Genomic DNA, 226,786 nt, shown 5'->3' with positions numbered 1-226,786 from the left:
TGGCGCATCAGCGAACGCAGTCCCTCGGTGAAGCCGAAGTCCAGCTGCGTCTGCACCTGGGTCTGGTTGAAGCTGGGCTCGATCATTTCGATCGGGTCCTCCACGGTGCTGACATTGACCGCCTCCGTGGCCACGCGCTTGAGCGTGGAGTACAGCGTGGTGGTCTTGCCCGAACCCGTGGGCCCGGTCACGAGGATGATGCCGTGCGGGCGGCGCACCAGCTCGTTCCAGCGCTGGGCGTCATGGCTGGTGAAGCCCAGTGCATCCAGGTCCTTGACCGTGTTGTCGGGATCGAAGATCCGCATCACCAGCTTCTCGCCAAAGGCCGTGGGCAGCGTGGACAGGCGCATTTCCACCTCATCACCGCGCGGGTTGCGGGTCTTGATGCGGCCATCCTGCGGGCGGCGCTTCTCCACCACGTCCATGCGCCCCAGCAGCTTCACGCGCGAGACCATGGCATTGAGCACGCCCATGGGCACCTGGTAGACGGGGTGCAGCACGCCGTCGATGCGAAAGCGGATCACGCCCTGCTCGCGCCGGGGCTCCATGTGGATGTCGCTGGCGCGCTGGTCGAAGGCGTATTGCCACAGCCAGTCCACCACGCGCACCACGCCCTGGTCGTTGGCATCGAGCTGCTTGCTGCTGTTGCCCAGCTCCACCAGTTGCTCGAAGCTGGCCGCGCTGGCCGCACCGCCGGCCTTCTCGGCAGCGCGCACCGACTTGGCCAAGGCGAAGAATTCGCCCGTATAGCGCTTGAGGTCCAGCGGGCTGGCCAGCACGCGGCGCACCTTGCGGCGCGCCTGGCGCTCGACCTCGGCCACCCAGTCATCGATGAAGGGCTCGGCCGTGGCCACCACCACTTCCTGCGGCGACACCTGCACGGGCAGCACCTTGTGGCGCTCGGCATAGCTGGCGCTCATGATCTCGCCGACGCGGCCCGCATCCACACGCAGCGGGTCGATGCGCAGGTAGGCCAGGCCGCTGCGGGTTGCCAGGTACTGGGTCAGTTCCTCGATGTCCAACGCACGCCCGTCGCTGGCGCGGGCCATGCCCACATTGGCCAGCCGGACCAGCGGGTGCTGGGTGCTCTCGGCCTGCGAGCAGCGCGCCACGGTGCGCTGGGCCTCTTCGGCCGTGATCACGCCATCGGCCAGCAGCCATTGCACCAGTCTGCGCCAGTCCAGGGGCCCCGAAGGATTGCTTGCAACAACGGCGAATCTGGACTGTGCGGTGGAGATCGGATCGGACATGGCGTTGGGCCGGAAGCTGAACTGCGCCCTATGGTAAGCCTGCCGGCCGCCCTGCCCGGCCAGCCCCGCTCTACCAGGGCCGCACGAAGATCTTGGGCCAGCGCGTGGTGGGCAGGTCCCAGCGGGCCTGCACCTGGGCGCTGGCAGCCTGCAGCGCTGCGGGGTCGAGCGCGCGCGGCGTGCGCTGGGCCAGCACCACGGTGTTGCCCTCGCGCGTGGGGCGGAAGGCCCACATGGCCTCTTCGCCAAAGGCTTCGGCCATGCGCGCCAGGCTGCGCTCGTAGCTGGAGGTGCGGCCGAACAGGTTGACGGTCATGATGCCGTCCTCGGTCAGCAGATTGCGGCAGTCGGCATAGAACTCGGCGCTGTCCAGCACGGGCGCGGCCGCATCGTGGTCGTAGAGATCCACGGCCAGCGCATCGACCGTGCCCAGCCACTGGCTCTTGCGGATTTCCTGGGCCGCATCGGCCAGCACCACGCGCAGCGTGTCGCTGTCGGGCGGCAGCTTGAACCAGCTGCGGCACACGGCCAGCACCTGCGGGTTCAGCTCGATGGCCGTGGTGCGCATGCGCAGCTTCTTGTGGCAGAACTTGGTGATGGCGGCCGCGCCCAGGCCCAACTGCATGGCATGGCGGCCGGCCACGCTGGCGGGCTCCATGAACAGCAGCCAGCCCATCATGCGCTGCACGTATTCGAGCTCGATCTCGAACGGCTCGCGTATGCGCATGGAGCCCTGGATCCAGGGCGTGCCCAGGTGCAGGTGGCGCACATCGCCATCGTCGGAGACGCTGACTTCGGGCAGCTCGGCGTCTGCGGCGTTGGCGGGAGAGGAAGGGGCGGCCTTGGCGGCGCCACGGGTCTTGCGTATCACGTCGAAAAAATAGAAAGATTCAGAGCAGTTGATGGAGGGCCAGCGCCTCGCGCCAGGCCTGGACCTTGCGCTCGAAACGCCAGCTCGCGTTGGCCGGGCTGGTCGATGGCAGCTTCACGGCGGCCAGGCCCAGGGCCTGCGTGCGGCCTGCGTGCTTGTAGCTCTCGCCACCGTTGTGAAGGGCCAGCGCCAGCTGCGGGCAATGCGTGCGCAGCGCCACGAAATCATTCACCTCGGCAGCGCGTATGGCGCTGTCCAGGCTGCCTTCGCGCTCGCAGCTGGCATACACATCCCATAGGCCCAGGCCGCGGGCCAGCAGCCATTCGCAGCGGCCCGCATAGTCGTCGCGGCCGGGCTGCGGATGCCCGGGCCACAGGGCCTGGAGCAAGGGCCAGAACTGGTTTTGCGGATGGGCATAGTACTGCTGCAGCTGCAGCGATCGCAGGCCCGGAAAGCTGCCCAGCACCAGGGCCCGGGTCCGCGCATCGGCCACCGGCGCCAGGCCCTGCCAGCGCGGGGCGCCCTGGGGCGGCAGGTCGGAAACGGTCAAGGACATGGCCGGCATTGTCGCCCAGCGCCCGCCGGGCTGCTGGCAGCGGGCGGCAAGACCGCTCAGGTTCAGGTTCCGCTCAAGCCTGGCTCAGGCCATGGCGGGCAGCCCGCGCAGCGCGGCACGCGCGTTGCGGCCCGTGGCCTCGGCCAGGGCCTGGGGCGTGATGCCGCGCAACCGCGCAATCACGTCCGCAATGCGTGCCAGCTCGGCCGGCGTGTTGCGGCCCTGGGCCTGGCCCTGGGCACGCTGCCCGGCCGTGGTGTAGAGCCAGTGCGGCGGAATGTCGGGGGCATCGGTTTCCAGCACCAGCGCATCCAGCGGCAGGGCGGCTGCCAGCTCGCGCAGCCTGAGCGCGCGGTCATAGGTCACGGCGCCGCCGAAGCCCAGCTTGAACCCCAGGTCGGTGAAGGCCTGGGCCTGCTGCACGCTGCCGTTGAAGGCATGGGCAATGCCGCCCGCCACAGGCCGCGCGCGCAGGGTCTTGAGCAGCCGGTCGCTGGATTTGCGCACATGCAGGATGACGGGCAGGTCGAACTCGCGCGCCAGCGCGATCTGCTGCTCGTAGAACCAGATCTGCCGGTCCGCATCCAGCCCGGGCACGAAGAAGTCCAGTCCGATCTCGCCCACGGCCACCAGTTGCGCATCGCCGCGCAGCCGCGCCAGCGTCTCGCGCAATGCGGCAATGTCCTGCTCGCGGGCGTTGGGCGTGTACAGCGGATGGATGCCCAGCGCATAGCTGTCACCATGGCGCCGCGCCAGCGCCACCACCGTGTCCCAGTGCTCGCGCGCCACGGCCGGAATCACCAGATGCGCAACGCCGGCCTCGGTCGCCTGCGCGCGCATGGCATCGCGGTCGGCATCGAATTCAGGGGCATCGAGGTGGCAATGGGTATCTATCCAGGCGGGCATGGCCGCATCATGCCACCGGCCTGCGCCAGGCCCGCCAGAGACAGGCAATGCGAAAAACAAGGGCAAACCCTGAGCTTATTGCGAGCTGGCTCCGTTTGACAAAATCAATACCCGAAACACTTGGCGGTCCATATAAATACATAAAGAAACATTTAACCCTCGCGTCGAGCTTTCGCAACACCGGCAGGCATTCTTTGGAGAGAGGAATTTCCCATGAAGCGCTCAGCATGGAGTCGGATCCTGGACCTGGGTGGCGCACGCCGCCAGGTGGAACTGGATGGCCAGTTGGCAGCCATCCACAAGTCCCAGGCCGTGATCGAGTTCGATTTGCAGGGCCATGTGCTGGCCGCCAACCAGAACTTCCTGGACACCATGGGCTATGAGGAAGGCGAGGTCATCGGCCAGCACCACCGCATGTTCGTGGACCACCAGATGAGCGAGTCGCCCGAGTACGCCGCGTTCTGGCAGCGCCTGGGCAGCGGCATCCACGACGCGGGCCGCTACCGCCGCATTGCCAGGGACGGGCGCGATGTCTGGCTGCAGGCCAGCTACAACCCCATCTTCGATCGCCATGGCCGGCCCTTCAAGGTGGTGAAGTACGCCACCGACATCACCGAGCAGCAGCGCCGCAACGCCGACGCCGAAGGCCAGCTGGCCGCCATCTCCAAGGTGCAGGCCATCATCGAGTTCGACCTGCAGGGCAACATCCTGCATGCCAACCGCCTGTTCCTGCAGGCCATGGGCTACACGCTGGACGAGGTCGTCGGACGGCACCACAGCATGTTCGTCCAGCCCCATGAGCGCCACAGCCCCGAATATGCGCAGTTCTGGCGCAAGCTGGCCGGCGGCCAGCACGATGCGGGCCAGTACCTGCGTATCGGCAAGCACGGCCGCCAGGTCTGGATCGAGGCCAGCTACAACCCCATCCTCGACGCCGATGGCCGACCGTTCAAGGTGGTCAAGTACGCCCGCGACATCACGCGCCGCTTCACTGCCGCGCAGACCTTGGGCGAGGCCATGCAGGGCCTGAGCGAAAGCGCCGAGCACGCAGGGCAGGCCAACGAACTGGCCCGCCAGGCCTGCTTGGTGGCCGAGCAGGGCGGGCGCACGGTGCACGAGGTGATGGGCACCATGGAGTCCATCAGCGCCAGCTCGCGCAAGATCAGCGACATCATCGGCGTGATGGACGGCATCGCCTTCCAGACCAACATCCTCGCGCTCAACGCTGCCGTGGAGGCGGCCCGTGCAGGCGAGCAGGGCCGGGGCTTTGCCGTGGTGGCGGGCGAGGTGCGGGCGCTGGCACAGAACAGCGCCGCTGCGGCCAAGGAGATCAAGCAGCTCATCCACACCTCGGTGGAGCAGGTCGCACTGGGCGCCAACCAGGTGCGCCAGGCCGGCGGCACCATGCAGGAGATCGTGGACTCCTCGCACCAGGTCACGGCCATCATGGGCGATGTGGTGCAGGCGTCCATGGCCCAGTCGGCGCGGCTGCGCGAGGTGACGGCCGACCTGACGGCGCAGAGCGCGGCCGTCGCGGATGCATCCAGGGAACAGGTGCAGCGCAAGCCGCTGCCGGCATCCATCGTTCCCGCTGCGCCGCAGATCAAGTCGGCCCCGGCAGCGGCCGTGCTTCCCGTTGGCGCCCAGCGCCTGCCGGGCACCTTGCTGCGCATGGCCTGAGTCCAGACTCAGGCCTGCCGGTCAGGCCAATTGGCCCTGCACCAGGCGCACCATGCGGTCGCAGCGCGCCGCGAGTTGCTCGTCGTGGGTGACCATGACGAAGGCCGTGCCATGGCTGCGCGCCAGCTCCAGCATCAGGCGGAACACGGTGTCGGCCGTGCTGCGGTCCAGGTTGCCGGTGGGCTCGTCGGCCAGCACGCAGGCCGGCTGCGTGACCAGGGCGCGGGCAATGGCCACGCGCTGGCGCTCGCCCCCCGACAGTTCGGCCGGACGGTGCAGCATGCGTTCGCCCAGGCCCACGGCGGCCAGCATGCGTGCGGCGCGCTCCATGCACTCGGCCCTGTCGTCGCGGCGTATGCGCAGCGGCATGGCCACGTTGTCCTGGGCGCTGAATTCGGGCAGCAGATGGTGGAACTGGTAGATGAAGCCCAGGTGCCGGTTGCGCAGCGCGCCCTGCTTCTGGGCGCTGAGTTCATGCAGAGGCTCGCCCTTGAGGGTGACGCTGCCGCTGGTGGGAGCGTCCAGCCCGCCCAGCAGGTGCAGCAGCGTGCTCTTGCCCGAGCCCGAGGCGCCGACGATGGCCAGCGTCTCGCCCGCGCGCACCTGAAGGTCCACGCCGGCCAGCACCTGCACGTTGAGCCGTCCTTCGGCAAAGCGCTTGGTCAGTCCGCGCGCATCCAGGACCACGGCGCCCTGCTGGGACACTTCGAAACCGGGCATCACATTCACTTCATTCATAGCGCAGCGCCTCGGCGGGGTTCACGCGGCTGGCGCGCCAGCTGGGATAGATGGTGGCGACAAAGGCCAGCACCAGGGAGATCACGGCGATGGGCATGATGTCGCTGTACTGCGGATCGCTGGGCATCTTGCTGATCAGGTAGATGTCCTTGGGCAGGAAGTTGGCGTGCAGCAGGCGCTCGATGGCCGGCACGATGACATCGATGTTGAACGCAATGCCCAGGCCCAGCAGCAGGCCCGCGAAGGTGCCGATGACGCCCACCATTGCGCCCTGCACCATGAAGATGCCCATGATGCTGGACGGCGAGGCGCCCAGCGTGCGCAGGATGGCGATGTCGGCGCGCTTGTCGGTCACCGTCATCACCAGCGTGGACACGAGGTTGAACGCGGCCACGGCGACGATGAGCGTGAGGATGATGAACATCATGCGTTTTTCCAGCTGCACGGCCGCGAACCAGGTGCGGTTCTGCTGGGTCCAGTCGCGGATCAGCAGGCGGTCGGTGATGGTGTGGGCCAGCTCCATGGCCACGCGCGGCGCTTCGTGCAGGTCCTTGAGCTTCAAGCGGATGCCGGTCGGCCCTTCCAGGCGGAACAGGCGCTGCGCGTCCTCGTAATGCATCATCACCAGGGCCGAGTCGTATTCGTAGTGGCCGGAGTCGAAGGTGCCGGCCACATGCATCTGCTTGAGGCGCGGCACCACGCCGGCCGGCGTGACCTGGCCGCCCGGGGCGATCAGCGTGACCATGTCGCCCTGGCGCACGCCCAGCGAGCGCGCCAGCTCCACGCCCAGCACCACGTTGAACTCGCCGGGCACCAGGCGCTTGAGCACCTCGGCATTGGTGGCGGCCACGTCGGTGACCTCGCCCTCGCGCGCCGGATCGATGCCGCGCACCAGGGTGCCCTTCATGTCCTCGCCACGCGCCAGCAGCGCCTGGGCCGCGACGAACGGGGCGGCGCCCAGCACGTCAGGGTTGGCGCGCGCCTCGCGCATGGTGCGCTCCAGATCGGGCAGCGCCGCGCCCTGGGGCGCGAAGATCTCGATGTGCGAGACCACGCTGAGCATGCGGTCGCGCACTTCCTTCTGGAAGCCGTTCATCACGCTGAGCACGATGATCAGCGCCGCCACACCGAGGGCGATGCCGAGCATGGAGACGCCGGAGATGAACGAGATGAAGCCGTTGCGTCGCGTGGCACGCCCCGCCCGGGTGTAGCGCCAGCCGACGGCCAGTTCGTAGGGAAATTGCATGGGCATGCATTGTGTCATCGCCCGCAGGCCCTGCATGGCGGCAGGCTTTGCCGTCGGCGTGTCAGCGCCGGTGCCGTCCGCGGTCCACACGCGGCAGGGCGTCGTAGCGGCCCTCCGCCTCCAGCGTCAGCGCATGGCGCTGCAGCCTGGCCAGCAAGGTATCGAATTGTGCGAGTTCCTCGTCGCTGAGCACGGACACCAGGTCCAGATGGATCTGGGCCATGCGCGGCAGGATCAGGTCGTACATGCGCCGCCCCTCGGCCGTCAGCGACACGGCCACGCGGCGGCGGTCGCCGGGCATGGGGCTGCGCTGCACCCAGCCCTTTTCCTCCAGTCCGCTGAGGGCGCGCGAGGTGCGTGCGCGGTCCAGCTGCGCGCGTTCGGCCAGCTCCGACGACAGCAGGCCCTCGTTGGCGGCCACCGTGGCCATCACGCCCCACTCGCGGCGCGTGATGCCGAAATGCGCCTCGCACATGCGCATGGCCACGCCGCCCGCCGCGCCGAAGTAGCGGTTGATGCGAAACAGCAGCATCTGCTGGATGGAGGAGGGAGCGGGACGGGTATTCACGGGGAACAGTTGATTAGATCAATTGCTGCGGGGACTTCTACAGTGGCCCCGTCCGGAAAGGAGACAACGGGAGCCACCGTCCGGAGCCGGCCTGGGGATTCTCGCAAAGCCCGGCGCCCCCGCAGCGCAGAAAGTTCGCCACCATGTTTTCCCTGTTCCAAGCCACCCATGCCACCCATGCCTTGCGCAGCCCGCTGCTGCGGGCCGGCCTGGCCCTTCTGCTGGGCCTGGGCTCCGGCGCCGGCGCCCGGGCCGATGCGGCCGCCGATGCCGCGGCCTGGCCCGCCAAACCCGTGCGCATCGTCGTCGCCTTCGCGCCCGCCGGCGCCGCCGACATCCTGGCGCGCAGCCTGGGCGAGGTGCTGCAGCGTGAACTCAAACAGCCCTTCGTCGTGGACAACCGGCCCGGCGCGGGCGGCAACATCGGCACCGACAACGCGGCCAAGGCGCCCGGCGACGGCTATACGCTGCTGGTCGGCATAGACACGACCTTCACCGTCAATCCCTTCATCTACAAGAGCATGCCCTTCAAGGGCACGGACCTGCGTCCCGTGATGATGATTGCCTCGCAGGGAATGATGGTGGCCGTCAACCCGCGCACCGGCCTCAGGACCCTGGACCAGTTCATCGCCCAGGGCAAGAGAAGCGGCCTGACGCTGGGCTCGGCCGGCTACGGCACGCCGGGCCACCTGGCCTCGGCCATCCTGACCCATGCCACGGGCGCCAAGGTCAGCCACGTGCCCTACAAGGGCAACGCCCCGGCCAGCACGGCCGTGCTGGCCGGCGAGGTGGACGGCGGCATCATCAGCTCCTCGGCCATGCTGGGCCAGGTGGCGGCCGGCAAGGTCGTGCCGCTGGCCGTGACCACGCGCCAGCGCAACCCGCTGGTGCCCGGCGTACCCACCGTGGGCGAGCTGGGCCACAAGGATCTGGAGCAGGAAGTGCTGTTCGCCCTGTGGGTACCTGCCGCCACGCCCGAGCCCCTGGCCGCAAGAATCCAGTCCGCGCTGGAAAAGGCCATGAAGGATCCGGCCCTGCGCGAGCGCATGCGCGCCAACGACCTGTTCTACGAAGGCCTGACCGGCCAGGCCGCCGCCGAACGCATACAGGCGCTGGCCGACCGCTACCGGACCGTGATCCAGTCCACCGGAATGAAGATGGAATGAGCGCCGCCGCTTCCCGCCCACGCCCCTGCACAGAACGCATTTCCATGTCCCGTCCCAACATCCTCTTCATCGTGGCCGACGACCTCGGCTATGCCGACCTCGGCTGCTACGGCGGCCGCGCGGCCGACTTCGGAGCGGTGTCTCCCGTGCTCGACCGCCTGGCCGCCGGCGGCCTCAGGCTCATCCAGGGCTATGCCAACTCGCCCGTGTGCTCTCCCACGCGCTTTGCCCTGGCCACGGCGCGCTACCAGTACCGCCTGCGCGGTGCGGCCGAGGAGCCCATCAACAGCAAGACACGCGGCACGCCGCTGGGCGAGAAGCTGGGCCTGCCGCCGGACATGCCCACCGTCGCCTCCATGCTCAGGGATGCGGGCTACCGCACGGCGCTGATCGGCAAATGGCACCTGGGCTACCCGCCGCACTTCGGCCCGCTGCGCTCGGGCTACGAGGAATACTTCGGCCCCATGTCGGGCGGCGTGGACTACTTCACCCACCTGAGCAGTTCGGGCCAGCACGACCTGTGGGTGGGCGAGGAGGAACACCATGACGAGGGCTACCTGACCGACCTGCTGTCGCAGCGCAGCGTGGACTTCGTCCACCGCATGGCCCAAGGCGATGCACCCTTCTTCCTCAGCCTGCACTACACGGCGCCGCACTGGCCCTGGGAAACGCGCGATGACCGCAGCACGGCCGAGGCGCTGGGCGCGGGCATTGCCCACCTGGACGGCGGCAACATCCACCAGTACCGCCGCATGATCCACCACATGGACGAAGGCATAGGCTGGATCGTCGAGGCGCTGCGCGCCAACGGGCAGCTGGACAACACCCTCATCGTCTTCACCAGCGACAACGGCGGCGAACGCTTCTCCGACAACTGGCCCCTGGTCGGCGGCAAGATGGACCTGACCGAGGGCGGCATACGCGTGCCCTGGATCGCGCACTGGCCGGCCGTGATCGCGCCGGGCCGCAGCAGCCCCCAGCACTGCATGAGCATGGACTGGTCGGCCACGGTGCTGGATGCCGCCGGCGTGCAGGCGCCAGAGGGCCATGCGCTGGACGGCATCTCGCTGCTGCCCGTGCTGCGCGCCGAAGATGCCGAATTCCCGCGCACCCTGCACTGGCGCATGAAGCATCGCGGCCAACGTGCCCTGCGCGACGGCGACTGGAAGTACCTGCGCGTGGACGGCATCGACTACCTGTTCGACCTTGCCGCCGACGAGCGCGAGCGCGCCAACCAGGCAGCGCGCGCGCCCGAGCGTCTGGCCGCCATGCGCAGCGCCTGGGAAGACTGGGACCAGGGCATGCCGCCCATCCCCGAGGACGCCACGGTCAGCCTGGTCTCTTCAGCCCGGGACATGCCCCAGCGCTGAACCGCGCTCCAAGGGGAAAAACGAAGGCGCCGGCACTGCGGCACCCCATGCCCGACAATAGCGGCCATGCTTTTGACCGCGCCCCTGGTGTCCTCCACCCAAGCCCCGCTGGGGGAAACGACCGAATGGATCATTCCCTATGCCGGCGGTCCGTCCTCGGATGCAGCGGATGACGCTGCCGTCGCGGCTGTCTGGGGCGGACTGGAGCTGCCCCATCTCCAATCCCTGCTGGCGCTGATGCAGCCCGCGCCCGCACAGACCGGCACGGAGATGGATTTTTCTCCCCCCCACGAACGCGCCCTGGCGCGCTCGCTGGGCCTGCCCGATGCACCGGGCCGGATTGCCTGGGCCGCCTGGCAGGCCGGTGAGACGGCGCAGGCCTGCGCCTATGTCACGCCCTGCCACTGGCACATAGGCGCAGACCAGGTCCACCAGAGCGATCCCGCCACCACACCCCTCAGCGATGAGGAATCACGCCAGCTGCTGGCCCTGCTGGCGCCCTGGTTCGCTGACGACGGCATCGTGCTGGAGTACCAGCAGCCGCAGCGCTGGCTGGCGCGCGGTGCGCTGTTCGATGGCCTGGCCACGGCCTCCATGGACCGCGTCATCGGCCGCGACGTGCGGCCCTGGCTGCCCGATGCGCAGCAGGCGCGCGCCCTGCACCGCCTGCAAAGCGAGGTGCAGATGCTGCTCTACACCCATGTTTTCAACGATGCCCGCGCCGCGCGCGGCCAGGTGCCCATCAACGCCTTCTGGGTCCACGGCGCCGGGCGCCTGCAGCCCGGCACGGCCACCGGCGCCAAGGCCGCCGTGCAATGCCTGGACGACCTTCACGCCGCAGCCCTGCAGGGCAACCCCGCTGCGTGGCGCGAGGCCTGGAAGGCGCTGGACGCCGGGCTCATCGCCCGCCTGCTGGAGCGCGTGCGCGCAGGCCACCCGCTCAAGCTGACGCTGTGCGGCGAACGCCATGCCATCGCGTGGAGCAGCCGCCCGCCGCGCTGGCTGGACAGGCTGACGGGCCTCTTCGGCCCCCGCGCCCTGCCCGATCTGGGCCGCATGCTCTGACACATTTCCCATGAAAATCATCCCCCGCGAGATCCCTGCACAGCAGGCCTCGGCACTGCGCCAGGCCGGCGTCCACCCGCTGCTGGCCCAGCTCTACGCCGCGCGCGGCGTGTGCTCCGCCGACGAACTGGAAGACACGCCCGCGCGCCTGCTGCCACCCTCGGGCCTGCTGGGCATGGAGGCCGCCGTGCGGCTGCTGGCCGACGCCATAGAGCGCGGCCTGCGCCTGTGCATCGTGGCCGACTACGACTGCGACGGCGCCACTGCCTGCGCCGTGGGCTGGCGCGGCCTGCGCATGCTGGGCGCGGCCCACGTCAGCTACCTGGTGCCCGACCGCGTGGTGGACGGCTACGGCCTGACGCCGCCCATCGCACGCCGCGTCAAGGAAACCGGCGCCGAGGTGATGGTCACCGTGGACAACGGCATTGCCAGCGTCGAAGGCGTGGCCGAGGCCAAGGCCCTGGGCCTGCAGGTGGTCGTCACCGACCACCACCTGCCCGGCAACCACCTGCCGCTGGCCGATGCCATCGTCAACCCCAACCAGCCCGGCTGCAGCTTCGAGAGCAAGTCCATGGCCGGCGTCGGCGTGATGTTCTACGTGCTGCTGGCCCTGCGCGCCGAGCTGCGCACGCGCGGCCGCTTCGACAAGGCCAGCCAGCCCCGGCTGGAGGCCCTGCTGCCCCTGGTTGCCCTGGGCACCGTGGCCGACGTGGTCCGGCTGGACGCCAACAACCGCCGCCTGGTCGCCCTGGGCCTGAAGCAGATCCGCCGTGGCCAGATGCAGCCGGGCCTGCTGGCCCTGTTCGAGGCCGCTGGCCGCAAGGCCTTTGCGGCCACCACCTTCGACTTCGGCTTTGCCCTGGGCCCGCGCATCAATGCCGCAGGCCGGCTGTCCGACATGACCATCGGCATCGAGTGCCTGACCACGGACGATGCGGGCCGCGCCGCCAACCTGGCGCAGATGCTGGACGCCATCAACCGCGAACGCCGCGAATTGGAAGGCGGCATGCGAGAGCAGGCCCTGCTCATGGCCGAAGGCCTGTGCGAGGACGGCATGACGCCGCCGGCCGCCATCAGCGTGTTCGACCCGGATTTCCACGAGGGCGTGGTCGGCATCGTGGCCTCGCGCATCAAGGACCGCATGCACCGGCCCAGCTTCGTCTTCGCGGCCAGCGGCGCGCCGGGGCACGAGCATGAACTCAAGGGCTCGGGCCGCTCCATTCCGGGCTTTCACCTGCGCGACGCGCTGGACCTCGTATCCAAGCGCCACCCCGGCCTGCTGCTGCGCTTTGGCGGCCACGCCATGGCGGCCGGCTGCACCATTGCCGAGGCCGGTTTCGCGGTATTCGAGAAGGCCCTGGCCCAGGTGGCCCAGGAATGGCTGGACGCAGCCACGCTGACGCGCCGTATCGAAACCGACGGCCCGCTGGACCCGGATTTCCGCAAACCCGAAATGGTCGAGCAACTCAATCTCGCGGTCTGGGGACAAGGCTTTGCACCACCGACCTTCAGCGAACAGCTGGAAGTATTGTCACAGCGCCTGGTCGGTGAAAAGCACCTGAAACTGCAATTGCGCCATCAGGGCGAAACCGTGGACGGCATCTGGTTCGGCCATACCGACCCGCTGCCGCCATCGGCCTGCATTGCCTTTCGCATGGATATCAATGAATGGCGCGGAGAGCGCAAGGTTCAGTTCCTGATAGAGGGCGTGCATTCGGATGCGTCCTAGACGTCATTGCGGCGATTCAAACCACAGTCAGGTACCATCCCCGGCTTTGCAACAAATTATTGCAAATTCATTCCAATAAACGGGGAAACCATTCATGACTTCTCGCATCTGGCCATGCGCGGCCATTGCCATCACCTTGGCCGCAGGCCTTTCCGGCTGCTCCACCACCGAGCAATCGCGCACGCTTGAAACAGCCAAGCCCGCTTCTGCATCCAGCCCCTATCAAGGCCCGCGCAGCCCCATTTCCGTGGGCAAATTCGACAACCGCTCCAGCTTTCAACGCGGCATTTTCTCGGACGGCGTCGATCGTCTCGGCGGCCAGGCCAGGACCATCTTGGTAACCCATCTGCAGCAAAGCGGCCGATTCAGCGTGCTGGACCGCGACAACATGTCCGAGACCCGCCAGGAAGCGGGCTTCAACAGGCAGGAGCAGTCGATCAAGGGTGCGACCTATGTCGTGACCGGCGACGTGAGCGAATTCGGCCGCAAGGTGGTCGGGGACCGCCAGTTCTTCGGCGTGCTCGGCCGTGGCAAGGAGCAGGTGGCCTATGCCAAGGTCAGCCTGAACATCGTCAGGGTGCAGACCTCCGAAGTCGTCTATTCGGTGCAGGGTGCCGGCGAATACAGCCTGTCGAACCGCGAAATCGTGGGATTCGGCAGCACGGCCGGCTATGACTCCACGCTCAACGGAAAGGTACTGGATCTGGCCATCCGCGAAGCCGTGGACAAGCTGGCGGCCGGCATTGACAGCGGCGCATGGAAGCCCGCGCAATGAAGCGCCCCGTCCATTCGGCAACGGCCCTGGCCGCGCTGGCCGTTTGCGCCACGTTGGCCGGCTGCGCCGCGCCGCGCCAGCCGCTGTATGCCTGGAATGACTACCAGCCCCAGGTCTACCAGTACCTCAAGGACGACGGCAGTACCGGCGCCGAGGACCAACTGCTCAAGCTGGAAGAGACCCGCCTGAAGGTGCAGGCCGAGGGAAAGGCGCTGCCGCCCGGCTACCGCGCCCATATGGCCATGCTCTATTCCCGGACCGGCAACAACGAAAAAACGGTGGAGCAACTGGCCGAGGAAAAACATCATTTCCCCGAGTCCGCCATCTTCATGGACACGCTGCTGCAAACCTTCACGGCCCGCAAGAATTGACATGCGCCTGACCGACCACATCAAGACCCTGGCACTTGCCATGACCGTGGCGCTGACCGGGTGCGCCACCACCGCTCCCTATGACTATTCGGCGCTGCGGGCATCCAAGCCTGCCTCCATCCTGGTCATGCCTGCGCTGAACCAGTCCCCGGAAGTGAATGCACCGGCGGGCGTGCTGTCCCAGATCACGCTGCCGCTGGCCGAGGCCGGCTACTACGTCCTGCCCGTGGCTGTCACCGAGGAAATGTTCCGCCACAACGGCATCGTCAGCGCCGACGACGCCCAGGAGCTGCCCGTGGCCAAGCTCAGGGAAATCTTTGGCGCCGATGCGGCCCTGTACCTGAACATCCGCAACTACGGCACCAGCTATGCGGTGATCAGCAGCGCCTCCGTGGTCACGCTGGAGGCCAGGCTGGTGGACCTGCGCACCGGTACCCAGCTGTGGGACGGCAGTGCCACGGCCTCCAGCGCCGAAGGACAAAGCTCAGGCGGCGGACTGGTCGGCATCCTGGTGACGGCACTGCTCAACCAGATCCTGGACACCATGAACGACCGCAGCGTGCAGATCGCCTCCATCGCCAACCAGCGCCTGCTGTCGCCCATGGCGCAGCGGGGACTGCTGCCAGGCCCGCGCTCGCCCGACTACGGCAAGCCGCGCAACTGACGAAGGCCTGCAGGCCGGCGCTGACTTGCACGCCGGCCTGCATCCCCGCTCCTCCCGCTCAGAAGGTCTCCCAGTCGTCATCCGCCCCGGCCTTGGCCGCTGTCCTGGCGGGTGCCTTCGCCACGGGCTGCTGGATCTGGGGCGTCGGTGCATTGCGCACGGCGGGCGCTGGACGTGCGGGCGCCGCAGGCGCAGGGCGCACCGCAGCAGTTGCACCGGTTGCACCGATAGATGCCGGCCGGCGTGCCGCTGCGGTGGCTGGCACCTGTGCCCTGGCCGGCGCCAGTGAGCTGCCCTCCTGCCCCAGCTTGAACACCGCCACCACCTCGGACAGGCGCCGCGCCTGGTCCTGCATGGCCAGCGCAGCCGCGCTGGATTCCTCGACCAGGGCCGCGTTCTGCTGGGTCATCTGGTCGAGCTGGGTCACGGCCTGGTTGACCTGGCCGATGCCGTCGCGCTGCTCGGTGGACGATGCCGTGATCTCGCCGATGAGGTCGCTGACGCGGCGCACGCTGGAGACGATTTCCTCCATGGAACGCCCCGCCTGCTCCACCTGCTTCGAGCCCGACTGCACGTTGTCCACGCTGGTGGTGATCAGCAGCTTGATTTCCTTGGCGGCCTCGGCGCTGCGCTGGGCCAGCGAGCGAACCTCGCCCGCCACCACGGCAAAACCCCGGCCCTGCTCGCCCGCGCGGGCCGCTTCCACGGCGGCGTTCAGCGCGAGAATGTTGGTCTGGAAGGCAATGCCGTCGATCACGCCGATGATGTCGGCGATCTTGCGGCTGCTGTCCGTGATCTGCTGCATGCTGGTGACCACCTGGGCCACCACGGCACCGCCCTGCTCGGCCGCCTGTGCGGCCGTGGCCGCCAGCTGGTTGGCCTGGCGCGCCGTGTCGGCCGACTGGGTGACGGTGGCCGTCAGCTCTTCCATGCTGGCCGCCGTCTCCTCCAGGTTGGCCGCTGTCTGCTCGGTGCGCGAGGACAGGTCCTGGTTGCCGCTGGCGATCTGGTTGGAGGCCGTGGACACGGACTCCACGCCAGAGCGCACTTCGCCCACCACGCCGCGCAGCCGCTGCGCCATGCCGTTGAGTGCGCCCAGCAGATGGCCCAGTTCATCGCCCCGGCTGCTTTGCACCGAGCCCGTGAGGTCGCCTGCGGCAATGCCGTCGGCCAGGGCCACGGCCTGGTCCAGCGGCCGCGTGATCGACCGCATGATGGCCACCCCCATGAGCAGGCCCAGGACCACGATGACCGCACTGGCCAGCGCGCCGATCCAGTACGCCTGGCGCCGATGGGCCACGCCTTCCTCGCGCCCCAGCTCGCTTTGGCGCTCCAGTTGCTGCACGAAGGCCTCCTGCGCGCTGTTGTAGCGCTCGGCTGCCGGGCGCAGCTGCTTTTCAACGATGTCGAACGTGGTGGCGAAATCGCTGGCCTTGCGCGCCTCCTGGGCTGCCGAGTTGGCCTTGAGCGTCTCGCGGCGCTCGGCCGCCACGGTGTCCAGCGCCTGCTTGGACTGCGTGCCCAGTTGCAGATCGCCCACCTGCTTTTGCAGCACGTTGATGCGCTCTATGCCCTTGCTCATCAACGCGCGCTGCTGCGCGGCCAGCGTCTCGTCGGGCGACATGGCCGCGACGATGGAACGCTCCACGCTCATCTGCGTCAGATGCCGCCACTCGCGCGCCAGCGTGGCGCCGCTTTGCGCGGTCATCACATCGGTGTTGATCTTCTCGTTGACCCCGTGCAGATAGACCAGGATGCCGCCGTTGACCACCAGCATGCTCACCAGCAGTCCCAGCACCAGGGCCCACAGCTTCTGGGCGACCGTGATTTGATTCAGATTCATGGAAAAACCGATCTTTTTTATAACAATGCCGGAGCAAGGCCATGGCGCCCCTGCCGCCCATCGCTCCGGAAACCATTCTTGTCCACCCTTGACGGCGCCTGGCTGATCATCGTCATGCATCCGTCACTATTGAGCCCTGTTAACCCGCACTCAGGGAAGTCCCCCAGCCGCACTGCCCGGCTCGGAAAAGCACCGACACCTACAATGGACCGGTGCCCAAGTCCTATCTGAACGCCGACCTGCATAGCCACTCCGTGGTCTCGGATGGAACGCTGACGCCGGAGCAACTGGCCGAACGAGCCGCCTCCCGGGGCGTGCAGCTGTGGGCGCTGACCGACCATGACGAAGTCGGCGGCCAGCACCGCGCCGCCGCCGCTGCGCGCGCCTGCGGCATGGACTACCTGACGGGCGCCGAGATCTCGGTGAGCTTTGCAGGTGCCACCGTGCACATCGTGGGGCTGGGCTTTGACGCGGACGACCCCGCCCTGCTCGAAGGGCTGCACGCCACGCGCGACGGGCGCGGCCCACGCGCCCGCGAGATGGCCCGCCAGCTGGAGCTGGCCGGCATCGAAGGCAGCTACGAAGGCGCGCTGCGCTTCGCCGGCAATCCCGGCCTGATCTCACGCACCCATTTCGCACGCTTTCTCGTGGAATCCGGCCGCTGCCGCGACACGGGCGAGGTGTTCCGCCACTACCTGACCGAAGGCCATCCCGGCTACGTGCCCCACACCTGGGCGCGCCTGGCCGACGCCGTGCGCTGGATCACGCAGGCCGGCGGAGTGGCGGTGATCGCCCATCCGGCCCGCTACGCGCTCACCGCCAACGAGGAATACGCGCTGTTTTCCGAATTCAAGGCCCATGGCGGCCAGGGCGTCGAGGTCGTCACCGGCAGCCACCGGCCCAGCGAATACGCCATCTATGCCGACATGGCGCGCGAGTTCGGCCTGGCCGCATCGCGCGGCAGCGACTTCCACAGCCCCGAGGAATCGCACACCGATCTGGGCGACCTGCCCTACCTGCCGGGCCAGCTGACGCCGGTATGGGAATTGCTGGGCGAGCGCATACAGCTGGCCTGAGCCCCTCCCGCCAACAACGCACACCATGGTCCTACGCTTCGAAGCCCACCCCGACAATCCCCAGCCCCGTCTCATCAAGCAGGCCGCCGACATGCTGCGCCAGGGCGCCATCCTGGCCATTCCCACGGATTCCAGCTACGCGCTGGTCTGCCACCTGGACGACCGCCCTGCGGTGGAGCGGCTTCGCCGCATCCGGCAGATCAACGACAAGCACCATCTCACGCTGCTGTGCCGCGACCTGTCTGAACTGTCCAGCTATGCGCGCGTGGACAACCGCCAGTACCGCCTGCTCAAGCTGGCCACGCCGGGGCCGTACACCTTCATCCTGGAAGCCTCCAAGGAAGTGCCCAAGCGCCTGAGCCATCCCTCGCGCAAGACCATCGGCCTGCGCGTGCCGGACCGCAAGGGCACGCAGCTGCTGCTGGAGCAACTGGGCGAGCCGCTGATCGCCACCACGCTGATCCCGCCGGGCGAGACCGAGGCCTTGCACGACGCGGACGCCATCCTGGAGCGCTTTCCCCACGAGCTTGACGCCATCGTCGATGCAGGCGCCTGCCCTTCGGAGCCGACCACCGTGATCGACCTGGTTCCCATGGCCCTGGGCAATCCACCCACCGTGGTGCGGCAAGGCCGGGGCAGCCTGGAAGCCTTGGGCCTGGAGATGGCCTGAACACGGCCACACGCCGCCACACGCCGCACAAAAACAAACGCCGGACATGCCCGGCGTTTGTTCTTGGAAATTGCCGCAGGCAGCCGCTCAGTGCTGTGCCCACTCCAGCGGCCGGGCAGCGGGAACGGGAGCGCGCTGCACAGGCCTTGTCGCGGCTGCGGACAAGGCCGAGGCCGGCGCCATCGATGGCCTGTCCTGTATCGTCGGCGCACCAGTAACCGCAGCCTCCTGCGGTTCGTCGTCGAGCTTGAAGGCACCCACCGCCTGCTCCAGATCCTGGGCGCGCTCGCTCAACGCCGAGGCCGCACGCGAGGCCTGCTGCACCAGGGCGGCGTTCTCCTGGGTGGCGCTGTCCATGTGGCCCACGGCGGCGTTGACCTGGGCAATGCCCTCGCTTTGCTCGCGCAGCGCCTGCGACATTTCGCCCAGCAGGCCCGAGACCTGGCCCACGGCGCCGACAATCTCCTGCATGGTGGCGCCCGCCTGGTTGACCAGGCCCGCGCCGCTTTCCACCTGGCGCACGCTGGTGGTGATCAGTTCCTTGATCTGCTTGGCAGCCTCGGCCGAACGGCCGGCCAGGCTGCGCACCTCGCTGGCCACCACGGCAAAGCCCCGGCCCTGCTCGCCCGCACGTGCCGCCTCCACGGCCGCGTTCAGCGCCAGGATATTGGTCTGGAAGGCAATGCCTTCGATGACCTGGATGATGTCCACGATCTTGCGCGAGCTGCCGCTGATGGCCTCCATGGTCTGCACCACCTCGCCCACCACGGCCCCGCCGCGCCTGGCGGTGGACGAGGCATCGACGGCCAGGCCGCTGGCCGAATGCGCGCGGTCGGCGTTCTGGCGCACGGTGGCGGTGAGCTGTTCCATGCTGGCCGCCGTCTGGGCCAGCGCCGAGACCTGGGCCTCGGTGCGGCGCGACAGGTCGGAGTTGCCGGCGTCGATCTCGCCGGCAGACAGGCCGATGGAGTCCGTGGATTGCTTGATGCGGCCGACCAGCTCGGTCAGCGTGTCCTCCATGGTGCCCAGCGCGCCCAGCAGGCGGCCGAAGTCACCCTGCAGCTCGGTAGAGAACTCCTGGCTCAGATCGCCGGCCGCCACCGTTTCGGCAATCAGGATGGCCTGGCCCAGCGGCTGCACGATGCCGCGCCGCAGGCTGAACCAGGCCACCAGGGCCAGTGAGCAGACGGCCGCCCCCAGGCCCAGCACCCACCAGCGCGTGTGCACCAGCGCCTGCTCGGCCACCGTGGTCGCCCCTCCGGCCGCCAGCGCCTGTTCGGCCTGCCCCAGTGAAAACACCGTGACCGCCATCATCGTGAACACCAGCAGATTGATACCGCCGAACGCAATCACCAACCGCCAGCCTATCGGCAGCCTGCCCAAGCCCAGTACGCCCACGTGCCACCTCTTGTACATATGGCCCGAGGGCCTTGGTGAAAAACCTGTTGAGGAAACCATCTCATCGGTGTTTCATTTTGCAACACAGAACCGGGCATTGCCAATCTGCGGGAAACCACCATATCCACGCGGCCAGAGCGCAGCGCACGGGCTCTGGCGGCTGCCTGCGGCAAGGGTGGCCAGCGTCTGAGACAATGCCCGCCGTGGACATCTCCAACCTCATCCAGACCGTACTCATCTACGCCCTGCCCGTGCTCTTCGCGATCACGGTGCACGAGGCGGCCCATGGCTATGCCGCGCGCCACTTCGGCGACAACACGGCCGCCATGATGGGACGCATCACGCTCAACCCCATCAAGCACATCGACCCCATCGGCACCATCCTGATGCCGCTGCTGCTTTACTTCGCCACCTCGGGCGCCTTTCTGTTCGGCTACGCCAAGCCCGTGCCCGTGCGCTTCGACCAGTTGCGCAACCCCAAGCGCGACATGATCTGGGTGGCCCTGGCAGGCCCGGCCTCCAATTTCGTGCAGGCCCTGCTGTGGGGCGTGCTGCTGGTGGTTCTGGTGGGATCGGGCGTGGGCGAGCGCTTCTTCATTGAAATGTGCCGCGCCGGCATCCTGGTCAATCTGGTGATGTGGGCCTTCAACCTGTTTCCACTGCCGCCGCTGGACGGTGGCCGCATCCTGGTCGGCCTGCTGCCCTGGCGCCAGGCGCAGTGGGTGGCGCGCATCGAGCCCTGGGGCTTTTTCATCGTCATGGGCCTGGTCATCGCCGGCGTGGTCGGCAGCCTGTGGCTGCGCCCGCTGATGGACCTGGGCTACGCCGTGATCGACTTCGCGCTGACCCCGCTGATCGCGCTGCTGCGCTGAACGTGCTGCAGAACGGCCCACCGGCTGTCTCTGCGGCTCCCTGTTTTTCTCTCTTGCCTGTCGAAGTCTCCCGTCATGAGCACCATCCGTTTCCTCACCGGCATCACTCCCAGCGGAACCCCGCACCTCGGCAACTATGCCGGCATGCTGCGCCCGGCCATCGCGGCCAGCCGCTCGCGCGAGGTCGAGAACTTCTACTTCCTGGCCGACTACCACGCCCTGATCAAATGCCAGGACCCGGCACGCGTGCAGCGCTCCACCATCGAGATCGCGGCCAGCTGGCTGGCGGCCGGCCTGGACCCCGAGCATGTGACCTTCTACCGCCAGTCCGACATTCCCGAGATCCCCGAGCTGTGCTGGCTGCTGACCTGCGTGACCGGCAAGGGCCTGCTCAACCGCGCCCACGCCTACAAGGCGGCCGTGGACAAGAACCATGCGGACGGCACCGAGGCCGATGACGGCGTGACCGCCGGCCTGTTCATGTACCCCGTGCTCATGGCGGCCGACATCCTGGCCTTCAACGCGCACAAGGTGCCTGTGGGCCGCGACCAGGTCCAGCACATCGAGATGACCCGCGACATGGCCTCCAGCTTCAACCACATCTACGGCGGCGAGTTCTTCACGCTGCCAGAGGCGCAAGTCGAGGAGAACGTGGCCACGCTGCCCGGCCTGGATGGCCGCAAGATGAGCAAGAGCTACAACAACACCATCCCGCTGTTCTCCTCGCGCGAGCAGCTGCGCAAGCTCATCGGCAGCATCACCACCGACTCGCGCACGCCCGGCGAGCCCAAGGAAGTCGAGGGCTCGGCCCTGTTCCAGATCTACCAGGGCTTTGCCAGCGAAGAGGAAACCGGGGCGCTGCGCCGCCAGTACGCCGAAGGCATTGCCTGGGGCGATGCCAAGCAGCAGCTGTTCGAGCGCATCGACCGCGAGCTGGCACCCATGCGCGAGCGCTACGAGCACCTGGTGGCCCATCCTGCCGAGCTGGAGGACATCCTTCAGGCCGGCGCCGCCAAGGCCCGCCGCGAGACCCTGCCCCTGATCCGCGAACTGCGCTCGGCCGTCGGACTGCGCAGCCTGGCACAGGCCCCCGTGGCCGCCAAGGCCAAGGCCGCCAGGCAGGCCCTGCCCCAGTTCAAGCAATACCGCGAAGCCGACGGCAAGTTCTACTTCAAGCTCGTCGCCGCCGACGGCCGGCTGCTGCTGCAAAGCCTGGGCTTCGACGCACCCAAGGAAGCCGGCCAGGCCATCGGCCAGTTGCAAAGGGAAGGCGAGGCGGCCCTGTCCGCACTGCAGCCCCGCCTGCAGCCCGCAGACCCCCAGTTGGTGCTGGCCGCCCTGCAACAACTGCGCGATGCCGCAGAGTAAGGGTAAGCTTCGCTTGAGAAACCGCCTATTTGCGGGCAGTCTTGCCCGCGGGCCCTGCGCCGGGATTGCGGCGCGTGCGTGAAAGGACATTTGGATGCGTATAGCTGCTCTGGACGATGATCCGCTGCAACTGGAGATGCTGCGTCAGGTCGCGCTGGAGACGGGCCACAGCTGCCACACCTACCAGACGGGCTCGGCCCTGCAACTGGAGCTTCGCCGCGAGAGCTTCGACCTGCTGATCGTGGACTGGCACCTTCCGGACATGGAAGGAACGGACCTGGTGCGATGGGCGCGCGGCCATGTCAGCCGCGAACTGCCCATCCTCATCATCACCCACCGCAGCGAAGAGGCCGACATCGTCGAGGGCCTGTCCTGCGGCGCCGACGACTTCATGGTCAAGCCCGTGCGCCATGGCGAGCTGCGCGCGCGCATGGCCGCCCTGTTGCGCCGCGCCTACCCGGTGAACACGCAAAGCGTGCTGGAGTTCGGACCCTACCGGTTCCTCACCACCACCAACAGCCTGGAAATGCACGGCCAGCCCATCGAAGTGACGCACCGCGAGTACACGCTGGCCCTGACCCTGTTCCAGAACCAGGGCCGCCTGCTGTCGCGCGAGCACTTGCGCGAAGCAGTGTGGGGGCACAACGCAGAAGTGCAGTCGCGCTCGCTGGACACGCATATCTCGCGCCTGCGTGCCCTGCTGAACCTGCGCGCCGGACAGCCCTATGCCATCAGTGCCGTGTACGGCTATGGCTATCGCCTCGATGTGCCCGACGCAGCCCTGCAGGCGCTGCAGCAGGCATCATGACCGTACGCATGGCTGCCACCCTGGGCAGGCCCGTATCACGGGCTTGCATGCTTGCCGCCCTCGGCCTGCTGGGCCTGGGCAGCGCACAGGCCCAGATCAAACCCGTGGGCCGCAACGGCGACACGATGGCGCACCGGGTCGTCGCCGGCGACACGCTGGAGCAGCTGGCGGCGCGCTACCTGGGCGATGCCCGCCAGTGGACCGATCTGCAGCAGCACAACGGCGTGGCCAATCCCTACCGCCTGCGGCCTGGCTCCGTGCTGGAGATCCCCGTGCGCCTGCTGCGCGCCGCCGTGGCCTCCGTGGAATTCGTGCAGGGCGATGCGCGCAGCACGCGCCCGCTGGACCACCTGGCCGATACGCAAGGCGCGGCCGGAGACGATGCGAGCCAGCCCCTGCGCAAGGGACAGACGCTGCAGGAAGGCGAACGCCTGCAGTTGGCCCCGGACGCATTCGTCGCCGTACGCCTGGCCGATGGCTCCCTGGTGCGCGTGCAGTCGCAGTCCGATGTGGTGCTGCGCCAGATGCGCCGCAAGGGCCGTGCCGGCAGCCTGCAGTCCGTACTGGACCTGCGCGAGGGCGGCGTCGAGGCCTCGGTGCCGCCTGAACCCGCCAACGCCCAGCGCCGCTTCGAGATCCGCACGCCCGCTGCATCGACCAGCGTGCGCGGCACCCGTTTCCTGGTCCAGGCCGATGCCGCCGGCAGCACGGCGGCCGCCGTCGATGAGGGCACCGTCGCCGTGGGCTCCGACGCCTCGGGCGCAAACACTGGCGATGCGCTGCTGCGCCCGGGCCAGGGCGTGGCAGTTGCTGCCAATGGCAGCGTGGGCGAGCCCCGTCCCATGCTGGGTGCACCCGACATCACGGCGTGGCCCGCGCTGGCGGAAGACGCCAACTGGATCAGCCTGCCCCTGCCCGGCTTGCCGGGCGCCGTGCGCTACCAGCTGCAGCTGTCGCGCGATGCCGACATGACCCAGGTGCTGCGCAGCGCCAGTTTCCAGGCCACGGCATCGCCGCTGCGCCTGGCGGGTGTGGAGGATGGCGACTACGTGCTGTCCCTGCGCGGCATCGATGCCCAGGGCATTCCGGGCGCAGCCAGCCGCCGCGCCCTGCGCGTCAAGGCCCATCCCGTGCCGCCGCTGTATGAATCGCCGCAGGCCGACGCCACCGTGGGCCTGGGTCGCGCCAGCCTGCAATGCACCCAGGTCGTGGGCGCTGCGCGCTACCGCATCCAGGTCGTCTCTGCCGATGCGCAGGCCGGCTTTGCCGAGCCCGCCGTCGATGCACGCGACTTGCACGACTGCGCACTGCCCGCCACCACGCTGGCCCACCTGCCGGCCGGACGCTATCTCTGGCGTGCCGCCAGCATTCGCACGCTGGCCGATGGCCAACCCGACCAGGGTCCGTTCGCCCCCGCCCAGACCATGCAACTGGCTGCCGTTCCTGCCCAGCCCTCGGCCAGCGCGCTGCAGTTGGGCGACGGCCCGGCCGAAGGCAGCCGCCAGATCCGCTGGAGCGGCGAGCCCGGCCAGCGCTACCACGTGATGGTGGCGCGCGACCAGGAGTTCACCGCGCCGCTGGTTGACCTCTGGACCGACCAGCCGCAATGGAGCACCGAGGACCTGCCCGCAGGCAGCTATTACCTGCGCCTGCAGATCGAGGATGCCAACGGCCTGCGCAGCGACTTCTCGGCCGCGCGCCAGTTCCGCACCGGCCGCTGGATCGTCGATGCCAGCGGCGAGATGATGCATTCGGGCAACGGAGAGCGCCTGCAGCGCCAGTAGCCGTGCCCGTTCATTCCCTGACCGCGCTTGTCCACCCTGCCGCCCCCGCCTGACAGCCCCGCCACGACGGCGCAGCCAGCGCCAGCGCGTGGCCGTGGACTGCGGCGGGACTGGCTGCTGCTGGCGGCGGGCCTGCTGTCCCTGGTGTTCTGGCTCGGCGGCGACGGGCAGCTGGACCGCATCAACGGCTTCGTCCAGGACACGGCCAGCTGGCTGCACCGGCCCAAGGCATCGCAGGACATCGTCATCGTCGCCATAGACGATGCCAGCATCGACGCCATTGGCCGCTGGCCCTGGCGCCGCGCCCTGCACGCCGGCCTGCTGGAACGCATCAGCCAGGCACCGCCGCGCGCCATAGGCCTGGACGTGATGCTCAGCGAGGAAGACCTGGACTACCCCGGCGACGACCTGCTGCTGGCGCGCGTTCTGCAGCGCAGTGGCCGCACCGTCTTGCCCGTGGCGCCAGGCAGCGGCCCGCTGCCGACCTTCGCACAGGCCGCAGCGGCGCTGGGCCATACCCAGCTGCCCGTGGACGCCGATGGCGCCGTGCGCAGCTTCCATGCCGTCGAAGGCAGCGCGCAGCAGCCCTGGTGGCACATGGCGCTGGCCCTGCATTGCGTGGGCGAGAACGGGCGCGCATGCGCCCGCCCGGAGCCCGTGCCGCCCATGGACCCCGACGCACCCTCCTGGCAGCGCCGCCAGCAGGAGATCATTGCCTTTGCACAGGCCGGGCCGGAGCAAGGCGCCAGGGACCGCTCGCCCTTCACCACCTATTCCTACATCGACGTGCTGCGCGGCCGCATTCCTGCGGCCGCATTCCGCGGCAAATACGTGCTCATCGGCACGACGGCCGCCGGACTGGGCAGCCGGTTCACCGCACCACTGGGCACCAGCGCGCGGCCCATCTCCAGCGTGGAGATGCTGGCCCACGTGCTCAACGGCAGCCTGCAGGGCTCTCATGCGCATCCCGCTTCGGCCACGCTCAACCGCGCGCTCAATGCGGCAGCCGTGCTGCTGGCCCTGCTGGCCCTGGCCTGGCTGGGCCCTTCCGGCGGCATGCTGGCCTGCGCGCTGCTGGCCCTGGCCTGCCTCTCGCTGGCCGGACTTGCGCCGCGCCTGTGGCAGGTGCAGACGGCCCCTGCAGCCGGCCTGCTGGGCCTGGCCCTGGCCTATCCGCTCTGGAGCTGGCTGCGCCTGCGCGCGGCCGCGCGCTTTCTGGCGCTGGAACTGCGCGACCTGCAGGGCCAGGGCCTGCCCACCGCGCTGCGCCTGGGCGGCGACCTGCTGGACCAGCGCATCGCGGCCGTGGAGCAGGCTTCGCGCCAACTGCGCGCCCTGCACCATTTCGTCAGCGAAAGCCTGCGCCAGCTGCCCTCGCCCACCTTTGTCTGCGACCGGCAGGGCCATGTGCTGCTGGCCAATGCCGCAGCCCACGCCTATGCGCGCAGCCTGGGGCATGGCCTGCGGGCCGGCGATGCCCTGCCTCGGCTGCTCGATGGCCTGCGGGTCCTGGACACGGCAGCCGGCGCATCCGCCGGCCAGCCCTTGCTCACGCCTGAGGCACTTGCCACCCACGGCCTGCCGCCCAGCAGCGAGGGGCGCGACCCCATGGGACGCAGCCTGATGCTGCTGACCCAGACCTTCGAGGCACCTCCCACCACGGGCTGGCTGATCACCCTGGTCGATATCAGCGATCTGCGCAGCGCCCAGGCCCAGCGCGACCAGGCCATGCAGTTCATCTCGCACGACATCCGGGCGCCCGTGGCCTCCATCATCACCTTGCTGGAGATGCAGCGCGGCGCCGCACAGGCGCCCGACCTCGGCCTCCTGCTGCCGCGCATCGAAGGCTATGCCCAGGCCTCCCTGCAGCTGGCCGACGATTTCGTGCACCTGGCACGCGCCCAGCAGCAGGCGCTGCGCCGGGAACGGCTGGACCTGGGCCTGGTGCTGGACCAGGCCGTGGAAAGCTGCTGGGCCCAGGCCTCTGCGGCCCACGTGCAGCTGGAGTTCCACCTGCCCGAACAGGAATGCCCCGTGCTGGGCGATGCGGGCATGCTCCACCGCGCGGCCGTCAACCTGATCGGCAACGCCATCAAATACGGAGCGCGTGCAGATCAGGCAAACCCCGCCACGGTGCAATGCCTGCTGCAGCAGGACGCAGGCCATTGCCGCCTCACCATCCGGGACCACGGGCCCGGCATGGATGGGCAGGCCGTCGCCCGGCTGAGCCAGCCGTTCGAGCGCCTGGACCATCACCGGCACCTCGACGGCGTGGGCCTGGGCCTGGCCTTCGTGCGCACCGTGGCCGCCCGCCATGGCGGGCGGCTTGAGATAGAAAGCATGCCCGGCCAGGGCAGCGCCTTCAGCATCGTGCTGCCGAAAGCGCAACAGGCCTGACCTGACATCCCAGGGATACGGATGCGGAAAACGAAAAAGCCCTGAAGTCTTTCAACTTCAGGGCTTTGCGTTTTTTGGTGCGGCTGGCAGGAATCGAACCCACGACCCCTTGGTTCGTAGCCAAGTACTCTATCCAGCTGAGCTACAGCCGCAACGCTTCGCATTGTAGCAGCGGGTTTTGGGGCTCCCGGACAAAAGCGCCATATTTCTGCAAAAAAACGGCAGCCGCATCCACCGGCAACCGGGCGATGGCCCGCCATGCGGCAGCCGTGCGCCCAGCAAAAAAGCCCGCCACCCGGAAGGGCGGCAGGCTTTCCATACCAATGGATGGTAGGGCCTCCCAGAGTCGAACTGGGCACCAACGGATTATGAGTCCGCTGCTCTAACCAAGCATGAGCTAAGGCCCCTGATTCACCAAGGCAGCACGGATGCAGTCCATGGCAAACAACTATTGTAGAGCCTAACCCGCAGGACTCAGCGCTTGTGACTCAGCGCATTGCTGACGAGCTTGGAGGTGATGTCCACGATCTGGATCATGCGGTCGTAGTGCATGCGGGTGGGCCCGATCACGCCCAGTGTGCCCACCACCTTGCCGTCGAGCTCGTAGGGCGCGCTGACCACGGACAGCTCCTCGAAAGGCACGACCTGGCTTTCACCGCCGATGTAGATGCGCACGCCTTCCGCCTGGCTGGAAAAATCCAGCAGCCTGAGGATCTGGGTCTTTTGCTCGAACAGGTCGAAGGCGCGGCGCAGATTGCCCATGTCGCTGGAGAAATCGCTGACCGACAGCAGGTTGCGCTCGCCCGCGATGACCACGTCTTCCTGGGCGCTGGTCATGGCCTCCGTGCCGATGTTGACGGCCGCCTGCATGAGCGTGGCCACCTCGCCGCGCAGCAGCTCCACCTCGCCCTTGAGGCGCTCGCGCACCTCTTCCATGGCCAGGCCCGCGTAGTGGCTGTTGAGGAAGTTGGAGGCTTCGATCAGCTGCGAGGCCGAGTAGTCCACATCGGTGAAGATGACGCGGTTTTGCACGTCACCGTCGGGCGATACGATGATGACCAGAAAGCGCCGCTCCGACAGCCGCACGAATTCGATGTGCTTGAACACCGAGGTGCGGCGCGGTACCAGCACCACACCCACGAACTGGGAAAGGCTGGACAGCAGGTTGGCGGCGTTGGCGATGACTTTCTGCGGCTGCTCGGGCGCGAGTTCGGGCGTCACGATATCGGCACGGTCTGCGGTGAGCATGGTGTCCACGAACAGCCGGTAGCCCCGGGCGGTCGGAATGCGGCCCGCCGAGGTGTGCGGGCTGATGATCAACCCCAGGTCTTCGAGGTCAGCCATCACATTGCGTATCGTGGCAGGCGACAATTCAAGCCCCGACGCACGCGACAGGGTTCGCGAGCCCACAGGCTGGCCGTCAGCGATATAACGCTCGATCAGCGCTTTGAGCAACAACTTGGCACGTTCGTCGAGCATGTGATGATTTTAATGATGTAATTTGCCGGAAATGACGTCCACGTTTCGCCACGTTGCCTTGATCGGGAAGTACCACGCTCCCAGCGCAAGCGCCCCGTCCGAGAATGCCAGCAACGCGCTTGAGCGCATTGCGGACTTCCTCAGGCGCCAGGGCTGCGAAGTCGTGCTCGATACCCAATCGGCCCTGCACGCAGGGCTCACAGACTACCCCACCCTCGATGTCGATGGCCTGGGCAGGCATTGCGACCTGGGCCTGGTCGTCGGCGGCGACGGCACCATGCTCGGCGTGAGCCGGCACCTGGCGCAATACGGAACGCCCCTGATCGGGGTGAACCAGGGCCGCCTGGGCTTTGTCACCGACATCGCGCTGGAGGACTTCGAGGCCACGCTCACGCCCATGCTGCAGGGCGAATACGAGGAGGACCTGCGCCCCCTGATGTGCGCCCGCGTGATCCGCGACGGCCAGTGTGTGTTCGAGGCCCTGGCCATGAACGACGTGGTGGTCAACCGCGGCGGCACCTCGGGCATGGTGGAGCTGCGCATCGAGGTGGGCGGCCGCTTTGTCTCCAACCAGCGCGCCGACGGCCTGATCGTGGCCACGCCCACGGGCTCCACGGCCTATGCGCTGTCCGCGGGCGGGCCGATGATGCATCCGTCCATCCCCGCCTGGGTCATGGCACCCATTGCGCCGCACAACCTGTCCAACCGCCCCATCGTGCTGTCCGATGCCAACGAGGTCACGATCGAGGTCGTGGCCGGGCGCGATGTCAGCGCCAATTTCGACATGCAGTCCCTGGCCTCGCTGCAGCACGGCGACCGCATCCTCGTGAGCCGCGCCCACCACAGCGTGCGCTTTCTGCACCCCAAGGGCTGGAATTACTTCGCCACGCTGCGCAAGAAACTGGGCTGGAACGAGGGAGGCGCCTGACCATGGCGCTCAAGCGCATCGTTCTGCGCGACTTCGTGATCGTGCAGGCCCTTGATCTGGACTGGCAGGCGGGCTTCACCGTGCTGACCGGGGAGACCGGCGCCGGCAAATCCATCCTGATCGACGCCTTGCAGCTGGCCCTGGGCGCCCGCGCCGACGCCGACGTGGTGCGCGAAGGCTGCACCCAGGCCGACATCTGCGTGGAGTTCGACGGCTGCGCACGGCTGCGCCCCTGGCTGGAGGCCGCAGGCCTGGCCTGCGAGGACAGCGGCCTGCTGCTGCGGCGCACGGTGGACGCCCAGGGCCGCAGCCGCGCCTGGATCAACGGCACGCCGGCCACGGCCACGCAGCTGCGCGCCCTGGGCGAGCAGCTCATCGACATCCACGGCCAGCATGCCTGGCAAAGCCTCACGCGGCCCGATGCGGCGCGCGCCCTGCTGGACGCCTATGCCGGCATCGACAGCCGCGAGGTCCAGGGCTGCTGGAGCCGTTGGTCCCAGGCCCGGCAGGCGCTGCAGCATGCGCAATCCGCCCAGGACAGCCTGCAGCGCGAGCGCGAGCGGCTGCAGTGGCAGATCACCGAACTCGACAAGCTGGCCCCGCAGGCCGACGAGTGGGACGACCTCAACGCCCAGCATACGCGCCTGTCCCATGCCCAGACGTTGATCGATGCGGCACAGACCACGCTGCAGATGCTGGAAGACGACGAGGCCGGCGTGATCAGCCCGCTGGGCCGCGCCAGCCATCTGATCCAGAACCAGGAGCACCTGGAGCCGGACTTCCAGAACATTGCAGACGTGCTGGCCTCATGCATGGCCCAGGCGCAGGATGCGCGCCATTCGCTGCAAAGCTATCTGCGCCGCGCCGACCTGGACCCCGAGCGCCTGGCCGAGCTCGATGAGCGCCTGTCGCTGTGGATGCAACTGGCGCGCCGCTACCGCCGCACGCCCGATGAATTGCCCGCGCTGCTGGCCGGATGGCGCCAGGAACTGCAGCAGCTGGACGCCGCCGTGGACATCGAGGCCCTGCATGCCGCCGAGCAATCGGCGCAGCAGCACTACCAGGCCAGCGCCCGGGTGCTGTCGCAGCAACGCGCCCTGGCCGCGCCGCGCCTGTCGCGCGCCATCACCCAGGCCATGCAGGGACTGGGCATGGAAGGAGGCCTGTTCGAGGCCGCCCTGTCCACGGCCGACTCCCCCGGTGCCTTTGGCGTGGACAGCGTGGCCTTTCTGGTCGCCGGCCACCCGGGCGCCAGTCCCAAGCCGATTGCCAAGGTGGCCTCGGGCGGCGAGTTGTCGCGCATTTCGCTGGCGATTGCCGTGACCACCAGCGAACTGGGCGAGGCCGGCACGCTGATCTTCGACGAGGTGGACTCGGGCGTGGGCGGCGCCGTCGCCGAGACCGTGGGCCGCCTCATGCACGCACTGGGCCGATCGCGCCAGGTGCTGTCCGTCACCCATCTGCCGCAGGTTGCCGCCTGCGCCGACCAGCACTACCTGGTGGCCAAGCAGCGCGCAAGGCAAGGCACGCTCAGCACCGTGCAGCCGCTGGACAGCGCCGCACGCGAGGCCGAGCTGGCGCGCATGCTGGGTGGCGAGCGCCAGTCCGAAACCACGATGGCCCATGCCCGCGAAATGCTGGCCATGGCGCGCCAGGCACCCGCGCCCCGCCCGCCCCCGCGACGGGCCGGCCGGCAGCGGCCACCGGCCGATGCCGAACGCGCACGATCCAAGCCGGGACGTGCGGCCAACGGCGCGCGCAACACCAATGGAGGCTGATGCCATGTCGCTTGAGATCGTGCTGATCACCGGGATGTCCGGATCGGGCAAATCCGTCGCCCTGCATGCGCTGGAGGATGCCGGCTACTACTGCGTGGACAACCTGCCCCCCGAGCTGCTGTCCGCCTTCGTCGAACTGGAGCATGGCCGCCACAGCAACAAGGTGGCCATCGCCATGGATGCGCGCAGCGCCGGCGGACTGCCCCACCTGCCCGGTCAGCTGGAACGGCTGCAGCGCCAGGGCGTCGTGCCCCACCTGGTCTTTCTGGACGCCACCACGGGCACCCTGGTGCGGCGCTTCTCCGAAACCCGGCGCCGCCACCCGCTGTCCCAGGGGCCGGTCGCCGAAGGCCGCCGCGCCCTGGTGCAGGACATAGAAAACGAGCGCGAGCTGCTGGGCGACCTGCGCGAGAAGTCGCATGTCATCGACACCAGCCACCTGCGCTCGTCCCAGCTGCAAAGCTATATCAAGGAGCTGATTGCGGCCCCGGTGGGCCAGATGACCCTGGTCTTCCAGTCCTTCGGCTTCAAGCACGGCCTGCCCTCGGATTCCGACTATGTGTTCGATGTGCGCATGCTGCCCAACCCGCACTACGAACCCCAGCTGCGCCCGCTGACCGGCATGGATGCACCCGTGGCCGAGTTCCTGCGCCAGCAGCCCGGCGTGGACCAGATGCGGCGCGACATCCAGCAGTTCCTGGAGTCCTGGCTGGACATGATGGCCAGCAACCACCGCAGCTATGTCACCGTGGCCATAGGCTGCACCGGGGGACAGCACCGCTCGGTCTTCCTGGTCGAGGAGCTGGCACGGCACTTCGCCCCGCGCTGGCCCACGCTGTGCCGGCACCGATCGCTGGACAGCCGGCCCACGCTCAAGCCTGCCGACTTGCTTGCGCACGACATCTGAGCGCCAGGCCCCGCCTCCGGAACACTGCGATGCAAGGCACGCCGTTGACGAATGCCCCCCGTGTGCTGCTTGTGGAGGACGACCCCGCCATCGCGCGCACCGTCTGCTATGCGCTGGAGCGTGACGGCATTGCCGTGCGCCACTGCCTGCAGCTGGCCGATGCACGCGCGCAATGGCAGGCGCAGCCGCCCGATGCCCTGCTGCTGGACGTGGGCCTGCCCGATGGCAACGGCCTGGACTGGTGCCGCGAGCTGCGCCAGGCCGGCGCCGTCGTGCCCCTGCTGGTGCTCAGCGCACGCGGCGAGGAAATGGACCGCGTACTGGGCCTGGAGCTGGGCGCCGATGACTACCTGACCAAGCCCTTCAGCCCGCGCGAGCTGGTGGCCCGCACCCGCGCCCTGCTGCGGCGCGCACAGCGCCTGCAACCCGCTGCAGCGACCAGCCCGACGCCCGCCGGCACCCTGTTCAGCATCGACCAGCAGGGCCAGCGCGTACGCATGCAGGGTGTGGCGCTGGATCTCACGCGGCGCGAGTACCAGCTGCTGCGCTGCCTGCTGGAGCGCCCCGGGCGCATCCTCAGCCGCGAGTTCCTGCTCGACAGCATCTGGGGCCAGGACAGCGACAGCACGGACCGCACCGTGGATACGCACGTCAAGACCCTGCGCGCCAAGCTGCGCGCCCAGGCGCCGCAGCAGGACTTCATCACCACCCACCGCGGCATGGGCTACAGCCTGACGCTGCCGGGCTGAGCCACCGCAGCACGCCATGCGCCTCGGACTGCGGCTGTTCTTTGCCTTTTTCGTCATCAACGGCCTGGCCGCATTCTTCGTGCTGCGCGTCTTCATGGTCGAGGTCAAGCCCAGCGTGCGCAAGGTGACCGAGGACACGCTGGTCGAGACCGCCTACGCCCTGGCCGCGCTGGCCAGCGACGACATGGCCAGCGGCGTGCTGCAGCAAAGGCCCGCCGACAGCCGCTTCGCGTACCACATGCAGGCCTATGCCAACCAGACCGTCAAGGTCTGGATCTGGGACACGCGCAAGACCAGCCTGGACATGCGCGTCACCGTCACGGACCAGAAGGGCCTGGTGCTGTTCGACTCGGCCGGCCTGGACCAGGGCGCCGACTACTCGCGCTGGCGCGACGTGTACCGCACGCTGCGCGGCGAATACGGCGCACGCACCACGCGCGAGGTGCAGAACGACGAGGCCAGCAGCGTCATGTATGTCTCGGCACCCATCATGGTCGATGGCCGCGTGGCGGGCGTGCTCACCGCCTCCAAGCCCGCCCACTCGGTGCAGAAGATCGTGGACAGCGCGGAAAGCAAGATGCTGCGCGGCGGCCTGCTGTTCCTGCTGCTGTCGGCCGGCGTGGGCTTTGCCGTCACCTGGTGGCTGGTCATCCATGTGCGGCGCCTGCGCAGCTATGCCCAGCAGGTACAGGCGCCCACGCTCAACGAGGCCGCCTCGCCCACCACGGCGCCCCCCATGCCCGAGGCCCCGCGCATGCCCGGCGAGCTGGGCGAGCTGGCCCGCGCCATGGAGAACATGCGCAGCCGCCTGGAAGGGCGCGACTACATCGAAGGCTATGTGCGCGCCCTCACGCACGAGCTCAAGAGCCCCGTGGCTGCCATCCGTGGCGCAGGCGAGCTGCTGCAGGAAGACCTGCCATCGGCCGACCGCGAACTGTTCGCGCGCCAGGTGGTGGACCAGTGCCAGCGCCTGCAAAACCTCGTGGACCAGTTGCTGCGCCTGAGCCAACTGGAGCAGCGCCGCGCCCTGCACCCGCACACGGCCTGCAGCCTGCAGGCCTGTGCCGAACAGGCCGTGGCGCAAGTCCACAGCGCAGCGCACCAGCGCCGCATCCAGCTGGTGCTGCAAGGCCAGGACAGCAGCGGCCCCTGGGAGCAGGACCTGGTGGTGCTGGCCCTGAGCAACCTGCTCAGCAACGCCATCGACTTCGCCCCAGAGGGCAGCAGCATCCACGTGGACCTGGAGCCCGGCCGCGTCAGCGTGCGTGACCACGGCCCCGGCGTGCCCGAGGCGCTACTCGGCCGGCTGGGCGAGCGCTTTTTCACCACCCCCCGCCCCAACGGAGAACGCAGCGGCACGGGACTGGGCCTGTCCATCGTGCTGCGCATCATGCTGCTGCACGGCGGCAGCATGCAGGCCGCCAACGCCCAGCCCGGGCTGCGTGTCACGCTGAACTGGCCACTGCGGGCACACTGACGCCCACCCCCTATCGGCCCTGCGAATCCGACTTCACACCCGCTTCACACACTTCATTCCGGCCACACAGCCCCCGCCCAGACTGCGTCCACGATCAACGAACGGGATGTGGAATGAAGAACCGACTGCTTGCCAAAGGCGTGGCCCTGCTGGTCATGCTGGGCCTTTTGATGCTGGGCCTGGGCCTGATACACGACGTGGTGCGGGACCGCATACGCAACCGCGACAACGCCGTGCAGGGCGTGGTCGCCAGCCTGGCTGGCCGCCAGACGCTGATGGGCCCGGTGCTGGTGCAAAACTGCACCGAGACCACTGGCTTGGAAAAAGGCAGCAAGACCGAATGGACCACGCGCCAGTTCCAGCGCATGCTGCTGCCCGACCAACTGCGCCACCAGGCCACGGCGCGCATGGAGGAGCGCTCGCGCGGCCTGCACCAGGTCAGCACCTATGCCATGCAGGACAGCATCAGCGCCAGCTTCACGAACGCCGCCCAGTATCTGGAAAAGCCCTCCATCGAAACGGCTGCCAACCAGACCGTGCGCTGCGGCGCACTGCGGGTGGCGCTGTCGCTCACCGATCCGCGCGGCATACGCTCGGCCACCATCGAAGCCGATGGCAAGAGCCTGGACGTGGGCCCCGGCACATCACTGGAGCGCTACTCGCAGGGCCTGCAGGCGGAACTGGCGCCGGCCCTGCTCAAGAAGGACGGGCCCCTTGAACTGAAGATCGCCCTGGAACTGGTGGGCACCGAAAAGCTGGCCTTCGTGCCGCTGGGCAGCCACAGCAAGGTCCAGTTGTCGGCCGACTGGCCCCATCCCTCGTTCGGTGGCAGCTTTCTGCCCAACCGGCGGGAGATCAGCGACAAGGGCTTCGAAGCCAGCTGGAACCTCTCGGCCCTGGCCTCGTCCGCACGCCAGGCCTTCACCGACCAGCAGCCGCTGTGCCAGCCCGGCCGCCGCGACATGGAGGAATACGCGGCCACCGCCCATGCCCCCAACAGCGGCCCTTGCCTGGAATCGCTGGACACCGACTTCGTGGACCCCATCAACGCCTACTCGTTGAGCGACCGCGCCACCAAGTACGGCCTGCTCTTCGTGGTGCTGACCTTCGTGGCCGTCGGCCTGTTCGAGGTACTCAAGCAGCTGCGCGTGCATCCCATCCAGTACCTGCTGGTGGGATCGGCGCTGTGCAGCTTCTTCCTGCTGCTGATCAGCCTGTCGGAGCACATGGGATTTGCCAGCGCCTACGGCATTGCCGCCTCGGCCTGCGTGCTGCTGCTGGCCTACTACGCCAGCCACATCCTGGGCAGCCTGCGCCGCGGCCTGCCGTTTGCGGCGGGCATCGCCGCACTCTACGGCCTGCTGTACGTGCTGCTGCAACTGGAGCAAAGCGCGCTCATCGTGGGATCGATCGCGCTGTTCGCGGTGCTGGCCCTGATCATGGTCTGCACGCGGCATGTGGACTGGTATGCCTTCGGCCGGCAGGATGGCGACCGCGGCGGTGAAGACGCGGGCACCCCACCCACCGTGGGAGCGCTGCAGCCATGAGCACCATCACCGCCATCAGCGATATTCGCAGCCCGGACAATCAGGCGCTGGAGCGCCAGCGCTGCGAGCAGGCCTGGCAACAGGCCGTGCAAAGCGGGGACCGCCATGCCCTTGGCTCCCTGCGCCTGCACATTGCCGACGCCACCGCACGCGCCAGGCGCACGCCCGGCGCGCGGGAGCAATGGCTGGCCTGGATGCTGCTGCGATGCGCCCTGCTGCTGCCGCGCCGCAGGTTCTAGCCAGCCGGTCCGGCCGTGGCCTCAGCCCGCGAATTGCGCATCCAGCAGCTTGCGTACCGGGGCTGGCAGGCCCATGTCGGCCCAGGCCCCGGCATCGGCCCAGCAGCCCTGGCCGTCCGGCGTGGCGGCATCGATGCCGCCGCTCTGCACGCGAACGCGCACCGGATGCAGGTGCAGATCGCGGTGGGTGAGCACATGCAGGAAGGCGGGCAGATCGGTCCAGTCCAGGGGCTCCGTTCCCGGCCAATGCTGTGCCGCCGCCTGCTCCAGCGCCTCGCGCCCGTTGAACACGGGCGGCGCATAAAGCCCCGCCCATATGCCCTGCTGAGGACGGCGCTCCAGCCAGACGCGGCCTTGCCCGTCCACGGCGATCAGCAGCCACCAGGCCTCGGAACTGCGCTTGAGCTTGCGCGTTCGCACGGGATAGTTTTCGGGATTGCCAAAGCGCGCCGCGCGGCACTGCGGCTGCAGCGGGCAGACCAGGCAGCTGGGCTTGCGCGGCGTGCAGATGGTGGCGCCCAGGTCCATCAGGCCCTGGGTGTAGCGCGGCATGGCCTGCTGCAGGTCCTCGGTGGGGCACAGCTGCTGGGCCAGGTCCCACAGTTCGCGCTCATTCCTGGCGACCGCCAGATCGGCATCGAAGGCCAGCACGCGCGTGAGCACGCGCCGCACGTTGGCGTCAAGGATGGGCACACGCTCGGAAAAGCAAAAGGAGGCGATGGCGCCGGCCGTGGACCGGCCTATGCCGGGCAGCGTGGCCAGATCCTCGGCCCTGCCGGGAAAGGCACCACCCCAGTCCTCGACCACGGCCTGGGCACAGCGGTGCAGGTTGCGCGCGCGGCTGTAGTAGCCCAGACCGCTCCACAGCGCCAGCACCGCGTCCTGCGGTGCGGCCGCCAGGCTGGCGACATCGGGGAAGGCATCGAGAAAGCGCTGGTAGTAGCCCAGCACGGTACTCACCTGGGTCTGCTGCAGCATGATTTCGGAGAGCCAGACGCGGTAGGGATCGCGCGTCTGCTGCCAGGGCAGGTGATTGCGTCCATGCGACGCCTGCCACTGCACGACGGGCGTGGCAATCGAGGGAAAGGTCAAGATATCAAGCAGTCAGTGAAGTTTCCTGTGCAGCCTTTGCCAGGCCGGGAAAGGCGGGCGTGGGCGACAGGGGTTGCAGCAGTTCCATGGTGGCCTGCCCCAGCTGCAGCTGCAAGGCCGTGAGCTGTTCGTCGGCGGTCTCGATCTCGGCAATGCGTTCCACCAAGCCCGAGGCCGCATTCTGGATGCGGTCCACCGCTTCGATGCGGCGGGCAAAGCTGCGCTTGCGCTCCTTCAATTGGGCATCCAGCTGGGCCGTGGCGGATTTGCTCCACATGTCCACGTCGTTGGCCGCAGACTCGAACACCGTGCGCAACCGCATCGCCAGCGCCTTGATCAGGCGCTGCGCAAACGCAGGATTGCTGCGCCTGAGCGCATGACCCAGGCCCAGGTACTGGGTGTAGCTGGCCTCGATGCGCTGCAGGTCGCCGCCGAACTCGGCCAGTTCCAGCTGGGCCGGAGCCTGCAGCGAGAAGCCGAACTCGGCATTGAGCTCCTTGAAGGTTGCGCCCAGCATGGACTGGATCTCTCCGGCCTGCGCCTGGGCCCGGGTCGCCACGGTGCGCAGGCGCTCGAAGGTTTCGGCATAGACCTTGCGGGCGCCCAGCTTCAGGCCGCGCTGCTCCAGCGCATCCTTGAGATCGACCAGTTCCTGCTTGAGCGCGCTGGAGCCCAGCTGGCGGAAGATGTCGCGCAGCATGCGCATGTGCACCAGCCGCACGGCCTGGATCCTGGCAGCGCTGGCATCGAAATCCTGCTGCTCGCTCTCGATGCGGTGGCGCATGGAGGCGATGACGCTGGCATTCTTGCCGCGCAGGCTGCGCAGCTCGGCCATCTGGTCGTCCAGGTCGCGGCGGCGGATGTTGAGCACGCGCTCCACCTCGACCTGCAACTGCTGCACATTGGCCCTGACGGCCGTCTGCAGCACCTTCTGGCGCTGGCCCATGATGCCCTCGGCCAGCATGTTCTCGAAAACGGGCAGTCCGCTGGCCTGCAGCAGCGCATCGTTGCTGGAGACCTTGGCCACCAGGCCCTTTTGCGCCGACACGGGCAGCACCCGCTCCATGGGCAGGCCCAGCATCTGTGCCGACTCCTGGCGCTGGCGCTGCAGTTGGGCCTGCACCTGCGACGCGGAACTCAGGCTGTCCCAGAGCGTGTCTATCTTGTTGAGCACCACGAGGCGGGAGTCGGCCAGCGCATGCTGGCCGGAAGCCACATCGGGCGGCAGCACATGGTCGCGCCAGATGGCCAGATCGGACTTGGTCACGCCGGTATCGGCCGCCAGCACGAAGACCACGGCATGGGCCTGAGGGATCAGGTTGACGGTCAGCTCGGGCTCGGCGCCCACGGCATTCAGGCCGGGCGTATCCAGAATCACCAGCCCCTGCTTGAGCAGGGGATGGGGCATGTTGATCAGCGCATGGCGCCACATGGGCACCTCGACCAGGCCCTGCTCATCCACGAAGGGATTGCCGCCCTGGTCCTCGTCATGCCAGAAGCCCCAGGTCCGGGCCAGCTCCACGGAAACCTTGCGCACCTCGGCCACCTTGGCCAGCGTGTCGGCGATCTGCTGGGCATTGTTCACGTCGAGCGGCAGCTGCAGCCAGGCCTCGGGACGGGCGCGCCACTGGCCCAGGCTTTCCAGCGATTCGCGCGTATCGATGGGCAGCAGGCGCAGGCTGGGCTGCAGCTCGGCTTCCCAGCCCAGCTCGGCGGGGCACATGGTCGTGCGCCCGGCGCTGGCCGGCATGAGGCGGCGACCATAGTGGGCGAAGAAGACCGCATTGATCAGCTCGGACTTGCCGCGCGAGAACTCGGCCACGAAGGCCACCATGACCTTGTCGCCACGCACCTGGGCTTCCAGCCGCTGCAGCCGCTCCTGCACCGCGACATCCAGCAGCTCCTGGGACTGCAGCCATTCCCGCAGCGCATGCAATTGCTGCGCGAAGCCGCGACGCCATGCGCCGTGCTGGTCGAACTGCTCGTTGAATGATGGTCCCACGTGTTTCCCCCGCCATTGCATCGCCAATGGCTGCCGATGCCTAGTGATCGCCTCGACATTGCGCCGCAAGCGTGCTGCCTGTTCTATTCAAAATATAGCACCGTCGCCCCGGTTTGCCTGCTGCGGCGTCCCAAGGCCGGCTCCTGGAGCGGGGGGATTAAGGGCAAAACATCTTTTATTTACAAATGAAACAATATTTCACCATCAATCCACCGAGATTGGTGCCTGAAATTTGCAGAAACAGGCGCTTTATGCAGATGCTTCGCGGGACCTCCCGCAATGCAACCGCAACAGGCGTTACGAGACGTTTGGAGTTCGCTCCGTTTTTTGGAGCAATCATCCCGCCTTCTGGCAGCGCGCGCAGAAGTAGGTGCTGCGCTGCCCCTGGCGCAGCATTTGCACAGGCGAGCCGCAATGCGTGCAAGGCAGGCCTTCTCGGCCATAGACCTTGGCCTGCAGTTGGAAGTGGCCGGCCATGCCGTCGGGCGCAGAGAAATCGCGCAGTGTCGTGCCGCCCTGCTCCACCGCCAGGGCCAGCACCCGGCGGATCTCCTCGAACAACCGGCGCACCTTGCGCGGCCCGACCTCGCAGGCCGGCTGCGTGGGCGCGATGCGTGCCATGAACAGCACCTCGGACGCATAGATATTGCCCACGCCCACGACCACGCTGCCGTTCAGCAGCAATTGCTTGATGGGCGTGCGGCTGGCCTTCAGGCCGGCCCGGAAGGTCTCGAACGAGAAACTGTCATCCAGTGGCTCCATCCCCAGATGGTCCAGCAGCCTGCGCGCCCAGGGATCGCTCTCGGCCGCCACATACATCACCGCACCAAAGCGCCGCGGATCGTGCAGCCGCAGCAGGCCCTTGCTGGTCTGCAGGTCGAAATGGTCATGCGTCCCTGCAGGCCCCAGCGGTGCTTCATGGGGGGCCACGAAACGCAGGCTGCCCGACATGCCCAGGTGCAGCATCAGCAGGCCCTCGCTCAGCTCCATCAGCAGATACTTGCCGCGCCGGCGCACGCCGCGCACATCGCGCCCGGCCAGCAGTTCGGTGGCAATGCCCAACGGCCAGCGCAAGGGCTTGCCCAAGGCCACGGATTCAATGCGCGCTCCGGCGATCTGCGCGGCAAAAGCGCGCCGCGTGACTTCTACTTCTGGCAATTCAGGCATGCGATCCGGGTTGTGCTGTAGTTGTGCGAAATGTGGTCTGGGCTTCGATTATTATGGTTCGATGGATCATCGCCTTCGCCTTCAGGGACTTGCCGTGGCAGCAGCCCTGGCCATGGGTTCCGCCACTGCCTGGGCACTCCCGGGCAAGACCGCAGCCACCATAGAGACGGAATCCCCCGAACCTCCCTCGTCGGCCGCCGCCTCCGCAGAGGACGATCGCGCCGCGCTCAATGCCGAGTTGTTCTACGAGATCCTGGTCGGCGAGATCGCCGCCAGCGAAGGCGCTCTGGGCGACGCCCAGGCCATGATGATGGAGGCCGCACGCACCAGTGGCAGCGAGCAGTTGTACCGGCGCGGCACCGAATTGGCACTGCAGTCGCGCTCCGGTGAACGCGCCCTGGCCAATGCCCGCGCCTGGCTCGACGCCTTCCCACAGTCCCGCGACGCCAACCGCTTCGTACTCCAGATCCTGGTGGCACTGAACCGCATCGCCGATACCGGCACCTATCTCAAGCGCGAGATCGAGGCCACGCCTGCGCCCTCCAAGCCCGCAACCTACCTGGGCATCACCCAACTCTACAACAACGCCAGCGACAAGGCGCTGGCGGCCGATGTGGTCGAGCAGGCCATGGCTGGCGAGACCGACAACCCCGCCAGCGGCCCCCTTGCCTGGGCCACCATCGGCCACATGCGCCTGGGCGCCGGGCAGAAGGCTGCCGCCATGCAGGCCGTGCAAAAGGCACAGGCGCTGACGCCCGATACCGGCCCCGTGGCCCTGCTGTCCATGGAGCTGCTGGAAGCCGGCTTGCCCGAGGCGGAGCCCATAGTCAAACGCTACCTGGCCAAGAACCCTTCGGCCCAGATGCGCATGGCCTATGCCCGCGTGCTGCTGGGGCAGCAGCGCATGGACGAGGCCCGCCAGCAGCTGGTCTCCATCACCGTGGATTCCCCCGAATACGCCGAAGCCTGGGCCACGCTGGCCGCGCTGCAGCTGCAATCCAACGACGTGGATGCAGCCCAGGCGTCCACCGAGCGCTTTGGCAAGCTCGTGCCGCAGATTCCCGCCGGTGTGGCGCGCAGTGCGGCCCAGTCCCAGTACTACCTGCTGCAGTCCCAGCTTGCAGAAAAGCAGGGCAAGTTCGCCGAGGCCGACGCCCTGCTGCGCCGCATCGACGACGCCCCCAACCTGTTGAGCGTGCAGGCGCGCCGCGCCGCCTTGCTCGCGCGCCAGGGCAAGCTCAAGGAAGCCCGCGCCCTCATCGAGGCCGTGCCCGCCAGCGGCCCCAGCCAGCAGCGGCTCAAGCGCCTGGCCGAGGTGCAGTTGCTGCGCGATGCCAATCAGAATGCCCAGGCCTATGCGCTGCAGGCAGAGCTGCAAAAGCAGGCTCCCGAAGACGCCGAGCTGGCCTACGACACGGCCTTGCTCGCGGAGCGCATCGGCAAATATGACGAAATGGAGCGGCTGCTGCGTGGCATCATCGCGCGCCAGCCCGATTTCCAGCACGCCTACAACGCGCTGGGCTACTCCTTCGCCGAACGCGGCATTCACCTGGACGAAGCCGAAAAGCTCGTCGGCAAGGCGCTGGAAATGTCGCCTGGCGACCCCTTCATCACCGACAGCCTTGCCTGGGTGAAATTCCGCCGGGGTGATCTGGACGAAGCCCTCAGGCTGCTCGAAGGCGCCTACGCATCCCGCCCCGACGTGGAGATCGCCGCACACCTGGGCGAAGTGCTCTGGGCCAAGGGCGATCGTGAACGCGCGCAGAAGATCTGGCGCCAGGGCCTGGCCACCAGCCCCGACAACACGACCCTGCGCGAAACCCTGCGCCGCCTGGGCGTCTCGCTTTGAGCCACCGCACCGTGCCCGGCCTGCCGCATCCCACTTTTGCACGCCGGCAACTGTGCACCACGGCGGCCGCCGCCGCACTGCTGGCCCTGGCCGGCTGTGCCCTGCCCCCCCGCCAGCTGCAGGCCGACACAACCGCACCCGCCGCTGCAGGCCACTGGGCGGGCCGGCTGGCGCTGCAGGTGGAAGATGCGCAAAACCAATCCTTCAGCGCAGGCTTCGAGCTGCTGGGCACGCCCCAGCGCGGCGAGCTGCTGCTGTTCACACCCCTGGGCTCGACACTGGCGCGTCTGCTTTGGGAGCCGGGACAGGCAAGCCTGCAGCAAGGCGAGGAGCGCAAGACATCGGACTCGCTGCCGACACTGGTGCAGGAGCTGACGGGCAGCGATCTTCCCATTTCCGCCCTGTTCGACTGGCTGCAGGGCCGGGCCACCGCAGCCGCAGGCTGGCAGGTCGATCTCTCCCGCATGGAGCAGGGCCGCCTGTCCGCCCGGCGCCATGACCCGCAGCCGCCGGCTGCGCTGCGCATCGTGCTCGACACGCCCTGATTTCCGCCTGGCGCGCCTGCTCCATCCCCAGCTGCCGCCCCTGCCTCTTTTTCCTCATCCTCTCCAGCCCATGCGCTCGCTCCACGACGTGCCGGCTCCGGCCAAGCTCAACCTGTTCCTCCACATCACCGGTCGCCGCGCCGATGGCTATCACCTGCTGCAATCGGTCTTCATGCTGCTGGACTGGCATGACACGCTGCACTTCGACAGGCGCGGCGATGGCCGGATCAGCCGCGAGGACCTGTCGGGCATGGCCCTTCCTGCCGACGATCTCATCGTGCGGGCCGCACGGGCCCTGCAGCAGGCCACCGGCTGCAGCGCGGGCGTGCACATCGGCGTGGAAAAGCGCCTGCCGGCGCAGGCCGGAATGGGCGGCGGCTCGTCGGACGCGGCATCGACCCTCATCGCACTGAACCGCCTGTGGCAGTTGAACCTGACGCGGCGCGAGCTGCAGCGCATTGCACTGGACCTGGGCGCCGATGTGCCCTTCTTTCTGTGCGGCGGCTCCGCCTGGGTGGAAGGCATAGGCGAGCACATCAGGCCGCTGGAACAGGACCATGCCCTGCCGCCACAGCGGTTCGTGGTGGTCAAGCCCGAGGCAGGGCTGGAGACCCTGTCCATCTTCCGCGACGCAACCCTCAAGCGCGATCATGCCCATGCTACAATCGAAGACTTTGCTGCAGATCACTATGGCTTTGGCCAAAACGACTTGCAGCCTGTCGCCGAAAGGCTGCAGCCTGAAGTGAAAAAAGCCATTGATTGGCTCAACTCATTCAAACTGCATGCTAGAATAACGGGCTCGGGAAGTGCAGTATTTGCACCACTGACGCAAACGATTGACTTAAAGGATGCCCCTGGCGCCTGGAGTGTCAGAGTTTGCGGCAATCTGCAGGCCCATCCTCTCAAGGATTGGCTGGAAGATGAAAGTTTATAGGCTGTCTGCCTGCGGCAGAAGGCCTGTGTAGGGGAGTCGCCAAGTTGGTAAAGGCACCGGATTTTGATTCCGGCATGCGAGGGTTCGAGTCCTTCCTCCCCTGCCAAACGTCTTTCGCGTCAAGGCAAACCCATCGTACTGGGGCGCTCAATGCATTCACATCATCCTGACATCATGGTCTTCACCGGCAATGCCAATCCTGGCATGGCCACTGAAATCGTTCAGCACCTCGGCACCACGCTGGGTGCAGCCGACGTGGGTCGCTTCTCCGATGGGGAAGTCGCCGTCGAGATCAAGCAGAACGTGCGTACGCGCGACGTCTTCGTCGTGCAATCCACCTGCGCACCGACCAACGACAACCTGATGGAACTGCTGGTCATGGTGGACGCTCTCAAGCGTGCATCGGCCGAGCGCATCTGCGCGGTGATTCCCTACTTCGGCTACGCCCGCCAGGACCGCCGCCCGCGCTCCACCCGCGTGCCGATCACGGCCAAGGTCGTGGCCAACATGCTGCAGGCCGTGGGCGTCGAGCGCGTCCTGACCATGGACCTGCACGCAGACCAGATCCAGGGCTTCTTCGACATCCCCGTGGACAACATCTATGCCACGCCGGTGCTGCTGGGCGATCTGCGCCAGAAGAACTACGAAGACCTGATCGTCGTCTCCCCTGACGTCGGCGGCGTGGTCCGCGCACGTGCGCTGGCCAAGCAGCTCGGTTGCGACCTGGCCATCATCGACAAGCGCCGCCCCAAGGCGAATGTCTCCGAAGTCATGCATGTCATCGGCGACATCGACGGCCGCAACTGCGTGATCATGGATGACATGATCGACACCGCCGGCACGCTGGTGAAGGCGGCCGAGGTGCTCAAGCAGCGCGGTGCCAAGAGTGTCTATGCCTACTGCACGCACCCGATCTTCTCGGGTCCGGCCATCGAGCGCATCGGCAACGGCAATGCCCTGGACGAGGTCGTGGTGACCAACACCATCCCCCTGAGCGCCGAAGCACAGGCCTGCGGGAAGATCCGCCAACTGTCCGTGGCCCCCCTGATCGCCCAGACGATCCAGCGGATTTCCACCGGCGATTCGGTGCTGAGCCTGTTCTCTGAATAAAATACCGGCCCCTGTGGTCGGAACCCAGCAAACCTCCTTCGGGAGGTTTGCGCGTTCCGGAGTGGTTTCAGGACCATCCCGGGACACCGCAAGAGCAGCCTGGCCCGCATCGGACAGGCGTTCTTTTATCAACGGATGAGGCTGGTCGCGGTCCATCCATCTAGGAGTTAGTTATGCAATTCGTCGCTTTTGAGCGCGCCAAGCAAGGTACGGGTGCGAGCCGCCGTCTGCGCAATTCGGGCAAGGCCCCTGGCATCGTCTACGGCGGTGCTGCCGAAGCCCAACTGATCGAAATCGATCACAACGCCCTGTGGCACGCCCTGAAGAAGGAAGTGTTCCACTCCAGCATCCTGGACATGGAAGTCAACGGCCAGACCTCCAAGGTCGTGCTGCGCGACGTGCAATTCCACCCCTACAAGCAGCTCATCCTGCACGTGGACTTCCAGCGCGTTGACGACAAGACCAAGGTTCACCTGAAGGTGCCGCTGCACTTCGAAGGCATGGAACAGTCCCAGGCCGTCAAGGTCGAGAACTGCACGATCACTCCCCTGGTCCATGAACTGGACGTGGTGTGCATGCCCGCCCAGCTGCCCGAGTTCATCACGGTGGACCTGAGCGGCCTGACCTCCAAGTCGACCCTGGGTCTGCAAAACGTCAAGCTGCCCAACGGTGTGAAGGCTGTGGTGCGCGGCTCCAACAAGAACCCGGCCCTGATCTCCATCAAGCTGCCCGAAGTGGCTCCTGATGCATCGGCAGCTCCCGCAGCAGCCCCGGCCGCTCCGGCCAAGAAGGGCAAGAAGTAATTCTTGGCTTTCCCTTGCGGCGGCTGCGGCTGCCGCAAACCTGCAAAAGGCCCACCTCGCGTGGGCCTTTTGCATGGGGGAGGACCCTCACCCGCCTGCTGCGACCGCCATGGAGATAATCGCCCGATGATCAAATTGTTTGTCGGCCTGGGCAACCCCGGGCCGGAGTATGAGGACACCCGCCACAACGCGGGCTTTTGGTGGATTGATGCGCTGGCGCGCGAACTCAAGGTCCATCTGGTGCCCGAGCGCAGCTACTTCGGCCTCATGGCCCGTGCCAGCGTGCGCGGCGAGAACGTCTGGCTGCTGCAGCCGCAGACCTTCATGAATCTGTCGGGCAAGTCGGTGGGTGCGCTGGCGCGCTTCTTCAAGATCCAGCCCGAGGAAGTCCTCGTGGTCCATGACGAACTGGACTTCGAGCCCGGCCAGGTCAAGCTCAAGCGCGGCGGCAGCCACGGCGGCCACAACGGCCTGCGCGATATCCATGCCCAGCTGGGCTCGGCCGACTACTGGCGGCTGCGCATCGGCATAGGCCACCCGGGGCACAAGGCCGAAGTCGCCAACTGGGTGCTCAAGAAGCCCGCACCCGACCAGCGCCAGCTGATCGAGGACAGCATCGCCCATTCCCTCAAGGCCTGGCCCGAACTGCAGGCCGGCAACATGGACAAGGCAACCCTGCTGATCCACACCACCAAGCCGCCGCGCCCCAAGCCGGTGCGCCCGGCCACGGCCGAGAGCGACAAGGGCTGAACGTTCAGGAAGAAGCGGGAGCCCGGGACTGGAGGCGCAGGTACTTCTGCATCAGCGTCTCGCGGTCTTCCACATGGGCGGGATTCACGGGAATGCAGGCCACCGGGCAGATCTGCACGCACTGGGGCTCATCGAAATGGCCCACGCACTCCGTGCACTTGCTGTGCTCGATCTCGTAGTACTCCTCGCCCATGGAGATCGCATCGTTGGGGCACTCGGGCTCGCAGACATCGCAGTTGATGCATTCGTCGGTGATCATCAAAGCCATGGCAGGTCCCTCGCAAGTGCCAGCCACGCTCCGGGCCGGGCGGGCCCATGCGCCCCGAACGGGCCTTGCAGCAAGGTGGCATCAGTCATGCCGCCATTATCCTGTCCGTCACATAAGCATGAAGGCTGCACGGGCAAGCCCGGCGCCCTGAAATCGACGGCCGCGTCCCCGTCCATCGGGGCCCTGCCGCGTCAAAGGCCGCTATGCTGCGCGCATGGGCCGTGCGCAGTACCATTCGGGCCCCTCCAAGAACAACCCACCCACTCCGCCGACGTGACCGCCACCCACCCTGCCGAGGCCGATTGCCCATGAGCATCTTTCTGCTCAAGCGCCTGCTGATGCTGGCAGCCACGCTGCTAGGCGCATCGGCCGTGGTTTTCGGCGTGCTGGAGGTGCTGCCCGGCAATGCCGCCCAGACGCTGATGGGCCCCGATGCCGCACCCGAGGCGGTGCAGGCGCTGGCCGTGCAGCTGGGCCTGGACCAGCCGGCCTGGCAGCGCTACCTGCAGTGGCTGCAGGGACTGTTGCACGGCGACATGGGCCAGAGCTACGCCTACAGCACACCGGTCAGCGAGCTGGTGCTGGAGCGGCTGGCCGTCACCGTGCCGCTGGCCGTGATGGCCATGCTCATCACGACCGTGCTGGCACTGGCCGCCGGCATCTATGCCGCATCGCGCCACAACCGCTGGGGCGACCTGGGCGTCATGGGCCTGGCACAGGTCGGCATCGCCATCCCCAATTTCTGGTTTGCCATCCTGCTGATCCTGGTGTTCTCGGTGAAGCTGCAATGGTTTTCCGCCGGCGGCTTCCCCGGCTGGAGCGAGGCCGACGGCGGCGGCCCGCTGCAGGCACTGCAGGCGCTGCTGCTGCCGGCCATCTCGCTGGCCGTGGTGCAGGCTGCCATCCTGGCGCGCATCACGCGCTCGGCCGTGCTGGAGGTGCTGCGCGAGGACTTCGTGCGCACGGCCCGCGCCAAAGGCCTGTCGCGCCGTGCCGTGCTCTGGGGCCATGTGCTGCGCAACGCCATGATTCCCGTGCTCACGGTCATGGGCCTGCAGTTCGCCCAGTTGCTGGCCGGCACCATCGTGGTGGAGAACGTGTTCTACCTGCCGGGCCTGGGCCGGCTGATCTTCCAGTCCATCGCCAACCGCGACCTGATCGTGGTGCGCAACTGCGTGCTGCTGCTGGCAGCCATGGTGGTGGTCATCAACTTCATCGTGGACGTGCTGTACGCGGCCATTGATCCGCGCATCGAGGCCAGCGACGTATGAGCCAGCCGCACAGCCCTCCTTCTCCCTCGCCCTCCAACCCGCCACCGGGCCAACGGACCACGCGGGCCGTCACCCTGGGCGCGCCCGCCGGAGCGGGCCGGCGCATGCTGGGCCACCGCAGCTTCCTGCTGGGAGCGGTGCTGACCGCGCTGCTGCTGCTCACGGCCCTGCTGTCTTTCTGGTGGACGCCGGGCTCTGCCTACGACATGGACATGGACGCCAAGCTGGCTGCACCGGGCGCCCTGCACTGGCTGGGCACCGACGCCTATGGGCGCGATGTGGCCTCGCTGCTGTTCCTGGGCGCGCGCAGCTCCATCCTGGTCGGCGTGATTGCCGTGGGCATCGGGCTGTCGATGGGCGTGGCGCTGGGTCTGGTCGCGGCAGCCTGCAGGGGCCGGGTGGAAGAGGCCATCATGCGGCTGGCCGATTTCAGCTTTGCCTTTCCCGCGCTGCTGTCGGCCATCATGCTCACGGCCGTGTTCGGCGCAGGCATCGTCAATGCCATCATTGCCATCGGCATCTTCAACATTCCCACCTTCGCGCGCATCACGCGGGCATCGGCCAAGGCCGTGTGGGCGCGCGAATACGTGCTGGCCGCACGCGCCTGCGGCCATGGCCGCGCCAGCATCACCTGGCGCCATGTGCTGCCCAACATCCTGCCGGTGCTGGTGGTGCAGGCCACCATCCAGTTCGCGCTGGCCATTCTGGCCGAGGCCGCCCTGTCCTATCTGGGCCTGGGCACGCAGCCGCCCCAGGCCTCCTGGGGCCGCATGCTCAGCGAGGCGCAGACCCTCATGTTCCAGGCACCGCTGCTGGCCGTGTGGCCGGGCCTGGCCATTGCGCTGTCGGTGCTCGGGCTCAACCTGCTGGGCGACGGGCTGCGCGATCTGCTCGACCCGCGCCTGTCGCGCCAGCGCTGAGGAAGGCACGCGCATGCCCCTGCTCGAAGTCTCCGGCCTCACCATCACCTTGCAGACCCCGCGCGGCCGCGCGCGCGCCGTGCAGAACCTGGAGTTCATCCTGGAGCGCGGCGCCACGCTGGGCCTGATCGGCGAGTCGGGCTGCGGCAAGTCGCTGACCGCCCTGGCGCTGATGGGCCTGCTGCCAGAGCATGCGCAGGTGGACGGCAGCATCCAGCTCAACGGCAAGGAGCTGCTGGACATGGACGAGAACGCGCTGTGCCGCCTGCGCGGCAATCGCATGGCGATGGTGTTCCAGGAGCCCATGACGGCATTGAACCCCGTGCACGGCATCGGCCGCCAGGTGGCCGAGCCGTTGCGCCACCACCTGCGCCTGGGCCGCCAGGCCGCGCGCGCGCATGCGGTGGCGCTGCTGGAGCGCGTGGGCATTGCCCGTGCGGCCCAGCGCTATGACGACTATCCGCACCAGTTCTCTGGCGGCCAGCGCCAGCGCATCACCATCGCCATGGCCCTGGCCTGCGGGCCAGATCTGCTGATTGCCGACGAACCCACGACGGCGCTGGACGTGACCGTTCAGCAGCAAATCCTGGACCTGCTGCAGGAACTGGTGGCCGAGCATTCCATGGCCCTGCTGCTGATCTCGCACGACCTGGGCGTGATCGCGCAGAACGTGGAGCAGTTGCTGGTCATGTACGGCGGCAGCGTGGTCGAAAGCGGCATGACCGAGGCCATCTTCGCGCGTCGCGCCCATCCCTATACGCGCGGCCTGTTCGCGGCCAGGCCCCAGCTGGATCTGTCCGCCCCCGGCAGCCTGCCGCCGGCCCGGCTGCCCACCATCGCCGGCACCGTGCCCGAGCTGGTGGACCTGCCGGCCGGCTGCGCCTTCGCGGGCCGCTGCAGCTTCACCGAGCCGGCCTGCCACAGCGAGCGCCCGCGCCCCCTGGTACTGGAGCGTCCGCAGCGGCCCACGCCCGCATCCCTGCAGGCCTGGGCCCAGCCGCATGTGGTGCGCTGCCGGCGCCCCGAGGCCATGGCACCGGGCCAGCCTGTACAGGAATGCGCATGACAGGACACCCCCTCCAGGCGCCACCGGTCCAGACGCCACCGGCCGCCGATCCGCCCCTGCTGCAAGTGACAGGCCTGGCCCGCAGCTACCAGCTGCCGCGGCGGTCGCTGTGGCGCGCGCCGGAGCAGGTGCATGCGCTGCGCGGCGTGGATTTCACGCTGACGGCGGGGCGCAGCCTGGGCGTGGTGGGCGAGTCGGGTTCAGGCAAGTCCACGCTGGCACGCCTGGTCATGGCGCTGGACACGCCCAGCGCCGGCAGCGTGCAGCTGCTGGGCCAGGATCTGCACAGGCTCGGCAACCAGGCCCTGCGCATGGCGCGCCGCGATTTCCAGATGGTGTTCCAGGACCCCTACGGCTCGCTGGACCCGCGCATGACGGTGGAGCACATCGTCTGCGAACCCCTGCTCGCCCAGCCTGCGCCGCCCGAACGCAGCGCGCGGCGCGACCTGGCCCGCGCCACGCTGGAACAGGTCGGGCTGCGCGTACAGGATCTGGACAAGTACCCGCACGAGTTCTCCGGCGGCCAGCGCCAGCGCATCGCCATTGCACGCGCCCTGGTCACGCGGCCCCGCCTCATCGTGGCCGATGAGCCCGTGAGCGCACTGGACGTCTCGGTGCAGGCCCAGGTACTGAACCTGCTGCACGATCTGCAGCAGCAGCTGGGCCTGTCCTATCTGTTCATCAGCCATGACCTGGCCGTGGTCCAGCACCTGTGCGACGACGCCATCGTGCTGAGCGAGGGCCGCATCGTCGAGCGCGGAGTGCCGCGGCAGCTGTTCCACGCCCCGCAGCACCCGTATACGCAGGCCCTGGTCCGGGCCGTGCCGCGCATCGCCCTGCAGCACCGGGCCTGAAAGCTGACGGCCGCCCGCGCGGGCCAGGCCCCCAGGGCCGCGCACCCGTGCGCCGTGGTGTAAAAACACTGCTGCAGGCCGCAGACAGCGGCCCGAGAACCATTTGCAAGAATTTCCGGAGACCTGTTCATGTTCAACCGCCGTTCCCTGCTGGCCAGCTCCGCTGCTGCCGGCCTGCCCCTGCTGATGCCCTGGCCTGCGCTGGCCCAGAGCCGCAAGGACAGCATCACGCTGGCGATGACGCTGGAGCCCCCGGGGCTGGACCCCACGGCCGGCGCCGCATCTTCCATCGGCGAGATCGTGCTCTACAACCTGTTCGAGACGCTGACCAAGATCAACCCGGACGGCAGCGTCTCGCCGCTGCTGGCCGAGAGCTGGGAGGTCTCGCCCGACCTCAAGACCTACACCTTCCGCCTGCGCAAGGGCGTGAGTTTTCAGAACGGCGAGCCCTGCAACGCCCACAGCGTGAAGTATTCCTTCGACCGGGCGGGCGACGACAAGAGCACCAACAAGGACAAGCGAACCTTCGCCGCCCTGTCCACGCGCGTGGTGGACGACCACACCGTGGTCGTGATCAACAAGGACATCGATCCCGACTTCCTCTTCGTGCTCGGCCAGGCGACTTCCATCATCGTCGAGCCCAAGAGCGCGGCCACCAACGCCACGCGCCCCGTGGGCACGGGGCCCTACCAGTTGGGCAACTGGAGCAAGGGCGCCTCGGTCACGCTCACGGCCTGGCCGCAGCACCGCATGGCCTCCGGCCTGCGCATTCGCCGCGCCAGCTTTCGCTTCATCTCCGACCCTGCGGCCCAGGTCGCTGCGCTGCTGGCTGGCGACGTCGACGCCTTTCCGCGCGTGACGCCGCGCAGCGTGGCCCAGTTCAAGGCCAACGGGCGCTTCCAGGTCGTGGTCAGCGGCTCGCGCGCCAAGACCATCCTGGCCATGAACAACGCACGCAAGCCCCTGGGCGATGCGCGCGTGCGCCGCGCCATCGCCGCGGCCATAGACCGCAAGGCCGTGATCGACGGCGCGGGTGACGGCTACGGCCTGCCCATCGGCAGCTACTACGTGCCCACGGCCTTCGGCTATGTGGACACCACGGGCATCAACCCCTTCGACGTGGAAAAGGCCAAGGCGCTGCTGGCCGAGGCCGGCGTCAAGACCCCGCTGGAGCTGACCATGACGCTGCCGCCCACGCCCTACGCGCGCCAGGGCGGCGAGGTGATTGCCGCGCAGCTGGCCAAGATCGGCATCCGCGCCAAGCTGCAGAACGTCGAATGGGCGCAGTGGCTGTCGGGCACCTACACCCTCAAGAACTACGACCTGACGCTGATCTCCCATGTCGAGCCCTTCGATCTGGGCAACTTCGCCAAGCCCGACTACTACTGGGGCTACGAGTCCGCCCAGTTCAACGAGCTGTACGACAAGATCAAGAACGCCTCGCGCCCCGCCGACCGCTCGCGCCTGCTGGGCGATGCCCAGCGCCTGCTGGCCCAGGATTGCGTGCACGCCTTCCTCTACACGCCGCAATGGGTCACCGTGGCCAACAAGAACCTGCGCGGACTGTGGAAGGACATGCCCATCTTCGTCAACGATCTCTCGGCACTGTCCTGGGCCGCCTGAGCCGCGCACCGCCTGAACCGCGCACCGGCTGAGCCACAGGCGACAGGCGCGCCGGTGGCCCCGGGCCACACTGCGGCAGATCTGCCGCTGGAACCACCATCCTCGAGGAAGCCGCGATGACTGGAACGACACAGGCCCTGCACGACCTACCCGCCCATGCGCTGCTGCGCGCCTACCGGGAGCGCAGCCTCTCGCCCGTCGAGGTCATGCAAGAGCTGCTGGCCCATGTGCAGCGCTGGGAGCCGGCCCTGGGCGCCACCTACCTGCTGCGCCCCGAGGCCGCACTGGCCCAGGCACGCGCCAGCGAGGCCCGCTGGCTGCGCGGCGAGCCGGCAGGCCTGCTCGACGGCGTCCCCGCCACGGTCAAGGACAACATCGCCACGCGCGGCGACCCCACCCCCGTGGGCACGGCCGCCACGCCCCAGGTCGCCGCCCCGCTGGACGCACCGCCCGCAGCACGGCTGCGCGAGGCAGGCGCCATCCTCTTCGCCAAGACCACCATGCCCGACTACGGCATGCTGTCCTCGGGCCTGTCCTCGCTGCACGGCAACACCTTCAACCCCTGGGATCCGGACAAGACGCCGGGCGGCTCCAGCGCAGGCGCGGGCGCCGCTGCGGCGGCCGGCTACGGGCCGCTGCATGTGGGCACGGACATTGGCGGCTCCATCCGCCTGCCCGCAGGCTGGTGCGGCATCTTCGGCCTCAAGCCCAGCCTGGGCCGCGTGCCCATCGACCCGCCCTATACCGGCCGCTGCGCCGGCCCCATGACGCGCAGCGTGGCCGATGCCGCGCTGATGATGCAGGCGCTGTCCCTGCCCGATGCGCGCGACAGCATGGGACTGCCGCACCAGGACATTGCCTGGAGCGGCTTCGACATGGACCCCGCCCAGGTGCGCGGCCTGCGCATAGGCCTGCTGCTGGATGCCGGCTGCGGCCTGCCCCTGCAGCCCCGCGTGCGTGCCGTGGTGGAGCAGGCTGCGGCCTGGCTGGAATCGGCCGGCGCCCATATCGAGATCATCCAGCCCTGGCTCACCCGCGACATGCTCGACGGCCTCGACCATTTCTGGCGCATGCGCTCGCATGTGGAAATGCAGTCGCTGCCGGACGCCCAGCGCAGCGTGGTCCTGCCCTTCATCCGCGACTGGGCCGACAGTGCCCGGTCCATCACCGCCACCCAGCTGTTCGTGGCCAGCCAGCAATCGCACCTGCTGCGCGTGGCCACGGTGCGTGCCACGGCGGCCTTCGACTATGTGCTGTCGCCCGTGGCGCCCATCACGGCTTTCCCGGCACACCTGCCCAGCCCCACCAACGACCCGTTGCGACCGCTGGAGCACATTGCCTTCACCGTGCCCTACAACATGTCCGAGCAGCCCGCCGCGTCCGTGCCCTGCGGGCATGACGGGCAGCTGCCCATCGGCGTGCAGATCGCGGGCCGCCGCTTTGACGACCTGGGCGTGCTGCGGCTCAGCCGCGTGCTGGAGCAGCTGCGGCCGCCGCAGCCTGCCTGGCCACAGCCCCTGCAGCCTGGCCAGGACGGTGGCGACAGCGAAGACGGGGCACAGGCACGGGCACGAGCAACGCCGGCTACTCCAGCCTGATTCCCGCCTCCTTCACGATGCGCGCCCAGCGCGGCAAGTCACGCGCCATGACGGAGGCCAGCTCCTCGGGCGTACCGCCTACCGGGCGCAGCCCCATGGCCGCCAGGCGGCCGCTGAGTTCGGGCGAGGCCACGATGCGCCGCACCTCGGCCGAGAGCTTCTCCACGATGGGCCGGGGCGTTCCCGCCGCCACGAAGGTGGCAAACCAGCCATTGGCCTCGAAGCCCGCCAGCCCCAGCTCGGCAAAGGTGGGCACATCGGGCAGCGCCGGATGGCGCTGCATGCCGGTGATGGCCAGGATGCGGATCTTGTCGGACTTCAGGTGCGCATTGGCCGAGGACACATCGATGAAGCCCGACGACAGCTGCCCGCCCAGCACATCGTTGACCAGCGGCGCCGCGCCCTTGTAGGGAATCAGCGCCAGATCCAGCCCGGCCCTGGCACGCAGCAGCTCGCCATGCATGTGCGAGGAAGTGCCGTTGCCGTAGTTGCCGTTGCTGTACTTGCCCGGATGGGCCTTGACCAGGGCGATGAACTCCTGCAGCGTCGTGGCCGGCACGTCGCGCGGCACCACGAACAGGTCCGAGGACAAGGCCACCTGCGATACGGGGGCAAAGTCCTTGAGCACGTCATAAGGCATCCTGGCGTACAGCGCCGGAGACTGGATCATGGCCGTGATGCCCAGCAGCAGCGTATGGCCGTCGGGCGCCGACTTGGCCACCACATCGTTGCCGATGATGCCGCTGGAGCCCGGCCGGTTCTCCACCACCACCGGCTGGCCCCAGGCCTGGCTCAGTTGCTGGGCAATGATGCGGCCGATGATGTCCGTGCCGCCACCCGCCGGATAGGGAATCACCATGCGCAGCGGCCTGGACGGATAGGCACCGCCTGCCGGCTGTGCAAAGGCGATCGGCGATGCCGTTCCCAGGGCGGCACCCAGTGAGGCGCTGGCAGCGCATGCCAGCGCTGCCCGCAGGCAGCCGCGTCGGCTCGATTCCATGGCTTGTCTCCTTGTCCTTCGGTGCTCCGCCCTCGTTGGCGGGGCGGTGTGCCCTGCCGCAGTGGCAGGATCCATGGACAGTGTGGCCACCGGGCCTTCAGCCACCAATCGCCGATCGTCTCAAAATGATTGGCAAAAAAGATCAGCGGCCGCGATGCTGGGCCTGCCGGTAGGCGCCCGGCGGCAGGCCGGTCCAGCCCTTGAAGGCGCGGTGAAAGGTGCTGGCCTCCGCAAACCCCACGCGGGCCGCGATGTCGGCCAGGGTCAGATCCGGGAGGTTCAGCAATTCGATGGCGGCGTCGCGGCGCAGGTCGTCCTTGAGGGATTGGAAGCCCAGGCCTTCGTCGCGCAGGCGGCGGCGCAGCGTCTGCGGCGTCATGGACAGCGCGGCGCCCACCTGCTCCAGCGAAGGCAGCTCCCCCGCCAGATCGCGGCGCAGCAGGCGGCGGATGCGCTCGCCCAGGCGCGTGCGGTCGCGGTAGCGGATCACCAGGCCCATGGCCGCCTGGTCCAGGAATTCGGCCAGGCTCTCCGGGGTCTGCACCACGGGCAGCTCCAGCCAGCGCGCATCGAACTCCAGCCCCGTGAAGTCGCGGTCCCGCTGCAGCGGAGCCAGGAACAGGCGCTGCGCTTCCGTGCCATATGGCATGCTGGCTCCGGCCGGCGCACACACGCCCGTCAGTTCTATCCTGCGCGACACCAGCCAGGACATGACGCCATAGCCCAGAAAGCAAAAGGAACGCTCGGCATAGGCCAGCGGCGCATCACGCTCGCGCAGCGACACCATGGCGATGCGGGCCACGCCATCCACCACCTGCAGCCGGGGAGCGAAGTCGCGCAGCACCAGGCGGTAGAAACGCAGCCCGGCCTGCAATGCCTCGCCCAGCGTGCGGCAGGGCAGCATGGTGCGGCAGGCCTGGGCAAAACTGCCCACGGGCAGCGGATGGCGGCACAGGCCCCACAACTCGTCGCGGCAGACGCGGCGCAGCACGCGGATCAGCGCCGCGTACTGCGCCTGGGTCACGCGCGACAGCGGCGCATCCAGCAGGGCCGGCGCAATGCCGGCGCGGCGCAGGATGGCTGGCACATCCATGCCATTGCGCTGCACGCCCTGCACGATCTGCAGGACCTGGGCAATGGCAATGGTGTGGGCCGTGGTCTGTGGCATGGGCTTGGTGGAGACGGCATCTGATGGGCCGATCAAGGCCTGCCCGCCATTGTCTCCATCAATGGCCCAGATATCGATCCAGGAATCCCAGCACCCGCTGCTCGTAGGGCTTGGGCGCGTAGTCGTACAGGTCCACATGTGCGGCGCCCTCCACCATCCACAGCGCCTTGGGTTCACGCGCCGCATCGAACAGCTCGCGGGTTTCTGCGGGCGTGGTGTGCCGGTCCTGCAGCCCGGCCGCGATCAGCACGGGAGCGCCCAGCGCCTTCACATGGTCGATGGGACGCAGTTGCGCCAGCTCCAGATGCAGGCGCAGCGGCAACTGCCACGCCAGCAAGGGCGTGACCACGTCCGCCAGCCAGCCGATGTGCGCGCGCACGCGGTTGTCTATGGCCTGCCGGATGTCGGGGAACACGGACTCCAGCACCACCGCATCCGGCCCCGGCGCCACATGGGACAGAAGCAGGGCCGCGCCCCCCAGCGAGACGCCGATCACCGCCACTTTCTCACCCGGCAGCTGTTGCCGCACATAGGCCATGGCGGCACGCACGCCCGCGCCCTCCGCCATGCCGAAGCCGATGCGCTCGCCACTGCTTTCGCCATGCGCGGGCAGGTCGATCAGGCAGACGGAGTACCCCTGCCGATGGAGCGTGCGCGCACGCGCCAGCATGGCCAGCCGGTCGGCGTACACGCCGTGCAGCAGCAGCACGGCACCATGGCCCGGCTGCCCCTTGGCGAACCAGCCTCGGACCTGCCCGCCCTCGTCGGTGGGCAACTGCAGCTTCTGGACCGGCCAGTCCGCAGGCGGCGCGCCGACAGGCTGGTGGTCCGGCTGGCTCAACAGGCTGCCCACCAGCCAAGCCGCCGCCATCAGCAGGGCCAGTCCGGACAATCCGGCCATCAGCAAGGCGGCAGGCCATGAAAGATTGCGCAATCGGGAAAGCATGGCGTGGACTGTGCCACGGCCCGGCCCTTGCGCCGTGGCCCGCAGCGAAAAGCAGAGTATTCCTAACGCTGCACCAGGGCCAGCCGCACAGCCATGCCCAGGAAGACCAGCCCGGCCACGCGGTTGAGCCAGTTCTTCGCACGCACGGATCGCTGCAGCAGCACGCCGAACCAGCCGGAGCAGCAGGCGATGGCGCCGAACACCAGCAGCGCCGCCAGCATGAACACGCAGCCCAGCACCATCACCTGGGTGGCCACGCTGCCGCGCGCGGGGTCCGCGAACTGCGGCAGAAAGGCCAGGAAGAAGATCAGCACCTTGGGATTGGTGAGGTTCATCACCACGCCACGCCCCACCCAGCGCAGCGCCCGTGCGGGGGTCAGCGGGTCGGCTGCGCCAGCGGGCGGCATCTCGCCCGGCCGGGCCACGGCGCGCAGCGCGCCCCAGGCCAGCCAGGTCAGGTAGGCTGCTCCGCACAGTTTGATGGCCATGAACAGCAGTGGCGATGCGGCCACCAGCGCCGCCAACCCCAGCGCGACGGCCGCCGTGTGCACCACCAGCCCCAGGCACAGGCCCAGCACCACGCACAGGCCCACGCGCCAGCCGCGCTGGGCAGATTGCATGAGCACGAACAGGTTGTCGGGCCCCGGGCTCAGGCCCAGCAGCACGGCCACGCCGAAAAAAGCCAGCAAGGTTTCAAAGGTGGGCATCGCTTCTCTCTTTTCTATTCATCGCATTTTCCAGCGCGGCTTGGGTCAGGCTTGCGCCGTGACGATCCAGCCTTCCAGCGGGTCCAGGTCGTGCGGCAGCCCGTAGAGCGCATCGCCCTGCACATGGCGGGCCGCCGCCCAGGCGGCCTGCAGCATGCAGATTGCGGCGTCCAGCCGGTCTGCGCTGCCGTCTGCCAGCAACTGGTTGCGGGTTTCTTCTGCGTCGATACGCAGGCGCAGGGCCAGCGGGTTGTCGCCGCGCTCCAGCGCCGCCAGCAATTGCACGCGCGCCTGATGGCGTTCGGGCGTTTGCCGCGCGGGTTCGTCGCTTTTGTAGCTGAGGCGGCCGATCACGGCGCGCGCCAGCATGCCCGGGTAGGCTTCCAGCGCCACGCGGCGCGCATCGCCTTCGCCGGGCGGTTGCAGGCCCGGCAGGTGTACGCCGGCCGCGCGCAGCAAGGGCAGCCCCGCATGCAGCATGTAGGCCACGGGCGGGTTCACCCATTTCATGGAAGGGCTGGCACCGGCAGGCCCGTCCGTGGCCCGGTGCGCGAATTTGCCGCCTGCGGGCCGCGCCGCGCAAAAGGCCTTGAACTGCTCGCGTATGGCCTGGCGCGTGAGGCCGGCGTAATGGTCCATGCAGGCCGCCCAGTCCGTGGGCCAGCCCAGTTGCTCCACCAGCTCGCGGGGCAGGCCGAAAGGCAGGTCGAAGCCACCCACCCAGGCGCCCTGCTTGGCGTCGGCGGGCCGGGCCAGCCAGGCGGACCATTCTTGCAGCGAGGCGAACTCCAGCAACTCCTGCAGGACCACCTGGCCATCAGCCAGCCAATGGCCCAGGGCCATGGTGATGGGCTTGCGCGCCGTAGGCCGGCTGCTGAAATCGCAGCCCAGAACCTGCATCGCGGCCATGGCGCTCAGCCCAGGCCCAGCGCGGTCACGCCCACCGCGATGCACACCGCGCCCGCAATGCGTGCCAGGCGATCGCCTTCGCGCAGCATGTGCCCGCCGATCAGCGCCGCGAACAGCATGGAGACCTCGCGGGCAGGCGCCACGTGCGACATGGGCGCATCCTGCATGGCATAGAGCACGAGAACGTAGGCGATGGGGCTGATCAGCGCCACCAGGGCCGCGAAGCGCCACTGCGCGCGCCACAGATGCCGGGCCGTGGGCAGGTCGCGCAGCACCACGGGCGCCAGCAGGAACACGCGCACGAAGTTGCCCATGTAGTCGATGAGAATGGGCGACATCAGCAGCAGCTTCACGCCATAGCCGTCCACCACGGTGTAGCTGGCGATGAAGGCGCCCGTCAGCAGGCCGTACCACAGGCCCATCCTGAGCCGTTCGCGGGCTTCGGGATCATGGCGCGCGCGCAGCAGGCCGGGGCCTCCCGCGATCAGGAACACGCCAACCACCACGCCGGCAATGCCCAGCACGCCCAGCGAGGAAATCTGCTCCCCCAGGAACACCACCGCCACCATGGACGACAGCAGCGGCCCCGAGCCGCGCGCCAGCGGATAGACCACGGTGAGGTCCGCGCTGCGGTAGCCGCGCAGCAAGGTCACGTAGTAGGCCACGTGCAGCAGGCCGCTGGCCAGCACCACCAGCCATTCGCTGCGCCCCCATGTGGGCACCACATCGCGCCCCACCCACCAGCCCAGCGGTGCCCAGATCACCATCATGATGACCGAGGTGAAGAAGGCAAAGCGCGAATCACCGCCTGCCTTCTTGGCCACGATGTTCCAGCCGGCATGGATGAGGCCGGCGACGATGATCAGGGCAAAGGCTTGCAGCGACATGGGCAGGTCCGGGGGAAAGCGGGGCGTGGCGCAGGAAAGAAAAAAGGCCGCGCACTGCGCAGCCTGGGGTGTTGTGTGAGGCGTCCGAGGACGCCACCCCGGGGGTTTACCTGCGGCTGGACACCAGCGAGAGGAACTCGCGGCGCAGTTCAGGATTGGTGAGGAAGGCGCCGCGCATGACGGAGTTCAGCATCTTGCTGTCCATCTCGCGCACACCGCGCCAGGACATGCAGAAGTGCGAAGCCTCCATGACCACGGCCAGGCCGTCGGGGCGGGTCTTGTCGAGGATCAGGTCGGCCAGCTGGATGATGGCCTCTTCCTGGATCTGGGGGCGGCCCATGATCCAGTCCACCAGTCGCGCGTACTTGGACAGGCCGATGACATTGGTGTTCTTGTTGGGCAGCACGCCGATCCAGATCTTGCCGATCACCGGGCACAGATGGTGGCTGCAGGCGCTGCGCACCGTGATCGGGCCGACGATCATCAGCTCGTTGAGGTGCTCGGCGTTGGGGAACTCGGTGATGGCGGGCTGCGCCACGTAGCGGCCCCGGAACACCTCGTTGACATACATCTTGGCCACGCGGCGCGCCGTGGCGCGCGTGTTGTGGTCGTGCGTGGTGTCGATGACCATGCTGTCGAGCACGCCCTGCATCTTGTCCTGGACTTCGTCGAGCAACAGCTCGAGTTCACCGGGCTCGATGAATTCGGAGATGTTGTCGTTCGCATGAAAGCGCTTTTGCGCCTGCTTCAACCGTTCGCGGATCTTGACCGAGACGGGGGTGCCCTCGGCCTGGCTGTCTTGTTTCATGTCGACGAGTTCTCTGAACATGGCTGGCATGGTAACAGCGAAACCCGCGGCATGGCACGCAAGGGATTTTCCACCCAAACGCAGGTTCTGCCCGCGCCGAAAGCTATCATTTCAATAGCGAAAGAATGGCTTGTGTGACAGAACCCGGGGCTAGAGGCGGAATTCGGCAATCAGCGGCAGATGGTCGGACATGCGCCACCAGATGCGTCCCTTGGGCACATGCAGGCCCAGCGGGGTGAGGCCGCGCACGTAGACGTGGTCCAGCTGGGCCAGCGGCAGGCGCGAGGGATAGGTGGGCACGCTGGGCAATTCGTCGTACTCGTACAGACCGAAACCGCCGAGCATGCGCTTGATCTGGCCACCCCAGTCGTTGAAGTCGCCAGCCACCACCACGGGCGCGCCGGGCGGCACCTCGCGCTCGATGAAGCGCTTGAGCTGGGAGACCTGGCGCACGCGACTGCCGGGGATCAGGCCCAGGTGCACCACGATGGTGTGCACGCGCCGGTTCTGCACCTCCACCTCCACATGCAGCAGGCCCCGCTGCTCGAAGCGGTGGTCGGAGATGTCCTCGTGCTGGTGGCCCACCACGGGCCAGCGGGTGAGCAGCGCGTTGCCGTGCTCGCCATGGCGCGTGTAGGCATTGGTGCGGTAGACGGCCTCGTAGCCCAGGGGAGCCAGGTACTCCGCCTGCGACACCTGGGGCCAGCGCTCGAAGTAGGCGGCCTCCTTGTGGTTCATCTTGCGCACTTCCTGCAGGCAGACGATGTCGGCATCGAGCTGCTCCACGGCGTGGCCCAGGTTGTGGATCTCAAGACGGCGCACGGGACCCATGCCTTGCACGCCCTTGTGGATGTTGTAGGTCGCGACGCGCAGTATGGACGGGCCGGGGTCCACCTCGTGGGAGGATTTCACGTTGTCAGTCATAGGCGGTCAGGAACACAGGGATCGGGATCAGTCCAGCTCCAGTGGAGCGAATCGCGGCAGCATCAGGATGGCTTCCGCATTGGACGGGGAGTAGCAGCGCTCGGCAGCGCCATGCCAATGATGCCAAGCAGATGCGGTATGTTCCCTCGGATTCAAGAACACAGGGGTGTAGGACGGAATCCGCAGGCCGAAAACCCTCTCGCGGTTGTGCCATACACCGGGCGCATAGCGGTGCTGCCAGGCCGGGTAGATGGTGTAGATGTTCTCCAGCGCCCAGTCCTGCAGCAGGCAGCCGGGCGCCTCGGCATCGATGCCGGTTTCTTCCCGCACCTCGCGCACCGCGGTCTCGCGCCAGGACTCGCCCTCATGGTCCTTGCTGCCCGTCACCGACTGCCAGAACTCCCCGCCCTCAGGCGCCGGTGCCGTGCGGCGCATCAGCAGCACCCGCCCGTCATCGCGGTAGATGACGACCAGCACCGACTCGGGGATCTTGTAGCCGGGCATGCTTGGCATCAGCCCTTGCCCTGGACCGCTTTGGTCGCCACGGGAGGCGGCAGATCCTTGGCCTGCAGCGCGCGTACCTGATGCACAAGCTGGTTGTGCGCATCCAGAAAGGCAGCGGCGATGACCTTGCCCTCGTTGGTATTGCTCCAGCCCGCGCCCGCCGCGCCCAGGCGGCCCAGCACCATGCCGCCCACGCCCAGATCGGTGGTGCGGGCGGCACCCGTGGCGGCCGCCACCTGTTCGGTGGTTTCGTTGTCCGACAGCAGCAGCGCGGTCTGCGCCTCCTTGAACTTGACCTGCTCGACCAGTCCGACCAGCCCCGCGATGTCTCGCAGCACCGGAATCATGCCGACCACGCCGGCCAGGCCCCGGCCCGCGTCCTGCTCGCTGAAGGTCAGGCTGGGCGTCAGCGTGTACTGGGCCTCGTAGCCCCGGCCCTTGCGCACCGTGGAGTTCTCGCGCAGCACGCCGGCGTTCTTCAGGTCCTGCTCCTGCACCGTGCCGCGCAGGCCCGCCCCCCGGTCCACCACGCGGAAGCAGCCGCTTTGCTGTGCCAGCAGCTTGATCAGCGGCACGGGCGAGGCGGGCAACTGGTAGCCCGACCCCATGATGTAGCCGTTGGGATTCTCGGCCAGGGCCAGCGTGGCCACGGGCGCGTCGCAGCGCACGAGTTCGCGCGAGCCATTGTTCGCGCCCAGGGGGCCGGCCGAGCCAGTGATCTCCGAGCCGCCCTGCCCCAGCTCGGTCTTCTTTTCCCCGCAGCCGGACAGGCCCAGCCCTGCCAGCACAGCCAGCGCCACCGATGCAATGCCTTGAAAACGCATGAAAGCTCTCCGCAAAAAGAAAAACGGCAGAAGCTGTGCCAGCTTCTGCCGTCCGTATCAAGCCGCCAGGCCCGGTCCTCAGCCCTGGGTGGCCGCCAGCGGGTTGCGCAGGCGGATGTGCAGCTCGCGCAGCTGCTTTTCGTCCACGGGCGAAGGTGCCTGCGTCAGCAGGTCCTGGGCGCGCTGGGTCTTGGGGAAGGCGATCACGTCACGGATGGAGTCGGCACCCGTCATCAGCGTGATCAGGCGGTCCAGGCCGAAGGCCAGGCCACCGTGCGGGGGCGCGCCGTACTGCAGCGCGTCCAGCAGGTAGCCGAACTTGGCGCGAGCGTCTTCGGGCGAGATCTTGAGCGCGTCAAACACCTTGCTCTGCACGTCGGCGCGGTGGATACGCACCGAGCCGCCGCCCAGCTCCCAGCCGTTCAGGACCATGTCGTAGGCCTTGGCCAGGCAGTTGCCCGGATCAGTGACCATGAGTTCCTCGTGGCCGTCCTTGGGCGAGGTGAACGGGTGGTGCACGGCCGCCCAGCGGTCGTTTTCCTCGTCGTGCTCGAACATGGGGAAGTCCACCACCCACAGCGGCGCCCAGCGGTTCTCGAACAGGCCGTTGGCCTTGCCGAATTCGCTGTGGCCCACCTTCAGGCGCAGCGCGCCGATGGAATCGTTGACGATCTTTTCCTTGTCGGCGCCGAAGAAGATGAGGTCGCCGTCCTGGGCACCCGTGCGCTTGAGGATTTCGGCAATGGCCGCGTCATGCAGGTTCTTGACGATGGGCGACTGCAGGCCATCGCGGCCCTTGGCCACTTCGTTGACCTTGATCCAGGCCAGGCCCTTGGCGCCGTAGATCTTGACGAATTCGGTGTACTGGTCGATCTCGCCGCGCGAGATCTGCGAGCCGCCCGGCACGCGCAGTGCCACCACGCGGCCGCCCTTGGTCGTGGCGGGGGTGGAGAACACCTTGAAGTCCACGTCCTTCATGACCTCGGTCAGTTCGGTGAACTCGAGCTTGACGCGCAGGTCGGGCTTGTCCGAGCCGAAGCGGAAGGCCGCATCCTGGTACGTCATCATCGGGAACTCGCCCAGATCCACGTCCAGCTGGGTCTTGAAGACCTCGGTGATCATGCGCTGGAAGATGGCGCGGATTTCCTCTTCGCCCAGGAACGAGGTCTCGCAGTCGATCTGCGTGAACTCGGGCTGGCGGTCGGCGCGCAGGTCTTCGTCGCGGAAGCACTTGGTGATCTGGTAGTAGCGGTCGTAGCCGGCCACCATCAGCATCTGCTTGTACAGCTGGGGCGACTGCGGCAGGGCGAAGAACTCGCCATCGTGCACGCGGCTGGGCACCAGGTAGTCGCGCGCGCCTTCGGGCGTGCTCTTGCCCAGCATGGGCGTTTCGATGTCGATGAAGCCTTCCTTGTCCAGGAAGTTGCGCACCTGGATGGCCGTGCGGTAGCGCAGCATCATGTTGCGCTGCATGTAGGGGCGGCGCAGGTCCAGCACTCGGTTGGTCAGGCGCACGGTCTCCGACAGGTTCTCGTCGTCCAGCTGGAACGGGGGCGTGACCGAGGCGTTGAGCACGTTCAGCTCGTGGCACAGCACTTCGATCTGGCCGCTCTTGAGCTTGTCGTTGGTCGTGCCTTCGGGACGTGCGCGCACCAGGCCCTTGACCTGCACGCAGAACTCGTTGCGCAGGCCTTCGGCAGTCTTGAACATCTCGGCACGGTCGGGGTCGCAGACCACCTGCACATAGCCTTCGCGGTCGCGCAGGTCGATGAAGATCACGCCGCCATGGTCGCGGCGACGGTTCACCCAGCCGCACAGGGTAACGGTTTCGCCCATCAGGGCTTCGGTCACTAGACCGCAGTAGTGGGAGCGCATGGCCATGATGAAAAGCTTCCTGCGCCCGGGACGGGCGCGACAGTTCGTTATTTGGATTCCGCGGGCAGTGTGAGATCCGGAGGAGTCACCACGCCCATCGAAACAATGTACTTGAGCGCGGCATCCACGCTCATTTCCAGCTCGATGCAATCGCTCTTGCGAACGATGACGAAATAGCCGCCCGTCGGGTTCGGCGTTGTCGGCACGAAGACGCTCAGGTATTCGTCACGCAGATAGGCAGCAACCTCTCCGCTGGGCGAGCCGGTGACGAAGGCCACGGTCCAGACGCCTTCGCGCGGCCATTGCACCAGCACGGCCGTGCGAAACGCATTGCCGCTGTCCGAGAACACGGTGTCGGACACCTGCTTGACGCTGGAATAGATGGAGCGCACCACGGGGATGCGGCTGACCACCGCATCGCCCCAGGAGACAAGCTTGCGGCCGATGAAGTTGCTGGCCGCAGCGCCGACCACCAGCAGGATCAGCAGCGTGAGCACCACGCCGAAGCCGGGAATGTGGAAACCCAGCAGCCGGTCCGGATGCCAGGCCTCGGGCAGGATGGCCAGCGTCTGGTCCAGCGTGCCGATGATCCAGTTGAGCACGCCCAGCGTGATCACCAGAGGAACAATCACCAGCAGGCCGGCGAACAGCCATTTGCGCAGAGCGGACATGAAATGCAAGCCTTGATCAATGGCCCGTGGAGGGTGCGGGAGCAGATGCGGGGGCCGCAGCGGGCGCAGGCGCAGTTGCCGCAGGTGCGGCAGATGTATCCGAGGCCGGTGTGTCGGCCGCTGGAGCCGGCGTGGCGGCGCCCTTGCTGCCGCTGTTCTTGAAGTCGGTCGCGTACCAGCCCGAGCCCTTGAGCTGGAAGCCGGCAGCCGTCAGCTGCTTGGAAAAGGCCTCGGCCCCGCAGGCCGGGCAGGTCGTCAGCGGAGCATCCGAGATTTTCCGCAGCACATCCTTGGCATGACCGCAGGAGCCACACTTGTATGCATAAATAGGCATGGCGCTAATGCTTGTACGAGAGAAGATGCAAAACTTTCGATTATAGGCATCCGCCCGACACTGCGGCTGCCTTGCCCCCAAAGGCCCATGCCGGCAAGACCCGCTGCCGGGGCGCCTGCCGCGTCCATGTTCAGCGCCGTGCCGGGCGCCGCCGCATCCCCAGGCCGGTCAGCATGACGGCCAAGCCCATGCACACCAGGGCGGGCACACCCGTGGCGGGCACCGACTCCGGCGTAGGCACGGCACAGCGGATGCTTCACTCACGAGCGAAAAATCGCCGCCCCCTGTGTGCGGCCAATATGCAGAACCATCCAAGAAACCAAAGTCAACCCTTGTTGCCGACCAAAGCTTTCCATCAAAGCAACGGTTCACCAAACGGCAAGCGCTCAACAAAAGCAGATGCACAAGAAACCTGATCGCATACATTCATGCGGTGCTCAATTCAGGTGGGGTGCGCTGAATTCCTGAATCTTCTCGGAGCGGTTGGCCATCCATTGCGGTGCCAGCGAGCCGGCCACCATGCCAGTCACTGCTGCCAGCAGACCTGCCAATTGCTGCGGGAATGCCTCATGCAATGCGGGTGTGGCCATGAAAACCACCCACACCCCGATGCCCAATCCCACAGCGAAAACGGCACCCTGCGTGGTGGCACGCTTCCAGTACAGGCCAAAGACCAGGGGCACGAAGGCGCCGACCAGCGGGACCTGGTAGGCACTGGAAACCAGCTCGTAGATGGGCGTGCCTTCCATGCGGATGGAATAGGCGAGCACGCAGACACTGAACACCAGCACGCTGATGCGCATGGCCAGCAGCATCTCGCGGTCACTGGCCTGGGTCCGGAACTGGCGCCAGATGTTCTCGGTGAAGGTCACGCTGGGCGCCAGCAGCGTGGCAGAGGCGCAGGATTTGATGGCCGACAGCAGCGCGCCAAAGAACAGCACCTGCATGACGAAGGGCATCTTGTCCATGACCAGGGTGGGCAGCACCTTCTGCGGGTCCTGCTTGAGCAGCTCCGCCGTCTCGCCGGGCATGATGATCAGCGCGCTGGCCACGAGGAACATGGGCACGAAGGCGAAGAAGATATAGGCCGAGCCACCGATGACGGTGCCGCGCGTGGCGGCCTTCTCGCTGTGGGCCGACATCACGCGCTGGAACACGTCCTGCTGGGGAATGGAGCCCAGCATCATGGTGATGGCCGCGCCAAAGAAGAAGAGGATTTCATGCCAGCTGGGCTCGGGCCAGAACTGGAACAGATCGCGGCTCACGGCCAGGTCGATGACCTTGCCGGCGCCGCCAGCCATGTCGCTGGCAAACCAGGCCAGCACCACCAGGCCGACGACCAGGATGATCATCTGCAGGAAGTCCGTCACTGCCACCGACCACATGCCGCCGAACAGCGTATAGGCCAGGATGGACACCACGCCGATGACCATGCCCATGGGAATGCTGACCATGCCGCCCGACAGCAGGTTGAACACCAGGCCCAGGGCCGTGACCTGCGCCGAGACCCAGCCCAGGTAGCTGAGCATGATGATCAGCGAGCAGACGATCTCGATGGACCGTCCATAGCGGTGACGGTAGTAGTCGCTGATGGTCAGCAGCGTCATGCGGTAGAGCTTGCCCGCAAAGAACAGGCCGACCAGGATCAGGCACATGCCCGCGCCGAACGGGTCTTCGACCACGCCGCGCAGGCCGCCCTCGATGAACTTGGCGGGCACGCCGAGCACGATCTCCGAGCCGAACCACGTGGCAAACGTGGTGGTGATGATCATGTACATGGGCAGATGGCGCCCGGCAATTGCGAAGTCGGCCGTGTTCTTGACCCGCCTGGCCGCCCACAGGCCGATGGCGATGGTCACGAACAGGTAGGCGATCACCATAGAGAGCAGCACGCTGGCACTCCTGTTTCAAAGTGGGAAAAGGGAGAGGTCCGGAAACCCGTCAGTGTTCTCAGTACCAGCGCAGCCGCACCACCAGTTGCAGCAGGATCAGCGCGATGACAAAGCCGATGCCCGCGCTGACGATGGCCTGCAGCAGGCGGTTGGTGAGCTTTTGCTGCTGCAGCAGCTCCTTGAGCAGTTCGTCGTGCTCGCCGGAGTTGCGCGTGAGCCGGCGATGGATCAGGCGCGGCAGCTCAGGAATGAGCTTGGCATAGCGCGGTGCCTCGGCCAGCAGCTCGCGCCACAGCCGTTGCGGGCCCATCTGGTCCAGCATCCATTTTTCGAGGAAGGGCTTGGCCGTGCTCCACAGGTCCAGGTTGGGGTCCAGCTGGCGCCCCAGGCCTTCGATGTTGAGCAGCGTCTTTTGCAGCAGCACCAGCTGCGGCTGGATCTCCACCTGAAAGCGGCGCGAGGTCTGGAACAGGCGCATCAGCACCATGCCCAGCGAAATCTCGGCCAGCGGACGGTCGAAGTACGGCTCGCAGACGGCGCGGATGGCAGCCTCCAGCTCGTCCACGCGCGTGCTCGGCGGCACCCAGCCGCTTTCGATATGCAGCTCGGCCACGCGCTTGTAGTCACGGCGGAAAAACGCCGTGAAGTTCTGCGCCAGGTATTCCTTGTCGTACTCGGTCAGCGTGCCGACGATGCCGAAGTCCAGCGAGATATAGCGCCCGAAGGTCTCGGGCTCCAGGCTGACCATGATGTTGCCCGGGTGCATGTCGGCGTGAAAGAAGCCATCGCGAAAGACCTGGGTGAAGAAGATGGTCACGCCGTCGCGTGCCAGCTTGGGGATGTCCACGCCGGCTTCGCGCAGGCGCTCGACCTGGCTGATGGGCACGCCGGTCATGCGCTGCATGACCATCACGTCGTTGCGGCAGAAATCCCAGTACACCTCGGGGATCAGCACCAAGTCCAGCCCTTCCATGTTGCGGCGCAGCTGCGCGGCGTTGGAGGCTTCGCGGATCAGGTCCAGTTCGTCGTGCAGGTAGTTGTCGAACTCGGCCACGACCTGGCGGGGCTTGAGGCGCTTGCCGTCTGCCGACAGGCGCTCGACCCAGCGCGCCATCATGTGCATCAGCGCCAGGTCCTTGTCGATCACGGTCTTCATGCCCGGACGCAGCACCTTGACGGCCACGTCGCGCTGCACGCCGTTGCGGTCGCTGATCACGGCAAAGTGCACCTGGGCGATGGAGGCGCTGGCCACCGGCTCGCGCTCGAAGCTCACGAAGACCTGGTCCAGCTTCTTGCGGAAGGCGCGCTCGATGGTGTCCACCGCAATCTGAGAATCGAAGGGCGGCACGCGGTCCTGCAACCGGGCCAGTTCCTCGGCCACGTCGGGCGGCATCAGGTCGCTGCGCGTGGACAGCACCTGGCCAAACTTCACGAAGATGGGCCCCAGTTCCTCCAGGGCCTCGCGCAGGCGCTGGCCGCGCGGCTTGTCCAGCCGCCGGCCCAGCGTGAGCACCGCGCGTGCGCGGCGCATCCAGGGATGCTCGAAGCTCGACAGCACCAGTTCGTCGAGTCCGTAGCGGAACACCACCCAGAGGATGGTCAGCCCGCGAAGAAACCGGCTCATGGCTTGTCGTTCTCGAAACCGGGCAGGGATACCACGGGGGAACCAACGGGCGCGCTGGCGGGCGCTGCCGCACGCGCGGCCTCGGGGGCGGGGGCATCGGGCTTGCCGGCCATGCGGGCACCCACGAACTGGCGCAGAGCCTGGGCGGCACTGCGCGCGACCTTGGCCACGGTGTGCGCGGGCGCATCGCCGATGATGCGGGCCAGATCTTCCTCCACGTCCCATTCGACGTGGTCCACCAGCCAGTTGATGTCGGCGGCCAGTTGCACGTCGCCCTCGATGCGGATGGAGGGCTTGTCGCCGCGCAGGGCCACCTGGGCCAGGGCCAGCGGGGAGGTCTCGGTGACTTCAAGCATCAGGTCGGGCTGCGCGCCTTCGGGCGCCACGTTGAACAGGCCGGCGGGCGTGATCTGCAGGGCCATGGAGTAGCCGCGCCACTGCACGCGCGCCACGCGGCCCTTTTGCCGCACGAGGCGCTCCATCGCCTCTTTCTCCTGCATCAGCACATGGTTGAGGAACAGCACGAGGCGCTGATGCACCTCGCTGACCAGCCATTGCGGCGGTTGCGGACCGGCCATCACGCGTTCCATGAGACCGTTCAGAAAAGAAAAAGGGGACTGTGTTGCCATAGTCCCCGATTATTCCCGAAGTGAGAGGATGCGGCCGACGCAAATCCGGTCGAGACAAGTGGCCAGCCCATGGCGTGGCCCCTGTCGCATCCCTGGCTTGCGCCGGTCCTCTGCAAATTACTGCAGTGCCTGGACTCCGGCGACCAGCCAGCCGCTGCTGCCGCTCTTGGGCTTGGTCATGTTCCAGACCTCGCGGAAGGGCGTGGGGCCTGCCGAGGCGTCCTCGCGGATCATTCCGGAGAATTCCACGCTGGCCATGTAGTCATTGCCCAGATCCTCGATACCCAGCAGCTGGGCATCGATCATGACCACGTCGGTCTGGTTGGGCTGGCCGGGGCGCTGCACCTCGCGCTCGCTGAGCTGGCCACGGATCTCGGTCAGCATCTCGTCGGTCATCATGGCGCGCAGCGAAGCGATGTCCGAGCGATCCCATGCCGATTGCAGCGTGACGAAGTTGCGCTTGGCGGCCGTCAGGAAGCCTTCGGTGTCGAAGCCTTCAGGCACACCCCAGTTCTGCGAGCCTGCCAGGGCAGAGCCGATCTGCACGCCGGAACCCGAGGCCAGGGCGGCCGGCTGGTGGTTCTGCTCCCAGGGACGGGCCGAGGCGTCGTTGCCGACCTTCTCGGGGTTGTACTGGCGTGCCAGCGGTGCGCTGTCCACGTTGCCACCCATGTTGCCCGCGCCCGCAGGGGCCGCGTTCTGGAAGGCGAAGGGGCTGGGCGATGCCTGCTGCGCGCCGGCCGCCGCACGGCGCGAACGCATGACCATGCCCACGACGACCATGATGACCAGGGCCAGCAGGGCGATCAGCAGGAACTGGCCGAAGGCGGCGCCCAGGCCCAGCGAGTGGGCCAGCCAGGCCAGGCCCAGGCCGGCAGCCAGGCCGCCAAGCATGGCGCCCCAGGGCTTCTTGGCCGGAGCGGCCGCAGGCGGCGTTGCAGGCTTGCCCGCAGCGTTCTGTGTGGCGGCGTTCTGCGGCGGCGTGTTCTGCGCCGGCGCGCGCGTAGCTTCACGCTGCGTCACATTGCTCGACTGCTTGCCCACCGATCCGCCACCGCCCATGCGCTTGGCGTCGGCCGTGCCGTGGACCACCACCAGCATCGCGACCAAGACCATAGACCATAGCTTTTTCATGTCATCTCCTCGAATAATCGTGTTGCCGTCACCTCACCGAACGCCTCACGCGCTCAGCACTTGATTCCCACATGCAGGGCCGCAATGCCGCCCGTCATGTTGTGATAGTCCACATGGCCGAAGCCGCATTCCTGCATCAGGCGCTTGAGATCCTCCTGGCCGGGGTGCATGCGGATGGACTCGGCCAGATAGCGGTAGCTGGCGTCATCGCCCGCCACGAGCTTGCCCATGGCCGGAAGAATCTTGAAGGAGTACCAGTCGTAGGCCTTCTCCAGGGGCTTGGCCACCTTGGAGAACTCCAGCACCAGCAGCTTGCCGCCGGGGCGCAGGACACGGTTCATTTCCTTGAGCGCCACATCCTTGTGCGTCATGTTGCGCAGGCCGAAGGCCACGCTGACCAGATCGAAATGGTTGTCGGGAAACGGCAGGGCCTCGGCATCGCAGACCATGGTGGGCAGGATGACGCCCTTGTCGATCAGGCGGTCGCGGCCCACGCGCAGCATGGCTTCGTTGATATCGGTGTGCACCACCTGGCCGGTGGAGCCGACCTTCTTGGCGAAGGCCAGGGCCAGATCGCCCGTGCCACCCGCGATGTCCAGTGCCTTGTCGCCTTCCTTGAGGTTGGCCACCATCACCGTGTAGGCCTTCCAGGCACGGTGCAGACCACCCGACATCAGGTCGTTCATGACGTCGTAGCGCGAAGCGACCGAGTCGAACACGCCGCGCACGCGGCTGGCCTTCTCGCGCTCGTCCACCGACTGGAATCCGAAATGTGTGGTGCTCATAACAACGATGCTAAGCAAGCAGTAGTAATGCGTACAGCGACAACCCCGTATGGCCGCGGGCTTTGCCGGGCAAGGGTTATCAAGAACAAACAGCTTGAAACGCCCTCGAACAAAGACTTTCAAGCTATTTTAAATATAGCATCACCCCCAATAACCCTGTGCCGTACAGAGGTCCGGAATGTGGCGCGAGGGGAACGGCGCCATACATCGCGCGCCCATGCGCGGCGTCAGTGGCTGCCGCAGCCGTGTCCGCCGCCGCCGGCCTTGCCGGGCATGGGCGTGTCGCGGTCCATGCCGGACTCCTGCAGCCGGCCCAGGTACTGCGCCCAGAACTCGTCCTGGCGGCGGCCCAGTTCGTAGAGGTATTCCCAGGTGTACAGGCCGCTTTCATGCCCGTCGCTGAAGAAGGGCTTGATGGCGTAGTTGCCCACGGGCTCGATGGCCGTGATGGACACCTCGCGCTTGCCCGTCTGCAGCACTTCCTGGCCCGGGCCGTGGCCCTGGACTTCGGCCGAGGGCGAGTACACGCGCAGCAGCTCGAAGGGGATGCGAAAGCTTGCGCCGTCGGAGTAGGCGACTTCCAGCACGCGCGATGCGCCGTGCACGGTCAGGGCTTCAGGGGTCGGGGTGTCAGGGGTCAGGCCGGCCATGCGGTGCTCCTCATTCAGTGGCGGGGTGCTGCTGCCAGGCATCGAGTGCCTGGACCAGCTCCGTGTCTATGGCTGGCAAGCGCGCTGCCACCTCGGCCTCGCGCTCGCCATTGCGCGGGCGCTGGGCCGGGGCCCAGACCGCGCCCGGGAAATGGCTGTCCCAGTCGAAGCGCGCGATCACATGCCAGTGCAGGTGCGGCACCATGTTGCCCAGCGCCGCCAGGTTGATCTTGGCCGGCGCAAGGCGCTCACGCAAGACGCGCTCGACCACGACCACGGCATCCATGCAGTGCTGGCGGTCGGCGGCGTCCAGGTCGGAGAACTCGGCCGCATGCGCATTCCAGACCACGCGGTAGAAGGCCGGAAGGCCCTCTTCCTGCGCGCGGATCACGCGCAGGCGCCGGCCGCGCCAGACGGGCACGCCGCCTTCCGTGGCGCACAGGGGGCAGGAAGCGGGAGCAGCCATCAGACCAGAACCCGTTCGATGCCGCCGGCGTTGGCGCGCTGCACATATTCGGCCATCCAGTTCTCGCCCAGGATCTGGCGCGCCATCTCGACCACGATGTAGTCGGCTTCCAGCAGGCCGTTGTTCATGTCGCCACCGTAGCGCGACAGGCCCTGCAGGCAGCTGGGGCAGCTGGTGAGTATCTTCACGTTGTCCTTCTCGGCCAGGGCGCCGCTGGCGCGCAGCGCGGCCTCGCCCTTCTTGAGCTCCTCTTCCTTGCGGAAGCGGATCTGCGTGGAGATGTCGGGGCGCGTGACGCCCAGCGTGCCCGATTCGCCGCAGCAGCGCTCGCTCTTGACCACGCCGTCGCCGACCAGCGCCTTGACGGTCTTCATGGGGTCCTGCAGCTTCATGGGCGAGTGGCAGGGATCGTGGTAGAGGTAGCCCTCCTTGCCCTGCAGCGTCACGCCCTTTTCCAGCAGGTACTCGTGGATGTCGATGATGCGGCTGCCCGGGAAGATCTTGCCGAACTCGTAGCCCTGCAACTGGTCGTAGCAGGTGCCGCAGCTGACCACCACGGTCTTGATGTCCAGGTAGTTGAGCGTGGTGGCGACGCGGTGGAAGAGCACGCGGTTGTCCGTGATCATCTTCTCGGCCTTGTCGAACTGGCCGCTGCCGCGCTGGGGATAGCCGCAGCACAGGTAGCCGGGTGGCAGCACGGTCTGCACGCCGGCATGCCAGAGCATGGCCTGGGTGGCCAGGCCCACCTGGCTGAACAGGCGCTCGGAGCCGCAGCCGGGGAAGTAGAACACCGCCTCGGTGTCCGCATTCGTGGTCTGCGGGCTGCGGATGATGGGCACGTAGTCCTTGTCCTCGATGTCCAGCAGGGCACGTGCCGTCTTGTTGGGCAGGCCGCCTGGCAGCTTCTTGTTGACGAAGTGGATCACCTGCTCCTTGAGCGGCGCTCGCCCCACCGAGGCCGGCGGATGCTGGGTCTGCTTCCTGGCCAGGCTGTGCAGCACGTCGGATGCCAGGCGCTGGGCCTTGAAGCCCACGCCGACCATGGCCGAGCGCATGAACTTGATGGTGTCCGGATTGGTGGCGTTGAGCATGGCCATGGCCAGCTTGTTGCCGGGCCGGAAGCTCTTCTTGTCCATCTTGCGCAGCAGATTGCGCATGTTCATGGTCACGTCGCCGAAGTCGATCTTCACCGGGCAGGGGTTGAAGCACTTGTGGCAGACCGTGCAGTGGTCGGAGACGTCCTCGAACTCCTGCCAGTGGCGCAGCGACACGCCGCGGCGCGTCTGCTCCTCGTAGAGGAAGGCCTCGACCAGCAGCGAGGTCGCCAGGATCTTGTTGCGCGGGCTGTACAGCAGGTTGGCGCGCGGCACGTGGGTGGCGCACACGGGCTTGCACTTGCCGCAGCGCAGGCAGTCCTTGACCGAGTCGGCGATGGCGCCGATGTCGCTTTGCTGCATGATCAGCGACTCATGCCCCATCAGGCCGAAGCTGGGCGTGTAGGCGTTGGTCAGGTCGGCGAACATCAGCGATTCGCGCGGCGAGCGGCCGTCATGGTTCTGGCCCACCACGGCCTGCAGCTTCTCGTTGCGGATCAGCTTGCCCTTGTTGAAGCGGCCTTCTGGATCCACGCGCTGCTTGTAGGCGGCAAAGGGCGCCAGCTCGTCGTCGCTGAGGAATTCCAGCTTGGTGATGCCGATGCCGTGCTCGCCCGAGATCACGCCGTCCAGATGGCGCGCCAGCACCATGATGCGTGCCACGGCCTCATGGGCGGTCTGCAGCATCTCGTAGTCGTCGCTGTTGACGGGAATGTTGGTGTGCACGTTGCCGTCGCCGGCGTGCATATGCAACGCCACCCAGACACGGCCCTTGAGCACGCGCTGGTGGATGGCGTTGACCTCGGCCAGCAGCGGCTGGAAGGCCGCGCCCGCGAAGATCTGGGCCATGGGCACCTTCAGCTGGGTCTTCCAGCTGGCGCGCAGCGTATGGTCCTGCAATTGCGGGAAGAGGTTCTCGACATCGTCCAGCCAGCCCTGCCACAGCGTGCGCACGTCGGCCACCAGGGCCAGGGCCTGCTGCACGCGGTCCTCCAGCAGCTCGGCCGAGGGGATGTCGCCCGCATCGTCCTGCTTGCCCAGCGGCAGGTCGCCGTGCTGGAAGAGGTCCGTCAGCGCGTCGCACAGTTTGAGCTTGTTGCGCAGCGACAGCTCGATGTTGATGCGCTCGATGCCGTCCGTGTACTCCCACATGCGCGGCAGCGGGATCACCACGTCTTCATTGATCTTGAAGGCGTTGGTGTGGCGCGAGATGGCGGCCGTGCGCTTGCGGTCCAGCCAGAATTTCTTGCGCGCCTCGGCGCTGACGGCGGTGAAGCCTTCGCCATTGCGCGAGTTGGCGATGCGCACCACCTCGGCGGCCACGCGGGCCACCTCGTCGGCGTCGTCGCCGGCAATGTCGCCCAGCAGCACCATCTTGGGCAGATGGCCATTGCCTTTCTTGCTCTTGGTGGCGTAGCCCACGGCCTTCAGGTAGCGGTCGTCCAGGTGTTCCAGGCCGGCCAGCAGCACGCCCGAGCGCTTTTGCTCGGCGAACATGAAGTCCTTGATCTCGACGATGCTGGGCACGGCGTCCTTGGCGTTGCCGAAGAACTCCATGCAGACCGTGCGCGTGTGCTCGGGCATGCGGTGCACCACCCAGCGCGCGCTGGTGATCAGGCCGTCGCAGCCTTCCTTCTGGATGCCGGGAAGGCCCGACAGGAACTTGTCGGTCACGTCCTTGCCCAGGCCTTCCTTGCGGAATTTCTGGCCGGGAATGTCCAGCCGCTCGCTGCGGATGGGGGTCTTGCCGTCGGCCTCGAAGTACTGCAGCTCGAAGCTGGCCATCTCGGCGTCATGGATCTTGCCGAGGTTGTGGCCCACGCGCGTGACTTCCAGCCACTGCGCATCGGGCGTGACCATGCGCCAGGACACGAGGTTGTCCAGCGCCGTGCCCCAGAGCACGGCCTTCTTGCCGCCCGCATTCATGGCGACGTTGCCGCCGATGCACGAGGCCTCGGCCGATGTGGGGTCCACGGCGAAGACGAAGCCCGCGCGCTCGGCCGCATCGGCCACGCGCTGCGTGACCACGCCGGCTTCGGTGAAGATGGTGGGCACCTCGTGGTCCACGCCGGGAATGCGGCGCATCTCCACCTCGGTCATGGCTTCGAGCTTTTCGGTGTTGATCACCACGCTGCGCCAGGTCAGCGGGATCGCGCCGCCCGTGTAGCCCGTGCCGCCGCCGCGCGGAATGATGGTCAGGTGCAGCTCGATGCAGGCACGCACCAGGGCGGCCATCTCGGCTTCGGTATCGGGCGTGAGCACCACGAAGGGGTACTCGACGCGCCAGTCGGTGGCGTCCGTCACATGGGCCACGCGCGACAGGCCGTCGAACTTGATGTTGTCCTTGGCCGTGTGGCGGCCCAGGCTTTTCTGCACGCGGCGGCGCAGTTGCTCGGCCTCGACGAAGGTGGCGTTGAACTCATGCACGGCGCGGCGCGCCGCATCCACCAGCTGGCCCACCAGCGCGTCTCGCCCGGGATCCTGCTGCGGAGCGCGGCGCTTGTCGATCTCGCCCAGGCGGTGCTCCAGTGCTTCCACCAGCGACTTGCGGCGGTCGGGGCTGTGCAGCAGGTCGTCCTGCAGATAGGGATTGCGCTGGACGACCCAGATGTCCCCCAGCACCTCGTAGAGCATGCGGGCGGAGCGGCCCGTGCGTCGCTCCTGGCGCAGCTGGTTGAGCACATCCCACATGGATGTGCCCAGCAGGCGGATCACGATCTCGCGATCGGAAAACGAGGTGTAGTTGTAGGGAATCTCTCGCAGACGTGCAGGTTCGGCAGCCTGTGCCTGCAGGGCTGCCAACGCAATCGGTACATTCATGGGGTAGACCGTGTCTGGCGCTCTCGGGGCGCCGCTAAGCCAAGTGGGAGCGCAATTTTAAGCGAGCGCCCCGAAGACGCGCTTCCCACGGGGCTCTGGAGGGCGTGCCGTCTTGGCCCGCGAAGCCAGCCCTCGCCAACGCGGCGGTAGCTCACGGGGAGGGGTGAACCTGCCTTATACAGAAAGAGCACAAACGAGCCAATACGAACAACCCGGGCTTTTGAAACGAAATGGTATTGACCTAAAATGGCGCCGCTTCGCGTGTCATTTTTTGTCACACGACTGACATACGGGACCAGCGGCTCACCGGGTTTGGCCTGTAGTGCGGTACGAAGCATCCGAAAACAATGACACAGACATGTCATGCCCCTGCCTTACCGTGGCAGCGGTCTGAAACCGTCACCGAACTAGAGGAGTCCTCATGCAACTGAAGCAACTGGCCATGGCAGCCGCGATCGCGGCCACCACCATCTCGGCACAAGCCCAAACCGAAATCCAGTGGTGGCACTCGATGAGTGCAGCCCTGGGCGACTGGGTGAACGACCTGGCCAAGGAGTACAACGCCAGCCAGACCCAGTACAAGATCGTGCCGACCTACAAGGGCCAGTATGACGAATCGATGACGGCCGCCATCGCCGCGTTCCGCGCCGGCAACGCGCCTGACATCCTGCAGGTCTTCGAAGTGGGCACGGCCACCATGATGGCTTCCAAGGGCGCCGTGGTGCCAGTCACCAAGGTCATGAACGACGGCGGCTTCAAGTTCGACCAGGGAGAGTACATCTCCGCCGTGGCCGGCTACTACACCGCCCCCAACGGCCAGATGATGAGCTACCCGCTCAACAGCTCGACCACCATCTTCTATTACAACAAGGACGCCTTCAAGAAGGCAGGCCTGGACGAGAACAAGCCGCCCAAGACCTGGCCCGAAGTGTTCGCCGCCGCCGAAAAGCTCAAGGCCTCGGGCCACCGCTGCGCACTGACCACGAGCTGGATGAGCTGGACCCAGCTGGAGAGCTTCTCGCTGTGGCACAACACCCTGTACGCGACCAAGAACAACGGCTTTGACGGCACCGATGCCAAGCTGGTGTTCAACTCGCCGCTGCACGTCAAGCACTTCGAGAACCTGGCCAAGGCAGCCAAGGACGGCAGCTTCGTCTACAAGGGCCGCGGTAACGTGCCCGACGCCGCCTTCGCTTCCGGCGAGTGCGCGATGATCACGGGCTCCTCCGGCCTGTACGCCCGCGTGGTCAAGGAAGGCAAGTTCGCATTCGGCCAGTCGCAACTGCCCTACTACGCCGATGTGAAGGGTGCCCCCCAGAACACGGCCATCGGCGGTGCCTCCCTGTGGGTGATGGCCGGCAAGAGCGCCGAACGCTACAAGGGCGTGGCCGATTTCTTCAATTTCCTGAACAACACCAAGATCCAGGCCGCCAGCCACCAGCGCACCGGCTACCTGCCCGTGACCACCGCTGCGTACAAGCTGACCGAGGCTTCGGGCTTCTACGAAAAGCATCCCGGCACCGACACCGCCGTGACGCAGATGATCCGCAAGACCACCGACAAGTCGCGCGGCATCCGCCTGGGCAACTTCGTTCAGATCCGCACCATCATCGATGAGGAAACCGAACAGATCTGGACCGGCAAGAAGACTCCCCAGCAAGCCCTGGACACCGCTGTCACCCGTGGCAACGAGCAACTGGGCCGCTTCGCCCGGGCCAACAAGTAATCCTCCCATGTGATCTGCGGTGTGGCCGCTGCGCAGGCAGCCCGCACCGTGCATCACAGGCCCGCAACCGGCGGCCCCACGGCCATCCGGTGTGCGGGCTGTTTTGTTCTACCGAGTTCCGTCATGGAAAAACGCGTTCTTTTTCGATCCGCCTGGCTGCCGTGGTTGCTGATAGCACCACAGATGGTCATCGTGCTGGTCTTCTTTTTCTGGCCTGCAGGCCAGGCCATCGTGCAGTCGTTCCAGGCGCAGGATACGTTTGGCTTCTCCACCGAATGGGTGGGGTTTGCCAACTTCCAGCACCTGCTGGATGACCCTGCCTACCTGGCCTCGTTCAAGACCACGGCCATCTTTTCCGTGCTGGTGGCGGTGTTCGGCATTGCGCTGTCGCTGATGCTGGCCATCTTTGCGGACCGCGTGATCAAGGGCGCGCTTGCCTACAAGACCGCCTTGCTGCTGCCCTATGCCGTTGCGCCCGCCGTGGCGGGTGTGCTGTGGGTGTTCATGTTCTCGCCGTCCATCGGCGTCGTGGCCTATGCGCTGCGCATGATCGGCTATGACTGGAACCACCTGCTGAACTCCGGCAACGCCATGACGCTGATCGTCATCGCCGCGATCTGGAAGCAGATTTCCTACAACTTCCTGTTCTTTCTTGCGGGCCTGCAGTCCATCCCCAAGTCGCTGATCGAGGCCGCCGCCATCGACGGCGCGGGCCCCATGCGCCGCTTCTGGGACATCCAGTTCCCGCTGCTGTCGCCCACCACGTTCTTCCTGCTGGTGATGAACGTGGTCTATGCCTTCTTCGACACCTTCGGCATCGTGGACGCCACGACCCAGGGCGGTCCGGGACAGGACACCTCCATCCTGGTCTACAAGGTCTATCACGACGGCTTCAAGGCCATGGACATGAGCGGCTCGGCTGCCCAATCCGTCGTGCTGATGGTGATCGTGGTCGCACTCACGGTGATCCAGTTCCGCTATGTTGAGAAGAAAGTGCAGTACTGATCATGGTTGAACGCAGTCCCCTTCTCTCCTTTTTCTCGCACCTGATCATGGTGCTGGGCGTGATCATCGTCGGCTTTCCGCTGTACCTGGCCTTCGTGGCCTCCACGCACACGCCGCAGGACATCATCCAGGTTCCCATGCCCCTGGTGCCCGGCAGCAACTTCTGGGAAACCTACAAGGCCGCGCTGTTCGGTGGCTCGGGCCCCGGCTCCAGCGCGCCCGTGGCACGCATGATGTGGATCAGCTTCGTCTCGGCCATGGTGATCACCGTGGGCAAGATCGCGATCTCGCTGCTGTCGGCCTTCGCCCTGGTGTACTTCCGCTTCCCGTTCAAGAAGATCTGCTTCTGGCTGATCTTCGTGACCCTGATGCTGCCCGTGGAAGTGCGCATCGGCCCCACCTACGAAGTCGTCTCCACGCTGGGCATGCTCAACAGCTACGCCGGCCTGACGATTCCGCTGATCGCCTCGGCCACGGCCACCTTCCTGTTCCGCCAGTTCTTCCTGACGGTGCCGGACGAGCTGGTGGAAGCCGCCCGCATCGACGGCGCAGGCCCCATGCGCTTCTTCAAGGATGTGCTGGTGCCGCTGTCCAAGACCTCGATCGCGGCGCTGTTCGTGATCCAGTTCATCTACGGCTGGAACCAGTACCTGTGGCCGCTGCTCGTGACCACCTCGGAAGACATGTACCCCGTGGTCATCGGCATCAAGCGCATGGTGGCCAGCGGCGATACCGGCAATGACTGGAACGTGGTGATGGCGACGGCCCTGCTGGCCATGCTGCCGCCCGCTGCCGTGGTGATCCTGATGCAGCGCTGGTTCGTCAAGGGCCTGGTGGACACCGAAAAGTAAACCGCCCGCCGCCCCCACCCACCGTATAGAACCCCGCAGGGCAGGCGCCAGCGCCCTTCGCCCTGCGACTCAACCAGAATCTTCGTATGGCATCCATTTCCTTTCGCAACCTGATCAAGCGCTACGGCCAGGGCCCGTCGGCCAACCAGGTACTGCACGGCGTCAACGCCGAAATCAAGGACGGCGAGTTCGTCGTCATCGTCGGCCCTTCGGGCTGCGGCAAGTCCACCCTGCTGCGCATGGTGGCGGGCCTGGAGGAGATCTCCGACGGCCAGCTGCTGATCGGCGACAAGGTGGTCAACGACGTGGAACCGGCCAGGCGCGACATCGCCATGGTGTTCCAGAACTATGCGCTGTACCCGCATATGTCGAACTACGAGAACATGGCCTACGGCCTGAAGATCGCCAAGGTGCCGCCCGAGGAGATCAAGCGCCGCGTGGACAAGGCCGCCAAGATCCTGGAGCTGTCGCACCTGCTGGACCGCAAGCCGCGCCAGCTGTCGGGTGGCCAGCGCCAGCGCGTGGCCATGGGCCGCGCCATCGTGCGCCAGCCCAAGGTGTTCCTGTTCGACGAGCCGCTGTCCAACCTGGACGCCAAGCTGCGCGGCCAGACCCGCATCGAGATCCAGAAGCTGCACGCCGAACTGGGCATCACCAGCCTGTTCGTGACCCACGACCAGGTCGAGGCCATGACCCTGGCCCAGCGCATGATCGTCATGAACGGCGGCGTGATGGAGCAGTTCGGCACGCCCGAAGAGGTCTACCACACGCCCGCCTCCACCTTCGTGGCCAGCTTCATCGGCTCGCCCCCGATGAACCTGCTCAAGAACGCGCCCGGCGGCACGGCCGGCCGCATCCTGGGCATCCGCCCCGAGCACCTGGTCGTCGTCAGCGAAGGCGGCTGGGAAATCAAGGTGGACACCGTGGAAATGCTGGGTGCCGAGCGCCTGGTCTATGGTTCGCTCAATGGCGAGACGATGACGGTGCGCATCGACGAAGGCGCGCCCTTCCCCAAGTCCGGCGAGACCCTGCGCGTGCGTCCTTCCGAAGAGCGTCGCCTGCACTGGTTCGACGCAGAATCCGGAAAGCGGATCTAAAGCACCCCCTGAGGCGCTTCGCGCCTTCCCCCTCTCTACCCGCTTTGCGGGGGAGGGGGACGACACCCTCGGTGCGGGGCGGCCCTTCCTCGGTGTCCCTGAGCTAGGCCGCGTCCATTTCTGGCACAGCGCCACAAATATGCCGAGACGATGTCGGACTCAAAGACTCGACGGATTGGCTATGACAGAAAACCTCACTTCCTGGCCCTACCCCCTGTGGGTGGCCCACCGTGGCGCCGGCAAGCTGGCGCCCGAGAACACCATGGCCGCCTTCCGCCTGGGCGCCGCGCACGGCTATCGCATGTTCGAGTGCGATGCCAAGCTGTCTGCCGACGGCGTGCTGTTCCTGATGCACGACGCCACGCTGGAGCGCACCACCAACGGCCACGGCACGGGTGGCGACCTGTCCATGGGGGAGATCGCCCAGCTGGACGCCGGCAGCTGGCATTCGCGCGCCTATGCGGGCGAGGCCCTGCCCACGCTGGAAGCCCTGGCGCGCTGGTGCCTGGCCAACCATTTCTTCCTGAACGTGGAGATCAAGCCCACGCCCGGCCAGGAAGAGGCCACGGGCCGTGCCACGGGCGAGCTGATGAACCGCATCTGGCCCGAGGACCGCATCCAGCCGCTGTTCACTTCGTTCAAGACCGATGCGCTCAAGGGCGCACGCGACACGGCACCGCACATTCCGCGGGGCCTGCTGGTGGACAAGCTGGCCGATGCCACGGGCGATGCCGACCTGCGCACCGCGCTGGATCTGGGCTGCGCGGCCATGGTGCTCAACCATGCGCTGTGGGATGCCGCCCTGGTCGCCAAGGTGCATGGCGCGGGCCTGCGCTGCAGCAGCTATACGGTCAACGATGAATGGGCCGCGCAGCGCCTGATCGACCTGGGCACGGACGGCGTCATCACCGACCGTGTCGATATGTTCAGTCCCGCATCGCGCTGAGACGGCTGCCGGCTGGCGGGGCCGGACCTTTGGAAACAACCGTCGCGGCGGCCCGCCGCACAATGTGCGTCCATGACACCGCCCCGCCCGTGCCCTCTCGCGCTGCGCCCTACGTGGGCGCAGGCCTTGCGCCAATGCCTGGCCGCCGGCCTGATGGTCCTGGCCATGCTGGTCCTCACTGTGCCCGCTCCGGCCCATGCGCAGGACCGCACGGCAGCGGCGGCCACGGCGGTGCCCGACGGCCGGCCCGCCCTGCCCGGCGTGGACGATCTGCGCAAGCAGCTGGACGCCATTCCCCGCAAGCTGGCCGAGGACGATGACGGCCGCAAGCTGCTGGACGAGGCTGCGGCCATTGGCACTGCGGCCGACCAGGTCGCAGCCCGCCGCACCGAGGAACTGGCCGATATCGATTCGCGCCTGGCCGGACTGGGCCCCGCGCCCGAAAAAGGCGCCCCTGCCGATGCGCCCGATGTGGCCGAGCAGCGCGCCAGCCTGGCCAGGCAGCGCAGCGCCGTGGATTCCGAACTGAAACTGGCGCGGCTGGTTTCGGTCGATGCCGACCAGCGCGGCAACGAGCTGATACGCCAGCGCCGCGAACAATTCCAGGCCGCACTGACGGCCCGCACCGACTCGCCGCTGGGCCGGCCCTTCTGGCGCAACCTGCGCGCCGCCGCGCCTTTGGACGCGGCGCGCCTGCAGGGCCTGGGGCGGGAGCTGCGCCAGGCCGTCGCCTCCACCATGGCATCCGAACGCCGGGGCGGCTTCATCGCCAGCCTGGCAGCCGCCTTGCTGATCGCCCTGCTAGGCCCCTGGCTGGCCGAGCGTCTGCTGGTGCGCGCCGCGCCCGCGCGCCTGCCCAGCGGCCGCCTGCGCCGCTCGTTGCGCGCGGCGGCCACGGTGGTGATCAACACGCTGCTGATCGGCCTGGCAGCGCAACTGGCCTGGAGCGTGCTCAAGGCCGGCGATGGCTTCAGCGAATCGCTGGACGCGCTGGCCAAGGCCAGTGTGCAGGTCACGCTGTTCGGCGCCTTCGTGGTGTCGCTGGGCCAGACCCTGCTGTCGCGCAGGCGCAGCTCCTGGCGCCTGCCCGGCGTGTCGGACGAGCTGGCCCAGCGGCTCAGCCCCTATCCCTGGTGGATTGCCGCCGGAGCCGCACTCAACGGCCTGGTGACCGAAGTCAACGCCATCATCGGCGCCAGCCTGGCCGCCGAGGTCACGGTGCACGCCCTGTCGGCCCTGCTGATTTCGGCCGTGGTCATGCTGGCCCTGCGGCATCTGCGCGCGCCGGCGCCGGTCGCGCAGGAAGACGGCGCCCAGGCGGAGCCCGCGCCGCAACGGCCTTTGTGGGTGGGCCTGCTCGTGGCCTGCGCGGCGGTGGCCAGCATTGCCACCATTGCGCTGGCCGTGACCGGCTACGTGGCGCTGGCCGGGACGCTGGCGCGCCAGATGGTGTGGACCGGCGTGGTCTTTGCCACCACCTACCTGCTGTTCCAGCTGGGCGACGATCTGTGCGAGGCCCTGCTGTCGTCCAAGGGCAGCTTCGGCACCCGGCTGAACCAGGGCCTGGGCATCGAGGGCCGGCTGCTGGACCAGGCCTCGGTGCTGGTCTCGGGCCTGCTGCGCGTGGCCCTGCTGTTCTACATGGTGATCGCCCTGCTGGCCCCGCTGGGCACGGGGCCGGACGAGGTGTTCCGCCGCGGCAGCACGGTGAACCACAGCCTCAAGGTGGGCGACTTCACCATGGCGCCGCAGGCCCTGTTCACCGCATTCGCCGTGATCGTCACGGGCCTGATCGTGATCCGCGTGATCAAGCGCTGGCTGACGGACCGCTACTTCCCCAACACCTCGCTGGAGCCGGGCATGCGCAGCTCCATCACCACGCTGCTGGGCTATGTGGGCGGCATCTTCGTGGTGGCCGTGGCGCTGGCGGGGCTGGGCATCAGCGTGGAGCGCATTGCCTGGGTGGCCAGCGCGCTGTCGGTGGGCATTGGCTTTGGCCTGCAGGCCATCGTGCAGAACTTCATCTCGGGCCTGATCCTGCTGGCCGAGCGGCCCGTGAAAGTGGGCGACTGGGTGGTGCTGGGCGATACCGAGGGCGACGTGCGCCGCGTCAACGTGCGCGCCACCGAGATCCAGCTGGGCGACCGCTCCACCGTCATCGTGCCCAACTCGGAATTCATCACCAAGACCGTGCGAAACATGACGCTGGCCGGCGCGCCCGGACGTGTGCTGCTGCGCCTGCCCGCGCCGCTGGACACCGATGCCGAACGCATGCGCACCCTGATATTGGAAGCCTTTCGCGCGCATGAAGGCATCCTGGACACGCCCGAGCCTTTGGTGCAGCTCGAAGGCATTGCCAACGGCACGCTGACCTTCCTGGCCATCGGCTACGTGGGCAACCCGCGCAATGCGGGCGGGGTGCGCAGCGATGTGCTGTTCAGCATCCTGGCATCGCTCAAGGGCGCGGGCCTGTACCTGTCGCCACCGGCCACCACCTCGGTGGCGGCGCCGGTGGTGGCAGGCACGCCGGCCATGCCCGGCGACCCTGCCAGCCCGGCCTAGCCTCGCCCGGCCATTTCAGCGCGCACATGCGCCGCGACCACGGCCATCAGCTCGCGCAGATGGCCGCGCAGCGGCTCGAAGCCCGCGTTGGGTTCGCGCGTGTCCTCGTCCATGTAGACCGGGCGACGGATCTCGATCTGCAGGCTGTGCCGGCCCAGGTGCGGCTGGCCTATGCGGCCGATCAGCTCCACGCCCTTGTAGGGCTCGTTGTAGGCCACGCTGTAGCCAAAGCCCGCCAGCGTCTCGCCCACCAGCTGGATGAACCCGGGCGCGCAGGTCGTGCCGTCGCGATCGCCCAGCACGAAGTCGGCCAGCGGCGGCGCGTCGGTACGGCCCAGGCGCTTGTAGACATCGTTGGGCATGGAGTGCAGGTTCAGGTGCCATACGCCGCCAAAACGCTGCACGCTGTCATCGATGGCCTGCGCCAGCGCCGCATGGTAGGGACGCCAGTAGCGCGCTATGCGGTGCTCCACCTCGGCCACCGTGCGCGGGCGTTCATACAGCGGCGTGGCCGCGCCGTCCCGGCTGATGCGCTGCCAGATCAGGCCCAGGCCCTGGCGGGTCTTGACGCTGGGCGCCAGGGGCACGGGCCACTGGCCGTCGATCTGCGCGGGGTCCAGGTCGGCCTCGCTGCGGTTGGGGTCGATGTAGGTGCGCGGAAAGGTGGCCTCGATCAGCGTTGCGCCATGCGCGGGCCACTGGTCCCAGAGTGCGGCCACATGCGTGTCCTCGCCACGCCGGAGCAGGGACATGGGTACGCAGTGGCCGAAGTCCTCGGGATAGGACGTGCCGCTGTGCGGCGAGTCGCAGACGATGGGCAGCACCTCGCCGGTGGCGGGATGCACCACGACCGGGGTGTCCGGCCGGGGGCGCAGAAAATCGGTCTGTGCCATGCGGTCCATCAGTCGAGCTTGATGTTGGCGCGCTTGGCCACGGCCGTATAGCGCTCGATGGCGGCCTTGATCTGCTTGGCAAATTCCTCGGGCGCGTTGCCCATGGACTCGCCCGAGATGGATTTTTGCTTTTCCAGATAGTCAGGCATGGCCATGGCCTTGTGCGCAGCCGCATTGAGCTTGTCGATGATGGGGCGCGGCGTGCCGGCAGGTGCGACCAGCCCGAACCAGCCGCCGTCGCCCATCTGCGGGAAGCCCAGCTCGGTGTAGGTGGGCACGTCGGGCAGCACGTCGGCGCGCTTGAATGCCAGCACGGCCAGCGGGCGCAGCTTGCCGTCCTTGATGTGGGGCAGCGTGGACGGCAGGTTGTCCGTCATGGCATTGACCTGGCCGCCCAGCGCGTCGGTGATGGCCTGGCCCGCGCCCTTGTAGGGGATGTGCAGCAGGTCGATACCGGCCAGGTTCATGAAATTCTCGATGTTGGCGTGGCCCAGGGAACCTGTGCCCGGCGAGGCAAAGCTGTACTTGCCCGGGTTGGCCTTGGCCAGGGCGATGAACTCCTTCATGGTCTTGGCGGGCACGCTGGCGTTGATCACGAACACGCTGGGCACGGACATCACATTGGTGATGGGCGCGAAGTCCTTGATCGGGTCGTAGGGCAGCTTGCGGAAGATGGCCGGGTTGGAGCCATGCGTGCTCACCGTGGCCATGCCGATGGTGTAGCCATCGGCCGCAGCACGCGCAATTTCGGAGGCGCCAATGGAGCCGCCCGCCCCGCCCCGGTTGTCCACCACCACGGACTTGCCAAGGATCACGCTCATCTTCTCGGCCAGCAGCCGTGCCACCATGTCGGTGGAGCCCCCCGCGCCAAACGGCACGACCAGGCGGATCGGCCGGCTGGGATAGTCGGCAGCCGGGCCCTGGGCCCAGGCGACGGGAGCCAAAAGAGCAGTGGCGGCGCAGGCGGCCAGGCTGGACAACAGGGTGCGGCGCATTGCCATGGGATGTTTCCTCTCGTGATGGATGAAAGAGCGGCCTGCTGCAGGGCAGGGCTTCGCGGAACAGGCGCCGATTCTGGACAGACGACGCACGCGCGAAAAGAGACAAGACGGCAAGCAACTATGACAAACCGTCATAATTGCGTCCGTCATGCGCATGCACTCTCCCTCGCTTTCCGAGCTGCACGCCTTTGCGGCAGCGGCGCGCCTGGGCAGCTACTCGCTGGCAGCCCAGGAGCTGTATGTCACCCAGGGCGGCATCAGCCGCGCCATCGCCCGGCTGGAAGAGCACCTGGGCTTTGCCCTCTTCGAGCGCCAGGGCCGGCGCAGCGTGCTGAGCGAGGCTGGCCGCGAATACCTGCAGGCCGTGGAGCCCTCCGTACACGCCATCGAATCGGCCTCGGCCGCCGCACGCAGGCGTCACTTCGGCCCGCAACTGCGGTTGTCGGTCGTGCCCACGCTGTTCAGCCACTGGCTGATTCCACGCCTGCCACGATTCAACGCCCTGCATCCGGGCATCGTCCTTTCGTTCGCCCCCTACCGGCGCGATGACTCGCTGTCCGCAGCCGAGATCGACGGCTGGCTGCGCGTGGGCAGCGAGCCCTGGCCCGCCCATGTGGTGGCCGACTATGTGGTGGGCCGCGATCTGGTGCCCATCTGCCATCCGCGCGAATTGCAGGGCCCGCAAGCCATACGCAGCGCAGCGGATGTGCTCGCGCGCCCCTTGCTGTTTCACACCAACTACCCGGGCAACTGGGCGCGCTGGATGAGCCACCTCGGCCTGCCCGGGCCCTGCCCCGCGCCTGCGGCAGACTTCGAGCTGGTGGCCCTGCTGGTCCAGGCCGTGGCCGCAGGCATGGGCGTGGCCCTGGTGCAGCGCTGCCTGGTCGAGGAAGACCTGGCCGCCGGCCGCGTGGCCCTGGCCTTGCCTGCGCCCGTGCACATAGAGCGCGGATATTTCCTGTGCCGCCCCGCCGCGCGTGCACCTTCCGAAGCCTTTGTCCAGTTCCGCGAATGGCTGCTGGAGCAGGCTGCGCCAGGTGCCGTGCCTCCAGCCGCAGTCCCAGGCCCTTGATCGTCGGGAGAAACGCCCTCTTCCATTGATCTGAATCAATCTTTGCGGTCGGCCATCAGCGCCAGCCGCGCGAAAGCACCCACTGGCAAAGCGCCATCACGAGGACCAGGGCGGTGTAGGTGGCCATCTTTGCATCCCGCCCGAACCACCACAAACCGGCCAGCAACACCAGCGCACCAACAACAAAATTGATAGCAACCTGCAACCACCAGGCAAGGGATTGCTGCGATTTTCCATAAATCAAAAGCGCGCACAACATCAGGGCCGGCGACAGGAAAAGTGCAGGCGCCAGGAAGTTCAGCCAATGATTCGTACTCGCAATCCATCCCATGTGCGGGCTCCGATTCCAGGGTGTTGTGATCAGGGATGCCTGAAACTGCGCGAAATTTTATAATCCCGGGTTATGGCAGTCTGGGCACTCGGCATCAACCACCACACGGCTCCGCTTGATATGCGGGGACGTTTCGCGTTCGCGCTCGACCAGATCGTGCCCACGCTGCAGGGCCTGCGCGAATCGCTGACCGGCCCCGGCCGCCAGCACAGCGCGGTGGAGACCGCCATCCTCTCCACCTGCAACCGTACCGAGATCTACTGCGCGGCCGAAATGCCGGCCATGGACCACACCCTGCACTGGCTGGCCAACAGCGGCGGCATCTCGTCCGAATTGCTGCGCTCGCACTCCTATCTGCTGGAAGACGGCCATGTGGCGCGCCATGCCTTCCGCGTGGCCAGCGGGCTCGATTCCATGGTGCTGGGCGAGGCCCAGATCCTGGGCCAGATGAAGAATGCCGTGCGCGCCGCAGAGAACGCAGGCGCCCTGGGTAGCACGCTGAACCAGCTGTTCCAGCGCAGCTTCGCGGTGGCCAAGGAAGTGCGCAGCTCCACCGAGATCGGCGCGCACAGCATCAGCATGGCCGCTGCCGCCGTGCGGCTGGCCGGCCAGCTGTTCGAAGACCTGTCCCAGATCCGCGTGCTGTTCGTGGGCGCGGGCGAGATGATCGAGCTGGTCTCCACCCATTTCGCGGCCCGCCACCCCAAGCAGATCATGATCGCCAACCGCACGCTGGAGCGCGGCGAGAAGTTGGCTGCCCAGTTCGGCGCCGGCACCATGCGGCTGGCCGACCTGCCCGACCATCTGCATGAATACGATGCCGTGATCAGCTGCACGGCGTCCAGCCTGCCCATCATCGGCCTGGGCGCCGTGGAAAGCGCGCTCAAGAAGCGCAAGCACCGCCCCATGTTCATGGTCGATCTGGCCGTGCCGCGCGATATCGAATCCGAGGTCAAGGACCTGCGCGACGTCTACCTCTACACCGTGGACGATCTGGCCACCGTGGTGCGCACGGGCCAGGCCCAGCGCCAGGCAGCGGTCGAGCAGGCCGAAGTCATCATCGACCACGGCGTGCAAAGCTTCATGCACTGGCTGGACCAGCGCCGCCCGCAGGCCGGCGTGGTGCCGCTCATCCGCCAGCTCAACACCCAGACCGATGAATGGCGTACGCTGGAGATTGCGCGCGCCAAGAAGCTGCTGGCCAAGGGCGAAGACATCGACACCGTGCTGGAGGCCCTGTCGCGCGGCCTCACGCAGAAAATGCTGCACGGCACCCTGGCCGAGCTGCACAAGGGCGATGCCGACCAGCGCAGCCAGACCATGGACACGGTCTCGCGCCTGTTCCTGCGCTCGGCCCAAAGCGGCCCGCGCGGCACGGCCCCCGACAAGGCGCTCTAGCGGCGCTCGCCGCCCCTGCGCAGGGCCGCGCGCCAGCGGGCCTCTGGCGCCCCGGCCGCACTTGCGGCCCCTCCCCGCCCCTCCAGGCCCCCACGTTTCCCGCCGCAGTGCTGCCCAAGCAGCCCTTCGCACCACCGCCTCACACCATGCAAGACTTTCTGCGCCAACAACTGGAGCGCTACGCCCAGCGCCTTGAAGAACTCAACTTCCTGCTTTCGCGCGAAGACATCATGGGCGACATGAAGCAGTACCGCGCCATCTCGCGCGAGCACGCGGACGTCACCGCCATTGCAGGCCGCTATGCGCGCCACCGCCAGCGCGAGGCCGATCTGGCCGCCGCGCGGGACATGCTCTCCGACCCCGACATGGCCGACATGGCGCAGGAGGAAATCGCCAGTGCCGAGGCCGAGCTGGTCCAGCTGGAAGACGAGCTGCAGCGCCTGCTCCTGCCCAAGGACCCCGATGACGCGCGCAACGCCTACGTCGAAATCCGCGCGGGCACGGGCGGCGACGAATCAGCCCTGTTCGCAGGCGACCTGGCCCGCATGTACACGCGCCACTGCGACGCCGTGGGCTGGAAGGTCGAGATCATGAGCGCCAACGAGAGCGAGCTGGGCGGCTACAAGGAAGTAGTGCTGCGCGTGGAAGGCACGGATGTCTACGGTCGCCTGCGCTTCGAATCCGGCGGCCACCGCGTGCAGCGCGTGCCGGCCACCGAGACCCAGGGCCGCATCCACACCAGCGCCTGCACCGTGGCCGTCATGCCCGAGCCGGACGAAACCCAGGCCATCACGCTCAACCCGGCCGACCTGCGCATCGACACCTTCCGTGCCAGCGGCGCGGGCGGCCAGCACATCAACAAGACCGACTCGGCCGTGCGTGTGGTCCACCTGCCCACGGGCATCGTCGCCGAGTGCCAGGACGGCCGCAGCCAGCACAGCAACAAGGCCAAGGCCCTGCAGGTGTTGCAGGCGCGCCTGCAGGAGAAGGAACGCAGCGAGCGCGAGGCCAAGGAGGCCGCACTGCGCAAGGGCCTGATCGGCAGCGGCGACCGAAGCGACCGCATCCGCACCTACAACTTCCCCCAGGGCCGGCTCACCGACCACCGCATCAACCTCACCATCTACAAGCTGCTGGCCGTGATGGAAGGCGACCTGGGTGACGTGCTCGACGCGCTGCAGGCCGCACGCGAGGCCGAACTGCTGGCCGAGCTGCAGGTCAACAACTGAGGCCAGGGCATGGCCAATCCACCCATCGTCAAACAAGCGCTGCAGCAGGCCCAGGCCCTGGGGCTTGCGCGCATCGATGCGCAAATGCTGCTGCTGCATGTGCTCGGGCGCCAGTCTGGCGGCCGCGCCTGGCTGCTGACCCATGACGAGGACATGCTGACCGGCCCCCAGGCCGAGGCCTATGCCGCGCTGTGTGCACGCCGCCTTGGCGGGGAACCCGTTGCCTACCTGCTCGGCCACAAGGAGTTCTACGGGCTCGATCTGGCCGTGGACGCGCGTGTGCTCGACCCACGCCCCGATACCGAGACCCTGGTGGACTGGGCGCTGGAGCTCATGCCCATCCAGACCCAGGCAGGCCCCGCTTGCCGCGTGGTGGACCTGGGCACCGGCAGCGGCGCCATAGCCCTGGCCCTGCAAAGCCAGCGCCCCGGCGCCACGGTCTGGGCCGTGGATGCCAGCGCCGACGCACTGGCCGTTGCCAGCGCCAATGCCACGCGCCTGCAACTGGGCGTGCAGTTCGCGCATGGCAGCTGGCTCCAGCCGCTGGCAGGGCAGGCACCGTTCGACCTCATCGTCAGCAACCCGCCCTATATCCGCGACGACGATCCACACCTGCAGGCCTTGGCGCATGAGCCGCTGTCGGCACTGGCCAGCGGCGCCGATGGCCTGGCCGATATCCGCGCCATCATCGCCCAGGCGCCCGCAATGCTGGCCAGCGGCGGCTGGCTGCTGATGGAGCATGGCTGGGACCAGGCCGATGCCGCGGCCGCCCTGCTGTGCCAGGCCGGCTTTGGCCGCGTGCAGCATCGCCACGACCTGGGCGGCATTGCCCGCTGCACGGGCGGGCAATGGCAAGGGCAGGCCTGAGCTCCGGCCTGGGCGCAGCAATCCCGCATGCTTTCAAAGTCCGCGTCGAGAGTGAAATAATCCCATCCATGCCGCCGCGCCTGCGGCGCCCACCACGACCCCGGAGCACCACACAGATGAGCGACACCCAGCAACGCATCGACCAACTGGTCAAGAGCAACAACATCCTGCTGTTCATGAAGGGCAGCGCCAGCTTTCCCATGTGCGGTTTCTCTGGCCGCGCCATCCAGATCCTCAAGGCCTGCGGCGTGGAAACCAAGGACATCTCCACCGTCAACGTGCTGGAAGACCAGGAAATCCGCCAGGGCATCAAGGACTACAGCAACTGGCCCACGATCCCCCAGCTCTACGTGCAGGGCGAGTTCATCGGCGGCTCGGACATCATGATGGAGATGTACGAGTCGGGCGAGCTGCAGCAGCTGCTGGCACCCAAGGCCTGAGCCTTCGCACGCCACGCGCCTTCGGCGCAGCATCGGGCCACCTTCGGGTGGCTTTTTTTCGCTTGTGCCGCGCTGCCGGCGGACTCCCCGGGCATGCCTCAGGGCCAGGGGCATGCGATGTGTGGTCGAATGGTCACATCTTTCACATCCGGAAAAGCGCGCCTGCGCCCGCTTCTCCGCCTTGCCTATGAGTCTGTCCCAAAGTCTGCTGTTGATCGTCGCGCTGATACTGACCAGTGCCTTCTTCTCCGTGGCCGAGATCTCGCTGGCCGCCTCGCGGCGCCTGCGACTGCGGCAGATGATGGAGGACGGCGAACCCCGCGCCGAACTGGTCATGAAGATGCAGGCCCAGCCGGGCGAATATTTCACGGTCACGCAGATTGGGCTGAACGCCGTCGCCATCCTGGGCGGCGTGGTAGGCGAAGGGGCATTGACCCCCTATCTGGCCGAGCTGCTGATGCTCTGGCTGCCCGACAGCCGTGCGCAGACCGTGGGCTTCCTGCTCTCGTTCGCCAGCGTCACCTCCCTGTTCATCCTGTTCGCCGACCTGCTGCCCAAGCGCCTGAGCATGGCCGAGCCCGAGGCCCTGGCCATCCGCGTGCTGCGCCCCATGCTCTGGTGCATGGCCGTGCTCAAGCCCCTGGTCTGGTGCTTCAACCATCTGGCCGACGCCGTTGCCAAGCTCTTCGGCCTGCCCACGGTGCGCGATGACCGCATCACGCACGAAGACATCCTGGCCATGACCGAAGCCGGCGCACGCGCAGGCGTGCTGGCCGCGAAGGAGCAGCAGGTGATCGCCAATCTGTTCGAGCTGGACTCGCGCACCATAGGCTCGGCCATGACGCAGCGCGACCGCATCGCCTACTTCCACCGCGACGACCCCGATGAACTGATCCGGGTCCGCATTGCCGAGGAACCTTTTTCCACCTACCCCGTCTGCGACGGCGACATCGACCATATCGTCGGCTATGTCGATGCCAAGGATCTGTTCCAGCGCGCGCTGAACAACCAGTCCCTGTCGCTCATGGACGATTCGCTGGTCCACAAGGTGCTGGTCGTGCCGGACCGCCTGACGCTGGCCGAGGTGCTGGAGCAGTTCCGCCAGGTGCATGAGGACTTTGCCGTCATCGTCAACGAATACAGCCTGGTGGTCGGCGTGGTCACGCTCAACGACGTGATGAGCACGGTGATGGGCGGCCTGGTCAGCCCCGGCGACGAGGAGCAGATCCTGCGCCGCGACGAGAACTCCTGGCTGATCGATGGCGTCACGCCGGTCGAGGATGTGATGCAGGCCCTGGAGCTCGACGAGTTGCCGCATTCCGAGGACTACGAAACCCTGGGGGGCTTCCTCATGGTCATGCTTCGGCGCATTCCCAGGCGCACGGACACCGTGCAATGGGGAGGCTATCGCTTCGAGGTCATGGACGTGGACAGCTACCGCATCGACCAGGTGCTGGTCACACGCATGTCCGGCAGCAGCCCGGCCGCCCCGCCCAACGCAGGCGACACGGCCGCCGCCGTGGCCAAGGTGTCCAGCATGTCGCCGGACACCTCGTCCTGAAAACGCAGCAAGGCAGGCCTGCAGGACTGCCGCCAGGCGCCAGCCTGCGGCCCCTCAGGCCGAGCGCGAGGGCTCGATCTCCCAGCGGCGCTGCGCAGCGAACACCGCATTCGGGTATTGGGGCTGCCCCCGGCTGCCGTTGTAGCGGCCCAGCGCCATGTAGGCATCGCCGTTTTCGCGGTCCAGATAGTGGCGCAGGATGACGCAGCCAAAGCGCAGATTGGTCTGCATGTGGAACAGCTTGCCGATGTCGCCATCGCCGATCAGCCGCATCCAGAACGGCATGATCTGCATGTAGCCGCGCGCGCCCACGCTGGAGATGGCGAACTTGCGGAACGCGCTTTCCACCTGGACCAGGCCCATCACCAGCGAGATTTCCAGTCCGGCGCGCTTGGCCTCGTACCAGACGGTCTGCAGGAACTCCAGCCGTGTTGCAAGTTCGGGCTTGCGTGAACGCAGGCGCTCGCTGCTGGCCGTGAGCCAGCGCAGGTAGTCCATGCGGGCCTCGGTGGAGGCAAAGCGCAGCTCGGGCGGCGCCGATCCCGTGACGGCCGAACTCAGCGCAGTGCGCACCGAATCGGCCAGCGGCTCTTCCAGCTGCCCGCCGGCCCAGGCGGGCGCGGCCACCGCGCCCAGCAACGGCGCAGCACCCAGCGAAGCCGCCAGGCGCAGGCAGTCGCGGCGCGCCACCACGGGGGCCTGGCTCACAGTCCCAGCCTCTGCTTGAGATGGCCCAGCACATCGGCGGCGGCCATCTTGGTCGCTTCCGTGTCGCGGCGATGCTGGTACTCGACCTGGCCTTCCTTCAGGCCCCGGTCGGACAGCACCACGCGGTGCGGCACGCCAATCAGTTCCCAGTCGGCAAACATGGCGCCCGGGCGTTCGCCGCGGTCGTCCAGGATCACGTCCACGCCCAGTGCCAGCAGCTCGGCATGCAGCTTCTCGGCGGCTTCCTTCACGGGCTCGCTGCGGTCCATGCCGATGGGGCAGACCACCACGGTGAAGGGCGCAATCGCGTCGGGCCAGATGATGCCGCGCTCATCATGGTTCTGCTCGATGGCGGCAGCCGGCAGGCGTGTCACGCCAATGCCGTAGCAACCCATTTCGAACAGCGAGGGCTTGCCGTTCTCGGCCAGGAAGGTGGCGTTCATGGCCTGGGAGTACTTGGTGCCCAGGTAGAACACATGGCCCACTTCAATGCCGCGCTCAATGGCCAGCTCGCCTGCGCCATCCGGGGACTTGTCGCCGGCCACCACATTGCGCAGGTCGGCCACGGCATCAGGCTCGGGCAGGTCACGGCCAAAGTTCACGCCGGTGATGTGGAAGTCGGCCTCATTCGCGCCGCAGACCCAGTCGGCCATCACGGCGACCTCGCGGTCCACGACCAGCTTCACGGGCTTCTTCAGGCCGATGGGGCCCAGGTAGCCGGGCTGGCAACCGAAGTGCTCCTCGATCTCGGCCACGGTGGCAAAGCGGAAGCCCACGTCCAGGCCGGGCACCTTGGCCACCTTGATCTCGTTCATCTCATGGTCGCCGCGCAGCAGCAGCAGCCAGACCTGGCTTCCCGCCACATCGCCCTTGTCGTCGAGCTTGTCGGTGGCCAGCACCAGGGACTTCACCGTCTGCGACAGCGGCAGGCCCAGCTGGGCAGCCACGGACTCGCAGGTGCTGTTGCCCGGCGTCGCCACACGGGTCATGGCCTGGGCTGCAGCGGGACGGGGGCCGGCAGGCGCCAGGGCCTCGGCCTTCTCGATATTGGCGGCGTAGTCGCTGCTGGGGCAGTAGACGATGGCGTCTTCGCCCGTGGAGGCGATGACCTGGAATTCCTCGCTCAGATCACCGCCGATGGCGCCGCTGTCGGCACGCACGGCACGGTACTGCAGGCCGAAGCGATCGAAGATGCGCTTGTAGGCCGCGCGCATGGTCTGGTAGCTGATCTGGGCGGTATCGCGGTCCTTGTCGAAGGAATAGGCGTCCTTCATGATGAACTCGCGGCCACGCATCAGGCCAAAGCGCGGACGGCGCTCGTCGCGGAACTTGGTCTGGATCTGGTAGAAATTCTTGGGCAGCTGCTTGTAGCTCTTGAGCTCCTGGCGCGCAATGTCCGTCACCACCTCTTCGCTGGTGGGCTGGATCACGAAATCACGGCCATGGCGGTCCTTGATGCGCAGCAGCTCGGGGCCCATCTTCTCGAAGCGGCCTGTCTCTTCCCACATCTCGGCAGGCTGGACCACGGGCATGGTCACTTCGACGGCACCGGCACGGTTCATTTCCTCGCGCACGATGGCCTCGACCTTGCGGATCACGCGCAGTCCCATGGGCATGTAGTTATAGATGCCTGCGCCCAGCTTCTTGATCAGGCCGGCCCGCGTCATGAGCTTGTGGCTGACCACTTCGGCGTCGGCCGGAGCTTCCTTGAGGGTGGAGATGAAAAATTGGGAGGCTTTCATGGATCAGGGGCTTCGCGGGAATCGGGGCAGCGTGCTTGCCGCTGGCAAGGCACCGTGCATAATGGACACAATTCAGAAAATTGGGGTTCGATTATGCTTGACCGGGACGGATTTCGCCCGAACGTCGGCATCATCCTGCTCAACCAAAAGAACCAGGTGTTCTGGGGCAAGCGCATCCGCACCCACAGCTGGCAGTTTCCACAGGGCGGCATTGACCGGGGGGAGACACCCGAACAGGCCATGTTCCGGGAGCTGCATGAGGAAGTGGGGTTGATGCCCAACCACGTTCGCGTGGTCGCCCGCACCCGGGACTGGTTGCGCTACGAGGTGCCAGACCGGTACATCCGCCGCGATGCGCGCGGACACTACAAAGGCCAGAAGCAGATCTGGTATTTGCTGCAACTCATGGGTCACGACTGGGATTTGAACCTGCGTGCCACCGACCATCCCGAATTCGACGCCTGGCGCTGGAACGACTACTGGGTGCCACTGGATGTGGTGGTGGAGTTCAAACGCGGCGTCTACGAGATGGCCCTGACCGAGCTGGCACGCTTTCTGCCACGGGGCGAACAGCAGCGCAACCGCTATCTTCGCAGCGGAATGCGCCCCAGGGAAGCCCATGAAACAGGCCCCGATACCTATGGTGCTCCGGGCTTGCATCCGGCGCGCTCGGGCAGCTTTCGCATCAATCCCGGCATGGAGTTGCCGCCTGGCGCCTGTTTCGATCCTGATCCACAGTCAGGACAGCAGCAGATCTTGCACCCTGATCCAGGCAAGGCCTGAAGCCAAAGGCTCCATGCAAAAGCGCACCCGAAGGTGCGCCTTTTCCTTGCCCCGATTGCGCAGGCATCAGTGCCCGGCAATCACCATGTTGTCGCGGTGCACCATCTCAGGGCCTGCCGAATAGCCCAGCAAGCGTTCGATCTCCACCGAGCCTTTGCGGCACAGCAGGCGTGCCTCGGCACTTGCATAGTTGGCCAGACCGCGTGCCACCTCGATTCCCAGCGCATCGCGCACGGCGATCACATCGCCACGGGCGAATTCGCCATCCACATTCACCATGCCGATGGGCAGCAGGCTCTTGCCCTCGTCACGCAGCTTGGCCACGGCACCGGCATCCACGGACACGGAGCCGCGCAACTGCAGATGGTCGGCAATCCACTGCTTGCGCGCCTGGTTCTTGTGGGTCTGCGCCACGAGCAGCGTGCCGATGGACTCGCCTGCAGCCAGACGCACCAGCACATCCTGTTCACGGCCCCAGGCGATGACGGTTGAAGCACCCGACCCCGCCGCACGCTTGGCCGCGAGGATCTTGGTGATCATCCCGCCCTTGCCGATGGACGAGCCCGCGCCGCCCGCCATCTCCTCCAGCGCGGGATCGCCGGCATTTGCCACGTCGATGAAACGCGCATCGGGATTGCTGCGCGGATCGGCGCTGTAAAGGCCTCGCTGATCGGTCAGGATGACCAGGGCATCGGCTTCGATCAGGTTGGCCACCAAAGCACCCAGGGTGTCGTTGTCGCCGAACTTGATCTCGTCGTTGACCACGGTGTCGTTCTCGTTGATCACCGGCACGATGCCCAACTGCAGCAGCGTCAGCAAGGTGTTGCGCGCATTCAGATAGCGCTCGCGGTCCGCAAGATCGGCATGCGTGAGCAGCACCTGGGCACTGCCCATGCCCTGCTCGCGCAGCTTGGACTCGTACATCTGTATCAGCCCCATCTGGCCCACGGCTGCAGCGGCCTGCAGCTCATGGATCTCCTTGGGCCGCGCGGCCCAGCCCAGGCGCTTCATGCCTTCAGCCACCGCGCCGCTGGAGACCATGATCACCTCGCGCCGCTGGCCGCCATGGCTTTCATCGCCTCGAACCAGGGCCGCCAACTGGCGGCTCCACTCCTGGATGGCGGCTTCGTCAAGACCGCGACCTTCATTGGTCACCAGGCTCGAGCCGACCTTGACCACGATGCGATGGGCATCACGCAACAAGTTGGAAGACATGGATGGATAGTGATTCTTGCAGCGCAGGCCCAGGAAGGCCGCGCCGCTGTTGTGATCAAGGCGATGGGAGCGGCAGGCGGCTCTTACTCTGAATCGCGAGGGGCAAAGCGCGGATCTGTGAGATCCACGCCATCACCCTCGACTTCGACGAAGCGCGGATCGATTTCCTTGGGGCCCGACTCGATCTGCTGCTGCGCATGCACATGCTGGTAGATGGTGCGGATCAGCACTTCGCAGCCTTCGCGCGTCAGAGCCGAAATCTCGAAGACCGGCCCCTTCCACTTGAAGCGCTTGACGAAGTCCTTGACGCGTGCCGCGCGCTCCTCGGCCGGCACCATGTCCAGCTTGTTGAGCACCAGCCAGCGCGGCTTGTCGTACAGCTCGGCATCGTATTTCTGCAGCTCGCCCACGATGGCCTTGGCCTGAGCCACGGGGTCCACGCTGTCATCGAACGGCGCCAGATCCACCACATGCAGCAGCAGCCGGGTGCGCTGCAGATGGCGCAGGAACTGGTGACCCAGGCCCGCACCTTCCGAGGCACCTTCGATCAGGCCGGGGATGTCGGCCACCACAAAGCTCTGCTCGGCAGCGACGCGCACCACCCCCAGATTGGGATGCAGCGTGGTGAACGGGTAGTCGGCAATCTTGGGGCGCGCATTGGAGACCGCGGCAATGAAGGTGGACTTGCCCGCGTTGGGCATGCCCAGCAGGCCCACGTCGGCCAGCACCTTGAGCTCCAGCTTGAGATTCTTGCGCTCGCCAGGCCAGCCCGGCGTCTTTTGCCGAGGCGCACGGTTGATGGCGCTCTTGAAGCGCAGGTTGCCGTAGCCGCCATCGCCGCCCTTGGCAATGGTGACCACCTCGCCAGCTGTCAGCAGCTCGTAGAGCACCTCGCCGGTTTCGGCATCGCTGATGATGGTGCCGACCGGCATGCGCAGCGTGATGTCGTTGCCCGCCGCGCCGAACATGTCCGAGCCCTTGCCGTGCTCGCCGCGCGTGGCATCGTGGCGGCGCGAGAAGCGGTAGTCCACCAGCGTGTTGAGGTTGACATCGGCCACCGCGTAGACATGGCCGCCACGGCCACCGTCTCCACCATCGGGACCGCCAAATTCCTTGTATTTTTCGTGCCGGAATGACACGCAGCCATTGCCGCCGTCACCGGCGGAAATGTCGATATAAGCTTCGTCGACGAACTTCATGAGGCATCCAGTTTACAAAAAGCAGTGTGCACCAGACAGCCCCAGGCCACACCTCAGAGACGGAAAAGAGGGCGAAGGCACGATGCACAACCCTCCTGAAACGACAAAGCCCCGACAGGTCGGGGCTTCGAGCGTCGAAGTGACAGGGCTTAGGCAGCCGTCACATTGACCGTGTGCTTGGACAGTGCACCCTTGACAGCAAACGACACGTGGCCGTCCACCAGAGCGTACAGGGTGTGGTCCTTGCCCACGCCGACGTTGTCGCCGGGATGGAACTTGGTGCCACGTTGGCGCACGATGATCGAGCCGGCAGTGATCAGTTCACCACCGAAAGCCTTCACGCCGAGCATTTTGGGCTTGGAATCGCGCCCGTTTCGCGTAGAGCCGCCGCCTTTTTTCTGTGCCATGACTCAGCTCCTGAATTAAGCAGCGATCGCCACGATCTGCAGCTCTGTGAACTGCTGGCGATGGCCTTGGCGCTTCTGATAATGCTTACGACGGCGCATCTTGAAGATGTGCACTTTGTCGTGCTTGCCGTGAGCAACCACGGTTGCCTTGACAGACGCACCGGACACCAGAGGTGTGCCGACCTTGATTTCAGCGCCGTTGCCGACTGCCAGAACCTGATCGATCACAACTTCTTGGCCTACGTCCGCAGCAATCTGTTCTACCTTGATCTTTTCGCCGGCCGCAACGCGATACTGCTTGCCGCCGGTTTTTATGACTGCGTACATTTAAACCTCTTGAATTTGAGAGTTCCGCGAACGAATTTCCACGGAAGCCGGGGATTCTAGCACGCACTCACATTCTTTGCATGAAGCGTTCCCACCCCGCGCCCAAACAACCGCCACGGCGGGCCGCAGGCGGGATCGCCCTTCCTATAATTGCCGATCCACTTGGCGGCCACAGTACCTTGACCACAGCTCTCTCCACCCCCAATCCGCTTGCCCTGATCACTGACGACATGCGCGAGGTGGATCATGTGATCGCCCAGCGCCTGACGACCACCGTCCCGCTGATTGCCCAGATCTCCCAGTACATCATCGCTGCCGGTGGCAAGCGCCTTCGCCCGGCCCTGCTGCTCATGGTCTGCAATGCGCTGGGCTACGAAGGCAGGGACAGGCATGTCCTGGCGGCCGTGGTCGAGCTGATTCATACCGCCACCCTGCTGCACGACGACGTGGTGGACGAGTCCACCCTGCGCCGCGGCCGCCCGACGGCCAACGAGACCTTCGGCAATCCGGCAAGCGTGCTGGTCGGCGACTTCCTGCACTCGCGTTCCTTCCAGATGATGGTGGAAGTGGGCAGCATGCGTGTGCTCAAGATCCTGTCGGACGCCACCAACGTGATCGCCGAGGGCGAGGTTCAGCAGCTGATCAACACGCACGATGCCTCGCTGGATGAAGCCGGATACCTGCACGTCATCCGCTCCAAGACCGCCCAATTGTTCGAGGCCAGCGCCCAGTTGGGCGCCGTGCTGGCAGACGCCCCCCGCGAGATCGAACAGGCCTGCGCCATCTATGGCCAGGCCCTGGGCACCGCCTTCCAGATCATTGACGACGTGCTCGACTACACAGGCGACACCCAGGAAATGGGCAAGAACCTGGGCGACGACCTGCGCGAAGGCAAGTGCACCCTGCCGCTGATTGCCGCCATGCAGCGCGGCACCCCGGAGCAGGCAGCCATCGTGCGCAACGCCATCGAGCAGGGCTCAACCGAGCAGTTGTCTGCCGTGGTGGATATCGTGCGCAGCACAGGCGCGCTGGACGTGGCACGCGAAGCCGCCCATGCCGAAGCACGCCGCGCCATTGACGCAATAAATGTGCTCCCGAGCAATTTGCATACGGCAAGTTTGCTACAATTGGCGTCTCAGCTTTTGGAGCGACGCACCTGAATTCAGGCTGCATTGCTTTGTCTACAAAAGCAACGGGGTGTAGCTTAGCCTGGTAGAGCGCTACGTTCGGGACGTAGAGGCCGGAGGTTCGAATCCTCTCACCCCGACCATATTCTGGTCACTTCATCACCACTTCACTGTTGCGCCAGGTTCAAGAACTGGCTGCGCAACAGTGCGTCTGGCCTTTCAAGGCTTCAGGGATGATAGGATAAATGTCCTTTCCTCTCACACGTCTTGCTACATGGCTGTTGCTGACTCCTCGCTCAAGAATGCCTCCACTGTCGCATCGCTTCCTGGCATCGGGCGAGCCCTGATTTCAGCAGGCAAGGTGTCGCAGCAGGCGGCAGAAGCGGCGGCCAGCAAGGCAGCCGCCAATCGCACCTCGTTCATTGCAGAACTGAGCGTCGCCGGCACCCTCTCGGCCCTGGAAGTGGCGGAGACGGTTTCCACCATGTTCAGCGCGCCGCTGCTCGATCTTGATGCGGTCAACGCCATGCGCCTGCCGCAGGATCTGCTGGACGCCAAGATCATCAGCAGCTATCGCGTCCTCCCGCTGAGCAAGCGCGGCAATCGCCTCACGGTGGCTACCGCCGACCCGACGCAGCAGGAAGCCGCCGAGCAGATCAAGTTCACCACCCAACTGGGCGTGGACTGGATCATCGTCGAGGCCGACAAGCTGGAACGCCTGATAGCTCAGCAGAGCAAAAGCGCCAGCGAAACCATGGAGAGCTACACCGGAGGCGGCGATTTCGAGTTCGGCGACCTCAAGCCTGATGAGGTTGCAGAGGAAAAGGACAACTCGGCCGCAGCAGACGTTGAAGATGCGCCCATCGTCAAGTTCCTGCACAAAATGCTGCTCGACGCCTTCAACATGCGCGCGTCGGACCTGCATTTCGAACCCTACGAGCACCAGTACCGCGTACGCTTTCGCATCGACGGCGAGTTGCGTGAGATTGCATCACCGCCCATTGCCATCAAGGAGAAGCTGGCGTCGCGCATCAAGGTGATCTCGCGCATGGACATCTCGGAAAAGCGTGTCCCGCAGGATGGGCGCATGAAGCTCAAGGTCGGCCCGGACCGGGTCATCGACTTTCGCGTAAGCACACTGCCCACGCTCTTCGGCGAGAAGATCGTGATCCGTATCCTGGACCCGAGCTCGGCCAGGATGGGCATTGACGCCCTGGGCTATGAGCCCGAGGAGAAGGCGCGCCTGCTTGAAGCCATCGGACGCCCCTATGGAATGATTCTGGTCACAGGTCCTACCGGCTCGGGCAAGACAGTGTCGCTGTACACCTGCCTGAACCTGCTGAACAAGGCCGGCGTGAACATCGCCACGGCGGAAGATCCTTCGGAAATCAACCTGCCCGGCGTCAACCAGGTCAATGTGAACGAAAAAGCAGGCCTCACCTTTGCGACTGCGCTCAAGGCCTTTCTGCGCCAGGATCCCGACATCATCATGGTCGGCGAAATCCGCGATCTGGAAACTGCCGACATATCGATCAAGGCTGCGCAGACCGGCCACTTGGTGCTGTCCACGCTGCACACCAACGACGCACCGACCACGTTGACGCGCATGCGCAACATGGGCATTGCCCCCTTCAACATCGCATCGAGCGTGATTCTCATCACCGCCCAGCGTCTGGCCCGGCGCCTGTGCCCCCAGTGCAAGGAGCCCGCGGACATTCCGCGGGAGGCGTTGATCGACGCAGGCTACAACGATGCGGACATCGATGGCAGCTGGGTCACCTACAGACCCGTCGGCTGCCCGGCCTGCAACAACGGCTACAAGGGCCGTGTCGGCATCTACCAGGTGATGCCGATCAGCGAGGAAATCCAGCGCATCATCCTGCAGGATGGCAGCGCGCTGGAGATCGCCGCACAGGCCAAGCGTGAAGGCGTACGGTCGCTGCGTGGATCGGGTTTGCACAAGGCCAGACAGGGACTGACCTCGCTCGAAGAAGTGCTGGCAGTCACCAATGAGTAAATAGCGCGGACAGCGCAGACAACAAACGAGGGAGCACGATGGCCACAGCCGCGTCCAAGGGAATCAAGGAATTTGTCTTCGAGTGGGAAGGCAAGGATCGCAACGGCAAGATCGTCCGTGGCGAAACCCGGGCCGGGGGCATCAACCAGGTCCAGGCCATGCTGCGCCGCCAGGGTGTGCTTCCCAGCAAGATCAAGAAGCGCCGTACGCGCGGTGGCAAAAGAATCAAACCCAAGGACATTGCGCTGTTCACGCGCCAGATGGCCACGATGATGAAGGCTGGCGTCCCGCTGCTGCAGGCCTTCGACATCGTCGGGCGCGGCAACACCAACCCCAGTGTGACGCGCCTGCTGGCCGATATCCGCTCCGATGTGGAGACAGGCACCTCGCTGAATGCGGCCTATCGCAAGCACCCCATGTATTTCGACAGCCTCTACTGCAATCTGGTGGAGGCCGGGGAGGCAGCCGGTATCCTGGAGGCCCTGCTCGATCGGCTGGCCACCTATATGGAAAAAACCGAGGCCATCAAGTCCAAGATCAAGTCTGCCTTGATGTATCCGATCTCGGTGATCGTCGTGGCCTTCATCGTCGTGACCATCATCATGATCTTCGTGATTCCCGCCTTCAAGGAAGTGTTCAGCTCCTTCGGCGCGGATCTGCCGGCACCGACGCTGTTCGTGATGGGCATCAGCGATATCTTTGTCCAATGGTGGTGGTTGATCTTTGGCGTGATCGGTGGCGGCTTCTACTTCTTCATGCAGGCCTGGAAGCGCAACGAGGGCATGCAGCAATTCATGGACCGCACGCTACTGAAGGTGCCAGTCTTTGGTGTGTTGATCGAAAAGTCCTGCGTTGCACGCTGGACGCGCACGCTGTCGACCATGTTTGCTGCAGGCGTTCCGCTGGTCGAGGCACTGGATTCCGTCGGCGGCGCCTCCGGGAATGCCGTCTACGCCAATGCCACCGAGAAGATCCAGCAGGAAGTCTCCACCGGCACCAGCCTCACGGTGGCCATGACCAATGCCAACGTCTTTCCCTCCATGGTGCTGCAAATGTGCGCCATCGGCGAGGAATCCGGCTCCATCGACCATATGCTTGGCAAGGCGGCCGATTTCTACGAAGAGGAAGTCGATGACATGGTGGCCGGCCTGTCCAGCCTGATGGAGCCCATCATCATCGTTTTCCTGGGCACCCTGATCGGCGGCATCGTGGTTTCGATGTATCTGCCCATCTTCAAGCTGGGCCAGGTGGTTTGATGCTCTTGGATCCCTGGATGCAGGCCGCGCTGGGCGGCCTCCTTGGCCTGATGGTCGGCAGCTTTCTCAACGTGGTGGTGCATAGGCTGCCGCGCATGATGGAACAGCAATGGAACGCGGAATGCGCCCAATGGGCACAGGAGCAATCCGGCGCCGCGCCACCTTCTGCTGCGCCTGACCGGGCCGAGGTGCCCCTGAGTCTCAGCCGCCCTCGCTCGCGCTGCCCGCATTGCGGCCATGCCATCCACTGGTACGAGAACATTCCCGTGCTCAGCTATCTGGCACTGCGCGGCCGGTGCTCGGAATGCAAGGCATCGATCAGCATCCGCTACCCGCTGGTGGAACTGGCCTGCGCCGCGCTATTCGCCTACTGCACGATGCAATGGGGCATCACGCCCACGGGCGCCATCTGGTGCCTGTTCAGCGCCGCCTTGCTGAGCCTGGCATTGATCGACTGGGATACAACGCTGCTTCCCGACGACATCACCTTGCCCTTGCTGTGGGCCGGACTGCTTTCAGCGGCGCTGCACTGGACCGCAGTGCCTCTGGCCGACGCGGTCTGGGGCGCTGCAGCAGGCTATCTCTCGCTGTGGCTGGTCTACTGGGCCTTCAAGCTGGCCACCGGCAAGGAAGGCATGGGCTATGGCGACTTCAAGCTGTTTGCCGCGCTGGGAGCCTGGTTCGGCTGGCAGGCGCTCGTGCCCATCATCCTGATCTCGTCCGTGATTGGCGCCATCGTGGGCATTGCGCTGAAGATCAACAGCCGCCTGCGCGAAGGTGGCTACGTTCCCTTTGGCCCCTTTCTTGCGGGCGCCGGCTTTGCCGCCATGGTGTTCGGACCCCAGCAGATGCTGCAATCCCTGTTGGCGGCCATCGGTCTTTGATCCGACACTGCGGCATGGAATCCAGCAACGCCCCGCCACCACGTCCGCACCCGCGCCCTTTCCGACTGGGCCTGACCGGCGGCATCGGCAGCGGCAAGAGCACCGTGGCCGCCCAGCTTGCCTTGCGCGGAGCAAGCATCATCGACGCCGATCACATCTCGCGCAGCCTCACCGCCCCGTCAGGTGCCGCATTGCCCGAGATTGCGCGCAGCTTCGGTCCTGAACTGATCGATGCGAACGGTGCTCTGGACCGTGCGCGCATGCGCGAACTGGTCTTCCAGCAGCCTGCCGCACGCCAGCAGTTGGAAGCCATCATCCACCCCCTGGTGGCTCGGCAAACCACCATTGAAGTCCAGCAGGCCACCGATGCCGGATGCGCGCTCATCGTGCATGACATCCCGCTGCTCGTGGAGTCCGGCCGCTGGCCTGCCCTGCTCGATGCCGTGCTGGTTGTGGACTGCCGGACGGAAACACAGATCGCACGCGTCATGGCCCGCAACGGATTGCCCCGCGATGCCGTGCAAGCCATCATCACCGCCCAGGCCACCCGCGCGGCACGGCTGGCGGCGGCCGACTGGGTGATCTACAACGACGGGGCCATGACGATAGAGGCTTTGCGCGCATGCACCGATCGAATCTCTGCATGGTTCGGGCTATGATGCACGCCATGGCTTGGCCTGTGCGTGTAATTCAGCATGTGCACGACGTAGACAGCTGATTCCTGTGCACCCCGAGGAGCCCAGCAAGCGTGATCCTGTACGAATATCCTTTCAATGAGCGCCTGAGGACCTACCTCAGGCTGGAGCAGCTGTATCGCCGCCTGGGCGAGCTGCTGTCGCGCGCTCATTCCATCGATCACCATTTCGCGCTGGTCACCATCTTCGAGATCATGGACGTGGCAGCACGCACCGACCTGAAGACGGACGTGCTCAAGGACCTCGAACGCCACAAAAGCCTGCTCGACAGCCTGCGCGGCAACCCCGATATCGCCGAGCACATGCTCGACCAGGTGTCCCGCCATGTGGAGCAGTGCTTTGCCCAGCTCAATGCCCAGAACGGAAAGGCCGGCCAGTCCCTGACCGACAACGAATGGCTGATGGCCGTGCGCAGCCGCATCGGCATCCCTGGCGGCACCTGCGGTTTCGATTTGCCGGCCTATCACGCCTGGCAGTTCCATGACCCCCAGGTGCGCCTGCGTGATCTGGAGGACTGGGCCAGCACACTGACCCCGCTGGGTCAGTCGCTGCAGCTGCTGCTCAAGCTGCTGCGCGAAACCGGTGTGCCGCAATGGGTGGCCGCAGAAAAAGGCGTGTTCCAGCAGGCCATGCCACCCGGTCGCAGCTTTCAGCTGCTGCGCCTTCGCATAGACCCGGCGCTGAATCTTGTTCCGGAAATCAGCGGCAACCGCCTGCTGGTTTCGGTGCGCCTGCTTCGCCCCGAAAGCGGCGCCAAACCCCAGCCTTGCAGCGAAGATGCCTCGTTCGAGGTCACGCTTTGCAGCTGATGGAAAAGACTGCCGGCATGTCCACGAAAGCCACGCCCTCTGCCGATGCATCATCCGCAGGGCCCACGGTGCGCTGCCCGACCTGCAGCGGCCCCAGCCTGTTCGCGCCGGCCAACCGCTTTCGGCCCTTTTGCAGCGAGCGCTGCTACCAGATCGACCTGGGAGCCTGGGCCAACGAGGAATTCCGCGTGCCGGCGCCCATGCCTCCCGAGGATTCGCCCTTCGGCGATCCTCGCACCGAACCCTGATCAGGCCTGTTCAGGCTTTCGGCTGGCCTGCCTCGTAGAAGCCGGCATCAAAAGGCAGCCCGCGTTCCTCGCTGAGCCATTGCAGCACCGGATAGGCGCCAGGCAGCACCGGCTGCACCTGCAGCGGAAGTTGCTGCCAGGCCATCTGCTGGCCTTCGCGCATCTCGAACTCCCCGCTCCAGCGCGTGATCTTGCACCAGTGCAGGCGCACCAGGGCATGCGGATAGTCATGCTCGGTCACCTTCCAGACGGGGGCGGCCGCAATCTCGACGCCCAGCTCTTCCTGAAGCTCGCGACGCAACGCCTGCTCCACGGTCTCGCCGGATTCGATCTTCCCACCAGGGAACTCCCAATAGCCGGCATAGGGCTTGCCAGGCGGCCGGCTGGTGATCAGCAGCGCGCCATCGGACTCGCGCAGGAGCACGCCAACGGCGACTTCGGTGTGCTTGCGCTGGGCCGGCGCTTGAGACGGCGGTTGAGACTGGGCAGCATCGGCGCCGGTGTTCAGGGAGATTTCTTTTTCAGTCACTTGATCTTTCGCAAAAAACCGCCCGGCCCCAAGGCCGGGCAGCAGGCTTGTCAGAGTTCGGCCTCTTCGGCCAGCCCCTGGACATCGGCGATGCCGGTCTGGCGCTGGTTCGGGCGCTCGGCGCGGCCCGCATAGTCACGGGCGAACTGATGGGCCACGCGGCCGCTGCGCGAGCCACGCTCCAGCGCCCAGACCAGAGCTTCCGGACGCGCGGCCTCGATCGTGGCCTGGTCCAGTCCCAGGGCCTCCAGCCATTGCGCCACCACGCGCAGGTACTCGTCCTGGCTGAAGGGATAGAAGCTCACCCACAGGCCGAAGCGCTCGGACAGCGAGATCTTTTCCTCAATCACCTCGCCGGGATGCAGCTCGCCATCCTCGCCACGCTGGTAGGTCAGATTCTCGGACTGGTACTCCGGCAGCAGATGGCGGCGATTGCTGGTCGCATAGACCAGCACGTTCGGGCTGGCGGCGCTGACCGATCCATCCAGAATGGACTTCAGTGCCTTGTAGCCGGGCTCGCCTTCCTCAAAGCTCAGATCGTCGCAGTAGATGATGAACTTCTCGGGCCGGCCGGCCACCACATCGACGATGTCGGGCAGGTCGGTCAGATCGGCCTTGTCCACCTCGATCAGGCGCAGGCCCTGCGAAGCAAAGGCATGCAGGCAGGCACGGATCAGCGAGGATTTGCCCGTGCCGCGCGCGCCGGTGAGCAGCACGTTGTTGGCCGTGCGGCCGGTCACGAACTGCTCGGTGTTGCGCGCGATCTTGTCCTTTTGCACATCGATATTCTGCAGGTCGGACAGTTGCATGGCGCCGACGTGGCGCACGGGCTCCAGCAGGCCGCAGCCGTTGGCGCGCTTGCGATAGCGCCAGGCGATCGCGGTATTCCAGTCCGCGGGGGATTGCAGCGGCTGGGGCAGGATGGCCTCGATGCGCTGCATCAGCTGCTCGGCGCGCTGCACGAGTTGCAGCAAGGGGGCGGCGACGGCTTCTGTGGGCAATGTCATGGATGTCTCTCGAATACGGATCTCACGGCCGCCGACGCTGGATATGCCCGGGAATCGAGATGGATCTCATGCCAACGCCAGAGCTTTTGCGCGCCGGCCGCCCTTGAAAGCTGGCAGCAGCCAGGCACAAGGCCTGCGGCTGCCGGCGGCACGGTGGGTGGAGAGTCAGGAGCGGTAGTCGGCGTTGATGCTCACGTAGTCGTGGCTCAGATCGCAGGTCCACACGGTCTGCTCGGCCTCCCCTCGGCCCAGTAGCACGCGCACGATGATCTCCTGCTGCTTCATCACGCGCTGGCCGTCTTCCTCCTGATAGGCAGGGTTGCGGCCGCCATTGACTGCGACATGCACTTCGTTCAGGTACAGGTCGATCTTGGTCTGGTCCAGATCGTCGATGCTAGCATAGCCAACCGCCGCGAGGATGCGGCCCAGGTTCGGGTCGCTGGCAAAGAACGCCGTCTTGACCAGGGGCGAATGCGCGATGGAGTAGGCCACCAGGCGGCACTCGGCCTCGGTTTTGCCTCCTTCCACCTTGATGGTGATGAACTTGGTGGCGCCTTCGCCATCGCGCACGATGGCCTGGGCCAGCAGGCGCGACACATCCAGCAATGCAGCCTTGAGGGCCTGGCCTTCGGCGCTGGTCAGCGAAGTGATCTGCGCATTGCCGGCCTTGTGCGTGGCCACCAGCACGAAGGAGTCGTTGGTCGATGTGTCGCCATCGATGGTCACGCGGTTGAACGAGCCGTCGGCCAGTTCCTTGACCAGGGGCTGCAGCAGCTCGGGAGCGATGGCCGCATCGGTGGCCAGAAAGCCCAGCATGGTCGCCATGTTGGGGCGGATCATGCCCGCGCCCTTGCTGATGCCGGTGATGCTCACACGCTTGCCGCCAATGTCCACGGCCCGGCTGAAGGCCTTGGGCAGGGTGTCGGTGGTCATGATGCCCTCGGCAGCCGTGCCCCAGTTGTCTGCCTTGGCTGCGGCAATGGCGGCCGGCAGGCCGGCTGCAATGCGGTCCACAGGCAGCTCTTCCATGATGACGCCAGTGGAGAACGGCAGGATCTGCTCGGGCTTGAGCTGCAGCAGCGCTGCCAGATCTGCGCAGGTACGGCGCGCACGTGCCAGGCCGTCGGCGCCAGTGCCTGCATTGGCATTGCCTGTGTTGATGACCATGGCACGGATGGCACCCGCTGTCTGAACCAGATGCTCGCGACTGACCTGCACGGGCGCCGCGCAGAAACGGTTCTGCGTGAACACGCCAGCCACCGAAGCGCCCTCGTCGAGCAGGAACACGGACAGGTCCTTGCGGTTGGCCTTGCGCACACCGGCTTCGGTGACGCCGATGCGAACGCCGTCGATCGCCAACAGGTCGGCGTGCACGGGAGCGGAGAGATTCACAGGCATTGAGGGGCTTCCTACAGTGAAAGAAAAACGCGCTCCATTATCGGAACAAACCAGGGCCGTGCGTATTTCAGAGCATCACAAACACACCCCAATGCAAACACGGGCCGAAGCCCGTGTTGTCTATTGAAGCTTGCTGCGTGCAGTGAACCCCAAAAAAGCATGCCCCAGCCCAGGGACACCAAGGAAGGGCCTGGGCCGGCCGCGCCGCCCCGCACCGAGGGTGTCGCCGGTTGCCCGGACGCCCCCCTCCCGCGAAGCGAGAGAGGGCGCCGTGCACACGGGGGAAGGCGCGAAGCGACTCAGGGGGAGCTTTAGGAAAGCTTGCCGTGGCACTGCTTGTACTTCTTGCCGCTGCCGCAGGGGCAGGGATCATTGCGGCCCACGCGAGCGCCTTCCGGCAGCTCCAGCGGCTCGTCTTCGACGGAGCCGCCGATGTCGCCATCCGACGGAGCGCCATAGGTCATGTGCTCCAGGCTGTGGGCGCTGCGCTGCTCCAGGGCCTCGGTGGCCTGCTCCACCTGTTCGCGCGACTGCACCTGCACGGTCATCAGCACGCGCGTGACTTCGGTCTTGACCTGGTCGATGAGCTGGCGGAACAGCTCGAAGGCCTCGCGCTTGTATTCCTGCTTGGGCTGCTTTTGCGCATAGCCGCGCAGGTGGATGCCCTGGCGCAGATAGTCGAGTGCAGACAGGTGGTCACGCCAGTTGGTGTCGAAGCTTTGCAGCAGGACGGCGCGCTGGAACTGCGTGAAGTTCTCGCGGCCGATCAGCTCGACCTTGGCATCGAACACTTCGCGGGCGGCCTGCAGCACCTTTTCGAGGATTTCCTCGTCGGTGATGGCGTGCGCGGACTGCACCTGCGACTGCAGCGGCAGCTGGATGCGCCATTCGCTTTCCAGCGCCTTTTCCAAGCCGGCCAGGTCCCACTGCTCTTCCATGGACTCGGCGGGAACGTACTGGCGCACCAGATCGGACACCACGTCGTCGCGCATCACCGTGATCATCTCGTGCAGGTCCGAGGCGTCGAGGATCTCGTTGCGCTGCTGGTAGATCACCTTGCGCTGGTCGTTGGACACATCGTCGTATTCGAGCAGCTGCTTGCGGATGTCGAAGTTGCGGGCCTCGACCTTGCGCTGCGCACCTTCGATGGAGCGGGTCACGATGCCGGCTTCGATGGCTTCGCCATCGGGCATCTTCAGGCGGTCCATGATGGCGCGCACGCGGTCGCCCGCGAAGATGCGCATCAGCGCATCGTCCAGGCTCAGGTAAAAGCGCGAGGAGCCGGGATCGCCCTGGCGGCCCGAACGGCCACGCAGCTGGTTGTCGATACGGCGCGATTCATGGCGCTCGGTGGCGATGATGCGCAGGCCACCCAGGGCCGAGACCTTGTCGTGCTCGATCTTCCAGTCGGCGCGCATTTGTTCGATGCGCTGCTGGCGTTCGGCTTCGGACAGGGATTCATCGGCCTCGACAGCAGCCACCTGCTTTTCGATGTTGCCACCCAGCACGATGTCGGTGCCGCGGCCGGCCATGTTGGTGGCGATGGTGATCATGCCGGGACGACCGGCCTGGGCCACGATGTCGGCCTCGCGCTCGTGCTGCTTGGCGTTGAGCACCTGGTGGGGCAGGTTTTCCTTGTTGAGCAGCTCGTCGATGATTTCGGAGTTCTCGATCGAAGTCGTGCCCACCAGCACGGGCTGGCCGCGCTCATGGCATTCGCGGATGTCGCGGATCGCCGCCTCGTACTTCTCGCGCGTGGTCTTGTAGACACGGTCGAGCTGGTCGTCGCGCTTGCTGGGACGGTTGGGCGGAATCACCATGGTCTCGAGACCATAGATTTCCTGGAATTCGTAGGCCTCGGTATCGGCCGTGCCCGTCATGCCAGCCAGCTTGCCGTAGAGACGGAAGTAGTTCTGGAAGGTGATCGAGGCCATGGTCTGGTTCTCGGCCTGGATGGTCACGCCTTCCTTGGCCTCGACCGCCTGGTGCAGGCCGTCGCTCCAGCGCCGGCCTGCCATCAGGCGGCCCGTGAACTCGTCGACGATGACAATCTCGCCGTTCTGCACCACATAGTGCTGGTCACGGTGGTAGAGGTTGTTGGCGCGCAGCGCCGCGTAGAGATGGTGGACCAGGGTGATGTTGGCCGGGTCGTACAGCGAGGCGCCCTCGGCAATCATGCCGGCATGGCCCAGCAGGCGCTCTGCGGCCTCGTAGCCCTGGTCGGTCAGGAACACCTGGTGGCTCTTCTCGTCCACGGTGAAGTCGCCGGGCTTGGTCACGCCTTCTCCGGTGCGCGGGTCGGCCTCGCCTTCCTGGCGCACCAGGTTGGGAACGATCTTGTTCATGGCCACGTACATGGCCGTGTGGTCTTCGGCCTGGCCGCTGATGATCAGCGGCGTGCGGGCCTCATCGATCAGGATGGAGTCCACCTCGTCGACGATGGCGTAGTTGAGCACGCGCTGAACGCGGTCGCCCGACTCGTAGACCATGTTGTCGCGCAGGTAGTCGAAGCCGTATTCGTTGTTGGTGCCGTAGGTGATGTCGCTGTTGTAGGCGGCCTGCTTTTCCTCGCGCGGCATGTTGGGCAGGTTGATGCCCACCGACAGTCCGAGGAAGTTGTACAGCTTGGCCATCCAGGTCGCATCGCGATTGGCCAGATAGTCGTTCACGGTCACCACGTGCACGCCGTTGCCCGACAGTGCGTTCAGGTAGACCGGCAGCGTGGCGGTCAGCGTCTTGCCTTCGCCGGTGCGCATTTCGGCGATCTTGCCGTAGTGCAGTGCCATGCCGCCCAGCAGCTGGACGTCGAAGTGGCGCATCTTCATGACGCGCTTGGAGCCCTCGCGCACAACGGCGAAGGCCTCGGGCAGCAGGTCGTCCAGCGACTCGCCCTTGGCCACACGTTCCTTGAACTCCTGCGTCTTTGCACGCAGAGCCTCGTCGCTGAGCTTCTCGTAGTCGGGCTCCATCGCATTGATGCGAACGACCGTCTTGCGGTATTGCTTGAGAAGCCGATCGTTTCGGCTGCCGAATAGTTTGGTGAGGAAGTTGGTGGCCATGCGAAAAAGACACACCGCCGCCCGCTGAAGCGGACTGCGGTGTGCCTGGAATCCCTAGATTGTTGGATTTCAGATGGGGCCGCTCCACCTGCCTGCAAGTGCCCTGCTGGAGAACACATGTGACCGGACGGAAGCGAGAACCGAACAATTGATTCTAACTGCCTCTGTCCAACCCTCTTTCAGGCAGGCCGACGCATGCAGCCGCACAGCCCCGAACCCGAATCCCCGGACCCGCGCCACCCCGCAGATGCTGCTATAACGACCCTGCGGGCCGGCGCATGCCAACGCTGCCAGTCCAGTCCTTCAAGCCCATGACCTTCACACGCCGCCACCACGCCGTCACCGCCCTGCACGCTGTCGAGAACTCGCCCACGCTGGCGCGGCTCGCACAGCTCACCCGGGACTCCAGCAATCGCCTGACGGCCATCCTGCCCCTGGTGCCGCCGCTGCTGCGCGCCAGCCTGCAGGCTGGCCCCATCGAGGGCAGCACATGGTGCCTGCTGGTGCGAAACAACGCGGCAGCCGCCAAGATCCGCCAGCTGCTGCCGGCCATGGCCGCCCACCTGCGCACCAAGGGATGGGACGTGACCGAGATCCGCCTCAAGGTCCAGGCCTGATCGGCTGCCGACACAATCGCGGCCGGAAATGAAGAAAGCAATGAAAAAAGGCCTCCGAAGGAGACCTTTTGGTGCCGGTTGTCGGATTCGAACTGACGACCTACCGCTTACAAGGCGGGTGCTCTACCAACTGAGCTAAACCGGCGAAGCACGAATTCTAGCGCAGAAAAAGACCGCTTCAGCCGTTCCTGGCGCCTGCGAGCCCGCTTGCACGCGTGATCACAGGCCCAGGGTACGAAAAACCTACTTCACCAGCTTCAGCGAGGGCCGTGTGCCCGAAGGCGGCGGCGTGCGCGGGGGCTCCTCATCGTCGCCCTCGTTCTGGATGCTCACCAGTTGCACCACGCGTTCGTCGGCAGCTTGCTCGGCCGGCACTTCAGCAACTGCGTCCTGCGACACAGGCTCATCGGATTCCTGCTCAACCGAAACTTCGTTGTCGGCGTCGGCATCCGACTCCGGCGCCGGGAAAGCCATGCCTTGGCCGGTCTCCCGTGCGTAGATGGCCATCACCTGCTCGACAGGCACCATGATTTCGCGTGGCTTGCCGCCAAAGCGGGCCGTGAAGCTGATGAAGTCATTGCCCATCTGCAGGCCGCTGGTGGCGTCGTAGCTGACGTTGAGCACGATCTCGCCGTCGCGCACGAACTCGCGCGGCACCTGCACGTTGCGATCCACGCGCACTGCGATGTGGGGTGTGAAGCCGTTGTCGGTGCACCACTCGTACAGGGCCCGGATCAGGTAGGGGCGGGTGGAAGTTGCTTCGGGGGCAGTCATGACGATCCCAGGAAAAGAGTGGTCGTAATACGAAAACGGGCAGGATGGCGACCGGTTGACCGCCTTCCCTGCCCGCGCAATCAGTCGTCAACCGATGCGAATTACTTGCGCATCACCTTCTCGGAAGGCGTCAGCGCTTCGATGTAGGCAGGGCGCGAGAAGATGCGCTCGGCGTACTTGAGCAGCGGGGCGGCGTTCTTGGACACCTCGATGCCGTAGTAGTCCAGGCGCCACAGCAGCGGGGCAATGGCCACGTCCAGCATGGAGAAGTTCTCGCCCAGCATGTACTTGTTCTTGAGGAACACGGGAGCCAGTTGCGTCAGGCGGTCGCGGATGTGGGCGCGCGCCTTTTCGATGGCCTTTTCGTTGCCCTTGACGTTGCGCTCCTCGAGCGTGCTCACGTGCACGAACAATTCCTTCTCGAAGTTCAGCAGGAACAGGCGCACGCGGGCACGGTCCACCGGGTCGCCGGGCATCAGCTGAGGATGCGGGAAGCGCTCGTCGATGTACTCGTTGATGATGTTCGATTCGTACAGGATCAGGTCGCGCTCGACCAGGATGGGCACCTGGCCGTACGGGTTCATCACGCTGATGTCTTCAGGCTTGCTGAACAGGTCCACATCGCGGATCTCGAAGTCCATGCCTTTTTCGAACAGGACGAAACGGCAACGGTGTGAAAAGGGGCAGGTCGTTCCCGAATAAAGCACCATCATGGTGGAGGCTCCTAAAAATCAAAAAGAGTGGGTCGCTCGCGGCGCCCACTCTGCACACAGTTCAGCCGCACAATGGCTTGCACGGCCTTCTGCAGTCACGGTTTTATTTGACGTCTTTCCAGAACGCGGCGTTGAGGCGCCATGCAATGAAGATGAAGACCGCCAGGAAAAGCAGCACACCCACGCCAATGCGGATGCGGCTGTTCTGTGCCGGCTCACCCATCCATTGCAGGTAGTTCACCAGATCGCCAACCGCCTGATCGTACTGCACTGCGCTCATGGAGCCGGGAGAGACCTGCTCCCACCCCTTGAAAACCTGGGTCTTCACGCCGTGCTCTTCGGCTTCTTCGAAGATGGCACGGCGCTCGCCCTGCAGTTGCCACAGTGCGTGGGACATGCCCACGCTGGGGAAGGCCAGGTTGTTCCAGCCCGTGGCCTTGGTGTCATCGCGGTAGAAGGTGCGCAGGAAGGTGTAGAGGTAGTCGGCACCCGTGCCGTTGTGGCCTGCGCGCGAGCGCGCGATCACCGTCAGATCCGGCGGATTGGCGCCGAACCACTCCTTGGCTTCCTTCGGGTTGATGGCCGCCTTCATGGTCTCGCCTACCTTGTCGGTGGTGAACAGCAGGTTGTCCTTGATTTCCTGCTCGGTCAGCCCGATGTCCTGCAGCCGGTTGAAGCGCATGAATGCGGCCGAGTGGCAGCTCAGGCAGTAGTTGACGAACAGCTTGGCACCGTTTTGCAGCGATGCCGTGTCATTGGTCTTGCCCGGCGCCTTGTCCCAGGCGATGCCGCCTTCGGAAGCCTGTGCACCGGTCATGATGCCAAGGGCCGCGATCAACGTGAGAATCAGTTTCTTCATTGTTGTTCTCTCCAGCTTCAGTGCGGCTTGAACGTCACACGATCGGGAACGGGTTTGGTCTTGCCCAGGCGGCTCCACCAGGGCATCAGCAGGAAGAAGCCGAAGTAGAACAGCGTTCCGACCTGGGACACGCGCTCGCCGATGGGCGAAGGCGGCTGCACACCGAGATAGGCCAGGATCACGAAGTTGATCACGAAGATGCCGTAGAGGTACTTGTGCCAGCTCGGGCGGTAGCGGATGGACTTGACCGGGCTGCAATCGAGCCAGGGCAACGCGAACAGGATGATCACGGCGCCACCCATCACCAGCACGCCCCAGAACTTGGCGTCGATGGACAGCATCATGGCGATGACGCCCAGGGCCACGATGGCGACCACGCCCTTGGCGGCGGCCGGCAGGCGCGACTTGAGCACGCCAAAGCCCGCACCCAGCAACACGCAGGCGATCAGCACATACATCATCTCGCTGGTGATGGCACGCAGCATCGAGTAGAACGGCGTGAAGTACCAGACCGGCGCAATGTGCGAAGGCGTCTTCAGCGGATCGGCCGGGATGAAGTTGTTGTACTCCAGGAAGTAGCCGCCGAACTCGGGCGCGAAGAACACCACGGCCGAGAACAGGAACAGGAACACCGTCACGCCGAAGATGTCGTGCACCGTGTAGTAGGGATGGAAGGGGATGCCGTCCAGCGGATGGCCCTTGGCGTCCTTGGGCGCGTTGGGGCCCTTGATCTCGATGCCGTCCGGGTTGTTGGAGCCCACGTCGTGCAGCGCCAGCAAGTGGGCCACGACCAGGCCCAGCAGCACCAGGGGCACGGCGATCACGTGGAAGCTGAAGAAGCGGTTGAGCGTGGCATCGCCCACCACGTAGTCGCCACGGATCAGCAGCGCCAGGTCCGGACCGATGAAGGGGATCGCCGAGAACAGGTTCACGATCACCTGGGCGCCCCAGTACGACATCTGGCCCCAGGGCAGCAGGTAGCCCATGAAGGCCTCGGCCATCAGCACCAGGAAGATGGCGCAGCCGAAGATCCAGACCAGTTCGCGCGGCTTGCGGTACGAACCGTACAGAAGGCCGCGGAACATGTGCAGATAGACGACGACGAAGAAGGCCGACGCGCCCGTGGAGTGCATGTAGCGGATCAGCCAGCCCCAGGGCACATCGCGCATGATGTACTCGACCGAGGCGAACGCCTTCTCGGCGTCCGGCTTGTAGTGCATCACCAGGAAGATGCCGGTGACGATCTGGATCACCAGCACCAGCAGTGCCAGCGAGCCGAAGATGTACCAGAAGTTGAAATTCTTCGGAGCGTAGTACTCCGACATGTGCACACGGTAGGCGTCGAAAGCCGTTGGGAAACGGTTCTCGAACCAGTTCGTGAGCTTGGCGCCTGCGGGCGCGTTCGGATCGATGTCCTTGAATTCGTGGGCCATTGTTCTTGTCTCCCTCAAGCCTTGTCTTCACCGATGAGGAGCTTGGTCTCCGACAGGTACATGTGCGGTGGCACCTGCAGGTTGTCGGGGGCCGGCTTGTTCTTGAAGACACGGCCAGCCATGTCGAAGGTCGAGCCATGGCAGGGGCACAGGAAGCCGCCCTTCCAGTCATTGGGCAGCGAAGGCTGCGCGCCGGTCTGGAACTTGTCGGAAGGCGAGCAGCCCAGGTGCGTGCAGATGCCGACGACGACCAGCACTTCGGGCTTGATCGAGCGGGCCTCATTCATCGCGTAGGGCGGCGTGAACTCTTCAGGGTGGCGCTTGGACTGGGGATCGGCCAGCTGGCTGTCCAGCTCAGGCAGTTCCTTGATCTGTTCCGGCGTGCGCTTGATGATCCAGACTGGCTTGCCGCGCCACTCGACCGTGAGCTTCTCGCCGTCCTTGAGTGCGGAGATATCGACCTCCACTGCAGCCCCGGCGGCCTTGGCCTTCTCGGAGGGCTGGAAGGTGCTCACGAACGGGACGGCTGTCGCCACGCCGCCCACCGCGCCAGCACACGCCGACGTGATGATCCACGTCCGCTTGCTGGAGTCGATTGGAGTGTCACTCATGGGGTTCCTCGAACTACGTCGCTTGAGTTGGGGTCAACAATAAATTGTAGCGGGGCGAGTATGGTTATTCCATACCGACTCCGACATTGACAGGCTCCAAAGCCGCGCAATACTGCGCTATCTCAAACTCTTTCCAGATGGAGCCAGCCATGGGCATGATGCAGGAATTTCGTGAGTTCGCAGTTAAGGGAAACGTGGTAGATCTCGCCGTGGGCGTCATCATCGGCGGAGCATTTGGCAAAATCGTCGATTCCGTGGTAAACGACCTGATCATGCCGGTCGTTGGCCTGGTTTTCGGCAAGCTGGACTTCTCCAATCTGTTCGTCGTGCTGGGCAGCGTGCCGCCCGGAACAGCGATGACGCTCGATGCCCTCAAGAAGGCCGGCGTCCCCGTGTTTGCCTATGGGAACTTCATCACGGTGGCGGTGAACTTCATCATCCTGGCCTTCATCATTTTCATGATGGTCAAGCAGATCAACCGCCTGCGCCGCGAGGCCCCGGCCGCCCCCGCGCCGGCCCCCGTCACCCCCGAAGACATCGTGCTGCTGCGCGAGATTCGCGACAGCCTCAAGCGCTGAAATCCGTGTTTTGACGCATATCAAAACGCCCGTGGCATGGTTGCCACGGGCGTTTTCCATTACTGCAGATTCCCGATGCTTGGGCTAGCCATTCAAGCCGCCAATTTGCGCGCCATTCGCACGGACTCAATCAGGCTGCCCGCCTCCGCAAGGCCCTGCCCTGCGATATCAAAAGCCGTGCCGTGGTCCGGGCTGGTGCGCACCAGGGGCAGGCCCAATGTGACATTCACGCCCTTTTCCACACCCAGGTACTTCACGGGAATCAGGCCCTGGTCGTGGTACATGGCCAGCACCACGTCGAACTCACCGGGGTGGCCGGGCGCATTGCGGGCACGCATGAACACCGTATCGGGCGCAAAAGGTCCATGGGCGTCCAGGCCCTCGGCGCGCGCCTGGGCGATGGCCGGGGCGATGATCTCGACCTCCTCGCTGCCGAACAGCCCGCCTTCGCCCGCATGCGGATTGAGGCCCGCCACGCCGATCCTGGGGGCACGGCCCAGGCTGCGCGACAGCGCCTCGTGCGTGATGTGCAGCGTCTGCAGCAGATTGCCTGGCGTGACGGCATCTATCGCCTTGCGCAGCGAGGTATGGATGCTGACCAGCACCGTGCGCAACTCATCATTGGCCAGCATCATGCGCACCGGCATGCGGTCCAGGCACACACCCGCATGCTGCGCAGCCTCGAACTGCAGCAGCTCGGTATGGCCAGGAAAATCCACGCCCGCAGCATGCAGCGCCTCCTTGTGCAGAGGCGCCGTAACCAACGCCGCGATTTCGCCGCGCAAGGCAGCCCGCGCAGCCCAGACCACGCAACGCGCAGCCGCCTCGCCGGCGCTGGCATCCACCTGGCCCCAGGACGCAGGTCCGGGCAACCCAGGCAGCTCCAGCAGGGGAATGCAATTCGGCGGCACCTGCGACAGCTGGGCAGGCGAGTCAATGACGGCCACGGGCAGGGGAATGGCGTTTTCGCCATCGCGCGCTTGCGCCGCAACCGCCGCGGCCCGCCGCAGCGTCTGCAACTCGCCAACGACGAAGCAGCCCCGCATGTCCCCGGGCACTTCCATGAATGCCTTGGCGATGGTCTCTGGCCCTACGCCTGCTGAGTCGCCCTGGGTGATGGCAATCGCGGCTTGGGGATGTGTGGAATCAGGCATTTTCAGTATCCGGATCAGGCAAGCCGGTCATTCGCACCGTGCTTGCAGCACAAGGACTCGCCCCCTGGACGGGCCAATAGTGGGCCGACAACGGGCCAGCATCAGGCAGGATTGTCGATCTCGATGAAACGGTGCTCCAGCCCCAGCTCCGATGCCACCTGCCCCGCAAGGGCCGGCGCACCATAGCGCTCGGTCGCATGGTGGCCGGCAGCCAGGAAGGCCACGCCCGTCTCGCGCGCCAGGTGCGCCTGCGGCTCGGAAATCTCGCCCGTGATGAAGGCATCGGCCCCAGCGGCAATCGCGGCCTCGAAGAAACCTTGCGCGCCGCCCGTGCACCAGGCAATGCGGCGAATGGGGCGCAGTCGCGCTCCCCCCACGCAGACAGGCGTGCGCCCCAGCGCCTGCTCCACATGGCTGCCCAACGCCGCCGCATCGGCAAACTCCGCCGCAGCCATCCAGCCCAGGTTCTGCTCGCCAAACGCGGCCTGGCCCTCAAGCCCCAGCTGCACGCCCAGCTGCGCGTTGTTGCCCCATTGCGGATGGGCATCCAGCGGCAGGTGGTAGGCAAAGAGATTGATGTCATGGGCCAGCAACAGGCGGATGCGCTCCTTGAGCCAGCCCGTGATGCGGCCATCCATGCCGCGCCAGAAGAGGCCGTGGTGCACGAAGATGGCGTCGGCCTGCGCCTCGATGGCCGCCTCGATCAGCGCGCGGCTGGCCGTCACCCCGCTGACGATGCGGCGGATCTCGCCGCGCCCCTCCACCTGCAGGCCGTTGGGACCGTAGTCCTTGAAGCGCTCGGGCTGCAGCAATCCGTCGAAGTGGGCCAGGAGTTCTTGTCGCGTGGTGCTCATGAAAGGATTGTCAGCGATCCATGCGGCGCCCAAGAAAAAGGGCAGCCATGCTGCCCTTCATTCCACTGCCAAGCTCAGCCGCGCCTGGGTTGCCAACCATGGCAGGCCAGGGGCCAGAAGCCGATGGCCGCGCCCAGGATGCCCATGGCCGCCACATAGTGGGCCGGCGCCATCACATCCACCTGCTGCCAAACGGACACCAGCATGGGCGTCATGCCGCCGAACACCGCATAGGCCATGTTGTAGGCAAAGGACAGCCCCGTGAAACGCACCTCGGCCGGGAAGGCGCGCACGCCCACCACCGGCAGCAGCGCAATGCTGCCCACGAAAAAGCCCACCAGCGCATAGCTCCACACCAGCGAGGACGCCGTGCCCGGCAGGTTCAGATAGAACGCATAGGCCGTCACCGTCATGCCCAGCCAGCCCGTGACCATGGCCACACGCGTGCCCATACGGTCGGACAGCCAGCCCCAGAACACGCAGCCCAGCGTCAGCGTCACCGTGGCCACGGCATTGGCCTTCATGGCCAGGGCCGCGTCGATGTGGAAGACCTTCTGCAGATAGGCCGGCGTGAACAGCACCACCACCACGATGGCCGTGGACAGCACCCAGGTCATCAGCGCCACCAGCACGCAGGCCTGGCGGTGGTCGCGCACGATGGTCTTGAGCGGCAGTTCGCGGTCGGCCTGCTTGCGAGCCATCAGCTCCTGGAAGATGGGTGTCTCATGCAGGAACTTGCGCAGGTAGACCGACACCAGGCCGAACACGCCGCCCAGGATGAAGGGCATGCGCCAGGCCCAGTCGTGGATCTCCTCGGCGCTGTAGGTGCTGTTGAGCCAGACACCGATGATGGAGCCCAGGAAAATGCCGCCCGTGATGCCCGAAGTCAGCGAGCCGATGGCAAAGCCATAGTGGCGCGCCGGCGCATGCTCGGCCACGAAGACCCAGGCGCCCGGCATCTCGCCGCCAATGGCCGCGCCCTGCAGCACCCGCATGGCCAGCAGCAAAATCGGCGCGGCGATGCCGATGGAGGCGTAGGTGGGCAGCAGGCCGATCACCAGCGTGGGCACGGCCATCAGGAAGATGGACAGCGTGAACATCTTCTTGCGGCCCAGGATGTCGCCAAAGTGCGCAATCAGAATGCCGCCGATGGGCCGCGCCAGGTAGCCCGCCGCAAAAATGCCCAGCGTCTGCAGCTGGCGCAGCCAGTCCGGCATCTCGGCCGGGAAGAACAGCTTGCCGATGACATTGGCAAAGAAAACGAAAACGACGAAGTCGTAGAACTCCAGGGTGCCGCCCAGGGCCGACAGGCCCAGGGTCTTGTAGTCCTGTCGGTTGAGAGGACGTGCGGTCGCAACAGCAGGGGCCATGCCCGGCTGCGCTTGGTCAAGCGTAGTCATGGTTTTTTTCCAGGGATCGAACAGCAGGACGGCGCGGTGGATGCCACGGCAACGGATGAGCGTGCAGCGGCAGATCGTTCTGCAAGACTTCGGGATCGGAGGACTTGGCTCTCTCTTGGGGCCGGCTTGTGGGCCGGCGCAACAGCGAACGCGGCGTGGCGCAGTCGTCGGAGGATTCTAGGGTTTGTACTGTAGCTGTGTGGGGAGCGCGGCTTTGGCGCCCTTGGGCGCAGCATCACGGCGGACCGTCTACCCGCTCTGGCGTATGGGTCATGGGATGGCGGGCTTACCGGCAGGCGCGCAAACGCTCTTCAACGGTGCAGCGCTTGCATCGCGCCAGCCCGATGGGATTGAGCGTTCACAACCCTTCTGAACAAAGTCATCCAAATCCCTTGTTCCATCAGGAATCCCAAATCCTCCTCCATGATCCCATCCGCAGCTATGGGCCAACTCATGGATCACAGCACAACCCCAACCCATAAAAGAGTTGGCATATTTATTTGCTTTCAAGCAAAAATTCGCAGTAGAGCTACCGGAAGAGTTCCATCCACAAACTGAATCACCGAAATAATTTATTCTCCAGCTTCCTTGACCAGCAGGCCGGAATCGGCCTGCATCAAGAAGCCAATCCATTCAACAGGTACGGCTATGAGGGGCAGTTGCGGCTGTGAAGGCTTCGGACCCGCATGACCCCTTGGAGAGATTGGCAAGAAAACAAGTACTGGCCAAACCATACCTTGCAAATGCTGTGCCGATCAACCCGAACAACCGCGGATCAGATCAACGAATTTCGAGTTGTTCAGGGAGAACTCCCTAACAATCTGCTTCATGTGAATTTACTGTTATCTTTCTACTAAACACAATAGATCCATTTTTATCATGAAATTTCATCAACAAAATTCCTTTAAGAACTGGAGTTTTATTGAAATTGAAAATTTCAGAAGAAATTCTTATTTTTCCTCCGTTTTTTATGGATATAAATTTATCACCATATCCATCAAATGATCCAGGAAGAGGAAAAAATAGTGCCTACCATCATCCTCAAAAAATTCCCCTGACACACTTGGAGGATTTACAACCAATCTATTGTCCCTGTCTGTTTTGTTGAAGAAAAAATCAAATTCATCCCCACGATTCAATATATCAAACTTCACAATCAATGAATTATAGTTCTTCTTACTGCATACCACGGACGTAATATTTAGAACTTCGATCACGCCGGAAAACGCTGGTCGATAAAAAATAATCATAAAAGCAAAAGACAAAAAATATATTCTTGATTTCATGGTCTTTGTCCTTTATCTCCACATGTATGCCGTCGACTTACATCGTGCGCCTGAATTGTTAAGTTCAACACGTCCCCAAATGAACTTTGTTATGCTGATCTCATGGCAGAGGAATTTTCTAAAATGCAGGACTCAAGGCTTCCGAAGCTAATATTTTTTCTTGAATCCTCAACGCTTTGTGCCATTGCAGTCGCCTTCTGCCTCGCCCAATTCAGATGGTCAGAGATGTGATCCATTTCTGCACGGCGAATCCATGCCAAGTTACATTTGAAGTCCACGTAATTCTCTCTTAAATGAACAGCGAACGTTAAATTCACCATATATTGATCTAAGTGCCAAGCATCTGTCCCACAATCCTTTTTGCATGGAGCCCGGACCTCCATGCCGTCCATCACAGCGACTGCCAATGTTCTCGAGTCTTCAGGATATCTATGACAACCAGCACCAGGGAATGCCTCAATGCATTGATTTTCATTTAGATCTCTGAGCCAACGCGTATTCCAAGATATGGAGAGAGTTCCATAGTAGTCCGTATAAAATAATGGGTTTGCAAAACCATACACATAAAAATTAAGGCCCCCATTATTTCCAATTGGATCACTTTCGATATAGCACCCCACTTCAGATTTATAATTTCTCTCGTAGTTGTAAATCTCTCCAGATTCAACGTCGAAATACTGCCCTGGAAATCTCAAATTCATCTTCACTTGGCTTTGCTGCAATGCCCCTGTGGCGCCGAACGCCTCGGCTACCCCTTTCCACGTGATTTCTCCCTGCTTGTTTGTTCCTAGAGCCGGCGTCCCCAAGTGATCCGTGTGCAGATAGTGGATACTGGTGTTCCTGTTCGTCAATTGCGCTTCGTTGACCTCAGCCTGCCAGATAGGGCTTGTACTCCATTGTCCCTGCTGCGCCTTCTGAGGATCAAAAGCATAGGCTCTCGTCATCTTCCCCTGCTCATCGGTTTCGCCCAGTAGCCCCGTAACGCTGTAAAAGAAGTAGATGACCTTAGTGTTTTGGCCTTCTTTGACCTCTTTGGAGATGCGCCGTCCCAAGGGGTCGTAGCGATAGTTGGCTTCGATGTTCGGAGTGCTGTGATCTGCGTCCGTGCTGGCGTAGCGGGTCAAGCGCTCTGCAGCGTTGTAGCCGTAAGTCTTTTCGCCTTTGTCACTGCTTTCTCTGGCCGTGTGGCCCTGAGGTGAGTACTCCACCTGCGTTTGCACGGGTTGCGCTGTTGCATCGAAGGGCTTGAGCCTGGGGTAGTTTGTGAGCTGGTTGTCCGCGTTGTAACTCCAGGTGCCCACCTGGTGACCGCTGAAGGTTCGGTTGTGCACGGCGTCGTACTGGTATTGCTCCGTGGGCAGGCCCAGGTCCTGCAGCTTTTGATCTGGCGCGGCCTTGGTCAAACGATCCAATGGGTCGTAGCCGTATTGCGTCTGGCCCAGGTCGCTGTCGATCTGGGGTGATGTTGCCTGCCTTGTCGTATTGGTAGTGACGACTGGCCAGCAGCTCAGCTGCGGCGTTCTTCACTTCGATGGACAGCGGCCTTTGCAGCGCATCCACGCTTATTATTGTCTTGGTGGCACCCGGTGTTTCTATGCGCGTGGCCGTGAGCCATTGGTAGTTTCCGTCACGGATCTGGCTCTGGTCGGGCAGGGTCACCAGGCTCAGGCGACCCTTGTCGTAGCGGTATTGGCCTGCACTACCATCAGGATAGGTATGACTGACCAGTTGGCCATCGGTGTTGCAGCTTTGGCCTCGCGAAATACCGTATTTATAGCCGACGTACTTATCAAGTAATATCCATCATTCATTTTCTATATCAATTATTTTTTTCAATCCTTTTCTTTCGATGTATTCTGCTGGAGTCACCCCCATCGAACGAAAGTTTACATCAGCCCCTTTACGAATTAACGCCTTAGCCACCAAATAGTTACCTTCAACAAGGGCATCATATAAAGGTGTCGCACCATCCTCATCAACATGATTTACATCAAATCCATTGGATAAAAGATAATTCAACAAATCCAACATCCCTGCTGCTGAAGCGTAGTTAATTAATGAAGAACCCCCAAGAAGAATTGTATCAACTGATGCCCCATGCTTTAATAAGGCTATTATGGCCCATTCCTTTTTTTGCTGCGTTGCATATATTAACAATTCCTTAATAAATTCGTCATTAACTTTCAATATATCTAATTTTTCCAAAAATGGATTTTTTCTATCAAAATATATATCTCCAAAAATCTCAAGATTTTCATTCATATTAACCACAACTTTTGCAGCATTTTGGAGAATTCAGCGTTCTTTCTATTGATTTAAGTCTATTACTTAAATCGTCATAGACTTGCTGATTATGTTTACCCCCCCACTTAACATCCCATTTTTTTCTCATTTCCACACACTTATTGACCCTTTTTTTCTCCCACTCAGCCCAAGCACAAATATCAGATTCTTTATCATTTGGATTAGGCCATCGTTCACAAATATACTTATAATTCCTCCTTTCATCATTTTTCTCAGCAACCTGCTCATCTGTCAAAGAGTCCGAGCCGCTACTCAGCATCCAAATACCAACCGTAGTAACTGCAGCTGTGCAAGCTCCACCAATCAGCTTTGCCACTGAAATTACCAATCTACCGCAACCAACTGGATTTAACGCGCATGCTTGTGCAGCCCCTCCAAAATGATCTGTATATATTAACGAATTGTTTCTACCATATACATAAAAATTCTCATCACCCTCAAAGCTCATTGGATCCATACTCGTATATCGCCCAATCGTAGATCGATAATCTCTTTTTAAATTATAATGATCCCCTGTTTCTGCATCATAGTATTGACCAGGATATCTCTGATTTACTACTATTCTTGAAATTTTCATTATTCCAGTAGCACCAAAAGCCTCCGATACAGTGGACCAACTCAGGACGCCACGATTATCTGTCCCAATCAATGGAGTTCCTTGATGGTCTGTATGTAAATAATAGATGCTGGTGTCCTTATTGCTTAATTTTGCCTCACTGACCTCCGCCTGCCAGATTGGCGCTGTGCTCCATAGGCCCTGCTGCGCTTTCTGCGGATCGAAGGCATACGCCCTAGTCATCTGCCCCTGTTCGTCGGTCTCGCCCAGCAGTCCCGTGTCGCTGTAGAAGAAGTAGATGACCTTGGTAGCCTGGCCTTCCTTGACTTCTTTGGATATGCGCCGTCCCAAGGGGTCGTAGCGATAGCTGGCTTCAATGCTCGGCGTGTTATGGCCTGCCGCTGTGCTGGCATAGCGGATCAGACGTTCTGCCGCGTTGTAGCCGTAAGTCTTTTCGCCCTTGTCGCTGCTTTCCTTGGCCGTGTGGCCCTGAGGTGAGTACTCCACCTGCGTTTGCACGGGTTGCGCTGTTGCATCGAAGGGCTTGAGCCTGGGGTAGTTTGTGAGCTGGTTGTCCGCGTTGTAGCTCCACTGCCCCACCTGGTGGCCGCTAAAGGTGCGGTTGTGTACGGCGTCGTACTGGTATTGCTCGGTGGGCAGACCCAGGTCCTTGAGCTGTTGATCCGGCACGGCCTTGGTCAATCGATCCAACGGGTCGTAGCCATATTCGGTGGTGCCCAAGTCGCTCTCAATCTGGGTGATGTTGCCGGCCTTGTCGTATTGGTAGTGGCGGCTCGCCAGCAGTTCAGCGGCAGCATTCTTCACTTCGATGGATAGGGGGCGCTGCAGCGCATCCACGCTGATTGTCTTGGTGGCGCCGGGCGTTTCTATGCGTGTGGCCGTGAGCCATTGGTAGTTACCGTAGCGGATCTGGCTTTGGTCTGGCAGGATCACCAAGCTCAGCCTAGCCCTGGCCGTAGATTTAATGGTCTGGATGCGGCTCACCACCATTGCTCGAAAAGCGGGAGAAACCATCTATTCGATCAAGCAAGGCCTACTATCGGGCTACCTGCAACAGAAGCTGCGTAGCCCGTCCGTTTCTATGACCTTTGTGTAAATTAAAAATTCATATATTCACAAACAACATAAAAAAGAAATCAAAAAATAATAAAATTAGCAAAATATATAAAATTGCACCAAATATTGGTCTTCTTCTATATTTTTTTATAAAAAAAATCCCATCAACAAGGAAAAAGCAAATAGATTTGCATAAAAAAACACTCCGCATAGATGTTGACCACTCCCATCGTATGGATATGAGTAGCATATCTTATTCTTTAAGAAAAGTTTCCAAATTAGGCCAAAAATGAGCCAACAGCATGATAAGAAAATAATTCTCATTACTTCCCCCGACTTGGCTCACCATTTACTGGATTCCAATTATTTCTACAATTCTGGACAAAATCATTCAAATCCCTTGTTCCATCAGGAATCCCAAATCCTCCTCCATGATCCCATCCGCAGCTATGGGCCCACTCATGGATCACAGCACAGCCCCAACCCATAAAAGAGTTGGCATTTTTATTTGCTGTCAAGCATAAATTCGCAGTAGAGCTACCAGGAGAGTTCCATCCATAAACTGAATCACCGAAATAATTCATTCTCCAGCACATCATGCCATCACAAGATACATGCGCAGATTTACATCTCTCTGTGATACAAGTTTTTAGCTTAAGGTCGCCAACTTTGGTGCCCACTAAATCACATGCATTATTTATATCTTGCATAAGATCTGGAACCTGATTACAACAATCTTTCTCTATCGTGAACTTCCCCTCCGGATCAATATGCCTTAACGGCTCAGACAAATCATATATATAAAAATTTATCCCTCCACTCAGGCCAATTGGATCAATTTCCGAATACCTGCCCACCAGAGGTATATAGTCTCTACGAAAATTATAATGATTTCCTGACTCTGCATCCCAATATTGACCTGGGAGTCTCATATTTATCTCCACCTGACTCTGGCCCGATATTCCCATAGCCCCAAATGCTTCTGTCACAATTTTCCATGTCTTCGCTCCCTGCCTATTTGTAGCCATTATCGGCATACCCAAATGATCCGTGTGCAGATAGTGAATACTGGTGTTCATGTTCGCCAATTGTGCTTGGCTGACGTCTGCCTGCCAAATAGGGTCCGTACCCCATAGTCTCTGCTGGGCCTTCTGCGGATTGAAGGCATAGGCCCTCGTCATCTGCCCCTGTTCGTTGGCCTCACCCAGCAACCCCATGTCGCTGTAAAAGAAGTATGTGATCTTGGTGGTCTGGCCTTCTTTCACGGTCTTGCCAATACGACGCCCCAATGGGTCATAGCGGTATTGCGCGTCAATGCTCGGGGTGATCTGGCCCGTATCCGTGTGGGCAAAGCGAATCAGCCGCTCCGCAGCGTTGTAGCTGTGGGTTCGTTCGCCTTTGTCACTGCTTTCCCTGGCTGTGTGCCCCTGCGGCGTGTACTCCACCTGGGTTTGTACGGACTGTGCCGTTATGTCGAAGGGCTTGAGCCTTGGGTAGCTCGCGAGCTGGTTGTCCGCGTTGTAGCTCCACGGGCCCATCTGGTGGCTGCTGAAGCTGCGGTTGTGCACGGCGTCGTACTGGTACTGCTCCGTGGGCAGGCCCAGGTCCTGCAGCTTTTGATCTGGTGCCGCCTTGGTCAATCGGTCCAGTGGGTCGTAGCCGTATTCGGTTGTGCCCAGATCGCTGTCGATCTGGATGATGTTGCCTGCCTTGTCGTATTGGTAGTGGCGGCTGGCCAGTATCTGAGCCGCGGCGTTCTTGATCTCAATCGACAAGGGGCGCTGCAGCGCATCCACGCTGATTGTCTTGGTGGCGCCGGGCGTTTCTATGCGTGTGGCCGTGAGCCATTGGTAGTTACCGTAGCGGATCTGGCTTTGATCCGGCAAGGTCACCAGGCTCAGGCGGCCCTTGTCGTAGCTGTATTGGCCTGCGCTGCCATCTGGGTAGGTGTGGCCGGCCAGTTGGCCGTCCGCGTTGTAGCTTTGGCCCACCGTGAAGCTGAAGCTGCCCGTGTTATCCACCTTGTTGTAGGTGACCTTGTTCTGGGTTGTTCTTCCTTGCGCGTCCTTGTCGTAGTTGGCGCTGCTGATCAGGTTCTGCTGGCCGTCCTTTTGTTCGTAAGCCGTGAGCAGGCCGTCTGCGTCGTATTGGTAGCTGATGCGTTGGTCGGTTTCCGTGCCTTGGAGCTTGTGCTCTTCCTGCACCATGCGGCCGGCCTTGTCATAGGCGTAGCTTCGGGTGTTGCCTCCAGCGTCCGTGCATTGTGTCAGTTGGCCTGCGGCATCGTAGGCATACAGAATGGCGCCGCCCATGGGGCGGGTTTCCTTGATCAGGCGCCCGGCTTTGTCGTATTCGAATTTGTGGGTGTTGCCCTTGGCATCGGTCAGGCTGGTGAGCTGGTCGTGGGCATTCCAGGTCTGCTTGGTGGCCTGGGACATGGGGTCGATGGTTTTGACGAGGCGACCCAGGCTGTCGTATTCGTGGATGGTAATGCGGCCTATTAGATCTGTACTGGCAGCGCGCCGGACATAACATTTTCTAAATATCAGAAAAATAGTAGTCAAAATATAAAGGAATACCAAAATCTCCTAGCCTCTTTAAAAATGCTGCCGAAAAAACAACACTTCCATTGGCACTCTCGTTAAAACTACCGCACCACCAATAGATATCAAAAGAACTAAGCTCTCCAAAAAATTCCCCACGTGCACCTGCGAGTAGAATCATCAAAAATGAAAGTCCTTCCTCCAAAGAATCCCATTCTCCATTTTTTCCACCAACGGCATCAGAGCCATCATATGACCATAATGATTTATCAAAGTACCTTGATCCAATCTTACTTCCAGCCTCGCGTGTCAATCCAGGCTTAATTCCCAGAATCTCCGTTACTCTCTCAAGAGGCAATGCACTACCCTCTATTCGCAGTTCAATTGTATACATATTTAAATAGCAAATATCAATCAACCACCAAATGCAAAAGAAACGCACATCAAAATTAGTAGAATTAATGCCGCTCCAGTATTTGGATCAACCTTCACAACAGGAACTCTTTTCGCGTCACAGTCAGCACAACCGGGAGGAGGAACAGGATCAGGCTTCGGCTTTGGAGCATCGCACCTCCCACCAGTTGGGGACCCTCTTTCAACCCATTCAGCATATGCGTCTTCTATATCATCTTGTGTTGCATCTGGATCACCAGCTCTCTTATAGCATTTATGAAACCATCTCTGAAAATCTCTATTTGTCCTACCCCACCATTTATCACCTTTATGTAAACCAGACGGATCCGCATATTTAACAGGACTAGAATCAACATAGACATAAGCATTATTCCCGCCAGTCAGTCCAATTGGATCAGCCTGAATATATCTACCTAAGCTCACCACATAGTCTCTATTAAAATTCTGATTCCCCCCAGATTCCTTGTCAAAATATTGACCCGGAAACCTCAAATTCATATCTATTTGACTTTGCGGTAGTGTTCCCGCAGCTCCAAACGCCTCGGCAACAGCTTTCCAAGTTATCGTTCCCAACTTGCTGGTCCCCAGCATCGGCGTTCCCAGGTGATCTGTATGTAGATAATGGATGATGCTGTTCCTGCTCGTCAATTGCACATTGCTAACCTCCCCCTGCCAGATAGGGTCCGTGCTCCATAGTCCTTGCTCGCTTTTCTGCGGATTAAAGCCATAAGCCCTCGTCATCTGCCCTTGCTCGTTGGTTTCCCCCAGCAATCCCGTGTCGCTGTAGAAGAAGTAGATGACCTTGGTAGCCTGGCCTTCCTTGACTTCTTTGGATATGCGCCGTCCCAAGGGGTCGTAGCGATAGCTGGCTTCAATGCTCGGCGTGTTATGGCCTGCCGCTGTGCTGGCATAGCGGATCAGACGTTCTGCCGCGTTGTAGCCGTAAGTCTTTTCGCCCTTGTCGCTGCTTTCCTTGGCCGTGTGGCCCTGAGGTGAGTACTCCACCTGCGTTTGCACGGGTTGCGCTGTTGCATCGAAGGGCTTGAGCCTGGGGTAGTTTGTGAGCTGGTTGTCCGCGTTGTAGCTCCACTGCCCCACCTGGTGGGCACTGAAGACGCGGTTGTGCACGGCGTCGTACTGGTATTGCTCGGTGGGCAGGCCCAGGTCCTGCAGCTTTTGATCTGGTGCCGCCTTGGTCAAACGATCCAATGGGTCGTAACCGTATTGCGTCTGGCCCAGGTTACTGTCGATCTGGGTGATGTTGCCCGTCTTGTCGTATCGGTAGTGGCGGCTGGCCAGCAGTTCAGCGGCGGCGTTCTTCACTTCGATGGACAGGGGCCGTTGCAGCGCATCCACGCTGATTGTCTTGGTCGCGCCCGGGGTTTCTATGCGTGTGGCCGTGAGCCATTGGTAGTTGCCGTAGCGAATCTGGCTCTGGTCGGGCAGCGTGACCAGGCTCAGGCGGCCCTTGTCGTAGCGGTATTGGCCTGCGCTGCCATCTGGGTAGCTGTGGCCAGCCAGTTGGCCGTCGGCGTTGTAGCTTTGGCCTACTGTGAAGCTGAAGCTGCCCGTGTTATCGACCTTGCCGTAGGTCACCTTGTTCTGGGTGGTTCTTCCTTGCGCGTCCTTGTCGTAGGTGGCGCTGCTGATCAGGTTGTGCTGGCCGTCCTTTTGTTCGTAGGCGGTGAGCAGGCCGTCTGCGTCGTACTGGTAGCTGATGCGTTGGTCGGTTTCCGTGCCTTGGAGCTTGTGCTCTTCCTGCACCATGCGGCCGGCCTTGTCATAGGCGTAGCTGCGGGTATTGCCTCCAGCGTCCGTGCGTTGTGTCAGTTGGCCTGCGGCATCGTAGGCATACAGAATGGCGCCGCCCATGGGGCGGGTTTCCTTGATCAGGCGCCCGGCTTTGTCGTATTCAAATTTGTGGGTGTTTCCCTTGGCATCGGTGAGGCTGGTGAGCTGGTCGTGGGCATTCCAGGTCTGCTTGGTGGCCTGGGCCATGGGGTCGATGGTTTTGACGAGGCGGCCCAGGCCGTCGTATTCATAGATGGTGGTGCGGCCTGCGGGGTCTATGGTGGCGACCCTCTGGCCCAGGCTGTCGTATTGCTGGTGCTGGGTGCGGGTCTGGTCCGGGGTCGAGGGGTTCGCTAGATGCTGGGTGACTGAGGTTTGCCGGCCGATTTGGTCGTATTGGTAGGTTTCCTTGTAGGTGGGGTACTGCGTGGCGGTGAGCAGGCCGGCCTGTGCTGTTTCGTCTTCCCCGTATTCGTAGGTGATGGCGTTGCCTGCCGCATCGATGCTGCTGGCGATGCGGCCCCGGTGGTCGTAGGTGGTCTGCGTGACAAGACCGCTGGGGCTGGTGGTGCTCAGGGGCAGGCCCGTGTTGTCGTAGGTGATGAGCGTGCCTGCGCCTTGCGTTTCGCCAGGGGCAATGGTTTCTATGACCCGGCCATTCTGGTCGTAGCGGGTTTGCTTTGTTCGGCCTGCTGCACTGGTGCTCTTCGTCCTTCGCCCTCTGGCGTCGTATTCGTGGCTTGTGGTCTGGTTCAGGGCATTGCTGGCCTGGGTCAGCCGGCCTGCTGCATCAAAGCCCAGCGTGGTGGTGTTGCCCAGGGCGTCGGTCTGCGTTGCAGGTAGACCCCTGGCGTCGTAGCTGGCCTGGCTGCTGTGGCCCAGCGGGTCCGTGGCTTCGATCAGGCTGCCGTTGTTGTCGTAGCGGTAGCTGATGGTTCTGCTGTCTTCGCCTGTACCGTCGCCCGCGCCGGTGCTGCGGCTGGTCAGTTGACCGTAGCTGTCGTACTGGTAGCGCGTGGTGCGCTGTTCGGGCCGACCCAGGGCTTGGGTCCAGATGGTGACGCGGCCTTTGTCGTCATGGCTCCAGGTGTTGGTGATGCCGCCCTGGTTGATGTGTTTGGTCTTCAGGCCGCGCACAGGCTCGTATTCGTATTGGTCGAGGCTGCCATCGGGGTGGGCGATGCGTAGCGGCTGGTAGTTGTAGTCGTAGCTGGTGGTGGTGGTCAGGCCCCGTGCGTCGATGGCGCGGGTCTGGTAGTTGCCGTCCCACAGGGTTTTGGCTGCGGGCTTGCCGTTGAAGGTTCGCTCCAGTTCGTTGCCTTCACGGTCGTAGAGGTAGACGGTGGTGTTGCCCCGGCAGTCCAGGTAGGTGACGAGGAATTGGCGTTTTTCTCGCAGGTACTGGTTCTTGCCGGTGGAGGCGCAGCCCTGGGCATCGAATTTGCCGACACGGCCACCGCCCCAGAGGTTGGCCAGCTTGCTGGTGGTGCCGCTGGTGCCCGTGGGGTCCAGGACCTTGCCGGCGGCGCCCAGGGTGAGCAGCGGTGCGGGGGCAGGGATGCTTTGGCTGTACTGGACCGTTACCTGGGCGCCCAGGGGGTCGGTGCGGCTGGTGAGCTGGCCGTTGCCGTCGTAGGTGTAGCTCCAGCGCTGGCCCATGACGTCGGTGGCCTGGGTGAGCAGCTGGCCGTTCCATTGGTAGCTGACGCTGCGCCCGGCACGGTCTTCGATGCGGGTGATGAGGCCATTGGTCAGCGTGGCCGTGTAGACGGTGCCGCCGTGGTGGTCCAGGATGCGGGCCCGCGTGGCGCTGTCGTAGGCAAAGCGCACGCTGATGCCGTTGGTGTTGGCGTAGCCCAGGATGCGGCCTTGTGCGTCGTAGTCGATGCTGTTGCCCAGGCGGTCGTACCAGCGCCACTGTGCCAGGGGGTTCTGGGCACTGCCGCCTTCAGGAAGGCGTTTGATGAAGACGGGCGCGTTGTTCTTGCCCTTGGCGATGTAGAGGTCGGCCTGGCCACTGCGCTCGTACAGGACACCCGCGCGCTCGATGAGCCGGGCGTCACGGCCCAGGGGGTCGAGTTCGAAGTTCAAAGGCGCCCAGGCCGGGTTGAGCCACCAGCGGCCCTGGCTCCAGCTGCGCACGATGTCCAGCGGGCCGCCCAGGACCTGTACGCGCAGGTCGAGGTGGGTTTCGGTGTATTCGCCGTTGATCCAGCGCACCTGGGGTTCGCTGGCCTGAGTGGTGAGGGAGTAGCCGGGGTCGCCCGGGCGGGCGAAGGCGCTGGGGCCGGAATAGTCCTGCGCGTTGGCCATCGATGGCAGCAGGCTTGCTGCCGTCAGTACTGCGCACAGCCAGCCGTGCACAGCATGGTTTCTGTTTCTCATTTCTTTCCCTCTCGTCTCGCGAATCGTTTGCCTTGTTGAATGCATCTCTGGGGCCGACGTCCGGGCGATGCCCGGGCGCAGCTGATGTGTGATGAATGCTCTGCGCGTCAGCGGAAATCGCCTCCGCCCCCTGTTCCTCCCGAGCCGCCTCCGCCCCCACCGGGGCCGGCGCCGCCGCCTGCGCAGCATTGGCCACGGCAGGTGGGTGTGCATTCGGGGGCCAGCGGCAGCGGGGTTCCGCCACTGCCACCGCCGCCTCCCCATCCGCCTGCACCGCCCGCACCTCCAGTGCCTCCCCAGCCTCCGCCCGCTCCACCGGACGAGCCACCCGAGCCGCAGCTGCCCCCGACCAGCCGGCTGAAGGTGCTGGTGCTGGTGCGCGTCTCTTCCTCACCGTTGGCACAGACCCAGCTGCATTCCGTGGTGGCCCATTTCGCATAGGACGAGCAGCTTCCCGCATTGCGCGCATTCACCACGAGGCTCTGCACCGCCCCCATCTCCGCCGTGCGTGCCTGTGTGAAGCCCATGCTGCGCGGGTGCAGCTTGACGGCCGTGATGCGGTAGGGAATGACCACGCGCTGCTTGGCGGCCAGGGTCTTGGGGATGTCCGCCAGGAATTCGTAGCGGTAGTACTCGTCGGACTGCGGCGGCGTGAAGGCGACCTTGTCGGCCTGGATCAGGCCGTAGTTGGTCAGCGTCAGCTCGCCCGTGAATTCCTCGCCCACCTGCAGCTCGGGCAGGTTGATGGACAGGGGCTCCAGCAGCACCACGGGGGCCGGTACCTGGGTCTGGAAGGTGGCTTCCAGGGTGATCTGGTATTCGTCCTTGATGGTGGTTTCCGTCACGCTGAAGTCAATGCTGATGGTCTGGTACTGCAGGTGCACGCGCTCCGAGGTGGTGACGCCCGGGCGCACGAAGATGCGGCCCGACCTGTCGGCATGGCGCGGGCCGCTGGCCCGGTAGGTGTAGGTGCCGGGCGGCAGGTCGGTGAGCACGGCCTTGCCCTGCGCGTCCGTGGTGAGGGTGCGCAGATAGGTGAGCACGGCATCGTTTTGCAGGCGGATGCGCACGTTGGCCACGCCCGGTATGGGCTTGCCGCCCGCGTCCAGCGTTTCCGTGAACAGGTCGGTGGCATGGAAGCTCAGCCCGCCCTGCCCGCTTTGCGTGACGGCCACCGAGACGGGAATGGTGCCCGTACCCTGGTTGCTGGCCGTGATCTGCAGGCGGTAGGTGTAGATGCCATCGGCCACGTCCTTGCCCGGGCTGGCCGTGACCTGGATGGGCACCTGGGCGCCCACGTCCACGGCGCCGATATGGCTGGCGCTGGACAGGAAGATCCAGGAAGGCGCGGCCTTGCCATCCTTGTCCACCAGCTGGACCTTCACGTCCTGGGCCGCCACCAGGCCACGGTTGCCGATGGTGATGCTCTCGGTGACGGTCTTTTCCTGCTGCACGCCTGTTTCTATGTAGGTGGGCTTGGCAAACAGTTCGGGCAGGGCCTGCACCAGCCGGTAGTGGATGGTGAAGCTGCCCCGGGGCGTGTCCCCTGTCTCGCTGGCGTAGGCCGTGAGCACGACGGTGCCCGTCTCCCGGGCCGATGCACTGCCCGTGAAGCGGATGACCATGGGCACCGAGGCGCCTGCGGCCACATTGACCGGTGCACCCGGCTCCACGCTGATGCCCGGCGGCAGGCTGCCGCCGGGCTGCTGTGCGGGAATCACGGCCCAGCGCACGCCGGTGGCGCCCGTGCCCGCGCTGGCACGCGCATTGACCGTGATGCTGGCGGCAAAGCCGCGCGGCGCGGTGAGCTGGTAGCTGGCCAGGTCGAAGCTCAGGCGGTTGATGGTGAAGCGCCCCTGCTCTGTGGTGGCGGTTTCTTCCGGGTGGATGACGGAGACGATGTAGGTGCCGTTGTCATTGGCCGTGGGCACGAATTCGTAGCGGTACTGGCCGCTGTCGTCGGTGGCCATGCCTATGCGCCGCTTGAAGCCCGAGATGTCCAGCACCATGCGCAATGCCGCGTTGGGCATGGGCTGTCCGCTGGCGCGTGACACGGCGGCACCGGCAATGACGACGCGTTGCGCGCCGTACGAGACCGCCGGGCTGACGGAGCTGACCGTGCCCGTGTAGGGCGTCTTGGGCTGCTCTGGCTCGGGCGGCTTGTTGTTCACGGTGACGGAGCGCGTGGCTTCACCGGTCTTGCCTGCCTTGCTGGTGGCCACGGCCCTGAGCGTGAGGGCACCGTTGGCCACGCCCGACGTATCCCACTGCACGCTGTACGGAGCCTGCGTGGCCGAGCCGATCAGGCTGCCATTGGCGAAGAAATCGACCTTGGCAATACCGCCAGGTGCCGAGGCGGCGACACCGACGGCCGTGCTGCCGACAACGGTTGCATCCTGGCCCGGCATGGTGAAGTTCACCGTCGGAGCCGCGATGGCATAGGTCACGGCAACCGCCGCGCTGCGGGGGCCGGTGCCGCGCGCATTGCTGGCCGTGGCCTCGATGCGGTGGGTGCCTTCGGCGGGCAGGGTCAGGGTGGTGGAGAAGCTGCCATTGACTGGCACGGCCATCGGCGTGCCCACGGCCTGTCCGCCCAGATACAGCTGCACCTGCGAGCCCGCCATGGCCGTGCCGGAGACGGCCAGTTGCGGCGTGGACACCTGTGCGTTGTTGACGGGCTGCGCAATGACAGGGGCAGGCGGCGCGCTGAGGCTGAGCGTGAACGGTATGTCCAGCGCCGAGGAAACCCCGTCCACATCGGTGGCGGTGATGCCGAACCGGTGCGCGCCATTGGGCAGTTGCGCAAAGTCGATGAACTGTCTGTGGCTGAACGGGCTGGTATTGCCGCCGCTGCGCTCGAAGACTTGCAGGCCGTTGATGGTGGCCTTGACGCTGGCAATGCCGATGGGGCTTTGCGCGGACACGGCCAATTCGCCTGGCTCGCGTATGGTCGCGCTTGGTTCCAGTGCTGCGTTGGCAAAGGTGGCACTGATCTGCGGAGGAGCAGGTATATAAGAGAATTTTGTACCCTGCCCAACCCCACTGGAACTATCGCCATTTCTCCCCACCGCAAAGATGTCATATTCGCCTCTTTGACTCAGACGGTGGGGTCCATAGGAAAATCTGCCATCCATGTCCACAGGAATATTGGATGTGATTTCCCTCCCATCCAGGAAGACGGAAACTGCTTGGCTGTTCTTGGCAACACCCGAGATCTGCAGCGCAGGCCCCTGGATTATGGAATTTTCAAGCGGCTGCAAAATAACTGGCTGAGACAGAACGTCGAACTCAATATCTACTTCCGCCAGATTCCCGGCTACATCAGAAAAAGCCAGCCTTGCGAATATCTTGCTTTTTTCTGGCGGAAACTCAAATACAAACTCTCTCTCACCAATGCCAACAGCCTGCTCCACTGCAGGATTGGCATGAGCAGCATCATGTGAAATCTTTACAGTTCCGCCCCTTAGAGCCGAACCAAGATCCACCACACTATAAGAAATCACTGATTTCCCGGCATCTTTCTGAATGATCCGTGCCGAAACTTCGGGAGGATCCAAGTCGATCTTGACCTGCTCAGAAAATCCAGACCACTCTTCCCATGTACCTCCGCCATTGATGCTACCCCGTACTCTCAGCCGGTATGCCTCCCCATTTACGATTTCTTCAGGCCATGAAAAATCCAGAGAATTTCCCACATCACCCGAATAAACCACTTCATTTCTTGAGTTTTGCACCTCCACCTCGTAGGTATTCATCAACCCCAAGGCATCCCAATACCATTTCGGCGATTTATTCGTAAAAACGGCCTCTACCGAAGGAGCTGTGAGTGTAAGCCCCGAGATATCCTGAAAATCATACTCGCTCTCCTTCAATAAAAACTTTCCATCATCATTCAGGACAAAGGAAAATCCCTGTCTTGGACGAATTGAATTTTCCTTGTTGCAGCCGACTTCGATTCTTTCGCCGTGTCGCCCCTGGATGCCTATCGTTGCAGATTTGCCATTACTCTCCGTACCCAGCAGATATCTGTATTGGAACTTTATTTCATTAGCTTCCTCATGTAGAACAACTTGGAAAGTACCCATAGGCAAATTCGTGCCATAGAAGTACATGTTCGTCCATTGAACCACCAATTTTCTCCTGGGTGCCTCGCCTTGCGTCAGATAATGAATCATTCCACCTGCCTGCCCCGAAACATCCGTACGAAGATCATCCCAATAGACAAAAATCGTATCACCCAGGGAAGTCTGGGAAAGACAGGTGTTTGCATATGCCGTAGTCTTGTTATCAAAACTGAGCAAGCCATTTGTCGTTACATAGAACTCAGTATATTTTCTACCGAAATATTCGAATTCAAAACCTATGGGAAACTTTCCTGCAGCGACATCGTCGCCGCGCAACCCCGTATCAATTCCTTGTCCAGCACTCCCCATGGAGGTGAAAATTGAAATCAGAAATAGAACCAATAGATTACGAAACACCGTGGTTGCACAAATAATTGGTCCAAGAATTTTCGAGATGACACCGCAGATCATCACCGCAAGGCACTCCATCAGTTTTCCCGCGACTACATGGACACCCAAAAAAACCCTCAACACCCAATAAGCAATGGCCATTTCTTTCTGCACCAACATCTGCCCCTCGCAATCTTGTAAATCTGGTTTTTAAAACCGCCCGCATGCCGCCTGAAGCCGGTGGCCTGCCGTTGCTGCGACGGCCTGCATGCTCGCCACCTGTGCTTGGTAGGCCTGCCAGCCACCCCGCAACCAGTACACGGGCACTGCGTCAGGCCGGTGGCCCAAAGAGGCCTGTTGCGTTGCCAATCGGGCACGCAACTCAGGCTCCGTCGATGCATCGGCTATGACCACCAAGGCCCGGGACGCGGAGATTCCTGGCTGGTCGCCGCGTGCCTTGCGGCTGGCTATGGCGTTCAGTTGGATAGCCAGATCGTGTGTGGCGACCAGCCGGTGCGTTTGTTGTTCATCAACGGGTGACTGCACAGCAGGTGATGCATCCAGGGCCTTGCTGAGGGACAGCACCGTCCACGCCAGACCCTGCCCCATACTGGCGATCCAGTCGCTGGCGGACAGGTCCTGCAAGCCGGTCGGAGCCATGGGAGGCAATACCGTCGCCGCGCCACCCAGCAAGGCCTTCACACCGACAAAGCCCTGGCTGCGCAATTGCCGGCATGCCGCGTCAAGGTCCGCATGGTCGAGCCCGGTGCCCAGCAGGATGACCTCCTCGGGCATCAGAAAGCGCTTGCCTTGCAGCTCCTGCAAATCCATCTGCATGGCCTGCGTGACGGGCGATGCGCGCCTGTGCTGCGCCGGCCGCACGTCAACGAGCATGGCCACCTGCGGGCCGGGCGCAGCAAGGCGCCTGCGCCACTCGTCCGGACTCATCCAGCAGGAAGGGGTCAACGCCAGAGGCTGCGCCTGCCGGGGCCATGCCACGGGGGTATCGTCGGCCCTTGCTTGCCGTACGGCATGGGCATCTGCGCGACAGGACTGCGGCCCAGCATCGGTCTGCGCCTGCAATGGCGCAGCCGCCAGGACGGCTGTGCACACCGCCAGTGCATGCGCCAGGACGGCGCCCGGAAAATGGAGCAGCTTCATGCATCCATCCCCGCACCTGCACGGGCGGCGCGCCGGCGCTTGTGCTGCAGGCAGGCGCCGAAAGCCATGAGAGCGGACAACAAAGCCAGGCCCGCCGCCTCCAGCCCAGGAACCGCCGTCAACTGATCCCCAGGCAAGGGCCCGGACTGAATGACGGGGCCGCCCGGGTCCTTGATGACGCCATTGGCCTGCAGGTCGTCGTCGCCCAACTGGCCATCAGTGATGGTGTAGCTGATGCGGTTGCCGCTGATCGACAGGTTCCTGGGCGCATACCAGATGCTGCGGCCCCGCGAATGGGGCACAGGCCCGTACTTCAGGTAGCTGCTGATGCCGAACAGGTTGGGCCACTCGGTGGTGACGGTGACCGTGCTTCCGACGTCGCAACCGGTGAGTTCGTAGTCGAACACGCCATGCGGGAAGAACAGCACGTTGAACAGCGGCAGCCAGCCTTCGGGCTTGCGCACGGCCGTCTTGTCCGGGTTGAAGCGGCAGTTGGCGCCACCGCCCGCCACCGAGGCTTTCAGCGTGCCGGAGCCGCTGGGTGTAGGCAAGGCCACATCCTTGCCGGCCACAGGCGCGGCCTGGTTTTGCAGGGACACACGCAAGGCTTCGCCCGCACCGGCCGCCGTCACGCGCATCTCGAATGCGCCGACCAGTCCATTGGCTCGAAGAGCGGGCGACGCGGCAACGCCGCCCCCATCGGTGACGGCCTGCGCCGCGAGCGTGCCACCGTCAAACACGGCGCTCGCTCCGCTGTCCGGCAGCGCAAAGACCACGGCGTGGCCAGCCACGGCGGTGCCCTGCGCATCGGTGACCTGGACACGCACGGGTGCCGCATAGGCCGTCCCCACGGTGGCCGTCTGCCCATCCCCTGTCAGCTTGACAATGCGCAGCACGGGCGCCGTGCCGTCCAGGTTGTCCAGCGTGAAGCGCACGCCGCCAGGCAAGGCCTCGACGCCGGCAGATACGGTGAAGCTGCCCGCAGCGCCAGTGGCGGTCAGCGCCGGGCTGCGTGCCAGGCCCTGTGCGTCGGTGAGCACGCGCGCCTGGCGGCTGCCGCCGGCAAAGCGCGCGGAGGCCCCGCTGGCGGGTGCGTCGAACGTGACCTCCTGCCCCGCCACCGGGTTGCCACCAGCCGTCTGCAGGCGCACCTGCAGCGGCAGCGCAAAGGACTGCTCCAGCCGAGCCGACTGCAGATCGCCGGACACAATGGAAAGCGCCCAATCGCGCGCGGGCTCGTCTTGCCACTGAGCGGCGACCAGGCCTATCCACTGCGCCAGCGATTGCAAGGCCACATTCCGGGTGCCGTGGGATGGCAGCGCCCTCAGCAGGGGCTGGACTTGCACCAGGGCCGAGAGGGCCTGGGCCGGCTTTTGCTGCTCCATGGCGACCCGGGCCTGGTCCAGCAGTGCCTCGACGGCCCGCCGCTGGTCTGCCGTGGCCTGCACCAGCGCAGCCACTGCGGCCCGGGTGTTAGCGGCGGCTTGCGTTTCCGCGATGACGACGACCGGCTGTGACCAGCTGTCCACCAGCGATTTGTCGCCGGATTTGCGCAACTGCGTCTCGACCGTGGTGGCCAGCGAGGTGCCTGGCAGATCCAGCCAGGCCTGCACACGCAGCTCGGCCTGGGAAGCAGGCTCCAGGGACCACCTGGCCTGATCACCATCGACCACGGCCTGCGGCGAGGACGAGCGCAGCTTCATGCCGCTGGCCAGGGTCATGGCCTGCTCCAGCGCAATGGCTTGTGTGCTGCGGTTGGCGATGCTGGTTCTGACGCGCACGACGGATTGCGCCAGCATGGGCTCGGACACAGGCGGGACCAGGGCAGTGAAGCGGGTCTTGGTCCAGTCTTTCCACGAAGCCGCAACCGCGCTTTGCGCCAGCGCATCGAAGCCGATCACCAGCACCTGGCCCTTGCCGTGGGCCACGCCCAATGCAGCGGTCTGCCCTGTGCCATAGCGGGCCAGTTCCGAGCCTGTACCCTCGTTCTGCAATGCCCAGGCCTGGCCTTGCAGCGCCAGCGCCGCATCGCCCAGGCCTGCATCGCCCAGGTGCACAGAGATGCCCGCAGGCAGTGGCTGGCCCGAACGGCTGCCGCCCCAGACGTCGGCCAGGCTGTCCGGCAACGCGCCCGGTGCGCCGTCGATGACCAGCGAGGCACCACGGTAGACGGCGGCCCGCACTTCCTCCATCTGGGAAGCGACCAGGTCGTCCACCGATCCATGGAGCCAGAGCGCGCTGAAGTCACCGGCACGCAAGGCCTTGCGGAACTCACCTGGCGTGACCGCCAACTGCACCGAACCCTCGGCTTGCGCCAGCAGATCCTGCAGGGCCAGGCGCTTGCCGTCCGTGCAAGCGGTGTCGGCGCCGCATGCGGCATAGGCCAGCACACGCAGGCCCTGGTCCAGGGTCTGCGAGGCTGCCACGGAGGCCTCCTGCTCGCGCATGAGCAGGGTACTGGCCGCGTTGTTGCCGGTGACGGGGTCACGGGTGGCCGCGCCGATGCGCGCGGCCAGCAGGAATTCCCTGGCCGTGGCGCCTGCCGCAGGACGCACCTGCAGCACCAGGGTGGGGGCGGAGTCCTTGGCCATGTCGCCCAGGGTCCAGCGGCCCTGCGAATAGCTGCCCGCCGATGCCGACTGGCTGGCGATCTCCAACTCCTGGGGCAGGTCCACATTAACGACGGTGGAGGCTGCAATGGCCGGCCCGGCATTGCGTGCCGTGATGGTGACCGTGGAGCCGCCGTCGCGGGCCATGGTGGCCGGTGCCGCCGTCACGCTGATGCCCGTGTCCGCTTCCGGTTCGGGATCTGGCCCGGTCGCCTTGGCGGAGCGCTTTGCAAACAGATAACCCGCAGCCGCCGTACCGGTGGCCAGATCAATGCCCGAAATGCGTCCCGGCGCGGACTGGCCGCCCGCCGTGCCCGCAAGGGCAGCGCCATCGACCAGCCCCTCGCTGACGGCAGCCGACAGCGCGTAGCTGCCCTGCAGCAGTCCATCGAATCGGAATTGGCCCTGGGCATCGGTGTGGGCCATGGCCAGCACCGACTCCCCGGTGCCTGCCCGGGTGCCGGTGAGCTTGATTTCGAGCACGGGGATGGCGGGCTCGCCGGCATCTCGCAATCCGTTGGCATTGCGGTCCTCGAAGGCTGTGCCGGCAATGCTGGCCTGTGCCTCGCCAGCGACCAGGCCGATGGTGTAGCGGCCCGTGGTGTTCACATCGAACAGGTTCAGGTGATAGCTCCAGCTCAGGTCCTCGTTGCGCTGCCTGGAGAGCCAGACGTTTTCGCCAGGGACGACGTAGCCGTCGGAGCGGACCACCTGCCGGGGAAGACGGGTGCCCCTGGAGGGATCGGGCACGCGCGCATAGGCCATGCCATTCGCCACGGGATTGAACTGCAGGCTGGCGGTGGCACCGGAGGGCACGAATTGCGCGGATCGGCTTTGATCGCTGACCTCGGTATCCACGCCATCGGATTCATAGACGCGGTAGACATCTCCATCCAGGGCCAGAAAATCGCGGACCTTGTCGCGTCCTGGAAGATCGACACGCACATCCTGGACCAATTGATGGGTATTGACGGCCTTGATCAGGGACGTCAGAGCACCGCCCAGCGAATCCGCATGGGTGAATCCGGCCGCGAATTCGACAAATTTGCCAGCCAGGCTGGACACCATGTTCCAGCGCCCATGCATGGACGATCCTGGCGCGATGTCGCCAAAGTCGAGCAGCAGGCTTTTGCCTGCTGGCGCATCGTTGACATAGCCGCTCAGAATCTGGAAATTGACCAGCAGCCCTTGTCGATTTTCGACAATGCGGGGCTGGGCCGTATCGATCTTGGTCTTGTATGAAGTGCCGCCTCCGCTGTTCTTGATGCGCACGCCCAGCGTGAAGGGGTCGGAAGGCTCGACCTCGGGTGTGAAGGCATCGTCACCCGGAACATCACGGGGCAGGAAGTAGTCCAGCACCAGTTCAGGCTGGGGTCGCACGACGATGGACTCCGGCGCCACCTCCACGGTGTCGGTCTTGCCGTCCAGCGTGTAGGTGACCTTGGCGCCTATGTAGTAGACCGCCCCCTGGGGATCGCGGCCGCCCGTGCCGGCGGCGGGAATGATGAGCCACCGCACATTCGCCACGGCCTTGGGGGCGATGGTGCCGCCTTCCAGCGAACTGATGCCCTCGACCCCATCCGTGCGGTAGAAAAAGCGGGCTCCGGAGGCTGCGGAATCCGTGGTGGCGATCACCGTCTGGTTGTTCGCATCCAGGAACTGCAGCGTGATGCTGACGTTCTCCAGCTTCTGGTCCGCCAGGCCATTGGTGATCACCATCCTGGCGTCGAACGCCTGGCGCTCCAGCGAGAGTTTTTGCTCTATGACAATCTTGACTTCGGCACATACCGCATCCGCGGCCTGTGCAAAGGCAATGCCGATGGTTCCTGCAATGGCAAACACGGCGCCAACCAATAGCATCAGCCATCTGGGCGCAATCCTCCCCGAGTCTCTCCACTCCATATCCCCTCCCTCCCCGCTCTATTCATTGGTCCGCGATTGTATTGAGATCACTCATCCGCATCAAATCGTGACCTGAAAAAATAATTGGCAAGTCAATTTAAATAAGACTTGTCCTATTTCAAATGAAGCAACAAAGAGATTGAAACGTCTATTTGCGCTTCAGGGAAAGTCGAATGTCTACACATCCCGATATGGCAATGTCGATTGTTCGGTGATTCACCGGGCACCAGCACCCCAGCGAACGCGCCCACCGCCACCCTGTGTACGACATGCCTCACAATGAGGCCTTGTACTCCCGCACAGAACACCACACTTCATGAAACGCACCTGGCTGCTGTTTTCGCAGGCGGTCACCATCCTGGTGGCTGCCTATTTCGTCGTCGCCACGCTGCAGCCGGACTGGCTGCGCCGTGGAGCCGTGCGCAGCAACGCCGGCATTGCCTTGCTGGAAGCGCCGGCCACGCCGGTCGGGGAAGTCAGCCCCGGCAGCTTTGCGCCTGCCGCCAAGAAGGCTGCGCCGGCCGTGGTGAGCATCAACACGAGCAAGGCGGTGCGCCATCCGCGCAGCAACGATCCGTGGTTCCAATTCTTCTTCGGCGACCAGGGCACGCAGGAGCAGGCAGGCCTGGGCAGCGGCGTGATCATCAGCACCGACGGCTACATCCTGACCAACAACCACGTGGTCGAGGGCGCGGACGACATCGAGGTCACGCTGACCGACAGCCGCCAGGCCAAGGCCCAGGTGATCGGCACCGATCCCGAAACCGACCTGGCCGTGCTCAAGATCGCCCTGGACAAGCTGCCCGTCATCGTTCTGGGCAATTCCGACCAGATCGACGTGGGCGACCGCGTGCTGGCTATCGGCAACCCCTTCGGTGTGGGCCAGACGGTGACCAGCGGTATCGTCAGCGCCCTGGGCCGCAGTCAGCTGGGCATCAATACCTTCGAGAACTTCATCCAGACCGACGCGGCCATCAATCCCGGCAATTCGGGCGGCGCACTGGTGGATGCGAGCGGCAATCTGCTGGGCATCAATACCGCCATCTATTCACGCTCCGGTGGCAGCATGGGCATTGGCTTTGCAATTCCCGTGTCCACGGCCAAGCTGGTGCTGGACGGCATCGTCAAGGATGGCCGCGTGGTGCGCGGCTGGATCGGCGTGGAGCCCAATGAACTGTCGCCGGAGCTGGCCGAGACCTTTGGCGTGAAGGCCGACTCCGGTGTGATCATCACCGGCGTGCTGCAGGCAGGCCCTGCGGCCCAGGCCGGCATGCGCCCGGGCGATGTGATCGTGCAGGTGGGCGAAAAGCCCATCCGAAACGTGTCCGAGCTGCTGACCGCCGTGGCCGCGCTCAAGCCCGGCGAGGCCGCGAAATTCGATGTGCGCCGGGGCGAAGGCCCCGTGGAGCTGCAGATCACCCCGGGCCTGCGTCCTGCGCAGTCGGCACAACGCATGCAGCGCCGCTGACCCGGCTTTCGAGCCCATGGAAAAGGCGCCTGTTCACAGGCGCCTTTTCCGTTCAAGAGCGGGTGCCGGACTACCGCTTGTGCAAACGCTGCGCCGCGCGCCAGTGCGCGCCGGGCGCCACATGCACGGGCGCACCGATGGCGGCGGCCTCCACGCACAGCATCTGCCGCCACCCTTGTGGCGGCATGTCGGCCAGGCGGGCACACAGCGAGGGGCCGGGGTTCCAGACCACGGTCTCGCTCCAGGCGGCATCCTGCGAGATGCGCAAGCCGCCGGCAGGCGCGGCCAGTTCCATGGTCTTCCCGGGGCGGGGGTAGACGCGATCGAGCTCTGCGCCAAAGCGCACCTCGCCTTGCTGCATGGGGTGGGTGTCAGCCACGGCGTCCCAGTAAGGCAGGCCATCGAGGCCTTGCAGCCGGCATTGCTCCACGTCCGCCACGCGCAGGTAGCTGTGCAAGGCGGCAGTGAAGGCCAAAGGCGTGTCGCCCCGGTTGTGCACCACCAGTTCCACGTCAAGCCGGCCGGGCAACAGCGTCACTTCCAGCCAGGTCTCGAAGGAATGCGGCCAGACGGCGCGTGTCTGCGGCGTGTCGGCAAGGCGCAGGCGCAGGAACAGGCCATCGCCCGCCAGCGTCTGTGCCTGCGCGGCCTCGGCCTGCCATGGCAGGGTGCGCGCAAAGCCGTGTTTGACCAGCGGGCCGCGTTGGTTGAATTGGGGAAAGCAGACCGGAATGCCGCCGCGTATGGGTGTGTGGCCGTCATGGGCGGCATGAGGGCTCAGGAACAGTTGCTCATCGCCACCTGCCTGCCAGGACAGCAGCTGCGCCCCTTGCAAGGCCACCAGGGCGGTATCGCCGCAGGCCAGGCGCAGGCGGATGGCAGGAAGGCCCTGCCATGCATCAGCGCAGGCGCCGGGAGCTTGTGCGTCCGAAGGTAAAGCTGTTACCGCGGGAAAGGAAGATGTAACTTTCATGCTTGAATATAGCCCTTCCCTGCTCAGCCCTCCTCTGTCATGCAACGCTCCCCCGCCCCCTCTCCTCTTGTCCTGCGACTCGGCATGCTTGCCCTGGCCGCCTCTTTGGCCTCCTGTGGTGGAGGCGGCGGTGGTGACAGCAACGCTGGCGGTGGCACTGGCGGTGACGGCGGCACCGGCCAGCCTGGAGTGACGACGGTCACCGTGCAATGGACGGCCCCTGCCGCCAGGGATGTGGTGACTGCAGGCTCGGCACTGGCCCTGCGTGCAAGTGTTCTGGCCGATGGCGTGAATGCCGCCGATGGAACCGTGGTGAGCTTCAGCGCAGCCACAGGCGTCAGCACCTCGGCTTTGACCAGTTCCGGCGTGGCAACCGCCTCTCTGACCGGTGCCACGCCGGGCCGCCAGCAGGTGCAGGCCAGCGCCACCGTGGCAGGCCGCACGGGCAGCGCTTCCCAGACCTTCTATCTGCGCCCGGCACCAGCGCCGCTGCGGGTGCTGGTACCCACGTATTTCTATCCCACCGGCACGGGAGCCACGGCCTGGAATGCGCTGACGGCCAGCGCACAGGCGAATCCGACCGTGCAGATGACGGCCATCCTGAATCCGGCCAACGGCATTTTCAGTGGCCCGGACGCGAACATCACGCGCGCCGCCACCGCTTTTGCCAACGCCGGCGGGCAGTTGGTGGGCTATGTGAGCTCCAGCTATGGCACGGGCACGCGATCGCTGGCCAGCATCCAGGCCAATATCGACAACTATTTCACCCACTACGGCGCAGGCCTGGTCAAGGGCTTCTTCATTGACGAGATGGCCGCCACCACCAACCGGCTGGACTTCTACCGCACCATCTATCAGTACATCAAGGCCAAGAATCCCAACCTGATCGTGATCGGCAATCCAGGCCTCGTGCCCGTGGCCGGTTATGCCGATGTGGCCGATGTGCTGACCACGTTCGAGGGCAAGGGCTCCACCTATGCCACCTACGATCCGCGCACGACGAGTTTTGACTGGCTGTACGGGCTGCCCAACAGCCACCAGGCCTCGCTGGTGCACAACGTGTCGGGCTGCGCGGCCATGCAGACGGCCGTGCAGTCGGCCGCCTCGGCACGCTACCAGGCGGGATGGATCTATGTGACGCAGCTGGAGTTCGAGCCCAGCACCGGCGTGGGCAACCCCTGGGCCGGGCTGCCGAACTACTGGGATGCCTTTGTGCAGACCGTGCGCGCCACCAATGCCGGGCAGGCCATGCCTGCCTGCTCGTAAAGACCGCAGGCACCTTCGGCGCCGAATGCAGCGCGGGCGCCTGTCAGGACAGGCGCCCGCGAACAGGGCAGCAGCAAAAGCCGATCAGGCCCTGAGTTCGTCGGCGCGGGCCTGCGCAGCGGCGAAGTCGAGGTCGCCCGAGTAGATGGCGCGGCCACAGATCACGCCTTCGATGCCTTCGTCCTCGACCTTGCACAGCGCCTCGATGTCGGCCATGCCCGCCAGGCCGCCCGAGGCGATGACGGGAATCTTCAGCGATTGCGCGAGATTGACGGTGGCGTCGATGTTGATGCCCGTGAGCATGCCGTCGCGGCCGATGTCGGTGTAGATGATGGACTCCACGCCCCAGTCCTCGAAGCGCTTGGCCACCGAGTGCACATCCTGGCCCGTGAGCTTGCTCCAGCCGTCGATGGCCACCTTGCCGTCCTTGGCGTCCAGGCCGACGATCACATGGCCGCCGAAGGCGCTGCAGGCGTCCTGCAGAAAGCCCGGGTTCTTCACGGCGGCGGTGCCGATGATCACGTAGCTGATGCCGGCGTCTATGTATTTCTCGATGGTGTCCAGGTCACGGATGCCGCCGCCGAGCTGCACCGGAATCCTGCCATTCACCTCTTTGAGGATGGCCTTGATGGCCGCCAGGTTCTTGGGCTGGCCCGCAAACGCGCCATTGAGGTCCACCAGGTGCAGGCGGCGTGCGCCGGCGTCGAGCCAGCGGCGGGCGATGATGGCCGGGTCTTCGCCGAACGTGGTCGACTGGTCCATATCACCCTGGATGAGGCGTACGCAGTGGCCGTCCTTGAGGTCGATGGCAGGAATGAGCAGCATGATGGTTTGCGAGCAATGAAGGCCTGGGATGCAGCGGCCGGTGCGGGGAGGGAAAGAGGGTTCAGGGCTTCCAGCCCAGAAAGTTGCGGAACAGGGCCAGGCCCTGGTCTGCGCTCTTTTCGGGGTGAAACTGGGTGGCGAAAATATTATCGCGTCCGATGGCGCAGGCAAAGCGCCCGCCGTAGTCGGCCTGAGCAGCGCAATGCTGGGGCTGCTGCACCACGGCGTAGAAACTGTGCACGAAGTAGTAGAAGCTGTCTTCGGGAATTCCACGCCACAGCGGGTGGGGCTGCCCGGCATTGTGCGTCTGGTGCACGCGGTTCCAGCCCATTTGCGGCACCTTGAAGCGGCTGCCGTCGGCCTGGACGCGGCCCGCCAGATCGAACTTGCGTACATTGCCGGGGATCAGGCCCAGGCCAGGCACATCGCCCTCGTCGCTGTGGTCCAGCAGCATCTGCATGCCCACGCAGACGCCGAACAGGGGCTTGTTGGCAGCGGCGTGCAGCACGGCGTCCTGCAGGCCGGATTCGCGCAGCTCGCGCATGCAGTCGGGCATGGCGCCCTGGCCCGGCAGCACGACCCGGTTGGCGGCCAGGACCACCTCGGGATCTGCGGTGACCACGACCTGCCAGCCGGAGTCGGCGGCGGCCGTGCGCACGGCCTGGGAAACCGAGCGCAGATTGCCCATGCCGTAATCGACGACGGCGACGGTGTTGTCAGTCAAACTCATAGCGTGTGGCGCGTGTTCGGTCGGATTTTCGGCTGGATTGCCCGGTCAGATCAAGCTCTGGCCGGAGTCAATCGATTCTCTTTACAGAGCGCCCTTGGTCGAGGGAATGACGCCGGCCATGCGCTCGTCATGCTCCAGCGCAAAGCGCAGGGCGCGTGCGAAGGCCTTGAAGATGGTCTCGCACTGGTGGTGAGCGTTGAAGCCCTTGAGATTGTCGATGTGCAGGGTCACGCCCGCATGGTTGACGAAGCCCTGGAAGAATTCGTAGACCAGCTGGGTGTCGAGCTGGCCGATGCTGCCGGCCGTGAATTTCACGTCCATGTGCAGGCCCGGGCGGCCCGAGAAATCGATGACCACGCGGCTCAGGGCCTCGTCCAGCGGCACATAGGCATGGCCGTAGCGGCGGATGCCCTTCTTGTCGCCCACGGCCTTGGCAAAGGCCTGGCCCAGGGTGATGCCGATGTCCTCCACCGTGTGGTGGCCGTCGATGTGCAGGTCGCCCTCGCAGTCGATATCGAGGTCGATCAGGCCATGGCGCGCGATCTGGTCGAGCATGTGGTCCAGAAAACCGATGCCCGAGCGCAGGCTGGCCTTGCCCGTGCCGTCCAGGTTGATGGCGACCTTGATCCGGGTCTCGGCGGTATTGCGCTGCACCTCGGCGGTGCGTGCGGGAGCTGCATTGCTCATAGGGATTCCTTCAGGGCCGCCAGCATCTGGGCGTTTTCTTCGTGGGTGCCCACGGTCAGTCGCAGGCAGTTGGCCAGCAGCGGGTGCATGGCAGAGACATTCTTCACCAGCACGCCCCGGGCCTTCATCTCGGCCTGGGCGCGCGCGGCATCGCGCACGCGCAGCAAGACCATGTTGGCCTCGGACGGCCAGATCTTTTCCACGCCCGGCAACGCGGCAAGGGCATCGATCAGCGGCTGGCGCTCGGCGCGGATGGCCACGGCCTGCTGCGCATACAGTGCCTCGTGCTCCAGCGCGAAGATGGCCGTCTCGCAGTTGAGCACGCTGATGTTGTAGGGCGGGCGCACCTTGTCGATCTCGCCGACGATGGCGGCCGGGCCGATCAGGTAGCCCAGGCGCGCACCGGCCAGGCCGAACTTGCTGAGTGTGCGCATCAGCAGCACATGGGCGTTGCGGGCCGGGTCGGCGCGCATGTTCTCGCTCCAGCTGCGGCGGGCGAAGGGCTGGTAGGCCTCGTCCATGACGACCAGGCCGCCGATGGCGCCGACCGCGTCGATCACGGCCTGCACATCGGCCTCGGCCCAGAGCGTAGCCGTGGGATTGTTGGGATAGGCGATATAGGTGATGGCGGGGCGGTGCTCGGCAATGGCGGCGCGCATGGCGGGCACGTCCAGCTCGAAGTCGGCCGTCAGCTCGACCCCCACAAAGTCCAGGCCCTGCAGCCTGGCGCTCATGGGGTACATGACGAAGCCCGGCATGGGCGCCAGCATGGTGGCACGCCCCTCGGCATGGGGCTGGGCACAGGCCAGGGCCAGCAGCGTGATGATCTCGTCCGAGCCATTGCCCAGCAGCACGGCACTGCCGGCCGGCGCCTGCGCGTAGCGGGCCAGCATGTCCTTGAGCACTTCCTGGCGCTCGCCAGGGTAGCGGTTGATCTCCAGCCGGCCCAGGCGCTCGCCCAGCGCGGCCTGCAGTTCGGGCGGCAGGCGGAAGGGGTTCTCCATCGTGTCCATCTTGAGCAGGCCTTGCGAGGGCTGCACATGGTAGGCGTGCATGGAGCGGACATCGGCGCGGATGCGCTCCAGGGCCAGGGCCTGAACCTGCGGAATGGAAGCTGTCATGGCATGCACACTTTCACGAGTCGGTGGGGGAGGAAATCCATCAGCGAAGCCGCTCAGGCCTGCTGCTGCAGCGGCGCCTGGTGCAGCGGATGCACCATGGCGACGCCGCCAAACTGGGCGCCGTGCGGCAGGTGCAGGGTCAGCATCTGCTCGCAGCCGCTGTGCTGGGCGCAGGCCACGGCCAGGCAGTCGCCAAAGGCCAGCTGGTGGCGGGACTGGACGGCCCAGGCGGTCTCCAGCGTGGCGGCATCGGTCTTCCAGGGCGTCCAGGTCTGGTAGCGGCGGATGGCGGCGCGCGCATCGCCCTGCGGCAGAGGCTGGGCGGCCGTGGTGACCTGTTCATAGAACTCGCACAGAGACTGGCTGCCGGTGCGCCCGCTGCGCGTGCGCCACAGCAGGTCCAGCCACTGCAGCACGGCTGCATGCAAGGCGCCCTGCCCCGTGTCTTCGGCAGCAACCAGCACGGAGGTATCGACGAAGACGGTGTTCATGCCTGGCCCTGGCGACGCAGTGCGGCACTGCGCTGGGCGGGCTGCTCGGATGACGGCTGGCCGCCGTCCCAGCCGCGCTCGTCGGTGCGCCAGGCCAGGTAGGCGCGCTCGTAGGCGTCCTCGCGGCGCTGCATCTCGGCCATGAAGTCGCCCACCATGCGCGAGACGCTGGTGCCGCGCCTGGCAGCCTCGATGCGGGCCCATTCAAGCACGCTGTCTTCGACGGTGATGGTGAGGTTCTTCACAGGATGCAAGTCTACACGAAATTCGTGCTCCACTGATTTCGTGTCAATTCTTGACACGCTTGCTCTAGCGTTCAGGCAGCAAAAAGCGCCGCCCCTTTCGGTGACGGCGCCTTCATCCAGCAGGAAGCGAGCGTCTACTTCAGACGCATTTCGGCAGCGCGCGCATGGCCTTGCAGGCCTTCGCCATGCGCCAGCACCGAGGCGATGCGGCCCAGGCTCTGCGCGCCCTGCTCGCTGACCTCGATGAGGCTGGATCGCTTCTGGAAGTCATAGACCCCCAGCGGCGAGGAAAAGCGCGCCGTGCCGCTGGTGGGCAGCACGTGGTTGGGGCCGGCGCAGTAGTCGCCAAGGCTCTCGCTGGTGTAGGCCCCCAGGAAGATGGCGCCTGCGTGGCGCAGCAGCGGCTCCCACTGGTGGGGATCGTTGCTGGAGACTTCCAGGTGCTCGGGCGCGATGCGGTTGCTGATGGCGCAGGCCTCCTGCATGTCGCGCGTGAGGATGAGGGCACCCCGGTCGCTCAGGCTCTTGGCGATGATGGCGCGCCGCGGCATCTCGGGCAGCAGGCGGTCGATCTCGCGCTGGACGGCGGCGATGTAGCCGGCATCGGGGCACAGCAGGATGCTTTGCGCCAGCTCGTCATGCTCGGCCTGGCTGAACAGGTCCATGGCCACCCAGTCGGGCGGCGTGCTGCCGTCGGCCAGCACCAGGATTTCGCTGGGGCCGGCAATCATGTCGATGCCCACGGTGCCGAACACCCGCTTCTTGGCGCTGGCCACATAGGCATTGCCGGGGCCGGTGATCTTGTCCACCTTGGGGATGGTTGCCGTGCCGTAGGCCAGGGCCGCCACGGCCTGGGCGCCGCCGATGGTGAAGCCGCGCGTGACGCCGGCCACATAGGCGGCGGCCAGCACCAGGGCGTTCTTCTCGCCGCGCGGCGTGGGCACGACCATGATGATTTCCTGCACGCCAGCCACGTGGGCGGGAATGGCATTCATCAGCACGCTGGACGGATAGGCCGCCTTGCCGCCGGGCACATAGATGCCAACGCGGTCCAGCGGCGTGACCTTCTGGCCCAGCAGGGTGCCATCGGCGTCGCGGTAGCTCCAGCTCTCGCCGCTGGCGCGCTTTTGTGCCTCGTGGTAGGTGCGTACGCGCTGGGCGGCGGCCGTCAGCGCATCGCGCTGCTCGTCGCCCAGGCCGTCGAAGGCTGCCTTGAGCTCGGCCTGCGTCAGCTCCAGCGCTGCCATGCCGTCCACCTGCAATCCGTCGAAGCGCGCCGTGTACTCCAGCACGGCCGCATCGCCGCGCTTTTGCACATCGGCCAGGATGTCGGCCACGCGCTGCTCGATGGCCGCGTCCGTGTCTGCCGACCAATGCAGGCGCTGCGCAAAATCGTGTTCGAAGTTGGCGTCAAGCGTGGACAGGCGGGCGGGAGCGGCTTGGTATTCCATGGTGGAGAGGACTTCAGTCTTGGGGAATGGCCGATGCGAAGGCATCGATGATCTTGCGCAGAGGGGCCTGCTTGAGCTTGAGCGAGGCCTGGTTGACCACCAGGCGCGAGCTGATCTCCATGATGGGCTCGACCTCGACCAGGTCATTGGCCCTGAGCGTGTTGCCGGTGGACACCAGGTCGACGATGGCGTCGGCCATGCCGGTCAGCGGGGCCAGCTCCATGGAGCCGTAGAGCTTGACCATGTCCACGTGCACGCCCTTGGTGGCGAAGAAGTTGCGCGCGATCTCGGGGTACTTGGTGGCGATGCGCAGGCGGGCGCCCTGCTTGACGGCCAGCGCATAGTCGAAGCCGTTGCGCACGGCCACGCTGACGCGGCAGCGCGCGATCTTCAGGTCCAGGGGCTGGTACAGGCCCTGGGCGCCATGCTCGATCAGCGAGTCCAGGCCGGCCACGCCGAGATCGGCACCGCCGTACTGCACGTAGACCGGCACGTCGGAGGCGCGCACCAGCACCACGCGCACGTGGCTCTGGTTGGTCTCGAAGATCAGCTTGCGCGACTTTTCAATGTCTTCGGTGACCGAGATGCCGGCAGCGGCCAGCAGCGGCACGGTTTCGTCGTAGATGCGGCCCTTGGACAGGGCAATCGTGATGGTCATTGGGAAACTCTTTCGATGTCGGCACCCAGGCCGCGCAGCTTGTCTTCCATGCGATCGTAGCCGCGGTCCAGATGATAGATGCGATCGACCAGGGTCTCGCCCTTGGCCACGAGGCCGGCGATGACCAGGCTGGCCGAGGCGCGCAGGTCGGTGGCCATGACGGCCGCGCCCGACAGCGACTGGCTGCCGGTGATGGTGGCAACGCGCCCGTCGGTGGTGATCTGCGCGCCCAGGCGCAGCATTTCGTCCACGTGCATGAAGCGATTCTCGAAGATGGTCTCGGTGACCATGCTGCAGCCTTCGGCCACCAGGTTCAGCGCCATGAACTGCGCCTGCATGTCGGTGGGAAAGCCCGGGTATTCGGTGGTGCGGAAACTCTGGGCCTTGAGCTTGCCGGCCGCGCGCACGCGGATGCCGCCGTCCTCGGCGGACACCTCGGCGCCCGCATCCTTGAGCTTGTCGATGACGGCGCCCAGATGGTCGGCGCGGCCATTGCGCAGCAGCGCATTGCCGCCCGTGGCGGCCACGGCGCACAGAAAGGTGCCGGCCTCGATGCGGTCGGCCACCACCTGGTGCTCGCAGCCGCTCAGGCGTTCCACGCCCTGGATGACGATGCGCCCGGTGCCATGGCCTTCGATTCTTGCGCCCATCTTGATGAGCATTTCGGCCAGGTCGCCGATCTCGGGCTCCATGGCGGCGTTTTCCAGCACGGTCTCGCCTTCGGCCAGCACGGCGGCCATCAGGAAGTTCTCGGTGCCCGTGACGGTCACCATGTCGGTGGTGATGCGGGCGCCCTGCAGGCGCTTGAGATGCCCGGGCAGGCACGCATTCATGTAGCCGTTCTCGACCACGATCTCGGCGCCCATGGCCTGCAGGCCCTTGATGTGCTGGTCCACGGGGCGCGAGCCGATGGCGCAGCCGCCGGGCAGCGACACGCGGGCCTGGCCGAATCGCGCCAGCAGCGGGCCCAGGGCCAGGACCGAGGCGCGCATGGTCTTGACCAGTTCGTAGGGTGCCTCGGGGTTGGACAGAGAGCCGGCGTTGATGCGCACGGTGCCGCTGTCATCGTGCTCGGCGCCGACACCCATGTTGCGGATGAGCTTGAGCATGGTGGCCACGTCCTGCAGGCGCGGCACGTTGCGCAGGGTGACGGGCTCGGATGACAGCAGCGCGGCGCACAGCTCGGGCAAGGCGGCATTCTTGGCGCCGGAGACCGTCACCTCGCCATGCAGCGCTCGGCCACCGCGAATCAGGAGTTTGTCCATGGCTGACAGACTTGAATCTGGAAATCGGGAAAAAGGAGATGCCGCACGGGCCGTATCGACCAGTTGCAGCAGAAAGTCTGAAGCGTCGTGACCGGGCTGTGCACTCAGGCCTGGCCGGCCTGGACAGCCCACTCGGCGGGCGTATAGGTCTTCATGGACAGGGCATGGACCTCGTCGGTATGCATGCGCTGGCCCAGCGTGGCGTAGACCAGTCGCTGGCGCTGCAGCAGGCGCTGGCCTTCGAACTGTGCCGAGACGATGGTGGCAAACCAGTGCCGTCCGTCGCCTTCCAGCGCAATGTGTTCGCAAGGCAGGCCGGTGGCGATCAGTTCCTTGAGTTGGTCTGCAGTCATGGGGGAAGCTTTCCTGCCATGCATCGTGGCATGGCCTTGGTTGGCGGCGGCGCCGGGCGCCGGCCGCCTGTTCATGGGTGGATTCAACAATGCGGGCACAACGCCCGCCGCAGCCTGTGGAAAAACCTCAGCCGCGGATCTTGTAGCCGATGCGCAGCAGGTGCACGGCCAGGGCGCTCACCGCCAGCCAGGCCGAGCCGACGATGGCCAGGCTGACCCAGGGCGACACGTCGCTCTGGCCGAAGAAGCCGTAGCGGAAGCCATCAATCATGTAGAAAAACGGGTTCAGATGGCTGACTTTTTGCCAAAAAGGCGGCAGCGACTGGATGGAATAGAACACGCCCGACAGGAAGGTCATGGGCATGATCAGGAAGTTCTGGAAGGCCGCCATCTGGTCGAACTTGTCCGCCCACAGGCCGGCGATCACGCCCAGCGTGCCCAGCAGCGCAGCACCCAGCAGGCCGAAGACCAGAATCCACAGCGGTGCCGTGAATTCGGGAATGGCGAAGTACAGCGTGACGATGAACACGCCCACGCCCACCAGCAGCCCGCGCAGCACCGACGCTCCCACGTAGGCGCCGAACCACGCCCAGTGCGACAGCGGCGTGAGCAGCACGAAGACCATGGAGCCCATGATCTTGCTCTGCACCAGGCTGGAGGAGCTGTTGGCAAAGGCGTTCTGCAGCACGCTCATCATCACCAGGCCCGGGATCAGGAAGGCGGTGTAGCTGATGCGGTCGTAGACCAGCACCCGGCCTTCGAGCACATGGCCGAAGATCAGCAGATAGAGCACGGCCGTAAGCACGGGTGCGGCCACGGTCTGGAAGCTGACCTTCCAGAAACGCAGCACTTCCTTCTTGAGCAGGGTCTGCCAGCCGTTCATGCCGAAGCTCCCTGCGAAGTCTGGCCCTGCTCGTTCATCACGTGGATGAAGACATCCTCCAGATCGGCACGGCGGATTTCCACGTCCTCGGGGACGACGGAGCCCTCGCGCAGCGCGGCGAGCAGGCGCTCCACATCGCTGGCGTCGTTGGCGGGTATCTGCACGATGCGGCCGGTCACCCGTGCCCGCGCGGCCAGGGCCGGCGGCAAGGCGGCATCGGTCTTGAACTGCAGCACATTGGACGAGGCAGAACGGAGCAACTCCGACATGGTCGAGAGCTTGACGATGTTGCCCTGCTTGAGCATGGCCACGCGGCTGCACAGCGCCTCGGCCTCTTCCAGGTAATGGGTGGTGAGCAGCACGGTATGGCCTTCGCGGTTCAGGCGCGCGATGAAATGCCACAGCGTCTGGCGCAGCTCCACGTCCACGCCGGCCGTGGGCTCGTCCAGCACGATGATGGGCGGCTTGTGCACCAGGGCCTGGGCCACCAGCACGCGGCGCTTCATGCCGCCGGACAGCTGGCGCATGTTGGAGTTGGCCTTGTCGGTCAGCCCCAGGCTGTGCAGCAGCTCGTCGATCCAGTCGTCATTGTTCCTGACACCGAAATAGCCGGACTGAAAGCGCAGCGCCTCGCGCACGTTGAAGAAGGGATCGAAGACCAGCTCCTGGGGCACGATGCCCAGCTTGCGCCGGGCGGCCGAATAGTCGGCATGCACGTCGCTGCCCTGGACCAGCACGCGGCCGCTGGTGGCGCGCGACAGGCCGGCCAGGATGCTGATCATCGTGGTCTTGCCAGCGCCATTGGGACCGAGCAGGCCGAAGAACTCGCCCTCCTCGATGTCCAGACTCACGTGGTTGAGCGCCTGGAAGGCCCCCTTGGGGGTCTGGTAGGTCTTTGAGATGGATTGGAATGAGACGGCAGACATGCGAGGCGCGATTCTAGGCCCTTGCAGCCAAACCTGCCTTGCAGGGCTCTTTGCAGCGGCGCGCTGCGCAGGCTGCTCAGGAGGGGGAGGATGCGGCAGTGTCGCTGAGCAGCCCGTCGACGCCGTACAGCGCCGCCATGGACTGCAGGCCCTGCGGCAGGCCCACGACCACCAATTGCTTGTCGGCCGCCTTCGCGGTGCGGCGGCAGGCCAGCAGCACGGCCAGGGCAGCCGAGTCGAAGACCTCGACACCGCTGGCATCGACGCGCACCTGGGCGCCATCGAAGGCCTGAACCTGGGGCTGCAGCTGCACAAGGCAGCTGCGCGCCTGGCGGTAGGTCAGTTCACGGGGGAGCTGCAGCATGGCGTGTGCGTCAATGGGCCATCAGCCCTTGGAGGGCGGCGTGGCAGGCATCTTGCTTCGCGTGGCAAGGGTCTCGATCAGGCCGTCGATGCCACGGGCATTGATTTCCTGGCTGAACTGGTTGCGGTAGGTTTCCACCAGCCACACGCCCAGCACGTTCAGGTTGTAGATCTTCCAGCCGTCGCCGGACTTTTCAAGACGGTAGTCCAGCTGCACGGGCTCGCCGCGGCCCAGCACCTCGGTGCGCACCAGTACATCGATGTCGCCGGGCGCAGCGCGCACCGGCTTGACATTGATGGTCTGGTTGCTGACCTGGGTCAGCGCGCCCGAGTAGGTGCGGATCAGCAGGGCCTTGAACTCGGTCTCCAGCTTCTCGCGCTGTGCAGGCGTGGCCTGGCGCCAGGCCGGGCCAACCGAAGCCGAGGTCATGCGGCGGAAATTCACATAGGGCATGACCTTGTCATTGACCAGCGCATTGACCTTGGAGACATCGCCCTCGCGCAGCGAGGGGTCCTTCTTGATGGTTTCCAGCACGTCGGTGGAGACACGCTTGATCAGCGCATCAGGGGTTTCGTCGGCCGCGTGGACGGGCAGCGCAGCGCCCCAGGTTCCCATGGCCAGCACGGCTGCCGCGGCAGCGCTCCAGGCACGTCGATTGATCATCACTCTTCCTTTCCCAGCAGGGCCTCGATGCCCCGGACCGGGTTGATATTGCACATTTTTCCGGCCGCGCCGTGTCAGGCGCGGACCGTTTTTCATCTCGGGATGTTACGAACTGCCTACTTTGCGCCGTCTTCGGGCGGCAGTTTGCCGGCATCGTCGTCGTAGTCCTCGATTCGGCCGTCATCGCCGGACTTGCCACGCCGCAGGTTCAGGTAGACGTCACGCGTCAGGCTGTAGCGGTCGAGGGCGACGGAGTCCAGCGTGTCCGAGGCATTGAGCAGGCGCGCACGCGTATCCACCAGTCGCAGCACATACAGGCTGTTGCGCACCGGGATGTCGTTGATCGCCGTCAGGGGGTTGCCCCAGGCATCCACAGGCAGCGCCGCCGTGTCACGCACCGTGGACGGGCCGAGCAGCGGCAGCACCAGGTACGGACCCGTGGGTACGCCCCAGCGGCCCAGCGTCTGGCCGAAGTCCTGCTTGTGACGCTCGATGCCTGCTTCGCTGGCGATGTCGAGCAGCCCGCCCAGACCGAAGACCGTGTTCACCGAGAAGCGCACCATGGAGTTGTAGGCTCCCTCGGCCTGGCCCTGCAGCGCGTTGTTCACGAACGACCAGGCATCGCTCAGGTTGGAGAAGAAGTTGCTCACCCCATCGCGCGCCAGGCGCGGCGTGACATCGCGGTAGGCCGTGGCCACCGGCTTCAGGACGGCGCGGTCCAGCCCGTCATTGAACGAGTACATGCTGCGGTTGAACGGCTCGAACGGATCCTGCGGGTTGCGCGCCTCGCCCGGAGCGGTGGCACAGCCGGCGAGCAGCGAAGCGGCGGCCAGCGTGCCGAACATGGCTGCGCGCTGCCAGGAGGCTGCCTGGGCTGCAGGGCGACCCGCAGTCGCCTGTTCATGGTGGTTGGTAGTCATTCTTTGCCTCCTGCACCGGAGCTGCCACCCTGCTCGGCCTTGCCGTAGAGGAACTGTCCGATCAGATTTTCCAGCACAACGGCCGACTGGGTCGCGACGACGCGGTCGCCATCCTTGAGATTGTGGTCATCTGCACCGGCTTCGATGCCGATGTACTGGTCGCCGAGCAGGCCGCTGGTCAGAATCTTCAGGGAGCTGTCCTTGGGAAAGGCGTAGCGGTTTTCCAGGGCCATGGTCACGCTGGCCTGGAAGACCTTGTCGTCGAAGGTGATGGATTCCACGCGGCCGACGACGACGCCCGCACTGCGCACGGCTGCCTTGGGCTTGAGTCCGCCGATGTTGTCGAAGCGCGCGGTCAGCGTATAGGTCTTCTGGAAGTTCAGGCTCAGCAGGTTGGCCGACTGCAGCGCCAGGAACACCAGCGCCGCGGCGCCGATCAGCACGAACAGTCCGACCCAGACATCACTCTTGGATTGCTGCATGGTTTGTTTTTCCTTGATTTGCGAGAGGTGGCACCGGTGCCGGGTCAAAGGCTGAACATCGTGGCCGTGAGCAGGAAGTCCAGCCCCAGCACGGCCAGCGAGGCCATCACCACCGTGCGCGTGGTCGCGCGGGACACGCCTTCGGGCGTGGGCTTGGCTGCATAGCCCTGCAGCAGCGCGATGAAGGTCACCGCCACGCCGAACACCAGGCTCTTGAGAACGCCGTTGCCCAGGTCATACCACCAGTCCACGCCGTTTTGCATCTGGCCCCAGAAGGCGCCGCCATCGACGCCGATCATGACCACGCCCACCAGCCAGCCGCCGATCACGCCGACGGCGCTGAAAACGGCCGCCAGCAGCGGCATGGCGATCAGGCCCGCCACGAAGCGCGGCGCCAGGATGCGGCGCACCGGGTCCACGGCCATCATCTCCATGGCCGACAACTGCTCGCCGGCCTTCATCAGGCCGATCTCGGCCGTCAGCGCCGTGCCGGCACGGCCGGCAAACAGCAGCGCCGTGACGACGGGGCCGAGCTCGCGCACCAGCGACAGCGCCACCAGCAGGCCCAGCGCCTCGGCCGAGCCATAGCGCTGCAGCGTGTAGTAGCCCTGCAGGCCCAGCACGAAACCGACGAACAGGCCGGACACGCCAATGATGGCCAGCGAATAGTTGCCCAGGAAATGGACCTGGTCGCCGATCAGCCGCGGGCGGCCCAGCGCAGGCCCCATGAGGGCAAGCAGGCGGCCGAACAGGCGCGTGCCCATGCCCAGCTGCGTCAGCTGTTGGCGTACCGCCGCGCCAATGCGTGCAGGATGCAGCCGGTTCATGCGCGCCTCCTGCCGTCGGCCTTGCCGGAGCTTGCGGGGTTGCCGAAATCTTCCTCGGCGCTCACGCCGGGGTAGTGGAAAGGCACGGGGCCGGTGGCCCGTGCGTGGATGAACTGCTGAACCAGCGGGTCGGGATTGGCCCGCACCTCGTCAGGCGAGCCCTGGGCGGCGACGCCGCCGTTGCCCAGGATGACCACATGGTCGGCCACGTGGAAGGTCTCCTCCACGTCATGGGACACCAGGATGGAGGTCAGCCCCATGGCATCGTTGAGCTCGCGGATCAGCTGGGCGGCCGTGCCCAGGGAGATGGGGTCCAGCCCGGCGAAGGGCTCGTCGTACATGATCAGTTCCGGGTCCAGCGCAATGGCCCGCGCCAGCGCCACGCGGCGCGCCATGCCGCCCGAGATCTCGCTGGGCATGAGATCGCGCGCGCCGCGCAGGCCTACGGCATGCAGCTTCATGAGCACGATGTCGCGGACCAGTTCGTCAGGAAGATCGGTGTGTTCGCGCAGCGGGAAGGCCACGTTGTCGAACACGCTCATGTCGGTGAACAGCGCACCGAACTGGAACAGCATGCCCATGCGCCGGCGCGCGGCGTACAGGCCTGCTGCGTCCATGGTGGTGACGTCCTTGCCATCGAACAGCACCTGCCCCTGCTGGGCATGCTGCTGGCCGCCGATCAGGCGCAGCACCGTGGTCTTGCCTCCGCCCGATGCCCCCATCAGGGCCGTGACCTTGCCGCGCGGCACCTGCAGCGACAGGTCGCGCAGGATCACGCGCTCGCCATAGCCGAAGGTGACGTTGCGCAGCTCCACGAAAGAGGCAGTTGGGATCATGCTGTGATGCGGTCGATAAATGTTCGCAGGCAAGCCCGCTATTGTGCAGACAGGCGCCGCAGCCTGCTCATCCCGTCCGAGATAAACATACATCCGTGTATGTTTCTCAAAAAGTCATGGCAAGAAATGCCATAAAAAAAAGAGCATGCTTCGCTTGCTGCACAAGCGTCGCACGCTCTCTGGACCTGGGGAAAATCCGGACTGGATAGATGTTTTTTTACAACATGTTATGCAGAAATGCCTGGGTCCGGGCGTGCTGCGGCGCTGCAAAGAACGCTTCCGCCGGGCCTTGCTCGACGATCTCGCCCTTGTCCATGAAGATCACGCGATTGGCCACTTCGCGGGCAAAGCCCATCTCGTGGGTCACGACCAGCATGGTCATGTGCTCCTGGGCCAGCTCGCGCATGGTGCGCAGCACTTCGCCGGTCAGCTCCGGGTCCAGCGCGGAGGTGGGCTCGTCGAACAGCAGGATATCGGGCTCCATGGCCAGAGCCCGGGCGATGGCCACGCGCTGCTTTTGCCCGCCCGACAGGCGGTTGGGATAGGCATCGCGCTTTTCCAGCAGACCCACCTTGTGCAGCAGCGCCTCGGCCTTGGGCACGATCTGCTCGCGCTTGAGGCCCTTGACGACGATCGGCGCCTCGATGATGTTCTCCAGCACCGTGAGGTGCGGGAACAGGTTGAAGGACTGGAACACCATGCCCATCTTGCGGCCGATCTGGCGGATCTGCGCCTCGGGCACGTAGTGCGCCTTGCCGTCGGCGCCGCTGTCCACCAGCACCTCGCCCTCGACGGCGACACGGCCGCTGTCAATGGTTTCCAGGTGGTTGAGGCAGCGCAGGAACGTGCTCTTGCCCGATCCCGAGGGGCCGATGACGGCCACCACCTCGCCGCGCGCCAGCTCCAGCGAAACGCCGCGCAGCACCGGCACACCGCCAAAGCCCTTGCAGATGTTCTGCGCCGAGATCATGGTCTCGGGCGCGTTATCACGCGTCGTATTTGGCATGGCGTTTTTCTAGGTATTGGAAGATCCAGGTCAGCACCAGCGTCATGACCAGATAGAAGCCTGCGGCCACCACGAAGGGCGTGATGGTGAAGTCGCGCTGCACGATGCCGCGCGCGGCGCGCAACAGGTCGTTCAGGGCCAGCACGTAGATGAGCGAGGTGTCCTTGACCAGGGTGATGGTCTCGTTGCTCACGGGCGGGATGATGCGCGCCCACATCTGCGGCAGGATGATGCGGCGCATGGTCTGGCCGTAGCTCATGCCCAGCACCTTGGCACCCTCGTACTGGCCGCGGTCCACGGACTGAATGCCCGCGCGGAAGATTTCGGCGAAGTAGGCGGCGTAGTTCAGCGCGAAGGCGACGACGGCGGCGGGGAAATCGGGCAGGCGCACGCCGATCACGGGTACGAAGGGCAGCGCGAAGTAGATGAACAGCATCTGCAGCATCAGCGGCGTGCCGCGCATCAGCCAGATGTAGCCGCCGACCAGCCGGCTCAGGGCGGGAAAGCGGGAGATGCGCATCAGCGCCAGCGACAGTCCCAGGGGAATGGACAGCGCCAGGGTGATGACGAAGAGCTTGAGGGTGACCAGGGCGCCGGCGGACAGCGGCCCCATGAGCGAGATTACATATTCCATCGAATGGCCTCAGTGCGGTGCGCGGCCCCGCCGGCATCGGCAGGATCCGGGCAGCCACGGGCGCGTGCGTCCCAGAACGCAAAAGACCGGCAATGCCAGGCTGGCCTTGCCGGTCGCATGGCGTGCCGGATTTACTTGATGATGTCCTTGCCGAACCACTTGGAGGCGATTTCGGCGGCCTTGCCGTCCTTCTTCATCTCGGCCAGCGCGGCTTCGAGCTTGCCCAGAACTTCGGTGTCTTCCTTGCGCAGGCCCACGCCGTAGTCCTCGGTGCCGAAGTTGTCTTCGAGCACCAGGTACTCGCCGGACTTCTTGGCCACGTGGAAACGGCCCACGACCTCGTCGACCACGACGGCATCCAGGCGGCCGGCCGACAGGTCCATCAGCGCGGTGATGTTGTCGCCGAAGGTCTTCAGGTCCTTGAAGCTCGCGGCCACGGCGGCGTCCTTCTTGATGGCGTCCACGGCCGAGCTGCCATCCTGCGCACCCACGACCTTGCCGGCCAGGCCCGCCTTGTCCTTGATGTCGGAGTTGGCGCGCACGATGATGATCTGGTGGTTCTCCATGTAGGGCGCGGTGAAGGCGATGTTCTTCTTGCGCTCTTCGGTGATGGTCAGGCCGTTCCACAGCGCATCGACGCGCTTGCCGACCAGCTCGGCCTCCTTGGCGCTCCAGTCGATGGGCTTGAAGTCCACTTCCACGTTCATGCGCTTGGCGGCTTCACGCGCCATGTCGATGTCGAAGCCGACGATCTCGTTCTTGTCGTCACGAAAGCCCATGGGCGGGAAGTTGTCGTCCAGGCCGATCACCAACTTGGTCATGGCTGCCGGCACGGGGGCGGCAACCGGCGCGGCGGCGGTCGATGCGGACTCGTTCTTGCCGCAGGCTGCCAGCAGTGCAGACAGGGCCACCATGGCCAAGAGGGTGCGTTTTTTCATGGCTTAAAGCTTTGGAGTGGAAAAAGCGAAAGGCGGCGGCCACTGCACGCAAGGTGCGCAATCGTTGTAATGAATGGTTCCTTGGCGGAACCTTTGTCTCGGTTGGGTGCCGGCGCCGAATCCCGTATTGTCGCGCAGACCGGCTCCCCCCGCCAACACGCTGGATCAAGACCGTGCAAATCGGCAAACGGCGACAGATGCCAGCCGGTCACTGCAGCATGAAGGTCTTGTATTCGAGCCGGTTGAGCTCGCGCGAGAGCAGGTACAGCCCCACGCACAGGGTCACCAGCATGGCCAGGCAAAAGCCGTAGCCATAGAACGCGGCACCCAGCGCCAGCGAGATGCCCGTGAAGGCAATGTTGAGCACCACCAGCAGCAGGCAGAGCATGAACACGATGCGCCGCTCGTCCAGGTAGAAGAACACGTTGAGCACGGCCATCACACCCACCTGCAAGCCGGCACCCACCACCTGCACGTGCAGCAGCGGCAGGTACAGCTGGGAGATCCCCAGCAACTGCAGGATGGCCGGCCCGGCCACCAGGGTGACGAGAACGGCCAGCGTCTGCACCTTGGCGATCTCGCCCAGGCCCGCCTGGATGGCGTAGACCATCTCGTTGCGCATGGACTCGATGTATTCCAGCGATCCGCCGCCGCGCACGGCGTCGAAGAACTTGTCGTAGTACTCGACGAAGTCGGTCTCGATGCGCACCAGGAAGACCGCCATGCCCGGAATGATGGACAGGTACGACAGGAACACCGGCAGGTCGTAGATCAACGAGGCCCGGAGGCCGCCGATGATCTGCTGCGAGGTCGGCGGGTAGTACCAGAACATGAACTTGTCGATCCAGATGCCCAGGTTGTAGAGCACGCCGATGCCGATCAGCGCCGGAAAGATCAGCGAGCGCTGCGTGAAGTCGAAGGCGATCCAGCGCTGCTGCAGCGGAAAGCTGCGCAGCACGATCAGCCACATGCCGGCCAGCAGCAGCACGTGGCCGATCACGAAGCTGGCCAGCAGCCCCTCCAGCCCCCAGTAGCGCAGCGGCAGCGCCAGCAGCACGATGAGCAGGTAGGTGGCGCCGAACAGCCCGGCAATGGCCCGGTAGTGCTTGAGGCCCGACAGCAGCACGGTCATGACCCAGACCACGCACATCAGCGTGAAGCCGGCCAGCATCAGCACGCGGTACAGCAGGCCCTGGCCCGGCAGCACCACGAACAGCGCCAGCGTGCCCAGCGCGCTGGCAGTGGCCACGACCACCAGCAGCAGGCCATGCAGGTTGGGCAGGATGCTCTCGTCCTTCTTGAGGAACAGCTGGTCCGACACAAAGCGCGTGAAGGCCAGTTGCGCCGCCCCGGTCAGGATCAGGCTGCTGGCCACCAGGTAGGTCACCGAGGTCTGGAACTGCGTGACCAGCAGCGGCGGCGCCACCACGCTGACACTGAACACCCCCACCAGCAGGATGCCGATGATGGAGAACACCCAGGGCCCCGAGCCGATGACGCCCGCATAGGCGTAGGCCTGGAGCACGCTGGTCAGCGTGTTCTTGCGCAGCAGGTGGCGCAGTTCGAATCCAATGCCGGCCATCAGTGTTTTTCCTCGGACTGTTGCAGCGCCCTGTCATAGACCTGCCTGTAGCGCTCGAACAGCAGCCGGTCGGAGTAGTAGCGCTCCACGCGCGCAATCCCGGCCGCGCTGGCGGCCTGCCACTGCGCGGGCGAGCTCAGCAGCTCCAGGCAGGCGTCGGCCAGCGCCTCGGGGTTGGCAATGCCGACCACGCGACCGCAGGAGCCCAGGGCCTGGTCTTCCGGCTCCAGCCCGTCGATGAGCTGTCGGCATGAGCCCACGTCGGTGCTGACCACGGGCACGCCTGCGGCCTGGGCTTCGAGGATCACCAGGGGCAGCGCCTCGCTGATGGACGACAGCACGACCACGCCCACCTTGGGCAACAGTTCATCCACCTTCTGCATGCCCAGAAAGCGCACATGGGCCTGCAGGCCCAGGCTGTCCACGAGGTTCTGGCATTCCTCGGCATAGGCCGGGTCCTCGGCCGTGGGGCCGGCCACCCAGGCCTGGGCCCGGGGCATCCGGTTGACCACGCGGCGCATGGCGCGGATGAAGGTCTTGATGTCCTTGATGGGCACCACGCGGCCGATCAGGCACAGCACGGGCGGCACCTCGGCGGGCCGCTGGATGCGCAGCGGCGCAAAGCGTTCTATGCGGATGCCGTTGGGGATGCTGACCGTGCGCTCGGCCGCCGCGCCATCGGCCACCTGGCGCAGGCGGTTGTTCTCGTACAGCGCAATGATGGGGTCGGCCGCGCCGTAGCAAAAGCGCCCCATCCAGTCGAAAAACCGTATCCACATCTGCCGGAAGAACGACACCTCCATGGGATCGCGCTGGAAGATGTTGCGGTTGTCGCGGATCCAGGCGCTTTGCAGCAGGTCGATCTGGCGCTCTTTCGTGTAGATGCCATGCTCGGACAGCACCAGCGGCAGGCCGCGCGCATGGTGCAGCAGTCCGCCCAGAAAGCCCGCGTAGCCCGTGGAGACCGTATGCAGCACGCGCACCGGGATCAGCCCGTGGGCGATGCGCGCCATCAGCCACAGCGGCTGCAGCATGATGCGCACGGTCCAGAAGAAGTCCACGAAGGATGGATCGGTGCAATGGCGCCGGTAGCTGTCGCGGATCAGGTCCCAGGCGAATTCGCTGTGCAGGAAATCCTCCAGCGGCAGGCTGCCGCCGGGCTGCAGCTCCAGCGCAATGGAGCGCATGGCCGCCAGCACCTTGGCGCGGCTTTCGGCGCTGCCGTCATGCGCCTCCAGCGCGCCCAGAAACTCCTGGGCCTTGGCCAGGGCTTCGGGATGGCCGCGCGAAGGGGCGGGCTGGATATTGGAGTGCAGCGCGTCAAAGAGGTAGTGCTGCTCGAAGTGCACCACGTTGGGCGGCAGCGCGTAGCGGAAATCGCCATAGTCCTCGCGCCGGCTGCCCAGGAAGACGATGGCAAAGCGGTGCCCGGGATAGGCCTGCAGGATCTGGTTGACCCAGCTGGACACACCACCGCTGACATAGGGAAAAGTGCCCTCCAGCAGCAGCGCGATGTCCGCATTGGCCGCCGTGGGGAACTGGCTCTTACGGCTCATGAGGCACTCCAGTAGCGGATGCTGGGCTTCAGGCGCGGCAGGGCATGCTCCATGTCCAGCGAACGCATCAGGGCCTGCGCCTTGGCGAACTCGCGCCGATCGAACAGCAGCTCGGCCTGGTAGGGCACGACGCGTGCCGGCTCCATGCCCAGCGCCAGCGAGCGCTCATAGCAGGCCAGCGACTCCAGACCCCTGCCCTGCATGTGCAGCAGCCGGCCACGGCGCAGCAGCAGCAAGGCGTTTTCGGGCCGCTGGGCGAGCACCAGGTCGCAATAGTGCAGGGATTGCTTGATGGCGTGATCGCGCACATCGCCCTGCGCCACGCCCTGGTAGACCAGCTCCGCGTACAGGTCGGTCAGCGCCCGCGCCGCCTGCAGGCCGCGCGGGCCAGGAGGCTGCGTCCCCTCGCTCTGGCTGGCCTGCTCGAACAGCTGCAGCTCCTGGTGGATGGTCTTGCTGATCTCACGCTCCTTGGCGTCCAGCATGCTGTAGGCCAGCAGGCGCAGGTCCTCGCTGGAATCGCCCAGCGCCGTGCGCAGCATGGGCGAGGCAATGCGCCCCGGCACGCTGCCCAGCGCCACCATGGCCCGCATGCGCGAGGCGACGGGCACATTGGGATTGGCCAGGAAGGACTGCAGGCCCGCCTGGCGGCGGCTGGTGCCGGCCTGCTGGTGCGGGTCGAAATCGGGCAGCGGCATCACCGGGAAGCGCGGGCCGCCACGCGGGCCGCGCTGGGTGTGCAGCGCAATGGTGGCGACCACGGCGCCCAGAATGCCGGCCACCGGCACGGCATAGGAAAACAACCCCATCAGCACCACCAGCGACAGCCGCTGGCGCACCGACTTGGCCGAGGTGGCCAGGAACGGCGTCAGGCACAGCGCCAGCAGGCCGCTGGCCAGCCCGTGGGCCGTGAGATAGCCCAGCAGGGCCGCGTCCGACTGGCTGCGCAGCAGCCACAGGCTGCTCCAGGAGGCGATTTCCGCGGCCAGCGCGCCCAGTGCCAGCTTGAGGTTAAGCATGGCCCTGCCCCATCTGATGCAGCCGCTCCAGCACGCTGATGGCCGAGCAGCGGTCCAGCAAGATGGTGCGAGGGAAGATGCCCGCATCGGCCAGCGAGGCCACGCCGCGCTGGGCCAGCCAGCCCTCGATGCGGTTCAGATAGCCCTCGGCCGTGGCATTGGTGCCCAGCGGCATGAAGATGGCCAGCAGCTGCCGGCCATCGCTTTCCTGCAGCCAGGAGCGGTCCAGCATGCGCTCCAGTCGCATGATCTGCTGGGCCATCTGGGCCTGCACAGCCGAGGGCGACAGCTCCAGCGCCACCACCACGCTGCTCAGGCGCGCGCTGCGGTTGACATGCTCCATGCGCTGCAGCTCGAACGCGAAATGCGGCGGGCAATCGGGATAGGCCTGCAGCAGCGGCTCAGCCAGGCTGTTGGCGGCCACGCTGTCCGTGTAGTAGCCCAGCAGCAGGTTGATGGTCTGCAGCGCCTCCTCCTGCAGTGCGAAGAAGGGCATTTCCTCGACCAGCAGCAGGCCGTAGATCTCGCCCTCCAGGTCCAGCATGGGCGCCACGACGATGTACTGCGTCTGCTGGCCCTCGGCCATGCTTTGCGAGACATGGCACAGCACGTGGCTGTCCAGCGCCTGGCGCACCAGCGGATCGTGGACATGGATGGGCCGCTCGCCGCCCAGCCGGGCAATGGGCATGGGATCCAGCACCCCATTGCGCACGGGCACCAGGCTGGCCACGCTGATCTGGCTGAAGCGCGACAGCAGGTTGAGCAGGCTTTGCGCATCGCCCTCGGTGCCGCTGAGGCCGCTGAGCACATTGATGGCATCGCGCATGGACACGGGGCGGCCTATCAGCTCCTGCTCCAGCCGGTCATGCGACAGGCGCAGCAGGTAATGCTGGCGGATCAGCTGCTCGGTGCGCTGGTCCATGTAGTTCTGCGCCGTGCGGGCGCGGCGTATGCGGGCGCGCCAGAGGCTGGAGATCTCGCCCACGACCATGACCAGGATCAGGCCACCCAGAAAGTACTGCTCCGGGAACAGCGACAGATCGCGCTGGTTGACGCCCAGCCAGGCCAGCAGCAGCACGCCGGCCGCCGACAGGCCGGCGACCGGCCCGTAGCGCAGGGCCACCACCACGGGCGCCAGCCAGGCCCAGGGGAACTCGGACTCCACCCACAGGGGATTGCCCGGGTTGGCCCACATGCCGATCAAAAGGGCCAGCACCGGCAGCAGCAGCGTCTCGCCCACCACCACCCAGGGCTTGGCGCTCGTCTGCACGAGCAGGCCCAGCGGCGAGCCTCTGAATTCCGCGGCAATGCCGGCGCGGCGCGGTGCTGCGGAATGCGGTGCCGCCTTGGGCGTGCTGGCTTGGTCTGGCATGAAGAGTCGTTCCTGGATGCGCTTATCGGGCGTTGGCCAGGCCCGTGCCCAGCAGGTTGCGGATCAGCTTCTGGCCCACGGCGGCCAGGGCCTCGCGGCTCCAGCCGCTTTGCGCGCCCGCACCGCTCCACACGGTGGCGCCGGTGCCCACGTCCACGATCTCCAAGGTAACGCCCACGGCCGGCTCGCCGTCCACGCCCACCTTGTAGCGCCATTCGTCCACCGCGCCCGTCAGCGCATAGCGCACGCCTTCGCCGCGCGCCCAGGCCAGGGCGTCGTCGCGGCGCTTGGCTTCGCGGCCGTCGAACAGGGTTTCCTGCAGTGCCTCGCCCGTGTAGCGCTTGACCTGGCCCACGCCACGCGCATTGATCAGCGCCGTGGCAATGGCGGCGGCGCGGTTGCCGGCCATGGGCGTTTCGGTGTGGTTCTCGAAGGGCAGTACGGCCCAGCTGGCGTTCGTCTCCAGCGCGGGCGCCGTGCCCCGGTCGATGGTGGAGCAGGCAGACAGCAGGCCGACAAGGGCAATACCCGTGAGCACGCGAAGGCGGGAGGCGAAAGTGTTGCGGTGTGTCATGGAGAGGCTCCTTGAAGTCTTCGGATCAGTAATGGAGGCGGTAGGTCAGCAACAGCTCGCGGGTATTGCCCACGGTGTTGATGCCCGACTTGGACAGGTTCAGGCCCAGCGCGAGGTGGTCCGCGCCGAACAGGCTGGTGGCCAGGCCCATGCCCAGCTCGTAGCCCGCGCCGTTGACGCTGTGGTGCGTCAGGGCCAGGCTGGCATAGGGCCGCAGCGCGCGCGTGTACTGCTGCTCGTAGCCCGTGTTGAACATCATCTGCAGGCCCGAGAAGCGGAAACTGCGCGGCAGCAGATAGTCGATGGTGGGATCGTTGAACGGCGGCAGGTAGCCCAGGATGGCCGCATCCCGGCCCTGCAGCAGCGCCGGGTCGTTGCGGCTGTAGCGGTGCCAGGAGGTGAAGGCGCCGAACTGCAGGGTGGGCGCCTCGCTGCGGTAGGTGTGCAGGTACTGCAGCGTCGCATGGTTGCCGGAGCCCACGCGCGCGCCGCTTTGCACGCGGTAGCGCTCCGATGCCAGCTCCAGCGTGATCTGGTCCAGGCGCGAGAGCTGGTAGCTGCTGCCCAGCGACACGCGGTCCTTCATGCCGCCCATGCGCATGGCCAGCGTTTCCTGCGTGGCCAGGTGCCGGCCCAGCGATGCCTGCAGGCTCCAGCGGCTGTCCACGTTGTAGGTCTGCGTGAACTGCATGGGCGTGTAGCCCTGCAGGCTTTCGCGCCGGCCCAGCATGAACCCGCTGGAGGCCGACTGCGTCCTGCGCGTCAGGCGCAGGCCGATGCCGCGCTCCTGCGAGGGACCGTTCACCAGGGTGCTTTTATTGACCGTGCGGCGCACGTCCTCGGCATCCAGGTCCAGCGCCCAGCGGGGGTTCAGGCCCACATGCCAGCGCAGCCGGGAGACCTGCTCGTCGATGGCGTCCATGCGGCGGTTGCGCAGTTGCAGGCCGCCGTAGTCGCTGAAGGCCAGCAGCTGCTCGGTCAGCGCCAGGTGCAGGGGATCGTCGTCGGGCTGGTCGGCCATGTTCTCGAAGGCCGCCGTCTGCGCCAGCCGCACATCGCCCACCATGGCCGCCGCGTTGATGCGGTCATAGCGCGGCAGCGCCTCGTCATGGCGCTGCAGCAGTTGCCCGGCCTGGGCCACATCCTTTTCCGCCAGGGCCACCGTGATCTCGGCCCACAGCGGCGAGCTGGTGCTCTTGCTGCGGCTGCGCGCGTACTGCTGCCACAGGTAGCCACGCTCGGCCTGGTACTCGCCGCGCTCCTGCAGCCAGGCAATGGCCAGCTCGGCCGCAGCGGCGGAATGCTCGCGGCGCCCGCCTTCCAGGTCCATGCGCAGCAGCTCGCGCATCAGGGCGAATTCGGCATCGCCCTGGGTATGAAAGAGCATGAGCCGGCTGCGGGCCTGGCGCTGGACCTCGTCCAGCCCCTCGGCCGTCAGCCATTTGCGGGCGGCCAGGGCCGCGGCGCCGTCCTGGGCGCGTGCCCGCACCTTCTCACGCGTCCACAGCTGCTGCCTCAGGCTCCAGGCCCGATCGGCCTGCTGGTTCTGCTCCAGCGCGTCGGCGTACTGCATCATCCACAGGAAGTCGTCCGCATGCTCGGCGCGGTGCGGCTTCAGATAGCGCTCCAGCGCAACGGCCGGGCGCGACAGCGTCATGTAGGCCGCCGCCAGGGCGCCGTGCATGTCGGCATCGCGCGCCCAGACAGGCTCGGCCGCAGCCAGCAGCAGCTTGAGGGCCGCCGCATTCTGCGTGTCGATCAGCAGCCACATCAGGCCCTGGCGCAGCGGCGTGGAGCCGGGGTCCAGCGCCAGGCCCTGCTCGAAGGCCTCCATGGCCTTTTTCGATTGCGCCGTGCGCTGGTAGTAGGCGCCCAGTATCTGGAAGAAGGTGGGCTGGCCCTGCAGGCGCTTGACCAGGGCCGGGTCGGCCAAGATGCGTTCGACCTGGCTGCCGATCTGGGTCCAGTCCTCCAGGTCCTCCAGCAGGTAGAAGGCCTGCGTCAGATGGCGCACGTCATGGAACTGCTCCCAGGCGTGCAGGGACATCCGGGCCGCCTCGCGCCGGTCCGCGCGCTGCAGCAGGCGTATCACCTCGTCGTAGTCGCTGATGCCGGCGTGCGGCGTCTGCAGCAGGCGGCGGTAGGCCTTCAGCGTCAGCGCTTCCTGGCGCTGGTCCTGGGCCAGGTCGCCCAGCAGGCGCCAGTACTCGCCCTCGTCCTGCATGCCGGCGGGAATGCGCGTCTGCGCATCCTCCAGCCAGCGCAGGCCCAGGGCCGGCTCGCCCTGCAGCAGCGCGAGCACGGCGGCGGGCATGGCATGGCCCGGCGTGCGCTGCTCGGGATCGGCAAGCACACGCTTCCAGGCCTGCAGCGCCAGTTGCGACCGGCCTGCGCGTTCGGCCAGCTGGGCCAGCAGGATCTGCGACTGCGGCGTGCTGCCGTGCTGTTGCAGATAGTCGATGGCCTCGCCGGGCTCGGCCTGGCGCTCGTAGGCCTGGACCAGCGCCTGCTGCAGCGCGGCATCCTGGGGACGGCGGCTCAACTGGTGGCGCAGGCCGGCAATCAGGGCGCGGTCGTCGAACAGGCCCGGCGCCAGGCGCATCACCGTCTTCCAGGCATCCTCGCGCCCTGTGTTCTGCGCAATGACCAGCCAGCTGTCCAGGGCCTGCTGCTGCTGCCCCATCCATTCGGACACCTGGGCCAGGCGTTCGCGCCAGGCCATGTCCTGCGGCGCCTGGCGCACGGCGGCCGTGGCCACGCGCCAGGCATCTTCCAGGTTGCGGTTTTCGAGGAACACCTCGTAGCCCAGCAGGTAGGTCTTGTCGTCAAAGGGCAGGCCCGGCGGCGGCTTGCGCACGGGATCGGCCGTGCGCAGCATGCGCCAGCCCGGCGCGGTCCAGGCCACGGGCTGCAGCGCCCAGGCGCCGTCGTCGGCAACCGGGGCCGGACCGGCACCCGAAGCCCCGGCCACCTGCGTCTGCCACTGCTGCAGCAGGGACAGCTGCAGCAGCCGCTTGGCATAGCGCTCGGCCTCGGCCCGGTTGCCGGCCGCGCGCGCCAGGCCGATGAGCTTTCGCAGCGTCTCGGGGTCGCTTCCCAGCAGTTCTTCCTGCTGGCGCGCCAGCGCCAGCGCTTCGTTGGCACGGTTGCCGGACTGCAGCACCTGCAGGGCCTGCCAGAGGTAGGCGCGCGACTGCCGGACGTCTTCGGTCGTGGCGCTGGCCTGGCGCAGCAGCCGGGCCGATTCCTCGTACAGGGACATGCCCAGCGCCTGCCGCGCTGCGGATTCATAGACCTGCGCCTTGCGCGCGGGATCGGGCTGGCGCTCTGCCACGTCGTCGTAGATGCCCAGGGCCAGCGGTGCGTCCTTGAGCACCAGCGCCGACGAGGCCAGGTACAGCGCCTGCTCCTGGGTCAGCCCCTGCAGCGGCACGTCCTTCAACGCCTGCATCACCTGCGGCGCCAGCGCCTCGGCCTGGCCGCCCGCGCGGTGGTCCTGTTTTTGCGCCTCCAGATAGCCCTGGTAGGCGGCCTGCCAGTGGTCCCAGGCCTGGACGGCTGCGCTGGGCAGTGCCTGCCTGGCCGCCTCTTCCCGCGCCAGCTTGATGGCCTGCAGGCGCTCTTCCTTGGCCTTGAGCAGGGCGCGCAGGTTCTCGTTGCCGGGATCGCTCTTGAGCAGGTTGCTCAGATAGTTGTAGGACAGCTCGGAGTCATCTCCGGTGACGGAGAGCCGGCGCTCCAGATCCTGCTTGGGAAACAGCATCCACAGGGCGCCACCGATCAGTACCGCCAGCAGCGCGATCAGCCAGAAGGGAACCGTGATGGGGCGCTCAGAGCCCCCGGCATTGCGCTTGGAGTTCGACACTGTTTTGGGTACTTCTGAAGGAACGGAGGTTGGCGTTGCCGGTATCGGCACCCGCCACGGCAAGGAGGGGCGTGGCGGCGTTCGCGGAACTCAGCGAACAGCCGGCCGGCAGGTACATGCGCAGCTCCAGCGGCACATGGCCCTGCAGGGCGAAGCGCACGCCGCCGTCGGCCTGGGGCTGCCATTGCGTGAGCCGGGCATTGGCATCCACCAGATAGGGGCGCGACGCGTGGGCGGCCGCGCCTGCGGCGTCCTGTTGCGTCTGTTGCACCAAGTATCCGGCGCTGCCGGCCAGGTGCAGGTAGCTGCCGTCCGCCCCCTTGGCATAGCCGGCAATGCCGTTGCTGGCAGCCATGGAAGGCAGGGCCATGCCGGGCGGCATGCGCAGCGTGCGCAGCTGGCCCGGGCCCCGCAGGCGCCAGCCCTGCGCGTCGCGGCCGATGGCGAATTCGTAGAAATCCTGCACCTTGCGGATGTACTCGGAGCTGTAGACCGGGTTCAGCCGCTGCGCCAGCGCCCACTGGTAGATCCTGTGCAGGGCCTTGATGCTGGCCTGCTTGCTGGCGGAGTAGGAGTGGTAGTAGATGTCCACGGCCTTCAGGCGCCGGGGAGCCTCGGTCATCTCGAAGGTCTCGATGACGCGCTCGAAGCCGTAGAACGGCCCGTGCCACAGGTTGGTGTAGATGTTCTCGTTGGTGACGGGCGCATAGATCTGCAGGTGGCCGCCCTTGCGCAGGCCCCAGCTGCGCACCTCGGTCAGCGAGGGATTGCTGCGCGTGATGGCCGTGTCGCCACCATTCATGTTGAGCAGGCCGGCGGCATCGGAGATGGCCAGGGCCTCGGCGCTGGGCGCCGTGTTGCCGGTCCACAGGAACACGTCCACCGGCTTGCCGGGCGGCGCCAGGCGCTTGCGGATGTAGTCCACCGAGCCGTTGATCTCCCGGTTCATGTCCATCTGGTAGCCGGGGATGTGGAGGTTGAGATTCACCTCCTTGCTGTCGTCCTCGTTGGGCGCCGCCCCGGGCTCCCAGAAGAAGGGGTGCGAGTAGGAATGGCTGGCGATCTCGACATGGGGCATGGCGAAGATGCGCTTGGCAATGCCTTCCAGCTGCTCGGCCCACTGCGGATACAGGCCCTGCGGGGAGACCTCGGCCTCGATGACCGAGATGGTGTGCGGGATCCTGTAGCGCTCCAGGATCTCGCGGCGCAGCACTTCGCCCGCGAAGGGCGTTCCCGGCAGCTCGGCCTTGGAGGGAAAGCCGTCGCCATCCACATGGGCCAGCAACAGGCGGCGGCCGTTCTCCGTGGAGACATCGGGCGCGGGGAAATCCTTCAGGCGCAGCGCCTCGCGCAGCAGCGCGAAGGGATCGATCACCCAGCGCGACTGGTCGGTGCCCGGCATGCTCACCACCACATAGGGCATGAGCGCAAAGCCGCCCCAGGGCGTGATGGCGGCCGACACGAAGCGGCGCCCCCGCTTGTCGTCGAAGGACAGCAGCTCGCGGCTGCCCTGGGCCATCTGCTGCGTGAACTCCCAGCCTTCGTAGTCGTGCGCGGGCTCGGCCGGCGGTATCTCGAAACCCATGAGCGGGGCCTGCTCGGCGCGCCGCAGCGGGAACACGGGTGCCGCTTCCGTGCTGCGCGTGCCCAGGGCGGCCGACATGGTGCGGTCCTGGGACAGGCCCAGCGTATTGAGCACCAGCAGCGGCATGCCCTGCTGCACCTGGTTGGCCAGCCACTGCCGCACGCCTTTGGCCCGCATATCGGGCACGGCGCCGCCGAACCAGCTCACCACACCGGCATAGCGGTCGCGCGACACGCCTTCGGGCAGGGGCTCGCGCACATCGGCGTAGTCGGCGACGTAGCCCATGTAGTTGATGGGCATTTCCAGAAAGCGGTGCGCCGATGCGCCGTTGATGGACGGATAGTCGGCACCGTTGTAGAGAATCAACACCCTGCGCGCCACCGCCTCCACCTGGCCTATGCCCAGGGTCTGCAGGCCGGCATCCGACACCCAGGGGATGATGCCCAGCTGCGCAATGCGGCGGGCCGTCTCGCGCGTGGCATCGCGGTCGTGCGGGGCCACGTAGTCGATGGACAGCACCGGCAGGCGGTCACGCTCACGGATGGTCTGCAGTTGCTGCAGAAGCCATTCACGGTCCTTCTCGGGCACGTTCACATAGCGCTTGAGGCTGGCATCCCAGCCCCGCAGCAGCGACTCCGCCGCCACCATCTGCACCTTGTCGCGCACGCGCGGCACGATCTCGAAGCCCCGGTTCAGGATCAGCCGGATGCCGGGGTAGCGCTGGTGCAGCGTCTCGATGACGCGCACCAGGCCGTCCTGCTGGGCCTTTTCGTCGAAATTCGCCGCCAGGCGGTAGGAGTCCAGCGTGTCCAGGAAGAAGCCGCGAAAGCCCTGCTTCCACAGCGGCGCGATCACCTCGTCGGCGAAGAAGGCAGGCCACTGGGCAGGCGTCTGGTCCAGGACGATGGACTGCCAGGCGCCGTTGCGCGCCATCTTCCAGGCCTCGGGAATCTTGCTGAAGTAGGCGCGCTCGGGCAGCACCTCGGCCACGGAGGCGTATGCGTAGAGTTCGCTGCCCGGAGCCTGCTTGCGGAATTGAACGGGGTCGTAGCCGTGGCCCGGCTCCACGACGGCGATGTCGTAGAGGCTCAGTTCACTGAGCGAGGCCTTGTTACCGTAATAGACGGCAACCGCCGGCTCGACGGCCTGTGCTGCCCAGCCGCACAACAGCCCCCAGCAGAACAGGCAGGTTCGCAGGAAAGCGTTCACGGCCTTCTCCTCGGGGCATGGCCACGCATTGCCAATTCATAGTTTTTGTACATCAAATTTCTTGTCGATTTGATAAAAGCTATCGCCAGTCCGACGAAATGCGGGCGCGAGCATACCGGTTTTTGTCTGCAAACAGGTCTTCTCCCTACTTTTGTGCTCGGCGCCCTTGAAGCCTGGGGGGAAGCTGGGTTATGGCGATACTAGGCAGGCAGAAAATCACCAATGAAAGGTATTCATGATTCTGGTCACAGGCGGCGCCGGCTTCATCGGCTCGCATACCTGCGTGGAACTCGCCGCTGCGGGCGAGCCCTACCTGATCTACGACAACTTCAGCAACAGCAGCCCCGATGTGCTCGAACGCATGGAACGCATCACGGGCCGGCGCCCGCCGTGCGTCGAAGGCGACGTGCGCGACCGCGCCGCGCTGGACCGGCTGTTTGCCGAGCACTCCATCCGCGAGGTGATCCACTTCGCCGCGCTCAAGGCCGTGGGCGAGTCCGTGGCCCAGCCGCTGCGCTACTACGAACACAACGTGGGCGGCACGGTGGCCCTGCTGCAGGCCATGCGGACGGCGGGCGTGCGCAGCCTGGTGTTCTCCTCCTCGGCCACGGTCTACGGCGATCCGGCCAGCCTGCCGATCCGCGAAGACTTTCCGCTGTCCGCCACCAACCCCTACGGCCGCAGCAAGCTGTGGATCGAGGAAATGCTGGCGGACCTGGACCGCGCCGAGCCCGGCCAGTGGAGCCTGGCAAGGCTGCGCTACTTCAACCCCGTGGGCGCCCATGAAAGCGGCCTGATCGGCGAGGACCCGCGCGACATCCCCAACAACCTCATGCCCTACGTCTCGCAGGTCGCCATCGGCCAGCGCCAACAGCTCAGTGTCTATGGCGATGACTATGCGACGCCGGACGGCACGGGCGTGCGCGACTACATCCACGTCACCGACCTGGCGCGCGGCCACCTGGCGGCGCTGCGCCATCTGCGCGAGCAGCAGGGCCTGCTGACCGTGAACCTGGGCACGGGGCGCCCGGTCTCGGTGCTGGAGATGGTCAAGGCCTTCGAGCGCGCCAGCGGCCGCCCCGTGCCCTACCAGATCGTGGCGCGCCGTCCCGGCGACGTGGCCCAGTGCTGGGCCGACCCCGCCGAGGCCGAGCGCCTGCTGGGCTGGAAGGCCATGCTGGACCTGGACCGCATGTGCGAGGACGCATGGCGTTGGCAAAGCCAGGCCGCAGGCCTCAAGCGCTGAACCCCGCAGCGCCTGCGGGCGCCGAGGGCGTGGTATCTTTTCGCCCTTGTTTCACGCCCTAGCCACGAGTCTGCCCATGCTTGCCAAACGCATCATCCCCTGTCTTGACGTCACGGGAGGGCGCGTCGTCAAAGGCGTGAACTTCGTGGAACTGCGCGATGCGGGCGACCCGGTGGAGATCGCCGCGCGCTACAACGCCCAGGGCGCGGACGAGCTGACCTTCCTGGACATCACGGCCACCAGCGACGGGCGCGACCTGATCCTGCCCATCATCGAGTCCGTGGCCAGCCAGGTCTTCATTCCGCTGACCGTGGGCGGTGGCGTGCGCACCGTCGAGGACGTGCGCCGCCTGCTCAACGCCGGCGCCGACAAGACCAGCTTCAACTCGGCCGCCATCGCCAATCCCGATGTGATCAATGCAGCCTCGGACAAGTACGGCGCGCAATGCATCGTCGTGGCCATCGATGCCAAGCGGCGCACGGCCGAGGACGAGCAGCGCATCGGCGCCGATGGCCGCGCCGCCGGCCCCGGCTGGGACGTGTACAGCCACGGCGGACGCAAGAACACCGGCCTGGATGCCGTGCAGTGGGCCACCGAAATGGCGCGCCGCGGCGCGGGCGAGATCCTGCTGACCAGCATGGACCGCGACGGCACCAAGTCCGGCTTCGACCTGAAGCTCACGCGCGCCGTCAGCGACGCCGTGCCCGTGCCCGTGATCGCCTCGGGCGGCGTAGGCTCGCTGGACGACCTGGCCGATGGCGTGACCCTGGGCGGCGCCGACGCCGTGCTGGCCGCCAGCATCTTCCACTACGGCGAATTCACCGTGGGCCAGGCCAAGCAGCGCATGGCCGAGCGCGGCGTGCCCGTGCGCCTCTGATACGGCGCGTCGGCGGACTCCTTCATTTCAGTTTTCCATGGCGCTCGCGCCGCCCACAACCCATGAAACCGGCGCGGCCCAAGGGACCAGGGACAGCGAGCAAGGGCCGCCCCGCAGCAAGGCTGTCGTCTCCCTCCCGCGCAGCGAGAGAGGGGGAAGGCGCGAAGCGACTCAGGGGGTGTATTTTCAATCCAGGCAATTCCTGACAATCCTGTCACAGGGATGCCCACCCAGGATATTCACAATGCAGGCAATGAACTGGCTAGATCAAGTCAAATGGGATGCGCAGGGCCTGGTGCCCGTGATCGCGCAGGAAAAGGACACGGGCGACGTGATGATGTTCGCCTGGATGAACCGCGAGGCCCTGGCCAAGACGGCCGAGCTGGGCCGCGCCGTCTACTTCAGCCGCTCGCGCAACAAGCTGTGGTTCAAGGGCGAGGAATCGGGCCACGTGCAGACCGTGCACGAGGTGCGCATCGACTGCGACAACGACGTGGTCCTGCTCAAGATCACCCAGACCGGCCACGAGCCCGGCATTGCCTGCCACACGGGGCGCCACAGCTGCTTTTACAGCGTGCTGCAGAACGGCCAGTGGCAGGCCGTCGATCCGGTCTTGAAAGACCCCGAATCGATCTACAAATGAATTCCACGACCATGAACGACACCACAAACACTTCCTCGCAGGACGCGCTGGCGCGCCTGGCCGCCGTCATCGAAAGCCGCAAGCCCGCCAACGGCGGCGACCCCGACAAGAGCTACGTTGCCCGCCTTCTGCACAAGGGCCCCGATGCCTTTTTGAAGAAGATCGGCGAAGAGGCCACCGAAGTGGTCATGGCCGCCAAGGACGCAGACCATGGCGGAGACGCCGGCAAAATCCTCTACGAAGTGGCCGATCTGTGGTTCCATAGCATGATCGCCCTGGCCCACTATGGCCTGACGCCCGCCCAGGTCGTTGCCGAGCTGGAGCGCCGCGAAGGCACCAGCGGCATCGAGGAAAAGGCGCTGCGCAAGGCCCAGGAACGTGATGTGAACGAGAAAGGACCGCTGCCATGAATGACGATTACATCGAAGTCCGTGCCCTGGACCAGTCCCGCATCGAAGGCCTCAAGGCCTGGGGCTGGGTCAGCTACCTGCTGCACCTGGTGGTGGCCGTGGCCGCCGTCGTGCCGGGCGCACAGCCCAGCATTGCGCTGCTGGTGATCGCCCTGATCATCGACCTGGTCAAGCGCGGCGACGCCGAAGGCAGCTGGATGGCGAACCACTTCTCGTGGCGCATCCGCAGCGTGATCTGGGCCGGCATCCTGTACCTGGTCACGGCGCCGCTGTGGCTGCTGTTCTTCGTGCCCGGCTGGATCGCCTGGACCGTCATCTCCATCTGGTTCCTCTACCGCATCGTGCGCGGCATGGTCGCCATGAACCGCAACCAGGCCGTGGACCGCTGAAGGCCCCCGGGCAAACCGCCATGACTCCGACCCCGACCTGCAAGATCAACCTCGCCCTGCAGGGCGGGGGCTCGCACGGTGCCCTGACCTGGGGCGTGCTCGATGCGCTGCTGGAAGACGGCAGCCTTGTCTTCGACGGCATCAGCGGCACCAGCGCCGGTGCCATGAATGCCGTGGCCCTGGCCCAGGGCTTTGCCAAGGCTGCACGCCAGGAAAGCGATCCGGTGGCCGCCCAGGCGCTGGGGGCCGAGCTGGCCCGCGCCACGCTGACCGAACTCTGGGAAGGCGTGGGCACCATGGGCAGCCTGATGTGGGGCGCGCCCCTGCCGGGCAGCCCCTTCATGGGCGTGCTCAACCAGTTCTTCTCGCCCTACCAGACCAACCCGCTGGACATCAACCCGCTGCGCAAGCTGCTTGAACGGGTCGTGGACTTCGAGGCGCTGACGCATCCGCCCGTGGAAGGCGTCGTGCCCAAGGTCTTTGTCTGCGCCACCAATGTGCGCACGGGCCGGGGCTGCATCTTTTCGGGCAGAAAACTCAGTGCCGACGCGGTCATGGCCTCGGCCTGCCTGCCGCAGCTGTTCAAGGCCGTGGAAATCGACGGCGAGCCCTACTGGGATGGCGGCTTTTCGGGCAACCCGGCGCTATACCCGCTGATCTACGGCACGGCGTCCAGCGACATCCTGCTGGTACAGATCAACCCCATCGAGCACACCGATCTGCCCAACACGGCGGCCGACATCATGGACCGCATGAACGAGGTCACCTTCAACGCCGGCCTGCTGGCCGAGCTGCGCGCCATCGAGTTCGTCAAGCGCCTGCTCGAGCAGGGCAAGCTGGACCCGACACGCTACAAAAAGGTGCTGCTGCACCGCGTGGACGGCGGCTCCGTGCTCAAGGGCTATGGCGCCTCGACCAAGACGCGCTCCGACATGCGCTTCGTGCGCGAGCTGTTCGAGCTCGGACGCGAGCAGGGCCAGCAGTGGCTCCAGCAGCACCGCAGCGACATCGGCGTGCGCCAGACGCTGCGCATCAACGACAATCCGGCCTGATTTCCAACCTACCGCCAGCCTCCCAGGATTCCTGTAGCGCCATGCACGACCACGACCCGAACTGCCTGTTTTGCCGCATCACCAAAGGCGAGATCCCTTCCCGCAAGGTCTATGAGGACGAAGACGTCTTCGCCTTCCACGACATCCATCCCGGCGCGCCCATCCACTTCCTGATGGTGCCCAAGAAGCACATCCCCTCCATGGCCCAGGTCCGGGCCGAGGACGCCCCGCTGCTGGGCCGCCTGATGGCGCTGGCGCCCCGCCTGGCCGCCGAGCAAGGCTGCAACCCGTACCCCGACGGCGGCTTTCGCCTGGTGGTCAACACGGGCACCGAAGGCGGCCAGGAAGTCCACCACCTGCACATCCACGTCATGGGCGGCCCCCGCCCCTGGCTCAAGGGCTGAAACACGCCGCCTGCGGCAGGCGGCTGCCGCCCGGCACAGGATGGCCCGTCTCTTGCTTGAGACACTCCCTGTTTCTTGCGTCGGCCAAACGGCTTTTGTGGGGCCTTGCGAACTGCCGCCACGGCCCGGCGTCTAAAATGACCTGCAATTCTTAGGAGAGATTCTCATGGGCTCGTTTTCCATCTGGCATTGGCTGATCGTCCTGGCCATCGTGGTTCTGGTGTTCGGAACCAAGAAGCTGAAGAACATCGGTTCCGACCTTGGCGGTGCAGTCAAGGGCTTCAAGGACGGCGTGAAGGACGGCTCGACCTCCACCGACACTCCCGCAGCCGCTCCCGGCCAGGTCGCCGGCCAGACAGCCACCGACAAGACCACCATCGACGTCGAAGCCAAGCAAAAGAGCTGATGGTCCGCAAGCCAAGCCTCCATGTTTGATATCGGTCTGTCCAAGATGGCGCTCATCGGCGCCGTGGCTCTCGTGGTCATCGGCCCCGAGAAGCTGCCGCGCGTGGCGCGCACCGTCGGCACCCTGCTGGGCAAGGCCCAGCGCTATGTCTCCGATGTGAAGGCCGAGGTCAACCGTTCGATGGAACTCGACGAGTTGCGCAAGATGAAGGACACCGTGGAGGGCGCGGCGCGAGACGTCGAGCAGTCCATCCACACTTCGGCCGCCAACTTCGAGAAGGACTGGAACGAGTCCACGGCATCGCTCAACGGCACGTCTTCCTCGTACGACTCCTCTTCCTACGGCTCCGACAGCGATACGTACAGCGCCGTGGCGCCGGCCTACCGTCACCCGGGCAAGAACTGGCGCCTCAAGCGTGCCGCCGTGCCCCAGTGGTACAAGGCCCGCGCCGGTGTGCGCACCAAGGCGCAGTCGGGCGCGGCGCGCGTGGCGCGCTTTCGCCCCCAGAAGTCCCGCTGAAGATGCCGGCGCGCCGCGGGCCACGAGGCAACCAGCCCAGCCTCTGCCACCCGGGCACCCGCCATTGCCGAATCCTGCCCGATCCGTCGGGCTTTCTGCTTTTCACCCCAGGTCCGTGGATGCCCTTGCGGCCCGCCGCGGTTTCGCACCATGTCCGACATTCCACCTAAAGACGACGAGCTGGCAGGCACCGAGCAGCCTTTCGTCCAGCACCTGATGGAGCTGCGCGACCGCCTGCTCTATTGCATCTACGGCATCGGTCTGGCGATCGCCGTGCTCGCCGTGTGGCCCGGCCCCAACGGGCTGATCGACTTCATCGCCCACCCGATCAAGGCGCACATGCCGCCCGATGCCAAGCTCATCGCGGTGGGCGTGTTCACGCCCTTCTTCGTACCGCTCAAGGTGCTGATGATGGTGGGCGTACTGGCCGTGCTGCCCTGGATCATGTACCAGATGTGGGCCTTCGTGGCGCCCGGCCTGTACAGCCATGAAAAGCGCTTTGCGCTGCCGCTGATCATCTTCGGCAGCCTGCTGGCCTATATCGGCATCGCCTTCGTGCAGTTCTTCGTGCTCGACAAGATGTTCGCCTTCATCCAGGGCTTCACCCCGGACAGCGTGGCGGCCACGCCGGACATCGCCTCCTATGTGGAGGCCATCCTGTCGCTGTACCTGGCCTTTGGCCTGGCCTTCCAGGTGCCCATCGTGGTCATGCTGCTGGTGCGCTTCGGCCTGGTGGACATCGCCAAGCTCAAGTCCTTCCGTGGCTACTTCATCGTGGTGGCCTTCATCATCGCCGCCGTGGTCACGCCGCCCGACGTGATCTCCCAACTGGCCCTGGCCGTGCCCATGTGCATTCTTTACGAGATCGGCATCCTGGGCGCCGGCTGGTTCAGCCGCGTCTCCAAGGCGCCGGAAGAAGAAGCCGAGCCCGGCACCGCAGTGGACAAGCCGGCAGAGGATAAACCCTCCCCCTGAGTCGCTTCGCGCCTTCCCCCAGAGGGGGACGACACCCTCGGTGCGGGGCGGCCCTTCCTCGGTGTCCCTCGCTTTAGGGCGCGCCAGTTTCAAGGGCCTACGCTGAAACACGAGGAATCTGTAATAAAAAGCCCTTGGTTCATCACCAAGGGCTTTTTCTTTGTCTATGGCCAAGCCCCTTCCGGGGTTGGCATCTCACCGAGGCAGGTCGGACGCGCCCATCAAGAATTCATCGATGGAGCGAGCGGCCTGGCGGCCTTCGCGGATGGCCCAGACCACCAGGGACTGGCCGCGGCGCACGTCGCCGGCGGCGAAGAGCTTGGGCACGCTGGTGGCGTAGCCGCCCGTGAAGTCGGTGGTGGCCTTGGCGTTGCCGCGTGCATCCTTGTCCACGCCAAAGGCATCGAGCACGGCCTGCACGGGGCTGACAAAGCCCATGGCCAGCAGCACCAGGTCGGCCTTGAGCACCTGCTCGCTGCCGGGCACCTCGACCATCTTGCCGTCCTTCATTTCGATGCGCACGGTCTTGACGGCCGTGACCTGGCCCTTCTCGCCGATGAATTCCTTGGTGGCGATGGCGAACTCGCGCTCGCAGCCTTCCTCGTGGCTGGAGCTGGTGCGCAGCTTGATCGGCCAGTAGGGCCAGACCAGGGGCTTGTTCTCCTGCTCGGGCGGCATGGGCATCAGCTCGAACTGGGTCACGCTGACGGCGCCGTGGCGGTTGCTGGTGCCCACGCAGTCAGAGCCCGTGTCGCCGCCACCGATGACGATGACGTGCTTGCCATCGGCCCGCAGCTGGCCCTTGAGCTTGTCGCCGGCGTTGACCTTGTTTTGCTGCGGCAGGAACTCCATGGCGAAATGGATGCCCTTGAGTTCACGGCCGGGCACGGGCAGGTCGCGCGACTGCTCGGCACCGCCGGTCAGCAGCACGGCATCGAACTCGGCCATGAGCTGCTCGGGGCTCACGGTTTCCTTGGCCCAGTTGGTGACCTTGGAGTCTTCGCCCAGGCCGTCCTTGCCCGCCACCAGCACGCCGGTGCGGATCTTGACGCCTTCGGCCACGAGCTGCTCCACGCGGCGGTCGATGTGCGACTTCTCCATCTTGAAGTCGGGAATGCCGTAGCGCAGCAGGCCGCCGACGCGGTCGTTCTTCTCGAACAGCGTGACATCGTGGCCGGCGCGCGCCAGTTGCTGCGATGCGGCCAGGCCTGCGGGGCCTGCGCCGACCACGGCGACCTTCTTGCCGGTCTTGCGGCTGCTGGGCAGCGGCTTGACCCAGCCTTCGGCCCAGGCACGGTCGATGATGGCGTGCTCGATGGACTTGATGCCCACGGCGTCGTCGTTGATGTTCAGGGTGCAGGCGGCCTCGCAGGGCGCGGGGCAGATGCGGCCCGTGAACTCGGGGAAGTTGTTGGTGCTGTGCAGCACGGCGCTGGCGCTCTTCCAGCCGCCGTGGAAGACCAGATCGTTGAAGTCCGGAATGATGTTGTTGACCGGGCAGCCGTTGTTGCAGAACGGCGTGCCGCAGTCCATGCAGCGCGCGCCCTGGATCTTGGCCTGGCTGTCATCGAGGCCGATGACGAATTCCTTGTAGTGCTTCACGCGCTCGACGACGGGCGCGTAGCCCTCCTCGAGGCGTTCATATTCCATGAAGCCGGTGGTCTTTCCCATGATTCGTTGTCCTGATGTGTGGGGTGCAGGGATGGATGCGGGCTGCTGCCCGCATCCTTCGCTTCCTTTGACGACCTGCGCAAGAAGGAATCTGGCGGGCGGCCTGCCAAAAGGCACGGCGCCGGGTCTCATCCTGTTTGCGCAAGTCCTGCTTTATTTGGCGGCCACGGCTTCCTTGGCGTGTTCCTCGACCTCGGGCGTGGCGGGCTCTTCCATCACCTGGCGCTCGTACATCTCGGACAGGGCGCGCTTGTACTCGCTGGGGAAGACCTTGACGAACTTGGAGCGGGCCGCCGCCCAGTTGTCCAGCAGGTCGCGGGCACGCTTGGAGCCGGTCCAGCGGCTGTGCGCCTCGATCAGTGCACGCAGCTGGCGTTCGTCGGTTTCGCGGCGGTGCCAGACGGCGGGCGAGACCTGGGCCAGGTGCTCGTCGTGGGGCAGCACCTGGTCCAGCGAGACGGACGCCTTGTTGCAGCGCTCGGCGAAGCGGCCATCCTCGTCATACACATAGGCCACGCCGCCGCTCATGCCGGCCGCGAAGTTGCGCCCCGTCTTGCCCAGCACCACCACGGTGCCGCCGGTCATGTATTCGCAGCCGTGGTCGCCCACGCCTTCGACCACGGCCGTGGCGCCCGACAGGCGCACCGCGAAACGCTCGCCGGCAACGCCGCCGAAGAAGGCCTCGCCGCTGGTGGCGCCGAACATCACGGTGTTGCCGACGATGGTGTTGGTCGTCGTGTCGCCGCGGAATTCATGGCTGGCATGCACCACCACGCGGCCGCCGGACAGGCCCTTGCCCGTGTAGTCATTGGCATCGCCGCGCAGGTTCAGCGTGATGCCGTTGCACAGGAAGGCGCCGAAGGACTGGCCGCCGGTTCCCTCGAAGTGGATGCGGATGGTGTCATCCGGCAGGCCTTCGGGATGCACGCGCGTCACGGCACCGGAGAGCATGGCGCCCACGGAGCGGTTCACGTTGCGCGCCACTTCCATGATGCGCACGCGCTCGCCGTTCTCGATGGCCGGCTTGCAGCGCTCGATCAGCTTCACGTCCAGCGCCTTGTCCAGCAGGTGGTCCTGGCGTTCGACATGGAAGCGCGCCACGTCGGCGGGCACTTCGGGCTGGGCGAACAGGCGCGAGAAGTCCAGGCCCTGGGCCTTCCAGTGCTGCAGGCCCTTGCGGGTGTCCAGCAGGTCGGAGCGGCCGATCAGGTCGTCGAACTTGGCAACGCCCAGCTGGGCCATGATCTGGCGCACTTCCTCGGCGATGAAGAAGAAGTAGTTCACCACATGCTCGGGCTTGCCCGAGAACTTGGCGCGCAGCACCGGGTCCTGCGTGGCCACGCCCACGGGGCAGGTGTTCAGGTGGCACTTGCGCATCATGATGCAGCCCTCGACGACCAGGGGCGCCGTGGCGAAGCCGAACTCGTCGGCACCCAGCAGCGCGCCGATGACGACGTCGCGGCCGGTCTTCATCTGGCCGTCGGCCTGCACGCGGATACGGCCGCGCAGGCGGTTGAGCACCAGGGTCTGCTGGGTCTCGGCCAGGCCGATTTCCCAGGGCGAGCCCGCATGCTTGATGGACGACCAGGGCGATGCGCCCGTGCCGCCGTCGTGCCCCGCGATCACCACGTGGTCGCTCTTGCACTTGGCCACGCCGGCCGCGATGGTGCCCACGCCCACTTCGGACACGAGCTTGACCGAGATGTCGGCGTGCGGTGCCACGTTCTTCAGGTCGTGGATCAGCTGGGCCAGATCCTCGATGGAGTAGATGTCGTGGTGGGGCGGGGGCGAGATCAGGCCGACGCCGGGCACGGAGTGGCGCAGCTTGCCGATGTAGTCGGACACCTTGCCGCCGGGCAGCTGGCCGCCTTCGCCGGGCTTGGCGCCCTGGGCCATCTTGATCTGCACCTGGTCCGAGGACGACAGGTATTCGGCCGTGACGCCGAAGCGGCCCGATGCCACCTGCTTGATCCTGGAGCGCAGCGAGTCGCCGTCCTGCAGCTCGATGTCGGCCTCGACCTTGTCGGCGCCGATGATGGAGCCCAGGGTCTCGCCCTTCCTGATCGGGATGCCCTTGAGCTCGTTGCGGTAGCGCTGGGGATCTTCCCCGCCTTCGCCGGTGTTGCTCTTGCCGCCGATGCGGTTCATGGCCACGGCCAGCGTGGCATGGGCCTCGGTGCTGATCGAGCCCAGGGACATGGCGCCCGTGGCAAAGCGCTTGACGATGTCCTTGGCCGATTCGACCTGGTCCAGCGCAATGGCCTTGGCCGGGTCGAACTTGAACTCGAACAGGCCGCGCAGCGTCATGTGGCGCTTGCTCTGGTCGTTGATCAGCTGGGCGTATTCCTTGTACGTGCTCCAGTTGTTGGAGCGCGTGGAATGCTGCAGCTTGGCGATGGCGTCGGGCGACCACATGTGCTCTTCGCCACGGGCGCGCCAGGCGTATTCGCCGCCGGCGTCCAGCATGGTTTCCAGCACGGGATCGTCACCGAAGGCCGCGCGGTGGTTGCGGATGGTTTCCTCGGCGATCTCGAAGACGCCGATGCCCTCGACGCGGCTGGCCGTGCCGGTGAAGTACTTGTCCACGGTGTCGCTGTTCAGGCCGATCACCTCGAACAGCTGGGCGCCGCAATAGGACATGTAGGTGGACACGCCCATCTTGGACATGATCTTGGACAGGCCCTTGCCGATGGCCTTGACGTAGTTGTAGATGGCCTTGTCGGCCGACAGGTCGCCGCCCAGCTCCTTGTGCATGTCGGCCAGGGTTTCCATGGCCAGGTAGGGATGCACGGCCTCGGCACCGTAGCCCGCCAGCACGGCGAAGTGATGCACTTCGCGCGCCGTGCCCGTTTCCACGACCAGGCCGGCCGTGGTGCGCAGGCCCTCGCGCACCAGGTGCTGGTGGATGGCCGACAGCGCCAGCAGCGCGGGGATGGCCACCTGGGTGGCGCTCACATGGCGGTCGCTGATGATCAGGATGTTGGCGCCGCCCTTGATGGCGTCCACGGCCTGCGCGCACAGCGATGCCAGCTTGGCTTCCACGCCCTGCTTGCCCCAGGACAGCGGGTAGGTGATGTCGATCGTTGCGCTCTTGAACTTGCCCTGCGTGTGGCGTTCGATGTCGCGCAGCTTGGCCATGTCGGCGAAGTCCAGCACCGGCTGGTGCACTTCCAGGCGCATGGGCGGGTTGACCTGGTTGATGTCCAGCAGGTTGGGCTTGGGTCCGATGAAGGACACCAGCGACATCACGATGGCTTCGCGGATGGGGTCGATCGGCGGGTTGGTCACCTGCGCGAACATCTGGCGGAAGTAGTTGTACAGCGGCTTGTTCTTGTCCGACAGCACGGCCAGCGGGCTGTCGTTGCCCATGGAGCCTATGCCTTCCTCGCCGTTCTTCGCCATGGGGGCCAGCAGGAACTTGATGTCTTCCTGCGTGAAGCCGAAGGCCTGCTGGCGCTCGAGCAGCGGCAGGCTGGCGGCCTCGGGGCCGGCATGGGTGTCACTGCCCACGCTGCCCAGCTTGATGCGCAGGTTCTCGATCCACTGCTTGTAGGGCTTGGTGTTGACGATGTTGGCCTTGAGCTCGTCGTCCTCGATCAGGCGGCCCTGCTCCAGGTCGATCAGCAGCATCTTGCCGGGCTGCAGGCGCCACTTGCGCACGATGGAGCTGTCGGGCACGGGCAGCACGCCGGCTTCCGAAGCCAGGATGACCAGGTCGTCATCGGTGATCACGTAGCGCGAGGGGCGCAGGCCGTTGCGGTCCAGCGTGGCGCCGATCTGGCGGCCATCGGTGAACACGATGGAGGCCGGGCCGTCCCAGGGCTCCATCATGGCGGCGTGGTATTCATAGAAGGCGCGGCGGCGCTCGTCCATGGACTCGTGCTGCTCCCAGGGCTCGGGGATCATCATCATCACGGCCTGGCTGATGGGGTAGCCGGCCATGGTCAGCAGTTCCAGGCAGTTGTCGAACGTTGCCGTGTCGGACTGGCCAGCGAAGCTGATGGGATAGAGCTTCTTGAGGTCCTCGGCCAGCACGGGCGAGGCCATCACGCCCTCGCGCGCCAGCATCCAGTTGTAGTTGCCGCGCACGGTGTTGATTTCACCGTTGTGGGCCACGTAGCGGTAGGGGTGGGCCAGCGGCCACTCGGGGAAGGTGTTGGTCGAGAAGCGCTGGTGCACCAGGCCGATGGCCGAGACGCAGCGCTCGTCGGACAGGTCGTTGTAGTACACGCCCACCTGGTCGGCCAGCAGCAGGCCCTTGTAGACCACGGTGCGGCTGCTCATGCTGGGAACGTAGTATTCCTTGCTGTGCTTGAGCTTGAGGTTCTGGATGGCGGCGCTGGCCGTCTTGCGGATCACGTACAGCTTGCGCTCCAGCGCATCCTGCACGATCACGTCGGCGCCGCGGCCGATGAAGACCTGGCGCAGGATGGGTTCCTTTTCCTGGACCGTGGGCGACATGGGCATGTCGCGGTTCACGGGCACATCGCGCCAGCCCAGCAGGACCTGGCCTTCGGCCTTGATGGCGCGTTCCATCTCCTGCTCGCAGGCCAGGCGCGAGGCATGTTCCTTGGGCAGGAAGATCATGCCCACGCCGTACTCGCCCGCGGGCGGCAGGGCCACGCCCTGCTTGGCCATCTCTTCGCGGTAGAGCTGGTCGGGAATCTGGATCAGAATGCCCGCGCCATCGCCCATGAGCTTGTCGGCACCCACGGCGCCGCGATGGTCGATGTTTTCGAGGATCTTGAGCGCGCCGGTGACGATGTCATGGCGCTTGACGCCCTTGATATGTGCAACAAAGCCGAGGCCGCAGGCGTCGTGCTCGTTGCTCTTGGAGTACAGACCGTGGTCTTGGAGATGCTTGATCTCGGCAGCCGTCGTCATGGCGGAATCCTCAAATTTTTCGCAGGGAACGCAAGATTAAGGCAAGGCATCACCTCATGCAATAAATTTATATAAGGGTCAGATCCCAATTAATTCCAGAACAAAAAAATCGGAAATTAATAAGGGACATATTTATTTCACAAAGACCTGCAGTGAGGAATCAAGCACTTGCAAGCCATCAGTGGGTACTAACGCACTGTTGTGGTGCGCTCATTGGTCCGTCCGGGCGGACGACCGGCACGTTGGCGCGTCACGCGGCGCTCGGTGCGCTGTTGTAAATCGGCAATGAATTGCTCATCGCCCAGCGCCCAGCCCCGCAGCGCCGACTGGCTGATGCGCTCGGCATCGTCGGCGCCGACCCCCTCCTCCACGGCCTCCACATAGGCCGCGTCACGCGCAAACGGGGTGTTGCCCAGCCCCCAGAACACGGCATGCGGCTGGATCAGCGCGTCGCTGCGCAGGCCGGCGTTGTGCGCGTAGCTGGACCAGGGCCAGTCGGCCGGCCGCTGGACCAGGCCGGCGCGCACGGGGCTGTCGTCCATGAAGACCATGGTGGGCAGCAGCCAGCTGGGCTGCAGCACCGTGCCGCGATAGCGGCCTTCCCACAGCGTGCCGCTGCGGCCGTGGCGGTCGTTGAAGTAGCGCACATAGCGCCGGCCCACGGCCTGCATGAACCTGGGCAGGCCATCGTCGGTGCGCGGCGTGGCCAGCAGGTGGAACTGGCTGGGCAGCAGCACGTAGGCATGCACGGCCAGCTCGCAGCTGCGCGCCATCTCGCGCAGCAGCCCCAGCATGGTCTCCCGGTCCTGGGCATCGATGAAGATGTCCGCGCCGTTGTTGCCGAGCTGGATGATGTGGTGCGGCAGATCCGCAATGGTGAGTCTGGGCAGGCGGGCCATGGTGCTGAGTGCAGGCAAGCGGGTGCAGGGCGTGGAGCGGCAATTATGGAGCGCCCTGCCCCGCGCCGTCCCGCACTGCCGCACTCCGCCGCACTCCGCCGCACTCCGCTCTACAGGGAAAGACGCGCCGAGGCCCGCAGCAGCTGGCTCACCAGCTGCGTGGCGGCCAGCAGCCGGGGCAGGAGTTGCCCGCGCATCATCTCGGCGCTGTTGCGGTTGGCCTGGCCGCTGATGTTGAGCGCGGCCACGGTACGCCCGGCCGCGTTCTTCACGGGAGCGGCGATGGAGATCAGGCCTTCGGCCAGTTCCTGGTCCACCAGGGCCCAGCCCTGGGCGCGCACCTCCAGAATGCGCTGGCGCAGGCGGTCATCATCCTGCTCGGTCAGCGCCGTGAACTGCCGGCGCTCGCGCGCGTCCAGCAGGACCTGCAGGGATTCATCGCTCTCGCCGGCCAGCAGCACGCGCCCCATCGAAGTCCAGCAGGCCGGCAGGCGTGAGCCCACGCCGAGGTTGGTGCTCATGATCTTGTGGGTGTGCACACGCAGCACATAGACGATGTCGCCGCCATCGAGCACGGCGGCCGAGCAGGACTCCTTGACCTCGTCGACCAGGTTTTCCATCACGGGCTCGGCCAGGTTCCAGACCGGGGTGGAGCTGAGGTAGGCAAAACCCAGCTCCATGATGCGCGGCGTGAGCTGGAACAGCTTGCCGTCGCTTTTCACATAGCCCAGCGTCTGCAGCGTCAGCAGGATGCGTCGGGCCCCGGCACGCGTGAGCCCCGTGCGCGCCGCCACCTCGCTGAGCGTCTGCGCAGGCGCTTCGGCGCTGAACGAGCGGATCACGCCCAGGCCGCGCGCAAAGGACTGCACATAGCTGTCGCCCGGGCGCGGCGTGCCGCCCTCTTCTTCGGCCCCACCTGTGGAAATTACGGAAGCGGCTTTTTTTTCCATGGCTCTATAATTCTTTCTGCGAACTTTTGTTCTACATACGAACATTTTAGCGCAGCGCCAGCGGCCTGCATACCGGAGACAAGCAAGTGATCAACAAAATCACCGACACCATCGCCGAGGCGTTGTCGGGCGTCCAGGACGGCTCCACCGTGCTGATCGGGGGCTTCGGCACCTCGGGCAATCCCACCGAACTCATCGACGGCCTGATCGCCCAGGGCGCACGCGAGCTGACCGTGGTCAACAACAACGCGGGCAATGGCGACCAGGGGCTGGCCGCGCTGCTCAAGAGCGGCCAGGTGCGCAAGATCATCTGCAGCTTCCCCCGCCAGGTGGACAGCTGGGTGTTCGACGACCTGTACCGCAGCGGCAAGATCGAGCTGGAACTCGTGCCCCAGGGCAACCTGGCCGAGCGCCTGCGCGCCGCCGGCGCCGGCATCGGCGGCTTCTTCTGCCCCACGGCCTATGGCACGGAGCTGGCCAACGGCAAGGAAACGCGCGAGATCAATGGCAAGCACTATGTGCTGGAGCACCCCATCCACGGCGACGTGGCACTGGTCAAGGCCGAAAAGGGCGACCGCTGGGGCAACCTGACCTACCGCATGTCGGCGCGCAACTTCGGCCCCGTGATGGCCACGGCAGCCAAGCACACGATCGCCACCGTGCACGAGATCGTGGAGCTGGGCGCGCTGGACCCCGAGGCCGTGGTGACCCCCGGCATCTATGTGAGCCAGATCGTCAAAATCGACCGCGTCGCCACCCAGGCCGGCGGTTTCAAGAAAACCGCATGAGCGCCCCAACCGCCGAAAGCAAGAGCATGAGCAGCTACCAGAAACGCAGCAAGCAAGAGCTGGCCCGGCGCGTGGCCGAAGACATCTTCGACGGCGCCTATGTCAACCTGGGCATCGGCATGCCCACCCAGGTGGCCAACCACATCCCGGCCGGCCGCGAGGTCATCCTGCAAAGCGAGAACGGCATCCTGGGCATGGGCCCGGCGCCCGCCGAAGGCCAGGAAGACTATGACCTGACCAATGCCGGCAAGCAGCCCGTCACCCTGCTGCCGGGCGGCAGCTATTTCCACCATGCCGACAGCTTTGCCATGATGCGCGGCGGCCACCTGGACATCTGCGTGCTGGGCGCCTTCCAGGTCTCGGCCACGGGCGACCTGGCCAACTGGAGCACGGGCGAGGCCGGTGCGATTCCGGCCGTGGGCGGCGCCATGGACCTGGCCGTGGGTGCACGCCAGACCTGGGTGATGATGGACCTGCTGACCAAGACCGGCGAATGCAAGGTCGTCGAGGCCTGCAGCTACCCGCTCACGGGCCTGTCCTGCGTCAAGCGCATCTACACCGACCTGTGCACGCTGGAATGCACGCCCCAGGGCCTGCGCCTGATCGACACCGTGCCCGGCCTCTCGCACGCCGAGCTGCAGTCCATCGTGGGCCTGCCCATCAAGGACGCGACGGCCACGGCCTGATCCCTCAGCCCCCCGGTGCGCTGCGGCGCACCCCGGCACCTCTTCATTCTTTTCCCAGGAGACACCATGAGCCAGTCCAACCAGGCCTTCATCTGCGACGCCATCCGCACCCCCTTCGGCCGCTACGGCGGCGCCCTGTCCCCGGTGCGTGCCGATGACCTCGGCGCCGTGCCGATCAAGGCGCTGATGGAGCGCAACCCCGGCGTGGACTGGACGGCCGTGGCCGACGTGCTCTACGGCTGCGCCAACCAGGCGGGCGAAGACAACCGCAACGTGGCGCGCATGTCCGCCCTGCTGGCCGGCCTGCCCATCGATGTGCCGGGCGCCACCATCAACCGCCTGTGCGGTTCGGGCCTGGACGCCGTGGGCACGGCCGCGCGCGCCATCAAGGCGGGCGAGGCCCGCCTGATGATCGCGGGCGGCGTGGAAAGCATGAGCCGTGCGCCCTTCGTCATGCCCAAGGCAGAAAGCGCCTTCAGCCGCAGCAACGCCGTCTACGACACCACCATCGGCTGGCGCTTCGTCAACAAGCTGATGAAGCAGCAGTACGGCGTGGACTCCATGCCCGAGACGGCCGAGAACGTGGCCGACGACTTCAGGATCGAGCGCGAAGCCCAGGACCGCATGGCCCTGGCCAGCCAGCAAAAGGCGGCCGCCGCCATCGCGGCCGGCTACCTGGCCAAGGAAATCGTGTCCGTGTCCATTGCCCAGAAGAAGGGCGACGCCATCGTGGTGAGCCAGGACGAGCATCCGCGCGCCACCACCATCGAGGCGCTGGCCAAGCTCAAGGGCGTGGTGCGCCCGGATGGCACGGTGACGGCCGGCAATGCCAGCGGCGTGAACGACGGCGCCTGCGCCCTGCTGCTGGCCAACGAGGAAGCCGCCCAGCAATACAACCTGGTGCCGCGCGCCCGCGTGGTCGGCATGGCCGTGGCCGGCGTGGCCCCGCGCATCATGGGTTTCGGCCCCGCGCCCGCCGTGCGCAAGGTACTGGCCCTGACCGGCCTGACGCTGGAGCAGATGGACGTGATCGAGTTGAACGAAGCCTTCGCCGCGCAGGGCCTGGCCGTGCTGCGCGATCTGGGCATTGCCGACGATGACCGCCGCGTCAACCAATGGGGCGGCGCCATTGCGCTGGGCCATCCGCTGGGTGCCTCCGGTGCCCGCCTGGCCACCACCGCCGTGAACCAGTTGCACACGCTGGGCGGCCGCTACGCGCTGTGCACCATGTGCATCGGCGTGGGCCAGGGCATTGCCGTGATCCTGGAAAAGGTCTGAGACTGCGATGAGCACCGTGGACAACAAGACACCCGTCACCGTGGTCAGCGGCGCCAGCAACGGCATCGGCCGCGCCATCGCCGAGGCCCTGCTGGCCCAGGGCCGCGCCGTGGTCAACCTCGACTATGTGCTGCCCGACTGGAGCCATCCGCTGCTGGTGAGCTACCAGGCCGACCTGACCAGCGAGCAGGCCACGGCCGAGGCGGCGGCCCGCATTGCCGCCACGCACAACGTGGTGGCCCTGGTCAACAACGCGGGCGCCACGCGCCCCGGCACCATCGACAACGCCAGCACTCAGCATCTCGACGACGTGGTGGGACTGCACCTGCGCGCACCCATGCTGCTGGTGCAGGCCTTCCTGCCCACGCTGCGCGCCTGCGGAGAGGGGCGCATCGTGAACATGTCCTCGCGCGCCGCGCTGGGCAAGCCCGACCGCATCGTCTACTCGGCGACCAAGGCCGGCCTGATCGGCCTGACGCGCACCCTGGCCATGGAGCTGGGCCGCGACCGCATCACGGTCAACGCCCTGGGCCCCGGCCCCATCGCCACCGAGCTGTTCACCAAGAGCAACCCCGAGGGCGCGCCGCAGACCCAGCGCATCCTCAACAGCATTGCCGTGGGCCGCATGGGCACACCGGAAGACGTGGCCCGTGCCGCGCTGTTCTTCCTGTCGCCCGACAACGGCTTCGTCACCGGCCAGGTGCTCTACATCTGCGGCGGCACCACGCTGGGCGTGGCGCCCGTCTGACCACCCGTCTGACCGAACGCCTTTCCAGGCACAACACCCTTCAAGAAGAACCACTGGAAGCGCCCGCCTGCACAGGCGGGCGCCACACAGGGCCTTGCCCTGGCCCAGCCCGGCGTTGCCGGGCCCGGCCATCCACCTTATTGCCGAATCAGGAGACCTCTCGATGTCCGATCAAACCACCCACTTCACCCGCCGCCGTGGCCTGCAGGCGCTGGCCGCCGCATCCCTGACCGCGCTCGGCGCCTTGTCCGGCACCGCCGCCCTGGCCCAGGACGGCTTCCCCAGCAAGCCCATCACCATCCTCGTGCCCTTCGCCGCTGGCGGCACCACCGACATCCTGGCGCGCATCGTCGCCCAGGCGCTGCAGCAGGAGCTGGGCCAGACCGTGATCGTGGACAACAAGCCCGGCGCGGGCGGCAACATCGGCGCCGTGGCCGCCGCGCGTGCGCCGGCCGACGGCTACACCCTGTTCATGGGCACCGTGGGCACGCATGCCATCAATGCCGCGCTCTACGCCAAGCCCGGCTTCGACCCCATCAAGGACTTCTCGCCCCTGACGCGCGTGGCCAACGTGCCCAACCTGCTGGTGGCCCACCCCAGCCAGCCGTTCAAGACCGTCAAGGAAATGATCGCCTACGCGCGCGCCAATCCCGGCAAGCTGAACTACGGCTCCTCGGGCAGCGGCAGCTCCATCCACCTGTCGGGCGAGCTGTTCCGCTCCATGACGGGCCTGGACATGGTGCACGTGCCCTACAAGGGCAGCGCCCCGGCCATCACCGACCTGCTGGGCAACCAGATCGCCATCATGTTCGACAACATGCCCTCGGCCATCCAGCACGTGCGTTCGGGCAAGCTGCGCCCCATCGCCGTGACCACGGCCAAGCGCTCGCCCGAACTGCCCGATGTGCCCACCGTGGCCGAAGCCGGCGTGCCCGGCTACGAGGCCACTTCGTGGTTCGGCCTCTGGACCCAGGCCAAGACGCCCGCCGCCGTGCAGCAGCGCCTGTACACGGCCATTGCCAAGGTGCTCAAGGACCCGGCCGTGGTCAAGAAGATCAACGACCAGGGTGGTGACGTCGTGATCGACACGCCGGCCGAATTCCTCACCTATATCAAGGCCGAATCGACGAAGTGGAGCAAGGTCGTAAAAGACTCCGGAGCACAGGTGTAACTGGCCTCCCCCTGAGCCGCTTTGCGGCTTCCCCCTGAAGGGGGACGGCGCCATCGCCGCGAGGCGGCTCTTGCTCGGCGCCCCTGGTGTCAGGCTGCGCCGGTTTCCAGCGCCATGCGTTTGAGCATTGAAATGGGGAATAAAAAAGAGCTGCCTCCGGGCAGCTCTTTGCATTGGGGTGCCAGGTGCTCAATCCAGCAAGTCGGAGTAGTCGCCCTTGTCGTAGCCTTCGATGGCCTTCCAGGGCTGGGCCAGCGGGGCGGGCAGCTTGCTGGCGGTGACCACGATGCGCTCGGTGCCGTGGGAGTCGCTGCGTTCCACGCGCCGGGCGAACTGGTTGGCCACGTCCCAGTCGATGACGGTGGTCTGCTCGCCTGCCGTGCCGCGGTAGCGCTGCACGCCGTTGTGCGGCTTGCCCACGCGCTCCATGCCTTGCAGCGCGGTGGGAGGCACGATCCAGTAGACGTTGTCGAAGGAGCCGCCGTAGCCCACGTTGCCGTGGTGGGCCAGGTCCACGCTGATGACGCGGCGCAGCTTGGCCAGGATGACTTCCACGCCGACCTTGCCGTCATCGGCGCGGCGGATGGACAGGGGTGCGGCGCGGGCCTCGTCGTGGGCATGGCCGGCGTGCGGGCCGTGGGCATGGTCGTGGCCGTGGTCCTGGCTCTGGCGCAGGGCGGCGGGCATTTCGCGCTCTATCCACAGCCGGGCCTTGCGGCGGTAGACGCGGTTGGTATAGACGCTGCTGCGCTGCACGCCGTCGCTGCCCACGCTCATGGCTTCATAGGTAATGCGCAGGTCGGCTTCGGGCGTGGCCTGCACGGCCGCCGTGGTGCGGGCCACGGAGTCGGTGGCGGCTGCAGTTGCGGGTAGGGCCGTGGGTGCGGTCGCAGGTGCATTTGCAGGCGCAGTCGCAGGCGCGGACTTGGCGGGTTCGGCAGCCCATGCCGCGGTGACGGAGCAGGCCAGCAGCGCGGCGGCGAGGAGGTGGCGCGCCGCGTGCGGCGTAGAGATGGAAGACGTCATGGAATCCAGCCAATGCGAAAAAACCGGGGCCGGGCACACGCATGTGCCACGGCTCCGGCCAGGGGTTGGCAAGCAGCCAACGAAGGAGGAAACAACTACAGGCCAGCGGCTTCGCGGACCTTGGAGAACACCTTGGTGTTGTCCATCGTGCCCTTGAAGATCCTGGCGCCCGCGCCGCCGGCGAACAGCATCACATCGCCGCCGCCATGGGTCTCCGAGCCCGGCGTGCCCAGGTTCAGGCCGACTTCCTGCAGGTAGTTGTCGTCCGTGGTGTCCAGGTTGCTGATGTCTTGGCGCTCCGTGCCGCGAATCGGAGCGATCCAGGGCTTGTTGCCATCTTCGGCATTGACCTGGCTGGAGGCCGTGGCGTTGGGACGTCCGCCGTTGCCGAAGGCCAGCGTGGTGTAGGGCTTGCCGTCCTGGGCCTTGGCCATCTGGCCGCTCTGGTAGTCCTGCACCTTGCCCAGGATGGGGTTGCCGATCCTGGAGTAGCCGTTGAACACCATGTTGTGGTCGTGATCGGCGGTGACGACGATCAGCGTGTTCTTCAGGCCCGGGTCCTTCTTTTCCATGTAGGCCATGGCGGTCTCGATGGCGCGGTCGAAGGCCAGCGTGTCTTCCAGCGCGCGCTTGGCATTGGTGCCGTGCAGTGCGTGGTCGATGCGGCCGCCCTCCACCATCAGGAAGAAGCCCTTGTCATTGCGGCTGAGCACGTCCAGCGCCTTGCCGGTCATGTCGGCCAGGCTGGGCTCATCCAGCTTTTGCTTGACGCGGTCCAGCTCGTAGGCCATTTCGCTTTGCGTGAACAGGCCCAGCAGCTTGGGGGCCTTGGTCGCGTCCAGGGCCGACAGCTCGCTGCCCTTGGCGACATAGGCGTAGCCCTTGGCCTTCATCATGTCCACGAGGTTGGCCGTGTCCGTGCGCTTGCTGCTGGGGTTGACCGACTTGGGCAGGTAGTTGCGCTGGCCGCCACCCATGAGCACGTCGATGCCGTCGCCCAGCTTGGCGTTGTAGTTGGCATGGCCGGGCACGGACTGCTCGGCAATGCTGTTGTAGCCGTTGCGGTTGCAGATGTGGGCGTAGGTGGCAGCCGGCGTCGCATGGCCCACGCGCGTGGTGGAGATGGCGCCCACGGCGCGGCCCTTGGCCTTGGACAGCTCCAGCAGGGTCTGCGCGGGCTGGCCGTTGCCGGCCGGGCAGGTGGTGTCCTCGCCGTTGATGTACTGCTGGCCGTTGGCCGCATAGGCCAGGGTCTCAGCCGACATGGAGATGACTTCGTTGTTCATCTTCACGCCGGTCATGTAGGCCGCCATCGAAGGCGCGCTGTCCGTGGTCTGGCCATCGCGCGAGAAGGTCTTGATGCGGCTGGCGTAGGGCAGGGACTGCATGGTCAGCGTGGCGCGCTCGCTGCTGGCCAGTGACGTGGGATTGGCAGCCAGCTGCTTCTCACCCTTGTAGATGCGCGCGGCGGTCACGGTGACCGGGCCCATGCCGTCGCCGAGGAAGAAGATGACGTTCTTGGCCTCGCCGGCCGCATGGGCGGCAGGTGCCAGCAGCGCCAGCGCGCCGGCCGCAGCCAGGGCGAGGGAGGTCTTTTGGAGGATCGGATGCATGTGGAATTCCTTGAGTGCCTTGATTGCAGCGTGCGGCATCACAAGCCGATGCTCTTCTTGATCAGCGTGAAGACGGTGGTGTTGTCGATCACGCCCGAGAACGTATCGGCACCCATGCCTTGCGCGCCCAGGAACACGTCGCCGCCGCCGTGGGTTTCGGAGGCCAGGGGCACCACGGCCTCCTGCAGGTAGTCGGGGCTTTCCAGCGAGGCCGCGTCGATGGGACCCCGCGTGGCCAGGCGCCTGGGACCGTTGCCGAAGCCCAGGATGGTGTAGGGATTGCCGTCCACATCGGTGGAGGCCTTGCCGTCCACGTAGTTCTTGACCAGGCCCAGCACGCCGGGCTTGCCGGCCTCGGTCTTGCCGGTGCGCGCGGCATAGCCGTTCAGGTGCAGCGTGTGGTCATGGTCGGCCGTGACGACGATCAGCGTGTTCTTCAGGCCCGGATCGAGCTTGGCCATCTTGTCCAGCGCGGTCTGGATGGCGTTGTCGAAGGCCACGGTGTCCTGCAGCGCGCGGCGCGCGTTGGTGGCGTGCAGCGCATGGTCGATGCGGCCGCCTTCCACCATCAGGAAGAAGCCCTTCTTCTTGGCCGACAGTGCGTCGATGGCCTTGCCCGTCATCTCGGCCAGGCTCGGTTCCTTGGTCGCATCGCGGTCCAGGTCATAGGCCATGTGGTCCTTGGTGAACAGGCCGGCGATCTTGCTGCCGTCCACGGGCAGCTTGTCGAACTCGCTCTTGTTGGCGGCGTAGCTGTACTTTTGCGTCTTGAACTCGGCGATCAGGTTGCGGCTGTCGTTGCGGCGGCCGCCGTCGGCCTTGGGCGTGAAGTAGTAGGAACCGCCACCCAGGATCACGTCCACGCCGTCGCCGAGCTTGCTGTTGTAGCCTGAGCCGCCGGGCACCAGGGCCGCGGCAATGGTGTTCTCCGCATCGCGGTGGCAGACGTGCGAATAGGTGGTTGCCGGCGTGGCATGCGTGATGCGCGCGGTGGAGACCACGCCCGTGCCGTAGCCGGCGGACTTCATCTGCTCGAGCAGCGTGGGAACGGCCTGGCCGTTGCCGCTGGGGCAGGTGCTGTCGTAGTTGGTGTGATAGGCCTTGCCCGCAGCGTCCGTGGCCTTGGTGTCCGGCGTCATGGAGATGACTTCGTTGTTCATCTTCACGCCGGTCATGTAGGCGGCCATCGAGGGCGCGCTGTCCGTCACCTGGGCGTCGTTCGAGAAGGTGTGGACGAAGGCCGTCTCGGGCAGCTTGTCCATGGTCAGCTCACCGTCTTCGCCCACGCTGTAGATGCGTGCGGCCGTCATGGTGGTGATGCCCATGCCATCGCCCAGGAAGAACAGCACGTTCTTGGTCGGAGCGGCTGCGGACGAACCGTCACTGCCGCCACAGGCGCTCAACAGCAGCGAGGCACCAGCCAGCGCGCTGCACAACATCTTCAATTTCATGCGGATATCCCTCTGTAGGCAGGGGACCCCGCAGCACGGCCGCGCCCTCCCCCTGTTGATTGACCCGTGCACTGTAGGAGCGGCCTGTGACGAGCCCGTGACAGCAAGGCAGCAGCGGCAGGCGTATCGTTGCGGGGATGCGCTGCCAGCCGGGGAGCACCCGGCCACCCGCGCGACTGAACAAGGAACCCCATGGACCAGAAAGCCCAAGCCCCGATCGCCTCGCACGCCACGGATGCGCCGCCCAAGCCGGTGCTCGACTACCCGTTCGAGGCGCCACCGCAGCGCGGGCAGACGCTGGAGGTGGCACCCGGCGTGCTCTGGATACGCATGCCCCTGCCCTATGCGCTGGACCACATCAATCTCTGGGCCATCGATGACGGCGAGGGCTGGGCCATCGTCGATACCGGCGCGCGCACCGACGAAGGCGTGGCCACCTGGCGCGCGCTGTTCTCCCAATCCACCGATGGCCGCTCGCTGACGCGCGTGCTGGTCACCCACATGCACCCCGACCATGTGGGCCTGGCCGGCTGGCTGACGCGCAAGTTCCATGTGCCGCTGTACATGACGCGCCTGGAGTACCTCAACTGCCGCGTCGTGGTTTCGGACTGCAGCCGCGAGGCGCCGCCCGACGCCATCGCCTTCTACCGCCGCGCCGGCTGGAGCGAGGGCGCACTGGAGTCCTACCGCGCCCGCTTCGGCAACTTCGGCAAGCACATCCACGCCCTGCCCGACAGCTACCGCCGCCTGCGCGATGGCGAGGAACTGCACATAGGAAAACACCTGTGGCGCGTGGTGGTCGGCAGCGGCCACTCGCCCGAGCACGCCAGCCTCTACTGCCCCGATCTCAAGCTGCTGATCTCGGGCGACCAGGTGCTGCCGCGCATCTCGTCCAACGTCTCGGTGCATGCCATGGAACCCGACGCCAACCCCATGGCCGACTGGATGGAGTCTCTGGAAAAGGTCAGGCGCGAAGTGCCCGACGATGTGCTCGTCCTGCCCGCGCATGGCGATTGCTTTCGGGGCCTGCATGCACGGATCGATTCACTGGCGGCAGGCCAGGAACGCGCCAACGCCCGCTTGCTGGCCGCACTGGCCGAACCGCGTCGCGCCGTCGATGTCTTCGGCGCACTGTTCTCACGCCCCATCAGCGAATCCAGCCCCGCCCTGCTGGGCATGGCCACGGGCGAAAGCCTGGCCTGCCTCAACCACCTGATGCATGCAGGGCAGGTGGAGCGCAGCATCGATGGTGAGGGGATTGCCTGGTACCGGGCGATGCCCGGTGCCGCAGCGATCGGCTAGGAACCGATCAGGCGGGAACGGCCTGTGCGGGGGCCGGCAGATGAGGATAGCGGTGCGCCAGCGTCTGCTCCAGCCCGAACTGCGCCAGCAGGGCATGCAGCCGCTCGGCCGAGCTGCGCTTTTTCTGCCCGGTATGGCGCGCAATGATCAGCTCGTTCTTCATGCTGTGCTCCCAGCCGACCAGCTCGGTCACGGTGACCTGGTAGCCGCAGGCTTCCAGGTACAGGCAACGCAGCACGTTGGTGAGCTGGCTGCCCATTTCACGCGTGTGTATGGGATGGCGCCACAGTTCTGCCAGGGGCGTGCGCGTCAGGCTCAGCGCCTTGGTCTGGCGCAGGCAGGCAGCGACCTCGGCCTGGCAGCAGGGCACCAGCACCATGGCCTTGGCCTTTTTCTCCAGGCCGAAGGCGATGGCGTCGTCGGTGGCGGTGTCGCAGGCGTGCAGGGCCGTGACCACGTCGAATTGCGCAGGCATGAAGTCGGCATGCGTGGATTCGGCCACCGACATGTTGAGAAAGCCCATGCGGTCGAAGCCCAGCTCGGCGGCCAGCTTCTGCGACGCCTCCACCAGCGGCGCGCGCGTCTCTATGCCGTAGATGTGGCCGCGCCCCAGCGGCTTGAAATACAGGTCGTAGAGGATGAAGCCCAGGTAGGACTTGCCGGCACCGTGGTCGGCCAGGGTGACCGCATGGTCGTCGGCCGACAGTTCTTCGAGGATGGGCGCGATGAACTGGTAGAGGTGGTAGACCTGCTTGAGCTTGCGCCGCGAGTCCTGGTTGATCTTGCCTTCGCGCGTGAGGATGTGCAGCGCCTTGAGCAGTTCGATGGACTGGCCGGGCTTGAGGCCCAGCTGCTCGGTCACATCCTGCTCGGGTTTCGCGGCAGGCTTGCCCTGGCGCGCCTTCATTCGGCTGCGCCCTTGGCTGCATGCACCACGGGGCAGCGCGCGCCCACGCCCAGGTCCAGCCAGCCTTCGATGCCGATCTTCTCCAGCGTCTCCATGTTGCGCTCGTAGATGGACTCCGCCTCGGGGAATGCTTCGACCGCCTTGTCTATGCTGTCCTCGCGCAGCAGGTGCAGCGTGGGATAGGGCGAGCGGTTGGTGCAGTTGGTGACGTCGTCCGCTTCGGTGCCCTCGAACTGGAACTGCGGATGGAACGAGGCCACCTGCAGGATGCCTCCCAGGTCCAGTTCCTCGACCATGGCGTCGGCCACTTCGAGGAAGTCGTTGAAATCCAGGAAGTCCTGCAATGCGTGCGGCAGGATCAGCAGCGTGGTGTCGCGCTTGTCGGGCGAAGCCTCGGCCAGGGCTTCCAGCTCGCGGTGCAGGTCCGCCGCCACGCCCTCGGCGTCGGTGGCCTGGCTGACCGTGTAGTGGATCTGGCCCTTGATGTGCACGCCCTTGGCGAAGGGACACAGGTTCAGGCCGATCACGGCCTTTTCGAGCCAGTGCACCGTATCCTCGATCACGGTGACAGGCGGAAACTCGGCCGCGCGAATCTCGTGGTTGGTATCGGTCATGGCTGTGCCCTTCAAAAATGCGAACGGGGGCACTGCGCCCCCAGACATTGCGAAACCGTCCAGGAACCCTTCCCTGCCCTGTCACGCAGGGTCCGCATTCTAGCCGCGCCGCCCGGGCGATGCCGGTGCTCGGATTTCTCAGCCCAGCAGGCGCAGGCCTGTCAGCAGCTCATGCTCCCGGGCAGCGTAGCGATCCGTCATCCCGGCGATGAAGTCGGCCACCACCCGCGCACGCGCCGATACATCCTCGGCCAGCATGGCCCGCTGCACGAAACGCGGCTTCATGCGATCGGGCTCCACCATGTAGGCCGCAAACAGCTCGGTCACGACCTGCTGCGCGCCATCCATGGTCTTCATCACCTGTTCATGGCGATAGAGATTGCGGAACAGGAACTGCTTGAGCTGCAGCGACTGCTGCCTCATGGTATCGCTGAAGCCCACCAGGGGGCCAGCCTGTGCGCGCACCTCATCGACCGAACAGGGCCGTGCCTGTGCAATGCGTTGCTGCGTGGCGGCGATCACGTCATAGACCTGGTCGCTGAGCATGCGGCGGATGCTTTCGTACAGCAGGCGCCGCTCGGCCAGGGGCATGCCCAGCTGAGGATGCTCGGCCAGCGTTGCATCGTGATAGCGCGCGAACAAGGGAACGGCCTCGCACAGTTGGGCCATGGTGATCAGGCCGGAGCGCACACCATCGTCCACGTCATGGGCGTTGTAGGCAATGGCATCGGCCAGATTGCACAGCTGGGCCTCCAGCGAAGGCTGCCGGCCCAGCAAAAAACGCTGTGCCACGCCACCGGGCTCGCGCGCCTCCAGGTGTTCGGCATTGGTGCGCGAGCAGTGCTTGAGAATGCCCTCACGCGTCTCGAAGCTCAGGTTGAGCCCGTCAAAGGCCGGATAGCGCTCCTCCAGCCGGTCCACCACGCGCAGGCTTTGCAGGTTGTGCTCGAAGCCGCCATGCGGCTGCATGCAGGCATTGAGCGCGTCCTGGCCCGCATGGCCGAAGGGGGTGTGACCCAGGTCGTGGGCCAGGCAGATGGCTTCGACCAGATCCTCGTCGAGCTGCAGGGACCTGGCGACCGAGCGGCCCAGTTGGGCCACCTCCAGCGAATGCGTCAGCCGCGTGCGGAACAGGTCGCCTTCATGGTTGACGAAGACCTGGGTCTTGTAGACCAGGCGCCGGAAAGCCGAGGAATGCACGATGCGGTCCCGGTCGCGCTGGAAGTCGCTGCGCGTGGGCGCGGGTGCTTCCGCAAAACGCCTACCCCGGCTGAACGCCGGGTTGCAGGCATAGGGGGCCAGGGCCTGTTTCTGCATTCGATCGCCTCATCATGCTGACGAGGCCACTCTAGCAGTTCCTGCTTGGCCCCCGCACTGCGGATCAGGCGCAGCAGGCGTTGATGACCTCGCGCACCAGCGCGTCGGGTGCCGAACGCATGATGGCCTTGCCAGGGCCGTCGATGAGCACGAAGCGGATCTCGCCCGCCTCGGACTTCTTGTCCACGCGCATCAGTTCCAGATAGCGCCCGGCATTGTCGGTTTCGTCCAGGATGGCGCCACGCACGGGCAGGCCCGCACGCGCGACCAGCACACGCAACCTCTGCACAAAGGCCGCATCCACCAGGCCAAGGCGCTGCGACAGCTCGGCCGCCATGACCATGCCGGCGCCCACGCCTTCGCCGTGCAGCCAGTTGCCATAGCCCATGCCGGCTTCGATCGCATGCCCGAAGGTGTGGCCGAAATTGAGAATGGCGCGCAGCCCAGCCTCTTTCTCGTCCTGCCCCACTACCCAGGCCTTGATCTCCACGCTGCGCTTGATGGCATGTGCCAGCGCCGTGCGGTCGCGGGCGAGCAAGGCATCCATGTTCTCCTCCAGCCAGGCCAGGAAGTCCATGTCGGCGATCGGCCCGTACTTGATGACCTCGGCCAGGCCGGCGCTCAGCTCGCGCGCCGGCAACGTGTCCAGAGAGGCCAGGTCGCAAACCACCAGCTGCGGCTGGTAGAAGGCACCGATCATGTTCTTGCCCAGAGGATGGTTGATGGCAGTCTTGCCACCCACCGACGAATCCACCTGCGACAGCAGCGTGGTGGGCACCTGCACGAACGGCACGCCACGCATGTAGCTGGCAGCGGCAAAGCCGGTCATGTCGCCGATGACGCCGCCACCCAGCGCGAACAGCACGGTCTTGCGGTCGCAACCGCCGGACAGCAGGTCGTCAAAGATCAGGTTCAGCGTCTGCCAGTCCTTGTGGGCTTCGCCATCGGGCAGCACCACGGTACGCACGCTGCGGTAGCGCTGTTCCAGCACGCGGCGCAGTGCGGGTTCATAGAGCGGCGCGACCACATCATTGCTGACGATCACGGCCTGGGCCGCAGCAGGCAGGGCGGCATAGGTCGCGGCCTGGTCCAGCAGGCCGGTGCCGATGGTGATCGGATAGGAACGGTCACCCAGGTCTATGGTCACGACCTGGGCGGCAGGCAAGGAGGAAGCGGTGGGCAAGATGGTGTCGCTCCAAGGCAAAAAGAGTGAAAGGAATTGCGCGACACGGCAGCGCGCCCGGCAACCGCCGATCTTAAAGAAAAAGGCCCCGGCAAGTGCCGAGGCCTTTGGCGTTCCACCTGACTGTGCTCAGGCCAGTTCCGCCTGCATGCGTATGCGCTGGGCGGCCTGCGCCACAGACAGACCCGATGTCTGGATCACGAAGTGAGCCGTCTCCAGATAAAGCGGCTCGCGCTGCAGCAGCAGCTCCCGCAGGCGCAGCGCCGGGTCTTCCACCTGCAGCAAGGGCCGCGTCACATCGTTGCGCAGCCGAGCGGCGATGTCCTCCGGCGTGCAGTCCAGATAGAAGACCTGGGTGCGTGCATGCAGATGGCGGCGGTTTTGCTCGCGCAGCACCACGCCGCCGCCCGTGGACAGCAGCAGGCTGGATGTGGAGGCCGACAGCTCGTCAATGACCTGCGACTCCATATCTCTAAAAGCCTGCTCGCCCTCGCGCTCGAAAAACTCCCGGATGCTGCAGCCTATGCGCTGCTCGACCACATGATCCGCATCCACAAAACGCATCGACCACAGGCGCGCCAGCTGGCGCCCTATGGTCGATTTGCCGGAGCCGGGCAGGCCGATCAGGGCCACCCGGGTTACCAAGCCTGAAACATCCATCTGCTGTTACCGCATGGGCCATGGGAAATCGAAATTATCTCCCATGGCCACCTGGCAGAACTTTTATGGCGTTGTGGGCGTTGTGGGCGTTGTTGCCGGCTTGGCCACCGTGATGGTCATGTTCCTCGTGATCACAGTGTTGTCGGCATCCGTGACACGCACGATCATGTTGAAGGTGCCATCCGCCGTTGGAGTACCCGACAAGATGCCGTCGCTGGACAACGCCAGCCCTTCGGGAGTGCCACCCAGACTCACCCACGTGTAGGGAGCGCTACCGCCGGTTGCCGACAGTGCGTATGCCAGGGCCACATCACGGACGCCAGAGATGGTAGGCGCCGTGAAGGCCAGAGGTGCCTTGGCTGCAATGATCACGGTCACGGTCTTGTCAACCACGGTGTCCTGTGCGTCCTGCACACGTACCAGCATGTTGAAGGTTCCGACCACGGTCGGCGTACCGGACAGCACGCCGTCGCTGCTCAGGCGCATACCGTCTGGAACACCACCCAGTGTCGACCAGCGATAAGGAGGAATGCCGCCTGTTGCTGCAAAGCCGTACACCAGAGGTTGGTCCTTGACACCCGAAATGCTCAAGCCATCAGCCAGGGCCAGAGGCGTCTTGGCGATCTCATGGTAGACACCCACAACGGTATAGGCCCTGATGGGATCCTGGATGCCATTGCTGACATCGTTGTCCCGGCGGTCCACGGTCGTTTCCAGCACGATGGCGCCGCTATCGGGTCCACTGGAAAGCGACAGCTGTGCAATGCCGTTGAGCGAATTGACTTGCAACGAAGAGCCAGCCTTGGATCCAGAGATCAGGCGCGCACCTTCATAAGCCGAGCTGGGCAAAATCCGAACCTGCACATTGGGACTGGTGCCAGTGACCGGCTGATTGCGGTCGTCGACCACCTTCACTTCCAATGCGACGTTGTTGCGCAGATTGGAGAGGTTGTCTCGGGAGCCCAGATAGCCAGGCGTCTGGGTCACGGCCAGCGTGCTGGCGGGAATTCCCTGCGCTGCACCGCCGACAGTGACGCTGGCAACAGCACTCACCTGGCGCTTGTCACGAGGATCCGTCACCGTGCAGGTCACGCTTGCCACACCGGCCTTGTCGATTGCGTGCAAATGGAAAGTGGCACTGCCAGAGTTGGAACCCAGCACAATGGAGCGGCTGGGCGATAGAACTCCTTTATCGTCCTTCTTATCCGTTCCGTCCAGATAATACAGAACTGCTGAATCAAGGCCTGCAGTCACCGCACATTGGAAAATACCGTCTCCGCCAGGAATCGGCATGCTCCCTTGCCGCGCCTCGACATACATCGTTGTTGTATATGCTGCATCCGCACCAATATTAGGACCAGTATTTCCCAGATTCACCGGAAGCTGCGTTTTATCCGCACGCAACGAAATGGTGTAAGGCTGACTAGTCTCACCAGCACTCCCTCCACCACCCCCACACCCGGCCAGACCGAGTGCCAGCATGGCACCGAACATGATTTTTTGCATGATTATCAATCTCCTACTACATTCAACGAGCACTTCGGATGTCAGCCAGCATCTTCGGCGTAATAAATACCAGCATCTCCCGTTTCTGGGACTCTCTCACGCGGCTTTTGAAAAGATTACCGAGTACAGGGACATCACCCAAAAAGGGAATCTTGTTTTCCGTGTTGGTCTCCTCCATTTCGAAGATGCCACCAATCACAACAGTTCCGCCATTCTGAACAAGAACCTGGGTACGCACATGCTTGGTATCGATGGCGACACCCTGCAGCGTGCTCTCGCCACGCGAATCCTTGTTGACATCCAGGTCCAGGATGATATCGCCTTCAGGAGTGATTTGAGGCGTGACCTCCAACTTCAGAACAGCCTTTTTGAAGGCAATGGTCGTCGCGCCATTAGGCGCCGTCACAGAATACGGATACTCAGTACCTTGCTCGATCAATGCCTTGGTCTGGTCGGCCGTCACCAGCCTCGGGCTGGAAATGATCTTGCCCTGACCGTCGGATTCCATAGCAGAAAGTTCAAGTGTCAGGAATCGGTTCGCAGCAGCATTGAATATCGACATGGCAAACGTTCCTGAGTTCGCAACGTTTGAGAGCCTTCCAGGCAGATTAACAAAGCTTCCAGATGTATTCACAGATTGCCCGCTTGCGCCAGCGGAAGCATTGGCATTATCAAATCCCGTCCCGATCGCTACACGATTGTCTCCACCGATGCTGTATCCCCCATCGCCACCGCGCTGAGCTCGTAAATCCCCCCCGCCAAGACGCACACCCAGAGCACGGCCAAATGTGTCGCGGGCTTCAACAATGCGGGCTTCAATCAGCACCTGCCGAACAGGCACGTCAAGCGTTGCAAGGAGCACTTTCATCTCCTCCAGCTTCGTAGGTGTATCGGTCACGAACAACTGATTGGTTCGGGGCTCAGAAATCGCAGAGCCACGCTCAGACAGGAATCTGGTGGAAGCTCCACTCGCCCCACCGCCGCGAGAATTTGCGCTGATCTGCTGAAGAATATCGACTGCTTTCGCGTAATTGAGTTGAAAGCCCTGGGTTTTCAGCGGCTCCAGCTTCTGAATCTCCAGTGCAGCCTCGTAGTCACGCTTGGTACGGGCATCAATCTCATCCTTGGGTGCAATCCAGAGCACCGAGCCGGACTTGCGCATGCCCAGGCCCTTGGCATCCATGATGATCTGCAGCGCCTGATCCCAGGGAACATCCTTGAGGCGCAAAGTCAATGCCCCGGAAACCGTGTCCGAGGTCACGATATTGAAGTTCGTGAAATCGGCGATCACCTGCAACAGCGACCGCACTTCAATGTTCTGGAAATTCAGAGAGAGCTTTTCACCACTGTAGCCAGGCCCCTGCGTCAGCTTGCTCACATCCACCTTTTTCTGGTGGACTTCGATCACAAACTGGCTGTCGCTTTGATAGGCGCTGTGCTCCCAGTCTCCTACGGGGGCAATGCGCATGCGGACAGACTCACCCTGCTGCACCGATGAGATGGTCTGCACCGGTGTTCCGAAATCCCCGACATCCAGCTTGCGTCGCAGCCCTTCAGGCAAGGAGGAGCGCAGGAAATCGACCACCAGTTCCTTGCCTTCGCGGCGCAGATCCACTCCAACCTGGCTATTGCTCAGGCCCACGACGATACGGCCCGAACCATCACTGCCGCGGCGGAAATCAACATCCCGAATAGGCTGGATGTCACTACCAGCAGCCGTCTTGGCTTCAAACACTCCCTGCTGCGCGGAAGACCGCACCGATGCAGACGCTGCCACCGGATCCAGCAGGATCAGCAGCGCCTTGCCCTGGCGTTCAGTACGATAGGAAGTCGCTGCCTTCAGATTCAGCACCAGGCGGGAGCGGCCCGATGCCTCCACGATATTGATGGAGCGCAGGTTGCCCTGATTGAGCTCGACCACGGATTTGCCCGTGCCATTGGTGGCACCAGGAAAGTCCAGTGCGATGCGCGCCGGGGACTGGATCGCAAATCCCGTAGGGTCGGCTGCCAGCGCTTCGGAAAGCTCGATGCGCACCACCTCGGTGCCCCCTTGAATCGAGCCGGAGACCGACTCTATCGCGGACTGCGCCCATGCCATGGAGCCGAGCAGCCAACCGCCTACGGCGATTCCCCAGCGCGCCTTGTGCAACATGCTTCGATGTGTGCCCATCATTTCCTTCCCTCCTGCAACTCCAGTGTGCTATTTCTCTCTATCCAGTCTCCGCTGCCGTCCTGGACGATTTCCCGCAACTGGATGGACGTCTCCGTGATCCGGGTAACCTTGCCGTAGTTCTGCCCCAGGTAATTTCCTGCGCGAACCTGGTACAGCAAGGCCCCCACCCTGACAAGCGCCGTAGGCACGCCTTTTTTGTCCAGACTGCCGACCATGGTCATCGCATCCAGAGGCTCGGCCTCCAGCGGTTCCTTGCGCCGATTGAGCTCGGAGGCGATCAGGGTGGTATTGGCGCTGGACTGCGCAGACTCCCTGCGCAGCACCTGCATCAGCTTCATGGGATTGAAAGGATCCATGCCATCAGAACCAAGATAGGCCTGGGGCGTGAAAGTCTTGGGCTCTTCCAAAGGCTTGACACGAGGCCTGGCATTGGCTCTTTCCTGGGCCATCCAGGTCTGCAGTTCCTCCTGATCAGAAGAAGAGCAGCCCGAGACGGCCAGGCAGGCCGTCAGCATCAGCAAGCCGCTGAAACGCATGTGTCTCATTTCTTCTTGCCCTTCCCGGCAGCCGCGCGCTGCGCCTGCACTTCGTCGGCATCCAGGTAGCGGAAGGTCCGTGCCGTCGCCTCCATGCTCAGGACCTCGCTTCCGTCCTTGCCCACGGGCACGATCGACAGATTGTTCAAGGTCACGATGCGCGACAGGTAGGCCACATCGGAGGCGAATGATCCGATGTCGTGAAAGCGCCCGGTCACCTTCAAAGCAATGGGCAGCTCGGCGTAGTACTCCTTGACCACCATCGCGCCAGGCCGGAAGGTTTCAAACTGCAGGCTTCGGCCCAGTCCTGCCTGATTGATATCAGAGAGCAGGGCCGCCATTTCCGCCTTGCTGGGCAACTGCTTTTCCAGCTGCGTCACATACTGCTGGACCTGTTCTCGCTGCTTCTTCAGGCCATCCAGGCTGACGGCCTTGGACAGCTTCTGACTGAAGTCCTGGCGCAGCGTGACCTCGGTATTGCGCTCCTGCTCCAGGGTGTCTTCGTAGTCCATGATCAGCACATACCAAAGCACGGCCGCCACGGCCAGCGCAATGGCCACGCACAACAGCGCCTGCGGCAGCACAGGCCACCGCGACGGGTCATTGGGATCGAGGCCACGGAACTGGCGCTGGATGTTCTCCTGCAGTGCGGAGAAGTCGATGTCTTTCTTTTTCTTCTTGGCCATCACTGGGGTTTTCCTGGGTTGGCCGGCGTCGAAAGGTTCTTTTCCGCCACGCTGGCGCGCGTCAGTAGAAAGCGCAGATTGAACGCAGCAGCGCGGCGCTGGTCCTTGGGCGTGACATTGACCGTCTTGGCCACGATTTCCACCAGTTCAGGCTTTGAAATCCAGGGTGTCCCCTCCGAGAGATTGCGCAGCATTTCAGACACCCGCTCATTGGACTGCGCCGTACCTTGCATGGTCACGACCAGACCATCCTGCCTGATGCTGGTGATATAGACGCCATCGGGCAACTGGGCCACCAGCTCGTTGAGCATGTGCACCGGAAGATTGCGATCGGACTGCAGATCTTCCACGGCCTTCTGCCGAGCGCGCAGGGCCGTGATTTCATCCTCCAGCCCGGCAATTTCCTTGATCTGGGACTCCAGCACGGTAATCTCGGCACGCAGCATGCTGTTCTTTGCCTGCTGGTCCTCAATCATCATCTGGTACCACCAGTACACCACGCCAATGATCAAAAGCCCCACCAGGGCAGACAAGACCATGGTGGCCTGGAATGCTTCCTTGCGGCGCTTTCGTGTTGCTTCTCTGTGAGGAAGCAGATTGATCAGGATCACGAGACAAACCTCCGCATGGCCAGTCCGCAGGCGGTCAGGTAGGCAGGGGCCTCTCGCGACATGCGCTTGAGGCGCACGCCGCTGCCGACTTCCATTCCATCAAAGGGATTGGCAAGGCTGCAGGCAAAACCCGTTTGCTGCGTGATGGCCTCGGACAGGCCGGAAAGTGGGGCCGAGCCGCCGGCCAGCAGGATGTGGTCTATGCGGTTGTGGGGCGTACTGGTGAAAAAGAACTGCAGTGCGCGCGACACTTCCTGCGTCATGCTTTGCACAAAGGGCTTGAGCACGGCGGAGGCGTAGTCCTCCGGAAGTTCGCCGCTGCGCTTCTTGGACTCGGCCTCTTCGAGCGAGAAACCATATTGGCGCGCAATCAGTTGCGTCAGCTGTGCGCCGCCAAAAGCCTGGTCCCGGTCATACAGCACCTCGTCGTCGCGCAGGATCTGCATGCTGGTCGTCATGGCGCCCAACTCGAACAAGGCGACAAGGGCGTTGTTGCCCTGATTGGGCAGGCGCTCGATCAGCCGTGCAGCCGCCATGCGGGAGGCGTGGGGCTCGATGTCGATGACCATCGGCTTGAGGCCGGCCGCCTCGGCCAGGCCCTGGCGGTCCTGGACCTTCTCGCGGCGCGATGCGGCAATGAGCACGTCCACGTCGCCGGGTGAATTCGATGACGGGCCTATGACACAGAAGTCCAGACTCACTTCATCGAGCGAGAAAGGAATGTACTGATTGGCCTCGGATTCGACCTGGACCTCCAATTCCTGCTCGCTCATGCCGTCCGGCAGCGAAATCTTCTTGGTGATCACGGCCGAGGCCGGCAAGGCCATGGCCACGTTCTTGGTCCGCGTGCCGCTTTTTTTGACCAGTCGCCGCACAGCCTCTGCCACTTCGTCGAACTTTTCGATGTTGCCGTCCGTGATCCATCCCCGCTCCAGCGGTTCGATGGCACAGCGCTCCAGCAACAGCTCGCCCGACTTGGCACGAGACAGCTCAACGAGCTTGGCGCTCGAAGAACTGATGTCGATGCCTAGCAAAGGTGCGGGCTGGCGACTGAATAAGGATCCCATAGCAATCAACTTGCCCTCCCTCTTCTTGTGTATGTAAAGAACGCAACAAACCTTCACATATAGGTTGAATGCTATCAGCAAGACTGCGCGCAACTCACCATGCCTGCCGGAGCACGCTTGGCGGTAGTGGCCAAAAACAGACATTGTTGCGGGCCATCAAATGCGACATGAATGCACCCCTGCTTGCATGTCGGCCTGCACGCCTGGCTTAGGATGCGGGGCTTGCGGCCATGCTGGCAACCGTGTGCAGCCGTCTCCTACCGACCTTCTGGGGCACGCATTTTTATAATGCGGCACTCCTCAGCACTCCCTGCGACATGCCGTCTTCAGACTCCCGAGAACCCCAGGCTGCAAAGCCTCGCTCCGCCCCATCCAAGCCCATGCACTGGTTTCCCAAGGCCTTGCTATGGCTGGCGGGCATTGCCGTTGCCGGCGCGCTGGCCTTGATGCTGACCGTGGCCGTGGCCCTGGCCATGGCCTATCCCAACCTGCCCGACGTGTCCGAGCTGGCCGACTACCGGCCCAAGCTGCCGCTGCGCGTGTACTCCAGCGAAGGCGCGCTGCTGGGTGAATTCGGCGAGGAGCGGCGCACGCTGACCCCCATCCAGGACATCCCCAAGGTGATGACCGACGCCGTGCTCGCCATTGAAGACACGCGCTTTTTCGAGCATGGCGGCGTGGACTACAAGGGCATGGCCCGCGCCGCGCTGGCCAATCTGGGCCGCGTGAAAAGCCAGGGCGCATCGACTATCACCATGCAGGTGGCGCGCAATGTCTATCTCTCTTCCGAGAAAACGTTTACACGCAAAATTTACGAAGTCTTACTGACTTTTAAGCTAGAGCATCTGTTGAGCAAAAACCAGATTCTCGAGATCTACATGAACCAGATTTATCTGGGAAATCGGGCCTATGGCTTTGCTGCTGCCTGCGAAGCCTATTTCGGCAAGCCGCTGAAGGACATCACGGTTGCCGAGGCGGCCATGCTGGCAGGCCTGCCCAAGGCGCCATCGGCCTACAACCCGATCAGCAACCCCAAGCGCGCCCGCTCGCGCCAGCTCTACATCATCGAGCGCATGGAGGAAAACGGCTTCATCACCTCCGCCCAGGCCACTGAAGCCAAGGCCGAGCCGCTGAAGATCCGCACGGGCTCCTTCAACACCCGCGTGCATGCCGAATACGTGGCCGAGATGGCACGCCAGCTGATCTTTGCCCAGTACGGCAACGAAGCCTATACGCGCGGACTGAACGTCTACACCACCATCAATGCCGGCGAACAGGAAGCCGCCTACGCGGCGCTGCGCCGCGGCATCATGGACTACGAGCGCCGCCAGAAATACCGCGGCCCCGAGAAGTTCGTGGCCCTGCCGGCCGACGCCGAGGATCGCGAAGACGCCATCGACGACACCCTGGCCAATCACCCCGACAACGGTGATGTGCTCGCCGCCGTGGTGCTGGATGCCAATCCGCGCAAGATCCTGGCGGCACGCGCCGACGGCGAGCAGATAGAGATCACGGGCGAGGGCCTGAAGCCCGCCGAATCGGGCCTGAACCCGAAGGCACCGCCCAACATCAAGATCCGTCCCGGCGCCGTGATCCGCGTGGTCAAGACGCCCAAGAACACCTGGGAAATCACGCAGCTGCCCGAGGTGGAAGGCGCCTTCGTGGCCCTGGTCCCCCAGACGGGCGCCTTGCGCGCACTGATCGGCGGCTTCGACTTCCAGAAGAACAAGTTCAACCACGTGACCCAGGCCTGGCGCCAGCCCGGCTCGGCCTTCAAGCCGTTCATCTACTCTGCGGCCCTGGAAAAAGGCTTCTCGCCCTCCACCATGATCAATGACGCGCCGCTGTTCTTCAGCGCCGGCGTGACGGGTGGCCAGCCGTGGGAGCCCAAGAACTACGACAGCCGCTACGACGGGCCGATGACCATGCGCACGGGCTTGAACAAGTCCAAGAACATGATCTCCATCCGCCTGCTGCAGGCCGTGGGGCCCAAGCAGGGCCAGGAGTGGGTCACGCGCTTCGGCTTTGATGCCGCCAAGCATCCGGCCTACCTGACCATGGCGCTGGGTGCCGGAGCGGTCACGCCGCTGCAGTTGGCCGCCGGCTACTCCGTGTTCGCCAATGGCGGCCACCGCGTCAATCCCTGGCTGATTTCCCGCGTCACCGATCACAAGGGCCGCATCCTGTCCGAATTCACGCCGCCCCCGGTGCAGGAACTGCCCCAGGCCATCGACGCACGCAACGCCTTCATCATGGACAGCCTGCTGCAGGACGTGGCGCGCGTGGGCACGGCAGCGCGCGCGCAGTCCACGCTCAAGCGTCCCGACCTGTATGGCAAGACGGGCACGACCAACGACTCGGTGGATGCCTGGTTCGCGGGCTTCCAGCCCACGCTGGCCGCCGTCTCCTGGATCGGCTACGACACGCCGCGCAACCTGGGCAGCCGCGAGACGGGCGGCGGCCTGAGCCTGCCTATCTGGATCGGCTTCATGCAGCATGCCCTCAAGGGCGTGCCGGTGGCAGAGATGCCAGTGCCCCCTGGCGTCGTGAACATGGGCGGCGAGTGGTACTACGAGGAAAACGCGCGCAACGGCGGCGTCAGCAGCCTGGGCATGGACAGCGCTTCCACGGGCGGCGCTGCAGGCGCCACGCCCCCGCCCGCCACCGAGGAGCGCAACCGCATCCTCGACCTCTTCCGCAACTGACCGCCACACAAGCGGTTGAGCACGCAAGAAAGCCCGGCCATGCCGGGCTTTCTTCATGGAGCCTGCCGATAACGGCGGATCAGCGTGCCGAGAACTGCAGCGCCAGACCCGACTGCTCGGTGGCGTAGCGGCTCAGGTTGGCGAAGAACTCGCCCGCGCCCTTGGTATCGAGCCAGGCGCCCTGCGCCGCGTCGTAGCGGTAGTGAAAGCCGCCGGCCTTGGCCGCCAGCCAGATCTCGTGCAGCGGTTTTTGCTGGTTGATCACGATCTGGCTGCGGTTGGCAAAGACCAGGGTCACCATGCCACCCACGCGCTGGGCATCGAGGTCGGCATCGGTTTCATCGTTGATGCGATCGCAGTCCTGCTCCACGGCCAGCAGCAGTCGTTCGGCAAGGTCCAGAAATTCTTGGTCGGTCATTACAATTCGCTTATGTTGAAAGCCTCGCAAATTCTAGTCAGGTGCATTGCCCTTGGCGCCTGTGCGGCGTCCCTGGCCGCCTGCGGCCAGAAAGGCCCGCTGTTTCTGCCCAGCTCGCCTGCGGCCAGCCACCGCGCCACGCTGCCGCAGACCCTGGGCATTTCCAGCCCGGCCGAGCGTGCAACGCCCGCGCCTGCACCCATCACCTTGCCCGCGGGTCCGTCGAGTGCCGCCGTCGAGGAAAGCTCGACCCCCACCGGTACAAGGGATTCCCGCAAGCAGCAGGCCGACTGAGTCGGCGGCCGCGCGGCGGCTTGATGCACATCAACACCGCTGCCAGGCATGGCGCTTAGAGTGACTTTCTCTTGTCCCTCGACAACCCGCCATGCCCGTAGAGCTCTACCGAGACAAAAACCACGCCTGCCTGATGTTCACCGACCTCATCGAGGAAGATGGACAGGCCATACAGGCCAATCAGTTCCTCATCGTCGATGACGACACGGGCGCCATCATCGATCCGGGCGGCAATCTCGCATTCAACGAGCTGTTCATGGGCATGTCGCGGCATTTCGCGCCGCACAAGCTGTCCTATCTGATTGCTTCCCACGCCGATCCAGACATCATTGCCTCGCTGGACCGCTGGATGACCAGCACCAAGGCACAGCTGGTGATCTCGCGCATCTGGGAGCGCTTCGCGCCCCACTTCACCAAGGTCGGCAAGACCGAGAACCGCGTGATCGGCGTGCCGGACGCCGGTGGCCGGCTGCCGCTGGGTCGCCATGAACTGCACCTGCTGCCGGCCCACTTCCTGCATGCCGAAGGCAACTTCCACTTCTACGACCCGGTCAGCCGCATCCTCTTCACGGGCGACCTGGGCGTGTCCCTGATGAACGGCATCGAGGCGCAGGTGCCCGTGACCGACCTCGTGCCGCACATCGCGCGCATGGAAGGCTTTCACCGCCGCTACATGGTCTCCAACAAGATCCTTCGGCTGTGGGTGCAGATGGCGCGCCAGCTGCCCATCGACATGATCGTGCCCCAGCACGGCGCGCCCATCATGGGCGCCAAGGCGATTGCCGACCTGTTCAATTGGCTCGAAGGCCTGCAGTGCGGCATCGACCTGTTCGACCAGCGCAACTACCAGCTGCCCATGGCGGACATCGACCCCGTGACCCGCCAGCTGCGCCCTGCCCTGCGCGCCGTGGCCGGCTAGCTTCTGGCGCGCCGGCGGCGCAGTGCATGGACCACGCGCCAGGCCAGCAGCAGCGCAAGAATGGCCGCGTACACGGCGACCTCGGCAAAGTTGTTCTTGCCCGCGCGCATCCAGAAGAAGTGCAACAGGGCCAGCGGCGCGACGGCATAGATACAGCGGTGCAGCCATTGCCAGCGCCTGCCACCCATGGCGCGCATGACACGGTGCGGCGAAGTCACCGCCAGTGCGGTCAGCAAGAGCAGCGCCGCAAAGCCCACCAGGATGAATGGCCGCTTCGGGATGTCGAGCACGATCTCGCCCCAGTCCAGCCCCATGTCGAACCATGCATAGCACAACAGGTGCAGCAGGGCGTAGAAGAACACATACAGGCCCAGCATGCGCCTGAAGCGCGCCAGTGCCGTCAGTCCCAGCGCCTGGCGCAGCGGTGTCACGGCCAGCACCACGCACAGAAAGCGCAAGGTCCAGTCACCGGTGGAGCGCAGCAAGGCCTCGGCCGGATTGGCGCCAAGAGTGTTCAGGATGGCTCCAGCCAGCAGCCACGCAAACGGCAGCAGGCACACAAGAAACACCAGCGGCTTGGCCGTCCGGCGCAGCAAAAAACGCTGCACCGCCGTCATTGCATGGGCCACATCAATAGAACTTCTTGAGGTCCATGCCCGCGTAGAGCTGGCCCACCTGGGCTTCGTAGCCGTTGAACAGCTGCGTCTTGCGCTTCTTGGCGAAAAGGCCGTCTTCGCCAATGCGCCGCTCCGTGGCCTGGCTCCAGCGCGGGTGCGGCACGTCGGGGTTCACATTGGAATAAAAGCCGTACTCGTTGCGCGCCGCCTTGTTCCAGGCCGTGCCCGGCTCCTTGTCGGTCAGGCGGATGGCGACGATGCTCTTGGCGCTCTTGAAGCCGTACTTCCACGGCACGACCAGCCGCACGGGCGCGCCATTCTGGTTGGGCAGCACTTCGCCATACATGCCAAAGGCCAGCAGCGTCAGCGGGTGCATGGCTTCATCAAGGCGCAGCCCCTCGGTATAAGGCCAGTCCAGCACGCCGCTGCGCAGGCCCGGCATCTGCGCCTTGTCGGCCAGGGTCACGAATTCCACGTACCTGGCACTGCCCAGCGGCTGCACCTTGCGCAGCAGCTCGGCCAGGGAATAGCCCACCCAGGGAATCACCATGGACCAGCCCTCCACGCAGCGCAGCCGATAGATGCGTTCTTCCTGCGGCGCGAGCTTGAGCAGCGCATCCAGGTCCAGCGTCTGCGGCTGCTGGACCAGGCCCTCGATCTTCACCGTCCAGGGGCGGGTCTTGAGCGTGTGGGCGTTCTTGGCGGGATCGTCCTTGTCCAGCCCGAATTCGTAGAAGTTGTTGTACTGGGACACATCGGCATAGGCCGTGACACGGTCCATGGTGTTTGCGCCCACGACCTGGGAAGGCACGGAGGCCAGCGCCGCCAGCTTGCCGGGGCGCTGCACGCCCGCCGCCCAGCCGGGCAAGGCCGCGCCGGCCGAGCCTGCGGCCAGGTACTGCAGCCAGGCACGGCGCTTGAGGTAGCCTGCCCGGGGCGTGATCTCGCTGCCTTGCGGGTGTTGGAAGCCGTTGTCGTGGGAACGGATCAGCATGGGAATCTCCTGGTGTGCCGGCGGGCACGAGGCGCCATTGCTGGCGATATGGCGATTGGGAGCCTCGCAGGCGCGCGCAAGTTCCCTGCGGCACCTATGCGATCGTGCACGAAAAAGCGGCATGCGCCTGAACGCATGCCGCTACCCTTGTCTTGCCACTGTCACTGCCACTGCAGCGGCTCAAAGCTCGCCGTAGCTGTGCAGCCCCGAAAGGAACATGTTCACCCCCAGGAAGGCGAAGGTGGTGATGGCCAGCCCACCCAGCGCCCACCAGGCGGACACCGTGCCGCGCAGGCCCTTGACCAGGCGCATGTGCAGCCAGGCCGCGTAGTTGAGCCAGACGATCAGCGCCCAGGTTTCCTTGGGGTCCCAGCTCCAGTAGCCACCCCAGGCCTCGGCCGCCCACAGCGCGCCCAGCACGGTGGCGATGGTGAAGAAGGCAAAGCCCACGGCGATGGATTTGTACATCACATCATCCAGCAGCTCGAAGCTGGGCAGGCGCTCGGCGATGCGCTTGCGCGCCAGCAGGATGCCGGCCACGATCAGCGCCGAGATGCCGAAGTAGACCATCCAGTAGCTGCCGCCGTTCTGGGTCGCACCCTGGCGGAAGACGATGGGCTCGAAGCACAGCACCACACCCAGCATCCACAGCGGCGCGAGCTTGTACCAACGGGTCTCCGTGGCCTGCTGCTTGATCAGGTAGGCAAAGGAGACCATGGCTGCCAGCGCAAAGGTGCCATAGCCGATGAAGTTGGCCGGCACGTGCAGCTTCATCCACCAGCTCTTGAGCGCCGGCACCAGCGGCTGGATCTCGTGCGCCTCGCGCACCAGCGTGTACCACAGCAAAAAGCCCACGGCCGCGCTGACCACCAGCATCACGAAGCCGCCCAGGGCGCGCGTGTCGTAGTGCTGTTCGTAATAGAGATAGAAAAGCGCCGTCATCCAGCAGAACATGACGAACACTTCATAGAGATTGCTGACCGGGATGTGGCCTACATCGGGGCCGATCAGGTAGCTCTCGTACCAGCGCACCATGGTGCCCACCAGCGCCAGCGTCACGGCCAGCCACGCCAGGCGCGAGCCCAGCAGCGACAGCGCCGTGCCCTCGCCCCGCGCAAACATGCCGATCCAGTAGAAGACGGTGCTCATGAAGAACACCATGCTCATCCAGAGGATGGCCGACTGGCTGGACAGGAAGTACTTGAGGCCGAACACCGTGTCCGATCGCGCCAGTTGCGCCCCTTCAGGCCCCTGGTAGAGCCCGATGGCCAGCAGCGACAGCCCGGCCACCACCAGCATCAGCCCGCGCAGCGGGCGCCAGAACCAGCCCAGCCAGATGGCCGAGGGAATGGTGCCGACCAGGATGCACTTTTCGTAGACATCCATGTACTCGCCATAGCGCTGCAGCGCATACAGCAGTCCCGCCGCCACCAGGGCCGCGAACACCCAGTCGAACCAGTTGCGGCGGGCGAAGAAGCCCTCGTTGAGCGTCAAAGTCGTCGTGGTAGTGGCGGTGTTCATGCGGAACCTCCGGGAGATTTCTTGTGGATGGGCTCGGCGCCTATCAGCTTGCCGGCCAGCATGGCGAATTCTCTATCACCATCGAGTGTCTTGCGATTGGTGGACAAGGCCATTTCGGCATGGCTTTCCCCATCGCGGGGCGTGAGCCAGATCCAGAGGCGGCGGTCGCGCACGTACAGCATGCAGAACACGCCGATGATGAGGAACAGGCAGCCCAGATACACCACGTTCTTGCCCGGGGCGCGCGCCACCTGGAAGACGCTGGCCTGCACCTGCTTGAAGTCCTGCAGCATGAAGACCATGGGCATGGGGTAGAACTGCGCATCGCTGAGCGAGAATACGGCCTGGGTCATGAAGGACTGCGTCTGCTCGCTGGGCTCCAGCGGCGCCTGGCCTGCCTGCGTGCGCACGATCTGGGCCAGCTCGAACAGCACGCCGTTGAGAATGCGCACCAGCACCTCGCCCGCACGTTCGCGCTCGGCCGCAGGCACATTGCTTTCCATGAAGTCCGAGATGGCCTGCAGCCCGCCCAGCGGCTTGCCGTCCGGCCCCTTCTTGTCGGTCTGGCCCGCGAATAGTTCCAGCGCCTTGGTGGCCGACTGCGCCAGCGCGCCACTGAGTTCGGCACGCGAGGCGTCGATGGCCTTGGCCACATAGGCCTTGGCCGCCTGCTCGCGCAGCCGGGGGTCCTGCAGCGCGCTGCGCAGGCGCAGGAAGGTGTCCATCTCGCTTTCGGGATCGGCGGGAATGCGCAGGTAGCGCATGGCATCGGCCTGGTTGTCGCGCACGCCCAGCAGGAACACGCGCTGGCCGTCGCCCGTGTCCACGGGCAGCATGTAGTTCTGGAACTCGCGCGCCTGGCCCGAGGCATCGCGCAGCTTGTAGCGAATGCTGGGGCCGATGTTGCGCAGCTCCTTCTTGGTCACGGTCTTGTGGGCCGCGCCCAGGCGCTCGTCGATGGCCTGCTTCAGGTCCACCTTGCGCACATCGGTGCCGCTGCCATTGGCCCCGCCGCCACCGCCGAAGTTCTCCACGTTGATGGTGCGCAGTTCGGCAAACTCCAGCGTCACTGTCTCGTCCTTGCCGTCCGGGAGCTTGCGCACGAACTGGTCCGATCCGCCGATCACGCCCTCGACATCAAAGGGCTTGGCTCCCGCCTCCAGCGGCACGGCGCGCAGCTTCACCGACGAGCCGCCGTCGTCAAAGCTGGACTGGTAGATCTCGATGCCACGGTAGCTGGCCGGGTGATTGACCTCAATGCGCTTTTCCAGCTTCTCGCCCGTGGCCTTGTCGTGGATGACGACCTCGCTGGCAAACAGCTTGGGCATGCCCGTGGAGTAGTACTCCACGATGAATTTCTTGAGTTCCACCGCAAAGGGCAGCTCCTGCAGCAGCACGCCGTCGGACTGCGACAGGATGGCCGTGCCTGCCGTGCCGCCCTCGGTCACCAGCAGGTTGCCTCGGAAGGTGGGGTTGCGCTCGCTCAGCCGGTGCTGCTCGGACACCTCGGAGATCAGGCCACCGCCGGTATAAGGTGTTTTGCCTCCCAGCCACATCTGCGCGCGCACGATGAGGTCGCCATCGAACAGCCCGCCCAGGCAGATCAGCACGATGGCGCTGTGGGCTGCGATATAGCCCAGCTTGTGGGCCGCGCCCGCCTTGGCCGCCAGCATCCAGCCCGTGCCGGGACCGGCCGCCGTGTCGCGCTGCTGCAGCCGCACCTTCCAGCCGCCCGAAACCAGCTGCTGGCCCAGGCGCCTGGCAGCCTCTTCCGTGCTGCCGGGCACCACGTTCTGCGCACGGTGGCCGAATGCCTTGAGGCTTTGTTCGCGAACGTTTTCCTTGTAGCTGCGCAGATCCGCCAGGTACTTGGGCGCATGGCGTGCCACGCACAGCGAGGTGCTGATCACCAGAAAGGCCAGGATCAGCAGGAACCACCAGGCGCTGTAGACCGCATTGAGCTTGAGCGCGAGGAACAGCTGGGCCCAGAAAGGCCCGAACTGGTTGACGTAGTTGCCCACCGGCTCATGCTGCTTGAGCACGGTGCCGATCACCGAGGCAATGCAGATGACCGTCAGCAGCGAGATCGCGAAGCGCATCGATGCCAGCAGCTCCAGGGTCGCGCGCGCGGCCTGCGGGCGGGAGGGAGCAAGAGCGGCACCGGAAGAGTTGTCTGACATGAAGAACGAAAAGCCAAAACCCGAATGAAAAAAGCGGGACCATCTGCATTCATGCGATGGACCCGCCTGGCTTGGGGTGTCTATAAAGCAATAGGTTCCCGGTGATTACCCTGGGAACCGCGTCGGCCCCGGGATCGCATCAACGCAGGCCAGCGATGTAGTCTGCCACGGCCTTGATTTCGCGATCGTTAAGCTTGGCAGCAACCTGCGTCATCTGAATGCTATTGCCGCGCTTGCCGTCACGGAAGGCCGTGAGCTGGGTCGTGGTGTAGTCGGCATGCTGGCCCGCCAGGCGCGGGTACTGGGCCGGAATGCCGGCGCCGTTGGGGCTGTGGCAGCCCGCGCAGGCGGCAATGTTGCGCTCCTGGATGCCGCCGCGGTAGATGCGCTCGCCCATGGCCACCAGGTCCTTGTCCTTGGCAAAGCCGTCCTTGGGCTTTTGCGTGTGCAGCCAGGCGGCGATGTTCTTCATGTCAGGCTCGCTGAGCATGCTGGCAAAGCCCTTCATCACAGGGTCCTTGCGCTTGTCGTCCTTGAACTCCAGCAACTGCTTGACCAGGTACTCGGGATGCTGGCCGGCCAGCTTGGGCTGCAGCGGGATGGTGGAATTGCCGTCGGCTGCATGGCATGCCGCGCAGACTGCGGTGTAGCTGGCCTCGCCCTTCGCCAGGTCGGCCTTGGCCGCCTTCGGCTGTGCCGGGGCAGCAGGTGCCTCGCCAGCGGAGAAAGCGGGAAAGGCGGGGGCTGCAGCAAGAATGGCAGCCGTCAGCAAAGAGGCAAGCAACTTCATATCGAGGGCGTGGTTCTGTTGTTGAAAGCGCAAAATTCGGCGGATTCTACAATGGGGTCCCCTGTGATTGATATCGTCAGGAACCCTGGTTTCGCCCCTGCGCACAGAGGAAAACACATTCCTTGATCGTGGTCACGAACTGGCCACGGATCCGGTGCGGAACATGTGTTTTTCACAGCCCAGCATATCGATCTGTGCCAGCGCGGCAATAAGGGCTCTACCCATGTGGCGCGCAATACCACACCGCTTTCTTCCCGAATTCCAGGCCCCTCGCCCGCCTCAGCCCGCGCCGAAGCGGCTTTCGGCCTGCCTGCGGAATTCCGAGGGTGTCATCCCCTTGATTTCCAGAAAGCGCCGGTTGAAGTTGGCCAGATTGCTGAAGCCGACCTGAAAACAGATATCGGCGATGAAGCAATCGGTCTGCATGAGCAGATGGCAGGCACTGTTGATGCGCACGCGGCTGACAAAGTCGGTGAAGCTGTTGCCTGTGGCGCGGCGAAAGAAACGGCTGAAGCGGCTTTCGCTCATGCCCAGTTCGGCCGCCACGTCCGCCAGGCTCAGCGGCTCGTTCACGCGCGCCATGATGCGGTTGACCACCTCGTTGATCTGGTCCACCTGCGCCTCGGCCTGCACACCCTGCATCTGCACCGCCGACAGCAGCCGGTAGTCCGTGCATTCGGAAAGATCGCACAGCAGATCACAAAAGGCCGCGAAGCGGCGCATGCCGCGCGCACCCCGGACCGCCTCCCAGTGAATGCGAGCTGCCTCGGCCATGTCGAAGAACTCGATACCGTGGCGCGCGCGGTCCAGCAGTTGCAGCACCTCGCGCATCTCGGGAATCTGCTCGGCCGCACGGGCAATGGGATCGTGGTTGAACAGGATGACGAGATCGCGCTCGGGCGCGCCGGCCTCGGGCACGTCGAACGATATCCAGTTGTGCGGCAGGCGCGGGCCGCAGAGCACGAGGTGGCCCGGCTCGAACGGCCCTATCCAGTCCCCCACGAAGGCGCGGCCCGAGGTGTGGGTGATGAGGTGCAGCTCATACTCGTCATGGAAATGCCAGCGCACCAGCGGGCTCGGAAAACCATGCGCCAGGCAGCGCACCAGGCCACTGCCGTCCACGTCTTCATAGCCCAGGGCGGGCGTGCGGACAAAATCGCGCTCCAGCTCGGGGTGGCGCTGGCGGGGCGGGCGGCGGCGTGTGCTGGGCATGGCAGTCAATCAATCAGGGACGATGGAGACGGGCACAAAGAGCATGGCATCACCGGCTGCCACTACGCCCTGTCCTGCTGCGCTTGCGCAGCATCCAGGCCCGCAAGCGCAGCATCCAGCTCCGCACGCCAGGGCGGCTGGGCGCCGGCGCGCGTGCAGTTGAGCGCGGCAGCCGTGGCCGCAAAGCGCAGCACCTCGCGCCACGCGGCATCGGGCAGGGACTGCAACTGCTGCGCCTGCTCCACGCCACGCTCGAGCAGTGCCACGGACAGTGCCGCGCCAAAGGTGTCGCCCGCGCCGATGGTGTCCGCCAGCGGCACCACAGGCGGGCGCACCGACAGCGGCGCGTGGCCTGCGCGCAGCAAGGTGGCGCCCTCGGCGCCCTGCGTGAGCACCACGGCCCTGGGCCCCCGCGACAACCAGCTACCGGCAGCCTCCAGCACCGGCTGACCAGGCGCGATGAAGGCCGCATCCTCGTCGCTGAGCTTGATCAGGTCGGCCAGCGCCAGCCAGTCAAGGCAGTCGCGCCGGAAGGCCTGCGCATCGCGGATCAGCGAGGGGCGCACATTGGGGTCGAAGACGATGAGGCGCCGACCGCGCTGCGCGGCCACCAGATCCAGGATGCGCGGCCCGGCCGGCGCATGCAGCAGCGCGATGGAGCCGAATTGCAGGATGCGGCATTCGTCCGGCAACTTCGGCAGCTCGGCAGGCGACCACAGCGTGTCGGCCGTGCCCTGCATGTAGAAGGCATAGCGGTTGGTGTGTTCGCCGCGCTCCACAAAGGCCAGCGTGCTGGGCGCGCTGCAGCGCTGCACCAGGCGCATGTCCACGCCGTTGCCCTGCAGGTGCGCGAACAGGCGCTCGCCAAAGAGATCCTCCGAGAGCTGCGAGACAAGGCCCGTGGCCTGTCCCAGCCGCGCCGCCGCAATGGCGCCATTGGCGGGCGCCCCGCCCTCATGGCCCTGGAAGGCCAGGCCACCCGTGGCGGTGAAGTCGATCAGGGCCTCGCCCACGATGGCTATGCGCATGTCAGCTCCGCCTTGTGCATCTTCAGCTCCTGTCCACAAATGCC

201 protein-coding genes and 5 tRNA genes (2 of these 206 running past the window's edge) are annotated in these 226,786 nt (G+C 65.3%); 81 read left to right on the top strand and 125 right to left on the bottom strand.

Going from position 1 to position 226,786, the window contains the following annotated elements; genetic code table 11:
* The 4 genes from tfpB to ACFPFG_RS25020 form a co-directional block, all read right to left on the bottom strand.
* Positions 1–1,250: the 5' portion of a type IV pilus assembly ATPase TfpB gene (gene tfpB, locus ACFPFG_RS25035; RefSeq protein ID WP_312372713.1), read on the bottom strand. The gene continues 553 nt to the left of window position 1, outside the view; 1,250 of the gene's 1,803 nt are visible here — the first part of the coding sequence; it begins with the start codon at positions 1,248–1,250; the stop codon falls past the left edge of the window.
* Between the two features lie 70 nt (positions 1,251–1,320).
* Complete coding sequence (locus ACFPFG_RS25030) at positions 1,321–2,121, bottom strand: class I SAM-dependent methyltransferase (RefSeq protein ID WP_016445733.1); 801 nt, start codon at positions 2,119–2,121, stop codon at positions 1,321–1,323.
* Positions 2,122–2,140: 19 nt separating this feature from the next.
* Positions 2,141–2,686, bottom strand: coding sequence for a DNA-deoxyinosine glycosylase (locus ACFPFG_RS25025; protein ID WP_183019970.1), 546 nt, complete (start codon positions 2,684–2,686; stop codon positions 2,141–2,143).
* Between the two features lie 75 nt (positions 2,687–2,761).
* Positions 2,762–3,583, bottom strand: a complete 822-nt coding sequence (locus tag ACFPFG_RS25020) for a TatD family hydrolase (protein WP_183019971.1) — start codon at positions 3,581–3,583, stop codon at positions 2,762–2,764.
* Between the two features lie 213 nt (positions 3,584–3,796).
* Here ACFPFG_RS25020 and ACFPFG_RS25015 point away from each other — a divergent pair, with 213 nt between their 5' ends.
* Positions 3,797–5,263, top strand: a complete 1,467-nt coding sequence (locus ACFPFG_RS25015) for a methyl-accepting chemotaxis protein (RefSeq protein ID WP_380108714.1) — start codon at positions 3,797–3,799, stop codon at positions 5,261–5,263.
* A 21-nt stretch (positions 5,264–5,284) separates the two neighbouring features.
* Here the strand turns inward: ACFPFG_RS25015 and lolD are convergent, their stop codons facing one another.
* The 3 genes from lolD to ACFPFG_RS25000 form a co-directional block, all read right to left on the bottom strand.
* Positions 5,285–6,001 carry a lipoprotein-releasing ABC transporter ATP-binding protein LolD gene (gene lolD / locus ACFPFG_RS25010; protein WP_013800885.1) on the bottom strand — a complete coding sequence of 239 codons (717 nt, stop codon included), beginning with the start codon at positions 5,999–6,001 and terminating at the stop codon, positions 5,285–5,287.
* A complete protein-coding gene (locus tag ACFPFG_RS25005; RefSeq protein WP_026062761.1) occupies positions 5,994–7,247 on the bottom strand; it encodes a lipoprotein-releasing ABC transporter permease subunit in 1,254 nt (417 codons plus the stop codon). The genes lolD and ACFPFG_RS25005 overlap by 8 nt, the downstream gene beginning before the upstream one ends.
* A 61-nt stretch (positions 7,248–7,308) precedes the next feature.
* Positions 7,309–7,779, bottom strand: coding sequence for a MarR family winged helix-turn-helix transcriptional regulator (locus ACFPFG_RS25000; protein ID WP_380110335.1), 471 nt, complete (start codon positions 7,777–7,779; stop codon positions 7,309–7,311).
* A 179-nt stretch (positions 7,780–7,958) separates the two neighbouring features.
* Between ACFPFG_RS25000 and ACFPFG_RS24995 the strand changes: the two genes are divergently transcribed.
* From ACFPFG_RS24995 to ACFPFG_RS24965, 7 genes are all read left to right on the top strand, one after another.
* Positions 7,959–8,981 carry a tripartite tricarboxylate transporter substrate binding protein gene (locus ACFPFG_RS24995; RefSeq protein ID WP_197955285.1) on the top strand — a complete coding sequence of 341 codons (1,023 nt, stop codon included), beginning with the start codon at positions 7,959–7,961 and terminating at the stop codon, positions 8,979–8,981.
* A 44-nt stretch (positions 8,982–9,025) separates the two neighbouring features.
* Complete coding sequence (locus ACFPFG_RS24990; protein WP_380108711.1) at positions 9,026–10,351, top strand: sulfatase family protein; 1,326 nt, start codon at positions 9,026–9,028, stop codon at positions 10,349–10,351.
* A gap of 66 nt (positions 10,352–10,417) precedes the next feature.
* Positions 10,418–11,416 (top strand): phosphoglycerate mutase, encoded by a 999-nt coding sequence (locus ACFPFG_RS24985; protein WP_380108710.1) that lies wholly within the window; start codon positions 10,418–10,420, stop codon positions 11,414–11,416.
* A gap of 10 nt (positions 11,417–11,426) precedes the next feature.
* Positions 11,427–13,145, top strand: a complete 1,719-nt coding sequence (gene recJ, locus ACFPFG_RS24980) for a single-stranded-DNA-specific exonuclease RecJ (RefSeq protein WP_183019976.1) — start codon at positions 11,427–11,429, stop codon at positions 13,143–13,145.
* A 94-nt stretch (positions 13,146–13,239) separates the two neighbouring features.
* A complete protein-coding gene (locus tag ACFPFG_RS24975; RefSeq protein WP_183019977.1) occupies positions 13,240–13,920 on the top strand; it encodes a CsgG/HfaB family protein in 681 nt (226 codons plus the stop codon).
* Complete coding sequence (locus ACFPFG_RS24970; RefSeq protein WP_183019978.1) at positions 13,917–14,291, top strand: DUF4810 domain-containing protein; 375 nt, start codon at positions 13,917–13,919, stop codon at positions 14,289–14,291. Before ACFPFG_RS24975 ends, ACFPFG_RS24970 begins: the two co-directional genes overlap by 4 nt.
* A gap of 1 nt (position 14,292) precedes the next feature.
* Complete coding sequence (locus ACFPFG_RS24965; RefSeq protein ID WP_197955278.1) at positions 14,293–14,955, top strand: DUF799 domain-containing protein; 663 nt, start codon at positions 14,293–14,295, stop codon at positions 14,953–14,955.
* Positions 14,956–15,013: 58 nt separating this feature from the next.
* On the opposite strand, the gene ACFPFG_RS24960 is transcribed toward ACFPFG_RS24965, so the two are convergent.
* On the bottom strand, positions 15,014–16,798 hold the full coding sequence (locus tag ACFPFG_RS24960) for a methyl-accepting chemotaxis protein (RefSeq protein WP_380108707.1): 1,785 nt from the start codon (positions 16,796–16,798) through the stop codon (positions 15,014–15,016).
* 212 nt (positions 16,799–17,010) lie between these two features.
* On the opposite strand from ACFPFG_RS24960, the gene ACFPFG_RS24955 reads away from it, so the two are divergent.
* Positions 17,011–17,874 carry a 3',5'-nucleoside bisphosphate phosphatase gene (locus ACFPFG_RS24955; RefSeq protein WP_183019981.1) on the top strand — a complete coding sequence of 288 codons (864 nt, stop codon included), beginning with the start codon at positions 17,011–17,013 and terminating at the stop codon, positions 17,872–17,874.
* A gap of 25 nt (positions 17,875–17,899) precedes the next feature.
* Positions 17,900–18,544: an L-threonylcarbamoyladenylate synthase gene (locus ACFPFG_RS24950; protein WP_183019982.1), complete on the top strand. Its 645-nt coding sequence runs from the start codon at positions 17,900–17,902 to the stop codon at positions 18,542–18,544.
* Between the two features lie 87 nt (positions 18,545–18,631).
* Here ACFPFG_RS24950 and ACFPFG_RS24945 read toward each other — a convergent pair whose 3' ends face one another.
* Positions 18,632–19,960: a methyl-accepting chemotaxis protein gene (locus ACFPFG_RS24945; RefSeq protein ID WP_183019983.1), complete on the bottom strand. Its 1,329-nt coding sequence runs from the start codon at positions 19,958–19,960 to the stop codon at positions 18,632–18,634.
* 176 nt (positions 19,961–20,136) lie between these two features.
* Between ACFPFG_RS24945 and ACFPFG_RS24940 the strand changes: the two genes are divergently transcribed.
* The 5 genes from ACFPFG_RS24940 to ACFPFG_RS24920 all read left to right on the top strand — a co-directional run bounded on the left by ACFPFG_RS24940 (position 20,137) and on the right by ACFPFG_RS24920 (position 27,171).
* On the top strand, positions 20,137–20,814 hold the full coding sequence (locus ACFPFG_RS24940; protein WP_013800873.1) for a site-2 protease family protein: 678 nt from the start codon (positions 20,137–20,139) through the stop codon (positions 20,812–20,814).
* 75 nt (positions 20,815–20,889) lie between these two features.
* A complete protein-coding gene (locus ACFPFG_RS24935; protein ID WP_183019984.1) occupies positions 20,890–22,182 on the top strand; it encodes a tryptophan--tRNA ligase in 1,293 nt (430 codons plus the stop codon).
* 94 nt (positions 22,183–22,276) lie between these two features.
* Entirely contained in the window at positions 22,277–22,990 is a 714-nt protein-coding gene (locus ACFPFG_RS24930; protein ID WP_183019985.1) for a response regulator transcription factor, read from the top strand.
* 8 nt (positions 22,991–22,998) lie between these two features.
* Complete coding sequence (locus tag ACFPFG_RS24925) at positions 22,999–24,774, top strand: FecR family protein (RefSeq protein WP_380110333.1); 1,776 nt, start codon at positions 22,999–23,001, stop codon at positions 24,772–24,774.
* Between the two features lie 27 nt (positions 24,775–24,801).
* Positions 24,802–27,171, top strand: coding sequence for a CHASE2 domain-containing protein (locus ACFPFG_RS24920; RefSeq protein WP_380108703.1), 2,370 nt, complete (start codon positions 24,802–24,804; stop codon positions 27,169–27,171).
* 75 nt (positions 27,172–27,246) lie between these two features.
* Here ACFPFG_RS24920 and ACFPFG_RS24915 read toward each other — a convergent pair.
* The 4 genes from ACFPFG_RS24915 to hrcA form a co-directional block, all read right to left on the bottom strand.
* Positions 27,247–27,323: transfer RNA gene (locus tag ACFPFG_RS24915), tRNA-Arg, on the bottom strand.
* The gene (locus ACFPFG_RS24910; RefSeq protein ID WP_380108701.1) at positions 27,314–27,490 is read right to left on the bottom strand and encodes a hypothetical protein; all 177 of its coding nucleotides are present in this window, start codon (positions 27,488–27,490) and stop codon (positions 27,314–27,316) included. The genes ACFPFG_RS24915 and ACFPFG_RS24910 overlap by 10 nt, the downstream gene beginning before the upstream one ends.
* Before the next feature lie 9 nt (positions 27,491–27,499).
* Positions 27,500–27,578 (bottom strand) — tRNA-Ile (locus ACFPFG_RS24905).
* A 67-nt stretch (positions 27,579–27,645) separates the two neighbouring features.
* Complete coding sequence (gene hrcA, locus ACFPFG_RS24900) at positions 27,646–28,650, bottom strand: heat-inducible transcriptional repressor HrcA (protein ID WP_096913886.1); 1,005 nt, start codon at positions 28,648–28,650, stop codon at positions 27,646–27,648.
* Between the two features lie 31 nt (positions 28,651–28,681).
* On the opposite strand from hrcA, the gene ACFPFG_RS24895 reads away from it, so the two are divergent.
* From ACFPFG_RS24895 to ACFPFG_RS24865, 7 genes are all read left to right on the top strand, one after another.
* Positions 28,682–29,578 carry an NAD kinase gene (locus ACFPFG_RS24895; RefSeq protein ID WP_012207218.1) on the top strand — a complete coding sequence of 299 codons (897 nt, stop codon included), beginning with the start codon at positions 28,682–28,684 and terminating at the stop codon, positions 29,576–29,578.
* A 2-nt stretch (positions 29,579–29,580) separates the two neighbouring features.
* Positions 29,581–31,356 carry a DNA repair protein RecN gene (gene recN / locus ACFPFG_RS24890; RefSeq protein ID WP_183019987.1) on the top strand — a complete coding sequence of 592 codons (1,776 nt, stop codon included), beginning with the start codon at positions 29,581–29,583 and terminating at the stop codon, positions 31,354–31,356.
* A gap of 4 nt (positions 31,357–31,360) precedes the next feature.
* A complete protein-coding gene (gene rapZ, locus ACFPFG_RS24885) occupies positions 31,361–32,263 on the top strand; it encodes an RNase adapter RapZ (protein WP_183019988.1) in 903 nt (300 codons plus the stop codon).
* 29 nt (positions 32,264–32,292) lie between these two features.
* On the top strand, positions 32,293–33,012 hold the full coding sequence (creB, locus tag ACFPFG_RS24880) for a two-component system response regulator CreB (RefSeq protein WP_183019989.1): 720 nt from the start codon (positions 32,293–32,295) through the stop codon (positions 33,010–33,012).
* Between the two features lie 16 nt (positions 33,013–33,028).
* Positions 33,029–34,489, top strand: a complete 1,461-nt coding sequence (gene creC, locus ACFPFG_RS24875) for a two-component system sensor histidine kinase CreC (RefSeq protein WP_380108698.1) — start codon at positions 33,029–33,031, stop codon at positions 34,487–34,489.
* A 113-nt stretch (positions 34,490–34,602) separates the two neighbouring features.
* Entirely contained in the window at positions 34,603–36,036 is a 1,434-nt protein-coding gene (gene creD, locus ACFPFG_RS24870) for a cell envelope integrity protein CreD (protein WP_380108696.1), read from the top strand.
* The gene (locus tag ACFPFG_RS24865; RefSeq protein ID WP_012207224.1) at positions 36,033–36,275 is read left to right on the top strand and encodes a hypothetical protein; all 243 of its coding nucleotides are present in this window, start codon (positions 36,033–36,035) and stop codon (positions 36,273–36,275) included. Before creD ends, ACFPFG_RS24865 begins: the two co-directional genes overlap by 4 nt.
* 21 nt (positions 36,276–36,296) lie before the next feature.
* Here the strand turns inward: ACFPFG_RS24865 and mutY are convergent, their stop codons facing one another.
* The 3 genes from mutY to mutM all read right to left on the bottom strand — a co-directional run bounded on the left by mutY (position 36,297) and on the right by mutM (position 40,536).
* Positions 36,297–37,367: an A/G-specific adenine glycosylase gene (gene mutY / locus ACFPFG_RS24860; protein WP_197955261.1), complete on the bottom strand. Its 1,071-nt coding sequence runs from the start codon at positions 37,365–37,367 to the stop codon at positions 36,297–36,299.
* Between the two features lie 4 nt (positions 37,368–37,371).
* Positions 37,372–39,369: a dynamin family protein gene (locus ACFPFG_RS24855; protein ID WP_013800863.1), complete on the bottom strand. Its 1,998-nt coding sequence runs from the start codon at positions 39,367–39,369 to the stop codon at positions 37,372–37,374.
* Between the two features lie 336 nt (positions 39,370–39,705).
* Entirely contained in the window at positions 39,706–40,536 is an 831-nt protein-coding gene (gene mutM / locus ACFPFG_RS24850; protein WP_380108693.1) for a bifunctional DNA-formamidopyrimidine glycosylase/DNA-(apurinic or apyrimidinic site) lyase, read from the bottom strand.
* A 61-nt stretch (positions 40,537–40,597) separates the two neighbouring features.
* Between mutM and ACFPFG_RS24845 the strand changes: the two genes are divergently transcribed.
* From ACFPFG_RS24845 to pth, 7 genes are all read left to right on the top strand, one after another.
* Positions 40,598–42,385 (top strand): tetratricopeptide repeat protein, encoded by a 1,788-nt coding sequence (locus ACFPFG_RS24845; RefSeq protein ID WP_183019995.1) that lies wholly within the window; start codon positions 40,598–40,600, stop codon positions 42,383–42,385.
* Positions 42,386–42,396: 11 nt separating this feature from the next.
* Positions 42,397–42,930: an outer membrane lipoprotein LolB gene (locus ACFPFG_RS24840; protein WP_183020048.1), complete on the top strand. Its 534-nt coding sequence runs from the start codon at positions 42,397–42,399 to the stop codon at positions 42,928–42,930.
* Between the two features lie 70 nt (positions 42,931–43,000).
* A complete protein-coding gene (gene ispE, locus ACFPFG_RS24835; RefSeq protein WP_380108691.1) occupies positions 43,001–43,864 on the top strand; it encodes a 4-(cytidine 5'-diphospho)-2-C-methyl-D-erythritol kinase in 864 nt (287 codons plus the stop codon).
* Between the two features lie 29 nt (positions 43,865–43,893).
* Positions 43,894–43,970 (top strand) — tRNA-Gln (locus ACFPFG_RS24830).
* A gap of 44 nt (positions 43,971–44,014) precedes the next feature.
* Positions 44,015–44,974 (top strand): ribose-phosphate pyrophosphokinase, encoded by a 960-nt coding sequence (locus ACFPFG_RS24825; protein WP_012207231.1) that lies wholly within the window; start codon positions 44,015–44,017, stop codon positions 44,972–44,974.
* 173 nt (positions 44,975–45,147) lie between these two features.
* On the top strand, positions 45,148–45,777 hold the full coding sequence (locus tag ACFPFG_RS24820) for a 50S ribosomal protein L25/general stress protein Ctc (protein ID WP_183019997.1): 630 nt from the start codon (positions 45,148–45,150) through the stop codon (positions 45,775–45,777).
* A 126-nt stretch (positions 45,778–45,903) separates the two neighbouring features.
* The gene (gene pth / locus ACFPFG_RS24815; RefSeq protein ID WP_192366175.1) at positions 45,904–46,527 is read left to right on the top strand and encodes an aminoacyl-tRNA hydrolase; all 624 of its coding nucleotides are present in this window, start codon (positions 45,904–45,906) and stop codon (positions 46,525–46,527) included.
* Between the two features lie 4 nt (positions 46,528–46,531).
* Here the strand turns inward: pth and ACFPFG_RS24810 are convergent, their stop codons facing one another.
* Positions 46,532–46,795, bottom strand: a complete 264-nt coding sequence (locus tag ACFPFG_RS24810; protein WP_183019999.1) for a YfhL family 4Fe-4S dicluster ferredoxin — start codon at positions 46,793–46,795, stop codon at positions 46,532–46,534.
* Between the two features lie 308 nt (positions 46,796–47,103).
* On the opposite strand from ACFPFG_RS24810, the gene ACFPFG_RS24805 reads away from it, so the two are divergent.
* The 6 genes from ACFPFG_RS24805 (at position 47,104) to ACFPFG_RS24780 (ending at position 54,127) form a co-directional block, all read left to right on the top strand.
* On the top strand, positions 47,104–48,066 hold the full coding sequence (locus ACFPFG_RS24805; RefSeq protein WP_380108688.1) for an ABC transporter permease: 963 nt from the start codon (positions 47,104–47,106) through the stop codon (positions 48,064–48,066).
* The gene (locus ACFPFG_RS24800) at positions 48,063–48,986 is read left to right on the top strand and encodes an ABC transporter permease (protein WP_380108686.1); all 924 of its coding nucleotides are present in this window, start codon (positions 48,063–48,065) and stop codon (positions 48,984–48,986) included. Before ACFPFG_RS24805 ends, ACFPFG_RS24800 begins: the two co-directional genes overlap by 4 nt.
* A gap of 13 nt (positions 48,987–48,999) precedes the next feature.
* Positions 49,000–50,052, top strand: a complete 1,053-nt coding sequence (locus tag ACFPFG_RS24795; RefSeq protein WP_380108684.1) for an ABC transporter ATP-binding protein — start codon at positions 49,000–49,002, stop codon at positions 50,050–50,052.
* Positions 50,049–50,906 (top strand): ATP-binding cassette domain-containing protein, encoded by an 858-nt coding sequence (locus ACFPFG_RS24790; RefSeq protein WP_380108682.1) that lies wholly within the window; start codon positions 50,049–50,051, stop codon positions 50,904–50,906. Before ACFPFG_RS24795 ends, ACFPFG_RS24790 begins: the two co-directional genes overlap by 4 nt.
* A gap of 129 nt (positions 50,907–51,035) precedes the next feature.
* Complete coding sequence (locus ACFPFG_RS24785; protein ID WP_183020004.1) at positions 51,036–52,529, top strand: ABC transporter substrate-binding protein; 1,494 nt, start codon at positions 51,036–51,038, stop codon at positions 52,527–52,529.
* A gap of 116 nt (positions 52,530–52,645) precedes the next feature.
* On the top strand, positions 52,646–54,127 hold the full coding sequence (locus tag ACFPFG_RS24780) for an amidase (RefSeq protein WP_380108680.1): 1,482 nt from the start codon (positions 52,646–52,648) through the stop codon (positions 54,125–54,127).
* Here the strand turns inward: ACFPFG_RS24780 and ACFPFG_RS24775 are convergent.
* The 13 genes from ACFPFG_RS24775 to ACFPFG_RS24715 all read right to left on the bottom strand — a co-directional run bounded on the left by ACFPFG_RS24775 (position 54,114) and on the right by ACFPFG_RS24715 (position 65,684).
* Positions 54,114–55,127 (bottom strand): Bug family tripartite tricarboxylate transporter substrate binding protein, encoded by a 1,014-nt coding sequence (locus tag ACFPFG_RS24775; protein WP_380108679.1) that lies wholly within the window; start codon positions 55,125–55,127, stop codon positions 54,114–54,116. The genes ACFPFG_RS24780 and ACFPFG_RS24775 overlap by 14 nt on opposite strands.
* Positions 55,128–55,269: 142 nt before the next feature.
* The gene (locus ACFPFG_RS24770; RefSeq protein WP_380110331.1) at positions 55,270–56,295 is read right to left on the bottom strand and encodes an AraC family transcriptional regulator; all 1,026 of its coding nucleotides are present in this window, start codon (positions 56,293–56,295) and stop codon (positions 55,270–55,272) included.
* Between the two features lie 58 nt (positions 56,296–56,353).
* Positions 56,354–57,196: an alpha/beta hydrolase gene (locus ACFPFG_RS24765; protein WP_380108677.1), complete on the bottom strand. Its 843-nt coding sequence runs from the start codon at positions 57,194–57,196 to the stop codon at positions 56,354–56,356.
* A 107-nt stretch (positions 57,197–57,303) separates the two neighbouring features.
* Entirely contained in the window at positions 57,304–57,948 is a 645-nt protein-coding gene (locus tag ACFPFG_RS24760; protein ID WP_183020013.1) for a LysE family translocator, read from the bottom strand.
* 45 nt (positions 57,949–57,993) lie between these two features.
* Entirely contained in the window at positions 57,994–58,848 is an 855-nt protein-coding gene (locus tag ACFPFG_RS24755) for a DUF429 domain-containing protein (protein WP_380110329.1), read from the bottom strand.
* 14 nt (positions 58,849–58,862) lie between these two features.
* Complete coding sequence (locus tag ACFPFG_RS24750) at positions 58,863–59,744, bottom strand: EamA family transporter (protein ID WP_183020014.1); 882 nt, start codon at positions 59,742–59,744, stop codon at positions 58,863–58,865.
* 106 nt (positions 59,745–59,850) lie between these two features.
* Complete coding sequence (folE, locus tag ACFPFG_RS24745; RefSeq protein ID WP_013800846.1) at positions 59,851–60,573, bottom strand: GTP cyclohydrolase I; 723 nt, start codon at positions 60,571–60,573, stop codon at positions 59,851–59,853.
* Positions 60,574–60,702: 129 nt separating this feature from the next.
* Entirely contained in the window at positions 60,703–61,476 is a 774-nt protein-coding gene (locus ACFPFG_RS24740) for an endonuclease/exonuclease/phosphatase family protein (protein ID WP_012207248.1), read from the bottom strand.
* A 27-nt stretch (positions 61,477–61,503) separates the two neighbouring features.
* Positions 61,504–61,980 (bottom strand): dihydroneopterin triphosphate diphosphatase, encoded by a 477-nt coding sequence (nudB, locus tag ACFPFG_RS24735; protein WP_374618010.1) that lies wholly within the window; start codon positions 61,978–61,980, stop codon positions 61,504–61,506.
* Positions 61,981–61,988: 8 nt separating this feature from the next.
* The gene (locus ACFPFG_RS24730; RefSeq protein WP_380108674.1) at positions 61,989–62,804 is read right to left on the bottom strand and encodes a CsgG/HfaB family protein; all 816 of its coding nucleotides are present in this window, start codon (positions 62,802–62,804) and stop codon (positions 61,989–61,991) included.
* Between the two features lie 78 nt (positions 62,805–62,882).
* Complete coding sequence (aspS, locus tag ACFPFG_RS24725) at positions 62,883–64,685, bottom strand: aspartate--tRNA ligase (protein ID WP_183020018.1); 1,803 nt, start codon at positions 64,683–64,685, stop codon at positions 62,883–62,885.
* Between the two features lie 41 nt (positions 64,686–64,726).
* Positions 64,727–65,350: a DUF502 domain-containing protein gene (locus ACFPFG_RS24720; RefSeq protein ID WP_012207252.1), complete on the bottom strand. Its 624-nt coding sequence runs from the start codon at positions 65,348–65,350 to the stop codon at positions 64,727–64,729.
* Between the two features lie 16 nt (positions 65,351–65,366).
* The gene (locus ACFPFG_RS24715; protein WP_183020019.1) at positions 65,367–65,684 is read right to left on the bottom strand and encodes an FmdB family zinc ribbon protein; all 318 of its coding nucleotides are present in this window, start codon (positions 65,682–65,684) and stop codon (positions 65,367–65,369) included.
* A gap of 173 nt (positions 65,685–65,857) precedes the next feature.
* On the opposite strand from ACFPFG_RS24715, the gene ACFPFG_RS24710 reads away from it, so the two are divergent.
* Complete coding sequence (locus ACFPFG_RS24710) at positions 65,858–66,100, top strand: hypothetical protein (protein WP_312372637.1); 243 nt, start codon at positions 65,858–65,860, stop codon at positions 66,098–66,100.
* 21 nt (positions 66,101–66,121) lie between these two features.
* Here the strand turns inward: ACFPFG_RS24710 and ACFPFG_RS24705 are convergent, their stop codons facing one another.
* From ACFPFG_RS24705 to ACFPFG_RS24670, 8 genes are all read right to left on the bottom strand, one after another.
* Complete coding sequence (locus ACFPFG_RS24705) at positions 66,122–67,576, bottom strand: high affinity choline transporter 1 (RefSeq protein ID WP_183020021.1); 1,455 nt, start codon at positions 67,574–67,576, stop codon at positions 66,122–66,124.
* A gap of 58 nt (positions 67,577–67,634) precedes the next feature.
* Complete coding sequence (ubiB, locus tag ACFPFG_RS24700) at positions 67,635–69,200, bottom strand: ubiquinone biosynthesis regulatory protein kinase UbiB (RefSeq protein ID WP_183020022.1); 1,566 nt, start codon at positions 69,198–69,200, stop codon at positions 67,635–67,637.
* Complete coding sequence (locus ACFPFG_RS24695) at positions 69,197–69,829, bottom strand: ubiquinone biosynthesis accessory factor UbiJ (protein WP_183020023.1); 633 nt, start codon at positions 69,827–69,829, stop codon at positions 69,197–69,199. Before ACFPFG_RS24695 ends, ubiB begins: the two co-directional genes overlap by 4 nt.
* Positions 69,830–69,946: 117 nt before the next feature.
* Complete coding sequence (locus ACFPFG_RS24690) at positions 69,947–70,963, bottom strand: Tim44 domain-containing protein (protein WP_183020024.1); 1,017 nt, start codon at positions 70,961–70,963, stop codon at positions 69,947–69,949.
* A gap of 53 nt (positions 70,964–71,016) precedes the next feature.
* Positions 71,017–71,748, bottom strand: a complete 732-nt coding sequence (gene ubiE, locus ACFPFG_RS24685; RefSeq protein WP_183020025.1) for a bifunctional demethylmenaquinone methyltransferase/2-methoxy-6-polyprenyl-1,4-benzoquinol methylase UbiE — start codon at positions 71,746–71,748, stop codon at positions 71,017–71,019.
* Positions 71,749–71,975: 227 nt separating this feature from the next.
* Positions 71,976–72,398 (bottom strand): gamma-butyrobetaine hydroxylase family protein, encoded by a 423-nt coding sequence (locus ACFPFG_RS24680; RefSeq protein ID WP_312372630.1) that lies wholly within the window; start codon positions 72,396–72,398, stop codon positions 71,976–71,978.
* A 10-nt stretch (positions 72,399–72,408) separates the two neighbouring features.
* Positions 72,409–72,864, bottom strand: coding sequence for an HIT family protein (locus tag ACFPFG_RS24675; RefSeq protein ID WP_380108671.1), 456 nt, complete (start codon positions 72,862–72,864; stop codon positions 72,409–72,411).
* Complete coding sequence (locus tag ACFPFG_RS24670; RefSeq protein WP_312372628.1) at positions 72,864–76,778, bottom strand: FAD/FMN-binding oxidoreductase; 3,915 nt, start codon at positions 76,776–76,778, stop codon at positions 72,864–72,866. The genes ACFPFG_RS24675 and ACFPFG_RS24670 overlap by 1 nt, the downstream gene beginning before the upstream one ends.
* 421 nt (positions 76,779–77,199) lie before the next feature.
* Here ACFPFG_RS24670 and ugpB point away from each other — a divergent pair, with 421 nt between their 5' ends.
* From ugpB to ACFPFG_RS24640, 6 genes are all read left to right on the top strand, one after another.
* A complete protein-coding gene (ugpB, locus tag ACFPFG_RS24665) occupies positions 77,200–78,504 on the top strand; it encodes a sn-glycerol-3-phosphate ABC transporter substrate-binding protein UgpB (protein ID WP_012207263.1) in 1,305 nt (434 codons plus the stop codon).
* A 123-nt stretch (positions 78,505–78,627) separates the two neighbouring features.
* Positions 78,628–79,509 carry a sn-glycerol-3-phosphate ABC transporter permease UgpA gene (ugpA, locus tag ACFPFG_RS24660; protein WP_012207264.1) on the top strand — a complete coding sequence of 294 codons (882 nt, stop codon included), beginning with the start codon at positions 78,628–78,630 and terminating at the stop codon, positions 79,507–79,509.
* 2 nt (positions 79,510–79,511) lie between these two features.
* Positions 79,512–80,360 (top strand): sn-glycerol-3-phosphate ABC transporter permease UgpE, encoded by an 849-nt coding sequence (gene ugpE / locus ACFPFG_RS24655; RefSeq protein WP_012207265.1) that lies wholly within the window; start codon positions 79,512–79,514, stop codon positions 80,358–80,360.
* 86 nt (positions 80,361–80,446) lie between these two features.
* Positions 80,447–81,457, top strand: a complete 1,011-nt coding sequence (ugpC, locus tag ACFPFG_RS24650) for a sn-glycerol-3-phosphate ABC transporter ATP-binding protein UgpC (protein ID WP_197955237.1) — start codon at positions 80,447–80,449, stop codon at positions 81,455–81,457.
* A gap of 181 nt (positions 81,458–81,638) precedes the next feature.
* The gene (gene ugpQ / locus ACFPFG_RS24645) at positions 81,639–82,403 is read left to right on the top strand and encodes a glycerophosphodiester phosphodiesterase (RefSeq protein WP_380108668.1); all 765 of its coding nucleotides are present in this window, start codon (positions 81,639–81,641) and stop codon (positions 82,401–82,403) included.
* 153 nt (positions 82,404–82,556) lie between these two features.
* Positions 82,557–84,965, top strand: a complete 2,409-nt coding sequence (locus tag ACFPFG_RS24640) for a DUF3772 domain-containing protein (protein ID WP_380110327.1) — start codon at positions 82,557–82,559, stop codon at positions 84,963–84,965.
* On the opposite strand, the gene ACFPFG_RS24635 is transcribed toward ACFPFG_RS24640, so the two are convergent.
* A complete protein-coding gene (locus tag ACFPFG_RS24635; RefSeq protein ID WP_183020031.1) occupies positions 84,962–85,867 on the bottom strand; it encodes an N-formylglutamate amidohydrolase in 906 nt (301 codons plus the stop codon). The two genes, ACFPFG_RS24640 and ACFPFG_RS24635, sit on opposite strands and share 4 nt — an antisense overlap.
* Positions 85,867–86,859 carry a tripartite tricarboxylate transporter substrate binding protein BugE gene (locus ACFPFG_RS24630; RefSeq protein ID WP_380108666.1) on the bottom strand — a complete coding sequence of 331 codons (993 nt, stop codon included), beginning with the start codon at positions 86,857–86,859 and terminating at the stop codon, positions 85,867–85,869. The genes ACFPFG_RS24635 and ACFPFG_RS24630 overlap by 1 nt, the downstream gene beginning before the upstream one ends.
* 148 nt (positions 86,860–87,007) lie before the next feature.
* On the opposite strand from ACFPFG_RS24630, the gene ACFPFG_RS24625 reads away from it, so the two are divergent.
* Positions 87,008–87,931: a LysR substrate-binding domain-containing protein gene (locus ACFPFG_RS24625; RefSeq protein WP_374617988.1), complete on the top strand. Its 924-nt coding sequence runs from the start codon at positions 87,008–87,010 to the stop codon at positions 87,929–87,931.
* A gap of 55 nt (positions 87,932–87,986) precedes the next feature.
* On the opposite strand, the gene ACFPFG_RS24620 is transcribed toward ACFPFG_RS24625, so the two are convergent.
* Complete coding sequence (locus ACFPFG_RS24620; RefSeq protein WP_374617989.1) at positions 87,987–88,262, bottom strand: hypothetical protein; 276 nt, start codon at positions 88,260–88,262, stop codon at positions 87,987–87,989.
* Between the two features lie 72 nt (positions 88,263–88,334).
* Here ACFPFG_RS24620 and hemA point away from each other — a divergent pair, with 72 nt between their 5' ends.
* The 5 genes from hemA to paeA all read left to right on the top strand — a co-directional run bounded on the left by hemA (position 88,335) and on the right by paeA (position 93,757).
* A complete protein-coding gene (hemA, locus tag ACFPFG_RS24615; RefSeq protein ID WP_183020034.1) occupies positions 88,335–89,660 on the top strand; it encodes a glutamyl-tRNA reductase in 1,326 nt (441 codons plus the stop codon).
* Between the two features lie 146 nt (positions 89,661–89,806).
* A complete protein-coding gene (prfA, locus tag ACFPFG_RS24610) occupies positions 89,807–90,889 on the top strand; it encodes a peptide chain release factor 1 (RefSeq protein WP_183019371.1) in 1,083 nt (360 codons plus the stop codon).
* Between the two features lie 9 nt (positions 90,890–90,898).
* On the top strand, positions 90,899–91,756 hold the full coding sequence (gene prmC / locus ACFPFG_RS24605) for a peptide chain release factor N(5)-glutamine methyltransferase (protein WP_183019372.1): 858 nt from the start codon (positions 90,899–90,901) through the stop codon (positions 91,754–91,756).
* Between the two features lie 116 nt (positions 91,757–91,872).
* The gene (gene grxD / locus ACFPFG_RS24600; protein ID WP_012207276.1) at positions 91,873–92,196 is read left to right on the top strand and encodes a Grx4 family monothiol glutaredoxin; all 324 of its coding nucleotides are present in this window, start codon (positions 91,873–91,875) and stop codon (positions 92,194–92,196) included.
* A 187-nt stretch (positions 92,197–92,383) separates the two neighbouring features.
* A complete protein-coding gene (gene paeA, locus ACFPFG_RS24595) occupies positions 92,384–93,757 on the top strand; it encodes a polyamine export protein PaeA (RefSeq protein WP_034396907.1) in 1,374 nt (457 codons plus the stop codon).
* 54 nt (positions 93,758–93,811) lie between these two features.
* Here the strand turns inward: paeA and ACFPFG_RS24590 are convergent, their stop codons facing one another.
* Together ACFPFG_RS24590 and ACFPFG_RS24585 are read right to left on the bottom strand one after the other, a co-directional pair.
* On the bottom strand, positions 93,812–94,465 hold the full coding sequence (locus ACFPFG_RS24590) for a lytic transglycosylase domain-containing protein (protein ID WP_312372610.1): 654 nt from the start codon (positions 94,463–94,465) through the stop codon (positions 93,812–93,814).
* Positions 94,462–96,207 carry a proline--tRNA ligase gene (locus tag ACFPFG_RS24585; RefSeq protein WP_197955221.1) on the bottom strand — a complete coding sequence of 582 codons (1,746 nt, stop codon included), beginning with the start codon at positions 96,205–96,207 and terminating at the stop codon, positions 94,462–94,464. The genes ACFPFG_RS24590 and ACFPFG_RS24585 overlap by 4 nt, the downstream gene beginning before the upstream one ends.
* Positions 96,208–96,300: 93 nt before the next feature.
* Here ACFPFG_RS24585 and ACFPFG_RS24580 point away from each other — a divergent pair, with 93 nt between their 5' ends.
* Positions 96,301–96,990: an RNA pyrophosphohydrolase gene (locus tag ACFPFG_RS24580; protein ID WP_183019375.1), complete on the top strand. Its 690-nt coding sequence runs from the start codon at positions 96,301–96,303 to the stop codon at positions 96,988–96,990.
* Between the two features lie 66 nt (positions 96,991–97,056).
* Here ACFPFG_RS24580 and proB read toward each other — a convergent pair whose 3' ends face one another.
* From proB to rplU, 4 genes are all read right to left on the bottom strand, one after another.
* The gene (proB, locus tag ACFPFG_RS24575; protein ID WP_183019376.1) at positions 97,057–98,205 is read right to left on the bottom strand and encodes a glutamate 5-kinase; all 1,149 of its coding nucleotides are present in this window, start codon (positions 98,203–98,205) and stop codon (positions 97,057–97,059) included.
* Between the two features lie 83 nt (positions 98,206–98,288).
* The gene (gene cgtA / locus ACFPFG_RS24570; protein ID WP_183019377.1) at positions 98,289–99,404 is read right to left on the bottom strand and encodes an Obg family GTPase CgtA; all 1,116 of its coding nucleotides are present in this window, start codon (positions 99,402–99,404) and stop codon (positions 98,289–98,291) included.
* Between the two features lie 149 nt (positions 99,405–99,553).
* A complete protein-coding gene (rpmA, locus tag ACFPFG_RS24565) occupies positions 99,554–99,811 on the bottom strand; it encodes a 50S ribosomal protein L27 (protein ID WP_012207283.1) in 258 nt (85 codons plus the stop codon).
* Between the two features lie 15 nt (positions 99,812–99,826).
* Positions 99,827–100,138: a 50S ribosomal protein L21 gene (gene rplU / locus ACFPFG_RS24560; RefSeq protein WP_012207284.1), complete on the bottom strand. Its 312-nt coding sequence runs from the start codon at positions 100,136–100,138 to the stop codon at positions 99,827–99,829.
* Between the two features lie 230 nt (positions 100,139–100,368).
* Between rplU and ACFPFG_RS24555 the strand changes: the two genes are divergently transcribed.
* The 8 genes from ACFPFG_RS24555 to ACFPFG_RS24520 all read left to right on the top strand — a co-directional run bounded on the left by ACFPFG_RS24555 (position 100,369) and on the right by ACFPFG_RS24520 (position 107,174).
* The gene (locus tag ACFPFG_RS24555; RefSeq protein WP_034396917.1) at positions 100,369–101,298 is read left to right on the top strand and encodes a polyprenyl synthetase family protein; all 930 of its coding nucleotides are present in this window, start codon (positions 100,369–100,371) and stop codon (positions 101,296–101,298) included.
* Between the two features lie 33 nt (positions 101,299–101,331).
* Positions 101,332–101,408: transfer RNA gene (locus ACFPFG_RS24550), tRNA-Pro, on the top strand.
* A gap of 131 nt (positions 101,409–101,539) precedes the next feature.
* On the top strand, positions 101,540–103,282 hold the full coding sequence (pilB, locus tag ACFPFG_RS24545; RefSeq protein ID WP_183019688.1) for a type IV-A pilus assembly ATPase PilB: 1,743 nt from the start codon (positions 101,540–101,542) through the stop codon (positions 103,280–103,282).
* 38 nt (positions 103,283–103,320) lie between these two features.
* The gene (locus ACFPFG_RS24540) at positions 103,321–104,538 is read left to right on the top strand and encodes a type II secretion system F family protein (protein ID WP_183019378.1); all 1,218 of its coding nucleotides are present in this window, start codon (positions 103,321–103,323) and stop codon (positions 104,536–104,538) included.
* Positions 104,538–105,422 carry a prepilin peptidase gene (locus ACFPFG_RS24535; RefSeq protein ID WP_183019379.1) on the top strand — a complete coding sequence of 295 codons (885 nt, stop codon included), beginning with the start codon at positions 104,538–104,540 and terminating at the stop codon, positions 105,420–105,422. Before ACFPFG_RS24540 ends, ACFPFG_RS24535 begins: the two co-directional genes overlap by 1 nt.
* Before the next feature lie 14 nt (positions 105,423–105,436).
* A complete protein-coding gene (gene coaE / locus ACFPFG_RS24530; RefSeq protein ID WP_380108663.1) occupies positions 105,437–106,081 on the top strand; it encodes a dephospho-CoA kinase in 645 nt (214 codons plus the stop codon).
* A gap of 89 nt (positions 106,082–106,170) precedes the next feature.
* Positions 106,171–106,926 (top strand): cell division protein ZapD, encoded by a 756-nt coding sequence (gene zapD / locus ACFPFG_RS24525; RefSeq protein ID WP_183019381.1) that lies wholly within the window; start codon positions 106,171–106,173, stop codon positions 106,924–106,926.
* Complete coding sequence (locus ACFPFG_RS24520) at positions 106,926–107,174, top strand: DNA gyrase inhibitor YacG (RefSeq protein WP_197955214.1); 249 nt, start codon at positions 106,926–106,928, stop codon at positions 107,172–107,174. Before zapD ends, ACFPFG_RS24520 begins: the two co-directional genes overlap by 1 nt.
* 10 nt (positions 107,175–107,184) lie before the next feature.
* On the opposite strand, the gene ACFPFG_RS24515 is transcribed toward ACFPFG_RS24520, so the two are convergent.
* The 4 genes from ACFPFG_RS24515 to secA form a co-directional block, all read right to left on the bottom strand.
* Complete coding sequence (locus ACFPFG_RS24515; protein WP_183019382.1) at positions 107,185–107,703, bottom strand: (deoxy)nucleoside triphosphate pyrophosphohydrolase; 519 nt, start codon at positions 107,701–107,703, stop codon at positions 107,185–107,187.
* A gap of 50 nt (positions 107,704–107,753) precedes the next feature.
* Positions 107,754–108,710, bottom strand: a complete 957-nt coding sequence (locus ACFPFG_RS24510) for an ATP-binding protein (protein ID WP_012207293.1) — start codon at positions 108,708–108,710, stop codon at positions 107,754–107,756.
* Positions 108,711–108,875: 165 nt separating this feature from the next.
* On the bottom strand, positions 108,876–110,108 hold the full coding sequence (argJ, locus tag ACFPFG_RS24505) for a bifunctional glutamate N-acetyltransferase/amino-acid acetyltransferase ArgJ (RefSeq protein ID WP_312372590.1): 1,233 nt from the start codon (positions 110,106–110,108) through the stop codon (positions 108,876–108,878).
* Between the two features lie 311 nt (positions 110,109–110,419).
* Entirely contained in the window at positions 110,420–113,167 is a 2,748-nt protein-coding gene (gene secA, locus ACFPFG_RS24500; RefSeq protein ID WP_183019384.1) for a preprotein translocase subunit SecA, read from the bottom strand.
* 311 nt (positions 113,168–113,478) lie between these two features.
* Between secA and ACFPFG_RS24495 the strand changes: the two genes are divergently transcribed.
* Positions 113,479–113,784, top strand: a complete 306-nt coding sequence (locus ACFPFG_RS24495; protein ID WP_034396930.1) for a hypothetical protein — start codon at positions 113,479–113,481, stop codon at positions 113,782–113,784.
* Between the two features lie 69 nt (positions 113,785–113,853).
* Here the strand turns inward: ACFPFG_RS24495 and ACFPFG_RS24490 are convergent.
* The 6 genes from ACFPFG_RS24490 to petA all read right to left on the bottom strand — a co-directional run bounded on the left by ACFPFG_RS24490 (position 113,854) and on the right by petA (position 118,174).
* Positions 113,854–113,929: transfer RNA gene (locus ACFPFG_RS24490), tRNA-Thr, on the bottom strand.
* A 98-nt stretch (positions 113,930–114,027) separates the two neighbouring features.
* Entirely contained in the window at positions 114,028–114,558 is a 531-nt protein-coding gene (locus ACFPFG_RS24485; RefSeq protein ID WP_380108659.1) for a ClpXP protease specificity-enhancing factor, read from the bottom strand.
* A 101-nt stretch (positions 114,559–114,659) separates the two neighbouring features.
* On the bottom strand, positions 114,660–115,271 hold the full coding sequence (locus ACFPFG_RS24480; RefSeq protein ID WP_012207298.1) for a glutathione S-transferase N-terminal domain-containing protein: 612 nt from the start codon (positions 115,269–115,271) through the stop codon (positions 114,660–114,662).
* Between the two features lie 103 nt (positions 115,272–115,374).
* Positions 115,375–116,130 (bottom strand): cytochrome c1, encoded by a 756-nt coding sequence (locus ACFPFG_RS24475; RefSeq protein ID WP_380108656.1) that lies wholly within the window; start codon positions 116,128–116,130, stop codon positions 115,375–115,377.
* A gap of 17 nt (positions 116,131–116,147) precedes the next feature.
* Positions 116,148–117,563, bottom strand: coding sequence for a cytochrome b (locus tag ACFPFG_RS24470; RefSeq protein ID WP_183019386.1), 1,416 nt, complete (start codon positions 117,561–117,563; stop codon positions 116,148–116,150).
* A gap of 14 nt (positions 117,564–117,577) precedes the next feature.
* Positions 117,578–118,174, bottom strand: a complete 597-nt coding sequence (petA, locus tag ACFPFG_RS24465; protein ID WP_097201459.1) for a ubiquinol-cytochrome c reductase iron-sulfur subunit — start codon at positions 118,172–118,174, stop codon at positions 117,578–117,580.
* Between the two features lie 149 nt (positions 118,175–118,323).
* On the opposite strand from petA, the gene mscL reads away from it, so the two are divergent.
* The gene (gene mscL, locus ACFPFG_RS24460) at positions 118,324–118,752 is read left to right on the top strand and encodes a large conductance mechanosensitive channel protein MscL (RefSeq protein ID WP_012207302.1); all 429 of its coding nucleotides are present in this window, start codon (positions 118,324–118,326) and stop codon (positions 118,750–118,752) included.
* 92 nt (positions 118,753–118,844) lie between these two features.
* Here mscL and pdxA read toward each other — a convergent pair whose 3' ends face one another.
* The 10 genes from pdxA to ACFPFG_RS24405 all read right to left on the bottom strand — a co-directional run bounded on the left by pdxA (position 118,845) and on the right by ACFPFG_RS24405 (position 137,440).
* Positions 118,845–119,906: a 4-hydroxythreonine-4-phosphate dehydrogenase PdxA gene (gene pdxA / locus ACFPFG_RS24455; protein WP_183019387.1), complete on the bottom strand. Its 1,062-nt coding sequence runs from the start codon at positions 119,904–119,906 to the stop codon at positions 118,845–118,847.
* 101 nt (positions 119,907–120,007) lie between these two features.
* Positions 120,008–120,760, bottom strand: coding sequence for a Nif3-like dinuclear metal center hexameric protein (locus tag ACFPFG_RS24450; RefSeq protein WP_380108653.1), 753 nt, complete (start codon positions 120,758–120,760; stop codon positions 120,008–120,010).
* A gap of 74 nt (positions 120,761–120,834) precedes the next feature.
* On the bottom strand, positions 120,835–122,160 hold the full coding sequence (locus ACFPFG_RS24445) for an MFS transporter (RefSeq protein WP_183019389.1): 1,326 nt from the start codon (positions 122,158–122,160) through the stop codon (positions 120,835–120,837).
* 1,375 nt (positions 122,161–123,535) lie between these two features.
* Positions 123,536–124,888 carry an RHS repeat domain-containing protein gene (locus ACFPFG_RS24440; protein WP_465251929.1) on the bottom strand — a complete coding sequence of 451 codons (1,353 nt, stop codon included), beginning with the start codon at positions 124,886–124,888 and terminating at the stop codon, positions 123,536–123,538.
* Positions 124,889–125,249: 361 nt separating this feature from the next.
* Positions 125,250–125,708 (bottom strand): ankyrin repeat domain-containing protein, encoded by a 459-nt coding sequence (locus ACFPFG_RS24430; protein ID WP_380108650.1) that lies wholly within the window; start codon positions 125,706–125,708, stop codon positions 125,250–125,252.
* A 1-nt stretch (position 125,709) separates the two neighbouring features.
* Positions 125,710–127,341, bottom strand: a complete 1,632-nt coding sequence (locus ACFPFG_RS24425) for an RHS repeat domain-containing protein (protein WP_380108649.1) — start codon at positions 127,339–127,341, stop codon at positions 125,710–125,712.
* Positions 127,342–127,706: 365 nt separating this feature from the next.
* Entirely contained in the window at positions 127,707–129,821 is a 2,115-nt protein-coding gene (locus tag ACFPFG_RS24420) for an RHS repeat-associated core domain-containing protein (protein WP_417323508.1), read from the bottom strand.
* A gap of 100 nt (positions 129,822–129,921) precedes the next feature.
* A complete protein-coding gene (locus tag ACFPFG_RS24415; RefSeq protein ID WP_380108647.1) occupies positions 129,922–130,320 on the bottom strand; it encodes a DUF4279 domain-containing protein in 399 nt (132 codons plus the stop codon).
* 20 nt (positions 130,321–130,340) lie between these two features.
* Complete coding sequence (locus ACFPFG_RS24410) at positions 130,341–134,516, bottom strand: RHS repeat-associated core domain-containing protein (protein WP_380108646.1); 4,176 nt, start codon at positions 134,514–134,516, stop codon at positions 130,341–130,343.
* 107 nt (positions 134,517–134,623) lie between these two features.
* Positions 134,624–137,440 carry an Ig-like domain-containing protein gene (locus ACFPFG_RS24405; protein WP_197955200.1) on the bottom strand — a complete coding sequence of 939 codons (2,817 nt, stop codon included), beginning with the start codon at positions 137,438–137,440 and terminating at the stop codon, positions 134,624–134,626.
* A gap of 264 nt (positions 137,441–137,704) precedes the next feature.
* On the opposite strand from ACFPFG_RS24405, the gene ACFPFG_RS24400 reads away from it, so the two are divergent.
* Complete coding sequence (locus ACFPFG_RS24400; protein WP_197955199.1) at positions 137,705–137,959, top strand: hypothetical protein; 255 nt, start codon at positions 137,705–137,707, stop codon at positions 137,957–137,959.
* A 1,221-nt stretch (positions 137,960–139,180) separates the two neighbouring features.
* Here the strand turns inward: ACFPFG_RS24400 and ACFPFG_RS24395 are convergent.
* Both ACFPFG_RS24395 and ACFPFG_RS24390 read right to left on the bottom strand, forming a co-directional pair.
* Positions 139,181–139,864 carry a hypothetical protein gene (locus tag ACFPFG_RS24395; RefSeq protein WP_183019396.1) on the bottom strand — a complete coding sequence of 228 codons (684 nt, stop codon included), beginning with the start codon at positions 139,862–139,864 and terminating at the stop codon, positions 139,181–139,183.
* Positions 139,865–140,127: 263 nt separating this feature from the next.
* The gene (locus ACFPFG_RS24390) at positions 140,128–144,600 is read right to left on the bottom strand and encodes an IPTL-CTERM sorting domain-containing protein (RefSeq protein ID WP_380108643.1); all 4,473 of its coding nucleotides are present in this window, start codon (positions 144,598–144,600) and stop codon (positions 140,128–140,130) included.
* Between the two features lie 358 nt (positions 144,601–144,958).
* Between ACFPFG_RS24390 and ACFPFG_RS24385 the strand changes: the two genes are divergently transcribed.
* A complete protein-coding gene (locus tag ACFPFG_RS24385) occupies positions 144,959–146,110 on the top strand; it encodes a S1C family serine protease (protein ID WP_183019398.1) in 1,152 nt (383 codons plus the stop codon).
* Between the two features lie 70 nt (positions 146,111–146,180).
* Here the strand turns inward: ACFPFG_RS24385 and ACFPFG_RS24380 are convergent, their stop codons facing one another.
* Positions 146,181–147,083 carry a D-hexose-6-phosphate mutarotase gene (locus ACFPFG_RS24380; RefSeq protein ID WP_380108640.1) on the bottom strand — a complete coding sequence of 301 codons (903 nt, stop codon included), beginning with the start codon at positions 147,081–147,083 and terminating at the stop codon, positions 146,181–146,183.
* 84 nt (positions 147,084–147,167) lie between these two features.
* Here ACFPFG_RS24380 and ACFPFG_RS24375 point away from each other — a divergent pair, with 84 nt between their 5' ends.
* A complete protein-coding gene (locus ACFPFG_RS24375; RefSeq protein WP_183019690.1) occupies positions 147,168–148,349 on the top strand; it encodes a spherulation-specific family 4 protein in 1,182 nt (393 codons plus the stop codon).
* Between the two features lie 84 nt (positions 148,350–148,433).
* On the opposite strand, the gene hisA is transcribed toward ACFPFG_RS24375, so the two are convergent.
* The 28 genes from hisA to ACFPFG_RS24235 all read right to left on the bottom strand — a co-directional run bounded on the left by hisA (position 148,434) and on the right by ACFPFG_RS24235 (position 177,416).
* Positions 148,434–149,174: a 1-(5-phosphoribosyl)-5-[(5-phosphoribosylamino)methylideneamino]imidazole-4-carboxamide isomerase gene (gene hisA, locus ACFPFG_RS24370; protein ID WP_183019400.1), complete on the bottom strand. Its 741-nt coding sequence runs from the start codon at positions 149,172–149,174 to the stop codon at positions 148,434–148,436.
* A 61-nt stretch (positions 149,175–149,235) separates the two neighbouring features.
* Complete coding sequence (gene hisH / locus ACFPFG_RS24365; protein ID WP_380108638.1) at positions 149,236–149,904, bottom strand: imidazole glycerol phosphate synthase subunit HisH; 669 nt, start codon at positions 149,902–149,904, stop codon at positions 149,236–149,238.
* A gap of 81 nt (positions 149,905–149,985) precedes the next feature.
* Positions 149,986–150,591 (bottom strand): imidazoleglycerol-phosphate dehydratase HisB, encoded by a 606-nt coding sequence (gene hisB, locus ACFPFG_RS24360; RefSeq protein ID WP_183019402.1) that lies wholly within the window; start codon positions 150,589–150,591, stop codon positions 149,986–149,988.
* Positions 150,588–151,712: a histidinol-phosphate transaminase gene (hisC, locus tag ACFPFG_RS24355; RefSeq protein WP_380108636.1), complete on the bottom strand. Its 1,125-nt coding sequence runs from the start codon at positions 151,710–151,712 to the stop codon at positions 150,588–150,590. Before hisC ends, hisB begins: the two co-directional genes overlap by 4 nt.
* Positions 151,713–151,765: 53 nt before the next feature.
* Positions 151,766–152,203: a PIN domain-containing protein gene (locus tag ACFPFG_RS24350; protein ID WP_047217097.1), complete on the bottom strand. Its 438-nt coding sequence runs from the start codon at positions 152,201–152,203 to the stop codon at positions 151,766–151,768.
* On the bottom strand, positions 152,200–152,448 hold the full coding sequence (locus tag ACFPFG_RS24345) for a DUF6364 family protein (protein ID WP_374619945.1): 249 nt from the start codon (positions 152,446–152,448) through the stop codon (positions 152,200–152,202). Before ACFPFG_RS24345 ends, ACFPFG_RS24350 begins: the two co-directional genes overlap by 4 nt.
* A gap of 134 nt (positions 152,449–152,582) precedes the next feature.
* Positions 152,583–153,899, bottom strand: coding sequence for a histidinol dehydrogenase (hisD, locus tag ACFPFG_RS24340; protein WP_197955190.1), 1,317 nt, complete (start codon positions 153,897–153,899; stop codon positions 152,583–152,585).
* 13 nt (positions 153,900–153,912) lie between these two features.
* Positions 153,913–154,557, bottom strand: coding sequence for an ATP phosphoribosyltransferase (gene hisG, locus ACFPFG_RS24335; RefSeq protein ID WP_017405470.1), 645 nt, complete (start codon positions 154,555–154,557; stop codon positions 153,913–153,915).
* Positions 154,554–155,822: a UDP-N-acetylglucosamine 1-carboxyvinyltransferase gene (murA, locus tag ACFPFG_RS24330; RefSeq protein WP_380108632.1), complete on the bottom strand. Its 1,269-nt coding sequence runs from the start codon at positions 155,820–155,822 to the stop codon at positions 154,554–154,556. The genes hisG and murA overlap by 4 nt, the downstream gene beginning before the upstream one ends.
* A 104-nt stretch (positions 155,823–155,926) precedes the next feature.
* On the bottom strand, positions 155,927–156,175 hold the full coding sequence (locus tag ACFPFG_RS24325; RefSeq protein ID WP_183019407.1) for a BolA family protein: 249 nt from the start codon (positions 156,173–156,175) through the stop codon (positions 155,927–155,929).
* Between the two features lie 127 nt (positions 156,176–156,302).
* The gene (locus tag ACFPFG_RS24320) at positions 156,303–157,058 is read right to left on the bottom strand and encodes an ABC transporter permease (protein ID WP_012207327.1); all 756 of its coding nucleotides are present in this window, start codon (positions 157,056–157,058) and stop codon (positions 156,303–156,305) included.
* Positions 157,055–157,984, bottom strand: coding sequence for an ABC transporter ATP-binding protein (locus tag ACFPFG_RS24315; RefSeq protein WP_183019408.1), 930 nt, complete (start codon positions 157,982–157,984; stop codon positions 157,055–157,057). Before ACFPFG_RS24315 ends, ACFPFG_RS24320 begins: the two co-directional genes overlap by 4 nt.
* Positions 157,985–158,060: 76 nt before the next feature.
* Positions 158,061–158,348 carry an STAS domain-containing protein gene (locus tag ACFPFG_RS24310; protein ID WP_183019409.1) on the bottom strand — a complete coding sequence of 96 codons (288 nt, stop codon included), beginning with the start codon at positions 158,346–158,348 and terminating at the stop codon, positions 158,061–158,063.
* 21 nt (positions 158,349–158,369) lie between these two features.
* On the bottom strand, positions 158,370–159,011 hold the full coding sequence (locus tag ACFPFG_RS24305) for an MlaC/ttg2D family ABC transporter substrate-binding protein (protein ID WP_065345575.1): 642 nt from the start codon (positions 159,009–159,011) through the stop codon (positions 158,370–158,372).
* 116 nt (positions 159,012–159,127) lie between these two features.
* Positions 159,128–159,931, bottom strand: a complete 804-nt coding sequence (locus tag ACFPFG_RS24300) for an MlaA family lipoprotein (RefSeq protein WP_183019410.1) — start codon at positions 159,929–159,931, stop codon at positions 159,128–159,130.
* Positions 159,928–160,413 (bottom strand): outer membrane lipid asymmetry maintenance protein MlaD, encoded by a 486-nt coding sequence (mlaD, locus tag ACFPFG_RS24295; protein ID WP_012207332.1) that lies wholly within the window; start codon positions 160,411–160,413, stop codon positions 159,928–159,930. The genes ACFPFG_RS24300 and mlaD overlap by 4 nt, the downstream gene beginning before the upstream one ends.
* Before the next feature lie 44 nt (positions 160,414–160,457).
* Positions 160,458–161,240, bottom strand: coding sequence for a lipid asymmetry maintenance ABC transporter permease subunit MlaE (gene mlaE, locus ACFPFG_RS24290; protein WP_183019412.1), 783 nt, complete (start codon positions 161,238–161,240; stop codon positions 160,458–160,460).
* The gene (locus ACFPFG_RS24285; protein ID WP_183019413.1) at positions 161,237–162,076 is read right to left on the bottom strand and encodes an ABC transporter ATP-binding protein; all 840 of its coding nucleotides are present in this window, start codon (positions 162,074–162,076) and stop codon (positions 161,237–161,239) included. The genes mlaE and ACFPFG_RS24285 overlap by 4 nt, the downstream gene beginning before the upstream one ends.
* Positions 162,077–162,293: 217 nt before the next feature.
* Positions 162,294–163,082, bottom strand: a complete 789-nt coding sequence (locus tag ACFPFG_RS24280) for an amino acid ABC transporter ATP-binding protein (RefSeq protein ID WP_269670913.1) — start codon at positions 163,080–163,082, stop codon at positions 162,294–162,296.
* Complete coding sequence (locus tag ACFPFG_RS24275; RefSeq protein ID WP_012207336.1) at positions 163,063–163,716, bottom strand: amino acid ABC transporter permease; 654 nt, start codon at positions 163,714–163,716, stop codon at positions 163,063–163,065. The genes ACFPFG_RS24280 and ACFPFG_RS24275 overlap by 20 nt, the downstream gene beginning before the upstream one ends.
* Positions 163,717–163,847: 131 nt before the next feature.
* On the bottom strand, positions 163,848–164,654 hold the full coding sequence (locus ACFPFG_RS24270) for an amino acid ABC transporter substrate-binding protein (RefSeq protein ID WP_183019414.1): 807 nt from the start codon (positions 164,652–164,654) through the stop codon (positions 163,848–163,850).
* Positions 164,655–164,862: 208 nt separating this feature from the next.
* A complete protein-coding gene (gene pelG / locus ACFPFG_RS24265; protein ID WP_183019415.1) occupies positions 164,863–166,236 on the bottom strand; it encodes an exopolysaccharide Pel transporter PelG in 1,374 nt (457 codons plus the stop codon).
* Positions 166,236–167,792 carry a GT4 family glycosyltransferase PelF gene (gene pelF / locus ACFPFG_RS24260; protein WP_183019416.1) on the bottom strand — a complete coding sequence of 519 codons (1,557 nt, stop codon included), beginning with the start codon at positions 167,790–167,792 and terminating at the stop codon, positions 166,236–166,238. Before pelF ends, pelG begins: the two co-directional genes overlap by 1 nt.
* Positions 167,789–168,811 (bottom strand): tetratricopeptide repeat protein, encoded by a 1,023-nt coding sequence (locus tag ACFPFG_RS24255; RefSeq protein ID WP_380108625.1) that lies wholly within the window; start codon positions 168,809–168,811, stop codon positions 167,789–167,791. The genes pelF and ACFPFG_RS24255 overlap by 4 nt, the downstream gene beginning before the upstream one ends.
* Positions 168,804–170,183, bottom strand: coding sequence for a PelD GGDEF domain-containing protein (locus tag ACFPFG_RS24250; RefSeq protein ID WP_197955185.1), 1,380 nt, complete (start codon positions 170,181–170,183; stop codon positions 168,804–168,806). The genes ACFPFG_RS24255 and ACFPFG_RS24250 overlap by 8 nt, the downstream gene beginning before the upstream one ends.
* A 22-nt stretch (positions 170,184–170,205) precedes the next feature.
* Positions 170,206–170,757: a penicillin-binding protein activator LpoB gene (locus ACFPFG_RS24245; protein WP_380108623.1), complete on the bottom strand. Its 552-nt coding sequence runs from the start codon at positions 170,755–170,757 to the stop codon at positions 170,206–170,208.
* A 25-nt stretch (positions 170,758–170,782) separates the two neighbouring features.
* Positions 170,783–174,622, bottom strand: a complete 3,840-nt coding sequence (locus ACFPFG_RS24240; protein WP_380108621.1) for a tetratricopeptide repeat protein — start codon at positions 174,620–174,622, stop codon at positions 170,783–170,785.
* Complete coding sequence (locus ACFPFG_RS24235; protein WP_197955182.1) at positions 174,588–177,416, bottom strand: bifunctional glycoside hydrolase 114/ polysaccharide deacetylase family protein; 2,829 nt, start codon at positions 177,414–177,416, stop codon at positions 174,588–174,590. Before ACFPFG_RS24235 ends, ACFPFG_RS24240 begins: the two co-directional genes overlap by 35 nt.
* 235 nt (positions 177,417–177,651) lie before the next feature.
* On the opposite strand from ACFPFG_RS24235, the gene galE reads away from it, so the two are divergent.
* The 10 genes from galE to tatC all read left to right on the top strand — a co-directional run bounded on the left by galE (position 177,652) and on the right by tatC (position 184,337).
* Positions 177,652–178,662 carry a UDP-glucose 4-epimerase GalE gene (gene galE, locus ACFPFG_RS24230; protein WP_183019422.1) on the top strand — a complete coding sequence of 337 codons (1,011 nt, stop codon included), beginning with the start codon at positions 177,652–177,654 and terminating at the stop codon, positions 178,660–178,662.
* A 76-nt stretch (positions 178,663–178,738) separates the two neighbouring features.
* On the top strand, positions 178,739–179,539 hold the full coding sequence (gene hisF / locus ACFPFG_RS24225; protein ID WP_183019423.1) for an imidazole glycerol phosphate synthase subunit HisF: 801 nt from the start codon (positions 178,739–178,741) through the stop codon (positions 179,537–179,539).
* 244 nt (positions 179,540–179,783) lie between these two features.
* On the top strand, positions 179,784–180,182 hold the full coding sequence (gene hisI / locus ACFPFG_RS24220; protein WP_013800785.1) for a phosphoribosyl-AMP cyclohydrolase: 399 nt from the start codon (positions 179,784–179,786) through the stop codon (positions 180,180–180,182).
* Positions 180,179–180,592, top strand: a complete 414-nt coding sequence (locus tag ACFPFG_RS24215; protein ID WP_380108617.1) for a phosphoribosyl-ATP diphosphatase — start codon at positions 180,179–180,181, stop codon at positions 180,590–180,592. The genes hisI and ACFPFG_RS24215 overlap by 4 nt, the downstream gene beginning before the upstream one ends.
* Positions 180,589–180,981 carry a DUF4870 family protein gene (locus ACFPFG_RS24210; RefSeq protein WP_013800783.1) on the top strand — a complete coding sequence of 131 codons (393 nt, stop codon included), beginning with the start codon at positions 180,589–180,591 and terminating at the stop codon, positions 180,979–180,981. The genes ACFPFG_RS24215 and ACFPFG_RS24210 overlap by 4 nt, the downstream gene beginning before the upstream one ends.
* A gap of 20 nt (positions 180,982–181,001) precedes the next feature.
* The gene (locus ACFPFG_RS24205; RefSeq protein ID WP_013800782.1) at positions 181,002–182,033 is read left to right on the top strand and encodes a patatin-like phospholipase family protein; all 1,032 of its coding nucleotides are present in this window, start codon (positions 181,002–181,004) and stop codon (positions 182,031–182,033) included.
* A 41-nt stretch (positions 182,034–182,074) separates the two neighbouring features.
* Positions 182,075–182,437 (top strand): histidine triad nucleotide-binding protein, encoded by a 363-nt coding sequence (locus tag ACFPFG_RS24200; RefSeq protein WP_183019427.1) that lies wholly within the window; start codon positions 182,075–182,077, stop codon positions 182,435–182,437.
* A gap of 166 nt (positions 182,438–182,603) precedes the next feature.
* A complete protein-coding gene (tatA, locus tag ACFPFG_RS24195; RefSeq protein ID WP_183019428.1) occupies positions 182,604–182,843 on the top strand; it encodes a Sec-independent protein translocase subunit TatA in 240 nt (79 codons plus the stop codon).
* Between the two features lie 21 nt (positions 182,844–182,864).
* On the top strand, positions 182,865–183,362 hold the full coding sequence (gene tatB / locus ACFPFG_RS24190; protein ID WP_012207353.1) for a Sec-independent protein translocase protein TatB: 498 nt from the start codon (positions 182,865–182,867) through the stop codon (positions 183,360–183,362).
* Between the two features lie 150 nt (positions 183,363–183,512).
* Positions 183,513–184,337 (top strand): twin-arginine translocase subunit TatC, encoded by an 825-nt coding sequence (gene tatC, locus ACFPFG_RS24185; RefSeq protein WP_012207354.1) that lies wholly within the window; start codon positions 183,513–183,515, stop codon positions 184,335–184,337.
* Between the two features lie 195 nt (positions 184,338–184,532).
* Here the strand turns inward: tatC and ACFPFG_RS24180 are convergent, their stop codons facing one another.
* The 4 genes from ACFPFG_RS24180 to ACFPFG_RS24165 form a co-directional block, all read right to left on the bottom strand.
* Positions 184,533–186,008 (bottom strand): glutamate synthase subunit beta, encoded by a 1,476-nt coding sequence (locus ACFPFG_RS24180; protein ID WP_183019429.1) that lies wholly within the window; start codon positions 186,006–186,008, stop codon positions 184,533–184,535.
* Between the two features lie 153 nt (positions 186,009–186,161).
* Positions 186,162–190,892, bottom strand: a complete 4,731-nt coding sequence (locus ACFPFG_RS24175; RefSeq protein ID WP_380108612.1) for a glutamate synthase-related protein — start codon at positions 190,890–190,892, stop codon at positions 186,162–186,164.
* A gap of 188 nt (positions 190,893–191,080) precedes the next feature.
* Entirely contained in the window at positions 191,081–191,791 is a 711-nt protein-coding gene (locus tag ACFPFG_RS24170) for a transposase (RefSeq protein ID WP_183019431.1), read from the bottom strand.
* 110 nt (positions 191,792–191,901) lie between these two features.
* Positions 191,902–192,741: an IclR family transcriptional regulator domain-containing protein gene (locus ACFPFG_RS24165; RefSeq protein ID WP_183019432.1), complete on the bottom strand. Its 840-nt coding sequence runs from the start codon at positions 192,739–192,741 to the stop codon at positions 191,902–191,904.
* A gap of 86 nt (positions 192,742–192,827) precedes the next feature.
* Between ACFPFG_RS24165 and ACFPFG_RS24160 the strand changes: the two genes are divergently transcribed.
* The 5 genes from ACFPFG_RS24160 (at position 192,828) to ACFPFG_RS24140 (ending at position 197,412) form a co-directional block, all read left to right on the top strand.
* Positions 192,828–193,529 carry a 3-oxoacid CoA-transferase subunit A gene (locus tag ACFPFG_RS24160; protein ID WP_012207359.1) on the top strand — a complete coding sequence of 234 codons (702 nt, stop codon included), beginning with the start codon at positions 192,828–192,830 and terminating at the stop codon, positions 193,527–193,529.
* Positions 193,530–193,555: 26 nt separating this feature from the next.
* Positions 193,556–194,215 (top strand): 3-oxoacid CoA-transferase subunit B, encoded by a 660-nt coding sequence (locus ACFPFG_RS24155; protein WP_380110323.1) that lies wholly within the window; start codon positions 193,556–193,558, stop codon positions 194,213–194,215.
* A 66-nt stretch (positions 194,216–194,281) separates the two neighbouring features.
* A complete protein-coding gene (pcaF, locus tag ACFPFG_RS24150) occupies positions 194,282–195,493 on the top strand; it encodes a 3-oxoadipyl-CoA thiolase (RefSeq protein WP_380108609.1) in 1,212 nt (403 codons plus the stop codon).
* Positions 195,494–195,500: 7 nt separating this feature from the next.
* A complete protein-coding gene (locus ACFPFG_RS24145; RefSeq protein ID WP_197955174.1) occupies positions 195,501–196,241 on the top strand; it encodes an SDR family NAD(P)-dependent oxidoreductase in 741 nt (246 codons plus the stop codon).
* Positions 196,242–196,404: 163 nt separating this feature from the next.
* Complete coding sequence (locus ACFPFG_RS24140) at positions 196,405–197,412, top strand: Bug family tripartite tricarboxylate transporter substrate binding protein (protein WP_380108607.1); 1,008 nt, start codon at positions 196,405–196,407, stop codon at positions 197,410–197,412.
* Positions 197,413–197,601: 189 nt separating this feature from the next.
* Here the strand turns inward: ACFPFG_RS24140 and ACFPFG_RS24135 are convergent, their stop codons facing one another.
* From ACFPFG_RS24135 to ACFPFG_RS24125, 3 genes are all read right to left on the bottom strand, one after another.
* Positions 197,602–198,438, bottom strand: a complete 837-nt coding sequence (locus tag ACFPFG_RS24135) for a hypothetical protein (RefSeq protein ID WP_183019443.1) — start codon at positions 198,436–198,438, stop codon at positions 197,602–197,604.
* Between the two features lie 95 nt (positions 198,439–198,533).
* On the bottom strand, positions 198,534–200,051 hold the full coding sequence (locus tag ACFPFG_RS24130; protein ID WP_183019444.1) for an alkaline phosphatase: 1,518 nt from the start codon (positions 200,049–200,051) through the stop codon (positions 198,534–198,536).
* A gap of 38 nt (positions 200,052–200,089) precedes the next feature.
* On the bottom strand, positions 200,090–201,502 hold the full coding sequence (locus tag ACFPFG_RS24125) for an alkaline phosphatase (protein WP_197955168.1): 1,413 nt from the start codon (positions 201,500–201,502) through the stop codon (positions 200,090–200,092).
* A 192-nt stretch (positions 201,503–201,694) separates the two neighbouring features.
* On the opposite strand from ACFPFG_RS24125, the gene ACFPFG_RS24120 reads away from it, so the two are divergent.
* On the top strand, positions 201,695–202,804 hold the full coding sequence (locus ACFPFG_RS24120) for an MBL fold metallo-hydrolase (RefSeq protein WP_183019446.1): 1,110 nt from the start codon (positions 201,695–201,697) through the stop codon (positions 202,802–202,804).
* Positions 202,805–202,811: 7 nt separating this feature from the next.
* Here ACFPFG_RS24120 and ACFPFG_RS24115 read toward each other — a convergent pair whose 3' ends face one another.
* The 11 genes from ACFPFG_RS24115 to ACFPFG_RS24065 all read right to left on the bottom strand — a co-directional run bounded on the left by ACFPFG_RS24115 (position 202,812) and on the right by ACFPFG_RS24065 (position 214,073).
* The gene (locus ACFPFG_RS24115; protein ID WP_183019447.1) at positions 202,812–203,711 is read right to left on the bottom strand and encodes a class I SAM-dependent methyltransferase; all 900 of its coding nucleotides are present in this window, start codon (positions 203,709–203,711) and stop codon (positions 202,812–202,814) included.
* Positions 203,708–204,325: a DUF1415 domain-containing protein gene (locus tag ACFPFG_RS24110; RefSeq protein ID WP_183019448.1), complete on the bottom strand. Its 618-nt coding sequence runs from the start codon at positions 204,323–204,325 to the stop codon at positions 203,708–203,710. The genes ACFPFG_RS24115 and ACFPFG_RS24110 overlap by 4 nt, the downstream gene beginning before the upstream one ends.
* A gap of 138 nt (positions 204,326–204,463) precedes the next feature.
* Positions 204,464–205,642 (bottom strand): deoxyguanosinetriphosphate triphosphohydrolase, encoded by a 1,179-nt coding sequence (locus tag ACFPFG_RS24105; protein ID WP_183019449.1) that lies wholly within the window; start codon positions 205,640–205,642, stop codon positions 204,464–204,466.
* Positions 205,643–205,706: 64 nt separating this feature from the next.
* Positions 205,707–206,825, bottom strand: a complete 1,119-nt coding sequence (gene aroB / locus ACFPFG_RS24100) for a 3-dehydroquinate synthase (protein ID WP_197955166.1) — start codon at positions 206,823–206,825, stop codon at positions 205,707–205,709.
* A 129-nt stretch (positions 206,826–206,954) separates the two neighbouring features.
* Positions 206,955–207,485, bottom strand: coding sequence for a shikimate kinase (locus ACFPFG_RS24095; RefSeq protein WP_183019451.1), 531 nt, complete (start codon positions 207,483–207,485; stop codon positions 206,955–206,957).
* Positions 207,486–207,548: 63 nt separating this feature from the next.
* Entirely contained in the window at positions 207,549–208,991 is a 1,443-nt protein-coding gene (locus tag ACFPFG_RS24090; protein ID WP_197955164.1) for an Ig domain-containing protein, read from the bottom strand.
* A gap of 22 nt (positions 208,992–209,013) precedes the next feature.
* A complete protein-coding gene (gene pilQ / locus ACFPFG_RS24085; RefSeq protein ID WP_197955161.1) occupies positions 209,014–211,164 on the bottom strand; it encodes a type IV pilus secretin PilQ in 2,151 nt (716 codons plus the stop codon).
* Positions 211,161–211,709: a pilus assembly protein PilP gene (locus ACFPFG_RS24080; protein WP_197955159.1), complete on the bottom strand. Its 549-nt coding sequence runs from the start codon at positions 211,707–211,709 to the stop codon at positions 211,161–211,163. The genes pilQ and ACFPFG_RS24080 overlap by 4 nt, the downstream gene beginning before the upstream one ends.
* Positions 211,706–212,386 carry a type IV pilus inner membrane component PilO gene (locus ACFPFG_RS24075; RefSeq protein ID WP_197955157.1) on the bottom strand — a complete coding sequence of 227 codons (681 nt, stop codon included), beginning with the start codon at positions 212,384–212,386 and terminating at the stop codon, positions 211,706–211,708. The genes ACFPFG_RS24080 and ACFPFG_RS24075 overlap by 4 nt, the downstream gene beginning before the upstream one ends.
* Positions 212,386–212,997 carry a PilN domain-containing protein gene (locus tag ACFPFG_RS24070; RefSeq protein WP_183019456.1) on the bottom strand — a complete coding sequence of 204 codons (612 nt, stop codon included), beginning with the start codon at positions 212,995–212,997 and terminating at the stop codon, positions 212,386–212,388. Before ACFPFG_RS24070 ends, ACFPFG_RS24075 begins: the two co-directional genes overlap by 1 nt.
* Complete coding sequence (locus ACFPFG_RS24065) at positions 212,994–214,073, bottom strand: pilus assembly protein PilM (protein ID WP_034347621.1); 1,080 nt, start codon at positions 214,071–214,073, stop codon at positions 212,994–212,996. Before ACFPFG_RS24065 ends, ACFPFG_RS24070 begins: the two co-directional genes overlap by 4 nt.
* 371 nt (positions 214,074–214,444) lie before the next feature.
* On the opposite strand from ACFPFG_RS24065, the gene ACFPFG_RS24060 reads away from it, so the two are divergent.
* Complete coding sequence (locus ACFPFG_RS24060) at positions 214,445–216,769, top strand: penicillin-binding protein 1A (protein WP_183019457.1); 2,325 nt, start codon at positions 214,445–214,447, stop codon at positions 216,767–216,769.
* 79 nt (positions 216,770–216,848) lie between these two features.
* Here the strand turns inward: ACFPFG_RS24060 and cyaY are convergent, their stop codons facing one another.
* Positions 216,849–217,187 carry an iron donor protein CyaY gene (cyaY, locus tag ACFPFG_RS24055; RefSeq protein ID WP_012207381.1) on the bottom strand — a complete coding sequence of 113 codons (339 nt, stop codon included), beginning with the start codon at positions 217,185–217,187 and terminating at the stop codon, positions 216,849–216,851.
* Positions 217,188–217,199: 12 nt separating this feature from the next.
* Here cyaY and lptM point away from each other — a divergent pair, with 12 nt between their 5' ends.
* Both lptM and ACFPFG_RS24045 read left to right on the top strand, forming a co-directional pair.
* Positions 217,200–217,481, top strand: a complete 282-nt coding sequence (gene lptM / locus ACFPFG_RS24050; protein WP_183019695.1) for an LPS translocon maturation chaperone LptM — start codon at positions 217,200–217,202, stop codon at positions 217,479–217,481.
* A gap of 91 nt (positions 217,482–217,572) precedes the next feature.
* On the top strand, positions 217,573–218,400 hold the full coding sequence (locus ACFPFG_RS24045) for an oxygen-binding di-iron domain-containing protein (RefSeq protein ID WP_012207382.1): 828 nt from the start codon (positions 217,573–217,575) through the stop codon (positions 218,398–218,400).
* Here ACFPFG_RS24045 and ACFPFG_RS24040 read toward each other — a convergent pair.
* The 8 genes from ACFPFG_RS24040 to dalD all read right to left on the bottom strand — a co-directional run.
* Positions 218,397–219,017, bottom strand: a complete 621-nt coding sequence (locus tag ACFPFG_RS24040) for a protein-methionine-sulfoxide reductase heme-binding subunit MsrQ (protein WP_183019696.1) — start codon at positions 219,015–219,017, stop codon at positions 218,397–218,399. The two genes, ACFPFG_RS24045 and ACFPFG_RS24040, sit on opposite strands and share 4 nt — an antisense overlap.
* Positions 219,018–219,030: 13 nt before the next feature.
* The gene (msrP, locus tag ACFPFG_RS24035; RefSeq protein ID WP_183019459.1) at positions 219,031–220,011 is read right to left on the bottom strand and encodes a protein-methionine-sulfoxide reductase catalytic subunit MsrP; all 981 of its coding nucleotides are present in this window, start codon (positions 220,009–220,011) and stop codon (positions 219,031–219,033) included.
* A gap of 180 nt (positions 220,012–220,191) precedes the next feature.
* Positions 220,192–221,532, bottom strand: a complete 1,341-nt coding sequence (gene ccsB, locus ACFPFG_RS24030) for a c-type cytochrome biogenesis protein CcsB (RefSeq protein ID WP_012207385.1) — start codon at positions 221,530–221,532, stop codon at positions 220,192–220,194.
* Positions 221,529–223,712, bottom strand: a complete 2,184-nt coding sequence (locus tag ACFPFG_RS24025) for a cytochrome c biogenesis protein ResB (RefSeq protein ID WP_380108597.1) — start codon at positions 223,710–223,712, stop codon at positions 221,529–221,531. Before ACFPFG_RS24025 ends, ccsB begins: the two co-directional genes overlap by 4 nt.
* A 139-nt stretch (positions 223,713–223,851) precedes the next feature.
* On the bottom strand, positions 223,852–224,502 hold the full coding sequence (locus ACFPFG_RS24020; protein WP_183019461.1) for a c-type cytochrome: 651 nt from the start codon (positions 224,500–224,502) through the stop codon (positions 223,852–223,854).
* 279 nt (positions 224,503–224,781) lie between these two features.
* Positions 224,782–225,714 carry an AraC family transcriptional regulator gene (locus tag ACFPFG_RS24015; protein WP_380108594.1) on the bottom strand — a complete coding sequence of 311 codons (933 nt, stop codon included), beginning with the start codon at positions 225,712–225,714 and terminating at the stop codon, positions 224,782–224,784.
* A gap of 62 nt (positions 225,715–225,776) precedes the next feature.
* Positions 225,777–226,742 carry a carbohydrate kinase family protein gene (locus tag ACFPFG_RS24010; RefSeq protein WP_183019463.1) on the bottom strand — a complete coding sequence of 322 codons (966 nt, stop codon included), beginning with the start codon at positions 226,740–226,742 and terminating at the stop codon, positions 225,777–225,779.
* Between the two features lie 22 nt (positions 226,743–226,764).
* Positions 226,765–226,786: the final stretch of a D-arabinitol 4-dehydrogenase gene (gene dalD, locus ACFPFG_RS24005; protein ID WP_312373901.1), read on the bottom strand. It continues 1,397 nt past the right edge of the window; 22 of the gene's 1,419 nt are visible here — the last part of the coding sequence; the start codon falls outside the window, past its right edge — the gene reads right to left on this strand; it ends in the stop codon at positions 226,765–226,767.

The sequence above is a fragment of the Delftia deserti genome, from assembly GCF_042653485.1.
Lineage (GTDB): Bacteria > Pseudomonadota > Gammaproteobacteria > Burkholderiales > Burkholderiaceae_C > Comamonas > Comamonas acidovorans.
This window is presented reverse-complemented; position numbering and strand designations above follow the sequence as displayed.

Excerpts from the sequence above, each read along its gene's own strand:
- ACFPFG_RS24780 (WP_380108680.1), top strand. The coding sequence starts at position 52,646 with ATGACTGGAACGACACAGGCCCTGCACGACCTACCCGCCCATGCGCTG.
- ubiE (WP_183020025.1), bottom strand. The coding sequence starts at position 71,748 with ATGAGCACCACACATTTCGGATTCCAGTCGGTGGACGAGCGCGAGAAG.
- ugpA (WP_012207264.1), top strand. The coding sequence starts at position 78,628 with ATGGAAAAACGCGTTCTTTTTCGATCCGCCTGGCTGCCGTGGTTGCTG.
- ACFPFG_RS24925 (WP_380110333.1), top strand. The coding sequence starts at position 22,999 with ATGGCTGCCACCCTGGGCAGGCCCGTATCACGGGCTTGCATGCTTGCC.
- hisA (WP_183019400.1), bottom strand. The coding sequence starts at position 149,174 with ATGCTGCTCATTCCTGCCATCGACCTCAAGGACGGCCACTGCGTACGC.
- ACFPFG_RS24790 (WP_380108682.1), top strand. The coding sequence starts at position 50,049 with ATGACAGGACACCCCCTCCAGGCGCCACCGGTCCAGACGCCACCGGCC.
- ACFPFG_RS24785 (WP_183020004.1), top strand. The coding sequence starts at position 51,036 with ATGTTCAACCGCCGTTCCCTGCTGGCCAGCTCCGCTGCTGCCGGCCTG.
- ACFPFG_RS24300 (WP_183019410.1), bottom strand. The coding sequence starts at position 159,931 with ATGACTACCAACCACCATGAACAGGCGACTGCGGGTCGCCCTGCAGCC.
- folE (WP_013800846.1), bottom strand. The coding sequence starts at position 60,573 with ATGTTCAGAGAACTCGTCGACATGAAACAAGACAGCCAGGCCGAGGGC.
- ACFPFG_RS24315 (WP_183019408.1), bottom strand. The coding sequence starts at position 157,984 with ATGTCTGCCGTCTCATTCCAATCCATCTCAAAGACCTACCAGACCCCC.
- ACFPFG_RS25005 (WP_026062761.1), bottom strand. The coding sequence starts at position 7,247 with ATGCAATTTCCCTACGAACTGGCCGTCGGCTGGCGCTACACCCGGGCG.
- tatB (WP_012207353.1), top strand. The coding sequence starts at position 182,865 with ATGTTTGATATCGGTCTGTCCAAGATGGCGCTCATCGGCGCCGTGGCT.
- ACFPFG_RS24170 (WP_183019431.1), bottom strand. The coding sequence starts at position 191,791 with ATGGCCCGCCTGCCCAGACTCACCATTGCGGATCTGCCGCACCACATC.
- ACFPFG_RS24670 (WP_312372628.1), bottom strand. The coding sequence starts at position 76,778 with ATGAATGTACCGATTGCGTTGGCAGCCCTGCAGGCACAGGCTGCCGAA.
- pelG (WP_183019415.1), bottom strand. The coding sequence starts at position 166,236 with ATGGCCGGCATTGGATTCGAACTGCGCCACCTGCTGCGCAAGAACACG.
- pth (WP_192366175.1), top strand. The coding sequence starts at position 45,904 with ATGATCAAATTGTTTGTCGGCCTGGGCAACCCCGGGCCGGAGTATGAG.
- hemA (WP_183020034.1), top strand. The coding sequence starts at position 88,335 with ATGGCAGTCTGGGCACTCGGCATCAACCACCACACGGCTCCGCTTGAT.
- hisG (WP_017405470.1), bottom strand. The coding sequence starts at position 154,557 with ATGACCATCACGATTGCCCTGTCCAAGGGCCGCATCTACGACGAAACC.
- ACFPFG_RS24135 (WP_183019443.1), bottom strand. The coding sequence starts at position 198,438 with ATGACGTCTTCCATCTCTACGCCGCACGCGGCGCGCCACCTCCTCGCC.
- ACFPFG_RS24755 (WP_380110329.1), bottom strand. The coding sequence starts at position 58,848 with ATGCAGGTTCTGGGCTGCGATTTCAGCAGCCGGCCTACGGCGCGCAAG.
- ACFPFG_RS24760 (WP_183020013.1), bottom strand. The coding sequence starts at position 57,948 with ATGCCCACCTTTGAAACCTTGCTGGCTTTTTTCGGCGTGGCCGTGCTG.
- ACFPFG_RS24810 (WP_183019999.1), bottom strand. The coding sequence starts at position 46,795 with ATGGCTTTGATGATCACCGACGAATGCATCAACTGCGATGTCTGCGAG.
- ACFPFG_RS24450 (WP_380108653.1), bottom strand. The coding sequence starts at position 120,760 with ATGAGCACCACGCGACAAGAACTCCTGGCCCACTTCGACGGATTGCTG.
- hrcA (WP_096913886.1), bottom strand. The coding sequence starts at position 28,650 with ATGCTCGACGAACGTGCCAAGTTGTTGCTCAAAGCGCTGATCGAGCGT.
- ACFPFG_RS24015 (WP_380108594.1), bottom strand. The coding sequence starts at position 225,714 with ATGCCCAGCACACGCCGCCGCCCGCCCCGCCAGCGCCACCCCGAGCTG.
- nudB (WP_374618010.1), bottom strand. The coding sequence starts at position 61,980 with ATGCCCGGCTACAAGATCCCCGAGTCGGTGCTGGTCGTCATCTACCGC.
- ugpQ (WP_380108668.1), top strand. The coding sequence starts at position 81,639 with ATGACAGAAAACCTCACTTCCTGGCCCTACCCCCTGTGGGTGGCCCAC.
- ACFPFG_RS24080 (WP_197955159.1), bottom strand. The coding sequence starts at position 211,709 with ATGAGACACATGCGTTTCAGCGGCTTGCTGATGCTGACGGCCTGCCTG.
- ACFPFG_RS24750 (WP_183020014.1), bottom strand. The coding sequence starts at position 59,744 with ATGTCGCTGCAAGCCTTTGCCCTGATCATCGTCGCCGGCCTCATCCAT.
- ACFPFG_RS25020 (WP_183019971.1), bottom strand. The coding sequence starts at position 3,583 with ATGCCCGCCTGGATAGATACCCATTGCCACCTCGATGCCCCTGAATTC.
- ACFPFG_RS24540 (WP_183019378.1), top strand. The coding sequence starts at position 103,321 with ATGGCCACAGCCGCGTCCAAGGGAATCAAGGAATTTGTCTTCGAGTGG.
- ACFPFG_RS24025 (WP_380108597.1), bottom strand. The coding sequence starts at position 223,712 with ATGTCAGACAACTCTTCCGGTGCCGCTCTTGCTCCCTCCCGCCCGCAG.
- pcaF (WP_380108609.1), top strand. The coding sequence starts at position 194,282 with ATGAGCCAGTCCAACCAGGCCTTCATCTGCGACGCCATCCGCACCCCC.
- ACFPFG_RS24445 (WP_183019389.1), bottom strand. The coding sequence starts at position 122,160 with ATGACTACGCTTGACCAAGCGCAGCCGGGCATGGCCCCTGCTGTTGCG.
- ACFPFG_RS25025 (WP_183019970.1), bottom strand. The coding sequence starts at position 2,686 with ATGCCGGCCATGTCCTTGACCGTTTCCGACCTGCCGCCCCAGGGCGCC.
- paeA (WP_034396907.1), top strand. The coding sequence starts at position 92,384 with ATGAGTCTGTCCCAAAGTCTGCTGTTGATCGTCGCGCTGATACTGACC.
- ACFPFG_RS24740 (WP_012207248.1), bottom strand. The coding sequence starts at position 61,476 with ATGACTGACAACGTGAAATCCTCCCACGAGGTGGACCCCGGCCCGTCC.
- ACFPFG_RS24930 (WP_183019985.1), top strand. The coding sequence starts at position 22,277 with ATGCGTATAGCTGCTCTGGACGATGATCCGCTGCAACTGGAGATGCTG.
- ACFPFG_RS24320 (WP_012207327.1), bottom strand. The coding sequence starts at position 157,058 with ATGAACGGCTGGCAGACCCTGCTCAAGAAGGAAGTGCTGCGTTTCTGG.
- ACFPFG_RS24380 (WP_380108640.1), bottom strand. The coding sequence starts at position 147,083 with ATGAAAGTTACATCTTCCTTTCCCGCGGTAACAGCTTTACCTTCGGAC.
- ACFPFG_RS24175 (WP_380108612.1), bottom strand. The coding sequence starts at position 190,892 with ATGACGACGGCTGCCGAGATCAAGCATCTCCAAGACCACGGTCTGTAC.
- hisH (WP_380108638.1), bottom strand. The coding sequence starts at position 149,904 with ATGAGTTTGACTGACAACACCGTCGCCGTCGTCGATTACGGCATGGGC.
- ACFPFG_RS24825 (WP_012207231.1), top strand. The coding sequence starts at position 44,015 with ATGCATTCACATCATCCTGACATCATGGTCTTCACCGGCAATGCCAAT.
- hisB (WP_183019402.1), bottom strand. The coding sequence starts at position 150,591 with ATGAGCAATGCAGCTCCCGCACGCACCGCCGAGGTGCAGCGCAATACC.
- pdxA (WP_183019387.1), bottom strand. The coding sequence starts at position 119,906 with ATGCCTGATTCCACACATCCCCAAGCCGCGATTGCCATCACCCAGGGC.
- ACFPFG_RS24485 (WP_380108659.1), bottom strand. The coding sequence starts at position 114,558 with ATGACTGCCCCCGAAGCAACTTCCACCCGCCCCTACCTGATCCGGGCC.
- argJ (WP_312372590.1), bottom strand. The coding sequence starts at position 110,108 with ATGCCTGTGAATCTCTCCGCTCCCGTGCACGCCGACCTGTTGGCGATC.
- aspS (WP_183020018.1), bottom strand. The coding sequence starts at position 64,685 with ATGGCCATGCGCTCCCACTACTGCGGTCTAGTGACCGAAGCCCTGATG.
- ACFPFG_RS24950 (WP_183019982.1), top strand. The coding sequence starts at position 17,900 with ATGGTCCTACGCTTCGAAGCCCACCCCGACAATCCCCAGCCCCGTCTC.
- ACFPFG_RS25000 (WP_380110335.1), bottom strand. The coding sequence starts at position 7,779 with ATGCTGCTGTTTCGCATCAACCGCTACTTCGGCGCGGCGGGCGGCGTG.
- ACFPFG_RS24375 (WP_183019690.1), top strand. The coding sequence starts at position 147,168 with ATGCTTGCCCTGGCCGCCTCTTTGGCCTCCTGTGGTGGAGGCGGCGGT.
- ACFPFG_RS24280 (WP_269670913.1), bottom strand. The coding sequence starts at position 163,082 with ATGCCAAATACGACGCGTGATAACGCGCCCGAGACCATGATCTCGGCG.
- rapZ (WP_183019988.1), top strand. The coding sequence starts at position 31,361 with ATGTCGCTTGAGATCGTGCTGATCACCGGGATGTCCGGATCGGGCAAA.
- ACFPFG_RS24155 (WP_380110323.1), top strand. The coding sequence starts at position 193,556 with ATGAGCAGCTACCAGAAACGCAGCAAGCAAGAGCTGGCCCGGCGCGTG.
- ACFPFG_RS24010 (WP_183019463.1), bottom strand. The coding sequence starts at position 226,742 with ATGCGCATAGCCATCGTGGGCGAGGCCCTGATCGACTTCACCGCCACG.
- ACFPFG_RS24715 (WP_183020019.1), bottom strand. The coding sequence starts at position 65,684 with ATGCCTATTTATGCATACAAGTGTGGCTCCTGCGGTCATGCCAAGGAT.
- ACFPFG_RS24630 (WP_380108666.1), bottom strand. The coding sequence starts at position 86,859 with ATGGCAATGCGCCGCACCCTGTTGTCCAGCCTGGCCGCCTGCGCCGCC.
- ubiB (WP_183020022.1), bottom strand. The coding sequence starts at position 69,200 with ATGAGCCGGTTTCTTCGCGGGCTGACCATCCTCTGGGTGGTGTTCCGC.
- ACFPFG_RS24640 (WP_380110327.1), top strand. The coding sequence starts at position 82,557 with ATGGTCCTGGCCATGCTGGTCCTCACTGTGCCCGCTCCGGCCCATGCG.
- coaE (WP_380108663.1), top strand. The coding sequence starts at position 105,437 with ATGGAATCCAGCAACGCCCCGCCACCACGTCCGCACCCGCGCCCTTTC.
- hisD (WP_197955190.1), bottom strand. The coding sequence starts at position 153,899 with ATGGAATACCAAGCCGCTCCCGCCCGCCTGTCCACGCTTGACGCCAAC.
- ACFPFG_RS24415 (WP_380108647.1), bottom strand. The coding sequence starts at position 130,320 with ATGTATACAATTGAACTGCGAATAGAGGGTAGTGCATTGCCTCTTGAG.
- recN (WP_183019987.1), top strand. The coding sequence starts at position 29,581 with ATGGCGCTCAAGCGCATCGTTCTGCGCGACTTCGTGATCGTGCAGGCC.
- ACFPFG_RS24255 (WP_380108625.1), bottom strand. The coding sequence starts at position 168,811 with ATGCTTAACCTCAAGCTGGCACTGGGCGCGCTGGCCGCGGAAATCGCC.
- ACFPFG_RS24145 (WP_197955174.1), top strand. The coding sequence starts at position 195,501 with ATGAGCACCGTGGACAACAAGACACCCGTCACCGTGGTCAGCGGCGCC.
- ACFPFG_RS24965 (WP_197955278.1), top strand. The coding sequence starts at position 14,293 with ATGCGCCTGACCGACCACATCAAGACCCTGGCACTTGCCATGACCGTG.
- rplU (WP_012207284.1), bottom strand. The coding sequence starts at position 100,138 with ATGTACGCAGTCATAAAAACCGGCGGCAAGCAGTATCGCGTTGCGGCC.
- ACFPFG_RS24420 (WP_417323508.1), bottom strand. The coding sequence starts at position 129,821 with ATGTCCCAGGCCACCAAGCAGACCTGGAATGCCCACGACCAGCTCACC.
- ACFPFG_RS24090 (WP_197955164.1), bottom strand. The coding sequence starts at position 208,991 with ATGCAAAAAATCATGTTCGGTGCCATGCTGGCACTCGGTCTGGCCGGG.
- ACFPFG_RS24845 (WP_183019995.1), top strand. The coding sequence starts at position 40,598 with ATGGATCATCGCCTTCGCCTTCAGGGACTTGCCGTGGCAGCAGCCCTG.
- ACFPFG_RS24625 (WP_374617988.1), top strand. The coding sequence starts at position 87,008 with ATGCGCATGCACTCTCCCTCGCTTTCCGAGCTGCACGCCTTTGCGGCA.
- ACFPFG_RS24395 (WP_183019396.1), bottom strand. The coding sequence starts at position 139,864 with ATGCTCGTTGACGTGCGGCCGGCGCAGCACAGGCGCGCATCGCCCGTC.
- galE (WP_183019422.1), top strand. The coding sequence starts at position 177,652 with ATGATTCTGGTCACAGGCGGCGCCGGCTTCATCGGCTCGCATACCTGC.
- ACFPFG_RS24040 (WP_183019696.1), bottom strand. The coding sequence starts at position 219,017 with ATGACGGCGGTGCAGCGTTTTTTGCTGCGCCGGACGGCCAAGCCGCTG.
- ACFPFG_RS24020 (WP_183019461.1), bottom strand. The coding sequence starts at position 224,502 with ATGAAGTTGCTTGCCTCTTTGCTGACGGCTGCCATTCTTGCTGCAGCC.
- prfA (WP_183019371.1), top strand. The coding sequence starts at position 89,807 with ATGCAAGACTTTCTGCGCCAACAACTGGAGCGCTACGCCCAGCGCCTT.
- ACFPFG_RS24695 (WP_183020023.1), bottom strand. The coding sequence starts at position 69,829 with ATGGCAACACAGTCCCCTTTTTCTTTTCTGAACGGTCTCATGGAACGC.
- recJ (WP_183019976.1), top strand. The coding sequence starts at position 11,427 with ATGAAAATCATCCCCCGCGAGATCCCTGCACAGCAGGCCTCGGCACTG.
- mutM (WP_380108693.1), bottom strand. The coding sequence starts at position 40,536 with ATGCCTGAATTGCCAGAAGTAGAAGTCACGCGGCGCGCTTTTGCCGCG.
- ACFPFG_RS24800 (WP_380108686.1), top strand. The coding sequence starts at position 48,063 with ATGAGCCAGCCGCACAGCCCTCCTTCTCCCTCGCCCTCCAACCCGCCA.
- ACFPFG_RS24945 (WP_183019983.1), bottom strand. The coding sequence starts at position 19,960 with ATGTACAAGAGGTGGCACGTGGGCGTACTGGGCTTGGGCAGGCTGCCG.
- hisF (WP_183019423.1), top strand. The coding sequence starts at position 178,739 with ATGCTTGCCAAACGCATCATCCCCTGTCTTGACGTCACGGGAGGGCGC.
- cgtA (WP_183019377.1), bottom strand. The coding sequence starts at position 99,404 with ATGAAGTTCGTCGACGAAGCTTATATCGACATTTCCGCCGGTGACGGC.
- pilB (WP_183019688.1), top strand. The coding sequence starts at position 101,540 with ATGGCTGTTGCTGACTCCTCGCTCAAGAATGCCTCCACTGTCGCATCG.
- lptM (WP_183019695.1), top strand. The coding sequence starts at position 217,200 with ATGTTGAAAGCCTCGCAAATTCTAGTCAGGTGCATTGCCCTTGGCGCC.
- ACFPFG_RS24060 (WP_183019457.1), top strand. The coding sequence starts at position 214,445 with ATGCACTGGTTTCCCAAGGCCTTGCTATGGCTGGCGGGCATTGCCGTT.
- mscL (WP_012207302.1), top strand. The coding sequence starts at position 118,324 with ATGGGCATGATGCAGGAATTTCGTGAGTTCGCAGTTAAGGGAAACGTG.
- ugpE (WP_012207265.1), top strand. The coding sequence starts at position 79,512 with ATGGTTGAACGCAGTCCCCTTCTCTCCTTTTTCTCGCACCTGATCATG.
- prmC (WP_183019372.1), top strand. The coding sequence starts at position 90,899 with ATGGCCAATCCACCCATCGTCAAACAAGCGCTGCAGCAGGCCCAGGCC.
- ACFPFG_RS24180 (WP_183019429.1), bottom strand. The coding sequence starts at position 186,008 with ATGGGAAAGACCACCGGCTTCATGGAATATGAACGCCTCGAGGAGGGC.
- ACFPFG_RS24910 (WP_380108701.1), bottom strand. The coding sequence starts at position 27,490 with ATGGAAAGCCTGCCGCCCTTCCGGGTGGCGGGCTTTTTTGCTGGGCGC.
- ACFPFG_RS24305 (WP_065345575.1), bottom strand. The coding sequence starts at position 159,011 with ATGATCAATCGACGTGCCTGGAGCGCTGCCGCGGCAGCCGTGCTGGCC.
- ACFPFG_RS24210 (WP_013800783.1), top strand. The coding sequence starts at position 180,589 with ATGAATGACGATTACATCGAAGTCCGTGCCCTGGACCAGTCCCGCATC.
- secA (WP_183019384.1), bottom strand. The coding sequence starts at position 113,167 with ATGGCCACCAACTTCCTCACCAAACTATTCGGCAGCCGAAACGATCGG.
- ACFPFG_RS24775 (WP_380108679.1), bottom strand. The coding sequence starts at position 55,127 with ATGGAATCGAGCCGACGCGGCTGCCTGCGGGCAGCGCTGGCATGCGCT.
- ACFPFG_RS24895 (WP_012207218.1), top strand. The coding sequence starts at position 28,682 with ATGACGTCCACGTTTCGCCACGTTGCCTTGATCGGGAAGTACCACGCT.
- ACFPFG_RS24130 (WP_183019444.1), bottom strand. The coding sequence starts at position 200,051 with ATGCATCCGATCCTCCAAAAGACCTCCCTCGCCCTGGCTGCGGCCGGC.
- ACFPFG_RS24140 (WP_380108607.1), top strand. The coding sequence starts at position 196,405 with ATGTCCGATCAAACCACCCACTTCACCCGCCGCCGTGGCCTGCAGGCG.
- ACFPFG_RS24720 (WP_012207252.1), bottom strand. The coding sequence starts at position 65,350 with ATGTCCGCTCTGCGCAAATGGCTGTTCGCCGGCCTGCTGGTGATTGTT.
- ugpB (WP_012207263.1), top strand. The coding sequence starts at position 77,200 with ATGCAACTGAAGCAACTGGCCATGGCAGCCGCGATCGCGGCCACCACC.
- ACFPFG_RS24105 (WP_183019449.1), bottom strand. The coding sequence starts at position 205,642 with ATGCAGAAACAGGCCCTGGCCCCCTATGCCTGCAACCCGGCGTTCAGC.
- ACFPFG_RS24470 (WP_183019386.1), bottom strand. The coding sequence starts at position 117,563 with ATGGCCCACGAATTCAAGGACATCGATCCGAACGCGCCCGCAGGCGCC.
- ACFPFG_RS24820 (WP_183019997.1), top strand. The coding sequence starts at position 45,148 with ATGCAATTCGTCGCTTTTGAGCGCGCCAAGCAAGGTACGGGTGCGAGC.
- ACFPFG_RS24480 (WP_012207298.1), bottom strand. The coding sequence starts at position 115,271 with ATGATGGTGCTTTATTCGGGAACGACCTGCCCCTTTTCACACCGTTGC.
- proB (WP_183019376.1), bottom strand. The coding sequence starts at position 98,205 with ATGTCTTCCAACTTGTTGCGTGATGCCCATCGCATCGTGGTCAAGGTC.
- mlaD (WP_012207332.1), bottom strand. The coding sequence starts at position 160,413 with ATGCAGCAATCCAAGAGTGATGTCTGGGTCGGACTGTTCGTGCTGATC.
- ACFPFG_RS24635 (WP_183020031.1), bottom strand. The coding sequence starts at position 85,867 with ATGGACCGCATGGCACAGACCGATTTTCTGCGCCCCCGGCCGGACACC.
- rpmA (WP_012207283.1), bottom strand. The coding sequence starts at position 99,811 with ATGGCACAGAAAAAAGGCGGCGGCTCTACGCGAAACGGGCGCGATTCC.
- ACFPFG_RS24805 (WP_380108688.1), top strand. The coding sequence starts at position 47,104 with ATGAGCATCTTTCTGCTCAAGCGCCTGCTGATGCTGGCAGCCACGCTG.
- tatA (WP_183019428.1), top strand. The coding sequence starts at position 182,604 with ATGGGCTCGTTTTCCATCTGGCATTGGCTGATCGTCCTGGCCATCGTG.
- creB (WP_183019989.1), top strand. The coding sequence starts at position 32,293 with ATGCAAGGCACGCCGTTGACGAATGCCCCCCGTGTGCTGCTTGTGGAG.
- ACFPFG_RS24940 (WP_013800873.1), top strand. The coding sequence starts at position 20,137 with ATGCCCGCCGTGGACATCTCCAACCTCATCCAGACCGTACTCATCTAC.
- ccsB (WP_012207385.1), bottom strand. The coding sequence starts at position 221,532 with ATGAACACCGCCACTACCACGACGACTTTGACGCTCAACGAGGGCTTC.
- ACFPFG_RS24690 (WP_183020024.1), bottom strand. The coding sequence starts at position 70,963 with ATGAAAAAGCTATGGTCTATGGTCTTGGTCGCGATGCTGGTGGTGGTC.
- ACFPFG_RS24710 (WP_312372637.1), top strand. The coding sequence starts at position 65,858 with ATGACGGCCAAGCCCATGCACACCAGGGCGGGCACACCCGTGGCGGGC.
- ACFPFG_RS24250 (WP_197955185.1), bottom strand. The coding sequence starts at position 170,183 with ATGCCAGACCAAGCCAGCACGCCCAAGGCGGCACCGCATTCCGCAGCA.
- ACFPFG_RS24120 (WP_183019446.1), top strand. The coding sequence starts at position 201,695 with ATGGACCAGAAAGCCCAAGCCCCGATCGCCTCGCACGCCACGGATGCG.
- murA (WP_380108632.1), bottom strand. The coding sequence starts at position 155,822 with ATGGACAAACTCCTGATTCGCGGTGGCCGAGCGCTGCATGGCGAGGTG.
- ACFPFG_RS24200 (WP_183019427.1), top strand. The coding sequence starts at position 182,075 with ATGCACGACCACGACCCGAACTGCCTGTTTTGCCGCATCACCAAAGGC.
- ACFPFG_RS24270 (WP_183019414.1), bottom strand. The coding sequence starts at position 164,654 with ATGAAAAAACGCACCCTCTTGGCCATGGTGGCCCTGTCTGCACTGCTG.
- ACFPFG_RS24165 (WP_183019432.1), bottom strand. The coding sequence starts at position 192,741 with ATGGAAAAAAAAGCCGCTTCCGTAATTTCCACAGGTGGGGCCGAAGAA.
- ACFPFG_RS24580 (WP_183019375.1), top strand. The coding sequence starts at position 96,301 with ATGCTTGACCGGGACGGATTTCGCCCGAACGTCGGCATCATCCTGCTC.
- ACFPFG_RS24620 (WP_374617989.1), bottom strand. The coding sequence starts at position 88,262 with ATGGGATGGATTGCGAGTACGAATCATTGGCTGAACTTCCTGGCGCCT.
- ACFPFG_RS24865 (WP_012207224.1), top strand. The coding sequence starts at position 36,033 with ATGAGCACCATCACCGCCATCAGCGATATTCGCAGCCCGGACAATCAG.
- ispE (WP_380108691.1), top strand. The coding sequence starts at position 43,001 with ATGCGCTCGCTCCACGACGTGCCGGCTCCGGCCAAGCTCAACCTGTTC.
- ACFPFG_RS24110 (WP_183019448.1), bottom strand. The coding sequence starts at position 204,325 with ATGACCGATACCAACCACGAGATTCGCGCGGCCGAGTTTCCGCCTGTC.
- tatC (WP_012207354.1), top strand. The coding sequence starts at position 183,513 with ATGTCCGACATTCCACCTAAAGACGACGAGCTGGCAGGCACCGAGCAG.
- ACFPFG_RS24520 (WP_197955214.1), top strand. The coding sequence starts at position 106,926 with ATGGAAAAGACTGCCGGCATGTCCACGAAAGCCACGCCCTCTGCCGAT.
- hisI (WP_013800785.1), top strand. The coding sequence starts at position 179,784 with ATGCAGGCAATGAACTGGCTAGATCAAGTCAAATGGGATGCGCAGGGC.
- ACFPFG_RS24385 (WP_183019398.1), top strand. The coding sequence starts at position 144,959 with ATGAAACGCACCTGGCTGCTGTTTTCGCAGGCGGTCACCATCCTGGTG.
- ACFPFG_RS24045 (WP_012207382.1), top strand. The coding sequence starts at position 217,573 with ATGCCCGTAGAGCTCTACCGAGACAAAAACCACGCCTGCCTGATGTTC.
- ACFPFG_RS24975 (WP_183019977.1), top strand. The coding sequence starts at position 13,240 with ATGACTTCTCGCATCTGGCCATGCGCGGCCATTGCCATCACCTTGGCC.
- ACFPFG_RS24475 (WP_380108656.1), bottom strand. The coding sequence starts at position 116,130 with ATGAAGAAACTGATTCTCACGTTGATCGCGGCCCTTGGCATCATGACC.
- ACFPFG_RS24675 (WP_380108671.1), bottom strand. The coding sequence starts at position 72,864 with ATGGCTGCTCCCGCTTCCTGCCCCCTGTGCGCCACGGAAGGCGGCGTG.
- ACFPFG_RS24795 (WP_380108684.1), top strand. The coding sequence starts at position 49,000 with ATGCCCCTGCTCGAAGTCTCCGGCCTCACCATCACCTTGCAGACCCCG.
- ACFPFG_RS24555 (WP_034396917.1), top strand. The coding sequence starts at position 100,369 with ATGCGCGAGGTGGATCATGTGATCGCCCAGCGCCTGACGACCACCGTC.
- msrP (WP_183019459.1), bottom strand. The coding sequence starts at position 220,011 with ATGCTGATCCGTTCCCACGACAACGGCTTCCAACACCCGCAAGGCAGC.
- grxD (WP_012207276.1), top strand. The coding sequence starts at position 91,873 with ATGAGCGACACCCAGCAACGCATCGACCAACTGGTCAAGAGCAACAAC.
- cyaY (WP_012207381.1), bottom strand. The coding sequence starts at position 217,187 with ATGACCGACCAAGAATTTCTGGACCTTGCCGAACGACTGCTGCTGGCC.
- ACFPFG_RS24410 (WP_380108646.1), bottom strand. The coding sequence starts at position 134,516 with ATGAGAAACAGAAACCATGCTGTGCACGGCTGGCTGTGCGCAGTACTG.
- ACFPFG_RS24310 (WP_183019409.1), bottom strand. The coding sequence starts at position 158,348 with ATGCTGCAGCTCCCCCGTGAACTGACCTACCGCCAGGCGCGCAGCTGC.
- ACFPFG_RS24430 (WP_380108650.1), bottom strand. The coding sequence starts at position 125,708 with ATGAATGAAAATCTTGAGATTTTTGGAGATATATATTTTGATAGAAAA.
- ACFPFG_RS24245 (WP_380108623.1), bottom strand. The coding sequence starts at position 170,757 with ATGACACACCGCAACACTTTCGCCTCCCGCCTTCGCGTGCTCACGGGT.
- ACFPFG_RS24205 (WP_013800782.1), top strand. The coding sequence starts at position 181,002 with ATGACTCCGACCCCGACCTGCAAGATCAACCTCGCCCTGCAGGGCGGG.
- ACFPFG_RS24770 (WP_380110331.1), bottom strand. The coding sequence starts at position 56,295 with ATGCCACAGACCACGGCCCACACCATTGCCATTGCCCAGGTCCTGCAG.
- hisC (WP_380108636.1), bottom strand. The coding sequence starts at position 151,712 with ATGACAGCTTCCATTCCGCAGGTTCAGGCCCTGGCCCTGGAGCGCATC.
- pelF (WP_183019416.1), bottom strand. The coding sequence starts at position 167,792 with ATGAGCCGTAAGAGCCAGTTCCCCACGGCGGCCAATGCGGACATCGCG.
- ACFPFG_RS24510 (WP_012207293.1), bottom strand. The coding sequence starts at position 108,710 with ATGACATTGCCCACAGAAGCCGTCGCCGCCCCCTTGCTGCAACTCGTG.
- ACFPFG_RS25015 (WP_380108714.1), top strand. The coding sequence starts at position 3,797 with ATGAAGCGCTCAGCATGGAGTCGGATCCTGGACCTGGGTGGCGCACGC.
- ACFPFG_RS24995 (WP_197955285.1), top strand. The coding sequence starts at position 7,959 with ATGTTTTCCCTGTTCCAAGCCACCCATGCCACCCATGCCTTGCGCAGC.
- ACFPFG_RS24425 (WP_380108649.1), bottom strand. The coding sequence starts at position 127,341 with ATGGTTTCTCCCGCTTTTCGAGCAATGGTGGTGAGCCGCATCCAGACC.
- ACFPFG_RS24730 (WP_380108674.1), bottom strand. The coding sequence starts at position 62,804 with ATGCGTTTTCAAGGCATTGCATCGGTGGCGCTGGCTGTGCTGGCAGGG.
- ACFPFG_RS24285 (WP_183019413.1), bottom strand. The coding sequence starts at position 162,076 with ATGATCCCAACTGCCTCTTTCGTGGAGCTGCGCAACGTCACCTTCGGC.
- ACFPFG_RS24095 (WP_183019451.1), bottom strand. The coding sequence starts at position 207,485 with ATGGATGTTTCAGGCTTGGTAACCCGGGTGGCCCTGATCGGCCTGCCC.
- creC (WP_380108698.1), top strand. The coding sequence starts at position 33,029 with ATGCGCCTCGGACTGCGGCTGTTCTTTGCCTTTTTCGTCATCAACGGC.
- mlaE (WP_183019412.1), bottom strand. The coding sequence starts at position 161,240 with ATGAACCGGCTGCATCCTGCACGCATTGGCGCGGCGGTACGCCAACAG.
- creD (WP_380108696.1), top strand. The coding sequence starts at position 34,603 with ATGAAGAACCGACTGCTTGCCAAAGGCGTGGCCCTGCTGGTCATGCTG.
- ACFPFG_RS24275 (WP_012207336.1), bottom strand. The coding sequence starts at position 163,716 with ATGGAATATGTAATCTCGCTCATGGGGCCGCTGTCCGCCGGCGCCCTG.
- ACFPFG_RS24765 (WP_380108677.1), bottom strand. The coding sequence starts at position 57,196 with ATGGCCGGATTGTCCGGACTGGCCCTGCTGATGGCGGCGGCTTGGCTG.
- ACFPFG_RS24990 (WP_380108711.1), top strand. The coding sequence starts at position 9,026 with ATGTCCCGTCCCAACATCCTCTTCATCGTGGCCGACGACCTCGGCTAT.
- petA (WP_097201459.1), bottom strand. The coding sequence starts at position 118,174 with ATGAGTGACACTCCAATCGACTCCAGCAAGCGGACGTGGATCATCACG.
- ACFPFG_RS24935 (WP_183019984.1), top strand. The coding sequence starts at position 20,890 with ATGAGCACCATCCGTTTCCTCACCGGCATCACTCCCAGCGGAACCCCG.
- ACFPFG_RS24960 (WP_380108707.1), bottom strand. The coding sequence starts at position 16,798 with ATGAATCTGAATCAAATCACGGTCGCCCAGAAGCTGTGGGCCCTGGTG.
- ACFPFG_RS24115 (WP_183019447.1), bottom strand. The coding sequence starts at position 203,711 with ATGAAGGCGCGCCAGGGCAAGCCTGCCGCGAAACCCGAGCAGGATGTG.
- ACFPFG_RS24585 (WP_197955221.1), bottom strand. The coding sequence starts at position 96,207 with ATGAAAGCCTCCCAATTTTTCATCTCCACCCTCAAGGAAGCTCCGGCC.
- lolD (WP_013800885.1), bottom strand. The coding sequence starts at position 6,001 with ATGAATGAAGTGAATGTGATGCCCGGTTTCGAAGTGTCCCAGCAGGGC.
- ACFPFG_RS24985 (WP_380108710.1), top strand. The coding sequence starts at position 10,418 with ATGCTTTTGACCGCGCCCCTGGTGTCCTCCACCCAAGCCCCGCTGGGG.
- ACFPFG_RS24390 (WP_380108643.1), bottom strand. The coding sequence starts at position 144,600 with ATGCTATTGGTTGGCGCCGTGTTTGCCATTGCAGGAACCATCGGCATT.
- ugpC (WP_197955237.1), top strand. The coding sequence starts at position 80,447 with ATGGCATCCATTTCCTTTCGCAACCTGATCAAGCGCTACGGCCAGGGC.
- ACFPFG_RS24680 (WP_312372630.1), bottom strand. The coding sequence starts at position 72,398 with ATGGCCGGCCTGACCCCTGACACCCCGACCCCTGAAGCCCTGACCGTG.
- ACFPFG_RS24495 (WP_034396930.1), top strand. The coding sequence starts at position 113,479 with ATGACCTTCACACGCCGCCACCACGCCGTCACCGCCCTGCACGCTGTC.
- ACFPFG_RS24350 (WP_047217097.1), bottom strand. The coding sequence starts at position 152,203 with ATGAACACCGTCTTCGTCGATACCTCCGTGCTGGTTGCTGCCGAAGAC.
- ACFPFG_RS24125 (WP_197955168.1), bottom strand. The coding sequence starts at position 201,502 with ATGAAATTGAAGATGTTGTGCAGCGCGCTGGCTGGTGCCTCGCTGCTG.
- ACFPFG_RS24970 (WP_183019978.1), top strand. The coding sequence starts at position 13,917 with ATGAAGCGCCCCGTCCATTCGGCAACGGCCCTGGCCGCGCTGGCCGTT.
- ACFPFG_RS24075 (WP_197955157.1), bottom strand. The coding sequence starts at position 212,386 with ATGGCCAAGAAGAAAAAGAAAGACATCGACTTCTCCGCACTGCAGGAG.
- pilQ (WP_197955161.1), bottom strand. The coding sequence starts at position 211,164 with ATGATGGGCACACATCGAAGCATGTTGCACAAGGCGCGCTGGGGAATC.
- ACFPFG_RS24325 (WP_183019407.1), bottom strand. The coding sequence starts at position 156,175 with ATGACTGCAGACCAACTCAAGGAACTGATCGCCACCGGCCTGCCTTGC.
- ACFPFG_RS24535 (WP_183019379.1), top strand. The coding sequence starts at position 104,538 with ATGCTCTTGGATCCCTGGATGCAGGCCGCGCTGGGCGGCCTCCTTGGC.
- ACFPFG_RS24215 (WP_380108617.1), top strand. The coding sequence starts at position 180,179 with ATGAATTCCACGACCATGAACGACACCACAAACACTTCCTCGCAGGAC.